Raw genomic sequence first — 224,886 nt, forward strand, 5'->3', positions numbered from 1 at the left:
TCACGGCACGCACCGCACGCCAGGCGAACGCGAGGTCGGCGAGCGTGGCCTCGTCAGCCGGCGCGCCGGCCGCGAGGGTCCAGGCCGCCGGGTCGTCCCCGGGGGCGTCCACGCGGTCGAGCTCCTGGACGAGCAGCCCTCCGCTGACCGCGCGGCGCTCGGTCAGGGCGGCGTCCACGGGCGTGACCTGCAGCAGCCGGATGTTCTTCTTGCGGGCCAGGATCTCGAGCGCCTCGGGCTCGAACGCCGCAGCGACGACGACCTCGGTGAACACGGGGGCGATCTGCTCGGCGGCCGCAGCCGTGAGCGTGCCGTTCGTCGCGATGACACCACCGAACGCGGAGACCGGGTCGCACGCGTGCGCCTTGGCGTGCGCGTCGGCCACGTCCGTCCCGACCGCGATGCCGCAGGGGTTGGCGTGCTTGATGATGGCGACGGCGGGAGCGGCGTGGTCGTGCGCGGCCCGCCAGGCGGCGTCGGCGTCCACGTAGTTGTTGTAGCTCATGGCCTTGCCGTGCAGCTGCTGCGCTCCGGCCAGGCCCCGGCCCGCGGCGCCGTCCGGGGTCAGGTACAGCGCCGCCTTCTGGTGCGGGTTCTCGCCGTACCGCAGCACCTCCCCACGCACCCAGGTGGTCCCGGTGAAGGCCGGGAAGCCCGACTCGGCGGCGGCCCCGTCGGGCGCGTACTCGGCGGCGAACCAGCTGGCCACGGCGGCGTCGTACGCGGCGGTGTGCGCGAACGCGTCGGCCGCGAGCAGGCGACGCGCGGCGAGCGTGAAGCCGCCGCTCGCGACCGCGGTCGCCACCTCCTCGTAGCGCGCGGGGTCGACGACGACCGCCACGCTGGGGTGGTTCTTGGCGGCGGCGCGGACCATCGAGGGACCGCCGATGTCGATCTGCTCGACGCACTCGTCGGGGCCGGCGCCCGACGCGACCGTGGCCGTGAACGGGTACAGGTTGACCACGACGAGCTCGAACGGGGCGATGCCCAGGTCCGCCAGCCGCGCGACGTGCTCGGGCAGTCGCGTGTCGGCGAGCACGCCCGCGTGCACCCGGGGGTGCAGCGTCTTGACCCGCCCGTCCAGGCACTCCGGGAAGCCGGTGAGGTCCTCGACCCGCGTCACGGGCACGCCGGTCGCGGCGATCGTGGCGGCCGTCGAGCCGGTGGAGACGATCTCGACACCGGCGGCGTGCAGCGCGGCGGCCAGGCCGGTGAGGCCGGTCTTGTCGTAGACGCTGACCAGGGCGCGGCGGACGGGTCGCTGGTTCTCGGTGGCTGACATGGCGGCTCCCAGGGTGGCAAGGGTCGGCTAGAGCGGACCCATGCACCCAGGCGGGCGGTGCGTGGCGGGGGGCACTGCGGCCGCTCCCCGGTGGTTGCACCCACCTGCGCCAGTCACGACCGCGGCCGAGTCTAGCGGGCGCGTCAGCCGACGAACGCGTGCCGGCCCTCGACGCGCAGGCCCTCGCGCGTGATGCGCCCGACCCACTCGACGAGCAGCACCTGCTCGACGGCCTTGATCCGCTCGTGCAGGGTGGCCTCGTCGTCGTGCGGCTCCACCGGGACCGCGGCCTGCGCCAGGATCGGCCCCGTGTCGACGCCCTCGTCGACCACCATGACGGTGCAGCCGGTGATCTTCACCCCGTACGCGAGCGCGTCGCGCACACCGTGCGCGCCCGGGAAGGACGGCAGCAGCGCCGGGTGCGTGTTGACGATCCGCCCACCGAAACGGCCGAGGAACGTGGCGCCGAAGAGCTTCATGAACCCGGCGAGCACCACCAGGTCCGGGGAGAAGACCGCGACCGTCTCCGTGACGGCGGCGTCCCAGGCGGCACGGTCCTCGAAGTCCTTGACCGAGACGACCGCGGTCGGGATGCCCGCCGCGCGCGCGATCTCCAGCGCCCTGATGCCGCCTCGGTCGGCGACGACGGCGACGACGCGCGCACCGTAGGCGGGGTCCTCGTGGGCCGCGAGCAGTGCCGCCAGGTTGGAGCCCGTCCCCGACACCATGACGACGAGCCGCCCCGACGCACGGGTGGCCGGAGCGGGGCGCGGGGGCATCTCGTGCGTCACGCGCCGACCCTACCCGCGGGCGATGGCGGAGCGGACGCAGGTCCGCCCCGCTCGGTTCGTGGGCGAGAATGCAGGGGTGAGCAACCCGTACGCGCCGCCTGAGAACCGCCCCCGCCCCTCGGACGGCGACCAGACGGACGCTCCTGCGACCGACCGCGTCCCCACGTGGTCGCCGGCGCCGCCGCCGGTCCAGGTCGAGCGCACTCCCCCGGACCCCGAGGGCACCGCCCGCGCCGCGCGCCATACCCGGCTGTTCGGCGTCCTCGTCCTCGGGTCGGTCCTGGTGGCCACCCTCCCCCTGCCGTGGCAGGCCGCCTCGCTCGTGTTCGCGCTGGGCGGCGTCGCGGTCGGCATCCGGGCGCTCGTCGTGGCGGCCCGAGCCCACTCACGCTCGCTGCTGCCGATGCTCTCCGTCGGCGTGGTCATCGCGCTGTCGTGGACCTTCCTGCAGGCGGTGCAGCTCGCGTTCTGGCCGGTGCAGCAGGACCTGCAGGACTGCCTCCGCAGCGCCCTGACCATCGAGGCCAGGACGGCGTGCGAGTCGCAGTACGAGAGGGACCTCGAACAGCTGCAGGACTCCCTCCTGCCCAGCGGCGCCCGCGCCGGCTGAGGTCGGCCCCTCAGATCTGGTCGCGGTGCAGCAGCGTCTGCACCCGGCGGCGGACCTCGGCGCGCAGGAGCCGGTCGCCGGGCAGCGCCACCAGGAGGGCGCCCAGGAGCACCCCGGCACCCGTCCGAAGCCCGACGACCGCGCCGTGCGCACCCACCGTCGCCAGCCGGTCGGGGCCGACCCCGCCGCTGGCCATCGTGACGAGCAGCATCACGACCACCGCCGCGCTGGTCGCCGCCGCCGCGCACGCGGCCAGCGTGTGCCACCAGCGTCGCGTCTCGAGCCGGCGGTGCACGTACCAGCCCACCTGCGCGCCCACGGCCACGAGCACGAGCGGGACGAGGCTGGTGACGGGCCCGGCGATGTCGGGCGCAGGGAGCGCGCCGAGCATCGGGACCGCGGGCAGCGCTCCGCCGATGACCTCGTCCGGCGCGAAAAGCGTTCCCTCCCCGACCGAGAAGCCGGACCCGGTCACCCACGTGAGCGCCCAGACCACCAGGTTGGGCAGGTACGCCAGCTCGGCGACCGCCAGCACGACGCCGCCCACCGCGTCGAGCCCCAGACCGCGCACGACGTCCGAGATGGTCGCCCGCCCGGCCACGACCCACAGCGTGGTCACGAGCGCCGCGACGAGCAGCAGGGTGGCCGAGGCGAGGACGCCCGCGGACGCCCCGGTGCGCAGCGGTGCCGGGCACCGCGACCAGACGGGTCGGGTGAGCGCGCGGGCCGACGGCGCCTCGGGCCGGGCCAGCAGCCCCACGCCGAGGCCGACGGCGGACACGGCCGCGCCGCCGAGCGCCGCGAGCAGCGCACCCGATCCGGCACCGCTGAGCAGGGCCACCAGGACGGCGACCGCGGTGTAGGTACCGACGCCGGCGGCGTAGGACGACCAGGTCGCCAGGCCCGACCGTCGCGCCGAGGCGTAGCAGACGAACAGTGCGAGCGCGGTGACCCCGAGCGGGACCAGCGACACCACGACCGTGCCGACGTGCGCGGGGACCCCGTGACCGAGCAGCCAGAGCGACGACCCCACGCCCACCGAGCGCATCCAGCCGACGCCGCTGTTGGACGGGTCGGCGGACGTGGCGACGTAGGCCGCGACGGCCGGCAGCGCGAGCACCAGGAAGGACAGCAGCGCGGCCTGCAACGCCGACAGGACTCCGGCGATCCACCGCGGGGCGCCGTCGAGCGCGCTCGTGAAGAAGGTGGGTGTCGGGTCGTCGACCAGCGTGCGGCGACGGCGACGGTCGACGACGGGGTTGCTCCCGGTGCGGGGGCCGGTGGCGCTCACCACGTCATGGTCGCCGCCGCGCGGACGCGAGCGCCGAAGGCGGCCCGGCGCGTCGGATGTCGGCATCGACACGTCGACCCCGGCGAGCGAGGCTCACCGGGGTCGACGGGACGGGACGGTCAGCTGAGCAGCTGGCGGGCGAGCTCGGCCGTCTCGGACGGCGTCTTGCCGACCTTGACGCCCGCGGCCTCGAGGGCCTCCTTCTTGGCCTGGGCGGTACCCGACGAGCCGGAGACGATGGCGCCGGCGTGGCCCATGGTCTTGCCCTCGGGTGCCGTGAAGCCGGCCACGTAGCCGACGACGGGCTTGGTGACGTGCTCGGCGATGTAGGCCGCCGCGCGCTCCTCGGCGTCGCCACCGATCTCACCGATCATGACGATGACCTCGGTGTCGGGGTCCGCCTCGAACGCCGCGAGGGCGTCGATGTGCGTGGTGCCGATGATCGGGTCGCCGCCGATGCCGATGGCCGTGGAGAACCCGAAGTCCCGCAGCTCGTACATCATCTGGTAGGTCAGCGTGCCGGACTTCGAGACCAGGCCCACGCGGCCGGGACCGGTGATGTCCGCCGGGATGATGCCGACGTTGGACTTGCCGGGGCTGATCAGGCCCGGGCAGTTGGGGCCGATCAGCCGCACGCCCTTGTCGAGCGCGAGCGCGAAGAACTCGGCGGTGTCGGCCACCGGGACGCCCTCGGTGATGATGACGACGAGCGGGATGCCCGCCTCGATCGCCTCGACGACCGCGCCCTTGGTGTGGGCCGGCGGCACGAAGACGACGGACACGTCCGCGCCCGTCGCGTCCATCGCCTCGGAGACGGAGCCGAACACGGGGACGTCGACGCTGCTGCCGTCGACGTCGAACGCCACGGACGTGCCCGCCTTGCGCGGGTTGACGCCGCCGACGACGGACGTGCCGGACGCGAGCATGCGGGTCGTGTGCTTCTGGCCCTCGGAACCCGTCATGCCCTGGACGATGACCTTGGATGCCTCGGTCAGGAAGATCGCCATGTGGTCTCTGCTTCTCTCTACGTCTGTTGTCGGTCAGCGGTCGTCAGGCGGCGGCGTGGGCGAGCTCGGCTGCCTTGTCGGCGCCGCCGTCCATCGTCTCCGCGATCGTGACCAGCGGGTGACCCGCCTCGGCGAGGATGCGACGGCCCTCGAGCACGTTGTTGCCGTCCAGACGGACGACCAGCGGCTTGGAGGCCTCGTCGCCGAGGATCTCCAGGGCGTGGACGATGCCGTTGGCGACCGCGTCGCACGCGGTGATGCCACCGAAGACGTTGACGAACACGGACTTGACCTGCGGGTCCGTGAGGATGATGTCGAGGCCCGCGGCCATGATCTCGGCGCTCGCGCCGCCACCGATGTCCAGGAAGTTTGCGGGCTTCACGCCGCCGTGCGCCTCACCGGCGTACGCGACGACGTCGAGCGTGCTCATCACGAGCCCCGCGCCGTTGCCGATGATGCCGACCTCGCCGTCGAGCTTGACGTAGTTGAGGTCCTTCTCCTTGGCGCGCGCCTCGAGCGGGTCCGCGGCCTCGGCGTCCTCGAGCTCGGCGTGCTCCGGGTGGCGGAAGCCGGCGTTCTCGTCGAGCGTGACCTTGCCGTCGAGCGCGACGACCTCGCCGTCCTCCGTGAGGACGAGCGGGTTCACCTCGACCAGCGTGGCGTCCTCGCTGCGGTAGACGGTCCAGAGCGTCTGCAGGACGGCCGCAACCTTCGGCGCGACGTCCGGCGCGAACCCGGCGGCGTCGACGATCTCGTCCGCCTTGGCCTGGTCGATGCCGGTGCGCGGGTCGACCGCGACCTTGGCCAGCGCGTCGGGGCGCTCGACCGCGAGCTGCTCGATGTCCATGCCGCCCTCGACCGAGCACATGGCCAGGTAGCGGCGCTCGGCGCGGTCCAGCAGCAGGGAGAAGTAGAACTCCGTCGCGATCTTGGCGCCGGCCGCGATCATCACGCGGTGGACCGTGTGGCCCTTGATGTCCATGCCGAGGATCTCGGAGGCCTTCTCGGCCGCCTCGTCCGCGGACCGGGCCAGCTTGACGCCGCCCGCCTTGCCGCGGCCGCCGACCTTGACCTGCGCCTTGACGACCACCACGCCGCTCTGGCCACCGAGAAGCTGCTCCGCGCCTGCGCGAGCCTCCTCCGGTGTGGTGGCGACGACGCCGCCGAGCACGGGGACGCCGTGCTTCTCGAAGATGTCACGTGCCTGGTACTCGAACAGGTCCACCTGGTCTGGGTCCTCTCATCACCGGCGTTCGACGGCCTCTGTGCGGCCGAAACGCCCCGGTCGATGGTAGCGGCCAGCGGGAGATATCTTCACATCAAGAGATGCGTCGTGCGCAACGGGCACGTCACACGTCGTGCACACCCCCTCCCTCGAATCGTCGCGATCCGCTACGTTTCCCCGCATGCATCCGGTGACCGTGGCGGCTGGGCCGCTCGACATCGCCACCGCCGGTCGCGCCCGGTGAGCGCCCGCTCGGACACCGCCCCCACGGCCTCGGTCGCCCGGCTGGCCGTGCTGCGCGACGTGGCGTCCGGCATCCCCGACCCCCGCACCCTGGGCCGCCCCGTCCTCGTCGCGGTCGACGGGATCGACGGCGCCGGCAAGACCACGTTCGCCGACGAGCTCGCCACGGAGCTGCAGCGCCGCGGACGCAGTGTCGTGCGCGTCGGCGTCGACGGCTTCCACCGTCCACGTGCGGAGCGCTACCGCCGGGGCCGGCACTCCGCCGAGGGGTTCTGGGCCGACTCCTACGACTACGACGCGCTGCGGACCGAGGTGCTCGAGCCGTTCGCGCCCCGGGGCTCGCGGCGTTTCCGCCGTGCCGTGCACGACGTCGCCACCGACGCCCCGCTCCACCTCCCCCGCGAGCACGGCACGGACCGGTGCGTCCTCGTCATCGACGGGATCTTCCTGCACCGCGACGAGCTCGCCGCCTGGTGGGACTTCTCGGTGTACCTCGACGTCGACTTCGCCGAGACGTTCGCGCGGATGGCCGTCCGTGACGGGTGCTCCCCCGACCCCACCCACCCGTCGAACGCCCGCTACGTCGACGGTCAGCGCCGGTACCTGTCCGCCTGCCGCCCCGCGTCGCGTGCCACCGTCGTGATCGACAACCGCGACGTCCACCACCCCCACCTGCTCCCCTGACGCACCTCCCCGCCTGCTCGGAGCGCGGGTGGGGGAACGCAGCGTCCCCGCGCCCTGGTGCGCGGACGTCGTGGACCGGCGCAGCGGGTGCGCCGCGGGCGAGCCCAGTGTGTCAACAAGGGTTGACACTCGGATAGCAGTCAACATAGGTTGACGAGCATGTCCGAACAGCTCATCACCGCAGCCGCCAGCGCCGCCGATCCCGCCGACGGCCTGCGGGCCGTCCGCGCACTGCGGGCGCTGGCCGACCGGCTGGAGGCGCTGCACGTCGAGCGCGCGCGCGGGCTCGGCTGGTCCTGGCAGCAGATCGCCGCGGCGCTGGACGTCTCGCGGCAGGCAGTCCACAAGAAGTACGGGAAGAGGGTCGGCTGATGTTCGAGAAGTTCACCAAGGACGCCCGCGAGTCGGTCGTCGGCGCGCAGGTCGAGGCACGCGCGCTCGGTGCCGACCGCATCGGGACCGAGCACGTTCTGCTCGGCATGCTGCGCGCGCCGGACTCGGTGGCCGCCCGGGCGCTCCAGCGCCTCGGCGTCGCCCATGCGGACGTGCTCGCCACGGTCCGGTCGCTGCCCCCCGGCGCGCTCGACGCGGAGGCCCTCGCCGGCGTGGGGATCGACCTGGATGCCGTGCGCGTCCAGGTCGAGGCGTCGTTCGGTCCGGGCGCGCTGGACACGCCGCCGCGCAGCCGCGCCGGGCACCTGCCGTTCGAGTCGTCGGCCAAGAAGCTGCTGGAGGTCGCCCTGCGGGAGGCCATGCGCTGCAAGCACCGGCGGATCGACACCGGCCACCTGCTGCTCGCGGTCGTCCGGCTGGACGACAGCACCGCCTACCGCGCGCTCGGCGCCCTGCGCGTGGGGCCCACGGAGGCGCGCGACGCCGTCACCGCCGTGTGGGCCGACGTCCCGGTGGGCTGACGATGCCGACCGACTGGGCGGCGGTGATCGCCCGGGGCAGGTTCGCCACGCGCGTTCGTCGCGTCGCCGGACCGGACCGCTACAGCTTGGTGACCGGCGAGAACCGCAGCAGCAGCCGCTTGGTGCCGTCGGTCCCGAAGTCGACCTTGGCCACCGCGTTCGGTCCGGCGCCCTCGAGCGCGACGACGGTGCCCAGCCCGTACGAGTCGTGCGTGACCCGGTCACCGACCGCCAGCTGCGGGATGGCCGAGTCCGGTCGGGGCTTCGCGGAGCCGAAGGTCGCGCCCGTCGACGGCAGCGTGGGCCGCGGGTCGCGCTCCGCGCGGGTCGACGACTGCGCCCGGTAGCCACCGCCGCCGGACGTCCCGTAGCCCGAGCCCCATCCCCCGCGCAGCTGCGAGGTCGAGGACTCACGGCGGCGCCAGTCGATCAGGTCGTCCGGCAGGTCGTCGAGGAAGCGGCTGGGCGGGAACTCGTTCGGCACGCCCCAGGCCGTGCGGACGGCCGCCCGCGAGATGTACAGGCGCTCCCGCGCCCGGGTGAGGCCGACGTAGGCGAGCCGGCGCTCCTCCTCGAGCTGCTGGGAGTCCGACAGCGACCGCGCGTGCGGGAAGGTCCCGTCCTCCATGCCGGTGAGGAAGACCACCGGGAACTCGAGGCCCTTGGCGGTGTGCAGCGTCATCAGCGTCACGACCCCGGGGTCCGGGCGCGCCGGGTCGGCGTCGTCCCCGCCGTCCGCGTCGGGGATCTGGTCGGAGTCGGCCACCAGCGAGACGCGCTCGAGGAAGTCGGCCAGGTCGCCCTCGGGGTCGCTCTGCTCGAACTCGGAGGCCACGGCGTGCAGCTCGGCGAGGTTCTCCACCCGGGAGGCGTCCTGCGGGTCCTCGCTCGCCCGCAGCTCCGCCAGGTAGCCCGACCGGTCCAGCACGGCCCCGAGCACCTCGGCCGGGCCGGCCCCCGAGTCCGCGAGCGCGCGCAGCTCGCTCATCATCGTCGCGAAGGCCCGCAGGCCCGTGATCGCGCGCGTGCCGAGGCCGGGGACCTCGTCCAGCAGCTCGAGGGCCGCGCCGAAGGAGATGCGCTCCCGCTCGGCGAACGACGCGACCATCGCCTCCGACCGGTCCCCCAGCCCGCGCTTGGGCACGTTGAGGATGCGGCGCAGGTTCACGTCGTCGTCCGGGTTCGCGATCGCGCGCAGGTAGGCGACCGCGTCCTTGATCTCCTTGCGCTCGTAGAAGCGCGTGCCGCCGACCACCTTGTACGGCAGCCCGACGCGGATGAGCACCTCTTCGAGCGCCCGGGACTGGGCGTTCGCGCGGTAGAAGACCGCGACGTCACCGGGCCGCACGCCGTCGGAGTCGCCCAGCCGGTCGATCTCCTCCGCGACGAACCGCGCCTCCTCGTGCTCGGTGTCCGCGACGTACGCCACGATCTGCGCGCCGGCGCCGGAGTCCGTCCACAGCCGCTTGTTCTCCCGGCCGGGGTTACGGCTGATCACCGCGTTCGCGGCCGACAGGATGTTCTGCGTGGAGCGGTAGTTCTGCTCCAGCAGGATGGTGCGTGCGTCGGGGTAGTCCACCTCGAACTCGAGGATGTTCCGGATCGACGCCCCACGGAACGCGTAGATCGACTGGTCCGCGTCGCCGACCACGGTGAGCTCGCCGCGCGGCAGCTCCATGTCCGTGGAGTCGTCGACGATCCCGTGCGAGGACCCGACCAGCTCGCGCACCAGCGCGTACTGCGCGTGGTTGGTGTCCTGGTACTCGTCGACCAGCACGTGCCGGAAGCGGCGCCGGTAGTGCTCGGCCACGTCGGGGAACGCCCGCAGGAGGTGGACGGTGGTCATGATCAGGTCGTCGAAGTCCAGCGCGTGCGCCTGCTTCAGCCGGGCCTGGTACCGCGTGTAGACCTGCGCCAGCACGGTGTCGAACTCGTTCGCCGCGCCGCCCCCGGACGTGGCCGCGAACGTCTCGGGGTCCACCAGCTCGTCCTTGAGCGAGGAGATCTTGGAGGCGAGCGCCTTGGCGGGGTACCGCTTGGGGTCGAGGTCCAGCTCCCGTGCGACGAGCGTGAGCAGACGCTGCGAGTCCGCCGAGTCGTAGATGGAGAAGCTGGAGCGCAGACCGAGGGTGGCCGCCTCGCGGCGCAGGATCCGCACGCACGCGGAGTGGAACGTGGACACCCACATGCGGCCGGCCGCCGGTCCGACGAGCCCTTGGACCCGCTCCCGCATCTCGGCCGCGGCCTTGTTGGTGAACGTGATGGCGATGATCTCGCCCGCCCGCGCCCTGCCCGTGGCGAGCAGGTACGCGATGCGGTGGGTCAGCACCCGCGTCTTGCCCGAGCCGGCGCCGGCGACGATGAGCAGCGGGCTGCCGTGGTGCACGACTGCCTCGCGCTGCTGCGGGTTGAGCCCCACGAGCAGCCGGTCGGCCTCGGCCCGGCGACGGACGGCGGCGTCGCCCGAGGGCTCAGCCGGGGCGGGCGCGGGGAGGGAGAGGTTCTCGAAGAGCGACGTCATGGCCTTCCCAGGATAGGCGCCGCCACCGACACTCCCGCGCTCTGGCTGTGGATGCGCGGGGCGCGCAGCTCAGGCCGGTCGGATCAGGTCAGTGCCATCGCCGCGAGCCACGTGCCGGTCGCGATCAGCGCCGCCGCGAGCTCGACCAGGATGGTCAGGCCGGTGGCCTGGAGCGCGGCGACCGTCGCCCGCCAGGCGGGCCGGGGCTCGCGCGAGCGCAGCCACTCGGCGAGGTAGATCCCCAGCACGAAGCCCACGAACAGGCCGACCACGGGGATCACGAAGAAGCCGACGACCCCGGCGATCCCGCCCCACACCAGCGTCGACGACGGCACGCCCGCGCGCTTGAGGTGCCGCCCGGCCAGGAGGTACTTGCCGACGCCGGCCAGGCCGGTGACCACCAGCGCGACCGCGACGACGGTCCAGCCCGCGACACCGCCGGTGACCACGCCCCACACGATGACCGCACCGGCCACGAGGAGACCCCCGGGCAGCACCTGCACGATCACACCGAACAGCCCGACGAGCACGACGAGCCCGACCAGCAGGTCACCCACGGAGTTCACGGGTGGACAGTAGCGGGCGTCAGCGCCAGAGGACGGCCACCGCGATGTTCACGACGGTCAGCCCCGCGATCGCGCCGAGGTACCCGGTGGTCACGCGCGAGGGCTTGCGCACGCCGATGATCACGAGCGCGGCGACGACGACCGCGACGACGAGCTTGACCGCGATCTTGGTGGTGTTCGGCTCGTGGCCGGCCAGCCCCGCGGACGCGATGCCGACGAGCAGGATGCCGGTGACCAGCGCGGTGAGGATGCCGTGCAGCACGCCCGTCGCGATCTTGGGGGCGCGCAGGTTGACCAGCGTCCCGCCGAGCACGATGGCCCAGCCGATCAGGTGGAGGACGACGAGCAGGTTGTAGACGAGATCCATGCCGATGACCCTAACCGGATCTGACGCGGGGTCAGAACGCGGGCACCGCGCGTGCGCTACTCTCGGGCGACATACCGAACAGTCGGTATCGAGAGGACGCCAGATGCGCAGGTTCGAGGGCAGGGTCGCCCTGATCACCGGGGCCAGCCGCGGCATCGGGCTGGCCGTCGCCGAGCGCCTCGTGTCCGAGGGAGCCACGGTCGTGATCACCGGCCGTAAGCCCGAGTCGCTCACCGACGCGGTCGCCCGTCTCGACACCGTCGCCCCGGGGCAGGCGCTCGCCGTCGCGGGGCGCGCCGACGACGCGGACCACCGCGCGGAGGTGTTCGCCCTGGTCACCGAGCGGTTCGGGGCGCTGGACCACCTGGTCAACAACGCGGGGATCAACCCCGCCTTCGGGCCCGCCCTCGAGATCGAGAGCTCGGTCGTCCGCAAGATCCTCGACGTCAACGTGGTCGCCGCCCTCGACTGGACCCGCTCGGCCGTGGCCGCCGGCCTGCGCCGCTCGATCGTGAACACCGCGTCGGTGGCCGGACTGGCGTCGAGCCCCGGCCTGGCCTTCTACGGCGTCTCCAAGGCGGCCCTGCTCAACCTGACCCAGCAGCTCGCGGTCGAGCTCGCGCCGGCCCTGCGCGTCAACGCGGTGGCCCCGGCCGTGGTCCGCACCCGGCTCGCGCAGGCGCTCTACGCGGGCGACCGCGAGGCGGCGCTCGCCGCGGCGTACCCCCTGGGCCGCATCGGCGAGCCCGAGGACGTCGCCGGCGCCGTCGCGTTCCTGCTCTCCGACGACGCCGCCTGGGTCACCGGTCATACGCTCACCATCGACGGCGGCGCGAGTGCCGTCGCGGTCGGCTAGAAGGAACGAGAGGCACACATGGCAACGTCCAGCGTCGTCGACGACATCACCCGGGCCGCGGTCCACCTGTTCTCCACCCAGGGGTACGCCAACACCTCGGTGCAGCAGATCGTCGAGGCGGCCGGTGTGACCAAGGGCGCGATGTACCACTACTTCGAGTCGAAGGACGACCTGCTGTTCTCCGTCTACGAGCGGATGCTGTCGCTGCAGACCGAGCACCTCGAGGAGATCGTCGGACGCGGCGCCCCCGTCGCGCAGACCCTGCACGACGTGTGCGTCGACGTCGTCGAGACGTCCATCGACTTCCTTCCCGAGGGCACCGTGTTCTTCCGCAGCGTCCACATGCTCTCCGAGCCGCGCCAGAAGGAGGTCACCCGCCGCCGGCGGCAGTACCACGACGTGTTCGCGGGTCTCATCGAGCAGGGTCAGGCCGAGGGGATCTACCGGACGGACATCCCGCGGGCGGTGCTCGTCGCCCACTTCTTCGCGGACGTGCACTACCTGTCGCACTGGTACTCCCCCGACGGCGCCGAGGACAAGGCGGTCCTCGCGGGCCAGCTGACGGACCTCTTCCTCGTCGCGATCGCGGCCTGAGCCGATGCGCGCCTGGCAGGTGGTCCGCCACGGTGAGCCCGCCGAGGTCCTCGAGCTCGTCGACGTGGCCGACCCGTCGCCCGGTCCCGGACAGGTGCTCGTCCGGGTCCGGGCCGTCGCGGTGAACTTCCCCGACGCCCTCCTGGCGCGCGGCGAGTACCAGGTGCGTCCGGCGCTGCCGTTCTCCCCGGGCATCGAGCTGTGCGGCGAGGTGGTCGGGGTCGGTGACGGTGTCGCGCGCGCGGCCGTCGGCGACCGTGTGGTCGGGTCGCGGATCGGGGTGCTGTCGGAGCTCGCGGTGCTCGACGAGCGCGAGGTCTTCCCGGCGCCGGCCGGGCTGGACGACGCGGAGGCCGCCGCGCTGACCATCGGCTACCAGACCGCGTGGTTCGGGCTGCACCGGCGGGCCGCGCTGCAGCCGGGCGAGACGCTGCTCGTGCACGCGGCCGCCGGCGGCGTCGGCACCGCGGCCGTCCAGCTGGGCGCGGCCGCCGGGGCGCGGGTGATCGGGGTCGTCGGCAGCGCCGCCAAGGCGGAGGTCGCCCGGGCGGCCGGGGCCGACGTCGTCGTGGACCGCTCGGTGCAGGACCTGGTCGAGGTCGTGAAGGCAGAGACCGCGGGCGCGGGGGCCGACGTGGTCTTCGACCCGGTGGGCGGTGACGCCTTCGAGAGGTCCACCCGCTGCATCGCGTTCGAGGGCCGGATCGTCGTCGTCGGCTTCGCCGGTGGCGTGATCCAGGACGTGCGTGCGGGGCACGCGCTGGTGAAGAACTACGGCGTGCTCGGCCTGCACTGGGCGCTGTACGCGCAGCGCCGGCCCGACCTGGTGGACGCCGCGCACGCCGAGCTGACCCGCCTCATCGAGGCGGGCACCATCCGGCCGGTCGTCGCGGACGTGGTCGCGTTCGAGGACGCCCCGGCCGCCGTGCAGCGGCTGGCCGACGGCGCCACCACCGGCCGCCTCGTCGTGCGGGTCGGGTGAGGGCGATGGGCACCGGGCTCGAGGGACGGGTCGCCGTCGTCAGCGGCGCCGCGGGCGGGCTCGGGTCCGCCTTCTCGCGCGCGCTGCACGCCGCGGGCGCGAGCGTGGTGGTCGCGGACCTGGTCGACGACGCCGCGCAGGCGCTCGCCGCCGAGCTGGGCGACCGCGCGCTCGCGACGCACCTCGACGTGACGTCCGAGGAGAGCTGGGCGTCGACGGTGGACGCCGCGCTCGACGCCTTCGGTGCGGTCGACGTGCTGGTCAACAACGCGGGCATCGCCAACGCCGGGCCGATCGACCACTACCCCCGCGCCAAGTGGGACGCCGTCATCGCGGTGAACCTCACGGGCGTGTTCCTGGGCGCGCAGGCGGTCGTGCCCGCCATGAAGGCGGCCGGACGCGGGTCGATCATCAACATCTCCTCGGTCGAGGGCATGCGCGGCGGCGACCACCTGCACGGGTACGTCGCCTCGAAGTTCGGCGTGCGCGGGCTGACGAAGTCGCTCGCGGTCGAGCTGGGCCGCGACGGCATCCGGGTCAACTCCGTGCACCCCGGCTTCGTGCTCACGCCGATGACCGCGCGCCTGGACCCCACGGCGACGGCGATCCCGCTCGGGCGGCCGGCGACGCCCGAGGACGTCGCGGGCACCGTCGTGTTCCTCGCCGGCGACGGGTCGGCGTACACGACGGGCACCGAGCTGGTGGTCGACGGCGGCATGATCGCGGGCATCCCGCACACCTGAGCAGCGCCGTCCGGAGCGTGACCGAACCGTGTCACGATCTCCATACCGTCCGGTCGGTTTCTGTTGTACGTTCGTCCTCACCGACACGAAGAGGTGCCGATGTCTGCACACATGACGTCCGTCCGCGCGGATGAGCTGCCAGGTCAGCACAGCCTCGCCGTCCGCGGCCTGAGCGTGCGCTTCGGGGGCCTCGCCGCGCTCGACGGCGTCACGCTGCACGTGGACGAGGGCGAGGTGGTCGGGCTGATCGGCCCGAACGGCGCCGGCAAGACGACGCTGTTCAACGCGGTCTGCGGGCTGGTCCGCCCGAGCGGCGGGACGATCGCCGTGCACGGCGTCCCGCTGGTCCCGGACCCGGCACGGCTGGCCGGGCAGGGGGTGGCCCGCACACTGCAGGGCCTCGGCCTGTTCCGCGGCCTGAGCGTGCGGGAGAACGTCCTGGCGGGCAACCTCGGAGCCGACGACCCCGGCGCCGCCGCCCAGCGCCAGCTCGTCGCCCTGGACCTGGCGGGGCACGCCGACCGCCCCGTCGGCGACCTGCCGTACCCCGAGCAGAAGAAGGTCGCGCTGGCCCGCGCGATGGTCGCCGAGCCCCGGCTGCTGCTGCTCGACGAGCCCGCGGGCGGCCTCGGGTCCGACGACATCGCCGCCCTCGCGGACCTGGTGCGCCACACCGCGGCCACCGGCTGCGCCGTCCTGCTCGTGGAGCACCACGTGGACTTCGTGATGGGCGTGTGCGACCGCGTCGTCGTCCTCGACTTCGGCCGGGTGATCGCCGCGGGCACGCCGGACGAGGTCGCGGGCGACCCCGCCGTCGACGAGGCGTACCTGGGCATCGAGGTGCCGGCGTGAGCGCGCTCCTGGAGGTCCGGGGGCTCACGGTCGGCTACGGCGGCGCGCCCGTGCTGCGCGACGTCGACCTCGACGTGCCCGCCGGCAGCATCGTGGCCCTCGTCGGGGCCAACGGTGCGGGCAAGACCACGCTGCTGCGCACCCTGTCGGCGCTGGTCCCCCTCACCCGAGGCAGCGTCCGCCTCGGCGGGCACGACCTGGCCGCGGTCGGCGTCGAGGACCGCGTCCGGCGCGGGCTGGCCCACGTGCCCGAGGGGCGCGGGGTGGTCGCCGAGCTCACCGTCGACGAGAACCTGCGCCTCGGCGGCCTGTGGCGGGGACCGGACCGGCGCTCGGCGATCGGCGAGGTCTACGAGCTGTTCGAGCCCTTGGCGCGACGCAGGAACCACGCCGGGCACCAGCTCTCCGGTGGCGAGCGGCAGATGCTCGCCCTCGGCCGTGCGCTGGTCGCCCGGCCCACCGTCCTGCTGCTCGACGAGCCCTCGCTCGGGCTCGCGCCCCGGGTGGTCGCCCAGATCATGGCCGTCCTGCGCGGCCTGGCGGACCGCACCGGCCTGACGGTCCTGCTCGCCGAGCAGAACGTCGTCGGCGCCCTGTCCGTGGCCGACCACGGCGTCGTCCTCGGCCTCGGTGAGGTCGTCGCGTCCCGCCCGGCGCACGAGCTCGCCGCCGACGAGACCCTCCGCCACGCCTACCTGGGGTTCTGATGGACCGACTCGTCTTCCTGCTCGGCAGCGGCCTGGCGCGCGGCGCCGTCCTCGCGCTCTTCGCGCTCGCCCTGGTCCTCATCTGGCGCGGCGCGCGCGTGGTCAACTTCGCGCAGGGCGCCATGGCGGTGGCCAGCACCTACGTCGCCTTCGAGGTGACCTCGGCGACGGGCAGCTACTGGCTCGGCCTGGTGGCCGCGCTGCTGGCCGGCGGGCTGCTCGGGTTCGCCGTCGAGCGTGGGGTCATGCGGTTCGCGTCGCCGCAGTCACCGCTGTCCGGCGTGATCATGGCGATCGGGCTGGTGATGGTGCTCCAGTCGGGGCTCGGCATCGCCTTCGGCGCGGACTACCGGCCGATGCGCGTGCCGTTCGACGACAGCGCGATCGTCGTCGGCGGGGTGCCGCTGCTGTCGCCGTACGACCTGTTCGTGCTCGTCGTGGCGGTGCTCGTGATGGTGGTCCTGGCGATCGGCTTCCGGTGGACGTCGGCCGGGCTGCAGATGCGCGCGGCGGCCTTCGCACCCGAGGTGTCCCGGCTGCTCGGCATCCGGGTGTCCCGGACCGTGACCGCCGGCTGGGCCCTGTCCAGCGTGGTGGGCTCGCTCGCGGCGCTGCTGCTGGTGCCGACGAGCCTCGGCCTCAACCCGCACGCCACCGACTCGCTGTTCGTGCTGGGCTTCACGGTGGCGGTGGTCGGCGGTCTCGACTCACCGGTCGGCGCCCTGGTGGGCGGCATCACGGTCGGCGTCGCGATGAGCCTGGTGACCGGGTACCTCGGCGCCGGGCTGGTGCCGATCGCGGTGCTCGTGCTGCTCGTGCTGGTGCTGCTGCTGCGACCCGCCGGACTGTTCGCGGCGGCGGAGGCGAGGCGCGCATGAGCGGGCGGCAGCGGCTGCCGGGCCAGCGACCCCTGGCCCGCACCCTCGTCCTCGCAGCCGGGTGGACCGTCGTGGCCCTGGCCGGGACGTTCGCGCTCGACCCGTTCCGGAACTACCAGCTCGCGCTGGTGGCGGCCTACCTGTGCGCGACGGCCGGTCTGACCGTCCTCGTCGGCGCCACCGGGCAGCTGTCCCTGGGGCACGCCGCGCTCATGGCGGTCGGCGGCTACGGGTACGCGCTGACCAGCAACGCGCTGCCGTTCGGGGGCATGCTCGCCTTCGTGGTCGCCCTGCTCGCCGGCGCCGTGGCGAGCGCGGTCGTCGGCCTGCTCCTCGGGCTCGCCGCCGCACGCCTGTCCGGCCCGTACCTGGCCGGCCTCACGCTCGCGGTCGTCGTCGCGCTGCCCGCCGTCTCCTCGACCTGGTCGACCGTGCTGCACGGTGACCAGGGCGTGCAGATCGCGTTCGAGGGGGTCCCGGACGTCCTGCGCCGGGTGGTGGCCCTGGAGCAGTGGCAGGCGATGGTGGCCGTCGTCGTGACCGCCGCGGTCGTGACCGCCCTGACCGTGCTGCGGTCCGGGCGCTTCGGGCTGCGGATGCAGGCCGTCCGTGACGACGAGGTGGCCGCGCGGCTCAGCGGCATCCCGGCCGGCCGCGTCAAGGTGCTCGCGTTCACCGCGAGCTCGGTCGCCGCCGGTGTCGGCGGCGCCGTCCTGTGCTTCGTGGCCCAGGCGGTGAGCCCGGGCGCGTACACCGTCGGGTTCTCGCTGCTGCTGGTGGTCGCCGTGGTGATCGGCGGCCTCGGCAGCATCCTCGGCGCGGCGCTCGGGTCCGTCGTCATCGTCCTGCTGCCCTGGCTCATCGGCCGGCTCACCGCCGACCTGCCCGCCGACGCGGCGCAGCGCCTCGACGGCAACCTCGCGGTGCTGGTCTTCGGGCTCCTGCTCATCACCGTCATGGCGCTCGCGCCGCGAGGCCTGCACGGTGCCCTCGTCCGCCGTCGTCGCACGCCCCCCAGCGCCCACCCGATCGAAGAAGCCGTTCCGCGCAAGGTCCTCGTCCCCACGGAAGAACAGAGGTGACACCGATGTCACAGCGCTCCCGGTCCGTCCCCGCGGTGCTCACCACGGCGGCCCTCGTCGTCGCCGCACTCGCTGCCTGCAGCACCCCCGAGGCCTCCCCCGGCGTCACGGACGACACCGTGACCGTCGGGACGCACACCCCGCTGACCGGCCCGGCCGCCGCGGGGTACTCGACCATCTCCGCGGCGACGACGGCGTACTTCGAGTACGTCAACGACAACGGCGGGATCAACGGCCGCAGCATCGAGTACCTGGTCAAGGACGACGGCTACAACCCCGCGACGACGTCGACCGTGGTGCGCGAGCTGGTGCAGGAGGACGAGGTCTTCGCCATCATCAACGGCCTGGGGACGCCCACGCACTCGGCGGTGGTCGACTACCTCAACGAGAACGAGGTGCCCGACCTGTTCGTCGCGTCCGGCAGCCCCCAGTGGGACCAGCCCGACACGTTCCCCTGGACGTTCGGGTACAACGCCGACTACGTCGTCGAGGCCAAGGCGCTGGCCACCTACGCCAAGAAGACGTGGCCGGACAAGACGTTCTGCGTCCTTGGGCAGGACGACGACTTCGGGACGGACTTCACCGCGGGGCTGCTCACGGTGCTCGGCGACGACGGGCTGGCCTCGACGCAGACGTACTCGGTGTCCGTGCAGGACGTGGTGGCGCAGGTCGGTGCCATGCAGGCGGCCGGCTGCGAGGTCAACTTCCTCGCCACGGTCAACGGGTTCACGGCCCTCGCGCTGGGCACCGCCGCCAAGATGAAGTACCCGGCCCAGTGGGTCTCGTCGTCGTCGGGCGGCGACTACCCGACGCTGGTCGGCTACCTCGGTGAGGACGTCGCGCCGCTGCTGCTGCAGGGCTTCGTCAGCTCCAACTACCTGCCGTTCAGCCCTGACGACGAGTGGGTCGCGCTGTTCCAGGAGATCAACGACGAGTACAACGACGGCGCCCCGTTCAGCGGGAACACCGTGTTCGGGATGTCGGTGGGCTACCTGTTCGCGGAGGCGCTGGCCGCCGCCGGCGACGAGCCGACCCGCCAGGGCGTGCTGGAGGCCCTCGAGAAGGGCAGCCTCACGGGCAACGGCATCGTGCCGCTGAGCTTCTCGCAGGAGACGCACTCCGCGTTCGACGGCGTCGGCATCACGGTGGTCGACAAGGGCGTCCAGGACTACGTCGCCGACGAGATCTACACGACGGACGACGGCGACGGCGAGGTCGTCCCGTACACGGGCGAGGCGGTCGTGCTCGAGGGTGACGGCATCCCGACCGCCTGAGCCCGGCACGCCGCAGGCCCGGTCCCCCGCGGGGGACCGGGCCTGCGGTGCGTCAGGCGTCGACCGGGGACGTCGAGAACTGCGCGACGAGCTCGCGCTTGAGCACCTTGCCGCTGCCCCCCAGGGGCAGCGTCTCGACCAGGTGCACCACGCGGGGGAACTTGTACGCGGCGATCCGCTCCTGCACGAACGCGACCAGCTCCTGCGGGGTCGCCTCGTGCCCGTCGAGCAGCACCACCGCGGCGTGCACCTCCTGGCCGCGGGCCTCGTCGGCCAGCCCGAACACGGCGGCGAACGCGACGGCGGGGTGTCGCATCATCACGTCCTCGACCTCGCTGGGGTACACGTTGTAGCCGTTGCGGACGATCATGTCCTTCTTGCGGTCGACGATCGTGACGATGTCGTCGGCGTCCTTGGTGCCCAGGTCGCCGGTGCGGAACCAGCCGTCGACCACCGCGGCCGCCGACGCCTCCGGGTCGCCCAGGTAGCCCTTGAACAGGGCGTGGCCGCGCACCACGATCTCGCCCAGCTCGCCGGGGGCCAGCAGCACGATGCTGTCGTCCACGTGGGGGTCCGCGACCTCGATGTCCACGCCCCACAGCGGCCGGCCCACCGTGCCGGGCCGGATGGGCTCGCCCACGTGGTTGAACGCCACCGCGGGCGACGTCTCGGTCAGCCCGTACCCCTCGTGCACCTCGGCGCCGAAGTCCCGCGCGAACGCCTCCAGCACCGCGACCGGCAGGGCGGCGCCCCCGGAGACGGCGTACCGCAGGGGCGGCCGCGCGGTGCTGCGGGCGGCGGCCTGGATGAGCCCGATGTACATCGTCGGCACCGCGGTGAACACCGTCGCGCCGTGCTGCACCATCTGGGCGAGCGCCTGGTCGGGGTCGAACTTGGGCAGCAGGATCACGGCGGCGCCGCGCCGGAACGAGATGTTCATGACGGACGTCTGGCCGAACGTGTGGAACAGGGGCAGCCCGCCGAAGACGACGTCGTCCCGGCGCATGTCGAACAGGTCGATGAGGGCCACGTTGACCTGCTCGAGGATGCCCAGGTGCGAGCCCACCGCGCCCTTGGGCCGGCCCGTGGTTCCGCTCGTGTAGAGGATCGTCGCCGCGCTGGTCGGGTGGGTGGACTCGTACGTGGCGATCGCCTCGGCGCCCGCCGCCTCGTCCTCCAGGCGCGGGAACGGCACCGCCATCCCGTCCGGGACCAGGACCGTCAGCAGCGGGATGCCCACCCGCGCGGCGGCCGGGGCGGCCTCGGCGAGCATCGGCGCGGCGGCGACCAGCAGCGTGGCGCCGGAGTCGCGCAGCACGAACTCGATCTCCTCGGCCTTGAACAGCAGGTGCACCGGCACGACGACCGCGCCGAGGGCGAGCACGCCGTAGTAGACGCGGGCGAAGTCGGGCACGTTGGGCACGATCATGGCGACGCGGTCGCCCCGGCCGATCCCCCGGGCACGCAGGGCGCCGGCGTAGGCGCGGGTCTGGTCCCAGAGGTCGCCGTAGCGGACGGCGTGGTCGCCGATGAAGAACGCCGTGCGCTCGGGGCTGCGGTGGGCGGTCTCGGCGAGGATCGCCGCGACCGACATGCTCCCGAAGCCCGCACCGTCGAGGGCCTGGTCAAAGGGCATTGCGGTCATCGTCCCTTCCTCTCTCATCATGAAGCTGGGCTCGCCCCAGAGAGGCGAGGTGGACCTCGTCCGGACCGTCCGCCAGGCGCAGGGCCCGGGCGGCGGCGAACATCTCGGCCAGCGGCTGGTCGCCGGACAGGCCGGCCGCACCGAAGAGCTGGATCGCTCGGTCGAGGATCTGCTGCACCGCCCGGGGGACGGCGATCTTGATGGCCTGGATCTCGGTCATCGCGGCGCGGTTGCCGACCGTGTCCATGAGCCAGGCGGTCTTGAGCACCAGCAGTCGCAGCGCCTCGATCTGCAGGCGGGACTCGGCCACCCACTCGCGCACGACGCCCTGGTCGGCGAGCGGCCTGCCGAACGCGACGCGGGACGTGGCCCGCTCGACCACCAGGTCCATCGCCCGCTCGGCCATGCCCAGCGCGCGCATGCAGTGGTGGATCCGGCCGGGGCCCAGCCGCGCCTGGGCGATCGCGAAGCCCTCCCCCTCGCCGGCGAGGAGGTTGGCCACCGGGACGCGGACGTCGTCGAACACGATCTCCGCGTGCCCGCCGTGGTCGCGGTCGTCGTACCCGAAGACCGTCAGCGGCCGCACGATCCGCACGCCGGGCGCGCTCCTCGGTACCAGCACCATGCTCTGCCGGCGGTGCCGGGCCGCGGTCGGGTCGGTGGCGCCCATGACGACCAGCAGCGCGCAGTCGGGGCTCATCGCGCCGGTCGACCACCACTTGCGGCCGGTGACCACGTACTCGTCGCCGTCGCGCACGATCCGGGTGGCGATCTGGGAGGCGTCCGAGGAGGCGACGTCGGGCTCGGTCATGCAGAACGCCGACCGGATCTCGGCGTCGAGCAACGGCTCGAGCCACTCGTCCTTCTGCTCCTGCGTCCCGAACTCGTGCAGCAGCTCCATGTTGCCGGTGTCGGGCGCCGCGCAGTTCATCGCGACCGGCGCCAGGCGCGGGCTGCGACCGGTCAGCTCGGCGACCGGGGCGTACTGCAGCGTGGTCAGCACGCCCGGCAGGAACAGGTTCCACAGGCCGCGCTCGCTCGCGGCCGCCTGCAGCTCGCGGACGACCGGACGGGCCCCCCACTCGTGCGGCGTCGCCGCCAGCTGCTCCTCCAGCACCGCCTCGGCCGGGTACACGAGCTCGTCGAGGAACCGCTGGGCGCGGCCGGTGTACTCGACGGTGACGGCGTCCGGGGCGAAGTCCATCAGCGCACCCCCGCCAGCTGCGCCAGGCCCTCGTCGGCGAGCGGCTCGACCAGCCCCCCGATCCGGTCGAACCCCTCGCCGACGGTGTCCCCGCCCAGGAACCGGAAGTGGATCCCCTCGAGGATGACCGCGAGCTTGTACGCGGCGAACGCGCGGTACCAACCCAGCTCCGGCACTCCGGTGCCCAGCCGGGCGCAGTAGACGTCGACCAGCTCGTCGAACTCCGGGTACCCCGCGGCGGGGTCGACGGCGCTGGGCGCGACGCCCTGCGCCCCGGCGACGTCGCGGATGTGCCAGTACAGGCCGAGCATGCCGAGGTCGACGGCGCAGTCGCCGATCGTCGCCATCTCCCAGTCGAGGATCGCGGTGATCCGCGGTCCCGCGCCGACCAGGACGTTGTCCAGGCGGTAGTCGCCGTGCACGATGCTGCTCCGCCGGGTGGTCGGCACGCGTTCCCCCAGCCGCTCCTGCAGGTCGTCGAGGCGCGGCACCGGCCGCGAGCGCGACCCCTCCAGCTGCGTCCGCCAGCGGCGCAGCTGCCGGTCGAGGTAGCCGTCGGCCCGGCCGAGGTCCGCGAGGCCGACGTCGGCGGGGTCGATCGCGTGCAGCTCCGCGAGGAGCGCGGCCAGCTCGAGGCTCACGGCGCGCAGGTCCCCGGGCGACCACACCGCGTTCTGCGCCGGATGGGCCAGCACGGTCCCCTCGACCAGGTCCATGACGTAGAACACCGTCCCGGTGCCGGCCGACGGGTCGTCCACCAGCGCCACGGTCGGCGGCACGGGCACGCGCGTGCCGGCCAGCGCGGAGATGACGCGGTGCTCGCGGGCCATGTCGTGCGCGGTCGTCTGCACGTGACCCAACGGCGGGCGCCGGACCACGAGCGGCCGCACCGCGCCGTCGACCCGGTAGGTGAGGTTGCTGCGCCCACCCGCGATCACCTGAGCGGTCAGCGGGCCGTCGCCCAGCACCGACGGGTGCTCGCGGCGCAGGTACTGCTCGAGCCGCGCCAGGTCCAGCCCCGGCGGGTCCGGCAACCGTGGGGTCATCGTCGACCACCTCTCCGGGTGGCACGTCGTCATACCGCCCGGTCGGTATGCTATCCGATCAGACGGCCAGATCGCGCTCGATGGCCGTACGGATCCGGTCGGGAACCGGGACGGGGCGCCGCGTGGCGTCGTCGACGAAGACGTGCACGAAGCGGCCCTCCGCGACGAGCTCCCCCGCGCGCAGGATGCCGAGCTCCCACGTCACGCTGGTGGTGCCCAGCCGGCCCACCCGCAGCCCGACCTCGAGCGGCTCCGGAAAGGCGGCGGAGGCGCGGAACTCGCACGACGACGAGACGCAGACGCCGATCGGCTCGCCGCTGCCCGGGTCGAGGCCCGCCGACTCGATGAGCCAGACGTTGATCGTGGTGTCCATCGCCTCGTAGTAGACGGTGTTGTTCAGGTGCCCGTAGACGTCGTTGTCGTTCCACCGCGTCGCAAAGGGCGCCCGGTGCCGGTACCCGCTCACGGCCGCAGCACCAGCTCGAAGGCCGCGCGCGCCCGCTCCGCGCTGGGGCGGTCGCCGCTGATGAGGTCGGCGTACGTGAACGACTCGGAGATCCGGACCAGCAGGTAGGCCAGGTCGTGCGCGTTCACCGGGTGACCGAACGGCTGCTCGCCCAGCTCCTGGCGCACCAGCGCCTCCACGACCGCCACGTACCGGCGCTGGATCTCGCTCTCCTTGGTGGTCAGCAGGCGCAGCGCCCGGGCCGGCTCCCGCTGCAGGAAGCCCCGGAAGTAGTCGGCGGTGATCAGGTCGCGGGCGAAGTGGGTGAGCACCGCGGACACCCGCGCGGCGCCGTGCGCGTCGCGGGTCGCGGCCTCGGCCTGCTCGAGCGTCGGCACGGCCAGCGACCACAGGACCTCGGACAGCAGGGCGTCCCGGTTGCCGACCCAGCGGAACAGGGACGTGCGGTCCACCCCGAGCCGCGCAGCGAGGCGCCCCATGTCGATCCGCGCCCCCTCGATGAAGGTCTCGCGGGCGGCGACGAACGCACGCACGGCCTCGGCGTGCTCGCCGTCCTCGAGCCGCTGCGACAGCCACGACGGCGCTGCGCGCGTCCCCGTGCGGGCGAGCCCTTCCCCGATCACGCCAAGGTTCGACATGGCGGCAACCTACTCCCCCGTCGTGGGGGCTATGCAACATCTGGGAAAATGATGCAGACTCGAGCGGGAGATCAGTGCCGATCCATGAGCGGAGCCATGACGTGACCCAGACGCCCCTGTCCCACGCGCTGCTGACCAGCGACTTCTACTCCTTCCAGGACCTCCTGACGCCCGCGGAGAACGAGCGCGTCATGGAGATCCGGGAGTTCCTGGAGCGCGACCTGCGGCCCATCGCTGACGACTACTGGGACCGCGCCGAGTTCCCCGTGCACCTCATCCCCGAGGTCGGCCGGCTCGGCCTGCTCGGGCCGGTGTGGCCGGAGACCAAGCGGTTCGAGAACAGCGCGCTGTACCGCGGCTGGGTGGCGCTCGAGCTGGCCCGGGTCGACCCCGGTTTCGCGACCTTCGTCGGCGTGCAGAACGGCCTGACGATGGGCGCGATCGGCGTCGGCGGCTCCCCGGAGCAGCGCGCGCACTGGTTGCCGCCGATGGCGACCGGCGAGGTGATCGGCGGGTTCGGCCTCACCGAGCCGCTCTCCGGCTCCGACACCGCGCGGGGCCTGCGCACGACGGCGCACCGCACCGGCGACACGTGGGTGATCAACGGCGCCAAACGCTGGATCGGGAACGCGACGTTCGCCGACGTCGTCGTCATCTGGGCCCGCGACACCGCCGACGACCAGGTCAAGGGCTTCCTGGTGCGCGGCGGCACCCCCGGGTTCACCGCGACCAAGATCGAGCGCAAGCAGGCCCTGCGCTCCGTGCAGAACGCCGACATCCTGCTCGACGGCGTCGAGGTCTCGGAGGCGGACCGCCTGCCGAACATCCGCTCCTTCAAGGACGTCGCGATCGTGCTCCGGCTGACCCGGGCGGAGGTCGCGTGGCAGGCGGTCGGCCTCGCCGTCGGCGCCTATGAGGCCACCGTGAGGTACGCGCTCGCGCGTGAGCAGTTCGGCAAGCCGATCGCGTCCTTCCAGCTGGTGCAGGACCGGCTCGCCCGGTGCCTGGGCAACATCACCGCGGGCATCGCGATGTGCGTGCGGGTGTCGCAGCTGCTCGACGAGGACCGCCAGGGCGACGAGCACTCCGCGCTGGCCAAGGCGTTCACCACCCGGACGATGCGCGAGACGGTGGCGCTGTGCCGGGAGACCCTCGGCGGCAACGGGATCCAGCTGGACCACGGCGTCGCGCGCTACATGGCCGACGCCGAGGCGGTGTTCTCGTTCGAGGGCACCTACGACATGAACAACCTCATCGTGGGGCGTGCCGTCACCGGCATCGCGGCGTTCGTCTGATGGCCGAGGCGTACATCGTCGCGACCGCCCGCTCCCCCATCGGCCGCGCCTTCAAGGGCTCACTGAAGGACCTGCGACCCGACGACCTCGCGGCGTCGATGGTGCGGGCGGCGCTGGGGCAGGTGCCCGAGCTCGACCCCGGCCGCGTGGAGGACCTGCTGCTCGGCTGCGGCATGCCGGGCGGCGAGCAGGGCATGAACATGGCCCGCATCGTCGCGGTGCTCCTGGGGCTCGACGGCGTGCCCGGCACCACCGTCAACCGCTACTGCTCGTCGTCGCTGCAGACCACCCGGATGGCGTTCCACGCGATCAAGGCCGGCGAGGGCGACGTGTTCGTCTCCGCCGGCGTCGAGTGCGTCAGCCGGTCAGCGATCGGCAACAGCGACTTCATCCCGGGCGCCTCCCTGGAGAACCCGCGGTTCGCGGATGCGACGGCCCGGACCGCGGCCCGGGCGGCGTCCGGGGACGCCTGGGTGGACCCGCGCGAGAGCGGGCTGCTCCCCGACGCGTACATCGCGATGGGGCAGACGGCGGAGAACGTCGCGGCGCTCACGGGCACCACGCGGCGCGATCAGGACGAGTTCGCGGCGCTCTCGCAGAACCGTGCCGAGAAGGCGCTGGCCGACGGGTTCTGGGCCGACGAGATCACCCCGGTGACCCTGCCCGACGGCACGGTCGTGTCCGCCGACGACGGCCCCCGCGCGGGCGTCACGGTCGAGTCCCTGGCGGGACTGAACCCGGTGTTCCGGCCCGACGGCACGGTCACGGCGGGCAACTGCTGCCCGCTCAACGACGGTGCGGCGGCCCTCGTGGTGGTCAGCGACCGGATCGTCGACGAGCTCGGGCTCACCCCGCTCGCGCGCATCGTGTCCACCGGCGTCAGCGGTCTGTCGCCGGAGATCATGGGCCTGGGACCGGTCGACGCCTCGCGGATGGCGCTGGCCCGCGCCGGGCTGAGCATCGGCGACATCGACCTGGTCGAGCTCAACGAGGCGTTCGCCGCACAGGTGCTCCCGTCGGCCCGCGCGCTGGGCATCGACCCCGAGCGGCTCAACGTGCACGGCGGCGCCATCGCGGTCGGCCATCCGTTCGGCAGCACCGGAGCGCGGCTGACCACCACCCTGCTGCACGGCCTCGCGGTCCAGGACGGCACGTTCGGGCTGGAGACCATGTGCGTCGGCGGCGGCCAGGGCATGGCCATGGTGGTCGAGCGCGTCAGCTAGTGCTCAACCAATCGCAACGTCCGAGCAGATGTGGGTCAGGGCCTACACCTGCTCGGACGTTGCGGTGTCAGGCGGTGAAGTACAGGACGACCGTCTCTGCGATCAGGGCCGGCTTGGTCTCGCCCTCGATCTCGACCGTGATCGTGAAGCCCGCCCGGACACCCTGCGGGGTCGGCTCGGCGGTGCGGACCGTGGTGGTCGCCCTGATCCGCGAGCCCGCGGTCACCGGCTGCAGGAAGCGCACCCGGTCGAGCCCGTAGTTGACCACCAGGCCCGTCCCGCCCACCTCCACGAGCCCGTCGGTCAGGGCGGGGATCAGCGAGAGCGTGAGGTACCCGTGCGCGACCGTCGCGCCGAACGGGCCGGCCGCCGCGCGCACCGGGTCGACGTGGATCCACTGGTGGTCGTCGGTGGTGTCCGCGAACGCGTCGATCCGGGCCTGGTCGACGTCGAACCAGTGCTCGGACGTCACGGACCGGCCGAGCACGTCCACGAGGGCGCCGGGGGTCGGCACCGCGATCACGACTTCGGCCCGCCCGCCACGTAGAGCACCTGGCCGTTGACGAAGCCCGCGGCCGGCGAGCAGAAGAACGACACGGCGTTCGCGATGTCGTCCGGGTGACCGATGCGGCCGACGGGGATCTCCTTGGCCGCGGCCTCGACGAACTGCTCGTACGTGAGGTGCATCCGCTCGGCCGTCTGCCGGATCATGTCGGTGCCGATGAAGCCCGGGGCCACCGCGTTGGTGGTGATCCCGTACCGGCCCAGCTCCAGGGCGAGCGTCTTGGTGAACCCCTGGATCCCGGCCTTGGCCGTCGCGTAGTTGGCCTGCCCGCGGTTGCCCAGCGCCGAGGTGCTCGACAGGTTGACGATCCGGCCCCAGCCGGCCTCCACCTGGTGCTTCTGCACCTGGCGGGTCATGAGGAACGCCCCGCGCAGGTGGACCGACATGACGGAGTCCCAGTCGTCCTCGGTCATCTTGAACAGCAGGTTGTCGCGCAGGATCCCGGCGTTGTTGACCAGGATCGTGGGCGCGCCGAGCTCGTCGACCACGCGCGCGACCGCGGCGGCGGCGGCATCGGCGTCACCGACGTCGGCACCGAGCCCGATCGCCGAACCCCCGTCGGCTCGGATGGCCTCGACGGTCTCCGCGCAGTCCTGCTCGCGCAGGTCGAGCACGGCGACCTGGTAGCCGTCGGCGGCCAGTCGCTGGGCGGTCGCGGCGCCGATGCCGCGGGCGGCGCCGGTCACCAGGGCGGTGCGGGTGTCTGTCACGGAGCGTTCCCTTCGTCGAGGACGATCAGCTGGCGGAGCTCGCCACCGGCCGCGAGGCGGTCCATGGCGACGTTCAGGTCGTGCAGCGTGATGCGCGAGGAGACGAGCCGCTCGAGCGGCAGCCGCCCGGCGCGCCACAGGTCGACGTAGCGCGGGATGTCGCGGGCGGGCACGGCGGAGCCGAGGTAGCTGCCGACGACCGTGCGCGCCTCGGCGGTCAGGGTCAGCGGGCTCACAGCGGCCCGCGCATCGGGTGCCGGCAGGCCGACCGTCACGGTCGTGCCACCCGGCGCGGTCGCCGCGAACGCGGCCTCGAACGCGCGCGCGTTGCCTGCGGCTTCGATCACGACGGGCGCCCGCACGCCTGCGTCGAGCAGCGCGGGCGGCGCGTAGGTGGCCACGGCACCGTTGGCGCGGGCGGCATCGAGCTTGTCCGCGCGCGCGTCGACACCGATCACGTCGAACCCGAGGGCGACGGCGACCAGCAGCGCGGCCATCCCCACGCCCCCGAGCCCGACGACCAGCACGGTGTCACCCTCCCGCGGACGCCCGGCGTTGACCACGGCCCCGCCCCCGGTCAGCACCGCGCACCCGAGCAGCGCGGCCACCTGCGGCGGCACGTCCGCGTCCACGCGGACGACCGACGTGCGGCTGACCACCGCGTGGCTGGCGAACGCCGAGACGCCGAGGTGGTGATGGACGGGCTCGCCCTCCCGGGACAGCCGACGGACGTCGCCGACGAGCGTGCCGTGGCCGTTCGCGGCACTGCCCACCCGGCACGGCAGCCGCCCGTCGGTCGCGCACTCGGGGCACCGGCCGCAGCGTGGCAGGAACGTCATGACCACGCGGTCGCCGAGGGCAAGGTCGTCGACACCGTCGCCGAGGGCGTCGACGATCCCCGCCGCCTCGTGCCCGAGGAGCATCGGCGTGGGCCGGACGCGGTTGCCGTCGACCACCGACAGGTCGGAGTGACAGACCCCGGCCGCCTCGACGCGGACCAGCACCTCGCCGGGTCCGGGGCCGTCGAGGTCCAGCGTGCCGACGGTCAGCGGCCGGGACACCGCGAACGGCGCCGGCGCACCGGAGCGTTCGAGCACCGCGCCCACGATCTGCACGTGCACCTCCGGGGTTCGACGCCGTCGTCTCCATACCGACCACGCGGTATGTTGCGCCACAGTACACACCATCGCCGACGGCGGGGAGGCCTCGAGCGAGGGTCGGACCGGCCCGGCGCCCGACGACCTCGGTCTACAGCAGCCGCCGCGCTGCCGCCCAGCGCGTGAGCTCGTGCCGGCTGGACAGCTGCAGCTTGCGCAGCACCGCCGACACGTGGGTCTCGACCGTCTTGATCGAGATGAACAGCTCGGAGGCCACCTCGCGGTAGGAGTACCCGCGGGCGATCAGCCGCATGACCTCGCGCTCCCGGGCGGACAGGCGGTCCAGCTCGTCGTCGCCGATCGCCACGTCGCCCGCGGCCGCGCCGAACGCATCGAGCACGAAGCCCGCCAACCGCGGCGAGAACACGGCGTCCCCGCCGGCCACGCGGCGCACCGCGTCGGACAGGTCGGTGCCGTCGATCGCCTTGGTGACGTACCCCCGGGCGCCGGCGCGGATGACCGCGACGACGTCCTCGGACGCGTCCGAGACCGACAGCGCCAGGAACCGGGTGCCACCCAGCAGGTCCGTGCAGGCCTTGATCACCTCGGCGCCGCCGCCGCCGTCCCCGCCGGGCAGGTGCACGTCGAGCAGCACCACCGGCGGGGTGAGCTCGCGGACCAGCCGGATCGCCTCGTCGACGGAGTCCGCCTCCCCGATCACGCGCACGCCGGCGTCCAAGGAGGCCTTCACCCCGGTGCGGAACATGTGGTGGTCGTCGACCAGCACCACGTCGACCGGCTGGCCTGCTGACTCGCTCATCGTTGTCCCTCGTCGTCCCTGCTGATGGGCACCACCAGGTGCACCTCGGTCCCGCGCTCGGGGCTGCTGGTCACGGTCGCCGTGCCACCGCGTCGGCGCACCCGCCCGATGATCGACTCGCGCACCCCGAACCGGTCGGTGCCCACCTCGTCGAGGTCGAAACCGTCACCATGGTCGCGCACGAACACCTCGACCTCGCCGGTGCCCACCTCGAGGTAGAGCGAGACCGGCGGACGCCCGTGCACCACCGCGTTGACCAGCGCCTCGCGGGTGGCCTGCAGCAGCGCCTCGGTGTCGGCGTCGGGGACGCGGTCCCCGACCACGACGGACTCGATGGCCACCGGGACCCCCGTGGGCCCGGACCGCGAGTCCTCGACCTCCGCGACGATCCCGCGCAGCGCCGCGGCGACCGAGGTGCCCGGCGCCGGGCGGTCGTCGTAGAGCCACTCCCGCAGCTCCCGCTCCTGCGCGCGCGCCATCCGTGCGACCTCGGCGGAGTCGTCGGACCGCGACCGGATCAGCGCGAGCGTCTGCAGCACCGAGTCGTGCAGGTGCGCGGCGATGTCCGCCCGTTCCGACTCGCGCGCCCGTGCGGCGCGCTCGTCGCCGAGCTCGCGCACCAGCCGCAGCCACCACGGGGTGAGCACCAGCGCGACGCCGCCGAGCATGACGAGCGCGGCGACGATCGACTGCACGAGCGTGCTGACCTCGACGCCCTGGCCCGACACCATCCCGACGAACAGCAGCACCCCGACGCCCGCGAGCAGGATGCCGCCGGCCACGCGCAGCACGCTGACCGGCGTCCTTCCGCCTGCCCGGTCCCGCAGGCGACCGCGCTGCACCGCGTCCAGCTGGCTCCAGGCCAGCCACAGGCCGGAGAGCACGATGATCGTCGGCAGGATCCAGTCCGCCTGGACGTCCGCACCCGAGCGGACCGCGATCAGCAGCGCCGCCGCGATCACGAGGACCGCACCGATCGCGATGTCGGTGATCGGGACGCGCCGACCCGGCTCGATGATCGCCTGGCGGCGGGCCAGGCGCGTCAGCGCGCTCGGCCGCACCAGCTGGGCCGCATCGGCCGGGTCCCCCTGCGGGACCGCGAGCCACCAGAACACGTAGAGCAGGGGCCCGATCGCCGCGACGGGCGTGAGCACGATGAAGGCGGCCCGCACCAGACCGACCGGCACGTCGAGGTGCGCGGCCAACCCCAGCGCGACACCACCGAACCACCGTGCGCGCGGCGGGCGGCGCAACGGCAGCCGGCGGCGCGCGGCGGGTGGGGCCTCGGTCGGGTGCACGGACCGATCGTCACATGCCCGCACGCGTTCCGGGGTCGCGTCCGGGGTTCGTTCAGGGGTGTCGTCCCCGAGGTTCAGGGTGAGGTCAGGGGGCCACCCGATGCCGCGCGCCCGCCCGGGCGAGCAGGATCGAGGCATGGACACGAGCACCCCTTCCGGCCCGGAGCCGGCCCCCGGCCCCGCGGCGGCCGACCCCGCCGCCGCACACCCGACGAACAGCTTCTTCGCCGGTGTACGGCGGCTGGGCATCACCCGGTCCGACGACCGCTGGATCGGCGGCGTCAGCGGGGGCATCGGCGACCGCTTCGGCATCGACCCGCTCCTCGTCCGCGGCATCTTCTTCGCGACGCTCCTGCTCGGCGGGCTCGGGCTGGTGGCATACGGCGTCGCCTGGGCGCTGCTGCCCGAGCGCCGCGACGGTCGCATCCACCTGGAGGAGATGATCCTCGGGCGCTTCGACATCGCGCTGCTCGGCGCCCTGGCCTTCGTGGTCGTCGGGTTCGGGCGCGGCGACAGCTGGTTCTTCTTCTGGGGTCCGCCCGAATGGGTCCAGGGCCTGCTGTGGCTCACCCTCGTCGGCGGCATCGTGATGGTGATCGCGATCGTCTCCAACCAGCAGTCGCCGCGGCCCCGACCGAGCAGCACGGACGCCCGGTTCGCACCGCCCCTCTCCGGGACGGGCTACGCGGCCGGTCCCGCCGCGAGCTACCCCGCCCCCGGACCCGCCGCCACCTACCCGGCGCCTCCCGCCGGGTCCCCGACCTACGGCGCTCCGCCGGCGGCGGCACCCGCGCCGGCGTGGACCGCACCGACCGTGCAGCCTCGCCCCCCGCGGCCGGCGACCCCCCCGAAGCCGCGGACCCCGGGGGCCGGGCCCGGCACCGTCGGCGTCGTCGTCGCCCTCAGCCTGCTGAGCCTCGCGCTCCTGCTCGTCGCTCAGCGGCAGGGCGACTTCACCGGACCCGTCGCGCTCACCGCACTCAGCATCTTCATCGTCCTTGCCGGTCTCGGCATGATCGTCTCGGGTCTGCGCGGCCGGTCGAGCGGCTCCCTGGCGGGCCTCGCGATCACGGCCGTCCTGGTGGCCGTTCCCGTCGGCGTGGCGCAGACCACCGACTGGACGTGGTCGTCGTCGACCGACCGCACCTTCTCCGCCGACGGCGTGGTCCTCGTGAGCGATCGCGACGTGGCCGCGGACGGCTTCTCGATGGGGTTCGGCGACGTGACGATCGACCTCACCGACGTGCCGATGACCTCCGAGACGCTCGAGGTGCTCGTCGAGCTCGCGGCCGGCGACCTCACCGTCCTCGTTCCCGGCGGCGACACCACCGTCACCGCCGACATCGAGGCGGGCGCCGGCACCGTCAGCTGGGACATCGACGGACAGCTGTCGAGCGTCGCCGGCGTCGGGCTGAGCCCCCGCACCATCACGGCCGGCGACGTCGGCGCCGACGGCCCCCAGCTCGCGCTGCAGGTACGCCTCGGCGCCGGCGACGTCTCGATCCTCGAGGAGAACTGATGCCCACCGACAAGACCCCCCAGGACGGCGACGAGACGCTCGCCCTGCCGGTGAGCGAGCGCGAGCCCACCGGCGACGAGACGCTCGCCCTGCCGACGACCGAGGAGCTGCCGCCGGGCGACACGGACGACCACGCGCCGCTCCACGGGACCGAGCCCGACGCCGCTGCGTCCACCTCCCCGATCGGCGTGTTCACCAGCCCGCCCGACCGCACGGACCGCCCGGTCGACGACCCCGTCGGCCCCTGCGCCGTGGACGAGCCCGTCCGCCGCCGGCTGCGCGTGGGCACGGTCGTGTGGGGCCTGGTCATCGCCGCCATCGGCGTGGGCATGCTGGCCTGGGCCGGTGGGTTCACGATCGACGTCCAGCTCGCGATGATCGTGCTGCTCGCCGCCGCCGGAACGGCCCTGCTGCTCGGCTCGCTCCTCAGCGGCGCCCGCCAGGCCCGTCGCTGAACCCACGACGGGTCCGGGCGGGTGCGTCTCGACGTACCTGCCCGGACCCGTCGTGCAGTCGTGCGGGACGCTAGACGGCGGGGTCGGCGCTCAGGGTGCGCGCGCTGCCCACCTGGTCGAGGTTCGCGGCAGCCTTGCGCAGCGCGACGCCGATCAGGACGAACACGACGCCGATCCCGACCACCAGGAGCGCGACGCCGAAGGCCACGACGGAGGTGAAGAGGGAGGCCCGCAGGAACGACGCGGTCATCACCGTGTTGCGCCGCTCGTCGCCCTGCTCCAGCTGCGCGTAGGTCTGGCCGTCGGTGCTCTCGAGCGCGTGGGTGTTGATGATGTCGGCCTGGAACCAGGCCTCCCACGGGGTGTCGACCAGCTCGCCCCCGAACGCCTGGGCGTCGTCGGAGACCGTGATCTCCTCAGCCGCGAGGTTGCTCGACACCGCTCCCCAGGTGACGCCGCCCGCGATGATGAAGATGATCCCGAAGATGATCGTCAGCAGGCCGATCACGCGGACCGACTTGGAACTTCCTGTTGTCGTCGCCATGTCTCCCTCTCTGGAACACGCGGACGGGCGGGGGCAGCTCCGAACGGGTCCCCCCACAGCACCGTCCAGTCACCTCGACTGTAGTGAGGTCCACCGGCTTCGGCAGGTGATAGCGCGCCGTCAGACGCGGCTGAGCACCCGGGCCCGGGCGTACTCGGCGTCCGCCGCGACCAGCACGTCGTCCCACCCGAACCGGGGCCGCACGGTGCGGTTGTGCGTCAGCATCCCGTCGAGCAGGCGACCGTCGCGGGCGAGGTGGACGACCGCCTCGGCCATCTCGGCGTCGTCCGACACGAGCAGCCCGTCGATCCCGTCCTCGACGAACTCCTCGATCCCGGTGCCCCGGCGGGCGACGACGGCCAGGCCGGCCGTGCGGGCCTCCAGGGCAGCGATGCCGAACGCCTCGAGCTCGGCCGGTGCGAGGAACACGTCCGCGTCCGCGTAGGCCGCCCGCACCTGGGCACGCGTCAGCCGGCCGCGCAGCTCCACGACGTGCTGCAGACCCTGTCCGGCGACGGCGGACGCGACCCTGCCCTGTGCGGGACCGGAGCCGATGACCGACAGCCGGAGCCGGTCGGGCGGCAGACGCCGCGCGGCGTCGCCGACCAGCTCGACCAGCGGGACGGCCCGCTTGCGCGGCGCCAGTCGCATGGTCGACACCAGGCGCAACGGGCCGCGCTCACCGGGGCGGCCGGGGCCCTCGGACGGGCTCCGGGGCGCCCAGAGGTCGAGGTCGATGCCGTTGGGCAGGACGCGGACCTCGGTGTCGAACACCTGCCGCACGCGGCCCGCCGCGGCGTGGCTGACCGCGCTGAGGGCAGCGGGTGTCCGCTGCCAGCTGCTGCGGCTCACCACGCTGCGCAGGGCGGCCACGGCGCCGTCGAGCATGCAGTGCCACGTGATCGCGGTGGGCAGGCCCGCGGCGAGTGCCGTCCGCGCGCCGTCGTACGCGAACGGGGACAGCACGCCGGCGTGCACATGCACGACGTCGGGTCGCAGGTCCGCGAACGCGGCGCGCATGAGGCGGGGCCCGGCCGGGTTGACCGGCAGGTCGAACGGGATCCGGGCGCCGAGCCGGTGCACGTGCACGCCGTCCTGCACGTCCACCACCCCGCCGCGCTCCCCCGCGTCACCCAGGGTCGCCGTCAGCACGTGCACGTCGTGCTCGGCGGCGGCCTGCCGCGCGGCCAGGTCCCCCACCTGCGACTCGATCCCGCCGGTCCGTGGGGCGTAGCAGTCGGAGACGTGGACGATCAGCACGCGCCCACCGTAGTCGCGGGGACCTGACGGCTCCTCATCCGGGGCACGTCAGCCGCGGGCTGCCCGGGCGGCCGCGATCCGCGCGGTGGCCTGGGCGTGCACCTTGCGCTCCAGGATGAACGACATGACCGGCACGACACCGGCCGCCGCCATCGTGACCAGCCGGCCGAGCCGCCAGCGCATCTTCGACCACAGGTCGAACACGGTGACCAGGTAGACGACGTAGACCCAGCCGTGCACCATCGCGATGATGCGGGCGGCCTCGGACCGCGGGTCGCCGTCGACGTTGAACCCCGGCACCTGCAGGACGTACTTGAGGATCATCTCGGCGCACAGGAGCAGCAGCATCGCGCCCGTCACCCACGCCGCCACGCGGTAGCGGGCCGTCGCCCCCTCGGCCTTGCGGACCCAGGGGTCCACACCGGTCACCGTCTCGCTCACGCCTGCAGCTCCTTGTCCCGACACCCCGGTCACTCCCACTCGATCGTGCCCGGCGGCTTGCTCGTCACGTCCAGCACGACGCGGTTGACCTCGGGCACCTCGTTGGTGATCCGGGTCGAGATGATCGACAGCACGTCGTACGGCAGGCGGGTCCAGTCGGCGGTCATCGCGTCCTCCGACGACACGGGGCGCAGCACCACGGGGTGCCCATAGGTGCGCCCGTCGCCCTGCACGCCGACCGACCGCACATCGGCCAGCAGCACCACCGGGCACTGCCAGATGTCGCGGTCCAGGCCTGCGCGGGTGAGCTCCTCGCGAGCGATGGCGTCGGCCGCGCGCAGGATGTCGAGCCGCTCGGCGGTCACCTCACCGATGATCCGGATGCCCAGCCCCGGGCCGGGGAACGGCTGGCGCCAGACGATGCCCTCGGGCACGCCGAGCTCCAGGCCGACCGCACGGACCTCGTCCTTGAACAGCGTCCGAAGCGGCTCGACCAGCTCGAACTGCAGGTCGTCGGGCAGCCCACCCACGTTGTGGTGCGACTTGATGTTGGCCGCACCTTCGCCGCCGCCGGACTCCACGACGTCCGGGTACAGCGTGCCCTGCACGAGGAAGCGGACCTCGTCGTCGCTGTGCTCCACGATGTCGCGCGCGGCGTCCTCGAACACGCGGATGAACTCGCGGCCGATGATCTTGCGCTTGGTCTCCGGGTCGGTGTGCCCGGCGAGCGCCGCGAGGAACCGCGCGCGGGCGTCGACGACCTTCAGCTGCACGCCGGTGGCGGCCACGAAGTCCTTCTCGACCTGCTCCGCCTCGCCCGAGCGCAGCAGGCCGTGGTCGACGAAGACGCACGTGAGCTGGCTGCCGACGGCCTTCTGCACCAGTGCGGCCGCGACGGACGAGTCCACCCCTCCGGAGAGGCCGCAGATCACCCGGGCGGAGCCGACCTGCGCTCGGATCTTGGCCACCTGCTCTGCGACGACGTTGCCGGGGTTCCAGTCGGGGACGAGCCCGGCCCCCTCGTAGAGGAAGTTCTCCAGGGCCTTCTGGCCGAGTGGCGAGTGCTTGACCTCCGGGTGCCACTGCACGCCGTAGAGGTGGCGCTCGCGGTCCTCGAACGCGGCGACCGGGCTGCCCGACGACGTCGCCAGCACCTCGAAGCCCTCGGGGGCGGCGTGCACCGCGTCACCGTGGCTCATCCAGACGGTCTGCGACTGCGGGCTGCCGGACAGCACGGTCCCCGTGGAGGTCACCTCCACGGCCGTGCCGCCGTACTCGCGCTGGCCCGTCTGCGCGACGGTGCCCCCGAGCGCGGCCGCCATCGCCTGGAACCCGTAGCAGATGCCGAGCACCGGGACCCCGGCCTCGAACAGCTCCGGGTCGACGAACGGGGCACCGGTCGCGTACACCGAGGACGGCCCGCCGGACAGGATGATCGCGGCCGGGTCCTTGGCCAGCAGGTCGGCGACGGAGGCCGTGTGCGGCACGATCTCGGAGTACACGTTGGCCTCGCGGACGCGCCGGGCGATCAGCTGCGCGTACTGCGCGCCGAAGTCCACGACGAGCACGGGGCGGTGGGTGGTGGTCGCGGCCGGGTCCGGGGTCTGCGTCACGTGTCCAGGATAATCGGCGGCCGGTGGTCGATGTGCCGGAAGGCCGGGGCGCAGGTGTGGCCTCGTCACCGCGCCGGCCTGCGACGTGCAGGAGGACCTGCGAGCGTCACGACTGCCCGGTCAGGGCTGCGTAGAGGATCACAGGGGTCATGGCGACCATGGCGAGCGGCGCGTACACCGCGAGCGCCGAGCGCTCCAGGTCCGGCCGGTCCAGGAAGAGCCTGTCCGGATGGCCGCTGCGCTGCACCACCGGCACGATCTGCCCGACGCGGTACTGGCCCACCGGCAGCAGCTGGTCGACCGTCACCCCGCGGGGACGCGCCTGCGTCGCCACCGTCACCCGGTCCTTGGGGCTCGCGACGACGGACCGGCGCTGGAACAGCGAGGCCGGCTGGACCGCCACGACCACGGCGGTACCGCGCACGCCCCGGGTGAAGACGCGACGCCGGCTGTACATGTACGCGAACGCGCCGACGAACGCCGCGACGGCGACGGTCGTGCCCGCGACGATCGCGAGGGTCTCGAACCAGCCGGGCACCATCGAGCCGTCGAGCACCTCGGCGGCGCGGCCGCCGGTCGGTCGTCGGTGCCTCATGGCGGTCGACCTCCGTGTCCCTGCCCGATCCGGGCGACCAGGATGGTAGCGGGACACCCGTCCCGACCGGTGCCGCCCGCCGGGTGATGTCGCTGGTCGGGAGGGCGCCGCGGAGCGAAAACGGTTCGAGGTTGTCGGTACCGCCACGTAACGTTGACGCCCGTGCGTTCACTCCCCCTCGACGATCCCGGTACCCCGCCTCTGAGCGGGCCTGTCGCGCTGCTGTGGTGGCTCGCGCGGCGCCAGTGGGGCATCCTGCTCACCGCGGTCGGGCTGGGCATCGTGCAGTTCGCGAGCCAGGCGTTCACCCCGTACGTCGTGGGCCGCGCGATCGACGACGGGCTCACCGAGGGGTTCGGGCCGGACCTCTGGGCCGCGTGCGCCACGCTGCTGGGCCTCGGCTCGGTGATCATCGTGGCGTCGGTCCTCGGGCACCGCTACGACATCGCCAACTGGCTGCGCGCCGCCTTCACCTCCTCGCAGCTCGTCGGCCGGACCGTCGCCAGGTCCGGGCACACGATCACCAAGGAGCTGCCGACGGGCGAGGTCGTCTCCGCGGTCGCCAACGACGCCCTGCGCATCGGTGAGGTCTTCGCGCTCGCGGCCCACTTCCTCGGCAGCCTGGCCGCGTACGGCATCGTCGCGGTCCTCATGCTCCGCGTGTCGGTGCCCCTCGGTCTCGTGGTGCTGCTCGGCCTGCCGGCCGTCGCCGCGATCCTCGGGCTCCTGGTCCGGCCGCTGTCGCGGCGGCAGTCCGCGCAGCGCGAGGCGTCGGGCCGACTGACCACCCTCGGCGCCGACACGGTCTCCGGCTTGCGGATCCTGCGGGGCATCGGCGGCGAGAGCGTCTTCACCGGCCGGTACCGCGCGCAGTCGCAGGAGACCCGGCACCGCGGGGTCGAGGTGGCCCGCACCCAGTCCGTGCTCGACGCGCTGCAGGTGCTGCTCCCGGGCGCCTTCGTCGTCACGCTCCTGTGGCTCGGCGCGCACATGGCGCTCGCGGGCACGATCACGCCCGGCCAGCTCGCGTCCACGTACGGGTTCGCCGCCTTCCTGGCGTGGCCGGTGCAGAACGCGACGCAGATGCTGCAGGCGGCCACCCGCGCGCACATCGGCGCGTCCAAGGTGATCAAGGTGCTGCGGGTCGTCCCCGCCACGGGAGCGACGCAGGGGACCACCCCGGCACCCGAGCCGCACGTGCCCCTGGTCGACGAGGTCAGCGGTCTGCGGCTCGAGCCGGGCCGTGTCGTCGCGCTGGTCAGCGCGGACCCCGACGAGTCCGCGCGGATCGCCACCCGGCTCGGGCGGTTCGACGACGACGCCGAGCGGGCCACGCCGGTCCGCCTGGGCGGCGTGCTGCTGGCCGACCTCGACAAGGACGTGGTGCGGGAGCGCATCGTCGTCGCCGAGGCGACCCCCCAGCTGTTCTCGGGCCCGCTGGTGCGCGAGCTGGACGTGCGCGGCGGCGCGAGCCGGGACGACCTGCTGCGCGTGATCGCGACCGCCGACGCGCAGGACGTGCTCGACTCGGTGCCCGACGGCCTGGACGGCGAGCTGCCCGAGAAGGGCCGGTCGCTGTCGGGCGGTCAGCGCCAGCGTGTCGCGCTCGCGCGCGCCCTGCTCGTCGATCCGGAGATCCTGGTGCTGGTGGAGCCGACGAGCGCGGTCGACGCCCACACCGAGGCCCGGATCGCGGCCCGGCTGGCGGACGCGCGCCGGGGCCGCGCGACCCTGATCGTCACGGCCAGCCCGCTGGTGCTCGACCACGTCGACGAGGTCGCGTTCGTCCAGGACGGCGTGGTGCGCGCCCGCGGGACGCACGACGCGCTGCTCACGGACGGGTCCGGTGACCTCGAGGTGGCCCGCGCCTACCGCGCGGTGGTCGGCCGGCAGATGGACGAGGAGCCGGTCGAGGACCGCGACGCCGACGACCGCGACGCCGGGGCGACGGTCGACGACGAGCAGCTGTACAAGGAACTGATGGTCGAGCAGCAGGGTGGACAGTCATGAAGCTCCCGATCGCCGACTCGGCGACGGTCCGGGCCTACACCGGGACCCTCCTGCGCAAGCACCGTCGCCCGCTGACCGTCATCGCCGTGCTGCACACGCTCGCGGCGGGCGCCGGCCTGGCCGGTCCGTGGCTGCTCGGCATGCTCATCGACGCGGTCACCGGCGGCACGACCGCCGGGTACATCAACACGCTCATCGCCGTCGGCGCGGTCGCGGTGCTGGCGCAGACGGTCCTCATCCGCTTCGCGCAGCGCTCGTCGATGGTGTTCGGCGAGGAGGTCTTCGCCGAGCTGCGCGAGGAGTTCATCGAGAAGGTCACGGCCCTGCCGCTGTCCGTCGTGGAGCGGGCCGGCACGGGCGACCTGGTCGCGCGCACGACCAACGACGTGAACAAACTGCAGCACGCCGTCCGGTTCGGCGTGCCCCGGGTGATCGTCGCGGTCGTCAGCATCCTGCTCACGGTCGTCGCGTGCGTCGTGCTGTCGCCGCTGGTCTCGCTCGCCATGTTCATCGGCGTCCCCACCCTGATCCTGGTCGTGCGGTGGTACCTCAAGCGCGCGACGCCGGCGTACCAGCGGGAGTCGGCCGCCTACGCGGTGCTCAACGGGTCCATCACGGAGTCCGTCGAGGGCGCCCGCACCGTCGACGCGCTCCGGCTCGGCCCGCGCCGCCAGGATCGCGTGGACGACGACCTGCGCGAGGCGTTCGCGGCCGAGAAGGCCACGCTGCGCCTGCGCTCGATCCTGTTCCCGGGGATCGACGCCACGTTCGTCCTGGCCCCTGCCGCCGTCCTCCTGTGGGGCGGCTACCTGGCCTCGCAGGGCCAGGTCACCGTCGGCGCCGTGGCCACGATCGTCATGTTCACCTACCAGATCACCGGCCCGGTCTGGGACCTCATCTTCTGGATCGACGAGATCCAGGTGGCCGCCACGTCGCTCGCCCGCATCGTCGGCGTGCAGCTGGTGGAGCCCGACCGTGAGGCGCGCGAGGGCACACCGGTCGACGAGGACATCGCCGCCCGGGACCTCACCTACGCGTACCGCGAGGGTCACAACGTGCTGCACGGGATCGACCTCGATCTCGCCGCCGGCGAGCGGCTGGCGGTGGTCGGTCCGTCGGGCGCGGGCAAGTCGACCCTCGGCCGGATGCTCGCGGGGATCCACCCGCCCACCGCCGGGACGGTCGCGGTCGGCGGCGTGCCGCTGGTCGACCTGCCGCTGGAGGAGCTGCGCCGGCACGTCGCCCTGGTCACCCAGGAGCACCACGTGTTCGTGGGCTCGCTCGCCGACAACCTGCGGCTGGCCCAGGTGGACGCCGACGCGGCCGCGCTCGAGCGCGCGTTGCGGGCCGTCGACGCGTGGGAGTGGGTGCAGGCGCTGCCCCAGGGCATGGAGACCGAGGTCGGGTCGGGCGGTGCCGAGCTCACCCCGGCGCAGGCGCAGCAGATCGCGCTCGCCCGGCTCGTCCTGCTCGACCCGCACACGCTCGTGCTCGACGAGGCCACGTCCTTGCTCGACCCGCGGGCGGCCCGGCACCTGGAGCGGTCGCTGTCCGCCGTCCTGGCGGGCCGGACGGTCGTCGCCATCGCCCACCGCCTGCACACCGCGCACGACGCGGACCGGGTGGCCGTGGTGGACGCCGGCCGGATCACGGAGATCGGCCCGCACGACGAGCTGGTGGCAGCCGGTGGCGACTACGCCGCGCTGTGGCACTCCTGGCAGCACGAGTGACATGACCGACGCCCTGGTGCTGCGCGGAGGTGTCGTCGTCCCCGACGACGCCCTCGCGTGGCGCTTCTCCCGGTCCGGCGGCCCCGGCGGCCAGTCCGTGAACACCACCGACTCCAAGGTGGAGCTCTCGGTGGACCTGAGCCGGGTGACCTGGACCAGCGACACCCAGCAGGACCGGGTGCTGTCCCGGCTCGCAGGCCGGCTGCGCGGCGGGGTGCTGACCGTGAGCGCGTCGGAGTACCGCTCGCAGCTGCGCAACCGCGAGGCCGCGCTCACGCGCGTCCGCGCGCTGCTCGACGACGCCCTCGCTCCCCCGGGTCCGGTCCGCCGCGCCACGCGACCGAGCCGGGGCTCGCAGGTGCGCCGAGTGCAGGGCGAGCAGAAGCGCCGCGCGGTCAAGCAGCTGCGCCGCCGCCCACCGCCGGCCTGACCGCGGACGTGGTCGCGCCCGCCGCCTGCTCAGGCTGCCGCCTGCTCAGGCCGCCGGCTGCTCCTCCGCGGCGACCTCCGGCTCGGGTCCCGCGCCGCGCGCCTCGTCGCGGACCATCCGCAGCCACAGCAGCACCGCGAATCCGCCGAAGATCCACCACTGCGCGGCGTAGGCGAGGTTCTGGATGTTCAGCCCCGTCCCGGGCTTGGTCGGCGGGTCGAGCAGCGCCGGCCCTCCCGGCGCCGGCTCCGGTGTCGAGAGCACCAGGTAGCCCGTGTAGATGGGGCCGCCCCAGGAGTTGAGCAGCTCGGCGGAGCTGATGGCGTCGGTCTGCCCGTCCCGCACACCCGCACCCGCCTGCTCGGACGCCTGCAGGTACCCGGTGACGTCGACCGACCCGGCCGGCGGCGCGTCCGCGTCGGCCGGTGTGGCCACCCAGCCCCGCACGACCGGGAGCACCGCCCCGTCAGGGGTCCGCAGCGGCGTGAGCACGAGCAGGCCGGTCGTGCCGTCGTGCGCGCGACCGGTCACCAGCAGCTGCCCGGTGGCGTCGTAGCTGCCCGAGACCGCGACCTTGCGGCCGACGAGGTCGCCGACGAAGGTCGTCTGCGGTTCCAGCACGTCGTCGATCGGCACGGCGGGCGCGGCGGCGAGCTCCGCGGCGTGGCGCTCCGCGGTCGCGGCACCGTGCACCTGCGCACGGTCCAGCTGCCACGCTCCGAGACGCGCGCACAGGGCCGCTGCGGTCAGCAGGACGACGAGCAGGAGCAGCATGCGCGGCCGGACGGCCGCCCGCAGGAGCGTGGTGGGCGGCCTGCGCTCGGCCTGCTCCCACACGGGAGGCGGGGCGTCGTCGGCCGTCCCGGAGCCCGCGGCGCGCTCGTGCGCGACGGCGGCGGGGCTCTGCTCGGTCACGCTTCACGGTACCTCGAAGGACCGGTGGAACCGGCACCGCCGACACCGGTACGGAGGCCGGTGCGCGGGCCGGCACACGCCTCTGACCTGCGCACCGACCCGACGTCCGCGCCACCGGCCGTTTGCCGTGCGTTGGGCCACACCTCCTGCGCGCGCGCACGGAGTGCGGTTGTATGGCATCAGGCCCGCGCAGTGGCAGAGGACCAAGGTCCCCCGCCTGCGGTGGCGCCCGGCGCCAGGCTGACACCCGGCCGGCGCCTTCGCTGGAACGACGACTGGGGAGCGCGGGATGAGCACCACGACGCCGGCACGCAGCACGTGGCAGACCGGGAGCGGGGTCACGATCGACGACGCGACCCTGGCGCGTCTCGACCAGTGGTGGCGGGCCGCGAACTACCTGTCGGTCGGGCAGATCTACCTGCTGGCCAACCCGCTGCTGCGCGAACCCCTCACGCGCGACGACGTCAAGCCGCGGCTGCTCGGGCACTGGGGCACCACCCCGGGCCTCAACTTCCTGTACGCCCACTTGAACCGCGCGATCGCGGAGCGCCAGCAGTCGACGATCTACATCACCGGACCCGGGCACGGCGGCCCCGGCCTCGTCGCCAGCGCGTACCTGGACGGGACGTACTCGGAGTACTACTCGGACATCACCGAGGACACCGAGGGCATCCGGCGCCTGTTCCGGCAGTTCTCGTTCCCCGGTGGCATCCCCAGCCACGTGGCCCCCGAGACCCCGGGGTCCATCCACGAGGGCGGCGAGCTCGGCTACGCGCTGAGCCACGCCTACGGCGCCGCGTTCGACAACCCGGACCTGCTGGTGGCGGCCGTCATCGGCGACGGCGAGGCCGAGACGGGCCCGCTGGCCACGAGCTGGCACTCGAACAAGTTCGTGAACGTGGAGAACGACGGGGTGGTGCTGCCGATCCTGCACCTCAACGGGTACAAGATCGCGAACCCGACCGTGCTCGCGCGGATCCCCGACGAGGAGCTCGAGTCCCTCATGGTCGGGTACGGCCACAAGCCGCACATGTTCGTGGCCGGGTTCGACGACGAGTCGCACGTGGACATCCACCGCCGGTTCGCGATCCTGCTGGACGAGGTGCTCGACGAGATCGCGGAGATCAAGCGCAGCGCCCACGCCGGCAACGAGCAGCGCCCGCAGTGGCCGATGATCGTGTTCCGGACGCCGAAGGGCTGGACCGGGCCCGACTACATCGACGGCAAGAAGACCACGGGGTCGTGGCGTGCGCACCAGGTGCCGCTGGCCAACGCGCGGGACACCCCGGAGCACCTCGACGTCCTGCGGCAGTGGCTCGAGTCGTACCGTGTGAACGAGCTGTTCGACGAGACGGGCCGGCTGCACGACGACATCCGGTCGCTCGCGCCGAAGGGCGCGCTGCGGATGAGCGACAACCCGCACGCCAACGGCGGCCTCCTGCTGCGGGACCTGCGCCTGCCGGACTTCCGGGAGTACGCGGTCGACGTGCCGGTGCCCGGCGGCTCGATCAGCGAGGCGCCCCGCGTGCTGGGCGACTGGCTGACGGACGTCATCCGGCTGAACCCCGACAACTTCCGCATCTTCGGACCGGACGAGACGGCGTCGAACCGCCTGCAGTCGGTGTTCCAGGCCACCGACAAGCAGTGGAACGCCGAGTTCTTCGGCGACGACGTGGACGACCACCTGGCTCGTGCGGGACGCGTGCTGGAGATGCTCAGCGAGCACCAGTGCCAGGGCTGGCTCGAGGGCTACCTGCTGACCGGCCGGCACGGGATGTTCAACTGCTACGAGGCGTTCATCCACATCATCGACTCGATGTTCAACCAGCACGCCAAGTGGTTGAAGGTCACCGACGACATCCCGTGGCGCCGCCCGATCGCGAGCCTGAACTACCTGCTGTCCAGCCACGTGTGGCGCCAGGACCACAACGGCTTCAGCCACCAGGACCCCGGGTTCATCGACCACGTGGTGAACAAGAAGGCTTCCGTCGTGCGGGTCTACCTGCCGCCGGACGCCAACACGCTGCTCTCGACCTACGACCACTGCCTGCGCAGCCGTCAGTACGTCAACGTCGTGGTCGCGGGCAAGCAGCCGGCACCGAACTTCCTGACGATGGACCAGGCGGTCGCGCACTGCACGCGCGGCCTGGGCATCTGGGACTGGGCGGGCTCGGAGGTGCCCGGCGAGAAGCCGGACGTGGTCCTCGGCGCGGCCGGTGACGTGCCGACGCTCGAGGTGCTCGCCGCGGCGGACATCCTGCGCCGGGAGCTGCCGGACCTGAAGGTCCGCGTCATCAACGTCGTCGACCTCATGCGCCTGCAGGACTCGCGCGAGCACCCGCACGGTCTGTCCGACGCCCAGTTCGACGGGCTCTTCACGTCGGACCGGCCGGTGATCTTCGCGTACCACGGGTACCCGTGGCTCATCCACCGGCTCACCTACCGCCGGAACGGCCACAGCAACATCCACGTGCGCGGGTACAAGGAGGAGGGCACCACCACCACACCGTTCGACATGGTCATGCTCAACGACCTGGACCGGTTCCACCTGGTGATCGACGTCATCGACAACGTGCCGTCGCTCGGGAGCACGCAGGCCGGCCTGCGCCAGAAGATGGTCGACGAGCGCCTGCGCGCCCGCGAGTACACCCGGGCGTTCGGCGACGACCTGCCCGAGGTCCGAGACTGGGTGTGGCCCGACGCCGCGGATGCCGCGGACGAGAGCCAGGTGGCCGCCACCCTGTCGACCGGCGGCGACAACGAGTAGCACCCCGTCCCCCGTGGGGCTGACACCGACGTCGGCCCCGCGGTTCCGTACCACCGTTCAGGAGACGCCCACAGTGGCCCGCAGCATCTATGTCACCTCCCCCGAGGGAGATTCCGGTAAGTCCATGGTCGCGTTGGGGCTGGTGGACCTGCTGGCCCGCACCGTCCAGCGCGTGGGGGTGTTCCGTCCGGTCGCGCGGTCCACGGAGGTGCGCGACTACGTCCTCGAGCTGCTGCTCGGCCACGACGGCGTCGACCTGACGTACGAGGAGTGCGTGGGGGTCACCTACCAGCAGGTGCTCGACGACCCGGAGGCCGCTCTCTCCCAGATCGTGACCCGCTACCACGACGTCGAGCGGCGCTGCGACGCCGTCGTGGTCGTCGGCACCGACTACACCGACGTCGCAGGACCCACCGAGCTGGCGTACAACGCGCGGATCGCGGCGAACCTCGGGGCCCCGGTCGTGCTCGTCATCAACGGCGGCCAGCGCAAGCCGGGCGTCGTCGCCCAGGTGGCCGACGTCGTGGTCACCGAGATGCACGCCAACCACGCCCAGGTGGTGTCGATCGTCGCCAACCGCTGCGCACCGGGCACGGTGAGCAGCGTCCGCGACGCCCTGCGCTCCAGCACCGGCCTGCCGTCGTGGGCCGTGCCGGAGAACCCGCTGCTCACGGCCCCGACGGTCCGCCAGCTCTCGGAGGCGGTGCGCGGCACGCTGCTGTCCGGCGACGAGAGCCTGCTGGCGCGCGAGGTGCTCGACGTGATCGTGGGCGCGATGTCCGTGGAGCACCTGCTGGGCAAGCTGACCGACGGTGCGGTGGTGATCACGCCGGGCGACCGGTCCGACGTGCTGCTCGGCCTGCTCATGGCCCACCAGGCGGAGGGCTTCCCCTCGCTCGCGGGCATCATCCTCAACGGCGGGTTCCGCCCGGCGCCGTTGATCGCCAGGCTGGTCAACGGGCTGGGGAGCAGGCTGCCCATCCTGACGACCGAGCTGGGCACGTTCCGCTCGGCGAGCGCCGTCGCGGACACGCACGGCCACCTGAACGCGGACTCGCAGCGCAAGGTGGACACCGCGCTGTCGCTGTTCGAGCAGCACGTCGACGGGGCCGCGCTGCTGGCCGCCCTGGACGTCGAGCGGCCCGAGGTCATCACGCCGCTGATGTTCGAGTTCACCCTGCTGGACCGGGCCCGCGCGGACCGCAAGCACGTCGTGCTGCCCGAGGGCAGCGACGACCGGATCCTGCGGGCCGCGTCCACGCTCCTGCAGCGCGGGGTCGCCGACATCACGATCCTCGGCGAGGAGCCTGCCATCCGCGCCCGCGCGACCGAGCTCGGCCTCGACCTCGACGCGGCGGCCATCATCGACCCCCACGACCCCGAGATGCTCGAGCGGTTCGCCGTCGAGTACACCGAGATGCGCAAGCACAAGGGCATGACGGTCGAGCGCGCGCGCGAGATCGTCTCGTCGGTCTCCTACTTCGGCACGATGATGGTCCAGCTGGGCCTTGCCGACGGCATGGTCTCCGGCGCGGCGCACACCACCGCGCACACCATCAAGCCGTCGTTCGAGATCATCAAGACCACGCCCGGGGTCTCCAGCGTGTCGAGCGCGTTCCTCATGTGCCTGGAGGACCGGGTGCTGGTCTACGCCGACTGCGCGGTCATCCCCGACCCGACGGCCGAGCAGCTGGCCGACATCGCGATCTCGTCGGCCGGCACCGCGGCGCAGTTCGGCATCGAGCCCCGCATCGCGATGCTCTCCTACTCGACCGGCGCCTCCGGCACGGGTGCGGACGTGGAGAAGGTCCGTGCCGCGACCGCCCTGGTCCGCGAGCGCCGGCCCGACCTGTCCGTGGAGGGCCCCATCCAGTACGACGCGGCCGTGGACGCCTCGGTCGCCCAGACCAAGATGCCCGACTCGGCGGTCGCCGGCCGCGCGACGGTGTTCGTCTTCCCGGACCTGAACACCGGCAACAACACCTACAAGGCGGTCCAGCGCTCCGCCGGCGCCGTCGCCATCGGCCCCGTCCTGCAGGGTCTGCGCAAGCCGGTCAACGACCTGTCGCGCGGCGCCTCGGTGCAGGACATCGTCAACACCGTCGCGATCACCGCGATCCAGGCCCAGACAGAGGACCCCGCATGACCCCGCTCAGCCAGCCCAGTCCCAGCTCCGCGTTCGGAGCGCACGGCAGCGTGCTCGTCGTGAACTCGGGCTCGTCGTCCATCAAGTACCAGCTGGTCAACCCCGTGGGGGGCGAGGCGATCGCGTCCGGCATCGTCGAGCGGATCGGCGAGGAGCAGGGTTCCCTGCGGCACACGTTCGGCGGCCTGACCACGCGTCGCACCAACCCGATCGCCGACCACTCCGAGGGGCTGCGGGCGGTGCTCGCGATGTTCGAGGAGATCGGCCCGGACCTCGCGCAGGCGCACGTCGTCGCGGTCGGCCACCGCGTGGTGCACGGGGGGGCCGTGTTCGGCTCCCCCGTGATCGTCGACGACGAGGTCATCAAGCAGATCGACCAGATCTCGCCCCTCGCGCCGCTGCACAACCCACCCAACCTCGTCGGCATCCAGGTCGCGCGCGAGCTGCTGCCGGACGTGCCGCACGTCGTCGTGTTCGACACGGCGTTCTTCCGCACCCTGCCCGAGGCCGCCGCCACGTACGCGATCGACCGCGAGGTCGCCGCGGAGCACGGCGTGCGGCGGTACGGGTTCCACGGGACGTCGCACCACTACGTGTCCGGCAAGGTGGCGCGCGTGCTGGGCCGGCGCGTCGAGGAGCTCAACCAGATCGTGCTGCACCTGGGCAACGGCGCGTCGGCGTCGGCGGTCCGCGGCGGGGTCGCCGTGGAGACGTCGATGGGCATGACGCCGCTGGAAGGGCTCGTCATGGGCACCCGGTCGGGTGACATCGACCCGGCCGTGCTCATCCACCTGCAGCGCAACGCCGGCCTGTCGGTCGACGAGGTCGACGACCTGCTGAACCGCCGCTCGGGGCTCAAAGGGCTGTCCGGCGAGAACGACTTCCGCGAGCTGCACGAGCTGGTCGCGGCGGGCGACGAGGACGCGACCCTCGCGCTCGACGTCTACCTGCACCGGCTGCGCAAGTACATCGGCGCGTACCACGCGGTGCTCGGGCGGGTCGACGTGATCACGTTCACGGCGGGCGTCGGCGAGAACGACGACATCGTCCGCGCCCGCGCGCTCGAAGGGCTGGAGTCCCTCGGCATCGCGGTGGACCCCGCGCGCAACGAGGGCCGCAAGAAGGAGCCGACGATCATCTCGCCTGACTGGTGCAGCACGCTGGTCATGGTGGTGCCGACGAACGAGGAGCTCGCCATCGCGCGGCAGGCGGTCGCCACGATCGAGGCCGCCGGCTTCGAGGGCAGCAGCGACGAGTCCGACCCGGCACCGGCCGCCGCGGGCCACGCCTGAGCCCTGCGCTGGGTCCGATGAGCCGGCCCCGAGGGTGCTCCCTCGCGGCCGGCTCGCGGCGTCCTACGGCAGCCGAAGGGTCTTCATGGCACGCAGCACCTCGGTGTAGACGCGCGGCCACGTCTCGGTGCCCAGGTCGAACAGGCGGTGCAGGCCGACGCCCGGGCCGCCGAGCACCCCGTGCGCGCCACGCTGCACCGCGACCGTCTGCGTGCGGGTGGTGGCCCACAGACCCTCGCGGCCGTGCCGGTGGCCGATCCCGGACGCACCGATGCCTCCCTGCGGTGCGGCGACCGAGCCCCAGGTGGCCACGTACCCCTCGTTGACGTTGACGGTGCCGGCGCGGACGCGTTGTGCCAGGGCCGCGCCGCGTCGTGTGTCGGCGGTCCAGATGCTCGCGTTGAGCCCGCGGTCGCTGTCGTTCATGGCTGCGACGGCCTCGTCGTCGGACGCCACCCGGTAGACCGCGACGACCGGGCCGAACGTCTCCTCGCGGGCCAGCCGCGCCTCGTTCGGCACGTCGGCCAGGATCGTCGGCTCGTAGAACCACGGTCCGAGGTCCGAGCGGTGCTCCCCGCCCGCCAGCACCGTCGCCCCGTGCCCGACGGCATCCTCGACGTGCTCCACGACGGTGGCCAGCTGCGCCGCCGACGTCAGCGACCCGATGTCCGAGCGGTAGTCCAGGCCCGAGCCCAGCCGCAGCGCGCGGGTGCGGCGGACGAACGCGGCGGTGAACGCGTCGGCCACGTCCTCGTGCACGTAGATCCGCTCGATGCTCACGCAGACCTGCCCGGCGCCGACGAAGCAGGCCCGCACGGCGCCCTCGGCCGCGACCTCGACGTCCACGTCCTCGGCCACGTACATCGGGTTCTTGCCGCCGAGCTCGAGGGTCGCCGGCACCAGCCGCTCCCCCGCCCGGGCGGCGACGACACGGCCGGTCTGCGTGGACCCGGTGAAGCTGACGTGGTCGACGTGCTCGACGACCGCGGCCCCGACCGTCGACCCGTCCCCCACCACCACCTGCAGGAGCCCGGCCGGCAGACCCGCCTCCTCGAGCAGCTCAGCGGCCCACAGCGACGTCAGGGACGTCTGCAGGTCCGGACGCAGCACGACGGCGTTCCCGGCGACCAGGGCGGGCAGCACGTCCCCCAGCGTGAGCGTCAGCGGGAAGTTCCAGGGGGCGATGACGCCGACCACGCCGACGGGGTGCCGGAGCACCCGCGTCGAGGTCAGGACCGGGAGGAGACCGGGCACGCGGCGCGGCGCCAGGTAGCGGCCGGCGCGGGCGGCGTAGTGCCGGGCGACCAGCGCGATGTCGCACACCTCCTCGAACGCCGAGACCCGGGCCTTGCCGGACTCCAGCTGGATGAGGTCGAGCACCTCGGTCTGCCGCTCGAGCACCAGGTCGTGCACGCGGGAGAGCACCGCGGTCCGGTCCCGCATCGGGCGCGCGGCCCACAGCCGGTGCGCCGCCCGTGCGTCCTTCGCCGCGCGCGCCACGTCGTCCGGTGTGGACAGCGGGATCGCGGCGATCGGGCTCCCGGTGAACGGCGCGTGCGAGGTGAAGGTCCCGGCGCCGGGGGACGTGACCACACGCCGCAGGAGCGGGCGTAGGTCGTCCGGCTCGAGCACGTACGTGGCGAGCGGATCGGTCTCGGGGTCGTGGAGCTCGATGTGTCCGGGGTCGTGCGCCATACGGCGACCCTACGCGCGGGCGCGGTCGAATCGCCCACACGCACGTCGCCGTGGTGGGGCGCGTGTCGCACGCGGGACGACAGCCGCCCGGCACTCCCTGGGGAGCGTCCGGGCGGCTGGGTCGCGCTGCTACGTCGGGCGGCCGGCTGGGTCAGTGCGGCTGGTACGGGCTGACGACGACCTCGACGCGCTGGAACTCCTTGAGGTCGGAGTAGCCCGTGGTGGCCATCGCGCGGCGCAGCGCCCCGACGAGGTTGAGCGTGCCGTCGGCGGTGTGGCCCGGGCCGAACAGGATCTGCTCGAGCGAACCGGCGGTACCGACCTCCACGCGCTCACCGCGCGGCAGCTCCGGGTGGTGCGCCTCGGGCCCCCAGTGCCACCCGCGGCCCGGCGCCTCGGTCGCCCGGGCCAGGGCGGCGCCGAGCATGACGGCATCCGCGCCGCACGCGACGGCCTTGACCAGGTCGCCGGAGCGACCCACCCCGCCGTCGGCGATCACGTGCACGTACCGGCCGCCGGACTCGTCGAGGTAGTCCCGTCGCGCGGCGGCGACGTCGGCGACCGCCGATGCCATCGGCGCGTGGATGCCCAGGGACACCCGGGTGGTGTGGGCGGCGCCGCCGCCGAAGCCGACGAGCACCCCCGCCGCGCCGGTGCGCATCAGGTGCAGCGCGGCCGTGTAGGTCGACGCGCCGCCGACGATGACGGGCACGTCCAGCTCGTAGATGAACCGCTTGAGGTTCAGCGGCTCGGCGCGACCGGAGACGTGCTCGGCCGACACGGTGGTGCCGCGGATGACGAAGAGGTCGACACCCGCGTCCACCACGGTCCGCCAGAACTCGTTGGTGCGCTGCGGCGACAGGGCGCCGGCCACGGTGACCCCCGCCGCACGGATCTCCTTGAGGCGGGCGGTGATGAGCTCGGGCTGGATCGGCGCGGCGTAGATCTCCTGCATGCGTGCCGTGGCGCGCGCGCTGTCGAACGTGGCGACCTCGTCGAGCAGCGGTGCCGGGTCCTCGTAGCGCGTCCACAGCCCTTCGAGGTCGAGGACACCCAGGCCGCCTGCCCGCCCCAGGGCGACCGCCGTGTCCGGGCTCATCACCGAGTCCATGGGCGCCGCGATGATCGGCAGGTCGAAGTGGTAGGCGTCGATCTGCCATCCGACCGAGACCTCCTTGGGATCCCGCGTCCGCCGCGACGGGACGACGGCGATGTCGTCGAAGGAATATGCCCGGCGTCCGCGCTTGCCACGGCCGATCTCGATCTCGTTGCTCACCCCGCAAGGCTACCGGGGGTGGGGGCCGGACCGGATACGGCGGCACGCTGGCCGTCCTCCCCGTTCGTGTCGGTGGCCGGTGCGATCCTGGCGACGAACGGAACCATGCAGGACGAGAGCGGGACACGATGAGCTGGACGGACGGGCCACTGCTCGGCTTCGACACCGAGACCACGGGTGTGGACGTGGCCAACGACCGCATCGTCACCGCCGCGCTGGTGCGTCGCGACGCCTCCGGAACGCACGTGCGCAGCTGGCTCATCAACTCGGGCATCGAGATCCCGCAGGCCGCCGCCGCGATCCACGGTGTCAGCACGGAGCACGCCCGCGACCACGGTCGCCCGCCGCGCGAGGCGCTCGAGGAGATCGCATCCGACCTGGCGGAGGCCTTCCGCGGGGGCGTCCCGGTCGTGGCGTACAACGCCGCCTTCGACCTGTGCCTGCTCGATGCAGAGCTGCGGCGGCACGGCCTCAAGACCCTGCCGGACCGGCTCTGCGGCGACGCCCGACCGGTCATCGACCCGCTCGTGCTGGACCGCGCCGAGGACCGGCTCCGGCACGGGAAGCGCAAGCTCGTCGACCTGTGCGGCTACTACGAGGTGGTGGAGTCGGGCGCGCTGCACACCGCCGACGTCGACGTGGTCGCCACGCTCGACGTGCTGGAGCGCATCGTCGGACGCTTCCCCCACCTGGCCACGCTCGACCTCGACACGCTGCACGAGTACCAGTCCACCGCCCACCAGGCATGGGCGGAGGGCTTCAACGCGTGGCGCGCCGAGCAGGGTTTCGACGGGCCCGGCGCCTCCGATGTCTGGCCCGCGCCGGAGCCGGTGGGCACCCTCTGGTGAGATGCTCGTCATATCGCGGCTGAGTTCGCGCACCCGTGCCGAGCCGACTCTGACGCCGATCTGACCGATTCGATTCCAACAAGACCCCTGGCGTTATCTCATATATGAGATACCGTCATCGGCATGACCACGACGATTCCCCTGGTTCCGACCTCCACCGGAGCCGTGCCGACCATCGCGGACCCGCTCGCGCACGTCGGCTCACTCGTCCGTTCCGCACGGCAGCACCGCGGAATGACCCAGGCGCAGCTCGCAGAGCGCCTCGCCACCAGCCAGTCGGCGATCCACCGCATCGAGCAGGGCGCCCAGAACGTCAGCCTGGAGATGCTCACCCGCATCGGCGCCGCCCTCGACTCCCCCATCGTCACGCTCGGCGGTCCGCAGCGCACCCACCTCCGGGTGCAGGGCGGTCAGACCCTGAGCGGACGCATCGACGTCAACACCAGCAAGAACGGCGCCGTCGCACTCCTGTGCGCGTCGCTGCTCAACCGGGGCACCACCCGGCTGCGCAACGTCGCCCGCATCGTCGAGGTGGACCGGATCGTCGAGGTGCTGCGCTCCGTCGGGGTGCGCGCCACCTGGTCGACGGACGGCCGTGACGTCGAGATCGTCGTCCCCGAGCACCTCGAGCTGGACGCCATCGACGTCGACGCCGCACGCCGCACGCGGTCGATCATCATGTTCCTGGGTCCTCTCCTGGGGCTCGAGGACGAGTTCCGGCTGCCCTACGCCGGCGGCTGCGACCTCGGCACGCGCACGGTCGAGCCCCACCTCATCGGCCTGCGCCCCTTCGGCCTGGACGTGACGGCGACGGCCGGCGACTACCACGGTCTCGTGACCCGCGGCGGTGCGGAGAACCTGACGATCGTCCTGACCGAGCGCGGCGACACCGTGACCGAGAACGTCATCATGGCCGCGGCTCGCCGCGACGGCGTGACCACCATCCGCAACGCGAGCCCGAACTACATGGTCCAGGACCTGTGCTTCTACCTCGAGCTGCTGGGCGTGCGCATCGACGGCATCGGCACCACGACCCTGCGCGTGCACGGCCTCGCGGAGATCGACGCCGACGTGGAGTACGCGGTCTCGGAGGACCCGGTGGAGGCGATGAGCCTGCTCACCGCCGGCATCGTCACCGGCTCGCAGATCACGGTCGGCCGCGTGCCGATCGAGTTCATGGAGATCGAGCTGGCGACCCTGGCCGAGATGGGGCTGCGTTACACGCTCTCCGAGGAGTACGCCGCCGCCAACGGCCGCAGCCGGCTCGTGGACGTCACCGTCCACCCCAGCGAGCTGCGCGCGCCGATCGACAAGATCCACCCGATGCCGTTCCCCGGGCTGAACATCGACAACCTGCCGTTCTTCGTCGCGATCGCCGCGTGCGCCGAGGGTTCGACGCTGGTGCACGACTGGGTCTACGAGGGCCGCGCGATCCACCTGACCGACCTCACGCGGCTCGGTGCCGACGTCCGGCTCCTCGACGCGCACCGGTTGCAGGTCAGCGGCCCGACGCGCTGGTCCGGTGCCGAGGTGTCGTGCCCTCCGGCGCTGCGCCCCGCCGTCGTCATCCTGCTCGGGATGCTCGCCGCCAAGGGCACCTCGGTGCTGCGCGACGTCGACATCATCGCGCGCGGGTACGAGCAGCTGCAGGAGCGGCTGGTCGAGCTGGGCGCTCGCATCGAGACCTTCCGCGACTGACCGCTCCTTCGATCAGCAACCCGGAATCCCCCTGACCCTCGGTCAGGGGGATTCCGGGTTGCTGGGCGCTGCGCCGTCGCGGGCCAGGTGGGCGCCGAGCTCTGCCATGGTCCGGTCGAAAGCCGCCTCCAGGTCGACGCCGTAGGTGTCGGCCAGCGACATCACCGACCAGAGGCAATCGGCCAGCTCGTGCGCGAGAGCCTGATCGAGGTCCTCGCGTGGTCGCACGCCCGCCTTCCCCTGCACGAGCTTCGCCAGGTCCCCGACGTCGCCGAGGAAGCCGAGCATGAGCTCCTCGTCGTTCCAGCGGCGCCCGTACCGCGCGGTCTCCCGCGCCGCGTAGGCGCCTCGGACCGCACGCGCCTTCTCCTGCATCTCCCGGAACTCCACGCGCCCAGTATCGAGGTGCCGATGCGTCGAAGGGCGCGAAAGCGCGAGTCCCGGCAGCGCGTGCACGCACCATCCGCCCGCACGGGCAGCACCGCCCACGCCTCACCGGAGCCATCGTCCGCCGGGCTTCGCGACGCGGGTTGACCGGCCTGGTCCGCCGACCGGCCGCCCAGCGCGTGCAACGCCGCGGCCAGGGCGTGCCCGTGCTCGCTGGTCAAGAACCCAGCCAGGTGACACCCCTCGGTGCTCTGGGACAGCGTGAGGAACTCCCGCTCGCTCGCCTCGCAGCGGCCCAGCTCCGCGACCAGGCTGGTCTGGTCGCCCGGTGCGCCCGCTCAGCGGCCGGTGTAGTTGGGCGCCTCGACGGTCATCTGGATGTCGTGCGGGTGCGACTCCTTGAGCCCCGCCGGGGTGATCCGGATGAACTTCCCGCGCTCCTGCAGCTGCGGGATGGTGTGCGCACCGACGTAGAACATCGACTGGTGCAGGCCACCGATCAGCTGGTGCGCCACGGCCGACAACGGACCGCGGTACGGCACCTGACCCTCGATGCCCTCCGGGACGATCTTCTCGTCCGAGGACACGTCGGCCTGGAAGTACCGGTCCTTGGAGTAGGAGATCCGCCCGCGCGACGCCATCGCCCCGAGGGACCCCATCCCGCGGTAGTGCTTGAACTGCTTGCCGTTGACGAACACGAGCTCGCCCGGCGACTCGTCGCACCCGGCGAGCAGCGAGCCGAGCATCACGGTGTCGGCACCCGCCACGAGCGCCTTGGCGATGTCGCCGGAGTACTGCAGGCCACCGTCGCCGATGACCGGCACCCCGGCGGGCTTGCAGGCACGCGCGGCGTCGTAGATCGCCGTCACCTGCGGGACACCGACTCCGGCGACGACGCGCGTGGTGCAGATGGACCCCGGCCCGACGCCGACCTTGACCGCGTCGACGCCCGCATCGACCAGCGCCTGCGCGCCCTGCGTCGTCGCGACGTTGCCGCCGATGACCTGGACGTGGCGGGTGGCCGGGTCCGACTTGAGCTTGCGCACCATGTCGAGCATCAGCCGAGCGTGACCGTTGGCGGTGTCGACGACGAGCACGTCGACCGCGGCCTCGACGAGCGCGTACGCCCGCTCCCACGCGTCGCCGAAGAAGCCGATCGCGGCGCCGATGATCAGCCGGCCCTCGCCGTCCTTCGTCGCGTCGGGATACTGCTCGGTCTTCACGAAGTCCTTGACCGTGATGAGGCCGCGCAGGATCCCGGCCTCGTCCACGAGGGGCAGCTTCTCGATCTTGTGCTTGGCCAGCAGTGCCGCCGCGTCGTCACGCGCGATGCCGACCGGTGCCGTGATCAGCGGCATGGGGGTCATGACCTCACGGACCCGGCGCGACTCGAAGTCCCCGGGAGGCACGAAGCGCAGGTCGCGGTTGGTGATGATGCCGAGCAGCCGACCGACGTCGTCGATCACGGGCAGGCCCGACACCCGGTAGATGCCGCAGAGGTGGTCCAGCTCCGCGAGGGTCGCGTCCGGGGACACGGTGACGGGGTCGGTGATCATGCCCGACTCCGAGCGCTTCACCAGGTCGACCTGGTGGGCCTGGTCCTCGATCGACAGGTTGCGGTGCAGGATGCCGATGCCGCCCTGGCGCGCCATGGCGATGGCCATGCGCGACTCGGTGACGGTGTCCATCGCGGCGGACAGCAGCGGGACGCGCACGGAGATCTCACGCGTCAGGCGGGAGGTGGTGTCCACCTCGCTCGGGATGACGTCCGTCTCCCCCGGCAGGAGGAGCACGTCGTCGTAGGTGAGCCCGATGCGGGCGAACGGGTCGGCAGGGGAATGCTCCGTCATCCGACAAGGATACGCGGCTGCTCGGCCGGGCGGTCCCTACTGGATGAGTCCGCGCCGAAGGCCGATGGCCACCGCCTGGGCGCGGTCGCTGGCGCCGAGCTTGCGGAACAGCCGGCGCGCGTGGGTCTTGACGGTGTCCTCGGACAGGTACAGCTCGGCACCGATCTGGGCGTTCGACCGCCCGTGGCTCATGCCGGTCAGCACCTCGATCTCGCGCTTGGTCAGCGGCACGCCGGGGATCGCCCCCGAGGTCGGCACACCGACGGGAGCACCGTTGGCGTCCGGGGCGCCGACAGGCACGCCCGCGGCAGGGGTCCGGAGGTCACCGGCGCGGAAGCTGCCCTGGCTGGGCACGTCGACGGGCTGCGTCCGCGACGCGGTCTGGGCCGGGAGAACCGGGCTGGCCAGCACGTGCGCGGCCACCGCCGACAGCTCGGCGCGGCCGACGTCGGGCGCGAGGAAGCCGCGCGCCCCGAGCGCGAGCGCCCGGTCGAGCGCCACGGTGTCGTCGGGGAGGGCGAGCAGGACGATGGCGGCACCGGGCGCGACGGCGCGCAGCCGACGGATCGCCTCGATGGCGCCGGGTGCGGCCAGGTGCGCGTCGAGCAGGACCACCGTCGGCGGCATGCGCCGGGCCAGGCTCAACAGCTCGTCCACCGACGAGGCTGCGCGGACCGGACCGAGCGCGGGCACTCCGATGGAGGTCACGACCAGCCGTTCGCGAACGACCGCCGAGCCGTGACAGATCACGACTCCCGCCATGTTGCTTCCCCTCTCGGCCCCGTGCGGGGCACCGTGAGTCCTATCGGCCTGCGACCTGCCAGAAGTTAGTCCCGACGAGGAACCCGACGCGGTGCGGCCGGGACTTCGTCCACCTGTGGGCACCGTGCGCGGAAATGTCTCCCCCGCTGCGGGGCCGGTCTCACACTTCTTCACCCGCCGACGCGACCGAGAGCACCTCGTGCAGGAGCCCGGTGAACGTCCGGGCCCGGTGCACCGACCGGCCGAGCGGGACGGCCCCCGCGGCGGCGTCCGGCACCATCACGAACTGAGGCAGGTCGGGCTGGTCGCGCGCGAGCCTCTCCACCAGCTCGAGCTCCGGGTCGACCCGCTCGCCCAGCGTGATCACCGCGCGCGGGCGGGTCATGGCAACGAGCTCGGCCGCGTGGTGCACGCTCATGGGCCCGCCGACGATGCGGGCATCCACCCCCTGCGCCGCGAGCGCGCCGGCGATGGCGTGCGCCACCAGGGGGCGGGCCTCCTGCGGGGCGACGAGCACGAGCACGACGGGGCGACGCGCCCCGGCGAGCGGGAAGGTCCGGGCGCGCAGCGCGGCGAGCACGCCCGCGTGCACGGCCGCGACCGCGTCCACACCGGGCGGGTCCACGACCGTGCGCCGAGCCAGCGCGGCCAGCACGGGCTCCACCAGCCCGGTCCACCACAGCGCGACGTCCGGCTGGCCCTCGAACCCCAGCAACCGGGCGCACCTCGCGAGGTCCCCCGCGAGCGCCGCGTCCACCACGGCGCTCGGCGTCGAAGGTGCGACCGGGTGGGCGTCCGCTCGGGGGCCACCCGCGGCGTCGGTCGCGAGTGCGATCCGCGCGGACTCCGCGGGCGCCACGCCGTCGAGGGTGAGACGCCGCATGACCAGCAGCCGGTCGACGTCGGTGGCCGAGTACCGCCGGTGCGCGCCGGCTGAGTGCTCGGACGGGCCCAGACCGTACCGACGGTCCCAGGTACGCAGCGTCGCCGGGGCCACGCCGAGCCGGCGGGCGACCGCGGCGACAGTGAGGGCGGGCGCCTGCGACAACGCCGCTTCATCGTCCTCACTCGTCACCATGGCGCGATTCTGCCAGGCCGGAGCGCTTCGGCTCGCGATGGTCGCCCGCGAGCCACCGCGTCTACCTGCGATGACGTGCTCAACCGCGCCACCAAGAAAATGTGTGACACGGTCTTGAACAACTTGTGGCGCGGTTGTAACGTCCTCTCCAACGCGTCATCACCGGTGGACATCGCCGGGGTTCCGTGTTCACGACTTCCCGTCGCATCCGCCACCGCGGTCCTGCGCCGGATCGACTGAGGAGGAATTGATGGCCGAGATCTCGCGCCTTCCCGGACCGGTGATGGATCTGTGGGAGTGGCAGTACGAGGGGGCCTGCCGCGACGCGGACCAGGATCTGTTCTTCCACCCCGAGGGTGAGCGCGGGAGCGCACGGCGACGCCGCGCGGAGGCCGCCAAGGCCATCTGCGCCACCTGCCCGGTGCTCAAGGAGTGCCGCGAGCAGTCGCTCACCGTGCGCGAGCCGTACGGCGTGTGGGGCGGCCTGTCCGAGGACGAGCGGGCCGCGATCCTCACGCAGCGGACGCGCACCAGCAACGTCGGCTGACGATCGCACCACCAGAGCCCCCCGCCGGCGACGACACCGTCACGGCGGGGGGCTCTCGTGTGTGCGCGCCCGGTCGGCCGGGCCGGACGACGGGAAGGCCCCCGCGGCAGCTGCCGTGGGGGCCTTCCCGAGCGATCGGGGCGCGTGGCGCCCCTCAGATCACTTGACGACGATCGCGAGGATGTCGCGGGCGGAGAGGATGAGGTACTCCTCGCCGTCGTACTTCACCTCGGTGCCGCCGTACTTGGAGTAGATGACCTTGTCGCCGACGGCGACGTCGAGCGGGATCCGGTTGCCGTTGTCGTCGACACGGCCGGGTCCGACGGCCTGGACCTCGCCCTCCTGGGGCTTCTCCTTGGCACTGTCCGGGATGACGAGACCGAAAGAGGTCGTCGCCTCTGCCTCGAGCGTCTTGACGACGATCCGGTCCTCGAGGGGCTTGATGGAGACCGACACAGCGGACCTCCCCTTCGCATGTGAGTAGTTCTCTGAGGTTCTTGCGTGCTGTCGACCACGTCGTCGCGGGTGCCGTGGCCTGGAGCGCAGCTGGCACACTCACCGGGAGAGTGCCAGCCACTCACTCTAGGAAGCGGTTAGCACTCGGTCAAGGCGAGTGCCAACGGGCGGTCGCTTCCCTCACCTGCGTGCGAGGATCGCCGGATGGATAGTGACGGCATCGCGCAGCTGCTCAGCCCCGCCGGCTGGGCCCTGCTCTCGGCGCTGCCCCCGTACGACGAGACCCGCACCCTGGCCCTGTCCGAGCGGATGCGCGACGAGGGCATCGACCCCGCACTCATCGCGGCCGCCCTCACGCAGTCGCGCCTGCGGGCGAAGGCGGTCGGCAAGTTCGGCACGTTCGCCAACGGCATGCTGTTCACGGCGGCCGGGCTCGAGCAGGCCACCCGACTGACGGTCGCGGCGCACCACGCGCGCAGGTACCGCGACGCCGGCAGCACCCGGGTCGCGGACCTCACCTGCGGGATCGGAGCGGACGCCATGGCCTTCGCCGGCATCGGCCTGCACGTCCTGGCGACCGACGTCGACGAGGCCACGGCGGCGATCGCGACCGTGAACCTGCGGCACTTCCCCGACGCGCAGGTGCGTCACGGCGACGGGCTCGCGCTGGACCTCGAGGCGGAGGGGATCGATGGCGTGTACGCCGACCCCGCCCGTCGCACCTCGTCGGGTAGCCGCGTGTTCGACCCGGCCGCCTACGAGCCGTCGCTCGACGCGGTGCTCGCCGTGCGCGACCGGGTGCCGGCCCTCGGGCTCAAGCTCGGCCCCGGCATCCCGCACTCGGCCCTGCCCGCCGACGCGCTGGCCCAGTGGGTCTCGGTGGACGGCGACGTCGTCGAGGTGGGCCTGTGGTTCGGTCCGCTGGCTCCCGAGGGCCCCGGCCGGTCGGCGCTCGTGCTGCGGGACGGCGAGGCGCACGTGGTGCAGCAGACCTCCGAGGAGCGCCCCCCGACCGGGCCCATCGGTGGCTACCTGTACGAGCCCGACGGCGCGGTGATCCGCGCGGGGCTGGTGGGCGAGACGGCGGCGCAGGTGCGCGGGCGGCTGCTGGACTCCACGATCGCGTACGTGACGTCGGACGTGTTGACCCCCGTGCCCACCGCGACCTCCTACCGGGTGCTCGACACCATGCCGTTCGGACTCAAGCGGCTCCGCACCTACCTGCGAGGACGTGACGTGGGGAAGCTGACCATCAAGAAGCGCGGCACGGCGGTCGTGCCGGAGCAGCTGCGCCGACAGCTCGACCTGCGGGGCAGCGCCACGGCGACGATCATCCTGACGCGCGTGGCGGGCAGCCAGCAGATCCTCGTGGTGGAGCCGGTCTGATGGCATCGCCCGTGACCCTCCCGTTCGGGCAGTCCGAGCGGTCGACCGTCGGCATCGAGTGGGAGATCGCCCTGGTGGACGCCGACTCCGGCGACCTGCGACAGGCCGCCGAGGCGATCCTTGCCGCCGTCCGGCCGGCCGACGGCGGCGAGCACCCGCTGATCACCCAGGAGCTGCTGCTCAACACCGTGGAGATCCGCTCGGGCAAGTGCCGCACCATCGCGCAGGCGACGGCCGACCTCCAGCGTGCGCTGGACGAGGTGCGGGCGGTCGCGGCCCCGCTGCGGATCGACCTGATGGGCGGCGCCACCCACCCCTTCGCCCACTGGGCCAGGCAGAAGGTCACCGACAAGCAGCGGTACGCCACGCTGATCGACCGCACCCAGTGGTGGGGCCGCCAGATGCTCATCTACGGCGTGCACGTGCACGTCGGCATCGAGGACCGGGACAAGGTCCTCCCGCTCTCGCGCGCGATGCTCACCGTCTTCGGCCACATACAGTCGCTGTCGGCGTCCTCCCCGTTCTGGGCGGGCAAGGACACCGGGTACGCGTCCAACCGTGCGCTGCTCTTCCAGCAGCTGCCGACGGCCGGGCTCCCGTTCGCGTTCGAGGAGTGGTCGCAGCTCGAGCAGTACGTGGGCGACATGCTGCACACCGGGGTCATCGACCAGTTCGACGAGGTGCGCTGGGACATCCGCCCGTCCCCCCGGTTCGGCACGCTGGAGATGCGGATCGCGGACGGTGCGTCCAACCTGCTCGAGGTCGCGGCCATCTCCGCCCTGACGCACTGCTTCGTCGAGCACTTCTCGACGATGCTGGACCGGGGCGAGACGCTGCCGACCCTGCCGCCGTGGTTCGCGCAGGAGAACAAGTGGCGCTCCGCGCGGTACGGCATGGACGCGATCATCATCACGAACGCGGCGGGCGACGAGGAGCTGGTGACGGACGCCATCGGTCGGTGGCTCGTCGAGCTCGCACCCGTCGCCGAGCGCCTGGGTTGCGCGGCCGAGCTGGACCAGGTGCGCCAGATCCTTCGCCGGGGTGCCTCGTACCAGCGCCAGCACGCCGTCGCGCGACGCCATGCGGGCGACCTGGACGCCGTGGTCCGCTCGCTCGTCGCCGAGCTGTCGGCGGGCCGACCTCTCTAGCGGTACTTGTCTATACCCACTACCTGGCATAGCCTCAGGCCGTGCCCGAGTCCCGCGACCCCCAGCTCCTCAAGGGCGTGCTGCCGATGCTGGTGCTCGCCCTGCTGACCGAACGCGAGTCCTACGGCTACGAGCTGGTCACGCGCCTGCACGACAGCGGGCTCGACGACCTCGGCGCCGGGACCCTGTACCCGGTCCTCAACCGCCTCGAGCGCGACGGGCAGATCTCGTCGCGTCTCGTCGCCTCCACCGCGGGGCCGGCCCGCAAGTACTACGTCCCGACGGCGGCCGGCGCCCACCAGCTCGATCGCACCGTCCGCGCCTGGCGGCACCTGGCCGTGACGGTCGACCGCGTGCTCGACCGCATCACCCCGAAGGAGTCCTGATGAGCACCTCGTTGCGCGACACCCTGGTCCGCGAGCGCTACCTCCTGCGGTTCAGCTGGGCGCTGCAGGACTTCCCCGGGTACCGGACCGTCGTGCGCGACCTGCGCACGGAGCTGACGGCGACCGCGGCCGAGACCGGCATGCGGCGAGCGGTCGCCGACCTCGGCCACCCGCGCGTCCTCGCCGACGGCTACCTGGCCGAGCTCGACCGGCCCGTGCCGCGCTGGACCACCGGGGCGGTCTGGGGCGCCCTGGCGCTCGGCGCCCTGCTCTACCTCGCGATGGCGTACGGCTTCGGCACCCTCGACACGCTCGAGGAGCTCGGCGGCGGCACCGTCCAGCGTGCGTTCCTCGGCGTGACGACGACGTTCACGAACGACGGCAGCTCGATCTCGATGGGGTCCACGGTGACGTGGCAGGCCCTCGCGGTCTACGCCGCCGTGTTCGCGGTGCCGTTCCTGCTGGGCGCCCGCGTCTGGCGCGCCTGGCGGACGACGCCGGCCACCCGCGCCTGAGCCGTCAGACCAGCACCTGCGTGAGCGGCATCGACGAGTCCACGGGCAGGTCGAGCGAGGACGGCGGAAGCCCTCGACGGACGACCGCCGAGCCGAGCGCCGCGATCATCGCCCCGTTGTCCGTGCAGTAGCGGATGGGCGGGATGCGCAGCGTGATGCCCGCCTCCGCGCACCGCTTCGCCGCCATGTCCCGCAGCTGGGAGTTGGCGGAGAAGCCGCCACCGACCACGAGCGTGTCGACGCCGTGCGCGCGGCACGCGGCGATCGTCTTGGCCGTGAGGACGTCGGCCACGGCCTCCGCGAACGACGCGGCGACGTCCGGCAGCGGGACCTCGAGACCGGCGTCCTGCCGCGCCTCGACCCAGCGCGCCACGGCCGTCTTCAAGCCCGAGAACGAGAAGTCGGCGGCGTGTGCCGCCTGGTCCTTGGCGGCCGTGAGGCCCCGGGGGAATCGGATCGCGGTCGGGTCGCCCTCGCGGGCCAGCCGGTCGATGTGCGGGCCGCCCGGGTAGGGCAGGCCGAGCAGACGACCGACCTTGTCGAACGCCTCCCCCGCCGCATCGTCCAGCGTGGAGCCCAGCTCGGTGACCCGCACCGTGTCGTCGAGGAGCAGCAGCGACGAGTGCCCACCGGAGACCACGAGCGCCATCACGCGCTCGGGGAACGCGCCGTCGACGAGCTCGTCGACCACGGCGTGCCCGATCACGTGGTTCACGCCGTACAGCGGCTTGTCCAGGGCCAGCGCCAGCGCCTTGGCGGCCGACGCGCCCACGGTCAGCGGTCCGACGAGCCCGGGACCGGCCGTGACGGCGATCGCGTCGACGGCGCCGAGGGACACGTCGGCCGTGGCCAGCGCCCGTTCGATCGTCGGCACCATGGCCTCGAGGTGGGCGCGCGACGCGATCTCGGGGATGATCCCGCCGAACCGCGCGTGCTCGTCGACCGAGCTGGCGACGGCGTCGACGAGCAGGTCGTAGCCACGCACCAGCGCGACGCCGGTCTCGTCGCACGAGGTCTCGATCCCGAGGACGAGGGGGGCTGCCATGGGCACCAGGATAGGCGGCCGGCCACCTGTGACGAGCGCCACCTCGTTGCTCGGAACAACTATGGTTAGTTGATCGTTCAATCAGCCATGACGACTGACACGCCCGTCCGCGACGGCCTCGACTTCCCCCTCCCCGGTCTGGCCATCGGAGACGACGTCGCCGACCTGCTGTTCCGGGAGGCGCGCTCCGCCGCCGCCTTCACGTCCGCCGACGTGAGCGACGAGCAGCTCGCAGCCGTCTACGACCTCGTCAAGTGGGGCCCCACGGCCCTGAACACCGTCCCGCTGCGCCTGCTCGTGGTGCGGACGCCCGAGGCCCGTCAGCGCCTCGCGGCGCACATGTCCGACGGCAACCGCGACCGCGTCCTGGCCGCCCCGGTGACGCTCGTCGTGGCCGCCGACACCGGCTTCCACCGGCACCTCCCGACGCTGGCACCGCACATGACCGCGTTCGCCGACGTGCTCGAGGGTCAGCCCGAGCAGCGCGACTCGATGGCGCGGACCAACGCGCTCATCCAGGTGGGCTACCTGGTCATCGGCCTGCGCGCGGCCGGGCTGGCCGCCGGTCCGATGGGCGGCATGGAGGCCCAGGCGATCGACGACGAGTTCTTCGCCGAGAACGGCTGGAAGTCGCTCATGGTCATCAACGTCGGGCACGTCGAGGGCGAGGGCACGCACCGTCCCCGCGGCGAGCGGCTCAGCTACGCCCAGGCGTCCCTGACCGTCTGACGCGCCACCCCGAGGCCGCGGTCCCCTACCCGGGGGTCGCGGCCCGCGTCGTCCCGGTCGCCACCGGGCGCTCGGGGTCGTTCGACCACTGGGACCACGATCCCGGGTACAGCGCCGCCTCGACGCCGATCGAGGCCAGCGCGGCGATCTCGTGCGCCGCCGTCACGCCGGACCCGCAGTACACGGCCACCGGACCGGCCACGTCGAACCGCGCGCGCAGCGCCTCGTCCGTGAGGAAGCGACCGTCCGCGGTCAGGTTCCCCGCGGTGGGCACCGACAGCGCCCCGGGGATGTGCCCGGCACGCGGGTCGATCGGCTCGACCTCCCCCGCGTACCGCTCGGCCGCCCGGGCGTCGAGCAGCGCACCGCGCCACGCCGCCGCCTCGTCCGCGTCGATCGTCGGCAGGTGTCCCGCCACCAGGACGACGTCGCCGCCCTCCGCGGTCACGCCGCCCGCCTCGACCGGCAGGCCCGCGGCGGTCCAGGCGGCGATCCCGCCGTCGAGCAGCCGCACGTCCCGCACCCCCGCCCAGCGCAGCAGCCACCACGCCCGGGCGGCCGACATGCCCCCGACGGCGTCGTAGGCCACGACGGGGCGGTCGTCCCGCACGCCCCACCGGCGGGCCGACGCCTCGAGCGCGGCGAGGTCCGGGAGCGGGTGCCGCCCGTCCTGAGGCGTCGGGGGCGCCGCGAGCTCCGTCTCGAGGTCCACGTAGACCGCACCGGGCAGATGGGCCGCGAGGTAGTCGTCGTGGCCGTCGCTCCGGCCGAGCGCCCAGCGCACGTCGAGGAGCACCGGCCGCTCGTCGCCCGCGAGGGCGGCGGCGAGCTCGTCGACGGTCACGAGCACCTGCGTCCGCGTCATGCCGCTCCGTCCCCTCGCAGGTCCAGCCGCATCGTCCACGCGTCGATGTTGCCGGGCTGGTAGTACGCCCGGCGCTTGCCGAGCCGCTCGAAGCCCAGGCTCTCGTACAGGTGGATCGCGGCATCGTTGTCCACCCTGACCTCGAGCAGCACCACGGCCGCCCCGACGGACCTGGCGTGCGCCAGCAGGTTCTCCAGCATCCGCCGGCCGAGCCCGCGGCCCTGGAACCGCTCGTCGGTCCCGACGGTCATCACCTGGGCGTCGTACCCGTCGAACCACAGCCCCGCGTAGCCGACGAGCTCGCCCTGCACGGTCGCACCGACGTACCAGCGCCCGGGGCCGACGATCTCGGCGGCGAGCGACTCCGGCGACCAGGCGGCAGCACCGAAGAGCGCGACCTCCATGCGCTCGAGGTCGGGCAGGTCGTCGGCCGTGAGGGCACGGACGACGACGTCGTCGACCGCCGCGCTCATCCGAGCACGCGCTTGCGGGCGGGCTGCGGCACGGCGTCGGGACGGCGCAGGTAGAGCGGCTCGGTGCCGAGCGCCTGACCGGCCGCCCGCCGCGTCAGGGCAAGGCGGGCGAGCTCGGCCGGGTCGGGGTCGAGGAGGCCGAGCGCCTCCAGGTCCACGTCGGCCGAGCCGGTGCCTCCCCGCAGCACGTCGGCGTACAGGAGCGCCCCGCGCCCGGTGGCGACGGCCCCCGCCGCGCGCGGGTCGGCGGCGACCTCGGCCGCGGCGGCGACCTCGGGGCCCGCAAGCACCTCGATCCCGTGCTCGGAGGTCCGGTACAGCGACCAGTAGACCTCTCGCCGCCGGGCGTCGGTGGCGACCAGCACGTCGGTGCCCGTCTGCAGCACGCGTCCGGCCCGGGCGGCGACGGCGTCCAGGCTCGGGACGCCGAGGACGGGGACGGCGAGCGCCAGCGCGAGCGTGCGCGCGGTGACGAGCCCGACGCGCAGCCCGGTGAACGGCGCGGGCCCGGTGCCGACGACGACCGACGTGAGCTCGCGGCGGTCCACCCCCGCCTCGGCGAGGACGGCGGCGACCATCGGCGTCAGGAGCTCGGCGTGCCGGCGCTGCTGCGCGTCCGACCGCTCGGCGAGCAGCGCCCCGGTGTCGTCGGTGAGCGCCACGGCGACGGCGGCGGAGGTGTCGAGAGCGAGAACGGGCACGGGGGTCAGCCTGCCACCGGGTCGGCGTCGGGCAGGTCGACGTCCGCCCAGCGTGCGCCGACGGCCCGCACGGTGACCACCCGCTCGCCCGTCGCGGCGTCCTCCAGGGAGTCCTCGGACACCGCCCCGCGCGGGCGCTCCAGGGTGATCTCGAGACGGTCCTGCGCGAGCCCTTCGACCCACCCCTCGCCCCATTCGACGACGGTGACGGCCTCGTCCAGGCTCGCGTCGAGGTCGAGGGCGTCCACCTCCTCGAGGGAGCCGAGCCGGTAGGCGTCCACGTGCACCAGCGTCGGCCCGCGCGACCCGTCCGGTCGCGCGACCGGCGGGTGCTCCCGCGCGATGATGAACGTCGGCGAGGCCACCTGGCCGCGCACGTGCAGGCCCGCGCCGATGCCCTGCGTGAGCGTCGTCTTGCCCGCGCCCAGGTCCCCGGTGAGCACCACGAGGTCGCCCGCGCGCAGGACCCGGGCGAGCACGCGGCCGTAGGCCCGGGTGGCGTCGGCATCCGGGAGCCGGACGGTGACGGTCACGGGGCGACCACCTCGCTGTCGACGTGCACCCGGGGCACCCGTGCACCGATCCGCGTGACGATCTCGTAGGAGATGGTGCCTGCGGACTCCGCCCAGTCCTGGGCGGTCGGTCCCCCGTCACGCCCGGTCCCGAACAGCTCGACCCGGTCACCCTCGCGCTCCGTGGCGCCCGGGCCCAGGTCCAGCACCACCTGGTCCATGCAGACCCGCCCCGCCACGCCGACCGTCCGGTCGCCCACCCGCACCGGCCCACCCGGCCGCTCGACGGTGCCGGACGCGTGCCGCGGGATGCCGTCCGCGTACCCGAGCGGTACGAGCCCGAGCACGGTGTCCCGCGACGTGACGTACTGGTGGGCGTAGGACACACCCGAGCCGCCCGGGACGGCCTTGACGTTGGCCAGCTCGGCCTCGAGCGTCATCGCGGGCACCAGCCCGAAGTCCTCGCTGGCGCCCAGCTGGGGCACCGGCGACAGCCCGTAGACCGCCACCCCCGGGCGCACCAGGTCGTAGTGCGCCGACGGGGTGGTCAGCGTGGCCGCGGAGTTGGCCAGGTGCCGGACCTCGAGGACGACGCCGGCGCCCTCCACCGTGCGCAGCGCCTCGGCGAACACCTCGCCCTGGCGGACGACCGTCGGGTGCTCGGGCTCGTCGGCGAAGGCGAAGTGGCTCCACAGCCCGACGACCTCCACCGCGCCCTCCGCGCGCAGGCGCAGGACCTCCGGCAGGATCGCCGCCAGGTCCGCCGGGGTCAGTCCGTTGCGGCTCAGGCCCGTGTCGACCTTCAGGTGGGCGCGGGCCGGACGGCCCGCCGCACGGGCGGCCGCGGCGAGCTCGTCGAGCGCCCACCGGGCGGACACGGAGACGTCCACGTCCGCCTCGACGGCGTCGCGCAGCGGCGCGCCCGGGGCGTACAGCCACGTGAGGACCCGGGGCCCGACGACGCCGCCGCGGCGCAGCGCGAGGGCCTCCTCGACCTGTGCGGCGCCCAGCCAAGTGGCGCCCCCGGCGACCGCGGCGGCGGCCGTCGGCAGCAGGCCGTGGCCGTAGCCGTCCGCCTTGACGACCGCCATCACCTGCGCGGTCGGTGCGTGGGCGGCCAGTGACCGGACGTTGGCGCGGATGGCCGCGAGGTCCACGACGGCGCGTGCGGGGAACGAGCTCACGGCGACCATTCTCCCACCGCGGGTCATCCGATCGGCACGACGACGTCCGCACGCCCGGCGGTCGCCGCGACCAGCCGGGCGTTGGCCTCGTCGGGACCGTAGGACCAGGCGCGCGCCGCGTCAGGCGTCTTGCCGAACGCCTCGTGCCGGGCCACCAGCCGGGCCAGCCGCACGTCGTCGTCGGGCGCCAGGAACCACGACTCGTCCAGCAGCCCCGCCACCGGGCCGAACCCGTGGTCGTCGAGCAGCAGGTAGTTCCCCTCGACGACCACCAGCCGGACGTCCGGTCCCACCGCGATGGCCCCGGCCACGGCGTTCCGCAGGTCGCGGCGGTACTCGGGTGCGTAGACGGTCCGTACCGGGCTGCGCAGCCGGGTCAGGAGCGCGACGAAGCCGTCGGCGTCGAACGTGTCCGGCGCCCCCTTGCGACCGGCCCGCCCGAGGCGTTCGAGCTGCGACTGCGCCAGGTGGAAGCCGTCCATCGGGACGACGACCGCTCCGGGCCCCACGGCGCCCACCACCCGCTCGGCCAGGGTCGACTTGCCGGCTCCCGGCGCACCGGTGATCCCGAGGATCCGCCGCGGTCCGCACGCCAGGGCCTGCACGCGAGCGGCGAGGTCAGGGGTCAGCGTCATGCGCCCAGCAGCTCGGCGATCGTGCCCGGCAGCGCGTCCGCGACCGCTTGCGCCGCGACGGGACCGCCGGGGTTGGCCCGGTGCGCCGCGCGTCCGTGCACGAGCGCGGCGGCCGCCGCGAGCGCCGCGGCGAGCGACGGGTCCTCCTGCACCGCCTGGGCACGGCCGGCCAGGAGAGCCCCGAGCAGCCCGGCGAGGACGTCCCCGGCGCCCGCGGTCGCCAGCCACGGGGGCGCATCGGCCTGGGCGTACACCGCTCCCCGGGCACCGACGACGACCGTCACGGACCCCTTGAGCAGCACCGTCGCTCCCGTGAGCTCGTGGGCCCGGCGCGCCCAGCGCAGCGGTTCGGCCTCGACGTCGGCCCGGTCCACCGCCTCGCCCCGCTGGCCGAGCAAGCGCGCCAGCTCACCCGCGTGCGGCGTGATCACCGCGTGCGGACCGACGTGCGGGGGGAGCAGGTCGAGCGCGCCGGCATCGACCACCGCCGGCTCGCCACGCTCCCGGACGTGCTGGACGGCGTACTCGATGCGGCGCCGTTGCCCCGCGTCGTCCGGTGACACCCCGGGACCGAAGACCCAGGCCTGCACGCGTCCGTGGCCCACGACGACCTCGGGGTGCGCGGCGACGACCAGGTCCGCGACGTCACCCAGGTAGCGGACCATCCCGACGCCCGCCCGGACCGCACCGCTCGTCGTGAGCACGGCCGCACCGGCGTACGCCCGCGAACCGGCCACCACCCCCACCACGCCGCGCGTGTACTTGTGCGCGTCGGGCGCGGGCACGGGCCACAGGTCCGCGACGTCGGCCGCCTCGAGCCGCACCACGGCCGGCGCGCCGGCAGGCTCCAGTCCGAGGTCCACGTGCTCGACACGCCCGGCCGCGCGCGCGCCGGGCGGGAGCACGAGGCCTGGCTTGAGCGTGCCGAAGGACACGGTGAGGTCCGCGTCGAGCACCACGCCCTCGCGGCGCCCGTCGTCCACCCCCAGGCCGGACGGCACGTCGACGGCCACGACGTAGGGTCGCCCGCGCTGCACGATGGCCTCGACCAGGGCGCCCGCCGCCCCCCGCAGCCCGGACCCGTCGGACCCGATGCCGAGCACGCCGTCCAGCACCAGGTCGGCGCCGACCGCGAGCGCGGCGGCGTCCTCGAGGCGCTCCAGGCGCAGCACCCGCCCGCCGGCCGCCCGCAACGCCGTCAGGCCGCCCTGGTGCACGCGGTCCGCGGTCAGCACGGCGTGCACCTCGACGCCCCTCCTGGCCAGCAGGGCGCCCGCGTGCAGCGCGTCGCCACCGTTGTTGCCGGGCCCCACGAGCACGACGACCCGCGCACCGGTCAGCGTGCCGCGCCGGTCGCGCAGGGCGTCGGCCACCCAGACGTGCAGGGCGAACGCGGCGCGTCCCATCAGCGGGACGCCGGCCGCGAGGAGCGGCTCCTCGGCGGCTCGCACCTGCGCGGAGGTCCAGGTCTGCAGCACGTTCCTCATCCTTGCCGGTGGACCGCCTTCGCGCCCGGGTTCGCCGTGCGCCCGGACGGTTGTATCGATTCGACCGCTGCGGCGGCGATCACACCCGGGCGCAGGTAGCGTGCCCTCATGCGCTTCGGACTCTTCATCCCCCAGGGCTGGCGGCAGGATCTCACCGGCATCGCCCCCCGCGACCACTGGCAGACCATGAGCGGCCTTGCCACCCACGCCGACCAGGGCGACTCGTTCGAGTCGATCTGGGTCTACGACCACTTCCACGCGGTGCCTGAGCCCAACGGCGAGGCGACCCACGAGGCGTGGAGCCTCATCAACGCGTTCGCCGCGACGACCAGCCGCGTCCGGCTGGGGCAGATGTGCACCTGCATGGCGTACCGCAACCCGGCCTACCTGGCCAAGGTCGCCACGACGGCCGACATCATCTCGGGCGGCCGTGTCGAGATGGGCATCGGCGCCGGCTGGTACGAGCACGAGTGGCGGGCGTACGGCTACGGGTTCCCGTCCGCCGGCCAGCGGATCGCCATGCTCGACGAGGGCGTGCAGATCTTCAAGCAGATGTGGACCAACGGCACCGCGACCCTGGACGGCGCGCACTACCAGGTCGACGGCGCCCAGCTGTCCCCGCTGCCGCTGCAGGTCGACGGGCCGCCGCTGTGGATCGCGGGCGGCGGTGAGAAGAAGACGCTGCGCATCGCCGCCGAGCACGCGGCGTACACCAACTTCGACGGCTCGCCGGAGGGCTTCGCCCACAAGTCGCAGGTCCTGCGCGGGCACTGCGAGGCCATCGGACGACCGTTCGAGGAGATCACCCGGTCTGCCAACTACAACGTGGTCATCGGCGCCACCGAGGCCGAGGTCGACGACCGCATCGCCTGGGTCGAGGAGCACCTGAGCAACACGGTCCCCGAGAAGGCGGCCGAGGTGGCCGAGGACTTCCGCAACGGGCCGCTGGTCGGCACGCCCGAGCAGATCGTGGACAAGCTCCGCGAGCTCGAGAAGCTGGGCATGACGTACGCCATCACGTACTTCGCCGAGGCCGCCTACGACCGCTCGGGCATCGAGCTGTTCGAGAACGAGGTCGTCCCCGCGCTGCGCTGAGGCTCAGTCGCGCTCGGCGACCACCATGGCGGACGCGATTCCGGCGTCGTGGGAGATGGACAGGTGGAACCGGTCCACGCCGAGCGCGGCCGCCGCGGCGGCGACCGTGCCGACGACCTCGACCACCGGCTGCGCGCCCGCCACGCGGCGCACGGTCGCGTCCTGCCAGCTCATGCCCGCCGGCGCGCCCAGCGCCTTGGCGATCGCCTCCTTGGCCGCGAACCGCGCGGCGAGCGACGTCTCGGGCATCTCCCGCTCCTCGGGCGTGAAGAGCCGAGCACGCAGCGCGGGTACCCGGTGCAGCGTGTCGACGAACCGGGCGACGTCGACGACGTCGATCCCGACGCCGACGATCACGCTGCGCTCATCCGGCGCTCACCCGGCGCTCGGGCGGGTAGCCGTCACTCGACGGTGACGGACTTGGCGAGGTTGCGCGGCTGGTCCACGTCGAGCCCCTTGGCCGTGGCCAGCTCGCATGCGAAGACCTGCAGCGGCACCACGGTGAGCAGCGGGGCCAGCAGCGTCGGAGCGCGCGGCACGAAGAAGACCTCGTCGGCGTAGGCCAGCACCTCCGTGTCGCCGTCCTCCGCGATCACCAGGGTGCGGGCACCGCGGGCGCGGATCTCCTGGATGTTGGAGACGACCTTCGAGTGCAGCGAGTCGCGCCCCTGCGGGGACGGCACGACGACGAAGACCGCCTGCCCCTCCTCGATGAGCGCGATCGGCCCGTGCTTGAGCTCACCGGCGGCGAAGCCCTCGGCGTGGATGTACGCGAGCTCCTTGAGCTTGAGCGCGCCCTCCATCGCGACCGGGTAGCCGACGTGCCGACCGAGGAAGAGGACCGACTGCGTGTCCACCATCGACCGGGCGGTCGCGCGCACCCGGTCGGCGCGGTCGAGCACCTGCTGGATCTTGTCCGGCATGTCGCGCAGCTCGGACAGGATCGTGCCGACCTCGTCCGCGAACTTGTTGCCCCGCAGCTGCGCCAGGTACAGGCCGAGCAGGTAGGCGGCGGTGATCTGCGCGAGGAACGCCTTGGTGGACGCCACCGCGATCTCCGGCCCGGCGTGCGTGTACAGGACGGCGTCGGACTCGCGCGGGATCGTCGACCCGTGCGCGTTGACCAGCGCCAGCACCTTGGAACCCTGCTCGCGCGCGTGCCGGGCGGCCATGAGCGTGTCCATCGTCTCGCCCGACTGCGAGATCGCGACCACGAGCGTGCGCTCGTTGACCACCGGGTCGCGGTACCGGAACTCGTGGGACAGCTCGACCTCCACCGGGATGCGGCACCAGTGCTCGATCGCGTACTTCGCCACGTGGCCGGCGTAGGCGGACGTGCCGCAGGCGATGACGACGATCTTGTCCACCGACCGCAGCACGGACTCGTCGATCCGGATCTCGTCCAGCACCAGCCGACCGCGCGCGTCGGTGCGCCCGAGCAGCGTGTCCGCGACGGCCTGCGGCTGGTCGTGGATCTCCTTGTCCATGAAGGACGCGAAGCCACCCTTCTCGGCGGCGGCGGCGTCCCAGTCGACGGTGTACCGGCGCGGCTCGGCCGGGCGGCCGTCGAAGTCGGTGACCGACACCGAGTCCGGCGTGATGGTCACCACCTGGTCCTGCCCCAGCTCGAGCGCGTCGCGTGTGTGGGAGATGAACGCCGCGACGTCGGAGCCGAGGAAGTTCTCCCCCTCGCCGAGCCCGACCACCAGCGGCGAGTCGTGCCGGGCACCCACGACGACGTCCGGGGCGTCCTGGTGCACCGCGAGCAGCGTGAACGTGCCCTGCAGCGTCCGCGCGACCGCGGTCATCGCGGCCGTGAGGTCCCCCGTGCTCTCGTAGGCCCGCGCGATGAGCTGCGCGGCGACCTCGGTATCGGTCTCGGAGGTGAACCGGACCCCGTCGGCCTCGAGGTCGGCCTTCAGCCCGGCGAAGTTCTCGACGATCCCGTTGTGGATCACGGCGAGCTTGCCGGCCACGTGCGGGTGCGCGTTGACGTCGGTCGGACCGCCGTGGGTTGCCCAGCGCGTGTGCCCGATCGCCGCGGTCGACGGCGGCAACGGGTGCAGGTCCAGCTCCTCGACGAGGTTGGCCAGCTTCCCGGCCTTCTTCGCGACGGCCAGGGGGCCCTGCGGACCGACGAGCGCGACGCCTGCGGAGTCGTACCCCCGGTACTCCAGCCGGCGCAGACCTTCGAGCACCACGTCCAGGGGGCGGTCACTGGCCGACTGGCTACCCACGTATCCGACGATTCCACACATGGTCGCGAGTCTACCGGGGCATCCGGCAGGCCCCGATGGGCGGTCCGGGCCCTCCCTCGTGCACAATCGACCCCGTGCCAACGTCGCTCACCCCGGCCACGCCCTACGTCGACCTGGACCGCGACGCCTGGACCCGCCTGTCCGCCTCCACCCCCCTGCCGCTGACCGACGCCGACGTCGAGCGGCTGGCGGGCCTCGGCGACCCCATCGACCTCGCCGAGGTCGACGCCATCTACCGCCCGATCTCGCGGCTGCTCGACCTCCACATCGAGGCCACCCGGACCCTGCACGCGGCGTCCAGCACGTTCCTGCGCGAGGACGTCGGCGGCACGCCCTTCGTCATCGGCGTCGCGGGGTCGGTCGCCGTCGGCAAGTCCACGACCGCCCGCCTGCTGCGCGAGCTCCTGGCGCGCTGGCCTGCGACGCCGCGCGTCCAGCTGGTGACCACCGACGGCTTCCTCTACCCGAACGCCGAGCTCGAGCGCCGCGGCCTGATGGACCGCAAGGGCTTCCCCGAGTCCTACGACCGTCGTGCGCTGCTGCGCTTCGTGTCCAAGGTCAAGGCAGGCCGACCCGAGGTCCGCGCCCCGGTCTACGACCACCTCACCTACGACATCCTGCCGGGCCGGGAGATCGTGGTGAACCGCCCCGACGTGCTCATCGTCGAGGGCCTCAACGTGCTCCAGCCCGCCCGGCCGACCGCCGAGGGGACGTCGAACCTGGCGGTGAGCGACTTCTTCGACTTCTCCATCTACGTCGATGCCCGGACCGCCGACGTCCGCCGGTGGTACGTCGACCGGTTCCTGGCCCTGCGCAAGACGGCGTTCGCCCGGCCCGAGTCGTACTTCCACCGGTACGCGGCGCTCACCGACGACGAGGCCGTCGAGCTCGCGGAGCAGATCTGGGACTCGATCAACGAGCCCAACCTGGTGCAGAACATCCTGCCCACCCGCAGCCGGGCGACCCTCGTGCTGACCAAGGGCAGCGACCACGCCGTCGAGCGGGTGCGTCTCCGCAAGCTGTAGGAGCCCTGCTCAGCCGGCCGGGGTCGCGGCCGTGGGCACCACCAGCCGCACCGGGTACTGCTCCCGGCCGGTCTCCTCGAGCGCGTCGAGCGCCCGGGTGACCGCCGGGTCCGGGGTCCCGCAGCTGTCCGTCGGCCACGCCGGCCGGATCGCCCGGCCGAGCGCGTCGACGAGCCACAACGACGGTGCGGTCACCGCCGCGCTGCTGCACGTCCCACCCCGGGGCGCGGACGGCCGACGCAGCGCCGCGACGAGCGGGTCCAGGTCGCCCTCGAGCCGGCTCGCGGTCAACGCGACCCAGGTCCCGGACGAGTCGTGCAGCGTGCCCCCCGGCGCACACACGACGACGCTGACCGGCAGGAAGTCGTCGGGGACGCGCCCGGTCTCGGGGGCGTCGGGGTGGGGCGTGCCCGTGCCGGGGGTGGCGCCGTCCGCGACGAGCCCGAGGTCCGCGAGCACCTGCGCCGACATGCAGTCCGCGGACCCCACCACCACGGCCGCCGGCGCGTCCGCCGCGGGCTCGCCGGTCGTGCACCCTGCGAGCCCGAGAAGGACGGCGGCGGGCAGCACGAGACGAACGGTCCACGGCGCACGCACGCCCATCTCGCCCCCCTGTCGCACTACCCGTCGCTGCGCGCACCACGGGGGTGTCGGCAGAGCACGGGAGCGACGACCGCGACGTCGACGCAGTCAGAGCGTAGGCACAGTCACGGGCCCGATGACCGGGTGATACCGGATCGTTAGCCGACGGGGTCGGATCGTGAGCGTCCTGTGACCGGCTCGCCCGGGAGCGGGGTCGCGGCCGGCGTGTCGGCGACCTCCGGAGCCGCGGCGGCCTCCACCCGCCCGTGCCCGGTGAGCTTGCGCAGGGCCCAGTCGACGATCACACCGATCGCCAGCCCGCCGATCACGCCGACGGCCACCGCGATGAGGGTGTGGTCGTGCAGCCAGGCGCCGGCGCCGATCCCGATCAGCGACGAGTACGCACCCCAGGTGATCGCTGCGATGCCGGTGAGCCCCATGAACCGGCGACGGCTGTAGTGCACCGCACCGGCGGTCATGTTCACGGCCACCCGCCCGATCGGGATGTAGCGGGCAGCGATGATGAAGGCAGCGCCACGATGGCTCAGGGCGTTCTCCGCCCAGTCGACCGCGGCCTGCCCCCGCGGCGAGCGCAGCAGGCGCAGCTCGCGCACCTTGACCTTGGTGCCGATCTGGTAGGCGATCTGGTCGCCGCTCCACGCACCGGCTGCCGCCACGAGCACGAGGATTGCCAGGTTGGGGCTGCCCTCGGCCATGGACACGGCGGCCAGCGCGATGACGATGGACTCGCTGGGGACGGGAGGGAAGAACCCGTCGATCGTCGCGAACAGGTAGAGCACGACGAAGATCCACGGGGACCCTACGAGGGCGAGCGCCCACGCCTCCAGCACGATCATCAGCTCCTGTGATGTGGGTCCGGCGGCGATCCGCCCGGTGTCGTGTTCCACGGTAAGTCGCGCCGGGACCCGGACGACATAGGGGTGACCCCCGGTTCATCCCTGGAACAGGCCCACGTCATCCCAGGGTCGGACCCGGGATCCGCCCGGGGGTCCTTGCTCAGTCGAGCGGGAAGCCGAGCGCCGTGGCCGCGGACGTGGGCCTCGGCTCCGTCGCCCAGCGTGCACCGAACTCGTCCGTCACCGCGAGGGAGCGCAGCTCGGCGCGGTCCAGGTACAGCGTCCCGTTCAGGTGGTCCGTCTCGTGCTGGACGATGCGTGCCGACCAGCCGCTCACGACCTCGTCGACCGGCGTCCCGTGCTCGTCCGACCCGGTCAGCCGCACACGACGCGCGCGGGCGACCACGGCCTGGTACCCGACGACACTCAAACAGCCCTCGTAGAACCCGACACGCTCGTCGCCGACGGGCGTGTAACGCGGGTTGACCAGGACCCGGTACGGCAAGCGCTCCCGCTCGCGGACCTCCGCGTGCTCCGGCGAGACCGAGCCCGGGTCCTCCAGCACCGCGAGGGCCACGGGCAGACCGAGCTGCGGAGCCGCGAGCCCGACGCCGGGGGCGGCCCGCATCGTCCGGTGCATCACGTCCAGCAGCGCCGTCAGCTCGCTCGCCGACAGCTGCCCGTCGTACGGCGTGGCCACCGCACGCAACGCCGGGTGCCCAGCCTGGACGATGGGCGCGACGCCGTCGTCGGACCGCGCGCCGGCCTCGATGATCCAGAGCGCCACGTCGCGCAGCGCCTGGTCCCACTGGGCCCCGGACGGCACTACAGCGCCAGCCTCGTCAGGACGACGTCCGCGAGCTCGTGCGCGACGCGATCGGCCTCGGCCTGGCTGCCCGCCTCGACCATCACCCGGACGAGGTCCTCGGTGCCCGACGAGCGCAGCAGCACCCGGCCGGTGTCTCCCAGCCCGGCCTCCGCGGACCGCACGGCGTCGAGCAGCGGCCCGTCGGTGTCGGCCCGTCGCTTGTCGACACCCGGCACGTTGACCAGGGTCTGCGGCAGCCGGCGCACGACGCCGGCGAGGTCGGCGAGGGTCGAGCCCGTCGCGGCCACACGCGCGGCCAGCTGGAGGGCGGTCAGGACGCCGTCGCCGGTGGTCGCGTGCGCGGCCATGATGATGTGCCCGGACTGCTCGCCGCCGAGCGAGAAGCCGCCGGCGCGCATCGCCTCCAGCACGTACCGGTCTCCGACCGCGGTGTCGACCGTCGCGATGCCGGCCTCGCTCATCGCGATCTTCAGCCCGAGGTTGCTCATCACCGTGGTGACCAGGGTGTCGTCCACGAGCTCGCCGCGGTCCCGCATCGCGATCGCCAGGATCCCCATGATCTGGTCCCCGTCGACCAGGTTGCCCTGCGCGTCGACCGCGAGGCACCGGTCGGCGTCCCCGTCGAACGCGACGCCGAGGTCCGCCCCGGACGCGACGACCGCGGCCTGGAGCTGCTCGGGGTGCGTCGAGCCGCACTTCTCGTTGATGTTCCGGCCGTCCGGCGAGGCGTTGATGACCACGACGTCGGCGCCCGCCGCACGCAGCGTCGCGGGGCCCACCTCGCTCGCGGCGCCGTTCGCGCAGTCCACCGCGATCCGCAGCCCGGTCAGCGGCACGTCGATGGTGCTGACCAGGTGCTCGGTGTACTGCTCGCCCGCCCGCCCGGTGTCCACGCGGATCCGGCCGACGGCCCCGCCGAGGGGGCGCTCCCAGTGCTCGCCCATGCGCGCCTCGATGGCGGCCTCGAGCTCGTCGTCGAGCTTGTGCCCGCCGCGCGCCAGGAACTTGATGCCGTTGTCGGGCATCGGGTTGTGCGACGCGGAGAGCACCACCCCGATGTCCATGCCGAGCTCGGCGGTCAGGTAGGCGACCGCCGGCGTGGGGAGCACGCCGACGTTGTTCACGTCGACGCCGGCCGAGGCCAGCCCGGCGGCCACGGCGGCGGCGAGGAACTCCCCCGACGCCCGCGAGTCACGCCCGACGATCGCGCGCGGGCGGTGTCCCTCGAACTGGCCCAGCGAGCCCAGCACGTGGGCGGCCGCGACGGACAGGTCGAGCGCGAGCTCGGCCGTCACGTCCCGGTTGGCGAGCCCACGCACGCCGTCGGTGCCGAACAGTCGGCCCATGGTCAGACTCCTTCGTCGTGGGGCACGGTCGGTGACCCCTGGCGCACGTTGCCGCCGATGGTTGCAGACATGCCGATGGCCCCGCCGGTCGTGAGACCGGCAGGGCCATCGGGCCGTGAAGCGACGATCAGCGCTTCGAGTACTGCGGAGCCTTGCGGGCCTTCTTGAGGCCGGCCTTCTTGCGCTCCACGACGCGGGCGTCGCGGGTCAGGAAGCCGGCCTTCTTCAGCGCCGGTCGGTTGTTCTCCTCGTCGATGCTGTTCAGCGCACGGGCGATGCCCAGGCGCAGCGCGCCGGCCTGGCCGCTCACGCCACCGCCGGTGATGCGGGCGACGACGTCGAAGCGGTCCTCGACGTCGACCAGCTTGAACGGGGAGTTCACGAGCTGCTGGTGCACCTTGTTGGGGAAGTAGTCCTCGAGCGTGCGCCCGTTGATCTTCCACTGGCCGGTGCCGGGGACGATGCGCACGCGTGCGATCGCCTCCTTGCGACGACCCAGCGCGTTGGCCGGTGCCGTGATGCTCTGACCGCGACCCGTGGGTGCGGCCGTCTCGGAGGTGTAGCTGGTGGGGGTGTCATCGCCCTCGAGGTCGATGTCGACCGTGGTCTCTGCCACTGGTGTCCTCGCGTCCTTGTTCTCTGCGCTCAGCCGGCTCACGCCTGCTGAGAGACCTGGGTGATCTCGAAGGGCTTCGGCTGCTGCGCCGCGTGCGGGTGCTCTGCACCGGCGTAGACCTTGAGTTTGGTGAGCTGCTGGCGCGCGAGCGAGCTCTTGGGGAGCATGCCGCGGACAGCCTTCTCGATCGCGCGCTCGGGGTGCTTCTCCAGAAGGTCGGAGTAGGCCACGGCCCGCAGACCACCCGGGTATCCGGAGTGGCGGTACGCGAGCTTGTTCTCGCGCTTGTTGCCGGTCAGTGCCACCTTGGCCGCGTTGATGACGATGACGAAGTCACCGCCGTCGACGTGAGGGGCAAAGGTTGCCTTGTGCTTGCCGCGCAGCAACGTGGCCACATGTGTGGCCAGGCGGCCCAGGACGACATCGTTCGCGTCGATGATGTGCCAGGTCCGCTCGACGTCGCCGGGCTTCGGGGTGTACGTGCGCACGGTCGTCAGCCTTCGTTTCGTTGCGAATCTTGTCGCGGCGGGACTCCGCAGGGTGCGGGTCCGCCGATGAATGCTCTCGTCGGCATCCAGGCGGCGAGCGGGAACGCACCGGCCCTGCCGTTCTGGCTCGATGCTGAGTGCTGAGAGTGCACTAGCAACCGCTCGAACGGGGACGCACAACGAATCGTAAGAATACCCGCCGCTGCGCCGGAGGGTCAAAACGCGGCGGCCCCGGCACCGCCGGGTCACCCCGAACCGGGCGGTCCGTGCCTGCGGACCGGACGCAGAGCCGCCGTCGCAGCACGCACCACCCGCTCGGTGAGGTCGTCCAGCGTGGGTGTGCGCAGTGCCCAGTGCTGCCAGTACAACGGTACGTCGAGGTGTCGACCGGCCCGGACCTCGACCAGCGCGCCCGCCGCGATCCGCTCCGTGGCCACCGCCTCCGGCACCATCCCCCAGCCGAGGCCCGCCTCGACGAGCCCCACGAACGCGGACTGGGACGGCACGTAGTGCACCAGCGGCGTGACCGTGCGCCGCCCCACCACGGCCGCCACGAAGCGCTCCTGCAGGCCGTCCTCGCGGTTGAACGCCAGCAGGGGGGCGCCCGCGAACGCCTCCGCGCCCAGCCCGTCGCCGAACCAGCGGTCGCGCCGGTCCGGCGCGGCGACGGCCAGGTACCGCATGGCACCGAGCCGTCGGACGCGGCAACCCTGCACCGCGCGCGGGTCGGCCGTCACCGCGGCCATCACGGTGCCGTCCCGCAGCAGGTCGGCCGACAGCTCCTGGTCCTCGCGCCGCAGGTCGAGCAGGACGTCCGCCGGCAGGTCGGCGACCGCGGCCGGGAACCAGGTGGACATCGAGTCGTCGTTCACGGCGACGGGCAGGCGGCGGGTGGAGGGGTTCGCGCGCGTCCCGCCGGGCGCGGGCACTAGCTGGGCCATGGCGTCGCGACCGAGCAGCTCCACCTGACCGGCCAGCCGGACCAGCACCTCGCCGTCCTCGGTGGGCCTGCAGGGGCGCGTGCGCAGCACCAGGACGCGGCCGACCTGCTGCTCGAGGGCCTTGATCCGCTGGCTGACAGCGGAGGGCGTGACGTGCAGCCGCTGCGCCGCGGCGTCGAAGCTGCCCTCGTGCACCACGGCCGCGAGCGCGCTGAGCTGGTCGGCGTCGAAGGACATATGAATGATCCTAATGGATCAAAAGGAACCTGAACTGGTCTTCATCGGTGGTGCCGTCCTACGGTCAAGGGGTGCCCACCATCGCCCTGTCCGGCTTCCTGACGAGTCTCGCCCTGATCGTCGCCATCGGTGCCCAGAACGCCTTCGTGCTGCGCCAGGGGATCCGCGGCGAGCACGTGCTGCCGGTCGTCGCCGTGTGCGCCGCCGCCGACGCCCTCCTGATCGGCGCGGGCATCGCCGGCCTCGGGGCACTCGTCACCGACCACCCCACCGTGCTCACCGTGACGCGCTACGCGGGCGCTGCCTTCCTGCTCGTGCTGGCCGTCGGTGCGGCCGCGCGGGCCCGGCGCCCGGACCGGCTCGATCCGGCGGCCGACGGCCCCGCCGCCCTCGGCGCGGTGCTCACCACCTGCCTCGCGCTGACGTTCCTCAACCCGCACGTCTACCTGGACACCGTCGTCCTGCTCGGGTCGCTCGCGCACCAGCACGGCGCCGGGGCCTGGGTCTTCGGCGCGGGTGCGGCCGCCGCGAGCATCGCCTGGTTCACCGCGCTGGGATTCGGTGCCGCCTACCTGCGGCCGGTGTTCGCCCGCCCGCGCGCCTGGCAGGTGCTCGACCTCGTGATCGCCGGGGTGATGGCCACCCTCGCCGTCACGCTCGTGGTCTGAGGTCAGCGCACGCGGTCCACGCGTCCGGCGTCCCACACGGGCTCGGGCGTCTCGATGACCTCGCCGTCGGCGCCGAACACGAGGAACCGGTCGAAGGTCCGGGTGAACCACCGGTCGTGCGTGACCGCCAGGACGGTGCCCTCGAACGCGGCCAGCCCGGTCTCGAGCGCCTCCGCCGAGTGCAGGTCCAGGTTGTCGGTCGGCTCGTCGAGCAGCAGGAGGGTCGCCCCACCGAGCTCCAGCAGCAGGATCTGCAGGCGCGCCTGCTGACCGCCGGAGAGCGTCTCGTAGCGCTGCTCCGCCGCGGACACGAGCTCGTACCGGTCGAGCGCCTTGCTGGCCTGCTCTCGGCCGAGACCTGCGCGGTGTCCCTCACCGCGGTGCAGGATCTCGAGCAGCGTGCGTCCGACGAGCTCGGGGTGCCCGTGGTTCTGCGCGAACCACCCCGGCCGCACGCGCGGGCCCAGGACGACCGTGCCGGTGTGCGCCACGGGGACGACCGGGATGTCGTCGGCGGGCGCGTGCTCGGGGTTCGGGTCACTGCCGCCGGCCGCGAGCAGCCGCAGGAAGTGCGACTTGCCCGACCCGTTGGACCCGAGCACGGCCACGCGCTCGCCGAACCAGACCTCGAGGTCGAACGGCTTCATCAGCCCGGTGAGCTCCAGGTCGGTGGCCACGACGGCGCGCTTGGCGGTCCGCCCGCCGCGCAACCGGACGCGGACGTTCTGCTCGCGTGCCAGCAGGGTGGGCGGCCCGCCCTCCTCGAACTTGCGCAGCCGTGTCTGGGCGGCGGAGTACCGGGACGCGAGCCCGTCGTTGAACGCGGCCTTGGTCTTGAGGGTCAGCACGAGCTCCTTGAGCTTCACGTGCTCCTCCTCCCAGCGGCGCAGGAGCTCCTCCAGCCGCGAGCGCCGGTCCTCGCGCGCCTCGTGGTAGGACGCGAAGCCGCCACCGTGCACCCAGACGGCCGCACCGTTCACGCCCGGCTCGAGGGTGGCCACCTGGGTGGCCACGCGGGCGAGCATCTCCCGGTCGTGGCTGACGAACAGCACGGTCTTGCTCGACGCCCGCAGCCTGTCCTCGAGCCAGCGCTTGGTCGGCACGTCGAGGGCGTTGTCGGGCTCGTCGAGCAGGAGGACCTCGTCGGGACCGCGCAGCAGCGCCTCCAGGACGAGTCGCTTCTGCTCACCGCCGGACAGCGTGCGCACCTCGCGGTGCTGCGCCGCGTCGAACGGGATGGACAGCACGGCGTCGGTGACGCGGTCCCAGCCCGCCTCCGCCTCGTAACCGCCCACGTCGGCCCAGTCCACGAGGGCCTGGGCGTACCGCATCTGGGCGGGCTCGTCGTCGACCTCCATGATCGCCAGCTCCGCGGCCGCGAGCTCGACGGCCGCGTCCCGGACGGCCGGCGACGCGAGCGACGCCAGCAGGTCGCGGATCGACCGGTCGTCGTGGATGCGGCCGATGTCCTGCCGCATGACCCCCAGACCGCCGCTGCGCCCGATGGTCCCGGCATGCGGCGCCTCGTCCCCGGCGACGATCCTCAGCAGCGTCGTCTTGCCCGCGCCGTTGGGCCCGACGAGCGCGACGCGCGCACCGTCACCGACGCGGAACGAGATGTCGTCGAGCAGAGGGCGCCCGTCGGGCAGGAAGTAGCCGATGCCGCTGATGTCGAGGTGGCCCATGCGCCCAGTGTCCCCGGCGGTCGGCGGTCGGGGACACCGGATTGACCGTGGCGTCACCCACTTCCCCTGGCGCGGCGGCGCGCACGGTGTCAGGGTCGTAGACATGAGTGACACACCCGCGACCAGCACCGACCCCGAGCTCGGCAGCGAGGGCGACACCGACCAGCTCACGAGCGACGACACCCTGCTCGACCGTGGTCTGGACGACGCGCTCGACGAGGGCTACACCGTGCCCGAGCGGCCCCGCCCCACCCACTACGGCGAGACGCCGTGGGAGGAGGCGCACCGGGAGACGATCGACCAGCGGATCGTCCAGGAGGAGCCCGAGGTCTGGGAGGCCACGCCCCGCCCGGAGCGCGACGAGTCCCGCGCCGGGCGCCTGGTCGAGGACGACGCCGCCGTCGAGGCCGGTGGCACCGACGAGTTCGCGATCGACGCGGGCATCTCCGGAGGTGCGGCGAGCGCTGAGGAGGCCGCCGTGCACCTCATCGAGGAGGAGTACGTCGACGACCGGCGGTACCGGGACGACGAGGTCTGAGCACTCAGCCGCAGCAGCCGGCGGCCTCCTGCAGGTCCTCGGCTGCGCGGCGCGCCCGCGTCAGCACGGCCCGGGCGGCGAGGTCCGCGTCCGCGGGATAGCCGACCTCCTCGAGCGTGAGGCCGTGCGCGGCCACCACGTGCACTCCGTCGCCGCGGCGACGCGCGGCCAGGAGCTCGGCCGGCCAGCCGGCCCCCCGGCGCCCCTCCCCCACGGCCAGGCTCGCGCCGACCAGCGACCGGACCATCGAGTGGCAGAACGCGTCGGCCTGCACCGTGGCGACGACCAGCCCCGCGTCCGGCCCGTCGACCGGGCGCGACCACCCGAAGGCCTCGAGCGTGCGGATGGTCGTCGCCCCCGGGCGCGGCTTGCAGTACGAGGCGAAGTCGTGGCGGCCGACGAGCGGTCGCGCCGCCGACGCCATGGCCTCGACGTCCAGCGCCCGGCGGTGCCAGACGACGTGCGTGCGCGACAGCGGGTCCCGCCGGGCGGCGTCGTCGCAGATCCGGTACGTGTAGCGACGACGCAGCGCGGAGAACCGGGCGTCGAAGCCCTCGGGCGCCCGCGCGACGGCGCGCACGACCAGGTCCGCCGGCAGGATGCCCCCGAGCCGGGTGAGCAGCACCTCGTCCACCGGCCGCGACGAGCGGCCGCGGGACGCCTCGAGGAAGCCGGCCGGGATGTCGACGTGCGCCACCTGCCCGCGTGCGTGCACCCCCGAGTCGGTGCGCCCGGCCACCGTCACCCGCGGGGGGCCGTCCGTGCGCAGCACCGTCCCGAGCGCGGCCTCCAGGATCCCCTGGACGGTACGCAGGCCCGGCTGGACCGCCCAGCCGGCGAACCGGGTGCCGTCGTAGGCCAGGTCCAGGCGCAGCCGCACGGCGGGTTCCGGGGCGTCGACAGTCTCGCTCACGGGTCCACACGGTAGTCGGCCCACGCCCGTCGCCTGCACCCGCACGCCGGGTCGCCTAGCGTGGCCCCGTGCCCGCTGCCGGCCCCGATCCGTTCACGCTCGCCGTCGACTGCGGCGGCGGGGGCATCAAGGCGTCCGTGCTGGACGCCGCCGGCACCCTGCACGCCCCGGCGGTGCGGGTGCCGACCCCGTACCCCCTGCCCCCGGAGCGCCTCGTCGAAACCATCGCGACGATCGCCGCCGGGTTGCCGCAGGCCGACCGGGTCACGGTCGGGATGCCCGGCATGATCCGGCACGGGGTCGTCGTCGCGACTCCGCACTACGTCACGCGCGCCGGCCCCCGCACGACGATCGATCCCGACCTCGTGGCCGCCTGGGCCGGCCACGACATGCAGGTTGCCGTCGCGGACCGCCTGGGGCTGCCGACCCTCGTGCTCAACGACGCCGAGGTGCACGGTGCCGGCGTCATCTCCGGAACGGGCATCGAGCTCGTCCTGACGCTCGGCACCGGGCTCGGCACGGCCCTGTTCGACGGTGGCGTGCTCGCGCCCCACCTGGAGCTGTCCCACGCGCCCGTGCGCTGGGGCACCACCTACGACGCCTACGTCGGCGAGGTCGAGCGCGCGAGGCTCGGCGCCGGGCTCTGGTCGCGGCGCGTCCGACGGGTCGTCGAGGGGTTCCGGCCGGTGTTCGTCTGGGACCGGCTCTACCTCGGCGGTGGGAATGCCCGCCAGGTGACGGCCACCACGCTTTCGCGGCTCGGCGACGACGTCGTCGTGGTGCCCAACCAGGCCGGGATCGTGGGCGGCGTCCGGGCCTGGTCGTTGGCCGTTCGCGGCTCAGCTCCTCGATCCGCCGGCTGAGCCCGCCACCCGTGCGCGTTCCCGCTGCTCGACCTCGTCGAGCGCCTCGAGCATCACCCGGCCGAACCGCGCCGGCTGCACCAGGCTGACCAGGTGCGTGGCGCGGGGCACGACGACGAGCCGCCCGTCGCGGCAGGCGGCGAGGAAACGTCGCTCCTCCCCGCGGAAGTGGTCGAACGCTCCGTTGACGAGCCAGACCGGCGCCTCGACGCGTGCGAGGTCGGCCACCGGTGTCGCCACCGTCATCTCCCGCAGGACCTGGCTCGTGGCGTCGAGCGCGAACCCACCCGCACCGACGTCCGCGGCCCCCTCCGCCGGCAGCACCCGGTCGACCAGGAACTGGTTCAGGCCCGCGCCCCGGTCCGGCAGGCGCGCGATGCCGTGGGCGCCGACCGACCACCCCGACAGGAGCAGCCGATGCGGCCGCGTGGAGCAGGAGGCCGCGAGCAGCCCGGCCACCTGGTCCGGGTGCCGCGCCGCGTGGCGGATCGCCACGTAACCGCCCAGGGACAGGCCGACCACGAAGGCACGCCCGCCGACCTCGTCGATCGCCGCGGTGATCGTGTCCACGGCCGCGTCCAGCGTGAACGGCTCGTCGATCCGGCTGCCGTGGCCCGGCAGGTCCACCGCGACGGCGCGACGACCCACGCGCTCGAGCGTCTCCACCTGCGCGCGCCACATGGTCCGCGACGTCCGCAGGCCGTGCACCAGGACGACCGGCAGGCTCATGTCCCCGACTCTAGGCGTGCCTCGGGCGCTCGCGCCGGACGCGACAGAGCCCGGGACCACGAGGTCCCGGGCTCTGTCGCTACTGCGGGTCAGGTCACGCCTTGTCGGCGTCGTCCTTGGTCTTGACCGCGTCCTCGACGGGCGCGTCCTCGACGACCTCGTCCTGGACCGGGGCGTCCTCGACGACCTTGTCCTCGACGGGGGCGTCCTCGACGGGAGCGTCCTCGACGGGCTTGTCCTCGACCGTGTCGGCCGGCTTCGCCTTCGGCGCGGACTTCGCGGTGGCCTTGGTGGCCTCCTTGACGACCGACTGCTTCGGCGAGAGCGGCTCGAGCACGAGCTCGATGACGGCCATGGGGGCGTTGTCGCCCTTGCGGGGGCCGATCTTGGTGATGCGCGTGTAGCCACCCTGACGCTCGGCGACGGCCGGGGCGATCTCCGTGAACAGGGTGTGGACGACGGACTTGTCCCGGACGACGGTCATCACGCGACGGCGGGCGTGCAGGTCACCGCGCTTGGCGAACGTGATGAGGCGCTCGGCGAGCGGACGCAGGCGCTTGGCCTTCGTCTCGGTCGTCGTGATCCGCTTGTGCTCGAACAGCGACGTCGCGAGGTTCGCGAGGATCAGCCGCTCGTGCGCCGGTCCGCCACCGAGCCGGGGACCCTTGGTGGGCGTAGGCATGGTTTTTGCTCCTTGAGTTCCAGTGATGGGCTACCGACGGACCAGCCGGGGCGGGTCCGTCGGTGTCCCCGGCGTCAGTACTGCTCGTCCTCGACGAAGTCGCCCTCGTCGTCGCCGTAGTAGGCGGTGGCGGACGGGTCGAAGTCGAGCGGGCTGTCCTTGAGCGTCAGACCGAGCTCGGCCAGCTTCTCCTTGACCTCCGTGATGGACTTCGCACCGAAGTTGCGGATGTCCAGGAGGTCCGCCTCGGACCGGGCGACGAGCTCACCCACGGAGTGGATGCCCTCGCGCTTGAGGCAGTTGTAGGAGCGGATCGTGAGCTGCAGGTCCTCGATCGGCAGAGCGAGGTCCGCGGCGAGCGCGGCGTCGGTCGGCGACGGGCCGATCTCGATGCCCTCGGCCTCGACGTTCAGCTCACGGGCCAGGCCGAACAGCTCGACCAGCGTCTTGCCGGCGGAGGCCAGCGCGTCGCGGGGCGTGATCGCCGACTTGGTCTCGACGTCGACGACGAGCTTGTCGAAGTCGGTGCGCTGCTCGACACGCGTGGCCTCGACCTTGTAGGTCACCTTGAGGACCGGCGAGTAGATCGAGTCGACCGGGATGCGGCCGATCTCGGTGTCGAACGACTTGTTCTGGTTCGCCGACACGTAGCCGCGCCCGCGCTCGACGGTGAGCTCGATCTCGAGCTTGCCCTTGTCGTTGAGCGTGGCCAGGTGCAGACCGGGGTTGTGCACCTCGACACCGGCCGGGGGCACGATGTCGGCGGCGCTGACCTCACCGGCGCCCTGCTTGCGCAGGTACATCACGACGGGCTCGTCGTTCTCCGAGGAGACGACCAGCTGCTTGATGTTCAGGATGATCTCGGTGACGTCTTCCTTCACGCCCGGCACGGTGGAGAACTCGTGCAGCACGCCGTCGATCCGGATGGACGTGACAGCGGCACCGGGGATGGAGGACAGCAGCGTCCGGCGGAGCGAGTTGCCGAGCGTGTAGCCGAAACCCGGCTCCAGCGGCTCGATGGAGAACCGCGAACGGTTCTCCGAGATGACCTCTTCGGTCAGGGTGGGGCGCTGTGCAATCAGCACGGTGTGTTTTCCTCTCAGCGGGCGTCCGCCATATGACGCTGCGCAGTACTACGGGCCGGCCTGGTCTCGGTCCACCTGGTCGGCGTAAGGATGTCCAGGTCGGTGCGCCGCCTCTCAGCAGCGCACCGACCTGAGCGAGCCGACGGTCAGACCCGGCGGCGCTTCGGCGGACGGCAGCCGTTGTGCGCCTGGGGGGTCACGTCCTGGATCGAGCCGACCTCGAGGCCGGTCGCCTGGAGCGAGCGGATCGCGGTCTCACGGCCAGAGCCGGGGCCCTTGACGAAGACGTCGACCTTCTTCATGCCGTGCTCCTGGGCGCGACGAGCGGCCGCCTCTGCGGCGAGCTGCGCCGCGAAGGGGGTCGACTTGCGCGAGCCCTTGAAGCCCACCTGGCCGGACGAGGCGGACGCGATGACGGCGCCCGTCGGGTCGGTGATGGAGATGATCGTGTTGTTGAACGTGCTCTTGATGTGCGCCTGGCCGTGGGAGACGTTCTTCTTCTCCTTGCGGCGCGGCTTGCGCACGGCGGAACGGGTCTTGGGAGGCATGCTCTTCTTCTCTCGAGATCAGCTGTGGATGACCGGGCGGCGCACCGGGGTGCAGCCAGCCGGGAGGGCTACTTGCGCCCGGCCTTCTTCTTGCCGGCGACGGTGCGCTTCGGGCCCTTGCGGGTACGCGCGTTGGTCTTGGTGCGCTGGCCGCGGACGGGAAGACCACGGCGGTGACGCAGGCCCTCGTAGCAGCCGATCTCGACCTTGCGGCGGATGTCCGCAGCGACCTCGCGGCGAAGGTCACCCTCGAGCTTGTAGTTGCCCTCGAGGTAGTCGCGCAGCGCGACGAGCTCGGCGTCGCCGAGATCCTTCACGCGCAGGTCCGGGCTGATGCCGGTCGCGGCCAGAGTTGCCTGGGCGCGGGTACGGCCGACCCCGTAGATGTAGGTGAGCGCGATCTCGAGCCGCTTCTCGCGGGGGAGGTCGACTCCAACAAGACGTGCCATGTGCCTGGTGGCTCCTGAACTGCAACGGAGGTCTGCCGCACTGCCCTCCCGCGTGCTGCGGGCCCCGGCCTCCGACCGAGGGTGCACCGGTGCGGTCCGGGCCTGAGCCCGGCACCCCACCGGAGTGGCTGTGCGCTTGCTGGTCCTCCGGGGAGGACCGTGGTGCTGTCGAGCTGCTGGTCCGACGGACCGGCGTCAGGGCATCAGCCCTGGCGCTGCTTGTGGCGCAGGTTCTCGCAGATCACCTGGACGCGACCGTGCCGGCGGATCACCTTGCACTTGTCGCAGATCTTCTTGACGCTGGGCTTGACCTTCATCGCGTGTTCCTCCGCCGCCGCTCGTGCTCGGGTGCCCCCGAGGATGACGGCGTGTTCGAGTGGCTGTTACTTGTAGCGGTAGACGATCCGGCCACGGGACAGGTCGTACGGGCTCAGCTCCACCACGACGCGGTCCTCGGGAAGGATCCGGATGTAGTGCTGACGCATCTTGCCCGAGATGTGGGCGAGCACCTTGTGGCCGTTGGTGAGCTCCACGCGGAACATCGCGTTCGGCAGAGCCTCCACGACGCTGCCCTCGATCTCGATGACACCGTCCTTCTTCGCCATATCCTCCGCTAACTGTCGGTTCTGATAGATCAGCCCACGTCGGCCGATCCCGCCCGGGACGGGTGGGTCAGCCTGGTGGGATCGTGCAGGGAACAATCGTGCTGGAACAACCGTGGGAACAGCGCGCCACGAGAACCGGGCGCACACCCAACGGACAATCTTACGGCATCAGGCCCGGTGGGCGAAACCGTGCACGGCTCAGCCTACGTGCGCTCCACCACACGCCCTGTGCGACGAGACGCGGAAGGGCCGCCGTCGCGTGCGACGGCGGCCCTTCCGGTCGTTCAGCTCGCCTCGATCAGCTCGTGGTCGACGAGCCCGTACGGCGTCGCCGCACCAGCAGCAGGGCCGCACCCGACAGCATCAGGATCGCGGCGGCGAGCACGCCCGGCGTCGCCGACGACCCGGTGGCCGCGAGCACCGCACCGTCACCGTCGTCGGCCAGGACCTCGGAGTAGAACGTCGCCGTGGGGGTCGGGCCGGCGGCCAGGACCTCCTCGGTCGGCGCGGGAGTCGTCGGCGTCACGTCGTCCACCTCGCCCGCCGGCGGCGCCGTGGGCGCCGGCGTCGCCGTGGGCGGCTGGCTCGGCGCCGGAAGGACCACGGGCACGGACTGGGTCGGGGTCGGCGTCGGCGTCACGCTCGGCGCCGGAGGCAGGCTCGGAGAGGGCGTCGTGGTCGGCGTGGGGGTCGTCGCGGGGGGCGGTGTCGCCGACGGCGTCGCGGTCGGGGTGGCCGTCGGTGTCGGCTCGCACGCGGGCACGGTCACCATGTCGGAGAGCTCGAAGTGCTGCGCGTGGTGGATCGGCGGCCAGCCGATGTAGGACTTCGGGTAGGACGGCGCCGGGCTGTCCGTGAAGAGGCTGGCATCGCCGTAGGCCTGGTCCTCCTGGACGGCCCAGCCCGGCCCGCAGAGCACCACACCGGCGGGGAGCGCCTTCGTGATCTCGGCGAGCGTGAGCTTCCGGTAGGACGCACCGGGCCAGGTGGCCACCAGGTACTGCTGGGTCGAGTTCTCCCACGAGACGGGCGCGGCCACGTCCCGCTTCAGGTAGACGTACGCGGCGGTCGTCGACGGCCGCTCGGCGGTCTGGGCAGCCGGCGCCGGCTGCGCGACCTGCTTGGGGTCGGTGCGCTTCTGTTCGTTGCGCTTCTGCTCCTTGTGCTGCCCCTGGCCGTCGGACCGGCCGCGGTCGTGCGCCTGCACGCCGCCGGCACCGAGCGTGAGCATGAGGGCCGAGACGATCAGGACCGCGCCGGCACGGCGGGTCCGGGAAGTGGGCGGGGAGGGAAAGATGCTGCGCTGCATGAGTCACCCATCACGTCGGTCGCAGGCGCGCGCTGACCACGTGCCTGCATGGCTCGGGCGCCCTCCCCCTCACCGCGCGAGATGCGCGGGCCCCAGGTCGACCCGTGGCGATTCGTTCACCGCCGGCAGGACCGTATCCGACAAACCGGGCAACGCGCGCGTTTTTCGCCCGATCCGGGGCGATTTGTGGACGATAGCGACAAGTTCACCTGGTCGGCCTACCGGGACACGGGCCGATTGCTCGGCCGAGCGGTGCGATGGCTCAGCCGAGCGGCGCGATGGTCACGCCGCGCGAGCCCAGCTCGAGCGCGCCGCCGTCCACCGCCGTCAGCACCCAGATACCGTCCTCCAGCACCGCGACGGAGTGCTCCCAGTGCGACGCGCGCGAGCCGTCCGACGTGACGACGGTCCAGTCGTCGTCGAGCGTGCGGCTGAACCGCTGACCGCGCACGAGCATGGGCTCGACCGCCACGCAGAGGCCCGGGCGGACCCGCGGACCGCGGTCGCGCGTGCGGAAGTTCGGCACGTCGGGCGGCTGGTGCATCGCGGTCCCGATCCCGTGGCCGACGTACTCCTCGACGATCCCGTACCGCTGTCCCCCGTTGCGCCCGGCGGCCTGCGCAGCGTCGACCACGTCCTCGACCGCCTCCCCCACCGCCCCGAGCCGCTCGGCGCCGCTGAGCGCCGCGATCCCCGCCCACATGGCCTGCTCCGTGGTGGCCGCGAGGTCGATGTCTGCGGGGTCGGCTCCGTCGAGCACGACGGTGATGGCGGAGTCGCCGTGCCAGCCCTCGACGACCGCGCCGCAGTCGATCGAGACCACGTCACCGGCCTCGAGGACGCGGTCGCCCGGGATCCCGTGGACGACCTCGTCGTTCACGGAGACGCACAGCGTCGCCGGGTACCCGTGGTAGCCGAGGAACGAGGGCGTCGCGTGGTGGTCGGCGATGACCTCGGCGGCGACGGCGTCGAGCTGTGCCGTTGTCGCGCCGGCGACGGCTCGCTCACGCACGGCCGCCAGCGCCTCGGCGACCACCAGTCCCGCACGCCGCATGAGCAGCACCTGCTCGGGACTCTTGTACTCGATCCGCTCGCGACCGAACACGCTCAGCCCTCGCCCGGGGCGCCGATCGCCGCGACCAGCCGCTCGGTGACCGCGTCGACCTCGCCGATGCCGTCCACCTGGACGAGCAGGCCGCGCTCGGCGTACACGCGGGCGATCGGGGCGGTCTCCTGCGCGTACACGTCGAGGCGGTGGCGCACCACGTCCTCCGTGTCGTCCTCGCGTCCCTCGATCTCGGCGCGCTTGAGCAGTCGCTCGACCACGACGTCCGCGTCCGCGGTGATCTCGACGGCACGGTCGAGGGCCAGGCCCGCGTCGGCGAGGATCGCGTCGAGCTCGGCGACCTGCGCCACGTTGCGGGGGTACCCGTCGAGCAGGAAGCCGTCGGCGACGTCGTCCTGCCCCAGCCGGTCCCGCACCATCTCGTTGGTGACCGAGTCCGGCACGAGCGCCCCGCGCGAGGTGTACTCCTGCACCGTGCGACCGAGCGGTGTCCCGCCCTTGATGTTGGCGCGGAAGATGTCACCGGTGGAGATGGCGGGAACCCCGAGCCGCTCGGCGAGCCGTGCGGCCTGGGTCCCCTTGCCCGCTCCCGGAGGACCGAGCAGGACGAGGCGGGAGGTCAACGCAAGAACCCTTCGTAGTGCCGCTGCTGGAGCTGGGACTCGATCTGCTTCACCGTCTCCAGGCCGACGCCGACGACGATGAGGATCGACGCCCCGCCGAACGGGATGTTGGCACCGACGCCCAGCACGATGAACGCGATGGTCGGGATGAGCGCCACGATGGCCAGGTACACCGAGCCCGGTGCGGTGATGCGCGAGATGACGTAGTCGAGGTACTCGGCGGTGGGCCGCCCGGCACGGATGCCGGGGATGAAGCCGCCGTACTTCTTCATGTTGTCGGCGACCTCGTCCGGGTTGAACGTGATCGCGGTGTAGAAGTAGCAGAAGAAGATGATCAGCACGACGTAGATCGCCAGGTGCAGCGGCGCGCTCGGCGACGCCAGGTAGCGGGTGATCCACTGGACCCAGCCCGCCGCCGGGTCGCCGAACTGCGCGAGCAGCCCGGGCACCGCCAGCAGGGACGACGCGAAGATCACGGGGATCACGCCGGCCATGTTGATCTTGATCGGGATGTAGGTGCTCGAGCCGCCGTACATGCGCCGGCCGACCATCCGCTTGGCGTACTGCACGGGGATCCGTCGCTGGGACTGCTCGACGAACACCACGAGCGCGATGACCAGGACCACGATCGCCATGACGACGATGAACTTCGAGATGCCGTTGTCGCCACCGGCGATCGACCACATGGCGCCCGGGAAGCTGGCGGCGATCGACGTGAAGATGAGCAGCGACATGCCGTTGCCGACGCCGCGCTCCGTGATCAGCTCACCGAGCCACATGATCAGGCCGGTACCGGCGGTCATGGTGATGACCATGAGCAGCAGCGTCTGCCACGACGGGTCCGGGATGACGTCGACCGTGCAGCCGGCGAACAGCTGACCGCTGCGCGCGACCGTGATGATCGTCGTCGACTGGAGGATCGCGAGCCCGATCGTCAGGTACCGCGTGTACTGCGTGAGCTTCGCGGTGCCGGACTGGCCCTCCTTGTGGAGCTCCTCGAAGCGAGGGATGACCACCCGGAGCAGCTGCACGATGATGCTCGCCGTGATGTACGGCATGATCCCGAGCGCGAACACCGAGAGCTGGAGCAGGGCTCCGCCGCTGAACAGGTTCACCAGGCCGAGCAGGTCATTGCCCTGCGACTGCTCGATACACGTCTGCACGTTCGGGTAGGAGACCCCCGGGGTCGGCAGGAACGAACCCACCCGGAAGAGCACCATGATCCCGATGGTGAAGAGCAGCTTGCGCCGCAGGTCGGGCGTTCGGAACGCCCGCACGAATGCGCTGAGCACCTGTCCTCCTGGGCCGCCGAAGCGGCATCGCGTACGACCGGTCCGTCCCGGTCGTGCAGCCCACGACGAGTCGCGAGCACCGGGGCACCCTAACTGATGCCCGCCGACATACGGAACGGGACCGGTGGGTAACTACGTCCCCACCGGTCCCGTCCTTCGATCAGTCCTGCGCGACGCTTCCGCCGGCAGCCACGATCGCGTCCTTCGCGGACGCCGAGTAGGCGTCGACCGCGACGGAGACCTTGACCGTGAGCTCGCCGGTGCCGAGCACCTTGACGGGCTTGCCCTTGCGGACAGCGCCCTTCGCCACGAGGTCGGCGACCGTCACGTCGCCACCGTCCGGGTACAGCGCGGAGAGCTTGTCCAGGTTGACCACCTGGTACTCCACGCGGAACGGGTTCTTGAAGCCACGCAGCTTCGGGAGGCGCATGTGCAGAGGCATCTGCCCACCCTCGAAGCGCACGGGCACCTGGTAGCGGGCCTTGGTGCCCTTGGTGCCACGCCCGGCCGTCTTGCCCTTGGACGCCTCGCCACGACCCACGCGGGTCTTGGCGGTCTTGGCGCCGGGGGCCGGACGGAGGTGGTGCACCTTGAGCGTGCCGCCGTTGCCGGGCTGAGCAGCCGCCTCGGCCGCCTTCGCCGCAGCAGCGGAGACCGACTTCTTCGGCGCCTTGGGCTCGGCCTTGGCGGCCTTCGCCTTCGGTGCAGCCTCGGTCGTCGACTCGGCCTTGTCGGCCTTGTCCGCCTTCGCGGCTGCCTTCGGCTTGTCCGCAGCAGCGGCCTTCGCCTTGGTCGCCTTCGGAGCGGACTCCGTGTCGGCGGCCTTCTCTGCAGCCTTCTTGGGAGCTGCCTTGGCTGTGGCCTTCTTGGGGGCCGTCACCTCGGCCTCCGCCTTGTCGTTCTTCTCGTCAGCCATGGTCACTCCACCTCTTCGACCGCGACAAGGTGCGTCACCGTCTTGACCATGCCGCGGATCTCAGGGCGGTCCTCCTTGACGACGACGTCGCCGATCCGCTTGAGGCCGAGGGTGCGCAGGGTGTCGCGCTGGTTCTGCTTACCGCCGATGCCAGAACGCGTCTGGGTCACCTTGAGTCGAGCCATCAGGCACCTGCCTTCGAGCCGGCCGCTGCGGCCAGGCCTGCGGCCTGGGCGCGCAGGAGCCATGCCGGAACGACGTGCTCCACCGGGAGCCCGCGGCGGGCGGCCACGGCCTCGGGACGCTCGAGGCCCTGGAGGGCCGCGACCGTGGCGTGCACGATGTTGATCGCGTTGGACGAGCCGAGCGACTTGCTCAGGACGTCGTGGATACCGGCGCACTCGAGAACGGCGCGCACCGGACCGCCGGCGATCACACCGGTACCCGGCGAGGCCGGACGCAGGAAGACGACGCCGGCAGCGGCCTCACCCTGGATGGGGTGCGGGATGGTGCCCTGGATGCGAGGAACCTTGAAGAAGTTCTTCTTGGCCTCCTCGACGCCCTTGGCGATCGCCGCGGGCACCTCCTTGGCCTTCCCGTAGCCGACGCCCACGGTGCCGTCGCCGTCGCCGACCACGACCAGCGCGGTGAAGCTGAAGCGGCGGCCGCCCTTGACGACCTTGGCCACGCGGTTGATCGACACGACGCGCTCGAGGAACGCGCTCTTCTCTGCGGTGTCGCGGCCGCGGCCGCCACCGTCCCGGCCACGACCGCCGTCACGACGGTCGCCGCCCCCGGTGCCGCCCGCAGGCGCCCCGGTGTTGCTGCGCTGAGGAGCAGCCATCAGTGAGTCCTCTTCTTTCGGAAGGTCGTCGTGGTCACAGCTTCAGCCCACCCTCACGGGCGCCGTCAGCCACCGCGGCGACACGGCCGTGGTACTTGTTGCCGCCGCGGTCGAAGACCACAGCGTCGAGGCCGGCAGCCTTCGCACGCTCGGCGATCAGCTCGCCGACCTTGCGGGCCTTGGCGGTCTTGTCGTCGTTCGAGCCACGCAGGTCGGCCTCGAGGGTCGACGCGGACACGATGGTGCGGCCGATGCCGTCGTCCACGACCTGCGCCGAGATGTGCCGGGCGGACCGGGTCACGACGAGACGGGGACGTGCGGCGGAGCCGGAGACCTTCTTGCGAAGGCGCACGTGACGACGCTGGCGGGCAATGCGCTTGCCCTTGCCGATGATCTTGAGAGCCATGGCTACTTACCAGCCTTTCCGACCTTGCGGCGCACGTTCTCGCCCGCATACCGGACGCCCTTGCCCTTGTACGGCTCGGGCTTACGGATCTTGCGGATGTTCGCGGCGACCTCGCCCACCTGCTGCTTGTCGATGCCCTGCACCGAGAAGCGCGTCGGGGCCTCGACGACGAAGGTGATGCCCTCCGGCGGGTTGACCGTGACGGGGTGGCTGAAACCGAGTGCGAACTCGAGGTCAGAACCCTTGGCCGTCACGCGGTACCCGGTACCGACGATCTCGAGCTTCTTGACGTATCCCTCGGTCACGCCGATGACGAGGTTCGCCAGCAGCGTGCGGGTCAGTCCGTGCAGCGAACGCGAGGCGCGCTCGTCGTCGGGGCGGGTGACCACGAGGGCACCTGCCTCGTCGCGCGCAACCTCGATGGGGGCGGCGACCGTGTGCGTCAGGGTGCCCTTGGGGCCCTTGACCGTCACGACGGCACCGTTGATGTCGACATCCACGCCGGTGGGGACCGGGACGGGGACTCTGCCGATTCGGGACATGGCTAGCTCCTTTCCGTCTCGGACTTACCAGACGTAGGCGAGGACTTCCCCACCCACGCCCTTCTTGGCGGCCTGCTTGTCGGTGAGGAGACCGGAGGACGTGGACAGGATCGCCACGCCCAGGCCGCCGAGCACCTTGGGCAGGTTGGTCGACTTGGCGTACACGCGCAGGCCCGGCTTGGACACGCGCTTCACACCGGCGAGCGCACGCTCGCGGTTGGGGCCGTACTTGAGCTCGATGATGAGGTTCTTGCCGACGACGGCGTCCTCAACCTTCCAGCCCGCGATGTAGCCCTCCGCCTGGAGGATCTCCGCGATGTGCGACTTCAGCTTGGAGAACGGGATCAGCACGGTGTCGTGATGAGCCGAGTTCGCGTTACGCAGCCGCGTGAGCAGATCTGCGATGGGGTCGGTCATGGTCATGGGGCTTGTGCCCTTCCTCGCCGGGGTATCCCGCCCCCGTGGGGGCTGGACCTACCGACGTTCGTGTTGCTCGGGTTCTACCAGCTGCTCTTGGTCACGCCGGGAAGCTCGCCGCGGTGGGCCATCTCGCGCACGCAGATCCGGCACAGGCCGAACTTGCGGTACACCGAGTGGGGCCGGCCGCAACGCTGGCAGCGCGTGTAGCCACGCACCGCGAACTTCGGCTTGGCAGCAGCCTTGTTCTTGAGGGCAGTCTTCGCCATGGTCAGATCTCCTTGAACGGGAAGCCGAGGAGCTTGAGGAAAGCGCGACCCTCGTCGTCTGTGTCGGCCGTCGTGACGACCGTGATGTCCATCCCGCGGACCCGATCGATCTTGTCCTGGTCGATCTCGTGGAACACGGACTGCTCCACGAGGCCGAAGGTGTAGTTGCCGTGCCCGTCGAACTGCTGCGGCGAGAGGCCACGGAAGTCACGGATGCGCGGCAGCGCGGTGGAGAGCAGGCGGTCCAGGAACTCCCAGGCACGGTCGCCACGCAGGGTGACGTGGGCGCCGATGGGCATTCCCTCACGCAGCTTGAACTGCGCGATCGACTTGCGAGCCTTGGTGACCTGCGGCTTCTGACCCGTGATCTGGGTCAGGTCGCGGATCGCGCCCTCGATAAGCTTGGAGTCCTTCGCGGCCTCGCCGACGCCCATGTTCACGACGACCTTCACCAGGCGCGCGACCTGGTTGATGTTCTCGTGACCGAACTGCTCGAAGAGCGCGTTCTTGATCTCGTCGTTGTACTTGGACTTCAGACGCGGCAGCGCCGGAGCCGAAAGTGTCGTCTCGGTCATCAGATGTCCTTACCGGAGCGCTTGGCGACGCGGACCCGAACGTTGCGGGTACGGCCGTCGCGCTCGACCTGCTCGGTGCGGTAGCCGACCCGGGTGCCCTTCTTGGTCTCCGGGTCCACGAGCATCACGTTGCTGATGTGGATGGGCGCCTCGACGGTCTCGATGCCGCCGGTGCGCGTGCCGCGCTGCGTCTGGCCGGCCTTGACGTGCTTCTGCACGCGCTGGACGCCCTCGACGACGAGCCGCTGCGACTCGACCAGGACCTCGAGCACGCGGCCCTGACGGCCCTTGTCGCGCCCGGAGATGACGACGACCAGGTCGCCCTTCTTGATCTTCGCCATGGTCAGAGCACCTCCGGAGCCAGCGAGATGATCTTCATGAACTTCTTGTCGCGCAGCTCGCGGCCCACCGGGCCGAAGATGCGCGTGCCACGGGGCTCCCCGTCGCTCTTGAGGATCACGGCGGCGTTCTCGTCGAACTTGATGTAGGAACCGTCCGGACGGCGGCGCTCCTTGCGGGTGCGCACGATGACAGCCTTGACGACGTCGCCCTTCTTGACGTTGCCGCCGGGGATGGCGTCCTTGACGGTGGCGACGATGACGTCGCCGATGCCTGCGTAGCGGCGGCCGGAGCCGCCGAGCACGCGGATGCAGAGGATTTCCTTCGCACCCGTGTTGTCGGCGACACGAAGTCGCGACTCCTGCTGGATCATTTATTGCTCCTGATGTCTGGCGGGTTCTCGTGCTGCTGCCGTGGCATGCGTTCCGAGCCTGGCCGAACGGATAGTTGCCGTGATGCACACGTCGCGCCGGGTGTCCTACGTCGAGCGACACCCGGCGCCCGTGGGCAACTGGGGATCGTGCTGGGTCGTGCTGTGCTGAAGGCCTACTTGGCCTTCTCGAGGACCTCGACCAGGCGCCACCGCTTAGTGGCGCTCAGTGGCCGGGTCTCCATGATGAGCACGAGGTCGCCCACGCCCGCCGAGCTCTGCTCGTCGTGCGCCTTGACCTTGCTCGTGCGGCGGATGACCTTGCCGTAGAGCGGGTGCTTGACCCGGTCCTCGACCTCGACCACGACCGTCTTCTGCATCTTGTCGCTGACCACGTAGCCGCGCCGCGTCTTGCGGTCGCCACGGTCCTGCGTCACCGCAGTGGTGCTCTCGTTCTTCTCGTCGCTCATGGTCGACCTCACTCGCTCGCGCTCGGGGCGGTACGGATGCCGAGCTCGCGCTCACGCAGGATCGTGTAGATCCGCGCGATGTCGCGACGAACGGCCTTCAGACGCCCGTGGCTCTCGAGCTGGCCCGTCGCGGACTGGAAGCGGAGGTTGAACAGCTCCTCCTTGGACTTCTTCAGCTCGGCGACCAGCTTCTCGTCGTCGAAGGTGTCCAGCTCGCTGGGAGCCAGTTCCTTGGTGCCGATAGTCATCAGTTACCACCCTCGCGAACCACAAAGCGTGTCTTCATCGGGAGCTTGTGCTGCGCGCGGCGCATGGCCTCGCGAGCCAGGGGCTCCGGGACCCCGGCGAGCTCGAAGAGAACCCGGCCGGGCTTGACGTTGGCGATCCACCACTCGGGCGAACCCTTACCGGAACCCATGCGGGTCTCGGCAGGCTTCTTGGTGAGGGGGCGGTCCGGGTAGATGTTGATCCAGACCTTCCCTCCACGCTTGATGTGGCGGGTCATGGCGATACGAGCAGCCTCGATCTGCCGGTTGGTGACGTAGGCCGGCTCGAGAGCCTGGATGCCGTACTCACCGAAGGAGATCGCCGTACCACCGGTCGCGGCGCCGGAGCGCCCCGGGTGGTGCTGCTTGCGGTGCTTCAGCCTGCGCGGGATCAGCATGGCTCAGGCCCCCGTTCCGCTGTCAGTGGCCGGAGTCTCCGCGGGAGCGGAGGCGGCCTCGGTCGTCTCAGGAGCGTCGTTGCGCTCGCGACGAGGAGCGCCGGCCCGGGGGCCACGGTCGCTGCGCTCGCCACGGTCCGTCCGCGGGCCACGAGCCGGGCGAGGTGCCTGGGTCGCCTGCTCGCGAGCAAACTCCTTCTCGGTCATGTCGCCCTTGTAGACCCACACCTTGACGCCGATGCGCCCGAAGGTGGTGCGAGCCTCGAAGAAGCCGTAGTCGATGTTCGCGCGCAGGGTGTGCAGGGGCACACGACCCTCACGGTAGAACTCCGTGCGGCTCATCTCCGCGCCGCCGAGGCGGCCGGAGACCTGCACGCGGATGCCCTTGGCACCGGCGCGCTGGGCCGACTGGATGCCCTTGCGCATGGCGCGGCGGAACGAGACGCGGCTCGCCAGCTGCTCGGCGATGCCCTGGGCGACGAGCTGAGCCTCGATCTCGGCGTTCTTGACCTCGAGGATGTTCAGCTGCACCTGCTTGCCCGTGAGCTTCTCGAGCTCGCCACGGATGCGGTCGGCCTCCGCGCCACGACGCCCGATGACGATGCCCGGGCGGGCGGTGTGGATGTCGACGCGGACGCGGTCGCGCGTGCGCTCGATCTCGACCTTCGCGATGCCGGCACGCTCGAGGCCCGTGGCCATGAGCTTGCGGATCTTGACGTCCTCGCCCACGTAGTCGCGGTAGCGCTGACCCGGCTTCGTCGAGTCGGCGAACCAACGCGAGCGGTGATCGGTGGTGATGCCCAGGCGGTACCCGAGCGGGTTGACTTTCTGTCCCACTATCGGGCCCGTCCCTTCGTCGTCTCGCGCTCAGCGACGACCACGGTGATGTGGCTCGTCCGCTTGAGGATCTGGCTCGCCCGACCCTGCGCCCGCGGACGGAACCGCTTGAGCGTCGGACCCTCGTCGACGAATACCTCGGAGATGTAGAGGTCCGCCTCGTCCAACCGCTCGTTGGACCGCTTGGCGGCCTCACGAGCGTTGGCGATCGCGCTCTCCACAACCTTGAGTACCGTCTCCCCCGCGGCCTGCGGTGCGAACTTCAGCACCGCCACAGCCTCGCCGGCCTGCTTGCCACGGATGAGGTCCACGACGCGCCGGGCCTTCTGGGGCGTGACGCGGACGAACCGCGCCTTCGCCTTGGCTTCCATTGCTGTCCTGCCTTCTTGTCTCTGCCGGTGAGGGCGTCGCCTGGCTGACCCGGGGGTCAGCGGCGACGACCCTTCCGGTCGTCCTTCTCGTGGCCGCGGAACGTCCGCGTCGGGGCGAACTCGCCGAGCTTGTGCCCGACCATCGACTCCGTCACGAACACCGGGGTGTGCTTGCGTCCGTCGTGCACCGCGAACGTGTGGCCGAGGAAGTCCGGCGTGATGACCGAACGGCGCGACCACGTCTTGATGACGTTCTTCGTGCCGGCGGTGTTCTGGACGTCGACCTTCTTCTGCAGGTGACCGTCGACGAACGGGCCCTTCTTCAGGCTACGTGGCATCTCAGGCTCCTATCAGCGCTTGTTCTTGCCGGTGCGCCGACGGCGCACGATGAGCTTGTCGCTCGGCTTGTTCGGACGGCGGGTACGGCCCTCGGCCTGGCCCCACGGGCTGACGGGGTGACGTCCACCGGACGTCTTGCCCTCGCCACCACCGTGCGGGTGGTCGATCGGGTTCATGGCGACACCACGGACGGTCGGGCGCTTGCCCTTCCAGCGCATGCGGCCGGCCTTGCCCCAGTTGATGTTCGACTGCTCGGCGTTGCCCACCTCGCCGACCGTGGCGCGGCAGCGCAGGTCGACGTTGCGGATCTCACCGGACGGCATACGCAGCTGGGCGTAGGGGCCGTCCTTGGCGACGAGCTGCACGGACGCACCAGCCGAGCGGGCGATCTTCGCACCGCCACCGGGCCGAAGCTCGATGGCGTGGATGACCGTACCGGTCGGGATGTTGCGCAGCGGCAGGTTGTTGCCGGGCTTGATGTCGGCGCCGGGGCCGTTCTCGATGCGGTCACCCTGCGACAGCTTGTTCGGCGCGATGATGTAGCGCTTCTCGCCGTCCGCGTAGTGCAGGAGCGCGATGCGGGCGGTGCGGTTGGGGTCGTACTCGATGTGAGCGACCTTGGCCGGCACGCCGTCCTTGTCATGGCGACGGAAGTCGATGACGCGGTACGCACGCTTGTGACCGCCACCCTGGTGGCGCGTGGTGATGCGACCCGTGGAGTTACGGCCGCCCGTCTTGTGGAGGGGACGGACGAGCGACTTCTCCGGAGTGGAGCGCGTGATCTCGACGAAGTCGGCGACGCTGGAGCCGCGTCGGCCCGGCGTGGTCGGCTTGTACTTACGGATTCCCATGAGTTCTCAGTCCTTCGCTCAGCCGACCGGACCGCCGAAGATGTCGATCGTTCCCTCGCGGAGGGTGACGATCGCACGCTTCGTGTCCTTGCGGCGGCCGATGCCGAAACGGGTCCGACGGGCCTTGCCCTGACGGTTCGCTGTGTTGACCGAGTCGACCTTGACGCCGAAGACCTGCTCGACGGCAATCTTGATCTCGGTCTTGTTGGCCCGCGGGTCGACGAGGAAGGTGTACTTCCCCTCGTCCAGCAGGCCGTAGCTCTTCTCGGAGACGACCGGCGCGAGCAAGATGTCGCGCGGGTTCTTGCCGATGTCGGTCACTTGGTCTCCTCCTCAGCCTCGGAGGACGCAGCCACGGCGGAACCCTTGACGGGACCGGCCAGGAACGCGTCGAGCGCGCCCTGCGTGAACACGACATCGTCCGAGATCAGGACGTCGTAGGTGTTGAGCTGGTCAGCGACCAGCAGGTGCACCCGCTCGACGTTCCGCAGCGACTTCCACGTGATCTCGTCCTGACGCTCGACGACCACGAGGACGTTCTTGCGCCCCGAGAGGTTGTCCAGCACGGCGAGCGCGGACCGGGTCGACGGCGCCGTGCCCGGGGCGAAGCCCGAGACGACGTGGACGCGACCCGCACGAGCGCGGTCCGAGAGAGCACCGCGGAGCGCCGCGGCCTTCATCTTCTTGGGGGTGCGCTGCGAGTAGTCACGCGGGGTGGGGCCGTGGACGACGCCACCACCGGCGAACTGCGGAGCACGCGTCGAACCCTGACGGGCGCGGCCGGTGCCCTTCTGCTTGTACGGCTTGCGCCCACCACCACGGACCTCGCCACGGCTCTTCGTGTCGTGGGTGCCCTGGCGAGCCGCCGCGAGCTGCGCGACGACGACCTGGTGGATCAGCGGGATGTTGGTCTGCACATCGAAGACCTCCGCGGGCAGGTCGGCCGAGCCGGCCTTCTTGCCCTGGGAGTCGACGACGTCGACAGTCAGCGTGTCACTCATGGTCACGCCCCCTTCACAGCGGAACGCACGACCACGACGCCACCCTTGGGGCCGGGAACGGCACCCTTGACGAGGAGCAGGCCCCTCTCGACGTCGACCGCGTGCACGGTCAGGTTCTGGGTGGTCTGGCGGTCCACGCCCATGCGACCGGCCATCTTGATGCCCTTGAACACGCGCGACGGCGTCGAGGCGCCACCGATCGAGCCGGGCTTGCGGTGGTTGCGGTGCGCACCGTGCGAGGCGCCGACGCCGTGGAAGCCGTGACGCTTCATGACACCGGCGGTGCCCTTGCCCTTGGTGGTGCCGATGACGTCGACGCGCGCGCCGGCCTCGAACAGAGCTGCGGTGAGCTCCTGGCCGAGCGTGAACTCGCCGGCGTTCGGCGTACGGATCTCGGCCACGTGCCGGCGGGGGGTGACCCCAGCCTTCTCGAAGTGGCCCTTCAGCGGCTTGGTGACCTTGCGCGGGTCGATCTGGCCGTGGGCCAGCTGGACCGCGGCGTAGCCGTCAGCGTCAGCGGAGCGCACCTGGGTCACGACGTTCGTGCCGACGGCGACGACGGTGACCGGGACGAGACGACCGTTGTCGTCCCACACCTGGGTCATACCGAGCTTCGTGCCGAGCAGAGCCGTGACTGCGCGCTCGTTCTGCTGGGTAACCATAGAAATCAGTCCCTTCCCAGCGTCAGAGCTTGATCTCGATGTTCACGTCCGCAGGCAGGTCGAGACGCATGAGCGAGTCGACGGCCTTCGGCGTGGGATCGATGATGTCGATGAGCCGCTTGTGAGTACGCATCTCGAAGTGCTCGCGGCTGTCCTTGTACTTGTGGGGCGACCGGATGACGCAGAACACGTTCTTCTCCGTCGGCAGCGGCACCGGACCCACGACCGACGCACCAGCGCGAGTCACCGTGTCGACGATCTTGCGCGCCGAGCTGTCGATGACTTCGTGGTCGTAGGACTTGAGCCTGATGCGGATCTTCTGTCCCGCCATGGCGCTTCTACTTCCCTCTGTTGGAACCGGCCCGTCCGACCCCCGCACTCGGGCGTGTCGCTTGGCGCGACACACCGTTGCGCTGCGTACCGTTTCCGGTACGGGATCGGTGGTTGTTGTCGGGCGCCAACCGCCGGGTACTCCCGGGGTCCAGACGCCGTCCACGTGTGTGAGCCCCGTCGTGTGCTGCGCGCGCTAACGCGCCGCCCTCGACTAGGCAACCTGAACAGTGTGCCAGACGGCGGCCGGGAACTCCAATCGCGTCCGTCACACCCCGGGGGTGCGGGCCGTGTGATGTCGCCCACGACCACCCCCTCCAGTACCGTCCGGCCATGAGCAACCGGACGGCGCAGCTCCTGGTCCCCCTCGCCACCGCAGCCGTCCTCGCGGGCTGCACGCCAGGCGGCGGGACCCCTCCGTCGCCGACGACGACGTCCCCGACCGCGGCGACCTCCACCCCGTCCGCCGGCTCGTCGACCGCGCCGGCGCCCTCCCCCACGTCCGACCCGACCACGGACCCGGCGGCGTCACCGTCCGCGACCACGCTGCCCACGCCCGGTGAGCCGTGCGACCCGGCCGCCGGCTCCCCCGACTGCACCGACGCCACGGTGGACGAGCAGTTCCGCCACATCGAGGGCTACGCGGAGTGCGTGGAGGCTCTGCCCGGCCACGAGTACGGGCTCTGCACGGATCTCGACGGCGACGGCCGGGCGGGGTACCCCGAGTCCCGCTGAGCGGGCACAGCACGCACGAGAAGGGCCCGGGAGCCGAAGCTCCCGGGCCCTTCTGCGGATCAGCTGCCCCGAGGGGCGAGCATCACTTGATGATCTTGATGACCTTGCCCGAGCCGACGGTGCGGCCACCCTCACGGATGGCGAAGCCGAGGCCCTCCTCCATCGCGATGGGCTGGATGAGGTTCACGTGGATCTCGGTGTTGTCACCGGGCATGACCATCTCGGTGCCCTCGGGCAGCGTGATGACGCCGGTGACGTCGGTGGTGCGGAAGTAGAACTGCGGGCGGTAGTTCCCGTAGAACGGGTTGTGACGGCCGCCCTCGTCCTTGGCCAGGATGTAGACCTGACCCTCGAACTCGGTGTGCGGCGTGATCGAGCCGGGCTTGACGACGACCTGGCCGCGCTCGACCTCCTCGCGCTTGGTGCCACGCAGGAGCAGACCGACGTTCTCGCCGGCCTCGGCGTAGTCGAGCAGCTTGCGGAACATCTCGACGCCGGTGACCGTGGTCTTGATCGCCTTCTCCTTGATGCCGACGATCTCCACCTCCTCGTTCACCTTGAGCTTGCCGCGCTCCACGCGACCGGTGACGACGGTGCCACGACCGGTGATCGTGAAGACGTCCTCGATCGGCATGAGGAAGGGCTTGTCGATGTCGCGCACCGGGTCCGGGACGGACTCGTCGACGGCCTCGAGCAGGTCCTCGACGGACTTGACCCAGACCGGGTCGCCCTCGAGCGCCTTCAGGCCGGAGACGCGCACGACGGGGACGTCGTCGCCGTCGAAGCCCTGGGCCGAGAGGAGCTCGCGCACCTCGACCTCGACGAGCTCCAGGATCTCCTCGTCGTCGACCATGTCGGTCTTGTTGAGCGCGACGAGCAGGTACGGCACGCCGACCTGACGGGCGAGCAGGACGTGCTCACGCGTCTGGGCCATGGGGCCGTCGGTCGCCGCGACCACGAGGATGGCGCCGTCCATCTGCGCCGCACCCGTGATCATGTTCTTGATGTAGTCAGCGTGACCGGGAGCGTCGACGTGAGCGTAGTGACGCTTCTCCGTCTGGTACTCCACGTGCGCGATGTTGATGGTGATTCCGCGCTGCTTCTCCTCGGGCGCCTTGTCGATCTCGTCGAAAGGCGTGAAGGGGTTCAGGTCGGGGTACTTGTCGTGCAGCACCTTCGAGATGGCAGCGGTCAGCGTCGTCTTACCGTGGTCGACGTGGCCGATCGTGCCGATGTTGACGTGCGGCTTCGTCCGCTCGAACTTCGCCTTGCCCACTAGGTGTCCTCCTCAGGACTTGGTAGAGATTGGCCGACGGTGCAGCTACCGGACGGTAGCTGCGTGGCGCGGCGTCCTACGGGTCGGTTTGTGTGATGGAACTACAGGTTTCGACCTGTGGGACTTACTCGCCCCGGGTCTTCTTGATGATCTCGTCGGCAACGTTCCGAGGAACCTCGGCGTAGCTGTCGAACTGCATCGAGTACACCGCGCGACCCTGGGTCTTCGACCGCAGGTCACCGACGTACCCGAACATCTCGGAGAGGGGCACCGTGGCGCGGATGACCTTCACGCCCGTTGCGTCCTCCATGGCAAGGATCATGCCGCGACGCGAGTTGATGTCGCCGATGACCTCACCCATGTACTCCTCAGGAGTACGGACCTCGACGGCCATGACCGGCTCGAGGAGAACCGGGTCCGCCTTGCGGACGGCTTCCTTGAGGATCATCGAGCCCGCGATCTTGAACGCCATCTCCGAGGAGTCGACGTCGTGCGCGGCACCGTCGAGCAGGATCGCCTTGACGCCCACGAGCGGGAAGCCCGCGAGGACGCCGAGCTGCATCGCGCTCTGGATGCCGGCGTCGACCGACGGGATGTACTCGCGCGGGATGCGGCCACCGGAGACCTTGTTCGAGAACTCGTACAGCTCGCCCTCGGCGGGGTCCAGCGGCTCGAAGGTCATCTGGACCTTCGCGTACTGGCCCGAGCCACCGGTCTGCTTCTTGTGCACGTAGTCGATCTTCTCGACCGTGCGACGGATCGTCTCGCGGTACGCGACCTGCGGCTTGCCGACGTTGGCCTCGACCTTGAACTCGCGACGCATGCGGTCCACGAGGATGTCGAGGTGGAGCTCGCCCATGCCGCCGATGACGGTCTGGCCGGTCTCCTCGTCGTGCTTGACGCGGAAGGTCGGGTCCTCCTCGGCCAGCTTCTGGATGGCCACGGAGAGCTTCTCCTGGTCACCCTTCGTCTTCGGCTCGATGGCGACGTCGATCACCGGCTCCGGGAACGTCATCGACTCGAGCACGACGGGGTGCGCCGGGTCGCTCAGGGTGTCACCGGTGGTGACGTCCTTGAGACCGATGAACGCGTAGATGTGACCCGCCGTGGCGTCGTCGACCGGGTTCTCCTTGTTGGAGTGCATCTGGAAGAGCTTCCCGATGCGCTCCTTCTTGTTCTTGGTCGAGTTGAGCACCTGGGCGCCCTGCGCCACCTTGCCCGAGTACACCCGGACGTAGGTGAGCTTGCCGAAGAACGGGTGCGAGGCGACCTTGAACGCGAGGGCCGAGAACGGCTCCGTCGCGTCGGGGTGACGCTCGACGACGAGCTCGGGGTCCTTCATGTCGTGGCCCTCGACTGCCGGGACGTCCAGAGGCGTCGGCAGGTAGTCGATGACGGCGTCGAGCATGGGCTGCACGCCCTTGTTCTTGAACGCCGAGCCGCACAGGACCGGGTACGCCGCGCTGGTGATGGTGAGCTTGCGGATGCCGCGCTTGATCTCGGCCTCCGTCAGCTCCTCGCCACCGAGGAACTTCTCGAGCAGCTCGTCGTCCGTCTCGGCGACGGCCTCGAGCAGCGCCGCGCGGTACTGGTCAGCCTTCTCGACCAGGTCCGCGGGGATGTCCTCGACCTCGTACTTCTCGCCCAGGGCGGTCTCGCCGCGCCAGACGAGGGCACGCATGGTGACCAGGTCGACGACGCCGATGAAGTCGTTCTCGGCGCCGATCGGCAGCTGGATGACCAGCGGCTTGGCCTTGAGACGGTTCACGATGGTGTCGACCGTGAAGTAGAAGTCGGCACCCAGCTTGTCCATCTTGTTGACGAAGCAGATGCGCGGGACGTCGTACTTGTCGGCCTGACGCCACACGGTCTCCGACTGCGGCTCCACGCCCTCCTTGCCGTCGAAGACGGCAACGGCACCGTCGAGGACGCGCAGCGAGCGCTCGACCTCGACCGTGAAGTCGACGTGGCCCGGGGTGTCGATGATGTTGATCTGGTTGTCGTGCCAGTAGCAGGTCGTCGCGGCGGACGTGATCGTGATGCCGCGCTCCTGCTCCTGCTCCATCCAGTCCATCGTCGACGCACCGTCGTGGGTCTCACCGATCTTGTAGTTGACCCCGGTGTAGAACAGGATCCGCTCGGTGGTCGTCGTCTTGCCGGCATCGATATGCGCCATGATGCCGATGTTGCGGACCTTCGTGAGGTCCGTCAGCACATCCAGTGCCACGTGAGTTGCCCCTTGTCGGTTGGCTTGGGTGGCGCCACCGGTCCGGCCCGAGGATCGGACCGGCGGCGCAGCGCCCGTGAGTGCCGGGATTACCAGCGGTAGTGCGCGAAGGCCTTGTTGGACTCGGCCATCTTGTGCATGTCCTCACGACGCTTCACCGCGGCACCGAGGCCGTTGGACGCGTCGAGGATCTCGTTCATGAGGCGCTCGGTCATCGTCTTCTCGCGGCGAGCGCGGGAGTAGTCGGTGAGCCAGCGCAGCGCGAGGGTGGTCTGGCGGACCGGACGCACCTCCACGGGCACCTGGTAGGTCGCACCACCGACGCGGCGCGAACGCACCTCGAGCGACGGGCGGACGTTGTCCAGCGCACGCTTGAGCACGACGACCGGGTCGCCCTGCGTCTTCTCACGGACACCCTCGAGGGCGCCGTAGACGATGTGCTCCGCGACGGACTTCTTGCCGTCGAGCAGGACCTTGTTGATCAGCTGCGTGACGACCGGGGACCCGTAGACGGGGTCGACGACGAGCGGCCGCTTCGGGGCCGGACCCTTGCGAGGCATCAGCCCACCTTCTTCGCGCCGTAGCGGCTGCGCGCCTGCTTACGGTTCTTGACGCCCTGCGTGTCGAGGGCGCCTCGGACGATCTTGTAGCGGACACCCGGGAGGTCCTTCACGCGGCCACCGCGCACGAGCACGATCGAGTGCTCCTGCAGGTTGTGACCGACACCGGGGATGTACGCGGTGACCTCGACCTGGCTCGAGAGACGGACGCGCGCGACCTTGCGGAGCGCGGAGTTCGGCTTCTTCGGGGTCGTGGTGTAGACGCGGGTGCACACACCGCGTCGCTGGGGGGAGCCCTTCAGGGCAGGCGTCTTCGACTTGTTCGTCTTCGCCTGCCGGCCCTTGCGGACCAGCTGCTGGATCGTAGGCACTACGTCTCCGTCTGTTGGATGAATCTCTGGTCGACCGGCACCCGTCGCCCTGGACGGCCGGCATGGTCGAGGATCGTCGCCCGTCGTGCGACTACCTCGGAGGTCGTACGTCCCGAACCGACCCCCGCGCCCGGGCGTGTCGCCCCGTACCTCCGCACCGCAGTCCGCAAGGTTGCCTTGGCGGAGAGACGGCGTGGTGGGGGGAACCACCCGATGCCCCGGCTGGACCATCCCCGCAAGGGGCGTCCACCGGATGCATGCGCGAGAGCCCGACGGCGCGGGCACGGTGTCCAACGTTACCCGGCACCTGCGGGGGCGTCAAAGCGATGTTGCGCACACCCCGCCGGCGGCCAGCGGATTCGTCGCCGCGGGCACTCCCCCGGACGGGCCGAAGGGCCCACCGGCGAACCGGTGGGCCCTTCGGCGTGGGTCGACTAGCGGTAGTCGCCGAAGTCGATGTCCTCGAGCGGGATCGCCTCGCCGGAGCCGAGGCCCAGGGCGGGGAAGTCGATCTCGTCGTAGCCGAAGGTCGGGTACAGCTCGGCCTTGGCCTCCTCGGTGGGCTCGACCGCGATGTTGCCGTAGCGGGGCAGACCCGTTCCGGCCGGGATGAGCTTTCCGAGGATGACGTTCTCCTTGAGGCCGAGCAGCGGGTCGGACCGACCCGACATCGCGGCCTCGGTGAGCACCCGGGTGGTCTCCTGGAAGGAGGCCGCCGACAGCCACGAGTCCGTCGCGAGCGACGCCTTCGTGATGCCCATGAGCTCCGGGCGACCCGACGCCGGCTGACCGCCCTCGGACACCGCAGCGCGGTTCGCGTCCTCGAAGCGCCCGCGCTCGGCGAGCTCGCCGGGCAGCAGGTCGGTCGTGCCGGAGTCGAGGACCGTCACGCGCCGCAGCATCTGCCGCACGATGACCTCGATGTGCTTGTCGTGGATGTCCACACCCTGGGAGGAGTAGACGACCTGCACCTCGTCGACCAGGTGCTTCTGCGTGGCACGCGGGCCGAGGATGCGCAGGACCTTCTTGGGGTCGACCGCACCCACGACGAGCTGCGTACCCACGGAGACGTGGTCGCCGTCCGAGACCAGCAGGCGCGAACGCTTGGTGATCGGGTAGGCGATCTCCTCCGAGCCGTCGTCGGGCGTCAGGACGAGACGACGCGAACGGTCGCCCTCCTCCACCGCGATGCGACCGGAGAACTCCGCGATGGGCGCCTCACCCTTGGGGGTGCGGGCCTCGAAGAGCTCCTGGACACGGGGCAGACCCTGCGTGATGTCGTCGGCCGACGCCACACCACCGGTGTGGAAGGTACGCATCGTGAGCTGCGTGCCGGGCTCACCGATCGACTGGGCCGCGATGATGCCGACGGCCTCGCCGATGTCGACGAGCTTGCCGGTGGCCAGCGAACGGCCGTAGCAGCGCGCGCACGTGCCGACGCGGGACTCGCAGGTGAGGACCGAGCGGATCTTCATCTCGGTCACGCCCGCCTCGAGGAGGCGGTCCAGCAGCACGTCGCCGACGTCGTCACCGGCGTGGCCGATGACCTCGCCGTCGATCTCGACGTCCGTCGCCAGCGTGCGCGAGTAGACGCTCGTCTCGACCTTGTCGTGACGACGCAGCGTGCCGTCCGTCCCGGGGACCCCGATCGGCATGGTCAGACCACGCTCGGTGCCGCAGTCGTCCTCGCGGACGATGACGTCCTGCGAGACGTCCACCAGACGACGGGTCAGGTAGCCCGAGTCGGCGGTCCGCAGAGCGGTGTCCGCCAGACCCTTGCGGGCACCGTGCGTCGCGATGAAGTACTCGAGGACCGACAGCCCCTCGCGGTAGTTCGACTTGATCGGGCGAGGGATGATCTCGCCCTTCGGGTTGGCGACGAGGCCACGCATACCGGCGATCTGGCGCACCTGCATCCAGTTACCGCGCGCACCCGAGCCGACCATCTTGTAGACGGTGTTCTGGCGCGGGAAGTTCTCCTGCATCGCCTTGGCGACCTTGTCGGTGGCCTGCGTCCAGATCTCGATGAGCTCCTGACGGCGCTCGTCGTCGGTGATCAGGCCCTTCTCGTACTGGCCCTGCACCTTCGCCGCGCGGCCCTCGTGCTCCTCGAGGATGGCCGCCTTGGCCGACGGAGTCGCGACGTCCGAGATGGAGATCGTGACGCCCGAACGGGTGGCCCAGCGGAAGCCGGCCTCCTTGAGCGCGTCCAGCGAGGCAGCGACCTCGACCTTGGGGTACCGCTCGGCCAGGTCGTTGACGATGACCGAGAGGCGCTTCTTGTCGACGACGCCGTTCTCGTACGGGTAGTCCACCGGGAGCAGCTCGTTGAACAGCGCGCGGCCCAGGGTGGTCTCGAACACGATGGGCTCACCCTCGGTCCAGCCCTCGGGTGCGTCCTCCTCGGTCAGGACCAGGTCGTCGAAGCGGATCTTGACGACGGCGTTCAGGTCCAGGGAACCCTGGTCGAACGCCATGATCGCCTCGGAGACCGTGCTGAACGAACGGCCGGCCCCGAGCGCCTCGTCCTTGTCGTTCGTCAGGTGGTACAGACCGATGATCATGTCCTGCGAGGGCATGGTCACCGGACGACCGTCCGACGGCTTGAGGATGTTGTTGCTCGAGAGCATGAGGATGCGGGCCTCGGCCTGCGCCTCGGCGCTCAGGGGCAGGTGGACGGCCATCTGGTCACCGTCGAAGTCCGCGTTGAACGCGGCGCAGACGAGCGGGTGCAGGTGGATCGCCTTGCCCTCGACCAGCTGGGGCTCGAACGCCTGGATACCCAGACGGTGCAGCGTGGGCGCACGGTTGAGCAGCACGGGGTGCTCGGTGATGACCTCTTCGAGGACGTCCCACACGACCGGACGGGCACGCTCGACCATGCGCTTGGCCGACTTGATGTTCTGCGCGTGGTTGAGGTCCACGAGACGCTTCATCACGAACGGCTTGAACAGCTCGAGCGCCATCTGCTTCGGCAGGCCGCACTGGTGCAGCTTGAGCTGCGGGCCGACGACGATGACCGAACGGCCCGAGTAGTCGACGCGCTTGCCGAGCAGGTTCTGACGGAACCGACCCTGCTTGCCCTTGAGCATGTCCGAGATGGACTTGAGCGGGCGGTTGCCCGGACCGGTCACCGGACGGCCACGGCGGCCGTTGTCGAACAGCGAGTCGACGGCCTCCTGCAGCATCCGCTTCTCGTTGTTGACGATGATCTCCGGCGCGCCCAGGTCGAGCAGCCGCTTGAGGCGGTTGTTCCGGTTGATCACGCGGCGGTACAGGTCGTTCAGGTCCGAGGTGGCGAACCGGCCACCGTCGAGCTGGACCATCGGACGCAGGTCCGGCGGGATGACCGGGACGGCGTCGAGCACCATGCCGGTGGGCGAGTTGGTCGTCGTGAGGAACGCGTTGACGACCTTGAGCCGCTTCAGGGCACGCGTCTTGCGCTGGCCCTTGCCGGTCTTGATGATCTCGCGCAGCGCGTCGGACTCGGCCTCGAGGTCGAACGCCTCGAGACGCTTCTGGATCGCCGCGGCGCCCATCGAGCCCTCGAAGTAGTTGCCGTACCGGTCCTGGAGCTGGCGGTAGAGCATCTCGTCGCCCTCGAGGTCTGCGACCTTGAGGTTCTTGAACCGGTCCCAGACCTGGTCCAGGCGGTCGAGCTCGGCGTCGGCGCGCTTGCGGATCTGCGCCATCTCGCGCTCGGCCGAGTCGCGCACCTTGCGGCGGGCGTCGGCCTTGGCACCCTCGGCCTCGAGCTCGGCCAGGTCGGCCTCGAGCTTGGACGCGCGGGTGTTGATGTCGTTGTCGCGGCGGTCCGAGATCTCCTTCTTCTCCAGGTCGATCCCGTTCTGGAGGTTGGGGAGGTCCTCGTGCCGGCCGTCGACGTCGACCCAGGTGATCATGTACGCCGCGAAGTAGATGACCTTCTCGAGGTCCTTCGGGGCGAGGTCGAGCAGGTAGCCGAGACGCGAGGGCACACCCTTGAAGAACCAGATGTGCGTCACGGGCGCGGCGAGCTCGATGTGGCCCATGCGCTCACGACGGACCTTCGAGCGGGTCACCTCGACGCCGCAGCGCTCGCAGATGATGCCCTTGAAGCGCACGCGCTTGTACTTGCCGCAGTAGCACTCCCAGTCCCGGGTGGGACCGAAGATCTTCTCGCAGAACAGGCCATCCTTCTCCGGCTTCAGGGTCCGGTAGTTGATGGTCTCGGGCTTCTTCACCTCGCCGTGCGACCAGGTACGGATGTCGTCGGCCGAGGCAAGGCCGATACGCAGCTCGTCGAAGACGTTGACGTCGAGCAAGGGGGGTCCTACTTCCTTCGCTTGCTGGTGTTGCACACCAGCGGAACGGAAATGTTGCTAAGGGGTGCGGGCACCCGGTCCGGCATCACGAATGTGCAGCCGGACCGGGGCTCGACGTCAGATCTCTTCGACGCTGCTGGCGTTCGGGCGCCGGGACAGGTCGATGCCGAGCTCTTCCGCGGCGCGGTAGACCTCGTCGTCGTTCTCCTTCATGTCGATGGAGACGCCGTCCGAGGAGAGCACCTCCACGTTCAGGCAGAGCGACTGCATCTCCTTGAGGAGGACCTTGAAGGACTCCGGGATGCCCGAGTCGGGGATGTTCTCCCCCTTGACGATCGCCTCGTACACCTTGACGCGGCCGGGGACGTCGTCCGACTTGATGGTGAGGAGCTCCTGCAGCGTGTAGGCGGCGCCGTACGCCTCCAGGGCCCAGACCTCCATCTCGCCGAACCGCTGGCCACCGAACTGCGCCTTACCACCCAGCGGCTGCTGCGTGATCATCGAGTACGGACCCGTGGAGCGTGCGTGGATCTTGTCGTCGACGAGGTGGTGCAGCTTCAGGATGTACATGTAGCCGACCGCGACCGGCTCGGGGAACGGCTCACCGGAGCGCCCGTCGAACAGGAACGCCTTGCCGTCGCCACCCACGGTGCGCACGCCGTCACGGTTCGGCAGCGTGGCCGAGAGCAGACCGGTGAGGGTCGTCTCCGGCACACCGTCGAACACGGGCGTCGCGACCGGGTTGCCGGCCGGCGACGACGCCGCGATGGCCGGGACGTCGTCGCGCCACGACACGTCACCCTCGGCGAGCTGGATGTCCCAGCCCTGCTTGGCCACCCAGCCGAGGTGCGTCTCGAGGACCTGGCCGACGTTCATGCGGCCGGGGACACCGAGCGGGTTGAGGACGACGTCGACCGCGGTCCCGTCGGCGAGGAACGGCATGTCCTCGACCGGCAGGATCTTGGAGATGACGCCCTTGTTGCCGTGACGACCGGCGAGCTTGTCGCCGTCCGTGATCTTGCGGCGCTGCGCGATGTAGACCCGGACCAGCTCGTTGACACCGGCCGGCAGCTCGTCGCCGTCGTCGCGGTTGAACGTGCGGACCTCGATCACCGTGCCGGACTCGCCGTGCGGGACCTTGAGCGACGTGTCGCGGACCTCGCGCGCCTTCTCACCGAAGATCGCGCGGAGCAGGCGCTCCTCCGGGGTCAGCTCGGTCTCGCCCTTGGGCGTGACCTTGCCGACCAGGATGTCGCCGGCGCCGACCTCGGCGCCGATGCGGATGATCCCGCGCTCGTCCAGGTCCGCGAGGACCTCCTCGGAGACGTTCGGGATGTCCCGCGTGATCTCCTCCGGGCCGAGCTTGGTGTCGCGCGCGTCGACCTCGTGCTCCTCGATGTGGATCGAGGAGAGCACGTCGTCCTGCACGAGGCGCTGCGACAGGATGATCGCGTCCTCGTAGTTGTGGCCCTCCCAGGACATGAACGCGACCAGGAGGTTGCGGCCGAGCGCGAGCTCGCCCTCGTCCGTGGCCGGCCCGTCGGCGAGCACCGAGTTGACCTCGACGCGGGCGCCGGTGTCGACCAGCACGCGCTGGTTGTAGGAGGTGCCCTGGTTGGAGCGACGGAACTTGGCGACGCGGTAGGTCGACGTGGTGGCGTCGTCGTTGGCGACGACGATCATGTCGGCCGACACCTCGGTGACGACACCCGGCTTCGTCGCGACGATGACGTCGCCCGCGTCGATGGCCGCACGACGCTCCATGCCGGTACCCACGAGCGGGGCCTCGGAACGGACCAGCGGGACGGCCTGGCGCTGCATGTTGGCACCCATGAGGGCGCGGTTGGCGTCGTCGTGCTCGAGGAACGGGATCAGGGCCGTGGCCACCGACACCATCTGGCGCGGGGAGACGTCCATGTAGTCGACGGCCTCGCCGGCGACGTACTCGATCTCACCACCCTTGACGCGGACCAGGACGCGGTCCTCCTCGAAGGCACCGTTCGCCTTGAGCGGGGCGTTCGCCTGCGCGATGACGTGGCGGTCCTCGTCGTCGGCGGTCAGGTAGTGGACCTCGTCCGAGACCTTGCCCTTGATGACCTTGCGGTACGGCGTCTCGACGAAGCCGAACGGGTTGATCCGCCCGTACGTGGCGAGCGAGCCGATGAGGCCGATGTTCGGGCCCTCAGGGGTCTCGATCGGGCACATGCGGCCGTAGTGCGACGGGTGGACGTCACGGACCTCCATGCCGGCGCGGTCGCGGGACAGACCACCCGGGCCCAGCGCGGACAGGCGACGCTTGTGCGTCAGGCCCGCGAGGGGGTTGTTCTGGTCCATGAACTGCGACAGCTGCGACGTGCCGAAGAACTCCTTGATCGACGCCACCACGGGGCGGATGTTGATCAGGGTCTGCGGCGTGATCGCCTCGACGTCCTGCGTCGTCATGCGCTCGCGCACGACGCGCTCCATCCGCGACAGGCCCGTGCGGACCTGGTTCTGGATGAGCTCGCCGACCGCGCGGATGCGACGGTTGCCGAAGTGGTCGATGTCGTCGGGCTCGACGCGGATCTCGACGGCCTCACCGGCACGCGTGCCCGGCAGGGTCGGGAGGTCGATGTGCAGCGACGCGAGGTACTTGATGGTGGCGACGACGTCGTCACGCGAGAGCACCGAGTCGGCCAGCGGGACGTCGAGACCGAGCTTCTTGTTCAGCTTGTAGCGGCCGACCTTCGCGAGGTCGTAGCGCTTCGGGTTGAAGTAGAAGTTCTCGATCAGCGCGCGACCGGCCTCCACCGTGGGCGGCTCGCCCGGGCGGATCTTGCGGTAGAGGTCGAGCAGCGCCTCGTCCTGGGTCTGGACGTGGTCCTTGTCCAGGGTGTCGATGACGGCCGGGTAGTTGGCGAACTCCTCGCGGATCTCGGCGTCGGTCATGCCGAGCGCCTTGAGCAGCACGGTGGCGTTCTGCTTGCGCTTGCGGTCGACGCGCACGCCGACGTTGTCGCGCTTGTCGATCTCGAACTCGAGCCACGCGCCGCGGCTCGGGATGACCTTGGCGGTCAGCACGTCCTTGTCGGACGTCTTGTCGGCCGTGCGCTCGAAGTAGACCCCGGGGGAACGGACGAGCTGCGAGACGACGACGCGCTCGGTGCCGTTGATGATGAACGTGCCGCGCTCGGTCATGAGCGGGAAGTCGCCCATGAACACCGTCTGGCTCTTGATCTCACCGGTGGTGTAGTTGACGAACTCCGCCGTGACGAACAGCGGGGCGGCGAAGGTGAAGTCCTTCTCCTTGCACTCCTCGGCCGTGTACTTCGGCGGCTCGAAGCGGTGCTCGCGGAACGACAGCGACATGGATCCGCCGAAGTCCTCGATGGGCGAGATCTCCTCGAAGATCTCCTCGAGACCAGCGGTCTCGGGTACGTCCTGCCGACCGGACTCGAGGGCCTTGGCCACCCGGGCCTGCCACTTCTCGTTGCCGAGCAGCCAGTCGAAGCTCTCCGTCTGCAGACCGAGCAGGTCCGGGACCTCGAGCGGCTCGTGGATCTTGGCGAAGGAGATGCGGCGAGAGGCGGTGCGGTTCGCGATGGCGTCGGCGGTCGGAGCAGAAGGGGTGCGCGAGGCAGCCAAAAGAGGGGTCCTTCCCAGCGGATCGAGTGCACGCTGCACAGGTCCTGGCTAAGCGCGATCCCCCGGCCGGCGAGCCCCACGACGTCGTGCATTGACGACGAAGGCGGGCTCGGGTTATACGGGATCGCGGGCACAGGCCAGCGCAAAGCGATAGCATACTCGGCCGCGGCGGCAAAGTCCACCCGCCATCGACACCCCCTGGCGCCACCCCGACGTGCAGGTGACGGACCCTGAAGGCGTCCGGTACGAGCGGGCGGCTCCGCCCGCACGGCGACGACGTTGTCGCCGCGCACATGGTGGCACACGTGGCGGACGCGCGAAAGCCCGCGGCCGTCCGGACCCCCGTCCGGCCCTACGCGCGGCAGGGCACGGCGGATACAGCCGGGCGCCTGCTCGGACGCCGGGACGCGACGGAGCCCGCGTCCCTCAGCGGGACGCGGGCTCCGTCGAATCGTGCAGCTACCTCCGTGCGGTCGGCGGACCGGCCGGCACGGAGGCCGCGATCACTTGAGGGTGACCGTGGCGCCGGCGGCCTCGAGGGTCGCCTTGGCCTTCTCGGCGGCCTCCTTGGTGACACCCTCCAGGACAGCCTTGGGGGCGGCGTCGACGACGTCCTTGGCCTCCTTCAGGCCGAGGGACGTCAGGACGCGCACCTCCTTGATGACCTGGATCTTCTTCTCGCCGGCGGCCTCGAGAACGACGTCGAACGAGTCCTTCTCCTCCTCGACCTCGGCCTCGGCAGCGCCACCGGCGCCGGCGGGGGCCGCAACGGCGACGGGAGCGGCAGCGGTGACCTCGAAGGTCTCCTCGAACGCCTTCACGAACTCGGAGAGCTCGATGAGGGAGAGCTCCTTGAACGCGTCGATGAGCTCGGTGGTGGTGAGCTTCGCCATGGTGGCGGTTCCTTCCGTTCGATGCCCGCGGGGCCGGTTCGGCCCGTGCGGACGGGGGCTTGTGAGCGCCTGTGCCGGATGGCTCAGGCAGCGACCTCGGCCGACTCCTCGTGCTTGAGGCGCAGAGCGTCGATGGTGCGAACGGCCTGTGCGGCAGGCGCCGTGAACAGGTACGCCGCCTGGTACAGCGACGCCTTGAACACGCCGGCAGCCTTGGCCAGCAGCACCTCGCGGGACTCGAGGTCCGCGAGCTTGGTGACGTCCGCAGCGGTCAGGGCGCGTCCGTCGAGGACACCGCCCTTGATGACCAGTGCGGGGTTCGCCTTGGCGAAGTCACGCAGTCCCTTGGCGGCCTCGACCGGGTCACCGGAGACGAAGGCGATCGCCGACGGGCCCGTGAGCGCGTCGTCGAGGCCTTCGAGGCCGGCATCCTTGGCCGCGATCGCGGTCAGCGTGTTCTTCACCACGGCATAGGTTGCGTTGCCGCTGAGCGCCTTGCGCAGCTTCTTGAGCTGAGCAACGGTGAGCCCGCGGTACTCGGTCAGCACGGCTGCGTTCGAGTCACGGAACAGGTCCGTGAGCTCTGCGACAGCGGCTGCCTTGTCCGGCCTCGCCATGGCAATCCTTCCGATGGTGGTGCCACCGGTCGTCACGCCCCACAAACGAAAGAGCCCCGCGCAGGCGCGGGGCTCGTCAGGCGGATCGGCACAGGCCGAACCATCCGGGAACTCTCACCTGCGCTGGCCTCCGCTGCTGCGGGACTTCGGGCGATCGGGCGTGAGCACTGCGTGCGCACGACACGGTCGACGACCGGCGGTCTTTGGGTCCTCCCAAGGTACGGCACCGGGCGGCGCCGACCAAATCGGCTCCTCAGGCCGCCCCGTGGGCGCTGAACGTGCACCAGTTGACGAAGCCCTCGGGGCTGTCGCGGTCGATCCGGCCGCGGGCCTCGTGCAGCGCCCGCGCGAGGGTCAGGCCGCGCCGGACCCCTCGGTGCAGCTCGAGCATGAGGTCGACCGCCGCGACGTCGGGCACGGCCGCGATGCTGGCGACGGCGCCCGCGGTCCCCTGGGCCAGCATGGCGCTCACGAAACCGAGCACCTCGTCCCCCGCGTACGCCACGTCGGCCCCCGCGTGGCACGACGCGAGCACCAGCCGGTGGGGCGCGACGCCCGCGCCGTGCAGCTCCTGGACGGTCACCGGCCCGTCCGCCAGGCGGAGCGAGGAGAACATCGGGTTGTCCGCACGGGGTGAGCCGTGGCAGGCGAGGTGGGCGAGGTCCGCGTCCGCCAGGGCGGTGAGCACGTCCTGCGCGCGCGCGTGCTCGCCGGACAGGACCCGGGCACCGGCGTGGACCGCGCGGAGCGCCTCGACCTCCTCGCGCGCCCCGGCGAGGTCCGGCCCGGCGACCAGGACGGTGCCGCCCTCACCCGCCCGCGCCTGAGCCGACCTGCGCGTGCGGACCCAGAACGTGGCGGACGGCGCCTGCGCGAGCGGGCCGTCGTGCAGGCACGACCACGGCACCCCGTGCAGGAGGCCGACGGGGACGACGACCAGCTCGTCCCGGGGGTCGACCCCGAGCGGCGCGACCAGCAGGGCGCGCAGCCGGGCGATGCGCAGGTCGGCGCTGATCCGGGCGGCCTCGGCGGCGGTGCTGCCGCGGGGGTTGGCCAGCCGGCGCAGCGCGAACAGCAGCGGGCGCAGCTCGGCGGCGATGTCCTCCACCGGGCCGAGCTCGACGATCCTCGCCCGGCGCGGCTCGACGACGACCGCGACCAGCCGACCAGCGAACCGCCCGAACTCCACGAGCGTCCGCCCGTCCAGCGCAGCCCGGGTGGCGGCGATGCCCGGCACCTGGGGCAGCGCCACCATCGCCGGAACGCCGTCGTGCCCGAGCGACCAGTCGACCACCGGCACGCGCACGTCGGCGCCCCGCGGTGAGGCCGCAGCGGCGCGCACGGCCTCGGGCGGTCCCGACGTCGCCGCAGGGAGCCGGTCGGCGAGCGGGACGTCCGAGAAGGGCAGCCGAGTGCTCAGCGCCGCCGCGCGGGTGCGCTCCATCCAGGCGAGCGTCCGCGCGGGCGACGCCTCGGCCAGCACCACACCCAGCCCGATCTCCCCGAGCTCGGCTCCGTGCCCCGACGCGAGCGCCCGCAGCTCGATGGTCGGCAGGGCCGACCGGTGCACGGCCAGGTCCCGCAGGCCGGCCCTGCACTCGGCGAGCACGGCGGCCGGGCGGCCCGCGGCCCGCTCGGCCAGGGCCCCCGCGAGCCGGCCGCGCAGCCGCACGAGCACCTGCCCGCGCCCGGCGAGCGCCCGCGCGCGGGTCAGCGCGGGCATCGCGGACCGCGGGCGGGACAGGTCCAGAGCCACCCGTCCCGCCACGAGGTACGCCTCCACGGCACTGTGCAGGTCGCCGGAGCCCTCCAGCCGAGCGGCGGCGCGCCGCGCGACGGCGAGCTGCTCGAGCCCGGCCGTCCCCGCCTGCAGCCGCGCCTCGACGCCGATCAGCTGCGCCCTGGCCGCCCACGTGGCCCGGTGCTGCTGCCGGGCGGCACGAGCGGCCTCGTCCGCGAGCTCCCCGGCCTCCTCGTGGCGCTCGGTCAGCAGCCGGATCCGGGCGAGCCGCAGCTGCGCCTCCGTGAGCATCAGGCCCAGGCCCGCCGCCGCCAGCTCGTCGACCGCCCGCGCGGCCGCGGCGGCCGCCTCGGGCAGCAGCCGCAGGTCGGTCATCGCGTCGGCGTACTCGGTGTAGTACTCCCCCAGCGGGATGCCGGCGTCGAGGTAGGCGCGGGCGGACCGCTCGAAGTCGGCCATGCCCTCCTGCAGGCGCCCCGCGCGGACCGCGATCCAGGCGCGGGTCTGCACCAGCGGAGCCTCGAGCGTGGGTACCTGGGAGGTCGCGAGCGCGACCGCGGCCTCGGCCGTCCTGATCGCCTCCTCGTACTCGCCCCGCTCGGCCAGCACGAGCGCCAGGTTGTTGGTCGCGATCGCCGCCGACCGCGGCTCCAGCCCTCCCGCCGCGAGCAGCGACCGGTAGCGCTGCTCCGACTCCTCGAGCCGCCCGGCATGCTGCTCCACGATCGCGAGCGAGAGCCCGACGCGTCCGAGGAACCGGGCCCGCTCCGCCGGCTGGACCTCCGGCGCCCGGCTCATCGCGACGATCGCGGCGTCCAGGTCCCGGGCCGCGGCGCGGGCGTCACCGAGGTCGTGCAGGACCGAGGCGCGGCTGGCGAGCACCCGCGCGGCGACGTCCCACACGCTGTGCCGGCGGGTGATCCGGACGGCCTCGTCGAGGAGGGGACGCGCGGACGAATCGTCCCACCGCGCCCGAAATGTCGCAGCCAGCAGCCGTAGGCTCAGACCGAGCAGCTCGGGGTCCTTGCGGGTGCGCGCCACCGTCACGACGGCCTGCGCCTGGGGCTCCACGGACCGCGGGTCGACGTCGACCGCGTCCATCAACGAGCTCACATGTATCAGGAGGTCGGCTCGGGCCTCTGGTAAGGCGTAGGGCTCGTCGTTCGGCGCTGATGGCTCGACGCCGGGGCCGGACGGGCACATCTTTCGGAGTCTAGGCCGACCAAGGAGCGCATGTGAGTACGTCATCCGAGGAACCGCGTACGCCCGGACGACCGTTCGGACGCGACTACCGGTCAGGAGCCGCGGTCGAGCCCGTCCCCGCGCGCGTGCGGCAGCGCGTGCAGCGCCAGGTCGACGAGCTGGCGCAGCGTCGCACCGACGCCGGCCTGCGCCGCCGCCTGAACACGGCCGTCCAGGAGCGGTGGAGCCTGCGGCACGCCAGCCGGCTGGACGTCGTCGTCAAGGACAACGGGCTCGAGACGATGGTGGTGACCGGCGAGATCCTGGTGACCGAGTCGTCCTGGCAGGACCGCGGTGTGCGGACGTACGTGCAGCGCCGGGGCCTGGCCGAGGCCGAGCTCGGCTGCGTCGACCTGGAGAGCCGCCTGGTCCGCCTGGTGAGCACCGTGCCGACCACGACCGAGCACCTCGAGGACACGGTCGGTGAGCTGCGCGCGCGAGGCTTCGCCGCCTCGCTCACGCACGTCGCCCCGCTGGGCCCCATCGTCAAACCGTTCAGCGGGGTCGCCGTCCCGACGATCGGCGACTTCGGCTCGTACGGCCCCTACGCGACGGGCGACGGGGACGGCGCCCGGGTGGCCGTCATCGACACGGGCATCGACCCCACGCCGCGCGGCGACGGCTGGCTGACGGGCATCCCGCGGATCGCCCAGGACGATCCCGCGACGCACGCGGTCGACATCAACGTCGACCCGCTCGACGCCGATCCCCTGGACGGGTTCCTCGACTTCTCCGCCGGGCACGGCACGTTCGTCAGCGGCGTCATCGCCCAGGTGGCGCCCACGGCCGACATCTCCATGTACCGGGCGCTGGGGACGGGCGGGACCGGCAGCGAGATCGACGTCGCGTGCGCGCTCGTCCGGGCGGTGCGCGACGGCGCCCAGGTGGTCAACCTGTCGCTCGGCACGCAGACGCAGTTCGACCAGCCGTCCCTCGCCATGGCGGCGGCGCTCGACGTCGTCGGTGAGATCGAGCGGGAGCGCGGCGAGCACGCCCTGATCGTGGCGGCCGCCGGCAACTTCGGTGACACGACGCCGACCTGGCCCGCCGCGTTCCGGCGCGTGGTCTCGGTGGGGGCCCTGACCGCTGACCTGCGCCCGAGCGCGTTCTCGAGTCACGGCTGGTGGGTGGACTGCTCGGCGGTCGGGGAGGGTGTGCTGTCCACGTACGTGGAGGGCGAGCAGTCCCCCGACTTCACCGAGGACCCCGAGACGTTCCCCGCGGACTCGTTCTCGCGCTGGAGCGGGACGTCGTTCGCGGCACCGCAGGTGGCGGGCGCCGTGGCACGCCTCATGCAGGACCGGGGACTGTCGGCACGCCAGGCCTATGTCGAGCTCCTGGCGACCGGCCGCCCCATGCCGGACTTCGGCCAGACGTTCGAGATCCTGCCGGGGGTCTGACGTGCTGGGCACAGTCGCCGCCGCGCGACATGATGGCATCCGAGTCGCAGGTCGAAGGGATGCGGACATGGACGACGAGGATCCGTACCGCCGGTGGGACGCCCCCGCCCTCGTGCAGGGCGCCCTGGACGGTGACTCGAGGTCGTGGGGGGAGATCGTCCGTCGGCACACCCCCGCCGTCGTGGCGCGGGTGCGCCAGTTCCGCCTCACGCCCGACCAGGCCGAGGACGTCGCACAGACCGTGTGGCTCAACCTGCTGGAGAACCTCGACAAGCTCCGCGACCCGCACGCGCTGCCCGGGTGGATCGCCACCACCGCACGCCACGAGTGCATCCGGGTCACCAACCTGAACCGGCGGACCGTGCCCGTCGACCCGCAGGGCGGGCGGCTGGACGGTGTGTCCGACTCGGACCTGGACGCGCGGATGCTCGCGGTCGAGCGCGAGCAGGCGCTGCGTGAGGGGCTGGCCGAGCTGCCGGCCCACCAGCGCGAGATCCTGCTCCTGCTCGCCGTCGACCCTCCCCTCAGCTACGCGGAGATCGCCGAGCGGCTCGGGGTACCCGTCGGCTCGATCGGCCCCACCCGGGGTCGTGGACTAGCGCGCCTGCGTCAGACGGCCGCGATCAAGAAGTACGTGCGGGCCTGGTCGGCCGCCACGGCAGACGAAGGAGGACGCGATGTCCTGGCACTCGGATGACCGCGCCCACACCCCCGGACCGCGCGGCGACTCACCCTGGCCCGACGACGAGGCGCTCGGCGCCGAGCTGGTCGCGGCCCTCGCCGAGGCGGAGACCTACGACCGGGTCGTCGCCAGCGCCGAGACGGCGTTCCACGCACACCGCGGCATGATCGAGGCGCGTTCCGGCCTCGAGCTGGACCTGCTCCTGCTCGAGCTCGTCTACGACTCGCAGGCGCTCGATGCGCCCGTCGGCGTCCGCGACCGGTCGGGCGGGTCGTCGCGGACCCTCGTCTTCGAGGGGCGCGACCTCGGCGTCGAGGTGGAGGTGGAGCCGACGTCGATCGAGGGCCAGCTGCTGCCCGCGACGCGGGGGCGCGTCACGTTGCGCACCCCGGAGCGGAACGTCGCCACGATCGACACGGACGACGTCGGGTACTTCCGTTTCGACGTCCGCCCGGACGGGCCGCTGCAGCTCGAGTGCGTGAGCGCCGGCGGCACGTGCGTCACCCAGTGGCTGCCGTTCTAGCCACCCCGCACGTAGGACGACGAAGGCCCGGTCCGCAGGGGGGACCGGGCCTTCGTCGTGCGGACGCTACCGTCAGGCGGCGTCGTCCTCGAGCAGGTTCCTCGTCTTGTTCTGGTCGACGAGGATGCCGGGGCCGTTCGTCGTCGAGACGGTCGCCTTCGCGATGTAGCGGCCCTTCGACGCGGACGGCTTCAGACGCAGGATCTCGTCCAGCGCGGCGGCGTAGTTCTCCACGAGCGCGGTGTCGCTGAACGACGTCTTGCCGATGATGAAGTGCAGGTTCGCGTGACGGTCCACGCGGAACTCGATCTTGCCGCCCTTGATGTCGGACACGGCCTTGGCCACGTCCATCGTCACGGTGCCGGTCTTCGGGTTCGGCATGAGACCACGCGGGCCCAGGACCTTGCCCAGTCGACCGACCTTGCCCATGAGGTCCGGCGTCGCGACGGCGGAGTCGAAGTCGGTGTAACCGGCCGCGACCTTCTCGATGAGCTCGTCGCCACCGACCTCGTCGGCGCCGGCCGCGCGGGCCTGCTCGGCACGCTCGCCCGTCGCGAAGACGATGACGCGAGCCGTCTTGCCGGTGCCGTGCGGCAGGTTGACCGTGCCACGGACCATCTGGTCCGCCTTGCGCGGGTCGACACCGAGGCGGAAGGCGACCTCGACGGTCGCGTCGTACTTGGTGGTCGACGTCGCCTGCGCGAGCCGGACGGCCTCGAGGGGCGTGTAGAGGTGCCCCTCCTCGATCTTCTCGACCGCGGCGCGGTACGCCTTGCTGTGCTTAGCCATCTGCTTGTTCTCCTTCAGCAGTCGTGGTCCATCGGGCCGCACCGGCCCTGCCACACATTCGTCAGCCGGCTGAGGTCAGCCGCCTGTTCGTGCTGTTCGAGCCGAGCTGCGCTCAGCCCTCGACCTTGATGCCCATCGAGCGGGCCGTGCCCGCGATGATCTTCTCCGCCGCCGCGAGGTCGTTCGCGTTGAGATCCTCGAGCTTGGTGCTCGCGATCTCGCTGATCTGCGCGTTGGTCAGCGTGGCGACCTTGACGGTGTGCGGGGTCGGGGAACCCTTGGCCACACCGGCGGCCTTCTTGATCAGCTCGGCGGCCGGCGGCGTCTTGGTGATGAAGGTGAACGAGCGGTCCTCGTAGACCGTGATCTCCACGGGGATGACGTTGCCGCGCTGCGCCTCGGTGGCCGCGTTGTACGCCTTGCAGAACTCCATGATGTTGACGCCGTGCTGACCCAGCGCCGGACCGATCGGCGGCGCGGGGGTGGCGGCGCCGGCCTTGATCTGGAGCTTGATCAGGCCGGTGACCTTCTTCTTCGGGGGCATAGCAGCTTCCGTTCGTGTCGTGGGCCGACGCCGTGGGCGATGACCCGGTTGCAGGACCCCGGAGTCCCGGGGCGTCCAGTCAGATCTTGGCGACCTGGCTGAAGGACAGCTCGACCGGGGTCTCCCGGCCGAAGATGGAGACGAGGACCTTGAGCTTCTGGTTCTCGGCGTTGATCTCGGAGATCGTCGCGGGCAGCGTGTCGAACGGGCCGTCGGTGACGGTGACCGACTCGCCGATCGTGAAGTCGACCTTGATCTGCGACGCGGCCTTGGCGGCGCCGGCGGCCGTGGTCGGCTGCTTCGGCTCCAGCGACGGCGCCAGCATCGAGAAGACCTCGTCGAGCGTGAGCGGGACGGGCTGGTGCGTGTGGCCGACGAAGCCGGTGACACCCGGCGTGTGCCGGACGGCGCCCCAGGACTCGTCGGTCAGGTCCATGCGGACGAGGACGTAGCCGGGGATCCGCACGCGCTTGACGACCTTGCGCTGCGCGTTCTTGATCTCCACGACCTCCTCCATGGGGACCTCCACCTGGTAGATGAAGTCCTCCATGTTGAGGCTCTGGCGACGGTTCTCGAGGTTCGCCTTCACACGGTTCTCGTACCCGGCGTAGGAGTGGATGACGTACCAGTCACCGAGCTGGCTGCGCAGCTGCGCACGGAACGCGGCGATCGGGTCGTCGTCGACGTCCGGCTCGGCGTCCTCGACGTCCGGCTCGGCGTCGTCGGTCTCGTCAGCGGCCGGCTCGGCACCCGCGTCTGCCGGCTCGTCGCTCTCGGTGGCTGCGGCGTCGTCGGACGTGACGTCGTCGACGTCATCGACGGGCGACGTCTCGACGGCCTCGACCGACGCGATGGCGTCCTCGAGCTCCGCCTCGGCGGCCGTCGTGGGCTCCTGCGACTCCTGCGACACGTGCGAACCTGCTTTCTCCTGCGTGTGCGCCCCGGCGGACCGGCGCGGTGGGTGCTCGACCCGGGTGGGGCGACTACCTGGCTGTCGGGGAGTCCCCGAGCGGCTGTCAGCCCCCGAAGACCCAGAACGTGAGCTTGCCGATGCCCAGGTCGACCACGGTGACGAAGGCCATGACCACGGCGACGAACACCAGGACGACGCTCGTGTAGGTGATCAGCTCCGACCGCGTCGGCCGGACGACCTTCTTGAGCTCCGCGACGACCTGGCGGACGAAGAGCGCGATGCGTGCGAACAGGCCACCGCGCGACTCACCCTTGCGGGTGTCCTTGGATCCCGACGGACGCGCCGCCGAACCCCCGGCGTCGGACGCCGCAGCCGGTGCTGTTTCGCTCACGTCTGGCCCCTACGTCTCGAGATGGTCGGGCTCCGTGCGGAACCTGACGGACGGACGAGCCGACGCGTCGCGCCGGACCGACCGGCGGTCCTGCTCGCCTCCCGCCGTCGGAGGACCCGACGGACGGACGCGTGCGCAGGGCAGACAGGACTCGAACCTGCAACCTGCGGTTTTGGAGACCGCTGCGCTACCAATTGCGCCACTGCCCTACGACGGCCTGGGCCTCCACGACGAGCCGTCCGCGCACAGCGCGCCGACGGACACCACCCGCAGGGGGTCCGCGCAGCATCCCGGAGAACTCCGGGGCACGGCTCATCATGGCGGACGTCAACCGCCGGGGGTCCACTGTACGCGACGAGCGCCCGTGGGTCGAACGGCACCGCCTTGTCGCCCACCGATCACCCACCGATCACCCACTGACCCGTCCACGTCGGTCCCGGTGACCTCTGCCACTATGAACCTGTGAGCGAGCAGACCTCCCCCCGTCCCCGCGTGTCCGCCAAGCTGGCCGCGATCGCCGAGTCCGCGACGCTGGCCGTCGACGCCAAGGCCAAGGCCCTCAAGGCGGCCGGCCGGCCCGTCATCGGCTTCGGCGCCGGCGAACCGGACTTCCCGACCCCCGCCTACATCGTCGAGGCGGCTGTCGCCGCGGCGCAGGACCCGGCCAACCACCGCTACACGCCCGCCGCAGGCCTGCCTGCGCTGCGCGAGGCCATCGCGGCCAAGACGCTGCGCGACTCCGGCTACGAGGTGAAGCCGTCGAGCGTGCTGGTCACCAACGGGGGCAAGCAGGCGGTCTACCAGGCGTTCGCGGCGATCGTGGACCCGGGCGACGAGGTGCTCCTGCCGGCGCCGTACTGGACCACCTACCCGGAGGCGATCCGCCTCGCGGGCGGTGTCCCGGTCGAGGTGTTCGCCGGCGTCGAGCAGGGCTACCTCGTGTCGGTGGAGCAGCTCGAGGCTGCCCGCACCCCCAAGACCAAGGTGCTGCTGTTCAACTCGCCGTCCAACCCGACGGGTGCGGTGTACTCCCCGGAGCAGACCGAGGCGATCGGGCGGTGGGCCCTCGAGCACGGGATCTGGGTCGTCACCGACGAGATCTACGAGCACCTGACCTACGACGACGCGGTGTTCACGCCCATCGTGCGCGTGGTGCCGGAGCTCGCGGACACGACGATCGTGCTCAACGGCGTGGCCAAGACCTACGCCATGACGGGCTGGCGGGTGGGCTGGATGATCGGGCCCGCCGACGTCATCACCGCCGCGACCAACCTGCAGTCGCACCTCACGTCGAACGTCGCCAACGTCTCCCAGCGCGCCGCCATCGCGGCGCTGCAGGGCGACCTGTCGGCCGTCGAGGAGATGCGCACCGCGTTCGACCGGCGGCGCCGCACGATCGTCGAGATGCTCGGGCAGATCGACGGCGTGCAGGTGCCGACCCCCGAGGGCGCGTTCTACGTCTACCCGTCCGTCGAGGGGCTGCTGGGCCGCACGATCCGGGGGGTCACGCCGCGCACGTCCGCCGAGCTGGCGACCCTCATCCTGGAGCAGGCCGAGGTCGCCGTGGTCCCCGGCGAGGCGTTCGGACCCAGCGGCTACCTGCGGTTCTCGTACGCCCTCGGCGACGCCGACCTGGTGGAGGGCATCAGCCGGGTCCAGGCGCTGCTGGCCGAGGCGGAGTAGGTGCCGCATGCCGTCGAGGTCGTCGGGCTGAGCAAGCTCTACGGTGCGAAGCGCGCGGTGGACGGGCTCGACCTGCACGTCGCGCGCGGTGAGGTCGTCGCGCTGCTCGGGCCCAACGGCGCCGGCAAGACGACGACGGTCGAGATCCTCGAGGGCTACCGCGTGCGCGACGGCGGCGACGTGCGCGTGCTCGGGCAGGACCCGCAGTCCGGCGGCCGCGCCTGGCGCTCGCGCCTGGGCATCGTGCTGCAGACCAACAACGACCTCGCCGAGGCGACGGTCGCCGAGCTGGTCCGGCACTTCGCGACGTTCTTCCCCCGTCCCCGGGACCCGGAGGAGGTCATCGCCTCCGTCGGCCTGCAGGACAAGGCCGGCACGCGGGCACGGCAGCTGTCCGGCGGGCAGCGGCGCCGGCTCGACGTGGCGCTCGGCATCGTCGGCCGGCCCGAGCTGCTCTTCCTCGACGAGCCGACCACCGGTTTCGACCCGCAGGCGCGCCGCTCGTTCTGGGACCTGATCGAGGCCCTGGCCGCCGACGGCACGACGATCCTCCTGACCACGCACTACCTGGAGGAGGCCGAGCGCCTGGCCGACCGCGTGATCGTGGTGCGTGACGGCCGCGTGGTGGCCGAGGGGCCGCCCGCGGACCTGGGCGGCCGCACGGCTCGTCGGGCGGTCGTGCGCTGGTCGCAGGACGGGCAGACGCGCGAGGTCCGCACCGACACGCCGACGCGGACCGTGGTCGAGCTGACCGCCGAGCTCGGCGAGGAGATCCCCGGCCTGCAGGTGCTGCGCCCCACGCTCGAGGACGTCTACCTCAGCCTGATCGACGGGAGCCCCTCATGAGCGTCGTCGACACCGAGGTGCGCCTGCCGGGTGCGCTGCGCCTGGGGCTGGGGCGCACGGTCTACGAGGTGCGCACGTTCTTCCGCGAGCGCGACGCGGTCGTCTTCATCTTCGCGTACCCGGTGATCATGCTGGCGATCTTCGCGACGGTGTTCGGGCAGGACGGGGCGACGGTGGGACCACCGCCCGGGATCCCCTTCGCGCAGTACTTCCTGCCGGGCATGCTGGCGACCGGCATCATGCTGTCCAGCTTCCAGAACCTGGCGATCTCGATCGCGGTCGAGCGGGACGACGGCGGTCTCAAGCGGCTCCACGGGACACCCCTGCCGCCCGCGGCCTACTTCCTGGGCAAGCTCGGCGGGGTCCTCGTGACCTCGATCGTGCAGACGGCGCTGCTCCTCGCGGCGGCCGCGCTCGTCTTCGGCGTCGACCTGCCGACCACCGCGACGGCCTGGGCCACGTTCGCCTGGGTGTTCCTGCTCGGGACCGCGGCCGGGACCCTGTGCGGCGTCGCCTTCTCGTCGGTCCCGCGCACGGGCAGGTCCGCGACCGCGGTCGTGACGCCCGTCGTCCTCGTCCTGCAGTTCATCTCCGGCGTGTTCTTCGTGTTCAACGACCTGCCCTCCTGGATGCAGCAGGTCGCGTCGGTGTTCCCGCTGAAGTGGATGGCGCAGGGCATGCGGTCCGTGTTCCTGCCGGCGGACGCGCAGTCCTGGGAGGTCAGCGGCTCGTGGCAGCACGGTGCGACGGCCGCGATCCTGCTCGCCTGGGCGGTCGCCGCCCTGCTCGTCGGGGTCCGCACCTTCCGCTGGCAGCGTCGCGACGACGGCTGAGCGGATCGCCGCTCCCCCAGCACTGCCCACCGGTCGGGCCGGCCGACATACTGGCCTGCATGCCACGCAGCCCCCGGACCGGCGCCCGCGCCGACCTCGCCGGGGCGACGACCGGCTCGATCCCCGCGTACCAGCGCACGCTCGCGCACCTGACCGTGCGCGCCCGGCTGCTCACCGCGGTCGTGGTGCTGTCCGCCCTCACCGTTCTCGGCGCCGGCGGCACCGCCTTCGCGCTGCAGTCCGGCCAGACCGACGAGCGCATCGACAACTCGCTGTCCCGGGCGGTCGCGGCGCTGCGCACGGTGCAGGCCGGCAAGGACCCGGCCACCGACCGCCCGTTCGAGGACGTCAACAGTGTCCTGTTCCAGGGTGTGCGCAACCGGGTCCCGGGCGAGAACGAGGGCGTCGTGGCCCTGCTCGACGGGCGCGCCACCTGGTCCCCCGCGGTGGAGACGCGTGCCGTCCGCCTGGAGGACGATCCCGAGCTGATCGCCCTGCTGGCCGAGGTCCCGGCCGATGCGCCGGCGGTCGCGCGGACCGTCACCACGTCGACGACGCAGTACCGGCTGATCGCGGTCCCGGTCCAGGTCAGCGGCGACCTGAGGACCGGCATGTTCGTGGTGGCGTTCGACCGCGCGGCGGAGATGTCCAGCCTGCGCAGCACGTACTACACCTACTCCGCGGTCGGGCTCGGCGCGCTGGCCGGGATCGCGATCGTCGCCTGGTTCGTGGTCGGACGGCTGCTGCGCCCGGTCCGGCTGCTGCGCGACACGACGCGGCGCATCACCGAGTCGGACCTCTCGGAGCGGATCACGGTGACCGGCAAGGACGACCTGTCGAACCTGGCCCGCACGGTCAACGCCATGCTCGACCGGCTGGAGCGCGCGTTCGGGTCGCAGCGCGAGCTCCTCGACGACGTGGGCCACGAGCTGCGGACGCCCCTGACGATCGTGCGCGGCCACCTGGAGCTGGTGGACGCGGACGACCCCGACGACGTGCGGGCGACGCAGGCGCTCGCCCTCGACGAGCTGGACCGGATGCAGCGGCTCGTCGACGACCTGATGACCCTCGCCACCGCCGAGCGGCCCGACTTCGTCCGGAGCGCGCCGACCGACGTCGGCCGGCTCACCGACGACGTGCACGAGAAGGCGCGCGGGCTCGGCGACCGGCACTGGGTGGTCGCCGCGCGCGCCGACGTGACCGTGCAGCTCGACGCGCAGCGGATCACCCAGGCGTGGCTCCAGCTGCTGGCCAACGCCTGCCGGTACTCCGCGCCGCGGTCCACGGTGCGCCTCGGCAGCGAGGTGTCGGGTGACCGGCTGCTGCTGTGGGTGCGCGACGAGGGACCCGGCGTGCCGGCCGAGGAGGCCGAGCGCATCTTCGAGCGGTTCCACCGAGGGCGGGCCGACCGGGTGCCGCACGGGGCGGGCCTGGGCCTGCCGATCGTCGCGGCGATCGCACACGCCCACCGCGGACGCGTGTTCGTGGAGCATCCACCGGCTAACGTCGGGCCCGGCGTGGTCTTCGTGCTGGACCTGCCGGCCGTCGACCTCATGGACGGCGAACCCCGACCTGTCACGGAGCTGGTGGAGTACCTATGACGCGCATTCTCATCGCGGAGGACGAGGAACGCATCGCCGCGTTCGTCGCCAAGGGCCTGCGCGCCTCGGGCTTCGAGACGAGCGCGGTGACGTCCGGCGAGGAGGCCCTGTCCGCGGTGCAGGCCGGCGGCGTCGACCTGCTCATCCTCGACCTGGGGCTCGTGGACATCGACGGGTTCGAGGTCCTGCGCCGCCTGCGCGCGGCGGGACACACCGTTCCGGTCATCGTGCTGACCGCGCGCTCGTCGGTCACCGACACCGTCACGGGCCTGGAGTCCGGGGCCGACGACTACATGGCCAAGCCCTTCCGCTTCGAGGAGCTGCTCGCCCGGGTCCGGCTGCGCCTGCGCGCGCACGGGACCTCCGGCGAGGCCTCCGTGCTCACGCACGGCGCGCTCCAGCTGGACCTGCGCACGCGGCGGATGAAGGTCGGCAACCAGGAGGTCGACCTGTCCGCCCGGGAGTTCGCCCTGGCGGAGACGTTCCTGCGGCACCCGGGCGATGTCCTCACCCGGGAGCGACTGCTCTCGGAGGTGTGGGGCTTCGACTTCGACCCCGGCTCCAACGTGGTCGACGTGTACGTGCGCTACCTGCGGCGCAAGGTGGGCGCGGAGCACTTCGACACCGTCCGCGGCGTGGGGTACCGGCTCATCGACGCGACGACGACGGCGGGCGTGTGACGCGCGATCTGGCCCTCTTGCCCAAGGCCCACCTGCACCTGCACTTCACCGGCTCGATGCGGATCTCGACGCTGGCGGACCTGGCGACGACCTACGGCGTCCGTCTGCCGGCCGCGCTGCTCGACGCCGACCCGCTGCACGTGCCGGCCGACGAGCGCGGCTGGTTCCGGTTCCAGCGGCTCTACGACGCCGCGCGGGCGTGCGTACGGGGCGAGGCCGACATGCGCCGGATCGTGGCGGAGGCCGCGCAGGACGACGCCCGGGAGGGGTCCGGTCGGCTCGAGATCCAGGTGGACCCGACGTCGTACGCGCCCTTCGTCGGCGGTCTGACGCCGGCGCTGGAGATCGTGCTGGACGCCGCCCGGCAGGCCTCGGCGGACACCGGCGTGGACGTCGGCGTCATCGTCGCCGCATCCCGGATGCGGCACCCGCTCGAGGCGCGCACGCTCGCCCGCCTCGCGGCGCACCACGCCGGCGACGGTCCCGGCCAGGTGGTCGGGTTCGGGCTCTCCAACGACGAGCGTCGCGGCGAGACGTCGGAGTTCGCACCCGCGTTCGCGATCGCCCGGCGGGCCGGCCTGGCCTCGGTGCCGCACGGGGGCGAGCTGCTCGGGCCGGCGCACGTCGAGGACGTGGTCAGCCACCTGCACCCCGACCGGCTCGGGCACGGCGTGCGGTCCGCCGAGGACCCGCGGGTGCTGGAGCGCGTGGTCGAGGAGGGCGTCGCGCTGGAGGTCTGTCCCGCGTCCAACGTGTCGCTCGGCGTGTACGGGACCGCGGCGGACGTCCCGCTGCGCGCGCTCGTCGACGCGGGTGCCACGGTCGCCCTCGGCGCCGACGACCCGCTGCTGTTCCTGTCCCGGCTGGTGGACCAGTACGCGATCGCGCGCGACGTGCACGGGTTCTCCGACGAGGAGCTCGCCGAGCTGGCGCGGGGCTCGATCCGCGCCAGCCGCGCGTCCGACGACGTCCGGGCGCGGCTGCTCGCCGGCGTGGACGACTGGTTGGCCGGTTGACACCGCCCCTCGGGAGCGCTTGTATCAATCTACTAGTTCATTGATACAGGAGTCCTGATGTCCAACCTGCTGTGGTTCGTGCTCCTCGCGCTCCTCGTCGCCGGTCTCGGCTGGTCGCTGCGGCCGGTGCGCACGGCCGGACCCACGACGCCGTCGCAGGCGTGGCTCGCCGCCGAGGCCCATGCCCGCCGCATCACCGCGGCGGCGTGGACGGCGCTGGTCCCCCTGCCGATGCTCCTCGCGGCCGCCATGAGCGGCCCCGTCCTCAGCGGTCCGTCCCGCGGTGCGTTCGTCGCGGCCCTCCCCGCCATCGCAGGCACCGCCTACCTCACCGTGCACGCGGGCGGCGAGCTGACCTGGCCGCGACCCGCAGGTGCGGTCCGACGGGCGGCCCTGGCCCGCCGGCGCATCCGTGACGTGGCACCGCGGGCACTGACCTGGGTGAGCGTGTCGTGGTTCGCCGCGCTCGCCCTGCTCCTGGCGGTGTGCGGCCTGGCTGCGGGCACGGGCGGCCGGAGCCTGACGTACGCGCACGCCGACCTGGTCTCGACGGCCAGCCCGTTTCCCGGCTTGTACTACGGCCGCACGATCGCCCCCGCGATCGCGGTGCTCGCCCTCGGGTGCGTCGGGACCCTTCTGCTCGTCGCCCGCCGTCCGGCGGTGTCCGACACCTCCCCCGCCGACGACGTGGCGCTGCGCAGGACCTCCGCGAGCCGGATCCTGGCCGGCGTCCAGCTGGTCACCGCGTGGACCCTCGCCGGGTGCCTGTTCTTCGCGGCGAATGCCGTCGCGACCGTGCAGCCCGCCTGGGCGGACGTCGTCGTGCCCGGGAGCTCGCAGGCGGTCGGCACCGTCGCCCGGTTCGTCTCCCTGGCGGTAGTGATCGCCTCCGTCGTGATCGCCGTACGCGCCACCCGTGCGGCGAGCGCGCCGGTGCCCGCCGGTGCGGTGGAGCCTGCGGGGCCCGCGGAGAAGGCGCAGGTCTCCGCATGACCGCGCAGCTCGAGGTCGACCTCACGTCCGGCGTCCCCGCGTTCGAGCAGATCCGCGCGCAGGTGGTCGCGCACGTCGCGGCGGGCCGGTTGGTGGCGGGCGACCGGCTACCCACGATCCGTGCGCTCGCCACCGACCTCGGCCTGGCCGCCGGCACGGTGGCGCGGGCGTTCCGTGAGCTCGAGGCGGAGGGCGTCGTGGAGACCCGCCGCCGGGCCGGGACGGTCATCGCCGAGGGCGCCTCGGTGCCGACCGACATCGCGCGGCGGGCGGCCGAGACGTACGTGGCCGCCGTCCGGGCGGCCGGCCTGACCGACGACGAGGCCCTCGTGCTGGTGCACGGCGCCCTGCTGGGGCGTGAGAGCGGGCGTCAGAGCGTGACGCCCACCAGCACCGGCTCGGGCTCCAGCTCGACGCCGAACGTCGACCGGACGCCGTCGCGCACCTGACGGGCCAGGGCCAGCAGGTCCTCGGCCTTCGCTCCGCCGCGGTTGGTCAGGGCGAGCGCGTGCTTGGTCGAGAGCGTGGCCGGCCCGGGTGCGCCGAAGCCCCGCGAGAACCCCGCGTGCTCGATGAGCCAGGCGGCGCTCGTCTTGGTGCGGCCGTCGTCGGTAGGGAACCGGGGCGCGTCGTCCGGCAGATCCGCCGCGGCGTCCGGCGCCAGGATCGGGTTGGTGAAGAACGAGCCCGCGCTCCACGTGTCGTGGTCCGCGGGGTCCAGCACCATCCCCTTGCGTCCCCGCAGGGCGAGCACGGCGTCGCGCACGTCCGCGAGCGGGGCGCGGCCCCCGACGTCCACGCCGAGCGTGCGGGCCAGCTCGGCATAGGCGATCGGCCGGGACAGGGTGGCCGGACGCAGCTGGAACGTCACGTCGAGCACGACGTAGCGGGGGGTGGGCGACCAGGGCGCGCGGGGGTCGGTGGGGTCGGCGTCCCGCATCGACCGCTTGAGCAGCGACGTGCGGTACCCGAACGCGAGCGTCACCAGCGGGAGCGTGCGGACCTTGGCCCGGCCGCGGTCCCAGACCCGGACGGTGGCGATGCTCTGCGAGACCTCCTGCCCGTACGCGCCGACGTTCTGCACGGGGGTCGCACCGGTCGATCCCGGGATGCCGGACAGCGCCTCGATCCCCGTGAGCTCCTGCTCGACCGCGTACCGCACCACGTCGTCCCACGGCGTGCCGGCGGGCACCGTGAGCGTCGCGCCGGCGCAGGCGGAGGCGTCGGGCACCTCGATGGCGCTGCGCACGTCCCGCACGACGACCCCGTCGAACCCGGCGTCGGACACCAGGAGGTTCGACCCGCCCCCGACGACCAGCAGCGGTTCCCCGTCGGTGTCCGCGGCGCGGACCGCGTCGATCAGCTCCGCCTCGGTCGCCGTCTCCACGTAGCGGCGCGGCGCACCGCCGACGCGCAGCGTCGTGAGGTCCGCAAGGGTGGACGGGGAGGCGGTCCGGGCCGGCCAGGTGAGGGCCGGGGGGACCGTCGCCGGCGAGCAGTCGGCCGCGCTCAGCTCAGTCTGCACCGCTTCAGGTTACGCGGTCCTCGCGCAGCGGGGCCGCGGCGTTGATCACCAGCAGTCCCAGCACGATCGGGACGATGATCACCAGCAGCGCGTGCCGGTAGCCGACGTGCTGCGCGAGCAGCCCGAGCAGCGGCGGGCCGGCGAGGAACGCGCTGTAGCCGATGGTCGAGACCACGCTGACGCGCGCGGCCGCCCGCACCGGGTCGTCGGCGGCGGCGCTCATGCCCACCGGGAAGCCCAGGGCGGCGCCCGCGCCCCACGCGACGATGCCGACGACCGCGAGCCACAGCGGCCCCGCCAGGCCGAACACCAGCAGCCCGACCAGCGACAGCGCGGCGGACAGCCGCAGGACCGTGACGCGGCCGTGCCGGTCGAGCATCGTGGTGCCGAACCAGCGCATCGCGGTCATCGCCGTCACGAACACCGCGAACGCGACCGCGCCGACGGCGTCCGGCACGTCGAAGCCGTCGACGACCGCGAGGCTGACCCAGTCGTTCGCCGAGCCCTCGGTGAGCGCGGCGGCGAGGACGACCAGGCCGATGAGCAGCGTGCGCGGCTCGAGCCAGGCGGCGAACGCCCCCCGGGCACCCGCACCGCCACGCTCGGAGGCGTGCGCCGCCTCGGGCTTGTGAGGAATCGGGAGGAACGCCCGCACGGCGAGTGCGACGCCGATGGTCGACAGCACCACGATGATCGAGATGTGCACGACGACCGGCACGTGGAACCCCGCCGCGACGGCGGCGATGCCCGCGGCGGCGACGGTGCCGAACGAGAACCCCGCGTGGTACCGCGGCATCACGGTACGGCCGACGTGCTGCTCGACCACGGCGCCCTCGACGTTCATGGACGCGTCCCAGACGCCGGTCCCGACGCCGAACAGGACGAGGCCCAGCCCGACGACCACCACCTCGCCGACGGCCACGCCGGACGCGGCCACCACCAGGCCCCCCGCGTTGAGGCACGCGAACGCGAGCACGGTGCGGCGGGCGCCGAGCCGCTCCACGACCATCCCGGACAGCGGCAGGGCGACGAGCGAGCCGACGGAGCCGACCAGGAGCAGCAGCCCCATCTGCGCGGGCGAGAAGTCGAGCCCGTCACGGATGGCCGGCAGGCGCGCGGCCCAGCTGGCGAAGTTGAAGCCGTTGAGGAAGAAGACGGCGAACACCGCGACCGATGCGCGCTCGACCGATCGCGCGGCGCGGCCGGGACCGCTCGGGGCGGTCAGGCCCTCCTCGTGTCCAGCTGGCGTCGTCATCGGCCCTCCGGTGCTCATGTTCTCGCCCGTCCTGTCGTGGTGGCACGCGCGCAGAGTCGCCGTGCTGGGTGGTGCCCGTCTCGAATCGATTCGAGGGCCGGCCCAAGCCTGCGGGTACGCTGTCCGCTGCGTCAACTCGCACCCGTCTCGCGCGCGTCGCGCGCCCGGTCCCGCGACGCCGACCCGGAGGTCCGACCCTGTCTGCGCACCGCCCCACCCTGGCCGACGTCGCCGCCGCCGCTCACGTCTCGGTCTCGACGGCCTCTCTCGCCTTCTCCGGTGCCGGACCGATCGCCGCGGCCACCCGCCAGCGCGTCCTCGACGCCGCCGCGGCCCTCGAGTACTCCGGGCCGAACCCCCTGGGCCGCCAGCTGCGCCGGGGCCGGTCCGGGATCGTGGGCGTCGTCGTGGGCGACTCGCTGCGCCGGGCGTTCCGCGACCCGGTCTCGGTCCAGACCCTCGACGGCCTGGTCAGCACGCTCGGACCGCTCGAGCTCGGCGTCCTGCTCATCCCCGGGTCCAGCGACCCCAGCGGACCCGCCGTCGACCCCTTGCTGGAGACCGCCGCGATGGACGTCGCGGTCATCATGTGGGGCGGCACCACCGACGACCCCGTGCTCGCAGCACTGCGCCGGCGCGGGACGCCGACGGTCCTCGTCGAGGGGCAGCACGCCCCCGACGTGGCCTCCGTCGGCATCGACGACCGCGGCGGCATGCGTCAGGCGACCGAGCACCTGCTCGCGCTCGGGCACACCCGGATCGCGTCGGTCACCCTCCCGTTCGACCCCTCGCGCGGCGAAGGGCTGGTCCGGCCCGACCAGATGGGCCACCTGGACTGGGAGATCACCCGCAGACGGCTGGCCGGCGTGACCGACGCGGGCGTGACCCCGGTCGCGATCTGGGAGACCCCGGCATCGCTCGTGGAGCACGGCCGCACCGCGGGAACGGCGCTGCTCTCGGTCCCCGACCGGCCCACGGCCATCGCGTGCCAGTCCGACCTGCTCGCGTCCGGCGTGGTGCTCGCGGCGCGCGAGCTCGGGCTGCGCGTGCCGCAGGACGTGTCCGTCAGCGGGTTCGACGGCCTCGACCTGCCCTGGCTGGCCCCCGACGTGCTGACGACCGTCGTGCAGCCGCTCGCGGAGAAGGGCGCGGCGGTCGGCCACGCGGTGGAGGACTTCCTGGCCGGCGACGGACCGTCGCGGCGGGAGCTGCCCGTGAGCCTGCGGATCGGGACCACGACGGGCCCCGCGCCGGCACTGGTCAGCTGAGGCGGACCAGCGCCTGCGCCTTGCCCAGCACCCGGACGCCGTCGACGGCGACGGTGAGGTCGATGCGGACGGTCCCTGCCTCGGTGTCGAGCGCGCCGACCACCGCCGTCACCTCGATCGTGGCTGCGCCGGGGTCCGCCACCGGCACCGGCCGGCTGAAGCGCACCTGGTAGTCGATGATCGCGCCGGGGTCGCCGATCCAGTCGGCGACGACGCTCGAGGCCGCGCCCATGGTCCACATGCCGTGCGCGATGACGTCCGGCAGCCCCACCGAGGTTGCGACGCGCTCGTTCCAGTGGATCGGGTTGAAGTCGCCGCTCGCACCGGCGTACCGGATCAGGCGCGCGCGGTCGACGGTGATCTCGCGGCGGGCGACCTGGTCGCCGACGGCCAGGGTCATGACTCCTCCGGACGGACGGCGAGGGTGCAGATCACGGTGCTGACCGGGTCGCCGTCCTCGGACGCGATCTCGGAGCGCGTGGTGATCATGGCCAGGCCGGCCCGCACGGTGATCGAGTCGACGTGGAGAACCGTGACGAGGCGGTCCCCCGCGTGGATGGGACGGTGGTGGATGAACCGCTCGTCCGCGTGGACCACCCGGCTGAAGTCGATGCCGGCTGCGGGGTCCTCGAACAGCTGGGCCTCGGCACGCTGGGCCACCACGACGGCAAACGTCGGTGGCGCGATCACGTCGGGATACCCGAGCTCGCGCGCCACCGACGGATCCGTGTGGGCTTGGTGGGAGGCGCCGACGGCGTCGGCGAACTCCTGCAGCTTCTGGCGGCCTACCTCGTAGGCAGCGGTCGGCGGGTACTGACGACCCGCGTACCCGACGTCGACCGGCATCGGGACGAGATCAGCGAGTCTCGCGGTGCAGGGTGTGACGGTTGTCGCGGGGGCAGAACTTCTTCATCTCGAGACGGTCGGGGTCGTTCCGACGGTTCTTCTTCGTGATGTAGTTCCGCTCCTTGCACTCGGTGCACGCGAGCGTGATCTTCGGACGGACGTCCGAGCTCTTGCTGGCCATGGTCTTGCCACCTCTCGCACCCGGTACGGATGCATGCGATCTCGTCATTGCGCGCCGGCCGACGCGCAGGTGTGTCACTGGCGGTAGCGGGAGCGGGACTCGAACCCGCGACACCACGATTATGAGCCGTGTGCTCTAACCACCTGAGCTACCCCGCCATGTCGATGCGTCCTCGGCAGTGCCGCGCAATCACGGCACCATCTTCGAACACACCACAGAGCCCCGAAAGGGAATCGAACCCTTGACCTTCTCCTTACCATGGAGACGCTCTGCCGACTGAGCTATCGGGGCAGCGCGAGCAAGGTTACACGGGCTGTGGGGTGCTCGTGAAATCGGACCCGTCGAGGGCCGCCGCGGGTGCTCCCTAAACGCTTCATCTCATGGTCCGCGCCGTCCCTGCCGTGCCACGATCCCCGCCATGCGCCAGCCCCGACGCGGCCTCGTTGCTGCCCTCACGCTCTGTGCCGCCCTGCTCGCCAGCACCGCCTGCACCGGCGGCGACGGCGACAGCCCCGACCCCGCGACGACCGTGACCACCCCGGCCTGGCCGACCGCCATCGACCCCGCCACCTCGGCGGAGCCGTTCTTCGTCGTCTGGACCGACGTGGTGGAGACCGGCGAGGGCGACACGGCCACCCTCCAGCCCTCGATCGACTCGCTGTCCGCACTGGGCTACCCGACCCTGCCGTGGGACCCGGCCTGCCAGAGCGGCGCCGAGGAGCTCCTGTCGGGCCTCACGGGCTTCACCGACCCCCTCGGGGTCGGGGTGGCCTTCGAGTCGGCGCAGGACGCAGGGACGTTCGACACCCTGTACGACGGCGCGACGGTGTCTCTCACGGAGGGCACCTACACCTGCGGGACCGCCTGACCTGCCGGCCCACGGCGGCATGATGGTCCGATGAGGAACCGGGCCCTGCTGGTCGTCGACATCCAGAACGACTTCTGCGAGGGCGGTGCCCTCGCGGTCAGCGGCGGGAGCGACGTCGCCCGGGACGTCTCGGCGTACCTGCGCGACCACGCCCACCGGTACGTCGCGGTGGTGGCGACCCGCGACTGGCACGCGCCCCTGCCGGACACCAACGACGGTCACTTCGCGACGGGTGCCGATCCCGACTACGTGACCACGTGGCCGGTGCACTGCGTGGCCGGCACCCCGGGCGCCGAGTACCACCCGGCACTGCAGCTGCCCGCGGGGACCCTGCACGTGCGCAAGGGGCAGGGCCGGCAGGACTACTCGGGGTTCGAGGGCGAGGTCGTCGGCGCGCCCGGGGAGACCCTCGCCGCCGTCCTGGCCGCCGCCGGCGTCACCGAGGTCGACGTCGTGGGGCTGGCCACGGACCACTGCGTCGCCGCGACCGCGACGGATGCCCGCGCCGCGGGGCTCGCCGCCACCGTGCTGCTGGACCTGACCGCCGCCGTGGCGTCCCCGACGACCCTGCGCGCCGTCGCCCGGCTCGCGCAGCAGGGCGTCGGCCTCACGACGAGCACGGCCTGACGACGAGCGCGGCCGGATGACGAGCGCGGCCGGACGACGAGCAGGGCGGCCGAGCCGTCAGCCGCGCAGCGCCAGAGCGAACGGCAGCACCCCGGACGCGCCCGCCAGCCGCACCTCGCGCGCGGCGACGGTCATGGTCCAGCGGCTGTCCACGAGGTCGTCGACGAGCAGCACCGGGCCCGGCGGCAGGTCCAGCGCCGACGCGTCGAACCGGCCCCACACGCCGGCCAGGCGGAAGGCACTGTTGCCGCCCGGCTCGCCGCTCGGCCCGCCGTCCCGGAGCGCAAGGGCCCCCGCGTAGGGCAGCCGGCCGATCTCGGCCAGACCGCGCGCGAGGGAGTCGACGAGCAGCGGTCGGCGCCGCGACGGCAGGGCGACCACCGCGGTCGGACGCTCGTCCCAGCCCCACTGCGCGAGCACGCGCACGCAGCCGGCCAGCATGGCCGGGGTGACGGGGGCATCGGTGGCGCCCGCCGCGAACACCTCGCGCAGGGCCGTCCCCCAGCCCAGGTCGGTCAGCCGCGCGAGCGCCCGGCCCTCGCCTGCCCGCTCCGACTCGGCGATCTTGCCGCGCACGGGCAGGCCCAGGCGGTCCGCGCCCACGGGCCACTGCGCGCGCGGCTCGATCGGCACCCCGACGCGGTCCAGCGAGCGCTCGGCCGACGCCGCCGCGTCCTCCACGACGTCGGTCGGGTACCAGACGCCCGCGCACGAGTCGCAGCGACCGCACGGCGTGGCCGTCTCGTCGTCCAGGCTGCGCTGCAGGAACTCCATCCGGCAGCCGGTGGTGCGCTCGTACTCGAGCATGTGCTCCTGCTCGGCCTGGCGGGCCGCGGCGATGCGGGCGTACCGCTCGGCGTCGTAGGTCCACGGCTGCCCGGTGGCCACCCAGCCGCCCTGCACCCTGCGCACGGCCCCGTCCACGTCGAGGACCTTGAGCAGCAGCTCCAGCGGCGTGCGGCGGAGGTCGACCCGCGCCTCGAGCGCGGGCGTCGACAGGGGCCGGTCGTTCAGCTCCGCGATCACGCGCTGCGCCCGGTCCTCGTCGGGCATGGACGCGGTCGCGAAATACTGCCAGATGTCGCGGTCCTCGGGCCCGGGCAGGAGCAGGACGTCAGCGCTCTCCGTCGCGCGACCGGCGCGGCCGACCTGCTGGTAGTACGACACCGGCGACGAGGGCGCCCCCAGGTGCAGCACGAACCCGAGATCGGGCTTGTCGAAGCCCATGCCGAGCGCGCTCGTCGCGACCAGCGCCTTCACCCTGTTCGCCTTGAGCGCCGCCTCGGCGTCCTCACGCTCGGCCGGGTCCGTCTGGCCGGTGTACGCACGCACGTCGTGGCCGGCCTCGCGCAGGAGCCTGGCGGTGTCCTGGGCGGCCGCGACCGTGAGCGTGTAGATGATGCCGGAGCCGGGCAGGTCCGCCAGGTGGCTGAGCAGCCAGCCCAGGCGCGCCTTCGCGGTCGGGAGCCGCAGCACCCCCAGACGCAGCGACGCCCGAGCGAGCGGGCCGCGGATGGTCAGCACGTCCTGCGCGTCACCGCTGCCGAGCTGCTCGGCCACGTCGGCCACCACCCGGCTGTTGGCGGTCGCCGTGGTCGCCAGCACGGGCACGCCGTCCGGCATGGTGGCGATGAGGTCGCGCAGGCGCCGGTAGTCGGGCCGGAAGTCGTGGCCCCAGTCGCTGATGCAGTGCGCCTCGTCGACCACCAGCAGGCCGAGACGCCGCACCAGGGCGGGCAGCTGGTTCTCCCGGAAGGCGGGGTTGTTCAGCCGCTCGGGCGAGACGAGCAGCACGTCCACCTCGTCGGCGGCCAGACGCGCCAGCAGGTCGTCCCACTCGTGGGCGTTGGTCGAGTTGATGGCCACGGCGCGGACCCCGGCACGCTCGGCGGCGGCGACCTGGTCGCGCATCAGCGCCAGCAGCGGCGAGACGAGCACCGTCGGCCCGGCACCGCGCTCACGCAGCAGCATGGTGGCGACGAAGTACACCGCCGACTTGCCCCACCCGGTGCGCTGCACGACGAGCGCGCGGCGACGGTCGTCCACGAGCGTCTCGATGGCCTCGAACTGGCCCTCGTGGAAGTCGGCGGCGGGGTTGCCCACCAGCCGGCGCAGGACGGCGAGTGCTGACTCGTGGGTGGTGTCGCGGGTGGTATCTGGCACGCGCCCACCCTGCCAGGCCTCGCCGACACCGAACGACACGACCCCGGGCCGCAGGCGGTCCGGGGTCGTGTCGTGATGTGGCGGGTGAGGGATTCGAACCCCCGTAGGCGTTGCCAGCTGATTTACAGTCAGCCCCCTTTGGCCACTCGGGTAACCCGCCGGGGATGCCCACCGTACGGGAACGCCGAAGGGGCGAACGCGCGTGCAGCGTGCGGGTGGAAGGATAGCAACACCCGGGCGGTGCTAGCGAAACAGGGCACCGGCCGTCCCGAGCAACCAGCCCGCGTCGCCGCGGGCAGCAGGAGGAGAACCATGGCGAGCGAAGCCTCGTTCGACGTCGTCAGCAAGGTCGACCGCCAGGAGGTGGACAACGCCCTGAACCAGGCCGCGAAGGAGATCGCGCAGCGGTACGACTTCAAGGGCGTGGGGGCCTCGATCGCCTGGAGCGGCGAGAAGATCGTGATGATCGCCAACTCGTCCGAGCGGGTGCTCGCGGTGCTGGACGTCTTCCAGTCCAAGCTCATCCGGCGCGGCATCTCGCTGAAGTCGCTGGACACCGGCGGCGACGACGGCCCCGAGCCCAAGCCGTCCGGCAAGGAGTACCGGCTGGAGGCCCTGATCAAGGAGGGCCTGAGCAGCGAGACCGCCAAGAAGGTGGCGAAGATCATCCGCGACGAGGGGCCCAAGGGCATCAAGACGCAGATCCAGGGCGACGAGCTGCGGGTCACCGGCAAGAGCCGCGACGACCTGCAGGCCGTCATCGCACTGCTCAAGGGCGCCGACGTCGACGCCGACCTGCAGTTCACCAACTACCGCTGAGCGACCCGGGCGTCGCCCGGCACGCGCCCGGCACGCGCCGATACCGACACCGGGCTCGGCGCGGGCCGGGCGGCCCGCGGGCTCGCGTCGAGCCCGCGGTGCTCAGTACCGGGTGACGCCGTCGCGCGGGCCCGCCAGCGCCTCCAGGCGGGCGATCCGGTCCGCCATCGGCGGGTGCGTCGAGAAGAGCCTGGCCATCCCCGCGCCGCGGAACGGGTTCGCGATCATCAGGTGGGAGACGTCCACCAGCTGGCGGTCCTGCGGGAGCGGCCGCGCCTTGGTGCCCAGCTCGAGCTTGCGCAGCGCGGACGCGAGGGCCAGCGGGTCGCCGGTGAGCCGGGCGCCGTCCTCGTCGGCGTCGTACTCGCGGGTCCGGGTGATGGCGAGCTGGACGATGGTCGCGGCCAGCGGTGCGAGGAACGCCAGCAGCAGGCCGGCGATCGGGTTGCCTCCCCGGTCCCGGTCGCTGCCGCCGCCGAAGTACAGGGCGAACTGCGCCAGCGACGTGATCATGCCGGCGACCGCGGCGGCCACCGAGGACGTGAGGATGTCGCGGTTGTAGACGTGCATCAGCTCGTGGCCGAGGACGCCCCGCAGCTCACGCTCGTCGAGCAGGGCGAGGATGCCGTCGGTGCAGCACACGGCGGCGTTCTTCGGGTTGCGGCCCGTGGCGAACGCGTTCGGGGCGGCGGTCGGCGAGACGTACAGGCGCGGCATGGGCTGGCGGGCGGCGGTGGAGAGCTCGCGCACGATCCGGTACATCGCCGGCTGCTCGATCTCGCTGACCGGCCGGGCCCGCATGGCGCGGATCGCGATCTTGTCCGAGTTCCAGTAGCTGTACGCGGTCATCACCAGACCGAGCGCCGTGAACAGCAGCAGGAACTTGGGCGTCCCCTGGCCCAGGACCCAGCCGATGCCGAGCAGCACGGCCCACAACGCACCGAACAGTGCCGCCGTCTTGAGACCGTTGTGGTGCCGGTGACCCATTGCCACCCTCCTTCCTGACACGAGTTGCACTGGTTGGAACGCTCTCCGCCGCGTCGGCGTTCCCTCGTATCCTGGACGCCTGCAACCCCGCCGACCCCCGGAGCTCCCCGTGCGCACTGCCCGCTGGACCGCACTCGCCGCCGTCGCCGCGCTGGCGCTCGTCGCGTGCGCGCCGACCGACGACGCGGCGGGCTCGTCGCCGACCGCCACCGACGGCGCGCTCGAGACCGTCACCGACGGCGTCCTGACGATCGCCACGTCCGACCCCGCGTACGAGCCCTGGGTCGTCGACAACGACCCGTCCAGCGGCAAGGGCTTCGAGGCCGCGGTCGCGTACGTGGTGGCCGAGGAGCTCGGGTTCGACGAGGACCACGTCGAGTGGACCGTGGCCAGCTTCGACCAGATCATCGCGCCGGGCGCCAAGAACTTCGACATCGCGGTCAACCAGGTGTCGATCAGCGACGAGCGCAAGGCCAACCTCGACCTCTCCTCCCCGTACTACACGACCACGCAGGCGGTCGTGACCCTCGAGGGCTCGCCCGCCGCCGCCGTGACCTCCCTCGCGGAGCTCAAGGACCTGCGGATCGGCGCCATGGTGGGCACGACGAGCCTCACCGCAGCGCAGGAGACCATCGACCCGACGACCCCGGTGTCGCCGTTCAACGACAACGACCAGGTCAAGCAGGCGCTCACGGCGGGCCTCGTGGACGCGATCGTCGTCGACCTGCCCACCGCGCTCTACATCACCGGGGCCGAGCTCGAGGGCTCCGTCCTGCTGGGGCAGCTGCCGGACAGCACCGGCGGCGACCAGTTCGGGTTCGTGCTGGACAAGGGCAGCCCGTTGACCGCGCCGGTCTCGGAGGCGGTCGACACCCTGCGGGAGAACGGCACGCTGGCCGACCTCGAAGCCACGTGGCTCACCGACGCCGCAGGCGCGCCGGTCCTCAGGTGAGCTGGGCTCCCTCCGAGCGCCAGCAGGAGCGGGACGCCTACCGGCTCAGCCGGGCCAGACGGTCGACGGCGGTGGCCGTCGCATCGACCGTCGCGGTGGTCGCGGTGGCCGTCCTGGCGCTCGTGTCCTCCCCCGGCTGGCCCCGCGTCAAGGCGTCGTTCTTCGACTGGGACGTCGCCGTGGCGTCGCTCCCCACGATCCTCGAGGGCCTCTGGCTCAACATCCGGGTGATGGCCGTCAGCGCGGTGCTGATCGTCGTCGTCGCCCTGGCGCTCGCGCTGGCCCGGACCCTGCGCGGGCCCGTCTTCTTCCCGGTGCGGGCGCTGGCGACGGCGTACGTCGACGTCTTCCGTGGCCTGCCACTCATCCTGGTGCTGCTGCTCGTCGGCTTCGGGCTGCCGGGGCTGCGTCTGCAGGGGATCCCGACGTCCGCGGTCGCGCTCGGCACGCTCGCGCTGGTGCTCACCTACTCGGCGTACGTGGCCGAGGTGTTCCGCGCGGGCATCGAGTCGGTCCACCCGTCGCAGGTCGCCGCCGCCCGCTCGCTGGGGTTGAACCGGGCGCAGGCGATGCGGCACGTCGTGCTGCCCCAGGCGGTCCGGCGCGTCATCCCGCCGCTGCTCAACGACCTCGTCGCCCTGTCCAAGGACTCCGGGCTGATCTCGATCCTCGGTGCCATCGACGCCGTCCGCGCCGCGCAGATCGAGACGGCCCGCTACGCCAACTTCACGCCCTACGTGGTGGCGGGGATCCTCTTCGTGGCGCTGACCATCCCGCTCACCCGGCTCACCGACGTCATGGCGCGGCGCTCCGGGTGGGTCGGTGCGCAGAGCGCGCTGGCCGGCGGCGGGGCGCTGCGATGAGCCCCGGGCGACTGCGTGACCCGAGCCTGCCCCTGCCGGCCCGCCCGGCGCCGCTGCTGTCCGTGCGCGGCGTGCGCAAGGCGTTCGGGGACCACGTGGTGCTCGACGACCTGTCGCTGGACGTGCACGCGCACCAGGTCGTCGTCCTCATCGGCGCCTCCGGCTCCGGCAAGTCCACCCTCCTGCGGTGCATCGACCTGCTCGAGGACGTCGACGACGGCGTGATCGAGCTCGAGGGCCAGGACATCACCGACCCGCGGCTGGACGCCAACGCGATCCGGTCCCGCATCGGCATGGTGTTCCAGGCCTACAACCTGTTCCCGCACCTGCGCGTGATCGACAACGTGACGCTCGCGCCGCGCCTGGTGCACCGGACCGGGCGCGAGCAGGCGCAGGCGGAGGCGCTCGCCGTGCTCGAGCGCGTCGGGCTGGCCGCCAAGGCCCAGGCCTTCCCCGACGAGCTGTCGGGAGGTCAGCAGCAGCGCGTCGCGATCGCCCGCGCGCTCGTCGGCAAGCCCGCCATCATGCTGCTCGACGAGGTGACCAGCGCCCTCGACCCCGAGCTCGTCGGCGAGGTGCTCACGCTGCTGGCGGAGCTCAAGCAGACCGGCCTGACCATGGTCGTGGCGACGCACGAGATGGGTTTCGCGCGGGAGGTCGCCGACGAGGTGTGCTTCCTGCACGAGGGCCGCGTGCACGAGCGCGGCACGCCCGAGCAGGTGCTCGGCAACCCCCGCGAGGAGCGCACGCGCGAGTTCCTGCGCCGCATCACCGGCCCGTAACGACAACGTCCGAGCAGATGTAGGCCCTGACCTACAGCTGCTCGGACGTTGCGGGGTGGTGGGTCAGCTGCGACCCAGGGAGATCTTGACCATCTCGTCGCGCGGGACGAGCTTCACGCGCTCGCGGCCGTGCGGCTCGCCCTGGCTGCGCTCGTAGGCGTCCAGGAGCTCCCAGCCCTGCCACGTGATGACGTCGACCCCGCGGCCGCGCAGGAACTCGGTGACCGCCTCGGGGTCGCGGTCGGTGGCCGTGTAGAAGGCCTCGCCCCCCTCGGCGACGTCCTCGCCGAGATGCCGGATCGTCTCCGACGCGTCCGACTTGGTGTGGCCGATGAGGCCCACCGGTCCGCGCTTGATCCAGCCCGTCGCGTACACCCCCGGCAGCTGCTCGCCGTCGACGTCGACCACGCGGCCCTCGCGGTTCGGGATCACGCCCGCCACGTCGTCGAACGGGATGTCCACCAGGGGCGACCCGAAGTACCCGACCGCGCGGTAGACGGCCTGCACCGGCCAGTCGTGCAGCTGACCCGTGCCGGTGACGTTCCCGTCTCCGTTGAGCGCCGTGCGCTCCGTGCGCAGGCCGACGACGTGACCGTCCTCGCCGAGGATCTCGACCGGCTTGTGCAGGAAGTGCAGGTGGATGCGCCGGCTCGCGGTGTTCTCCTCCGGCTCCTTCAGGGTCCAGTCGGTCAACGTCTTGACGACCTGCTTGGTCTGGTTCGAGGAGTGGATCGCGGCCATCGAGCCCTCGTCGAAGTCGAAGTCCTCGGGGTAGACGATGACGTCGACGTCCGGGACGTGCCCGAGCTCGCGCAGCTCGAGCGGCGAGAACTTCACCTGCGCCGGGCCGCGACGCGCGAACACGTGCACGTCCGTGACCGGCGAGGCCTTGAGGATGTCGTAGACATTGGCGGGCACCTCGGTGGGCAGCAGGTCGTCGGCGTGCTTGGCCAGGATGCGCGCGACGTCGAGCGCGACGTTGCCCGCGCCGAGCACGGCCACCTGCCGGGCCTCCAGCGGCCACGTGCGCGGCACGTCCGGGTGCCCGTCGTACCAGGACACGAAGTCCGCCGCGCCGAACGAGCCCTCGAGGTCGATGCCCGGGATCGGTAGCGCCGCGTCCCGGATGGAGCCCGTGGAGAAGATGACCGCGTCGTAGAACTGGCGCAGGTCGTCCAGCTTGAGGTCGGTGCCGTAGTCGACGTTGGCGAGCAGGCGGATGTCACCGCGCTCGAGCACCTTGTGCAGGGCGACGATGATCTGCTTGATGCGCGGGTGGTCCGGCGCGACGCCGTAGCGCACCAGCCCGAACGGCGCGGGCAGGCGCTCGAAGAGGTCGATGCTGACGTCGAGGTCGGTCTTCGACAGGATGTCGGCGGCGTAGATGCCGGCCGGGCCGGCGCCGACGACAGCCACTCGCAGAGTCGGGGTGCTCACGGGACGCGGGTGCCTTCCGATCAGGGGAGCCCTGCGTAAGGTGCGGCACGCCGGATCCCGGCAGAGCCAGGCACGACCGGCGGCACCGTGCAGGACTGTGCTCATCGCCAGTGTAGGACCGGCGGTGAGGCTTGCCTTCCCCGCGCGCCACCATCTGGACAGCGCTGGGACGCCACCTAGGCTCATCGGGTGCCCGACTCCCCCACCGCCGCGCGCCCCGTCGTCGCACCCCTCGACGGTCCGGGGCTGGCCGCCGGCGTCGGCGCCTACGTGCTCTGGGGGGTCCTGCCGCTGTACTTCCCCCTGCTGCAGCCGGCCGGTGCGGTCGAGATCATCGCGCACCGCGTCGTCTGGTCGCTGCTGTTCTGCGTCGTCCTGCTCCTCGCGACGCGCACGTGGGACGCGTTCGTCGGTGCCCTGCGCTCGCGGCGCACGCTCGGGCTGCTGTCGGTCGCGGCCGTGCTGCTCGCGGTGAACTGGCTCGTCTTCGTGTTCGGCATCCTCACCGACCGCGTCGTCGACGCGGCGCTCGGCTACTACATCAACCCGCTCGTCACCGTCACGCTCGCGGTCGTCGTCCTGCGCGAGAGGCTGCGGCCCGTCCAGTGGGTGGCGCTGGGGTGCGGGGCGGCCGCCGTGGTGGTCATCACCGCGGGCTACGGTCGGCTGCCCTGGATCGCGCTGGTGCTCGCGCTGAGCTTCGGGTTCTACGGGTTGATCAAGAACCGGGTGGGGCGCAACCTCGGCGCCGTGCCCGGCCTGACGGTCGAGACGCTCGTCCTGGCCCCGCTGGCCCTCGGCTACCTGCTGTGGATGGGTGCCGTCGGCCAGGGGGCGTTCGGTGCGCACGGCACGGCGCACGCGCTGGTGCTCGCGTCCTCGGGCGTCGTCACGGCCATCCCGCTGCTGCTGTTCAACTCCGCCGCGCGGCGCCTTCCCCTGTCGATGCTCGGGCTGCTGCAGTACATCGCACCCACCCTGCAACTGCTCATCGGCGTGCTGGTGCTGCACGAGCAGATGCCCGCGGCCCGGTGGTGGGGCTTCGCGCTGGTGTGGACGGCGCTGGCGATCCTCACGGTCGACGGCGTGCGCACCAGCCGCGCGCAACGGCTCGACCGGCGCGCGGCCAGCCTCAACGCGGGCTGAGCGTCGCGTCGAGCACGATCACGGTGACGTTGTCCCGGCCTCCCGCGGCGAGCGCCGCCGCGACGAGACGGTCCGCAGCGGCCTGGGCGTCGTCCTCGGCGCGCAGCTCCGCCTGGACGCGGGCGTCCGACAGCACGTCCGTCAGCCCGTCGGAGCACACGAGCATCCGGTCGCCCGGGCTCACCGGCAGCAGCCACACGTCGGGCTCGACGTCGCTGGCGCCACCCCCCAGCACCCGCGTGACCACGTTCCTGCGCGGGTGGTGCGCCACGTCCGTGGGTGCGACCAGGCCGCGCTCGACGAGCTCCGCCACCTCCGAGTGGTCCCGGCTCACCTGCTCCAGGACGCCCCCGGCCATCCGGTAGGTCCGCGAGTCCCCCACGTTGAGCACGAGCCAGCAGGGCGTCCCGGCGTGGGTCGTCACGACGACGCCGGTCACGGTCGTGCCCGGCCTGCGGCCCGTCTCCGCCGGCAGGTTCCTGACCGCGACGTGCGCCGCGCGCACGGCCGACCGCACGTCCGCCGGGGTCGGCGTCCCGGCCCCGAGCCCCTGCAGCGCCTCGACGGCCGTCCTGCTCGCCACCTCGCCGGCCTCGTGGCCGCCCATGCCGTCGGCGACGACGTAGAGACCGTCCGCGGCCGACACGCTGTCCTCGTTGCGCGCGCGCCCCGCCTGGTGGCTGGCGACACCGACGCGGAGGCGCACGCGAGGATCGGTCATCGCGCGGAAGTCCGGAGGGTCATCGACGTCCTTCTGTCCGTGAGTCGACGTCAGCATAGTCAGTCGAACCGGACGTACCGCACCGGCGGCCCGGGGGTCAGTGCGCTGTGACCTGCAAGGATCGTCCACCGAACCGGACGGACGCGCCCGGAGCGACGTCGACCCGGGACCCCGGCCGAAGGACGACCGTGCGCCCGTCGGGCGTCGCGACGACCGTCCCGTTGGTCGAGCCGCGGTCCATCACCCAGAGGCGGCCGTCGGCGTGGAGCCCGAACGCCAGGTGCACCTTGGAGATCGACCGTTCGGGGTCGTCGATCGCGACCACGTGCTCGGTGCCCGTCTCCGCGACCGGGTGCCGGCCGACGAGCCCGTCACCTCTGACGTCCACCACCTCACCGGTGTCGAAGCGCAGCCGCAGCCGCGTCCCGGACGCACGCGCCCGCCCGGCCCGCGAGGTGTCGCGCAGCCGGGTGCGCTCGAGCTCGCGCAGGTCCTCGCCGGCCGGCCGCACCAGCGGGGAACCCGCCAGGTCGGGCCGGGGGCCGGCCAGCAGGGCCGGCGGCGGCACGGCCCGCGTGCTCGGCGCCGGCGCGGGTGCGTCGATGAGCGGGCCGGCCGGCGGTGGGTCGGCCGGACGTGCTCCGGGGTCGACGGTGATCACGGCGGGATGGGTCGGGGCCGCCGGCTCACCGGACGACGCGCCCGGGACGGCGCGGATCATCGCGGTCGGCGCCGAGGACGTGCCGGGTTCGATGGCGCGGGCGACCGCCAGGTTCAGTGCACGGGCACTGTCGCGTCCCACGACGGCCGAGCGACCGAACGGGGCGAGGAGCACCAGCGTGCCGGCGGCCTTGTCGTGCCACCCGCGCTGGGCCGCACCGCGGTCCCAGGCCCCCGAGGCCACGACGACCCACTGGCCGACGCCGAACGCGAGCGTCCCGGCGGCGACCACGAGCTGGCGCACCAGGACGCGCAGGAGCCCCGCCGGCCGGCCGGTCTCCGGCGACAGCGTCCGGATGCCGGTGAGGACGCTCCCGACGGTCGCCCCCGTACGCGCCTCGGCGATCCACTGCCCCGCGCCCACGACGAGCACGAGCGCGAGCGGCAGCAGCGCCGGCGCGCCGGACGGCCCGAGCGCGGCGGCCACCGCGTAGCCGAGGCCCGCGGCGCCCAGGGCGACGAGGGTGTCGAGAGCGAAGGCGCCGACGCGTCGACCCACGGGCGCGACCGCCCACGGTGCGACGGCGAACGCGGGGGGTTCCGTGCGGGCGCGCCGGGCCGTCGGGCCGGGCAGTGACTCGTGCTCTGCAGTGCCCACAGGTTCCTCCGCGTGCCGCCGGCGTGCCGCGCGTCATGCTGCCAGACGCGGCAGCGGACCCGCGCCTGCGTTCACCCGACCGAGGGTCAGGCCGCGCGGTCCACGAGCACGTCGGCGAACGACACGAGCGCGTCCTTGACCGGCCCTGCGGGCAGCGGGTCGAGCTCGCGCACGGCGGCCTGCGCCAGCGCGACCGCGCGGGCGCGGGTGTCGTCGACCACGGGGTGCACGCGCAGCGCGGCGACCGCGGTCGCCAGGTCGGCGTCGGCGGACAGGTCACCGTCGAGCAGGGCGACCAGCGCGAGGTCCTCGGGCGACGCACCGTCGCGCGCGGCGCGCGCGCGCAGCAGGAGGGCCGGCATCGTCGGCACCCGCTCGCGCAGGTCGGTACCCGGGGTCTTGCCCGTCAGGTCGCCGTCGGAGGTCAGGTCCAGGACGTCGTCGGCCAGCTGGAACGCGACGCCGATCTTCTCCCCGAAAGCCGTCACGATGTCGACGACGGCCGGCCGACAGCCCGCGAACATCGCGCCGAACCGGGCGGACGTCGCGATCAAGGAGGCGGTCTTGTCCGCGAGGACCTGGAGGTAGTGCTCGACGCGGTCGTCCTCGGGACGCGGACCCACGGTCTCGTGCAGCTGACCGAGGCACAGGCGCTCGAACGTCGTCGCCTGGATCCGGACGGCGTCCGGGCCGAGCCCGGCGACCGTGGCGGACGCCCGGGCGAACAGCAGGTCGCCGGTGAGGATCGCCACGGAGTTGCCCCAGACCTCGTGGGCGGCGGGCGCACCGCGGCGCAGCGGCGCCGAGTCCATGACGTCGTCGTGGTACAGCGTGGCCAGGTGCGTCAGCTCGACGACGACCGCCGCGTCCACGACCTCGCGCCGCGACCCGTCGCCGAGCTCCGCGGCGAGCAGGGTCAGCAGCGGCCGCAGCCGCTTGCCGCCGGCGTTGACCAGGTGCCGCGACGCGTCGTCGGCCAGCGGGTCCACGTTGGTCACGGCGTCGCGCAGCCGCTCCTCGACCAGGGCGAGCCGCTCCGTCAGGCGGTCGGCCAGGTCGGGATCAACCAGCGGGAAGGCCGTCATCGAAGTCACGGCTAGAACCTATCCCGGCGCGGCGACCCCACCCGACACGAGTGCGTCACGGCAGGAACGCCGCCACGTCCGCGATGAGCTCGAGCACGGGCGACGGGAAGACGCCCAGGGCGACCGTCAGGACCGCGCAGACCGCGATCGCGACGGTCGCGAACCCCTCGGTACCGACGACCGTGGTGGTCACCCTCGAGCGCGCCGCGACCGCCGTCTCCGTCTCGACGGCGACCGACGTGCCCCCGAGCGCCGGCTGGCCGGCCACGGTCGGGGCCGCGACGGCGGGCACCGCCTCGTCGGGCACGGCCGGCTCCGTGAAGAACATCAGCACGATGATCCGCACGTAGAAGAAGACCGCGGCCGCCGAGACGATCACGCCGATCAACGCCAGCGGCCAGGCGTCGCCCTCGACCGCCGCGGAGAACACGGCGAACTTGCCGGAGAAGCCGGCGGTCAGCGGGATCCCGGCGAACGAGAGCAGGAACAGCGCGAACGTGACCGCGAGGACCGGGTGGGTGCGGCCGAGGCCGGCCCACTGCGACACGTGCGTGGCCTCGCCCAGGATCGGGCTGGGCCCGTCGGTGCCGTCGGCGTGACCGGCGCGCTCGCGCACCAGCCAGACGATGCCGAACGCGCCGACGCTCGCCGCGCCGTAGGCCAGGAGGTAGAAGAGCACCGCGACGATCCCGGCCTCGTTGAGGGCGATGATGCCCGTGAGGACGAACCCGGCGTGCGCGATCGAGGAGTACGCCAGGACGCGCTTCATGTCCGTCTGCACCAGTGCGGCGGCCGTGCCGACGACCATCGTGAGGATCGCGACGGTCCACAGGACGACGTCCAGGTCCCACTCCAGGCCGGGCAGCATCGTGTAGACGACCCGCAGGAGCGCGCCGAACGCGGCGATCTTGGTGCCCGCCGCCATGAAGCCGGTGATCGGCGTCGGGGCACCCTGGTAGACGTCGGGCGTCCACGTGTGGAACGGCACCGCACCGACCTTGAACAGCAGGCCGGACAGGACCAGCACGGCACCGACCAGCAGCAGGCCGTCGAGGCCGCCGGGTACCTGGGTGGCCTCGGCGATCTCGGAGTACCGCAGCGAGCCGGAGTAGCCGTAGAGCAGCGCGATGCCGAACAGCAGGAGCGCGGAGGAGAACGCACCCAGCAGGAAGTACTTCATGGACGCCTCCTGCGACAGCAGGCGGCGGCGACGGGCCATCCCCGTGAGCAGGTACAGCGGGAGCGAGAGGACCTCGAGCGCCACGAACAGCGTCAGCAGGTCACCGGTCGCCGGGAAGATCAGCATGCCGCCGGTGGCGAACAGCACCAGCGGGTAGATCTCGGTCTGGTGCACACCCTTGCGGCGGGCCAGCTCCTCGTACTCCGACCCCGGCACGGCGGCGGCGTTCGGAGCGAACGCGTCCTCGCCCGTCTCCGTGCGGTCCGCGATGACGAGCAGCCCGAGCAGGGCCATCAGCGCGATGGTGCCCTGCAGGACCAGGGTCGGCCCGTCGACCAGGAGGGAGCCGCCGAGCACGGTGGTGCCGCCGGTCTCCGCGACCCCGCCCCACAGCGCCGCGACCGCGATGATGGCGCCGAACAGCGCGGCGAGGGACAGCGTGAGCTGCACCGTGCGCCGGAACCGCGCGGGCACGAAGGCCTCGACGAGCACGCCGAGCACGGCGGCGAGCAGCACGATGACGACGGGGCTCAGCGCGGCCCAGTCGACGTCCGGTGCGACGAAGTCGTTCACTTGTCGCTCCCTTCGTTGGTTGCGGCACCGGCGGGCACGTCCTGCACGCCGACCTGCTCGAGCGTCACGCTCGCGGGCGGACGCACCAGGTCGAGCGCGGGCCCGGGTACGAAGCCGAGGACGAGCATGAGCGCGAGCAGCGGGGCGATGACCCACCGCTCACGGCCGTCCGCGTCGGGCATCCCGGCGAGCTCCGGGTGCGACGGGCCGGTGAACATGCGCTGGTAGGTCCAGAGCACGTAGATCGCGGCCAGCACGACCCCGAGGCTGGCGACGACCGCCGCCGCGGGGTGACGCGCGAACGTGCCGACGAGCACGAGGAACTCACTGACGAAGGTCGACAGACCGGGCAGCGACAGCGCCGACAGGCCGGCGACCAGGAAGGTCCCCGCGAGCACGGGCACGATGCGCTGCAGCCCGCCGAAGTCGGCGATCTGCTGCGACCCGCGGCGGGCCACCAGGAATCCGGCGATGAGGAACAGCGCGGCCGTGGAGAGGCCGTGGTTGACCATGTAGAACGAGGAGCCGGCCACCGACGTCGACGTGAAGGCGAAGATGCCCAGCACGATGAAGCCGAAGTGCGACACCGAGGTGTACGCGATGAGCCGCATGATGTCCTTCTGCCCGATCGCGAGCAGCGCCCCGTAGAGGATCGACACCACGGCCAGCACGATGACCACCGGCGCCGCCCAGCGCGAGGCGTTGGGGAACAGCGGCAGGCACAGCGTGAGCATCCCGAACGTGCCGACCTTGTCCAGCACGCCGACCAGGAGCGTCGAGGTACCGGCGGGAGACTGCTGCACGGCGTCGGGCAACCACGTGTGCACCGGGAACATCGGCGCCTTGATGGCGAACGCCAGGAAGAACGCGCAGAACATGAGCTTCTCGGCGGTCGGGTCGAGCGCGATGCCCGTGAGGTTGTCCGTCAGGAAGCCCTGCGGGCCACCGGGCCCCTGCAGGTAGAGCGCGATGACGCCCACCAGCATCACCAGCCCACCGGCCAGCGAGTAGAGCAGGAACTTCACGGCCGCGTACCGGCGCTGGGCGCCGCCGAACATCCCGATCATGAAGTAGACCGGGATGAGCATGGCCTCGAACAGCACGTAGAAGAGGAACAGGTCGCGCGCGGCGAACACGGCGACGATGAACGCCTCGAGCAGCAGCACGAGCGCGAGGTACCGGCGCAGCTTGTCCGTCGCAGCCGTGAGGCTGCCCTGCTCACGCCAGGAGGCGAGCACGACCAGCGGCACCAGCAGCACGGACATCAGGATCAGGGCGAGCCCGACCCCGTCGACGCCGACCGCGTAGGACACCCCGAAGGCGGGGATCCAGCCGTGGATCTCGGAGAGCTGGACGGCGCCGGCGTCGGACACGTCGAACGCGGTCAGGGCCGCGACGCCGAGCAGGAGCTCGAGGACCGTGACGCCGAGCGCGACGGCCCGAGCACGGCTGGCAGGCAGGACCCACAGCGCCACCGCGCCCAGCACGGGCACGACGATGAGGGCGGTCAGCCAGGGGAAGGAGGACGACATCACTCAGTGCTCCTTCAGCTCTGGACGAGCAGGACGACGACGATGAGAACCACGAGCCCGAGCAGCATCGAGGCGGCGTACGACCGGACGTACCCGGTCTGCAGGCGCCGCACCCAGCCGCCGAGCGCGACGGTGGACAAGCCGACACCGGTGACGGTGCCGTCGATCACGGTCCGGTCGGCGTACACGAGCGAGCGCGTGAGCGCCTGCCCGGGCTCGACCAGAGCGATGTCGTTGACGGAGTCCTGGTACAGGTCGACCCGGGCCGCGCGGGTGAGCGCGGTGCCCACCGGCGGGATGATCGGGACCTGCGAGACCGCGTACCGGCGCCACGCGATGACGACGCCGACGAGCACGAGGCCGAGCGTCAGGACGGTGATCACCCAGATGGGCAGCACCGGCTCCTCGTGCTCCGCGTGCCCGAGCACCGGCTCGAGCCAGTCGACGAACCGGCCGCCCAGGTTCAGGAAGAACCCGAGACCGATGGAACCGATGGCGAGCACGATCATCGGCCACGTCATGAGCCTCGGGGACTCGTGCGGGTGCTGCGCCGAGCCGTCGCGCTTGGTGGACCACCGGCGCTCGCCCTCGAACGTCATGAAGAACAGCCGCGACATGTAGAACGCCGTGAGCCCGGCGCCGAGCAGCGCCACGCCGCCGAACACCCAGGCCCGCCACGGGGCCCCGTCGACGGGGATGAACGCCGCCTCGATGATCTTGTCCTTGCTGAAGAAGCCGGAGAACGGCGGGATGCCGATGATCGCCAGCCACCCGGCCATGAACGTCAGCCACGTGATCTTCATGTAGCGGGCGAGGCCGCCGAACCGGCGCATGTTCACCTGGTCGTCCATGCCGTGCATGACCGACCCGGCGCCGAGGAACATGCCGGCCTTGAAGAAGCCGTGCGTGATCAGGTGGAAGATCGCGAACGCGTACCCCACCGGACCCAGGCCGGCCGCGAGGACCATGTACCCGATCTGCGACATCGTCGACGCGGCGAGCGCCTTCTTGATGTCGTCCTTGGCGCAGCCGACGATCGCCCCGAACAGGAGCGTGATCGCTCCGACGATGACCACGACGAGCTGCGCCGTGGGCGCGGCGTCGAACACCGGCGCCGACCGGACGATGAGGTAGACGCCCGCGGTGACCATGGTCGCGGCGTGGATGAGCGCGGAGACGGGTGTTGGGCCCGCCATCGCGTCACCGAGCCAGGACTGCAGCGGGAACTGCGCCGACTTGCCGCACGCGGCCAGCAGGAGCATGAGCCCGATCGCGGTGAGCGTGCCCTGGCTGACGCTCTCGTCCACGCCGCCCAGCACGGTCCCGAAGTCCACGGCGCCGAACGTCGCGAACATGAGGCCGAGCGCGATCAGCAGACCGAGGTCACCGATGCGGTTGGCGACGAACGCCTTCTTCGCGGCGACCGCGTAGTCGGTGTTGTAGTTCCAGAACCCGATGAGCAGGTACGACGCCAGGCCGACGCCCTCCCAGCCGACGAACAGCAGGAGGTAGCTGTCGGCGAGCACGAGGACGAGCATCGCGGCGACGAACAGGTTGAGGTACGCGAAGAACCGGCGGCGGTCCACGTCGTGCTCCATGTACGCCACGGCGTAGACGTGGATCAGCGTGCCGACGAACGTCACCAGCAGGACGAACGTCAACGACAGCGGGTCGAGCCGCATGCCCGCGTCGAGGTGGAACGCCCCGGCGTCGATCCACGTGCCGAGGTGCACGTCGAGCACGCGGGAGTCCGCGGGCCGCTGCAACATGGTCACGAACACGACGGCGGCGACCACGAACGAGGCCGCCGACGCCAGAACTCCGAGCCAGTGGCCCCATCTGTCGGTGCGTCTGCCCAGCAGCAGCAGCACGGCGGCGCTGAGCAGAGGGAGGCCGACGAGCAGCGGCGCGACCAGCAGGACGCCGTCGTTGACCACCTCGCTCGCGGGCGTGATCGTCTCTGCGTACATGCCCGCGGGCAGGCCTGCAGACACGAGAGTTGTCAGGGTGTGCACGTCGCGCCCTTCAGCTCTTCAACAGGTTGATGTCGTCGACCGAGGCCGAACGGCGGGTGCGGAAGATCGCCACGATGATCGCGAGCCCGACGACGACCTCGGCGGCGGCGACGACCATCACGAAGAAGGCGAGCACCTGCCCCGTCAGGTCGCCGTGGATCCGCGCGAACGTGACGAGCAGCAGGTTCGAGGCGTTGAGCATGAGCTCGACGCCCATGAACACGATGATCGCGTTGCGTCGCAGCAGGACCGTGGCGGCACCGATCGAGAAGAGGATCGCCGACAGGACCAGGTAGTGGGTCAGGCTCACTTGCCGTCCTCCTGTCCGATGACGCCGGCCGGGCCGGTCGACGGGCCGTTCTGCCCGCTGTCGCTCACAGCGGCACCCAGGTCGGGTGCGTTGACGGGTGCACCCTCGGGCACGGCCTGCGGCGGCGGTGTCCCTCGTCCGCCGCGCACCTGCGAGGCGCCCTCGAGCACCCGCGCGGTCCGGGCGGCGAACTCCGCCGCGTCGGCCTCCTGGCCGCGGATGCGCAGCACCCGGGGCACGGAGATGTCCAGCGGCTGACCGTCCGGGCCCAGCGCGGGCACGTCCATCGCGTTGTGCCGCGCGTACACGCCGGGCGCAGGCAGCGGGGTGAGGGTCGCACCGGCGGCCACGCGGGCGTCGGCACGCTCCCGCTGGCCCACGCGCGGGGTGAGCCGCTGGCGGTGCGTCAGCACGAGCGCGCCCAGCGCAGCGGTCACCAGCAGCGCGCCGACGACCTCGAACGCGAACACGTACTGGCCGAAGATGATCCGCGCGACGCCGGCCGGGTTGTCCTGCGTCACGGCGGGGGTGAACCCGAACGGCCTCCCGTACGTGGCGGTGCCGACCACGCCGACCAGCACCGCGGCGAGGCCGACGCCGGCGAGCAGCCCGATCCAGCGCTGCCCGCGGATGGTCTCCACGAGCGAGTCGGACGAGTCGACCCCGACGAGCATCAGCACGAACAGGAAGAGCATCATCACGGCGCCGGTGTAGACGACGACCTGCACGACCCCGAGGAAGACGGCGTCCTGCGCGACGTAGAGGAACGCCAGCGAGATCATCACGACGACCACGGCGAGCGCCGCGTGCACCGCCTTCTTGGCGAACAGGAGGCCGAGCGCGGAGAGCACCATGATCGGGCCGAGGGTCCAGAACAGGACCGCTTCGGCCGTGGTGGTCTGTCCCGAGTCCAGCAGGGACGTGGCCAGGCCGCTCATCGGGTCCCCTGCTTGGTCGCCGCGGCCACGGTCGCCGCCATCACGGCGGCCGTCGGACCCGGCTTGTTCGCCGCGTCCAGTCCGGCGCCGCCGGGCAGCGTCGGGTCGTCGGGCCGGTGCTCGGCGACCCACGCGACCTGGGCCGGCGTCGCGCCGGTGACCTCGCCGCGGTAGTAGTCGGTGTCGGTGGTGCCCTCGACCATCGGGTGCGGAGCCTGCAGCATGCCGGTGCGCAGCGGCGCCAGGAGGTCGTCCTTCTCCCAGATCATGCCCGCGCGGGTGGGACCGGCCAGCTCGTACTCGTTGGTCATCGTCAGGGCGCGCGTCGGGCAGGCCTCGATGCACAGCCCGCAGAAGATGCACCGCAGGTAGTTGATCTGGTAGACGCTGCCGTACCGCTCCCCCGGCGAGCGCTGGTTGTCGGGCGTGTTGTCCGCACCCTCGACGTAGATCGCGTCCGCGGGGCAGGCCCAGGCGCACAGCTCGCACCCGATGCACTTCTCCAGGCCGTCCGCGTAGCGGTTGAGCTGGTGGCGCCCGTGGTACCGAGGCTTCGGCGGCACCTTCTCCGACGGGTACTGCTCGGTGACCGTCGGCCGGAACATGTTGGCCAGGGTCACGCCGAACCCGCCCACGGGGGCGAGGAGCTCGGAGACGGGTCCGCGGGGCTCGATGAGCGAGGTGTAGCCCTCGGGCTCGGCCGCGGCGACCTCGCCGCCACGCGGACGAGGCGCGGCGGCCTTGCCCGGCTCGGGCTGTGCGGACCGGCCTGTGGGCCTCACCGGCTTGCGGGCTGGCTTGCGCTGGTCAGCCACCGTGCACCTCCTGGGCGACCTGGGGGGTCGTCGTCGCGTCGTCGTCGGTTGCGCTCGCGGCCAGCCGCTGCTTGCGCGGCGACGGCGGCAGGACCTGGCCGGGCAGCGGCGGCACCGGATAGCCACCGGCGTAGGGGTCGAACACCTGCGGTCCGGGCGGTCGGGGCGGGCCGGCCGGCGTCTTCTTCTCGGGGACCAGGAAGGAGATCACCAGCCCGACGAGCACGATGCCGCCGAGCACGAAGAGCACGGAGCGCAGGTCCAGGCCGGAGAACTGCCGCACGCCCTGCACCACGCCGACGGCGAACACCCACGCCAGCGCGGCCGGGATGAGCACCTTCCAGCCGATCTTCATGAACTGGTCGTACCGGAAGCGCAGGGCGGAGCCGCGGATCCACACGAACACGAACATGACCAGCCAGAGCTTGGCCAGGAACCACAGGACCGGCCACCAGCCCTCGTTGAACATGCCGTCGTTGATCGCGGAGATCGGCCACGGAGCGCGCCAGCCACCGAGGAACAGGGTGGTGGCGACGGCCGAGACGTTGAGCATGTTGATGTACTCCGCGAGGAAGAACCACGCGAACTTCATCGACGAGTACTCGGTCATGAAGCCGGAGACCAGCTCGCCCTCGGCCTCGGGGAGGTCGAACGGCAGGCGGTTGACCTCACCGACCATCGAGATGACGTAGATGATGAAGGCCGGCAGCAGCGGCAGGAACCACCACACGGCGGTCTGCGAGGTCACGATCTCCGAGGTCGACATCGACCCGGCCATGATGAACACGCTGACGAGCGAGAGGCCCATCGCGAGCTCGTAGGAGATGACCTGCGCCGTGGAGCGCACCGCACCGAGCAGCGGGTAGGTCGAGCCGGAGGCCCAGCCGCCGAGCACGATGCCGTACACGCCGACGGAGGCGCACGCGAGGATGTAGAGCACGGCCACGGGGAAGTCCGTGAGCTGGATCGGGGTGTCGACCCCGAACATGCTCACGTTCGGGCCGAACGGGATGACCGCGAACGTCAGCAGCGAGCAGAACACCGCGATCATCGGCGCCACGATGTAGACCAGCTTGTCCGCGGCCTTGACCGTCAGGTCCTCCTTGAACAGGAGCTTCATGGCGTCGGCGAGCGACTGCAGGAGGCCGAACGGTCCGTGCACGTTGGGGCCGGGCCGCACCTGCATGCGGGCGACGACCTTGCGCTCGAACCAGATGGCGATGAGCACGCTGGTCAGCAGGAACACCACGATGGCGACGGCCTTGATCAGCCAGATCCACCAGGTGTCGTTGCTGAAGTCGGCGGTCGTGGACGCCGCGGCGGCGACGGACAGGCTGCTCATGCGCTGACCTCCTGGGTGCGCGGACCGGCGAGGCGCACGAGGTCGCCCGCGTCGGCGTGCAGGGCGTCGCGCACACCGGCGCCCGCCGCGTTCGTCGGGAGCCACACCACGTGGTCCGGCATGTCGGTGAGCACGACGGGCAGCGTGAGCGTGCCCGCGTCGGTGGACACGCTCAGGCTGTCGCCGTCGCGCACCCCGATCGCCGCGGCCGTGCCGGCGGAGATCCGGGCGAGGGGGCGCTTGGCGGTGCCGGCGAGGAACGGCTCACCCGACTGCAGGCGGCCGGCGTCGAGCAGCTGGTGCCACGTCGCGAGGACGGCGACCCCCGGCTCGACCGCCGGCGGCTCGGCGGCCGGCACGTCGGGCGCGCCGACGCGTGCGCCGTCCCACCCGCCCAGCTGGTCGAGCTCGGCGTGCACCGCGGTCACCGTCTGCAGGCCCAGCTCGACGCCCAGGGCGTCGGCGAGCCGGTCCAGCACGCGGTGGTCGGCCATGGTGTGCGAGGTGAGCGCCTGCGGGAACGGGCGCGGACGCCCTTCCCACGTGACGAACGTTCCGGGCTTCTCCGTCGGGGGCGCGACCGGCAGGACGACGTCCGCGCGCTCGGTCACCTCGGAGTGCCGGACCTCGAGCGAGACCAGGAACGTGACGCGGTCCAGCGCCTCGCGGGCGGCGGCCGGGTCGGGCAGGTCGGCAGGCTCGAGCCCACCGACGACGAGGCCGCCGAGCAGCCCGGCGCGGGCGGCGGCGAGGATCTCGGAGGTGGAGCGACCGGGCTGTGCCGGCAGGTGCTCCACGCCCCAGGCGGCGGCGAGGTCGACGCGCGCCGCGGAGTCCGCGACGGGCCGACCGCCCGGCAGCAGCGACGGCAGCAGGCCCGCCTCGACCGCGGAGCGCTCGCCCACGCGGCGGGGCACCCAGGCCAGGCGTGCGCCGGTGCGGTTCGCCAGCCGGACCGCGGCGGAGAAGCCTCCGGGCACCCCCGCCAGGCGCTCGCCCACGAGGATGAGCGCACCGGCGGACCCGAGCAGCTCGGCGGCCTCGGCCAGCGCGGAGTCGGTGCCGATGCCGTCGAGCACCTCGGCCTCCGTGCCGGGTGCGGCAGCGAGCAGCGTGCCGGACAGCCGCTGCAGACCGCGGCTCTCCAGGGCGGCGACCGACAGCACGCGCAGGCCGCGGGAGACCACGGCGTCGCGCAGCCGCAGGAAGGCGATGCCCGCCTCCTCCTCGGCCTCGAGGCCGACGAGCAGCACGGCGGGCGCGCGGTCGAAGTCGGCGAACGTCACGTCGAGGGTGCGACCGGCGACGTGGTGGCCGAGGAAGACCTCCTCCTCCGCCGAGTGCGGGCGGGCGCGGCCGTCCACGTCGTTGGTGCCGAGTGCGACCCGCGCGAACTTGCCGTACGCGTAGGCGTCCTCGAGCGTGAGGCGACCACCGGGCAGCACGGCGACGCCGACCGCGGTGTCGCGGGGGTCGTCGGGCTGCTGGGCGGCCCGCAGGCCGGCGGCGGCGACGTCGAGCGCCTCGACCCAGCTGGCGGGCTCGAGCTCGCCGTCGGCGTTGCGCACCAGCGGAGTCGTGATGCGGTCCGGCGCGGACTGCCAGGTGAACGCGAAGCGGTCCTTGTCGGTGATCCACTCCTGGTTCACCGTGGGGTCCTCGCCCGCGAGCCGGCGCAGCACGACGCCACGGCGGTGGTCGACGCGGATGGCCGACCCCTGCGAGTCGTGCTCGGCGATGCCGGGGGTGGACACCAGGTCGAACGGACGCGACCGGAACCGGTACGCCGCGCTGGTCAGCGCGCCGACGGGGCAGATCTGCACCGTGTTGCCCGAGAAGTACGAGGCGAACGGCCGACCCGAGGTGTCCTGCGCGGAGGCGCCGACCGGGGCGTCACCGTCGAAGCCCAGGACCGCCGTGTCGAACCGGCCGATCTGCTGGTTGGCGCCGCGCTTCTGCAGGTCGATGAAGACGTCGCCGGCGATCTCCTCGGAGAACCGGGTGCACCGCTGGCACAGCACGCAGCGCTCTCGGTCGAGCAGGATCTGCGTCGAGATCGCGATCGGCTTGGGGAACGTGCGCTTGACGTCGACGAACCGGGTGCTGGCGCGCCCGTTGCTCATGGCCTGGTTCTGCAGGGGGCACTCGCCGCCCTTGTCGCACACCGGGCAGTCGAGCGGGTGGTTGATGAGCAGCAGCTCCATCACGCCGTGCTGGGCCTTGTCGGCCTCGGGCGACGTGTGCTGCGTCTTGACCTGCATGCCCGGCGTGGCCTCGAGCGTGCAGCTGGCCTGCGGCTTCGGCATCTTGGCCAGCTTGCCGTCGCGACCCGGTGCCCAGACCTCGACCAGGCACTGACGGCAGGCGCCGGCCGGGGCGAGCAGGGGGTGGTCGCAGAACCGCGGGATCTGGATGCCCAGCTCCTCGGCGGCGCGGATGACGAGCGTGCCCTTGGGCACCGCCGTCTCGATGCCGTCGACGGTGAACGTGACGAGCTCACCCGCAGGCTCGGGCGCCGGGGCCGGGGCCGCGGGGACGAGCGACGTGGTCGGTCCGGAGGACAGGATCGTCATGCGTGCACCCCTGCGAGAACTGGGTTGGCGGCCTTGGGCCGGTAGGAGAACAGCGAGCTGCGCTCCGGCGGGAACAGCACGTCCGCCGGCGTGTGCGTGCCGGCGACGAACTCCTCGCGGAAGTACTGCACGGCCGACGTGATCGGGCTGGTCGCCCCGTCGCCCAGGGCGCAGAACGCCTTGCCGAGGATGTTGTCGCACAGGTCGAGCAGCAGGTCGATGTCGGCGAGCGTGCCCCGCCCGGCCTCGATCCGCTGGAGGACCTGCACGAGCCAGTACGTGCCCTCACGGCACGGGGTGCACTTGCCGCAGGACTCGTGCTTGTAGAACTCGGTCCACCGCGTCACCGCGCGCACCACCGAGGTGGTCTCGTCGAAGATCTGCAGCGCGCGCGTGCCCAGCATGGAGCCCGCGGCACCGACGGACTCGTAGTCCAGCGGCACGTCGAGGTGCTCGGCCGTGAAGATCGGGGTCGAGGACCCGCCGGGCGTCCAGAACTTGAGCTCGTGACCCTCGCGGATGCCGCCGGCCATCTCGAGCAGCTCGCGCAGGGTGATGCCCAGGGGCGCCTCGTACTGGCCCGGCCGCGTGACGTGCCCGGACAGCGAGAACAGCCCGTGGCCGGAGGAGCGCTCCGTGCCCATGGCCTTGAACCAGTCCGCGCCGCCGAGCACGATGCCGGGCACCGACGCGATCGACTCGACGTTGTTGACGACCGTCGGCCGGGCGTACAGGCCCGCGACCGCGGGGAACGGGGGCTTCAGGCGCGGCTGCCCGCGCAGGCCCTCGAGCGAGTCGAGCAGGGCCGTCTCCTCGCCGCAGATGTAGGCGCCGGCGCCCGAGTGCAGCGTGATCTCCAGGTCGAACCCGGACCCGAGGATGTTCGTGCCGAGGAAGCCCGCGGCCCGTGCCTCCTCGATCGCGTTCAGCAGGCGGCGGTAGACGTGCACGACCTCGCCGCGGACGTAGAGGAACGCGTGGTGGCAGCCGATCGCGTAGCTGGTGATGATCATGCCCTCGATCAGGTGCTGCGGGCTGGCCATCATCAGCGGGATGTCCTTGCAGGTCCCCGGCTCGGACTCGTCGGCGTTGACCACCAGGTAGCGCGGTCCGCCGTCGGGCGCGGGCAGGAAGCCCCACTTCATGCCCGTCGGGAACCCGGCTCCCCCGCGTCCGCGCAGGCCGGAGTCCTTGACCATGGTGACGACGTCGGCGGCGGGCATGCCGAGCGCACGGCGCAGGCCGCGGTAGCCGCCCGCGTCCTGGTACGACGCGAGCGACCAGGAGCGGTCGGCGTCCCAGGTGTCCGTCAGGACCGGGGTGAGGGTCGTCGCCATCACGACTCCTTCGCGTCGTCGGTGGACTGCTTGAGCTCTTCGGCAGCCGGCGAGACGTCGGCCGGGGTCGTGGCCGGACGCTGGGCGCTCGACTGCTCACCGCCCACCTTCGGCTCGCTGGAGCCCGCCGGGGCGCCGGTGGAGGCGTCCGAGTACTCGGGTGCGGTCCAGCCCTCGGCACGGGCGAGCTGGAGGCCGCGCAGCGTGGGTACGCCGGCCCCGACGCCCTCGTCGGCGCGACCGTCGTCGAAGCCGGCGAGCACGCGGGACATCTCCTTGAAGGAGCAGACGGAGGCCGCGCCGCGCGTCGGGACGACGGGCTTGCCGGCGGTCAGGTCGTCGGCGATCTGCCGCGCGCTGTCGGGCGTCTGGTTGTCGAAGAACTCCCAGTTCACCATCACGACCGGCGCGTAGTCGCAGGCCGCGTTGCACTCGATGCGCTCGAGCGTGATCGCGCCGTCGTCCGTCGTCTCGTCGTGACCCACACCGAGGTGGTCGGACAGGTCCTCCCAGATGGCGTCGCCGCCCATGATCGCGCACAGCGTGTTGGTGCAGACGCCGACCGTGTACGTGCCGTTGGGGTGGCGCTTGTACTGCGTGTAGAACGTCGCGACCGCGGACACCTCCGCGGTCGTCAGGCCCAGGTGCGCGGCGCAGAACGCGATGCCGCGAGGGCTGACGTACCCGTCCTCGGACTGCACCAGGTGCAGCATCGGCAGCAGCGCGGAGCGCGCCTGCGGGTAGCGGGCGACGATGGCGTCCGAGTCCGCGGTGAGGCGGGCGTGCGTCTCGGGGTCGTAGGACGTCTTGTGGGTCCGGCTCTGCGCGGACTGTTCGACGGACATCAGCGGTCCACCCCTCCCAGCACGGGGTCGAGGGACGCGACGGCGACGACGACGTCGGCCACCTGTCCGCCCTCGCACATGATCGACGTGGCCTGCAGGTTGTTGAAGGACGGGTCGCGGAAGTGCGCACGGTACGGCCGCGTCCCCCCGTCGGACACCAGGTGCACGCCCAGCTCGCCGCGCGGGTGCTCGACGGACTGGAACACCTGGCCGGCCGGGACCCGGAAGCCCTCGGTGACCAGCTTGAAGTGGTGGATCAGGGCCTCCATCGAGGTCCCCATGATCTCCCGGATGTGGTCCAGCGAGTTGCCCATGCCGTCCGACCCGATGGCCAGCTGCGCCGGCCACGCGATCTTCCGGTCCTCGACCATGACCGGTCCGGGGCCCATCTTCTGCAGGCGGTCCAGGGTCTGCTCGACGATCTTCATGGACTGGTAGCACTCCTCCATGCGCAGCACGAGGCGGCTCCACGAGTCCGAGTCCTGGGAGACCGGGACGTCGAAGTCGTACGTCTCGTACCCGCAGTAGGGGGCGTCCTTGCGCACGTCGTACGGCAGGCCCGCCGAGCGCAGCACGGGTCCCGTGACCCCGAGCGCCATGGCGCCCGACAGGTTGAGGTACCCGACGCCCTTGAGGCGCAGGTGCAGGATCGGGTTGGCCATCATGAGGTCTTCGAGCTGCTTGAAGTAGCCGCGGACGACCACCAGCGCCTCACGGATCGTGTCGATCGCGCCGGGCGGGATGTCCTGCGCGACGCCGCCGGGGCGGACGTACGCGTGGTTCATGCGCAGGCCGGTGATCAGCTCGAAGACCTTGAGGATCTCCTCGCGGGCCGTGAAGCCGATGATCATGATGGTGGTGGCGCCGAGCTCGTTGCCGCCGGTCGCGAGGCACACCAGGTGCGAGGCGATGCGGTTGAGCTCCATCATCAGCACCCGGATGACCGACGCCCGCTCCGGGACGTCGTCCGTGATGCCGAGCAGCTTCTCGACCGCGAGGCAGTAGGCGGTCTCCTGGAAGAGGGGCGCCAGGTAGTCCATCCGGGTGCAGAACGTGACGCCCTGCACCCAGGTGCGGTACTCCATGTTCTTCTCGATGCCGGTGTGCAGGTAGCCGATGCCCGCACGGGCCTCGGTCACCGTCTCGCCGTCGATCTCGAGCATGAGGCGGAGCACGCCGTGGGTCGACGGGTGCTGCGGACCCATGTTGACGACGATCCGCTCCTCACCGAGGCGTGCGGCCTCCTCGGCGATGTCGGACCAGTCGCCGCCGGACGCCTCGAACGACCGGACGCCCTCGGTGTCGCCGTCGACGACGCGGGGCGTGGCCCGCGGCGCGCCGCTCGGGCCGGTGCCGGGCGCGGTGCGGGGTGTCTGGGTGCTCACTTGTACGACCTCCGCTGGTCCGGGGGCGGCACGGTGGCGCCCTTGTACTCGACCGGGATCCCGCCGAGGGGGTAGTCCTTGCGTTGCGGGTGGCCCGGCCAGTCGTCGGGCATCTCGATGCGGGCCAGGGCGGGGTGGCCGTCGAAGATGATCCCGAAGAAGTCGAACGTCTCGCGCTCGTGCCAGTCGTTGGTCGGGTAGACCGAGACCGTCGACGGCAGGTGGGGGTCGGCGTCGGGGACCGCGACCTCGAGCCGCAGCCGGTGCGAGTGGGTCACCGAGACCAGGTGGTAGACGGCGTGCAGCTCGCGGCCGGCGTCGTGCGGGTAGTGCACGCCGGACACGCCGAGGCTGAGCTCGAACCGCAGGTCCTGGTCGTCCCGGAGCACCTGCGCGACCTCGACGAGGTGCTCGCGCCGGACGTGCAGCGTGAGCTCCTCGCGGTCCACCACGACCGACTCGATCGCGGCGGCGTACGTGGTGCCGGACTCGTCGAGCACCTCCGTGAGGATGTCGACGGCCTCGTCGAACCAGCCGCCGTACGGCCGCTCGCTCGGACCGGGCAGGGCGATCGCGCTGACCAGCCCGCCGTAGCCGGAGGTGTCCCCCGTGCCGGCGGCGCCGAACATGCCCTTGCGGACGTCGACGACCTCGATCTGCGTGCGCCCGTCGGCGGGGATGTTCTGCGCGCCCGACTCGAGCGCGGCGTGGCTGGTGGGCTGCGCGCCGGTCGTCGAGTCGCCCGGCTTCACCGCGGCGGCGGCGTCCTGCTTCTCGTCGCTCACTTGAGGAGGCCCGTCATGTGCGACGTCGGCGTCGCAGCCATCGCGGCGGCCTCGGCGGCGGCAGCGGCGGCCTTGCGGTTCACACCGAGGGGCTCGTTCTGGATCTGGTCGTGCAGCGCGAGGATCGCGTTGATCAGCATCTCGGGGCGGGGCGGGCACCCGGGCAGGTAGATGTCGACCGGGACGATGTGGTCCACGCCCTGCACGATGGCGTAGTTGTTGAACATGCCGCCGGAGCTGGCGCAGACGCCCATGGACAGGACCCACTTGGGCTCGGACATCTGGTCGTAGACCTGCCGCACCACGGGGGCCATCTTCTGGCTCACCCGGCCGGCGACGATCATCAGGTCCGCCTGGCGCGGGGAGGCCCGGAAGACCTCCATGCCGAAGCGCGAGATGTCGAACCGGCTGGTGCCCGCGGCCATCATCTCGATGGCGCAGCAGGCCAGGCCGAACGTGACGGGCCAGAGCGACCCCTTGCGGAAGTAGCCGACCAGGTCCTCGACCGTCGTCAGCAGGAACCCTGACGGTGCCTCTTCGATGCCCATCTCAGCTCTCCAGCCCTACGTAGTCGTTCAGTCCCACTCGAACCCGCCGCGCTTCCACTCGTAGACGAACGGCACCGTGATGACCACCAGGAACGCCATCATCGCGGCGAGGCCGAAGAAGGCGAGCTCCGCGAAGCTGACCGCCCACGGGTAGAGGAACACCACCTCGATGTCGAAGATGATGAAGGTCATCGCGACCAGGTAGTACTTGATCGGGAACCGGCCGCCGCCGATCGCGTGCGGCGTGGGCTCGATGCCGCACTCGTACGCCTCGAGCTTGGCGCGGTTGTACCGCTGGGGGCCAAGGATCCGGCTCGCCCCGACGCCACCGAGGGCGAGGACGGCGCCGATGCCCATGAGGAAGAGCAGCGGGACATAAGGGTTGTCCATCGCGCGTCACTCCACTTCGGTCGGGTCGGGGGTCATGCTGCGGGGTTCATGCTGCGGGGGCGATGCGAGCCAGGCCGGCGATGACCCGGTCCACCAGGTCACCACCCTTCGGCTCGTAGCAGTCGGACAGGAGCTTGAGCACGAACCTCATGACGAGAGGTCGGGGCAGCCCGTAGCGGGTGCAGACCCGCATGACCTCCGGGTGCTCGATCAGCCGGACGAACACCCGGCCGAGCGTGTAGTAGCCACCGAGGTCATCCTTCATCCTGCGCTCGTACGTCGCGAACGCACGTTCCCGGCCCGCGGCGGTGCCGCGTGCCAGGCCCTGGGCGATGGCGTCCGCGGCGACGCGGCCCGCCTGCAGCCCGTACGCGATGCCCTCGCCGTTGAACGGGCTGATCATCCCGGCGGAGTCGCCCGCGAGCATCAGGCCGTTGCCGTACAGCGGGCCGCGGTTGAAGCCCATCGGCAGCGCGGCACCCTTGACGGGGCCCACCTGGTTGTCGGGCGTGAACTCCCACTCGGCGGGTGCGTTGGCCATCCAGGTGGCGAAGAGCTTCTTGTAGTCGACCTTCGTCGCGGCGGCGGTCGAGGAGACCGACCCGAGCCCGACGTTCGCCGTGCCGTCCCCGAGCGAGAAGATCCACCCGTAGCCGGGCATCAGCTTGTCGCCGTCCCAGAGCTCGAGGTGGCTCTCCATCCACGGGTCGTCGTGCCGAGGGGTGCGGAAGTAGGTCCGGACCGCGACGCCCATGGGGCGGTTCATCTTCTTCTCGAGGCCCATCCCGGTGGCGAGCCGCGCGGAGACCCCGTCGGCGGCGATGACCACCGGCGCGCGGTACTCGACGGTCTCCCCGTCGACCTTGGCCTGCACGCCGATGACCCGCCCGGAGCGCTCGTCGCGCACCGGCCCCGTGACCGTGGTGCGCTCCTGCAGCTTGGCGCCCGCGGTCCGCGCGTGCTCGGCCAGCGTGTGGTCGAGCGACATCCGCGACCGGGCCAGACCGAAGGAGGGGTAGCTGGACAGCTCCGGCCAGGGGAGCTCGAGACGGTGCCCCCCGCCGAGCACGCGCAGCCCGACGTTGCGGATCCAGCCGTCCTGCTCACGCAGCGGCAGGCCCATGCGGACGAGCTCGGCGACCGCGCGAGGCGTCAGGCCGTCGCCGCAGACCTTGTCGCGGGGGAACTCGGACTTCTCGAGCAGGAGGACGTCCAGGCCGGCGGAGGCGCAGTGGAAGGCGGCTGCGGACCCTGCTGGGCCTGCGCCGACGACGATGACGTCCACGTCATCGTGCACTGCATTCACCGGGACTCCATTTGTGACGTCGTTCACGCACTGCTCTGGGCGAGTGTAACCAGCCCCCCAGGGGCTGTCTGCGAAGGCTTTCCTAACCTCGGGCCACCCCCGGGCAGCACGGTGTGACCTGCGGACTCGGCTGCCCGACGAATACCCGCAGCAACCCGCGCACGGCCGTGCTCGAGTCCCCGCCAGAAGCGGTGCGACGAGAGCCGGCAGCCCGGCTCCCGCCGGCCCGGCGGCCGTCCGCGCTATGCCGGACGAGTTCCCCGGTGCAGGGCCACGATGCCGCCCGTCAGGTTCCGGAACGCCACCTGCTGCCACCCGGCACGCTTGATCAGCATGCCGAGCCCGTGCTGGTCCGGCCACTCGCGGATCGACTCGGCGAGGTAGACGTAGGCCTCCGGCTCCTTGGAGACGGCGCGCGCGACGGGCGGCAGCGCCCGCATGAGGTAGTTCTGGTAGACCGCGCGGAACGGCGCGAACGTGGGTCGGGAGAACTCGCACACGACGAGCCGGCCGCCCGGCCTGGTCACCCGCAGCAGCTCCTCGAGCGCCGCGCCCACGTCCTTGACGTTGCGCAGCCCGAACGACATCGTGACCGCGTCGAACGACTCGTCCGCGAACGGTAGGTGCAGCGCGTCACCGGCGACGAACGCGAGGTCGGGGCGGCGACGCTTGCCCACCTCGAGCATCCCCACGGACAGGTCGCACGCGATCACCCGGACGCCCGCGTCGGCCATGGGCTCGGACGACGTCCCCGTCCCGGCGGCCAGGTCGAGCACGGTCTCGCCGGGCTGGGCGCCGACGGCCTTGAGGGTCGCCTTGCGCCACGAGCGGTCCTGCCCGAGCGAGATGACGTCGTTGGTGCGGTCGTAGCGATGGGCCACCGCATCGAACATCGCGGCGACGTCCTGGGGGTCCTTGTCGAGGGAGGCGCGGGACATGTGTCCATCGTCGCAGGTCCGCGACGGGTCCACGACAGGGCACCCAGGTGCCGGAGGCATACGCTTGGACCGATGAGTACGCAGACATCGGCCCCGGCGGACGCCGTCCCGCAGCCGCTCGTCGTCAGGACGGTCCCGCTGGACGACCTCGGCGACACGGCAACGCCGGACCCGCACGACCTGCTCGACCTGCTGCCCACCGAACGCCCCCTCGCGTGGGTGCGGCGCGGCGACGGGCTCGTCGCCTGGGGCGAGACGATGCGGGTGACCGTGACGGGCGCCGGCCGGTTCGCGGACGCCGAGCGCGTCTGGCACGAGGTCCTCGCGCACGCGATCGTGCGCGACGAGGTCCAGCTCCCCGGCACGGGCCCCGTCGCGTTCGGCTCGTTCGCGTTCGACGACGAGTCCCCCGCCGGCGGCGTCATCGTGGTGCCCCGGGTGGTCGTCGGTCGGCGAGGCGGACGCACCTGGCTCACCACCATCACCAGCGGCCCCCGGCTCAGCCCGGCCCCCAGGCTGGCGGACGTCGTCGGGCCGCGCGTGCCGCCCCTCGACCCCGGCGGGGTCGTCTACACCGACGGTGCCGTCAGCGCGGACCGCTGGCGCGAGGTGGTCGCCCGCGGGATCGACGCGATCAGGGCCGGCGAGGTGGACAAGGTCGTCCTCGCCCGCGACGTGCAGGCCCGTGCCGAGCACCCGGTCGACGCTCGGTGGGCGCTGGAGCGGCTGGCGGTGCAGTACCCGTCGTGCTGGACGTTCAGCGTGGACGGCATGGTGGGCGCGACCCCCGAGCTGCTGGTGCGCTCCGAGAAGGGGCTGGTCACGTCGCGCGTGCTGGCCGGGACCATCCGGCGCACCGGCGACGACGACGCCGACGTGGCCCGGGCCGCGATCCTCGCGCACTCGTCGAAGGACCTGGAGGAGCACGAGTACGCGGTGAGCTCCGTGGCGCAGGCGCTCGAGCCGTTCTGCTCGTCGACCAACGTGCCCGACGTGCCGTTCGTGCTGCACCTGCCGAACGTCCTGCACCTCGCGTCGGACGTCACCGGCGTGCTCACCGCGCCCACCGGCGCTGCGGCGCACCCGTCGTCGCTGTCGCTCGCTGCGGCCCTGCACCCCACGGCCGCCGTCTGCGGGACGCCCACCACGGCGGCCCGCGAGCTCATCCGCGCCATCGAGGGCATGGACCGGGCCCGGTACGCCGGACCGGTCGGCTGGTTCGGCGCCGACGGCGACGGCGAGTGGGGCATCGCCCTGCGCTCGGCGGCGATCGACCCCGACGACCCGCGCAAGGTCCGGCTGTTCGCCGGCTGCGGCGTCGTCGCCGCGTCCGACCCGCCCGCGGAGCTGGCCGAGTCCGAGGCCAAGCTGGTCCCCATGCGGTACGCACTCGGCCGGGACGCCAGCGACAGCTGACGTCCCGGCCGAGTGACCGGGTCCCGGTCCGAAGGGGACGCGGACCGGGACGGGCTGCGCGGTTCGCGGAACCGCGCCTGCGAGCCGGCGACCGGGGTCCGTCGGGGGGAACGACCCGGCGGTCGCCGGCGGTCCGTGGGTGACGGCCCGAGCTCAGCCCTGGCCGCCTCCCTGCTGCTGGAACCACTCCCACATCTCCTCGGGGCTGAGCCCCTCGGGGACGCCGCCGCGCTGGTCCTGGGAGTTGCCCTGACCCTCCTGCGGCTGCTGCGTCGTGGTCTCGGGACGGACGGCGAGCGTCACGTCGACCTCCGTCGTGCGCCCGTCGCGCACCACGGTGAGGGTGCTCTTCGCGCCGGACACCAGCTCGCGGACGTACGCCGTCAGGGACTCGGCGCCGCCGACGGCCTGGTCGTCGATCGCCACGATGGTGTCCCCGACCTGCAGGCCGGCGTCGGCGGCGGGCGAGCCGTCGCTGACGGACTCCACGACCGCACCGTGCCGGGTGACACCGTCCGCGGTCGCGGTGCCGTCGGACAGGCCCACCCCGAGGAACGCGTGCTCCGCGGTGCCGTCCTCGATGAGCTGCGTCGCGATGTTCTTCACCAGGTCGACCGGGATGGCGAAGCCGAGCCCGATCGAGCCGGACTGGCTCGACAGCGTCGCGATCGAGGAGTTGATGCCGATCACGAGGCCCTCCGCGTCGAACAGCGGGCCACCCGAGTTGCCGGGGTTGACGGCCGCGTCGATCTGGATCGCGTTGGTGACGATCGCCTCGTCGGCGCTGTCGCCCGACGTGGACACGGGCCGGTCGACCGCCGAGACGATGCCGGTGGTGACCGTGTTGGCCAGCCCGAGCGGGTTGCCGACCGCCATCACGGGCTGGCCGACGGCGACCCCGGAGGAGTCGCCGAGCTCTGCCGGCGTCAGGTCGTCGGGGGCGTCCGTGAGCTTGATGACCGCGAGGTCGGTGGTGGGGTCGGTGCCGATGACGTCCGCCTGGAACAGGCGACCGTCCGTCAGCGTGACCTGCACCTGTCCGTCCGCGCCGGCCACGACGTGGTTGTTCGTGACGATGTGGCCGTCCTCGTCCACGATCACGCCGGAGCCCTGCGAGCCGCTGCCGTTGCCGTCGCTGACCTGGATCGCGACGACCGACTCCTGGACGGCGTCGGCGACGGCCTCCCAGTTCGGGTTCTCGGCCGTCGAGCCCGCCACCGGGACGCTGTCGTTGTCCTCCCGACCGATGGTGGCCAGCGAGGCCGGTCGGTCGTTCGACGCGTCACCGTCGGAGAGCGTGTGCGTGATGCCCGCGGTGGCGATGGCGGCGAGGATCGCGGCGGCCGCCGCGGCGCCCGTGACCGGGAGCCAGATGCTGCGCTCGCGCCGCGCGGGGACCTCGCCGGGCGGGGTCGTGCCGGGACCGTGCGGCGTCGCCGGGTCCTGGCCGGCCCGCTGGGCGGCCTCGTACGCGGCCCGCTGGTCCGCCGGAGCGGCGGGGTGCGGGGGCGTGAACGGGTTGGTCGGGTGCGGGCGCGTGGCGCCCACGGGGGGTAGCGGCTGGGTGGCCTGGTTCTGGGGGTGCTGACCGGCAGCGAGCGGCTGGGTCGCGCCGTTGTCAGGGGTCGTGGTCATGGGGTGGCTCCTCTCGTCGATGACCATCACACCCGAGCGCGCTGAAGGCACCCTTCGCGCTGCCTGGGAGTTTCCTGCGAGTTTCTCGTGGGAGCTCAGCGGGCCACGGCCGCGTCGACCGCCCGCGCGGCCTCGGCCACGAGCCGTTCGCCCAGCGCGCGCCGTCCGAGACGGTCGACCCGGACCTCGACCACGCTCAGGCCTGGTCCGGGCGCGGCGAGCGCGGGCAGCAGGCCGTCCACGTCGCTGACCCGCGTGTGCCGGACCCCGTACCCCGCGCACAGGGCGGCGAGGTCGGCGCCGTGGGGCGTGCCGAACACCCGCTCGAACACGTCGGCCCGGTCCGGCTCCCCCGGCTCCAGCGTCGCGAAGATCGAGCCGCCGTCGTCGTTGGCGACGACGAGCTGCAGGTGCGCGGCGGGCTCGAGCGGTCCGCGCAGCAGGCCCCCGACGTCGTGCAGGAACGTCAGGTCCCCCAGCAGCGCCCGCACCCGTCGGTCCGGCAGCGCGAGCGCCGCCCCGACCGCGGTGGACACCGTGCCGTCGATGCCCGCGAGGCCGCGGTTGGCCAGCACCACCGGAGGCGTGTCCCAGCGCGCCACCAGGTCGAGGTCCCGGACCGGGTTCGACGAGCCGATCACGAGGGCGTCGCCCGCCCCGCTGACCTGCGCCACGACGCGCGCGAGCGCCGGCCCGGTGACCCGGGTGCCGCTGCGCGAGCGCCGGCCGACGTCGAGCCCGTCGAGCACGCCGTCGATCGCCGCGCCCGCGGCCGCGTCGGCCGTCCGCCACGCGTCCAGCCACCCCGCCGGAGCGGGCATCCGGCCCTGCCGCATGCGCGCGGGGACGTCGACCAGGACGTCGGTGGCGTTGCGGGCCGCATCCGGCCAGTCGCGTCCGCGCGGGGCGATCACGACGACCTCGACGTCGGGGCGGCCCAGCAGGCGCTGCACGGGCCGGGACAGTGTCGGCCGCCCCAGGACGACCACCCGGCGGACCGCGCCACCGAGGACGGGGTGCTCGAGCAGGAGCCGGTAGGCGGCGATCGCGTGGCTGCCGCCGCGAGCGCCGGAGGAGGGTTCGGCCAGCAGCGGCCACCCGTTGACCTCGGCCAGGCGGCGTGCGGCCGGTCCGGCGCCGTCCCCGGCGACGAGCACGGTCGGCACGCCGCGGCGGGCCGGCGTGGCGGGGTCGCCCACGGCGGGCACGGACCCCGTGACGGCAGCCGAGACGGTGCGCGCCTGGACCTGCGTGAGACCCGCCGTCGACGGCTCCGGCCACGGTGCGTCCCCGGGGACGAGCGGCTCGCGGAACGCGAGGTCGAGGTGCACGGGACCAGGGTCGCCCGTGCGGGCGCCGGTCGCGGTCGCCACGGCGCGCGACACCGTCCGGCGCAGGCCGCGCGCCTCGTCCGGCAGGCCGACCGGGGCGGGCACGTCGACCGAGAGCCGGACGGCGCCGCCGAAGATGCCGACCTGGTCGGTGGTCTGGTTGGCGCCGGTGCCGCGCAGCTCGTGCGGGCGGTCGGCGGTGAGCAGGATCAGCGGCAGGCCGCTGTGGTGCGCCTCGAGCACCGCGGGGTGCAGGTTGGCGACGGCGGTGCCGGAGGTGGTGACCACGGCGACGGGCCGGGGCGGTTGCACCTGGTCGCCGGCGCCGTGGGCAGACGCGCGCGAGAGGCCGACGGCGAGGAACGCGGCTGCCCGCTCGTCCACGCGAACGTGCAGCCGCAGGCCCGGTGCGTGAGCGGGGCGGTCGGCGTCGTCGCGGGCCGCGTCGGCGAGTGCGTAGGCCAGCGGGGCGCTGCGCGAGCCGGGTGCGAGCACCACGTCCTGCACGCCGAGGGCGGCGAGCGCCTGCACGAGCACCCGGGCCGCCGTGGTCGCGGGATCGGGGTCGGGACGCGTCACGCCCGCCATCATGCCCGAGCCTCGACGGCCGCGACGCGGTCGACCCACCTCGCGGTCAGGTCGTCGTCCGCAGCCGCGGCGGCGAGCAGGGCGGGGTCGGGCTCCGGCCGACGGACGTCGAGCGCCCCGTCGACGGGCAGGAACGGGTCCGTCACGACGTCCGCCGACAGCAGCTGCGCGGTCGCCAGCCCGCACGCGTAGGGCAGCTCCGGCAGCGCGGCCGCGAGGGCGACGCCGGCCGCGAGCCCCACCGAGGACTCCAGCGCGGACGAGACGACGACCGGCAGGCCGATCCGCTCGGCCAGGTCCAGGCACGCGCGGACCCCGCCGAGGGGCTGCACCTTGAGCACGACGACGTCGGCCGCGTGCGCCCGGGCGACCGCGAGCGGGTCGTCGGCCCGGCGGATCGACTCGTCGGCTGCGATCGGCACGTGCGTCCGCCGGCGCAGTGCTGCCAGCCCGTCCACGCCGGGGACCGGCTGCTCCGCGTACTCCAGGCCACCGGCCGCGCGGTCCAGCGCCACCAGCCGGGCGACGGCCGTGTCCACGTCCCAGGCCGCGTTCGCGTCGATCCGGATGGCTCCACCGGGGCCGAGCGCGTCGCGGACCGCCTCCAGGCGGGCGATCTCGTCGGCCACCGACTGCCCGGGCTCGGCGACCTTCACCTTCGCGGTCCGGCAGCCGCCGGACGCCAGCACGATCCGGTGAGCCGTCTCGGGGTCGACCGCGGGCACGGTGACGTTGACGGGGATCCGCGAGCGCAGCGGCGCCGGCCAGCGAACGTCCGCCGCCTCGCGGGCCGCACGCCACCAGGCGGCCGACTCCGTCGCGTCGTAGTCCCAGAACGGGCTGAACTCGGCCCAGCCCGCCGGACCGCGCAGCAGGACGCCGTCGCGGACGGTGAGCCCGCGGAACCGGGTCCGCAGCGGGACGGACCAGACATGCAGGTCAGCGGGGTGGCGGGGCACGCCGTCAGCGTACGGCCGACTCACGCGCCCCACGCCTCGACCAGGAGGGTGCGCGCGGTCACCCGCACCGGACGCTGCTCCGTCAGGGCCGTGACGACCGCACCGTCGACCAGCGCGATGGTCACGGCCGCCGAGGTCGGGGCCCCCACGCGCGCGACGAGCCCGCCCACGACCTCGTCGACCACCGAGCGCCCGCCGGCGAACGCCGTGGCCAGGGCCGGGTGGCGTCCGGCGCCCAGCAGGTGCTCGTAGTAGCTGCGCACCCGCGCGTCGTCGCCGTCGGGCAGCACCGCGTCCGCCACCACGCCCGCGGCCCGGCCGGCGTCCTGGCGCACGGTCACCGCGGGCGCGTCGGCGGCCACCGCCCGCGCGTGCTCGGCCCACGCAGCCGCGAGTGCGCCGCCGGCGGCCGCCGCGAGGTCGTCGAGGGAGCCGAAGTAGTAGGTGGTCGCCGACACGGACGCCCCCGCCTCGGCCGCGACCCTGCGGTGCGTCAGCGCCCCGGGCCCCTCCCGCAGCATGAGCGCGGCGGCGGCCCGGGCCAGGTCGTCGCGCCGGCGCGCCCCCTTGGCGCTGACCGTCCGCTCGCTCACTCGTGCGCACCCCCGGAGGAGAGGTTGAGGCCCACGACACCGGCGACGATGAGCACGAGCGAGACGACCTTCAGCACCGAGACGGGCTCGTCGAAGACGACGATGGCGACCACCGCGGTCAGGGCCGCGCCGATGCCGACCCAGACGCCGTACGCGACCCCCACGGGCAGCGACTTCAGCGCCCAGCTCAGACCGCCCATGGACCCGACGAGCAGGACCACGAACGCCACGCTCGGCCAGAGCCGGGTGAAGCCGTCGGACGCCTTGAGGCTGAGCGCCCAGCCCGCCTCGAGCATGCCGGACAGGATGAGGACGATCCACGCCATGGTGATGACTCCTTGCCGACGCCCTCGGGCGCCCCGTGCGCGCCGGGTGGCAGTCCCCGCCGTCCCGCGCACGATTCTGGTACGAATGTACCAGACTGCGTCGGCGCGGTTAGGCTGCCGCCGTGACCCTGCCTCCACTGCCGGCCCCCGTCTCCGACACCTTCGACCCGACGCGGTGGCGCACGGTCGACGGGTTCGAGGACCTCACCGACCTGACCTACCACCGCGGTCACGCCCGGCCGACACCGGACCAGGCGTCCGCCGGAGCCGTCGCGCGCGACCTTCCGGTCGTGCGCGTCGCGTTCCACCGGCCCGAGGTCCGCAACGCGTTCCGGCCCCACACCGTCGACGAGCTGTACCGGGTGCTCGACCACGCACGCACCACCTCCGACGTCGGCACCGTGCTGCTCACCGGCAACGGCCCCAGCCCCAAGGACGGCGTCTGGGCGTTCTGCTCGGGCGGCGACCAGCGCATCCGCGGCCGCTCGGGATACCAGTACGCCTCGGGCGACTCCGCGGAGGATGTCGACCCCGCGCGCGCGGGACGGCTGCACATCCTCGAGGTGCAGCGGCTCATCCGGACCATGCCGAAGGTCGTCGTCGCGCTGGTCAACGGCTGGGCGGCAGGCGGCGGGCACTCGCTGCACGTCGTGGCGGACCTCAGCATCGCGAGCCGCGAGCACGCCCGCTTCATGCAGACGGACGCGAACGTCGGCTCGTTCGACGGTGGCTACGGGTCCGCGCTGCTCGCGCGGCAGGTGGGGCAGAAGCGCGCCCGCGAGATCTTCTTCCTGGCCCGCGAGTACTCGGCCGATCAGGCGCTCGCGTGGGGCGCGGTCAACGACGTCGTCGAGCACGCGCTGCTCGAGGAGGCCGGGCTGGAGTACGCGCGGATCATCGCGACCAAGTCGCCGCAGGCGGTCCGCATGCTCAAGTTCGCGTTCAACCTCGCGGACGACGGCCTCGCCGGCCAGCAGGTGTTCGCCGGCGAGGCGACCAGGCTGGCGTACATGACCGACGAGGCGGTCGAGGGCCGCGACGCCTTCCTGCAGCACCGCGACCCCGACTGGTCCGGCTTCCCGTACGCGTACTAGCGGCCGGACATCGCCCAGCCGGCGAGGTCCACGATCGAGCCGACGACGCCCGCGGCGCCGACGAGCAGGGCGACGAGCACGACGGCGGAGACGATGACGGCGCCCACCGAGCGGACGTCGTGCTCGGCGGACCCGGGCTGGTGGTGCGTGAGAGTGGCCATGCGTCCAGCCTGGCCGGGGCACCCCCGCGCGGGCATCGGCCCCGAGGACCCTCTCGGTCCACACCACGGGTGGCCCGTGCACGGGCGCGTGTCATCCCGTGGTCGGACACCGCGGACGTCAGCTGACGGTGAGCGAACCCGTCCCCGCGGGCACCAGCTCGACCCACGTGTTCCCCGGCGCCAGGTCCGCGGGTGCGCCGGTGGCGGTGAACAGCCGCATCGGGGCGTCCTGCGAGTCCTTCTGCCACCGCACGGGGATCGTCTTGCCGCCCGAGGCGACGACGCCGTCGCCCGACCCGACCAGCGAGTACGTCGGCACCGCGGCGCCGCCCTGCGCGCCGAAGCCCGTGGCGGGGTGGTCGGCCGTGATGGAGACGACGTTGACCGCGGACAGCCGCGCGCCGCTGCGGGCGGTCGCGGGGGTGCTCCCCTCCGACCGCAGCCACGTGCCCGTGCCGGCGTCCCACGACCACGTGGGGCTGGAGGCCGGTGACAGCCGGAAGGCGAGCGTCCCCGCGGGGGTGCCACCCACCACGGCCGCCGCGCGGTCGGCGCTGCGCGCGAAGGTGAACTGCTCGCCGGGCGGGGCCTGGTGGGCGGCGTCGGCGACGCCCCAGAACGTGGTCGGCGTGCCGTAGACGTTGTGCGGAGCGGCGCGGTCCCGGGCCCGGTACATACCGGGCGCGCCCGCGTCGTGGCTGATCATCTGGACACCGCTGGCCGCGACCAGGTCGAGGATGCCCGGCTGCCCCCCGGAGAACGCGAGCAGCCCGTGCAGGGGCGCGAGGATCACGGGGTCCATCGGCCGGACCGAGCGAATGGGACCGACCTCACCGGGGACCTGGGAGTGGTACACCGCGATGAGCCGCGAGACGTCGAACTCGACGATCGTCTCCCAGACGACGTCCGCCTGCTCGAGCCCGGTCTGCGGACGCGCAACGGCCGTGTTCTCGATCTTCACGGCGAGCGACGGCCGGGCCGCGGGCTCGCCCGCCACGCCCGTGAGGGGCCAGACCGGCGGGACCACGGGCACGGGGGCGGCCGCCTTGTCGGGCGCGATCGTCGGGCCGACCGTGACGGGGTCCGGCGTCTGCGGTGCGTCCTGCGGCGAGCTGCAGCCCACCAGCGCCAGCGCCATCGTCGCGACCAGCGCCGCAACCGCGCGCCCGTGGCGTCGTGTCGTCGTCATTGCCGTTCCCCTGTCCTGTGCGTGCTGCGTGCTCCGTGCTGGGTGCTTCTGTGCTGGGTGCTTCTGTGCTGCGTGCTGCGTCCTCGCAGCCGACCTGGCCGGCTCAGCTGATGGTGACCGCGCCCGAGTCCCTGGGCACCAGCTCCACCCAGGTGATGCCCGGCGCGAGGCTGAGCACCGCACCGTCCGCGGTCGTCAGGGCGAGGACCGCGTCCGTTCCCGTCTTGGTCCACGTCCCGGTCACGGTGTGCCCGCCGCTGGAGACGGTGGCCTCGCCCGTGCCCTCGAGCACGGTCTCGGGGACCGGGTTGCCCGCGGGGTCCCGCGTCCCGGAGTCCACCAGCCGCACGGACAGCGTCACCACGTTCGCCGCCGCGATCCGGGCGCCCGAGCGGAGCGTCGCGGGCGCGGTGCCCTCGGCGCGCAGCCACGTCCCCGTGCCGGCGTCCCAGGTCCACGTCGGGAGGGCGGAGCCCGACAGGCGCACGGCGACCGTCGAGGACACGCCGCCGGCGACGACCGCGGTGGCCTTCTCGGCCGTCCTGGCGATCACGAACTGGGTGGCCGGCGCGGCGCTGTGGCCATCGTCGGCCTGGTCCCAGAAGACCTGCGGGGTGCCGTAGACGTTGTGCGGTGCCGGGGCGACCCCCTTCTTGCGGTAGAAGCCGCCCGCGCCGGCGTCCATGCTGATGGTCTGCAGGCCGGCGTTCTTCAGGTCCTGGACGAACTGCTGCTGCCCGCCCGAGAAGGCGATCAGGCCGTGGGTCGGCGCGGCGATCGCGGGGTCCATGGGGCGCACCGACCGGATCGGGCCGACCTCGGCGGGCACCTGGGACTGGTAGATCGCGACGAAGCGGCTGATGCCGCCCTCGACCACCTGCTCCCACACGACGTCGGCCTGGTCCAGCCCGGTCTGCGGACGCGACTCCCCCGAGTTCTCGATCTTGATGGCCAGCGCGGGCCGGGCCGAGACCTCGGCGGCGGCGACGCCGGTGAGGGGCCACCGGGGCGGCACGACGGGCGCCGGGGGCGCGACCTTCGCGGCGTCGATGACCGGTCGCTGCGTGCTGGCGGGGCCGGGGGACGCATCGGTCGGCGACCCGCTGCACGCACCGAGGACGAGGGCCGCGCCGGTGACGAGCGCGGCGACCGCGGTCGTCCGCCGACGAGCGGGCGGGACGGTGAGGACAGGCGACACGATGCTCCTAGGGGTGTGAACCGCGCGACACTCTACGGCGTGCCGGTCCCCGGCCCCGGCGGGCACGCGGGGTCGCCGGACCTACGCTGGTCGGATGAGCCGGCCGTTGCGTGACCTCCCCGCGCGGCCGGACCTCCTCCTCGCGGCGCTGTCTGCGGCGCTGTCGGGCCGGGGACCCGCCGTCGCGCCCGGCGCGCACGGGCCCGTGAGTGCGCAGGTCGGGGACGACGTCGCGGTCGCCGTGCGGACGTCCGGCTCCACAGGCGAACCGCGCACGGTGCTGCTGTCCGCCTCCGCCCTGGTGGCCTCCGGCCGCGCCACGCACGCACGGCTCGCCGGACCCGGGCGGTGGTTGCTCGCACTGCCCACCGAGCACGTCGCGGGCCTCCAGGTGCTCGTCCGCTCCGTGCTGGCGGGGACCAGCCCGGTGACGCTCCCGACGGGCCCGTTCCGCGCCGCGGGGTTCGTGGCGGCCAGCGCGTCCCTGCCTGCCGACGGGCCGCGCTACACCTCGCTCGTGCCCACCCAGCTGGTCCGGCTGCTGGCCGACGAGGCCGCCACCGCGGCGCTCGGCGGGTTCGACGCCGTCCTGCTCGGGGGCGCCGCCGCGCCGCCGGACCTGCTCGCCCGGGCGCACTCCGCCGGGGTGGCGGTGGTCACCACGTACGGCATGTCGGAGACCTGCGGCGGGTGCGTCTACGACGGGACGCCGCTCGACGGCGTCACCGTCCGCATCGACGACGACGGCCGCATCCTGCTGGCCGGGCCGGTGCTCGCCGACGGGTACCTGGACCGCCCCGACCTCGACTCCCAGGCGTTCGTCCAGGTGGACGGCGTCCGGCACCTGCGCACGACGGACCTCGGCGCGTGGTCCGCCGGCACGCTGACGGTGCTCGGCCGCGCCGACGACGTGGTCGTCACCGGCGGCGCCAAGGTCCCGCCCGGGCCGGTCGAGGCCGTGCTGGCGGGGCTGCCGGGCATCGACGAGGTCTGCGTCGTGGGCGTGCCGGACCCGGAGTGGGGCCAGGCCGTGGTCGCGGTCGTCGTGCCGGCCGCCGGCGTCCGCCCGCCGTCGCTGGGCGAGGTCCGCGCGGCCGTCACCGACCGGATCGGCCCCATGCACGCCCCGCGCCACCTCGTGGTCGCGGACTCGCTCCCGGTCCGCGGCCCGGGCAAGATCGACCGTCGGGCTGCAGCGCAGCTCGCCGTCCACCAGCTCGAGAGGAACCTGACGTGACGACTGCCAGCGACTGGGTGCAGGGTGCACGGCCGCGGACGCTCCCTGCCGCGGCCGCCCCGGTGCTCGTCGGCACCGGCGCAGCCGCGCACCTGGGCGAGGCCCACCTGGGACGCGCGGCGCTCGCGCTCGGCGTCGCGCTCGCGCTGCAGGTGGGCGTCAACTACGCCAACGACTACTCCGACGGGATCCGCGGCACCGACGTGGACCGGGTGGGCCCCCTGCGGCTGACCGCGTCGGGCACCGCGAGCCCGGGCACCGTCAAGGCCGCCGCGTTCGCCGCGTTCGGCGTCGCAGCGCTCCTCGGTCTGGTACTCGTCGCCCTGACCGGGCACTGGTGGCTGCTCGCCGTCGGGGTCGTCGCGATCCTGGCGGCCTGGGGCTACACGGGCGGGAAGTCGCCCTACGGCTACCGCGGGCTCGGCGAGGTCGGCGTCTTCCTCTTCTTCGGCCTCGTGGCGGTGCTCGGCACCACGTACACACAGGCGGACGAGCTCTCGTGGCCCGCCTGGGTGGGTGCCGTGTCGATCGGCATGCTCGCGTGCGCGCTGCTCATGGCGAACAACCTGCGCGACGTGCCCACCGACGTCCTCGTCGGCAAGCGCACCCTCGCGGTGAGGCTGGGCGAGCGCCGCTCCCGCCAGGTGTACGCGGTGCTCGTGGTGGTGCCGGTGCTGCTGGGCGGGATCGTGTGCGCGTTCGCGTCACCGTGGACGCTGGTCGTGCTGGGGCTCCTGGCGCCCGCCGTCATCCTGGCCGTCACCGTGCTGGTCGGTGCGCGAGGTCGTGCGCTGGTCCCGGTCCTCGCGGGCACGGGCCTGCTCGAGCTCGCCTTCGGGGTGGCGCTGGGCCTCGGTCTGGCGCTGTAGCGGCCGACCTGCGCCCGTCGCCGCGTGCCAGCTGCTCAGCGGCGCGTCACTGGCCCTCGCGGGAGGCCTCGTCGGCCGCGTCCTCCACGTCCGCGTCCTGCTGCGCGCCCTTGCCGAGCACCGGCCGGTCCCCCGCCGCGCGCCGACGCTCCGCCCGCTCCGCGAGCTGGCGGGCGGCCGCGTCGCGCGGGCCGCTCAGCAGCACGTACGACAGGGCCCAGGCCAGGAAGGCGGCGACCACGACCACCAGCCAGGACCGCAGGCCTGCCCACCAGAGCAGGCCGGCGCACGCGCCGAGGAGCGCGAGGCGCAGGACCGAGTAGACGACGAAAGGCACGACCCCAGGGTAGGCCGCGGGCGCGTGTGGGTGACGACAGGCGTCTAGTCTGACTGGGTGAGGAACCTCGCTGTCCTGCTGATCATCGGCGTCACCATCTACTGCGTGATCGACGTGCTGCGCAGCAGCGCCGCCGAGCGGCTCGGCGTGCACAAGGGGCTGTGGGTCCTGCTGGTCCTCGTCGTCCCGGTGCTCGGGCCGCTCGCCTGGCTCGGCGTGCGCTGGTCGCGGCGCTCCTCCGGTGGGCCCACGCAGGCGCCGAACCGTGGCCGGACCACCGGTCCGGACGACGACCCCGACTTCCTGTCGCGGCTCGACGAGGAGCACCGGCGCACGGACCCCGGCACGTCCGACGGCCCGCCGGCGGCGTGACCTGAGCGGGCGCGCCCGAGCCGCCGGACGGTGGCGTCAGACGCCCGAGTAGGAGTGCTTCCCCGTGACGACCAGGTTCACGACGGTGAAGTTGGCGATCACGACCGCGTAGCCGACGAACACGAAGTACGCCGCCCGCCGCCCGCTCCAGCCGCGGGTGGTGCGCGCGTGCAGGTAGGCCGCGTAGACCACCCAGGCCACGAACGTGCCGACCTCCTTGGGGTCCCAGCCCCAGTACCGGCCCCACGCGTGCTCTGCCCAGATGGCGCCGCCGATGAGGGTGAAGGTCCACAGGACGAACGCGATCGCGTTGAGCCGGAAGGACAGCGCCTCGAGCTCCCGCGAGCCGGGCACCTGCTCGAGCCAGCCGAACCTCGGCCCGCTGACCAGCGTGCGGAACCGGTCGGAGCTCGACCGGCCGGCGGTCCCGACGCCCACCGCAGGTGCGTCCTGGGCCAGGCCCTCCTCGCGGTAGCTGCGCAGGACCTGCAGCGCGGAGGACGCGAACGCGACCGTGAAGATGCCGGTCGCGATGATCGCGACGCCGACGTGCAGGATCAGCCAGTAGCTCTGCAGGGCCGGCTGCACCGCGTCGGCCTGGATGTAGAAGGCGTTGAGCGCGAGGACGAGGGCCAGCACCGAGATGCCCATGACGAGCACGCCCACGAAGGCGATGACCCGGCGGTGCTGCACGACCGTCAGCACCAGCACGGCGACGAACACACCGACGATCGTGAACTCGTACATGTTGGCGGTCGGCCACCGGCCGGCGGCGATCCCGCGCAGCACGATGCCGGCGAAGAGCAGGACCAGCCCCAGCACCGTGGTCGAACGGGCGATGCCCTCGGCGCGGATCGAGCGGCCGGGCGCGCGCTGGGCCTCGGACCCTGCGACGGCGGTCGCGGGACGCCCGGATGCACCGGCCATCGCGGCCTCGGGCACGCGCTTCTGCGAACGCTCGGCGATGCGTGCCAGGTCGATGCTGAACGCGACCAGGGCGACGGTGAACGCGGTCGCGGCCCCCCAGACGAGCAAGGTGCTCAGGTCACCGGTGGTCATGGTGTGCCCTCTCCTGAGGTCGGGCCGCGGGGAGCGACCGGGGGTCTGTCATCGGTGCGGGTCGCCAGCTGCGCGAGCACCCGGTCGAGCTCGGGCTGGAGGCCGACGTCGTCGCCGCGGGCCAGGCCGGCCGCGGTGACCACTGTACGGGGGTCCTGCCCGCCGGTACCGGGCGCGAAGCGGAGCCAGAGGCGTCGGCGGGGCGCGAAGAGCGAGGTGGCCAGACCGGCGAACGCGAGCAGCGCGAACACCAGCACGAACGGCAGCGCCGGGTCGTGGCGCAGGTCGAGCGCCACGTACCGGGGCAGGCCGTCGAAGGTCAGGGTGCCCATGCCGTCCGGGAGGTCGACCGTCTCGCCGGGGCGCACGACGAGCGTCACGGGGCTGTCGTCGGCGTCCATGAGCTGCGTCATCCGGGACTCGTCGAGCTCGTACACGTTCTGCGGCACCCCGGTGTCCAGGCCCAGGTTGCCCCGCCACACCGCGAGCACCAGCGCGGGGTCGTCGGGCTGGGGGTGGACGGACGCGTAGGCGGGGCCGAAGGCCGTCTCGCGCACGTCGACCGTCGGCAGCAGGTAGCCGACGAGGCCGATCTGCTCCTGGTCGCCGGACACGTCAGGCACCTTGACCACGCCGCGCGAGGTGTACACCTCGTCCTGCGGCAGGAACGGCGTGGGGCCGGAGAACGCGACCTGGCCCGAGGCGTCGCGCACGGTGAGCTCGGGGGCGTACCCGTTGCCCTGCAGGTAGACCTTGGCGCCACCGGCCGTGAGGGGGTGGTTGACCTTGATGGTCTCCGCCACCGGGTCCTCGCCGGGGTTGGTCAGCGTGACGTGCGCGGTGAAGTCGCGCGACTGCAGCGTGACCGGGTCGAACCGGGACTCGAACTCGTCGAGCCGCAGCGTGAACGGGACCAGGCTCTCGGGCGAGAACGCGGTGCCCTGCTCGAACGTGTCGTAGTCCACCTGGGCGTTGGCGAAGCCGCGGCCCTGGACCACGATCGCCTGCCCGCGGTAGTGCAGCATCTGGCCGGTGGCCACGGAGATGAGCAGGCCGACGAGCGCAAGGTGGAACAGCAGGTTGCCGGTCTCGCGCAGGTAGCCGCGCTCCGCGGAGACCGACCACGTGCCGCCGCCCTCGTCGCGCGCGTCCACCCGGTAGGTCGGGACGAACGGCAGCCAGCGCCACCCGGCGCGCAGGACGCCCACCGCGTCCTGCGCGGCCCGCTCGGGCGACGCCTCGACCGAGCCGGAACCCTGCGCCGGGAACCGGGCGAACCGGCGGGGCGCGCGCGGCGGCCGGCCGCGCACGCCGGCGAGGTGCACCTTGGTGCGCGGCAGGATGCAGCCGACCAGCGAGACGAACAGCAGGATGTAGATCGCCGAGAACCAGACCGACGAGTACACGTCGAAGAACCCGAGCCGGTCCAGCCAGGGGCCCGCCGTGGGGTGCTCGGCGATGTAGGTCGCCACCCGGGCGGCGTCCTGCGCGCGCTGCGGCCAGACGGTCCCGGGCACCGCGGCCACGGCCAGCAGCATGAGCAGGAGCAGCGCGACCCGCATGCTGGTGAGCTGGCGCCAGGCCCAGCGCAGCCAGCCGACGAACCCCAGCGCGGGCAGGGACGCGGGCACGGTCGACGTCGGGGCCGGGGCCTCCGTCGGCTCGGCGAAGACGTCGGAGAGGCCCTCGGGGCGGTGGGTCGTCACGTCACACCACCGGCACGAACGGGCCGCCACCGACGAGGACGCCCTGCAGCCAGGAGGACCACGTGCCCCAGACGCCGGTCACGAGGGCGAGGCCGAGGATCACGAGCATCCCGCCGCCGATGCGCATGATCGCGAGCCGGTGCCGGCGCAGGAAGCCGAGCATGCGCGCGCTGCGGTCGATGCCGAGCGCGACCAGCAGGAACGGCAGCCCGAGGCCGAGGCAGAACACCGCGGCGAGCAGCGCCCCGCGACCCGCCGACCCCTCGTCGAGGGAGAGCGTCAGGATGGCGGCGAGCGTCGGTCCGATGCACGGCACCCAGCCGAGCCCGAACGTCACGCCGAGCAGGGGTGCGCCCCACAGGCCCGCGCGGGGCGCGAGGTGCAGGCGCCGCTCGTTCTGCAGGAACGGGATCAGTCCCAGGAACCCGAGGCCCAGCACGATGACGACGACGCCCAGCACGCGCGTGATGGGGTCCTGGTACTCGACCAGCAGGCCGCCCAGGGAGCCCGCGAGGACCGCGAGCGCGACGAACACGGCGGTGAACCCGGCGACGAACAGCGCGACGCCGAGCAGCACGCGGCTGCGGGCGGGGGCCGTGCGCACGAGCGTCGTCCCGGTCGGGACCGCGACGCGCTCGGCGGCGCCGGTCATGCCGCCCAGGTAGCCGACGTACGCCGGGACGAGGGGCAGCACGCACGGCGACGCGAACGAGACGAGCCCGGCCAGCAGCGCCACGGGGATCGCCAGCAGCAGCGAGCCGGAGACCACCGTCTGGCCGAAGGCGTCACCCGCGTCGAGCAGCATCATGACGCGGGCTGCGGGGCGGGCTGCTCCGCGAGGAGCTCGTCGACCATCGAGCGCAGGGTCGTCGGGTCGGCGAGGCCGAGGATGCGTCCGGCGACGTGGCCCTCGCGGTCCAGCAGGATCGTCGTCGGCACCGCGTTCACCGGCACCGTCCCCTGCAGCGCCGCGATCGCCGTCCCGTCCGTGTCCGCCAGGCTCGGGTACGGGACCGCGAACTGCCGCTCGAACGCCTGCGCGGTGCCGGCGTCGTCCGTGCGGTTGATGCCGAGCAGGCGCACGCCGTCGTCGGCGTAGTCGGTGGACAGCGCCGCGAGGTCGGGCGCCTCGGCGCGGCACGGCGGGCAGTTGGCATACCAGGTGTTCAGGACGACGACGTCGCCGCGCCAGTCGGCCACGTCCTGCACGGTGCCCGCGAAGTCCGTGCCGGCGAGATCGAGCGGACCCGACCTCTCGCCCACGGGCCACGTGGTGGTGCTGCCGTCACCGGACTGGTAGCCCTGGTCGACGACGTCGTCCGGGGTGGTGGAGGCCTCGGGCGCGCACCCCGCGAGGAGCAGCACCGCGAGGGCGCTCACGACGAGCGTGCGCCCCCGCACGTCAGGCCCCCGCGACCGTGGACGCGCCGGGCAGCAGCACCGCGGCGGGCTCGCTGTAGCCGATCCCGACCAGCGTGTCGTCCTCGAAGCGCAGGCTGGTCAGGGACGCGACCGAGCACTGCCGCTTGCGCGGGTCGTGCCACAGGTGCCGGTTCTCGAGCGCGAGCCGCGTGACCCAGACCGGCAGCTGGTGGCTGACCAGCACGGCCTCGTGGCCGCGGGCCAGGGTGCGCGCCTTCTCGACGGCGGCCAGCATGCGGTCCACCTGCTCCTGGTACGGCTCGCCCCAGGACGGCCGGAACGGGTTGCGCAGGAAGGGCCAGTGCTCGGGGTGGCGCAGCGAGCCGTCGCCGACGCCGAACGTCTTGCCCTCGAAGTGGTTGCCCGCCTCGATGATCCGCTCGTCGGTGCCGACGTCGAGTCCGAACGCCTCGGCGATGGGGCGGGCCGTCTCCTGCGCGCGCTGCAGCGGCGAGGCGACGACCGCGACGACGTCCCGGCGGGGACCGCCGGACTCCCCCGCGAGGTGGTCGGCGACCATGTGGGCCATCGCCACACCGCGCTCGGACAGCCGGAAGCCGGGCAGCCGCCCGTAGAGCACGCCGCCGGGGTTGTGCACCTCGCCGTGCCGCATCAGGTGGATCGTGGTCGCAACCATGGGTCCAGTCTCGCAAACACTCCTGTGTTCCCCGGACACCGGGCCCGTCACTCTGCGTGACACGCGCCACCCGTGAGGTGCAGGCGGACGGTCTCCATCGCGTCGCCCAGTGCGGCGAACTGCTCGGGGCTGAGCACGTCGACCAGGTGGTTGCGCACGGACTGCACGTGGCTCGGCGCCGCGGCGACCAGGGTCTGCCAGCCCTTCTCGGTCAGCGTGCAGTTGACGCCGCGCGCGTCCTCGACGCACGGCAGCCGCACCACGAGGCCCTGCTCCTCCATGCGCCGGATGGTGTGCGTGAGCCGGCTGCGGGAGTGCGCGAGGTTGTCGGCCAGCTGCGCCATCCGCAGGGTCCGCTCGGGCGCCTCGGAGAGCCGCACCAGGACCTCGTACTCGTGCCTGGACAGCCCCGTCTCCTGCTCGAGCTCGTGGTCGAGCGCGGCGTACAGGCGGTCGACGCCGCCGCGGAAGGAGCGCCAGTGGGCCTGCTGCTCCGCGTCGAGCCACTTCACGGTGGTCGGGGTGTCGGTCGTCATGCCAGTACTCCTTGCGTGGACTGCGGTTGCGCGCGCGCTGCAACTGTAGTACAACTTTGAACTAACAGTTTGGTTGACGATTCAACAACCAGGAGGACATCTCGTGAGCACCGCCACCACCGCAGTCCCGACCGGCCTGACCGCAGGCACCTGGGCGATCGACGCGTCCCACACCGAGGCCGCGTTCACCGTCCGGCACGCCGGCATCTCGAAGGTTCGCGGCACGATCGCCGTCACCGGGGGCACCGTCGTCGTCGGCGAGGACCTGACGGCGACGTCGGTCTCCGTCACGCTCGACCCCTCGACCGTCACGACGGGGGACGCCACCCGCGACGGCCACCTGAAGTCGGGCGACTTCTTCGACGTGGAGAAGTTCGGCCAGTGGACGTTCGTCTCCACGCAGATCCGCGAGGCGGGCGGGCACCACGTGATCGCCGGTGACCTCACCATCCACGGCGTCACGCGCCCCGTCGAGCTCGAGACCGAGTTCAACGGCACCGCGGTCGACCCGTTCGGCAACACCCGTGCCGGCTTCGAGGCCACCGTGACGATCTCCCGCAAGGACTTCGACCTCACCTGGAACGCGGCCCTCGAGGCCGGCGGCGTCCTGATCTCCGACAAGGTCGTCATCACGCTCGACGTCTCCATCATCAAGGGCTGACGCAGCAGCACGTCCGCCGGCGGCCGGGTCCCCCGTGGACCCGGCCGTTCGCGCGTTCACGCGCCCGTGCCGGTGCGCCGGTGGTCGTGGAACGCGAGGATCTGCAGCTCGGAGGCCACGTCCACGGCCCGCAGGTCCACGTGCGGCGGCACCCGCAGCGCACGCGGCGCGAACGTGAGGATGCCGACCACCCCCGCGGCGACCAGGGCGGTGCACACGTCCTGCGCCACGGCCGCCGGGGTCGCGATGATGCCGATGGTGGCGTCCGCCGCGCTCACCACGTCGGACAGCGCCGACGACGGCTGCACCACCAGCCCGGCCACCGTGGTGCCGACCACGGCCGGGTCCGCGTCGATCAGGCCGACGACCGCGAAGCCACGCTCGGCGAACACCGAGTAGCTGGCAAGCGCGTGGCCGAGGTTGCCGATGCCCACGATGACGACCCGGCGCTGGGTGGTCAGCCCCAGGGCCACCGAGATCTGCTCCGAGAGGTGCACGACGTCGTACCCGACGCCCCGCCGGCCGTAGGAGCCCAGGAACGACAGGTCCTTGCGCAGCTGCGCCGGGGTCACCCCGGCGCCGGCGGCCAGCTCCTCCGACGACGTCGTGACCACGCCGTCCTGCGACAGGGACCGCAGCACGCGCACGTAGCCCGGGAGCCGGGCGACCGTGGCGGGCGGTACGTCGCGCCCGCGCGAGCGGCCCGCCCCCGGCTCCACCGCACCGGTGCGCGCCCGGGGGCCTGTCCGTTGTGTGTCCACCTACGACCCCCGTGCCGCCCGTCGGACCCGGTCACCCGGGCCCCGCTGGTCAGGCTAGGGGTCGGGGACCGGCCGCCGTAAGGGTTCGGCGCAGACGCGCCGCGTCGATCCGCCAGTAGCCCTGCTGCACCCCGTCGACCTCGACCACCGGCACCAGCTCGCCGAGCTCGGCGACCAGGTCCCGGCCGGGCACCTGGTCCGAGTCGATGTCGACCTCCGACCACGGCACGCCCGTCTCGTCGCACACGGCGCGCACCACCTCACGCGCCTCGTCGCACAGGTGGCAGCCGTCCCTGCCGAAGAGCACCACTCGAGTCATGGCGACAGAGTCTCACCGATCGGGGTGGTCGTCCGCCGCGCCGGACCCCCGCCGTCGTTACAGTGACCGGGTGCGTCAGGCGTCCGGGAACTCCAGCGCCCCCTCTCCCGTCCTGCGGGACCCGGGGTCCGGTCCGGGCGGTCCCGGCACGGGCGCGTTCTTCGACGTCGACAACACGATCATCCGCGGGGCCAGCGCGTTCCACCTGGCGGTCGGCCTGTACCGCCGCGGGTTCTTCCGCAAGCTCGAGCTCGTGGAGTTCGCCATCCACCAGCTGCGCTACCGGATGTTCGGGGAGAACACGGACCAGATCGACGAGCTCCGCAGCCGCGCCCTGTCGATCATGAAGGGCCACTCGGTCGCGGAGGTGACCGCGATCGCCGAGGACGTCTACGACGAGGTGCTGTCCCTGCGCATCTACCCCGGGACGCAGCGCCTGATCGACCAGCACATCGCCGCCGGGCACTCGGTCTGGCTGGTCACCGCGACGCCCGTCGAGATCGGTTCGCTGATCGCCCGCCGGCTCGGCGTGACCGGCTCGCTGGGCACGATCGCCGAGCACGAGGACGGCTTCTACACCGGCCGACTGGTGGGCGACATGCTGCACGGCCGGGCGAAGGCCGACGCCGTCCGCGCCCTGGCCGAGCAGGAGGGCATCGACCTGTCGATCTCGTACGCGTACGGGGACTCGACGAACGACGTCGCGATCCTGTCCGAGGTGGGCGTCCCGTGCGCTATCAACCCGGACCGTCGCCTGCGCCGCTACGCCGCCGAGGTCGGCTGGCCCGTGCGCGAGTTCCGCAACCGCCGGCGCAACGCGCGCCGCGGCACGACCGTGGCCAGCCTGGCCGGGCTGGCCTGGGCGGGCGGGCTCGTGACGCGGACCCTGCTGCGGTCGTGGCGCGGCCCGGGCGGCGAGGACGTCCTGTGACGGCCGTGCGCGCAGCCGAGCACAGCGACCTCGACGCCCTCGCCCGGCTCGCCGCGCTCACGTTCCCCCTGGCCTGCCCGCCCGGGTCGACGCCGGCGGACCAGCAGGAGTTCATCGACACCGTGCTCTCGGTCGACCGGTTCGCCGAGTATCTCGCCGACCCGCTGCGCGACGTGCTCGTCGCCGGTGACGGCGAGCCGGTCGGGTACACGATGCTCGTCGCCGGGGAGCCCGCGGACGAGGACGTGCGGGCCGCCCTGCGCCTGCGCCCGACGATCGAGCTGTCCAAGTGCTACGTGCACCCGGCCCACCACGGGGCGGGCGTCGCGCACGCGCTGATGGACGCCTCGCTCGACGTCGCGCGGGCGCGCGGCGCCCGCGGGATGTGGCTCGGCGTCAACCAGCAGAACACGCGCGCGCAGGCGTTCTACCTGCGGTCCGGTTTCGCCGTCGTCGGGACCAAGCACTTCACCGTCGGCACCCGCGTCGAGGACGACTACGTGCTGGAGCGGCCGCTCTAGTCGTCCTGCTCCTCGCGCGCCGTCGCGACGGGCCAGCCCTCGTCGTCCCAGGCGAGCTCGCGGAGCTCGAGCCGGAAGTCGCCGCCCGCCGCCGCGTCGTAGTAGTGGAACGCGAGGTGCCCGCGCGAGACGGACTGCCCGCCGGGACCGACCATGTCGCCGACCGTGCCCAGCAGCGGCTCGCCGCCGTCGAGCGTCATGTCCGTGCCCGACCGGTCCACGTACGGCCCCGTCACCTCACGCGAGCGCCCCACGGCCATGTTGTACGTGGAGTCGCTGCCGCGGCAGCACGTGTCCCGCGAGACGAACAGGTAGTACCAGCCGTCGCGGAGCACCAGGTAGGGCGCCTCGATCGCGTTGGGCGGGGCCGTGCGGCTGGCGATCGTCACCGGGGTCGCCCCGTCGACCGGCATGCCCGAGGGCCACGTCAGCTCGACCAGCTGGATGCCGCCCCAGAACGAGCCGAACGCCATCCACGGCGTGCCGTCCGCGTCCTCGACCACGCCGGGGTCGATCGCGTTGTAGTCGGTCTCCCCCGGTACGGACGCGATGACCTGGCCCTGGTCCACCCAGGCGTAGTCCGGGTCGTCCGGGTCGAGCGTCGTGTTCGTCGTCAGGCCGATGGCCGAGCCGTTGGTGCCGAACGTCGAGACCGAGTAGTAGAGGTAGAACGTTCCGTCGTTCTCGATCACCTCGGGGGCCCAGAAGTTGGACACCCCCGACACGGCCTCGTACGCCCACTGCGGCCGGGTCGCGGCGTCCCAGACGGTGCCGACCAGCTCCCACGTGAGCCCCTCGTCGGTCGACCGCCGGATCTGGGGTGCGCCGAGGCCCTCGCGGACGTCGCCCGTGGAGAACACGTACCAGGGCTCCCCCTCGTCACCGACCACCAGGGCCGGGTCGTGCGTGCGGATGTCCCCGGTCAGGGACAGAGCCGTCGCGGCGGGCTCGGGCTTCGGCCACAGCAGGACCGCCGCCCCGGCCCCCAGGACGACCACGGCCACGGCACCCGCCACGACGGCGCGGCGCACGGCGGTCAGACCCCCAGCCGAACGACGTTCCAGGACACCGGCGGCACCTCGACGGTCAACCGTCCGTCCCGCACGGCCGCGGTGGCGTTGCGGCGCGGCGCCACGGAGGTGTCGTCGTCGGCGGTCGCCGACCACGTGTGGTCGGGGTTCGACAGCGTCGTCGCCTCCACGACGCGCAGGCCGGGAAGCGCACGGGCGTCCACCTCCAGCGTGACCGTCTCCGTCAGCGACCGGTTCACCGCGAACAGCGCGACGGCGCCGGTCTCGGGGTCCCGCGTGGCGACCGCGTCGACGAGCGCGGCGTCGCCGTACCTGGCCGTCTCGTAGGTCGGCGCCTCGACGGCGACCTGGAGCACGTCACCGCGGGCGTACCGCGACGCCTGGGCGAAGGGATGGAAGATCGTCTGCTTCCAGGACCGGCCGCCGGGCTCGGTCATGATCGGCGCGATCACGTTGACCAGCTGGGCCAGCGAGGCCGCGTGCACGCGGTCGGTGTGCCGCAGCAGAGAGATCAGCAGGTTGCCGACCACCACCGCGTCGGCCACGTTGTACCTGTCCTCGAGCAGCACGGGCGCGACCGGCCAGTCGTGCCCGGTCGGCGGCCTGGACTCCGCGCGGTGCTGGTACCAGACGTTCCACTCGTCGAACGAGATGTGGATGCGCTTGTCCACCTTCTTGTGCGCCCGGACGGCGTCGGCGGTCGCGCTCACGGAGTCGACGAAGTGGTCCATGTCCACGGCGGAGGCCAGGAACGAGCCGAGGTCGCCATCCTCCTCCCAGTAGTACGCGTGCGCGGAGATCAGGTCCACCTGCTCGTACGCCTCGGCCAGCACGATCCGCTCCCACTCCCCGAACGTCGGGATGGCGACGCCGGACGAGCCGCAGGCCACGAGCTCCAGGTCCGGGTCGACCATGCGCATCGCGCGGCCGGTCTCGGCGGCGAGGCGGCCGTACTCGTGGGCGGTCTTGTGCCCGATCTGCCACGGGCCGTCCATCTCGTTGCCCAGGCACCACATGCGCACGTCGTGCGGCTCGGCCGCGCCGTTGGCGCGGCGCTGGTCGGACAGCCGGGTCCCCCCACGGACGTTGCAGTACTCGAGCAGGTCCAGCGCCTCCTGCACGCCGCGCGTGCCCAGGTTGACGGCCATCATCGGCTCGACCTCGGCCAGCGCGGCCCAGCGCATGAACTCGTCGACACCGACGGTGTTCGGCTCGGTGGAGTGCCACGCGAGGTCCAGCCGGGCCGGGCGCTGGTCACGCGGCCCGACGCCGTCCTCCCAGCGGTAGCCCGAGACGAAGTTGCCGCCGGGGTACCGGACCGTGCTGACTCCCAGCTCCCGGGTGAGGTCGATGACGTCCTTGCGGAACCCGTCGGCGTCCGCCGTCGGGTGCGCAGGGTCGTGGATGCCGGTGTAGACGCAGCGTCCGAGGTGCTCGACGAACGAGCCGAACGTGCGCCGGCGGACCGGACCGACCCGGAACGCCGGGTCGAGGGTGAGTCGGACGGGGATCATGAGGTCTCCTGGTTCGGTCGGTCGTGCCGAGCGCGACGGTCTGCGGCGCCATCATCGACTCGCCCTTTACATCGTTGTAGAGGCATACTGCACGGCGCTCCCGATCGCGTCAACCAACCGTTACCAGGTTGTGGCTTGACCTCGGACGGGAACTCGTGCGATGTTCTACATCGTTGTAGATCAACGTTGTAGATGCAACGCTGACCAGGCGAATGAGGTCAACGACGACCCCGACGGACCGTCCCCCGGTCCCGACGACCGTGACCTCGCAGATCCTCGGGATATGGGAGGCAGGACGATGAAGAGGAACAGGCTCATCGCAGGCGCCGTGTGCGCAGCGGTCGCCGGCGCGCTCACGCTCACGGCGTGCAGCGACGACGGCGCAGGCGGCGACGACGGCGCCAAGGAGATCACGTTCATGTTCCGGGGCGGCCCGGACGAGAAGGCCGCCTACGAGGCGGCCATCAAGAAGTACACGGCCGACACGGGCGTCAAGGTCAAGATGATCGTGACCGACGCCGACCAGTACGCCACCAAGCTGCAGGCGGCCGTGGCCGGCAACAACGTTCCCGACGTCTTCTACATCGAGCAGGCCACGCTGCAGTCCTACGTGAGCTCGGGCGTGCTGATGGACATCACCGAGCAGGTGGACGCCAGCGGCGTGGACCTGGACAACATCTGGCCGTACGGCGTCGACTCCTACCGGTTCGACGGCACGCTGCAGGGCACGCCCGGCGGCAAGCTCTACGGCCTGCCCAAGGACGTCGGGCCGTTCTCGTTCGGCTACAACAAGACGATGCTCGAGGCCGCCGGGATCCCGCTGCCGGACAAGGACGTGCCGCTCACCTGGGACGACTTCGTCGCGATCAGCAAGCAGCTCACGGTCGACACCGACGGCGACGGCGCCGTCGACCAGTGGGGCACCGGGCTCAACGTCCAGTGGAACCTGCAGTCGATGGTGTGGAGCAACGACGGCGACTGGACCAACGCCGACCGCACGGAGGTCACGGTGGACAGCCCCGAGTTCGCCGAGGCGCTGCAGAAGTTCGCGGACCTGACGAACGTCGACAAGGTGACCCCGTCGGCCTCCGACGCCGCCACGCTGGACACCTACCAGCGCTGGATGGCCGGCGAGATCGGCTTCTTCCCGGTCGGCCCGTGGGACGTGTCCGTCTACAACGACCTCGAGTTCGACTACGACCTGATCCCGTGGCCGTCGCTCGGTGGCGGCGAGTCGGCCACCTGGATCGGCTCTCTCGGCATCGGCGTCTCCGCGACCACGAAGCACCCCGAGGACGCGGTCAAGCTCGTCACGTACCTGAGCACCGACGCCGACGCGCAGCAGACGCTCGTCGACGCCAACATCCAGATCCCGAACCTCATCGACATGGCGGAGACCTGGGCGGCCGAGGAGGGCGCCGAGCCCGCCAACCGGCAGGAGTTCCTGGACATCGTCCAGGACTACGGACGGGCGATGCCGGCCGCGTTCACCTACGGGGCCGAGTGGTACGACGAGCTGTGGACCAACATCCAGCCCGTGCTCGACGGCAAGCAGACCGCCGCTGAGTACCTGGCGGAGGAGCAGCCGAAGATGCAGACGCTCCTCGACGAGTCGAACGCCACGGCCGAGCAGGCCGCGGCCGGCAGCTAGCACCACCTCCTCCCCGTCCCCGCCGCCCGGGCACGCCCCCGGGCGGCGGGGACCCCTGGAAAGGTCCGAAGATGACTGCGACCGTCGAGTCGACCCGCGCCGACCTCACGTCCGAGCAGCGGGCCAAGCAGGCCAACCGCCGCCTGCACCGCACCGAGCACCGCTGGGCCCTCGCGTTCGTCGCGGCCCCGGTCATCGGGTTCCTGCTGTTCACGCTGTACCCGATCGGCTTCGCCGTCTACGCGTCGCTGACCAGCTGGAACGGCCTCGGCCCGATGACGTTCGTCGGGCTCGACAACTACGTGACCCTGTTCGGCGACGAGTACTTCCGCATCTCGCTGTACAACACGTTCTTCTACATGATCGGCATCCCGATCGGCCTGGCGCTCTCGCTGCTGCTCGCGCTGGCGCTCAACCGCAAGATCCCCGGCCGCACGGCGTTCCGCGCGATCTACTACGTCCCCGTCATCTCGTCGCTCGCCGCCATCGCGATCGTCTGGCAGTTCGCCTACAACGGCGACTTCGGCCTCATCAACCAGGTGCTCGCCTGGTTCGGCATCGAGGGCCCCGACTGGCTGCAGAACACCGCGACCGTCAAGCCCGCGATCATCCTCATGGCCATCTGGAAGGGCCTCGGGTACTCGATGCTGCTGTACCTGGCCGCTATCCAGGGGGTCCCGCCGTCGCTGCACGAGGCCGCGGCACTGGACGGCGCCAACGCGTTCCAGCGGCTGCGGTCGATCACCCTGCCGATGCTGCGTCCCGTGACGTTCTTCCTCGTGGTCACCAACATCATCGCGGGGTCGCAGATCTTCACGGAGATCAACATCATGACACCGGCGGGCGGACCGGAGTTCAGCTCCGCCTCGATCGTCTGGTACATCGTGCGCAAGGCGTTCAAGTACCAGCAGATGGGCTACGCGACGGCGATGTCGATCGTCCTCGGCCTGATCGTCTTCGTCATCACCCTCATCCAGTTCCGCCTCAACCGGCGCAACAGCTTCAGCATCGACTGAGCGAGGACACCACCATGGCTACGACCCTGATGAAGCCCTCGACGCCCGCGGTGGCGCCGGCCGAGAAGGCGCGGCGCAGCGCGAGCTCCCAGAACCGCCTCGGCAACATCGCCGTGTTCGTCCTGCTGGCGGCGGGCTCGCTCGTGATGCTCGCACCGCTGCTGTGGATGTTCACCACCGCACTCAAGACGAAGGTCCAGGTCTTCGCGCTGCCGCCGGTGTGGATCCCGGACGCGCCGCAGTGGGACACGTTCGTGCGCATGTGGAGCGAGGCGCCGGTGCTCTCCGGCTTCAAGAACAGCCTGATCGTCGCGCTCAGCGTCACCGTGGTCGGGTCGATCACGTCCGCGCTCGCCGCGTTCGCGCTGGCCAAGCTGCGGCTGCCCTACAAGAACGCGATCTTCCTCGTGCTGCTCTCGGGCCTGATGGTGCCGTACCCGACGATCATGATCCCGCAGTTCGTCATGTTCTCCCGGCTGCACTGGGTGGACACCCTGCTGCCGCTGATCGTGCCCCTGCTGTTCGGGAACATCATCATGATCTTCTTCCTGCGGCAGTACCTGTCGAGCGTGCCCGACTCGATGATCGAGGCGGCCAAGATCGACGGTGCGTCCTACCTGCAGATCTTCCGCGTGATGATCATGCCGATGATCCGCCCCGCGATCGCCGCCCAGTTCATCCTCTGGTTCATGGCGATCTGGAACGACTACCTGGCGCCGATCCTCTACCTGAACACGGCGGAGAAGCAGACCCTCCAGGTGGTCATCGCCAACCTCAACGTGGAGTTCGCGACGCAGCGGGACTACCCGCTGATCATGGCCGCGTCCTTCGTGGCCCTGCTGCCGATCCTCGTCGTGTTCCTGATCTTCCAGCGGCAGATCATCGAGTCCGTCGCGCTCACCGGCTCGAAGGGCTGACCGTGCTCCCGACGACCCCCGACACCGCCCTCTGGGGCGGCCGGCACGCGCACGACCCGACCGCGGTCCGCGACGACGACGGCACGTACTGGCTGTTCTCCACCGACGCGTGGGCCGACGGACCGGTGCGCGCAGGCGTGCAGGTCCGCCGCTCCAAGGACCTGGTCACCTGGGACTTCCACGGCTGGGCGCTCGACGGCGTGCCCGCCGACGGGGCCACCTGGTCCGGCGCGGCGGGCCTGTGGGCTCCCGACGTGGTGCGGGTGGGCGACGAGTGGCGCATGTACTGGTCGGCGTCGACCTTCGGCTCGCGCACGTCGGCCATCGGCCTGGCGGTCGCCCCGCACCCGACCGGCCCCTGGGCGGACCGCGGGCTCGTGGTGACCAGCCTGCACGACGTGGACGGACCGAACGCGATCGACGCGAACGCGGTGGTGGACACCGACGGACGGCACTGGATGGTCTACGGCTCGTTCTTCCGCGGTATCTACGCGCTCGAGCTCGACCCGGCCACGGGTCTCGCCCGGGGTGAGGCCCCCGGGATCCTGCTCGCACGCCGGCCGCACAGCGTGGAGGGCGCGATCGAGGGCGCGTTCGTGGTGCCGCGCCCCGGTGGCGGCTACGCGCTCGTGGTCTCCTACGACTCCCTCTTCTCCACCTACCACGTCCGCGTGGGGGTGTCGGAGGCGCTCACGGGCCCGTACGTGGACCGCGCGGGTCGCGCGCTGACCGACCTGGACGGCGACCCCGCACTCGTCGGCACCCTCATGCTGGCCGGCCACGCCCTGGACGGCGGACGGCGCTGGCTGGCGCCCGGCCACGCGTCGGTGCTCACGGACGGAGACCGGCAGCTGCTGGTGCACCACGTCCGCGACGCCGGCGACCCCACCCGGCACGAGGTGCAGGTGCGCCGGCTCCTGTGGACGGCCGACGGCTGGCCCGTGGTGTCCCCGCAGCCCTGGGCCGGGGACGCGGAGCCCGACGACGGCCCGCCCACGGACCCGGCTGCGCTGGCCGGGACGTGGGAGGTCGTCACGTTCGACCACGCCACGGCCGGTGGTGTCGCGCAGTCGCGCACCGTGCGGGTCGACGACGACCTGCTGGCCGCCACCCGGTCGCACGGCGCCGGACGGTTCTCGTGGCCGGGCCTGGAGCTCGTCGTGTTCGGGTCGGTCGACGCGGTGCGCGGCGTCCGGACGCTGTCGTTCGCCGGCCTGGACGAGGACGGGAACGCCACCCTGGGCACCCGGGTGGTCCAGCCGTGAGCGCCGCCACCCACGACGACCTCGCCGTCGGCGGCTGGGCGGGGCGCGTCATGGTCTTCCTGCGCGTGGGCACCCAGCTCGTCGCGGTGAACGTGCTCGTGGCGCTCGGCACGCTCGCGGGCGCCGTCGTGCTGGGCGCCTGGCCCGCGCTCGCGGCCGGGAGCGGCCTGCTGGCGCGGCTCACCACCGGCACGCCCTCGGAGCACCTGTGGCGCGAGTTCTGGGCCGCCTACCGGACCGGCTTTCACCGGCTGAACCTGCTCGGGGCACCGCTCACGGTCTGCTTCGTGCTGCTGGCGCTCGACGCCTCGGTGCTCGCGGCGGCGTCCGCGGGCCCCACCACGGCGGCCCTGACGGTGGGCGTGCTGGTGCTGACCGCCTATCTCGTGGTCGCGCTCGCCACGCTCCTGCCGGTCGCGCGGCGGTACGACGACGTCCCGGTGGCCCGCACGTGGCGCTTCGTCGCCGTCGCCCCGCTCCTGTCGCCGCTGACCAGCCTGGCCGTGCTCGTCGTGCTGACGGTCCTGGTGGTCACGTTCGGCTACGTGACCGTGCTGGTCCCGCTGGTCGGGGTGAGCCTGCCGCTGCTGGCCAGCGGCTGGCTCGTCGAGCAGCGGCTGACCGCGCTCGACGCCCGCGCGGCCTGACGCTCAGGGAGGCCTGACGCTCAGGACGGCGCCGCGACAGCCTGCTCCCCCAGCGTCGACTCCCGCACGACGATCTCGAAGTCGGTGACCACCTGCACGAAGGGTGCGTCGGGCTCGACCTCCTCGATGCGCGCGAGCAGCAGGTCGACGGCGGTCGTGGCGATCTGCTCGCGGCCGGGCGCCACCGTGGTCAGCGTCGGGGACGAGTACGCGGTCTCCTCGATGTCGTCGAAGCCGATCACCGCGATCTGCCCCGGGACGTCGATCCGCCGGGCGTGCAGGACGTGCAGGGCACCGAGGGCGAGCGCGTCGTTCAGGCCGAACACCGCGTCGATCTCGACGCCCGAGTCCAGCAGCCGCTCCATCGTCTCGGCGCCGGTCGCCCGGTGCCACAACCCCGCCTCACCGACGAGCGCCGGGTCCACGGCCAGCCCGGCCTCCTCGAGCGCCTGCCGGTAGCCCTGCACGCGCAGCGCGGCGGACCCCATCGTCTCGCCCTCGTGCGCCCCGACCACGGCGATGCGGCGGCGGCCGAGGTCGAGCAGGTGCTGCGTCGCGGCACGCGCCGCCTCGACGTTGTTCATGGTCACGTGGTCGGCGGGGCCGCCGAAGATCCGCTCGCCCAGCAGCACCATCGGGAAGTCGACGTGCAGCGCCGCCGCGTCCTGCGGGCCGAGCGCCAGGGGCGAGAAGATCAGCCCGTCGGTGAGGTGCCGGCGCTGGCCCGAGAGCACCTCGAGCTCACGCTCCCGCACCGCGCCGGTCTGCTCGATGAGCACGGTGAGCCCGCGGGCCTCCGCCGCGCGGATGAGGGAGTCGGCCAGCTCCGCGAAGTAGGGCAGGGACAGCTCCGGCACGGCCAGCCCGATGATGCCCGTGCGGCCGCGGCGCAGGTTCCGCGCCGAGATGTTCACCTGGTAGCCGAGGTCCGCGATGGCGGCCTCCACCCGCTCCTTGGTGGCCGGCCGGATGTACTGGTAGCCGTTGACCACGTTGGAGACGGTCTTGATCGAGACCCCCGCTCGCGCGGCGACCTCGTGCATCGTCACCGCCGCGCCCCGCCTGGACGTGCTCATCGCCATCTCCCGTGTGCGCATCCACCGCCGAGGGACAGCGTCCCAGACGAGTGAAACTCTACATCGTTGTAGAAGGAATGTGCCGGAAAACACGACAGGCCCGGCGGATGCCGGGCCTGTCGTTGTCAGCGGGCGACCTCGCGGCCGCCGTGCCTCACTTCTTGTTGCGACGCTGGTGACGCGTCTTGCGCAGGAGCTTGCGGTGCTTCTTCTTGGCCATCCGCTTGCGGCGCTTCTTGATGACGGAGCCCATGGGTCCTCACTCGCTTTCGGTGGAAGCCCGGCGACGGGCCGTTCTGGTGGTCGATCGACGCGTAGAAGATCGAGTCACATCGAGTCGCCCACGCACGAACAAAGTCCGAGACCCCACCTTACGCGATCTTCGATGCGCTCGGCGACGCGGCGCCTCAGGACGTCCGGCGGTCCTGCTCGCGCGGCTCCACGGCGGGCGACGACGCCAGGTAGTGGTCGAGCGCATCCTGCGGGACCCGGAACGAGCGACCGACGCGGACACCGGGCAGCTCGCCGGAGTGCAGCAGGCGGTAGACGGTCATCTTGGAGACCCGCATGACGTCGGCGACCTCGAGGACTGTCAGGTATCGCGTGCGGCCGGGCTGGTCGCGCTGGTCGCTCATGTCCTCTTCCGTCTCCGCCCGTCGCGCGGCGGGCCCGCGCACCCACCTGGCGGGTGCGTGATCAGCGTAGTGGCGCGTGGGACGGGTGGGATAGTGGGGACTCGTGGGACGTCGCCCGTGCGGCGCAACGGGTGGCCGCACGCGTCAGTCGTAGTCCGGGTCCAGCCCCAGGGTCGGGAACACGGCCGCGCGGGTGGCGCGGATGCTGCGGTCCACGTCGTCGCCGGGGTCGTAGCCGGCCGACCACGGACTGAACCGTGCGTCGCGGCCGTCGGTCATCTGGTCGGGACCGAGCCGGCCGTAGCGCTCACGCACCAGCGCGCGCCACTCCTCCGGGAGCTTGCTCTCGGGGTCGACCGGATGATGGGTCGCGATCCCGATCAGGTGCGTCCACGCCCGCGGCACGACGTCGACCACCGCGTACCCGCCGCCGCCGAGCGCTACCCACCGGCCGTCGGCCACCTCGTGCGCGAGGTCGTGCAGCAGCTCCGCCGCTCGGCGCTGACCGTCGATGGTGACCCGCAGGTGCGTGAGGGGGTCCAGGCCGTGCGTGTCGCACCCGTGCTGCGTGACCAGGACGTCCGGCGCGAACGCGCGGACCACGGCGGGCACCACGGCGTCCAGGGCGCGCAACCACCCGGCGTCGCCGGTGCCCGAGGGCAGCGCGACGTTGACCGCCGTGCCGGGCGCCTCCGGCCCCCCGGTCTCGCCCGCGTGCCCGGTGCCCGGGAACAGCCCCCGCCCGGTCTCGTGCAGGGAGACCGTGAGCACCCGCGGGTCGTCCCAGAACACCGCCTGGACGCCGTCGCCGTGGTGGGCGTCGATGTCGACGTACGCGACGCGCTGCGCCCCCGCGGCCAGCAGCGCGCGGATGGCGACGGCCGCGTCGTTGTACACGCAGAACCCGGACGCCGCGGCGGGCATCGCGTGGTGCAGGCCGCCCGTGACGTTCACCGCATGCATCGCCCGGCGCTCCCAGACCGCGAGCGCCGAGTCGACCGAGCCCTGCACCACCCGGGCGGAGGCCTCGTGCATGTCCGGGAACACCGGGTCGTCGGTGGTGCCGAGCCCGAACGCCAGGTCCGGTGTGCCGTCGACCGACGCCCGGTGCACCGCGGCGACGTACGCCGGGTCGTGCACCGTCTGCAGGAGGTCGTCCGACGCGATCTGCGCACCGACCAGGTCCACGCCCGGCGCCGCCAGCAGGCCCAGCGAGTCGGCGAGCCGGATCGTCAGGTCCAGGCGCTCGGACGTCATGGGGTGCCCGTGGCCGAAGTCGTACGCGAGCATCTCGCGCGACCAGACCACGCGCACGGGTGCGGGCGACGTCATGCGCTCACCGTCGCACCCGCCGCCGCCCGTGTCGACCGAGTACGACCGCGCCCGCGCCCGCACCCGCCTGTCGAGTCGAGCCGTACCCTGCTCCGTGCCAGAGTTGGCCCGACCGGCAGGCGCCGGCCGGTTGAGGGAGGTGTGATGGCGCGCGGTGGCCCCGGCGTGGCCTGGCGGGCGCGTGAGATCGTCGACCGCTCGGCGCGGCAGTCCCCTGCCCGGCTGGCCCTCGGCGTGTTCGCCCTCGTCATCGCGATCGTCACGGTGGCGCTGTCGGCACCGTGGGCCACGGCCAGCGGCGAGCGGGCGCCCTTCGTCGACGCGCTCTTCACCGCCGCCTCCGCGAGCACGGTGACCGGGCTGGTCGTCGTGCCCACCGGTGAGTACTGGTCGATGTGGGGCCTGATCGTCATCCTCGTCGCCATCCAGATCGGCGGACTGGGCGTGATGACGCTCGCGTCGCTGCTGGGCATGGCCGTGTCCCGGCGGATCGGGCTGACGCAGCGCCTGCTCGTCTCCTCGGAGACCAAGGAGACGCGGCTCGGTGAGGTGGGCTCGCTGATCCGGACCGTCATCATCACGTCCGTCGTGCTGGAGCTGGTCATCGCGATCGTGCTCTTCCCGCGGTTCCTCATGTTCGACGAGAACCTGGGCGACGCGGCGTGGCACTCGATCTTCTACGCGATCTCGGCGTTCAACAGCGCCGGCTTCGTGCCCACCCCGTACGGCCTGGAGCCTTTCGTGTCCGACTGGTGGGTGCTGATGCCGATCATCGTCGGCGTCTTCATCGGCTCGCTCGGCTTCCCCGTCATCCTCAACGTCGCCCGGCACCTGCGCGAGCCGCGCCGGTGGAGCCTGCACTCCAAGCTCACGGTGACCACGAGCGTCGCCCTGGTCGTCGCGGGATCGATCCTCGTCGCCGCCTTCGAGTGGACCAACCCCGGGACCTTCAAGCCCCTCGGACCGAGCGCCACCGCGCTCGCGTCGCTGTTCGCGGGGGTCATGCCGCGCTCGGGCGGCTTCTCGACGGTGGACGTCGGGGAGATGCACGAGGGCACCTGGCTGCTCATGGACGCGCTCATGTTCGTCGGCGGCGGCTCGGCGTCGACCGCGGGCGGCATCAAGGTGACCACGCTCGCCGTCATGCTGCTCGCGATCATCGCGGAGGGCCGCGGCGACAAGGACGTCGAGGCCTTCGGGCGACGCATCCCACGCGAGGCGCTGCAGGTGGCGATCGCCGTCTCGCTCGTCTCCGCGACCCTCGTGCTCGTCTCGTCGCTGCTCCTGCTCGCCATGACCGGCCTCACCCTGGACAAGGTGCTCTTCGAGGTCATCTCCGCGTTCGCCACCTGCGGGCTGTCCACCGGCATCACCGCCGACCTGCCCGACGGTGCCAAGTACGTGCTCACCGTGCTCATGTTCATCGGCCGGACCGGCACGATGACGCTTGCGGCCGCGCTCGCGCTGCGCAACCGTCGTCGGGTGATCCGGCTACCAGAAGAGAGGCCGATCATTGGCTGACAGATTCGGCGACTCCATGAAGGCGTCGCAGAACGCACCGCGCACACCCAAGAAGGACTCGGGCGTGCTCGTCATCGGGCTCGGCCGGTTCGGGTCCGCCATCGCGGCGACCCTGGACCGCCTCGGTCAGGACGTGCTGGCCGTCGAGCGCAACCCCGAGCTCGTCGCCCAGTGGGCCGGGCGGGTCGCGCTGGTCGAGGCGGACGCCGCCAACCCCGAGGCGCTCGAGCAGCTCGGGGCGCGCGAGTTCCCGGTGGCCGTCGTGGGCGTCGGGTCCTACCTCGAGGCCTCGGTCCTGATCACCGGGAACCTCGTGGACATCGGCGTCCCGCAGATCTGGGCCAAGGCCGTGAGCAACGAGCACGCGCGCATCCTGCAGCGCATCGGCGCGCACCACGTGGTGCTCCCCGAGGCCGACGCCGGCGCGCGCGTGGCCCACCTGGTGTCCGGCAAGCTCCTCGACTACATCGAGGTCGAGGACGGGTTCACCATCGTCAAGATGCGCCCGCCCAAGGAGACCCAGGGGTTCACCCTGGCGCAGTCGAAGATCCGCGAGCGGTACGGCGTCACGGTCATCGGCGTGAAGAGCCCCGGCATCGACTTCGTCTACGCCAACCCGGAGACGCGGCTGTCGCAGAACGACCTGATCATCGTCTCGGGCCACGCCGACCTGCTGGAGCGCTTCGCGGCGCGACCGTAGCGGCTCGTCCCCGTCGCTCGAGCCCGTCAGCTGCGGCCGAGCTCGTCAGTCCTACCTGACGAGCCCGGCCCGGACTGACGAGCTCGGCGGCCGCTCAGCGCCGACGGATCACCAGCAGGCGCTGCAGGACCACGAAGACCAGCAGCAGCACGCCGATGAAGATCCGGGTCCACCACGAGCTCAGGGTGCCCTGGAACGTGATGATCGTCTGGATCAGGCCGAGCACCAGCACGCCGAGCACCGACCCGAGCACGAAGCCGCTGCCGCCCGTCAGCAGGGTGCCGCCGATGACGACCGCCGCGATCGCGTCCAGCTCCATGCCGACGCCGGTGAGCGCGTAGCCGGAGCGCGAGAAGATCGCGAACAGCAGGCCGCCCAGCCCGGCGCAGGTGCCGCTGATGACGTAGACCAGCACCTTCGTGCGCGCCACGGGCAGGCCCATCAGCTTGGCGGACTGCTCGCCACCGCCGATCGCGTAGACGGTCCGGCCGAACCGTGTGTAGTGCAGCGTCACGAACGCGATGGCCACCACCGCCAGCGCGATGACGCCGCTCGGCGTGATCACCAGGCCGTCGTCGGTGCCCCAGCGGGTGCGCGCGAGCGCGACGATCGTCGGGTCCGTGATCGGGATGGACTCGGGCGCCACGATGTAGCACAGGCCGCGCGCCAGGAACATCGCGGCCAGGGTCGCGATGAAGGGTTGTATCTCGAACACGTGCACCATCACCCCGACCACGAGGCCGATGACGGTGCCGACGAGGATGACCAGCGGGATCGCGACCGCCGCCCCGTAGCCGTGCGAGAACATCCACGCGGCGACGCAGCCGGACAGCGCGACGACGGCACCCACGGACAGGTCGATGCCCCCGGTGAGGATCACGAACGTCATGCCGACGGCGATCACCACGAGGAACGAGTTGTTGATGAGCACGTTGGCCATCACGCGGCCGGTGAGGAAGTTCTCGTACCGGGAGCCGCCGATGGCGAGCATCGCGACCAGGACGAGCACCGTGCCGAGGACGGGCAGGTAGCGCTCGTCGATGCGGAGCCTGCGGACGCGTGAGCCGAGCGACGGCGGGGCGTCGGCGGGCCGGGTGAGCTGGTCGGTCGCCATCAGGCCGGCACCTCCACGGGAGCGGGGGCGGTCTGTCGTCGGCGCGCGCGCAGCTTGTGCCGGACCACGGGCGACTGCAGGAGGCAGACCAGGATGACGACGAGCGCCTTGAACAGGGACACCGCGTTGGCCGGGATGCCCAGGATCGTGACGGAGAACGTCAGCGTCGTGATGACGAGCACGCCGACGAGGGTGCCGACCAGCGAGAACTTGCCGCCGGCCAGCGAGGTGCCGCCGATGACCACCGCGAGGATGGCGTCGAGCTCGATGAACAGGCCGGCGTTGTTGGCGTCGGCCGCCATGATGTCCGAGGTGCGGATGAGCCCGGCGACGCACGCGAAGAACGCGCACAGGACGTAGACCGTCCAGACGATCGTCCGGGCCCGCACGCCGGCCAGCCGCGAGGCCACCGGGTTGATGCCGACGGACTCGATCAGCACGCCGAGCGCCGTACGCCGCGTGATCAGTGCCATCGCGAGGAAGAAGAACCCGGCGATCAGTGCGGCGACGGGCAGCCCCAGCCAGTACCCGGTGGCGATCGTCTTGAACGGCGCACTCGTGACGGTCGTGATCTGCCCGCCCGTGATCAGCATCGCGATGCCTCGGCCAGCGGTCATCAGAACGAGCGTCGCGATGATCGGCTGGATGCCGACCACCGAGACCAGGAACCCGTTGAACACCCCGATCAGCAGGCAGACCAGCACCGCGCTGCCGACCGCGGACCCCACGACCGCGAGCGAGCCCGGGTTGTCGGAGGCCGCGATCTGGGACAGCGCGACCGCGCCCGCGATCGCCATGACGGCACCGACGGACAGGTCGATGCCGCGGGTCGCGATGACGAGCGTCATGCCCAGCGCCACCAGCAGCAGGACGCTGGAGCGGCGCAGGATGTCGATGGGCCCGCCGTACAGGTGGCCGTCGCGGACCGCGATGTCGAGGAACGTGTGCGACTTGAGCACGCACGCCAGCAGGAGCACGCCGAGCGCGACCACCGGCCAGAACAACCGGTGCCGGGTGAGGCTTCCGACGGCGCTCATGACTGTCCCCCGCTCGCGATGAGGTGGACGACGTCGTCGGTGGTGACGTCGTCGGAGTTGACGATCTCGGCGACCTTGCGGCGGTCGCGCAGCACCGCGATGCGGTGGGAGAGGCGCAGGACCTCCTCGAGCTCGGCCGAGATGAACACGACCGCCATGCCCTGGGCCGCGAGGTCGGCGACGAGCTTCTGGATCTCCGCCTTGGCGCCGACGTCGATGCCGCGGGTGGGCTCGTCGAGCAGCAGGAGCTTCGGGGCCGTGGCCAGCCAGCGGGCCAGCAGCACCTTCTGCTGGTTGCCGCCGGACAGGTTCCCGGCGATCGCGTCCGGGTTGGCCGGCCGGATGCCGAGGGCCTCGATGTACCGGTCGACCACCTCGTCGGACCTGCGCCGCGAGATCCGCCGCAGCCAGCCCCGGTCCGCCTGCAGGCCGAGCACGATGTTCTCGCGCACGGTCAGGTCGCCGACGATGCCCTCGGTCTTGCGGCTCTCCGAGGAGTAGACGATGCCGCGCGACAGGGCGCTGCGCGGCGTACGCATCCTCGTCGGCGTCCCCTCGACCCTGATCTCCCCCGCGTCCGCGTGGTCGGCGCCGTACAGCAGGCGCGCGAGCTCCGTGCGGCCGGAGCCGAGCAGTCCGGCGAGCCCGACGACCTCCCCGGCGTAGACGTCGAGGTCGAACGGCTCGATGGAGCCCTTGCGGCCCAGGCCGATCGCCTGCAGGTACGGCGCGGTGTCGGCACGCTCGGCGACGGACCGCTTGGGAGCCTCCTCGAGCTGCTCGAGGACCTCGAGGGCCCGGCCGATCATCTTCTGCACCAGGTCCACGCGGGACAGCTCCGCGGTCCGGTACTCGCCCACCAGGGTGCCGTTGCGCAGGACCGTCATCCGGTCGCTGATCGCATACACCTGGTCGAGGAAGTGCGACACGAACAGGATCGCGACGCCGCGGTCGCGCAGGGACCGCACGACGTCGAACAGGCGGGCGACCTCGTCGGCGTCGAGGCTGCTCGTCGGCTCGTCGAGGATGAGCACCCGGGCGTCGACGACCATCGCGCGCGAGATCGCGACCAGCTGCTGCACCGCGAGCGAGTGCGACGACAGCGACGACTTCGGGTCGATGTCGAGGTTCATGGTCCGCAGGTGGTCGCGGGCGGCGGCACGCGTCCGGCGCCAGTCGACGATCCCGGCGCGGCGGACCTCGTGGCCGAGCATGATGTTCTCCGCGACCGAGAGGTTGTCGCAGAGGTTGACCTCTTGGTACACGGTGCTGATCCCGGCGCCCTGCGCCTGTGCGGGACCGGCGAACGTGCGCTCCTGGCCGTCGACCACGATCGACCCGGAGTCGACCGAGTACACCCCGGTGAGGGCCTTGATCAGGGTCGACTTCCCGGCGCCGTTCTCGCCCATCAGGGCGTGCACCTCGCCGGGGAACAGCCGGAAGTCGACGCCGTCCAGCGCCTTGACCCCGGGGAAGGTGATGGAGATCCCCGACATGGTGACGATCGGGGCGGGGGTAGCTGTGTCGGTCATCGTCGACCTTTCGTCCGAGCCGGTCCCACGGTACCGGCAGGGCGGTGCTGCCCGGGGGGACGTCGAGGTCCCCCCGGGCAGCCCTGGCGGGCGAGGTCAGTACTGGCGGTCGGCCAGCACCGCCTTGGCACCTTCCTGGTCGAACGCCTCGTCCTTGGTGACGATGCGCGGCTCGACGGTGCCGCCCTCCTCGAGGGTCTGGATGATCTCCGCGAGGTCCGGCCCGAGCAGCGGGTTGCACTCGACGATGTAGCTGATCTTGCCCTCGGACAGCGCGGTCATGCCGTCCTTCACGCCGTCGATCGTGACGATCTTGATGTCCTGACCGGGCACCTTGCCGGCCGCCTCGATGGCCTCGATGGCGCCCAGGCCCATGTCGTCGTTGTGCGCGTACACCACGTCGATGTCCGGGTAGGCCTGCAGGAAGCCCTCCATGACCGTCTTGCCCTCGGCGCGCGTGAAGTTGCCGGTCTCCGAGGCGATCACCGAGACGTTGCTGTTTCCGGAGATGGCGTCCTCGAACCCGGTCTTGCGGTCGATCGCGGGGGCCGAGCCGGTGGTGCCCTGCAGCTCGACGACGTTGATCTGCTCGGTGCCGAGGTTCTCGGACACCCAGTCCCCGACGCGCTTGCCCTCCTCGACGAAGTCCGACCCGATGAACGTCACGTACAGCGACGTGTCCTCGCTGTCGACCGCGCGGTCGGTGAGGATGACGGGGATGCCGGCGTCCTTGGCCTCCTCGAGCACGCTGTCCCAGCCGGACTCGACGACGGGCGAGAACGCGATGTAGTCGACACCCTGGGCGATGTAGGAACGGATCGCCTGGATCTGGTTCTCCTGCTTCTGCTGGGCGTCGGAGAAGCTGAGGTCGAACCCGGCATCCTCCGTCAGGGCGTCCTGGATGGACTTGGTGTTGGCGGCACGCCAGCCGCTCTCGGCACCGACCTGGCTGAACCCGACGGAGATGAGCTCGCCGCCGCCGCCGCCGCCGTCGGCCGTGCCCTCGTCGCCCGCGTCGCCGCTGCTGCTGCAGGCGGCCAGTCCGAGGGCGAGCGCCGCGATGCCCGCGGCGATGGACCGGGTCCTGAACATCTTGCTGACCATCTGCTTCTCCTCCTTGAGACGCACCTGCTCGCGGACCGCCCCACGCCGGTCGGTCCGCGTCGTGCACCCGGGGGCCGGGGCACAGGCCCAACTGGACCACGTCCGGTGGGCGATTCGCCTGATGTTAACGCTCACATTCCACGCTGTGGCGGGCTTTCGAGGTTGCATTCCGGTCACGCTTCGCGGCACACGATGCCCGACCGGTCCTCGTGTGACGGGTGGGACGGAAGTGACCGGCGTGGGTCGGCTACTGCGTCGGCTACTGCGTCGGTTACTGCGTCGGTTACTGCGTCGGTTACTGCGTCGAGTCCACGATGACCGAGCGCAACCGGTCGACCGCGGCGGCGTCACCCTCCAGCGCGAGGGCGTCCCGGGTTGCGCGACCCCACAGCCACCGCCCGAGGTCCCAGGCGGCGCCCGACACCGTCGCCGCGACGTCGTCGTCCTCGCCCTCCCACGGCGCTCCGCCCACGAGCTCGGCGCACTCGTCGTCGTACTGCGTGCCGGTGGTCGGGGACGTGCCCCGGAACCGGCCGAACGCCATGACCCACTCCCGGCCCGCGTCCGTCGCGTGCAGCCGCACCCGCTGGCCGTCGGGGTCGAAGGTCGCCCAGGGCGGCAGCCCGCTGACCATGACGGTGAGCATCTCGTCCACGCCGTCGGCCGCCAGCGCGGTCCCGGGGTCACCCACCGGCAGGCCCGCGGCCTGCTCGGCGTCGACCCGGTGCACGAGCGCCTCGTGCGCCTGGCGACGCAGCACCCAGGAGACCGTGCCCCCGGTCGGCGACCACGACCAGCAGGCGTCCTGCGGGTCGTGCGCGGCGAGCGCGGCGAGCAGCGCCCGGGTGCGCGCGCGCAGGAACGCGACGACCTCGCCGTCGGGCGGGCGCTCGGCATCCTGCACACCGTCGGGCCCCACCGGGGCGTTCCCGACCACCTGGGACCAGAAGTCCTGCACCTCGCCGAGGTGGAAGGCCAGGTCGGCGGCGCTCCAGTCCCCGCACGACGGGACCGGCGCGGTCGGCGCCGCAGCGTCGAGCGCGTCCGCTGCACGCGCGGACTCCTGCGCGATGACCTGGGCGTAAGACGCCGGCGAGGGGCGGTACGTGGTGTCCTGAGTCATGCGCCGGACACTACCGACGGGCACCGACACGGCGGCTGCCCGGCGCCGGTCGGGGCTCCGCGGGCCGACATGGCACAGGCGCCCTGCGTGGGAGCTCCCTCAGGTGCCCGGCGGTGCGCTGCGCTGCGTCGGGACCATCATCAGGGTGGGACTGCGGGTGGCGACCGCGGGCCGGTGCGCCGTGCGCGCGGTGCTGACCGGCGAGGACGCGACGCTGACGACGACCAGGGCGACCGCTGCGGCGGCCCCGGCGAGCTCGAGCGCGAGCGTGGCCAGACCACCGGTGACGCGCATGGTGCGGACGGATCGACGGATGAAGGTGTTCACGACGGACTTCCTGACGCTGGAGAGATGTCCCTGCGGACGCACGACGGGTCGCGCGGACGGCGCGGACGGCGCCGACGAGCGCGGAGCGCCCGGGTGCACGCAGGAGAGTCGGACGGGTGCCTCCGCGGTGGGAGGCGCGGGGTCTAGGGGCCCGCTCGCGCGCTGAGCACCCGCAGCTGCGGGGGCGCGAGGCAGGACGCCGACTCCCCGTCCCCGTCGGCGCGGCCGGCTGACGCCGCCGCGTCGAGGACGTCGAGGACGACGCCGTCGGTCGGCGGTCGCTCCGGGGTGTCCTGCGTGACCGCGCCCTGCTCGGGCCGCGGACGGACCACCGAGAGCGCCGCGCCGGCGGTGGCCCCGTCGCCGCTCCCCAGCCGGGGCAGCGGCCAGGACCGGGTGGTCTCGCCGTCTCGCGACGCCGCCGCGGAACAGCTCCCGGCCGCCGGGCCGGTGCCCGACGGGGTGTCCTCGCTCTCTGCCGCGTGCGCCGACGACACGGACAACGCCATGACCAGCACGAGCACGCAGGCGCCGATCGCGAGCAGGGCGCGGGCCGGCCACATCGTCCCGCCACCCCGCTGCACTGTCATCGGTGCTCCCTCGTCCACGTCCCCGTGTCACGACGGTAAGCACACAAGTTGGAGGAGGCAATCACTGTGGCCGTGGTCACCCGAACGGACGTACCGCCCGGACCCCCTGCTAGAAGCCCTGCGCGAGCCGGAAGTAGACCTGGTTCCAGCGCACCTGGTCCTTGAAACCGCGGCGCGTGGTGGCCTCGTCGATCACCAGCAACTCCGTGCGGGCGATCTCGGCGAAGTCCTCGAACGCCTCGACGCCCACGGCCGTCGACAGCACGGTGTGGTGCGCTCCCCCGGCCGTCAGCCAGGCCTCCGCGGACGTGCGGAAGTCGGGTCGCGGCTCCCACACCGCGCGCGCCACGGGCAGGTGCGGCAGGTCGGCCGTCGGCGGGACGACGTCGACCACGTTGGCGGTCAGGCGGAAGCGGTCGCGCATGTCCGCCAGCGAGACGACCACGCCCACCCCCGGGTCGGCGCTGAACACGAGGCGGACCGGGTCCTCCTTGCCGCCGATGCCGAGCGGGTGGATCTCCAGGGTCGGCTTCGTCGTGGTCAGCGACGGGCAGATCTCGAGCATGTGGGCGCCGAGGATCCGCTCCGAGCCGGGCGTCAGGTCGTAGGTGTAGTCCTCCATGAGCGAGGCACCACCGGGCAGCCCGGCACCCATCACCTTGGCGGCGCGGACCAGGATCGCGGTCTTCCAGTCGCCCTCGGCACCGAAGCCGTAGCCGTCGGCCATGAGCCGCTGCACGGCGAGCCCGGGCAGCTGGCGCAGGTCACCGAGGTCCTCGAAGTTGGTGGTGAACGCCTTGGCGCCCAGCGACTCGAGGAGCGTGCGCAGCGCGATCTCCTGCCGCGCGCCGTAGCGCAGGGAGTCGTGCCGGTCGCCGTCGCGGCGCAGCTCGGGCACCACGTCGTACAGCTCCTCGTACTCGGCGACGAGCGCGTCGACGGCGCTGTCGTCGACGGCGTCCACCGCGGCGACCAGGTCGTTCACACCCCACGTGTTCACCGAGACACCGAACCGCAGCTCGGCCTCGGTCTTGTCGCCCTCGGTCACCGCGACGTTGCGCATGTTGTCGCCGAACCGGGCCAGCTTCAACTCGTTCGTCGCGGCCCAGCCGGCGCACGCGCGCACCCAGGTGTCGACGGACGCGACGACCGCCGGGTTGGACACGTGCCCGGCCACCGTCTTGCGCGCGGCGCCGAGGCGCGTGGCGATGTACCCGAACTCCCGGTCGCCGTGCGCGGCCTGGTTGAGGTTCATGAAGTCGAAGTCGATGGTGTCCCACGGCAGCTCGACGTTGGCCTGGGTGTGCAGGTGCAGCAGCGGGGTGCGCAGCGCGTCGAGGCCGGCGATCCACATCTTGGCCGGGGAGAACGTGTGCATCCAGGCGATCACGCCGATCACGGAGTCGTCGGCGTTGGCCTCCAGGGCCGCGCGGCGGATCGCGTCGGAGTCGGTCAGCACCGGCTTCCAGACGAGCGTGGCGGGCAGCGCGTCGCCGAGGACCTGGGCGATCTCCTGCGACTGGGCGGCGACCTGGCGCAGGGTCTCCTCGCCGTACAGGCCCTGGCTCCCGGTGAGGAACCAGATCTCGCGGTCGGCGTACGGCTTCATCGTTCGGTGTCCTGTCCGTAGACGTTCTGGTAGCGGGCGTAGAGGGAGTCGATGTCGGACTGGGCGATCGGCACGGTGTCACCCAGCTGCCGGGCGATGTGCACCGTGCGGGCCACCTCCTCGACCATCACCGCGGCCTTGACCGCCGCCTGGGCGTCCTTGCCGATGGTGAACGGGCCGTGGTTGCGCATGAGGACGGCGGGGCTGCGGGAGCCCTGGAGCGTCTCGACGATGCCGCGCCCGATCGAGTCGTCGCCGATCAGGGCGAACGGGCCGATCGGCACGTCACCGCCGAACTCGTCGGCCATCATCGTCAGCACGCACGGCACCGGCTCGCCGCGCGCCGCCCAGGCGGTCGCGTACGTCGAGTGGGTGTGCACGACACCGCCGATGTGGGGCATGTGCCGGTACACGTAGGCGTGCGCGGCCGTGTCGCTGGAGGGCGAGCGGGTGCCGTCGACGAGCGTCCCGTCGAGGTCGCACACGACCATCGACTCCGGCGTGAGCTCGTCGTAGGTGACGCCCGAGGGCTTGATCACGAGCAGGTCATCGGCGCTCGGGGCCGCGCCGACCACGACCCGCTGCGACACGTTGCCCGCCGTCCACACGACCAGGTCCCAGCGCGGGAGCTCGGCGTGCAGCGTCACCAGGACGGCGCGGGTGCGCGCGATCTCGTCGAGCACCGACTGCGGGTAGTCCCTCACAGCGCCACCACCGCGGCCCGCTCGATCGCCAGGCCGGCGACGTAGCGGACCAGGTAGGCGTCGTACCCGCGGACGTCCTCGGGGTCGGGGGCCACGGTCACCGTCTCGGCCGAGCCGAACACGCGCTCCGCCAGGTAGGTGCTCAGGTCCTGCTCGGGGGCCGCGGCGAGGTAGGCGGCGAGCACCGCGATGCCCCAGGCGCCACCCTCACCGGCGGTGCTGCCGACGGTCACCGGAGCGGCGACCGCCGCGGCGAGCAGCCGCTGCGCGACACCTTCCGTCCGGAACAGCCCCCCGTGCGCGTACATGGCGTCGAGCTCGACGCCCTCGTCGCGCAGCACGCGCATCCCGAGGCTCAGGGTGCCGAACGCGCTGTACACCTGCGTGCGCATGAAGTTGGCCAGCGTGAGCCTGCTGTCCGGCGTCCGCGCGAACAGCGGCCGCCCCTCCGGCATGCTCGTGATCGGCTCACCGGACAGGTAGTTGTAGGCGAGGAGGCCGCCGCCGTCCGCGTCACCTCGCAGCGCCTCGCGCAGCAGCGCCCCGAAGACCTCGTCGGGCTCCGCCGGACGCCCCAGCGCCGCGGCGAACTGGCCGAACAGCTCGGCCCACGCCCCGAGCTCGCTGGCCCCGTTGTTGCAGTGCACCATCGCGACGAGGTCCCCGGACGGGGTGGTCACGAGGTCGAGCTCGTGATGCACGGACGTCAGCGGCTTCTCGAGGACCACCATCGCGAAGATGCTGGTGCCGACGCTCACGTTGCCCGTGCGCGGCGCCACGGCGTTGGTGGCGACCATCCCCGTGCCGGCGTCGCCCTCCGGCGGGCACAGCGGGATGCCGGCCTGCAGGGTCCCGGTCGGGTCCAGCAGCGCAGCGCCGGCCTCGGTGAGGTGCCCCGCGTCCTGCCCGGCCACGAGCACCTCGGGCAGGAACGAGGCGAGCGCCGCCCCGGGGTACTCCGCGAGCATCCGGGCGTCGTAGGTGCGGGTCAGCGGGTCGATCGGGAACAGGCCCGAGGCGTCGCCGATGCCGAGGACCTTGCGCCCGGTCAGCTTCCAGTGCACGTACCCGGCCAGCGTGGTGACGAAGGTGATGTCCGGCACGTGCGGCTCCGCGTCGAGCTCCGCCTGCCGCAGGTGGGCGATGGACCAGCGCAGCGGGATGTTCTGGCCGAACAGCTCGGTCAGCTCCTCGGCGGCGTGCCCGGTGCTCGTGTTGCGCCACGTCCGGAACGGGACGAGCAGCTCGCCGGCCTCGTCGAACGCGAGATAGCCGTGCATCATCGCGGAGACCCCCATCGCCGCGACCGTGGTCGGGCGCACGCCGTGCCGCTGCTCGACGTCGGCGAGCAGGGCGGCGACGGACTCCTGGATCCCGGCCCAGACCGCGTCCAGCGAGTACGTCCAGACGCGGTCCACGAGCTGGTTCTCCCAGTCGTGGCTGCCGCTGCCCAGCGTCGCGTGGTCCGGCCCGATCAGGACGGCCTTGATGCGCGTCGAGCCCAGCTCGATGCCGAGCGTGGTCCGACCAGCGGTGATCGCCCGGGCGTCCTCACCGTGGGGTTCGACCGTCATTGCGCGGGCTCCGTCTCGTCACATCGCAGACCGCGGCGGACGCCGGCGGCCCTGTCACATGTTAGCGCTAACATCCAGCCTTCTGACCATCTCGGGACGCCGACGGCTCCGCGGTCGCCCACGAGAGGCACGACCGCGTGCGCTCAGCCGTGCGACTCCCGCCCGACCCCCGTGACCGTGGTCAGCAGGAAGGTCGAGTCCTCGACCGCGTGCACCGAGTGCCGCTCGTGCGTGAGCACCCACAGCTGGCCCGTCGTCGCCTCGATGTCCCCGTCGGCGGACGCCACGCGCACCCGTCCGCCGATCACCTGGAGGGTCGCGGCGTTCGGGGAGTTGTGCTCGCCGAGGCTCGAACCGGCGGTCAGTGCGATCACCGTCTGACGCAGCTCGCCGTCGTGGGCCACGATGCCCGCGGAGCGTCCGTACTGGTCGGCGCGCGCGGCGTCCAGGTGCTGCGCAGCGAGCTCGGGGATGTCGATCATCGGTCCTCCAGGTGGGTCGGCCGTGCTCCGAGGGTACGGCCCGGCACCGAGCTCGCACGGATCACCAGCTCGGCCGGCAGCTGCTGGCGCGCGACGTCCTCACCAGCGAAGGCGGCCTGCAGCGAACCGACGGCCAGGCGCCCGAGCGCCCCGAAGTCCTGCCGGACGGTGGTCAGCGGCGGCGTGTAGTGCGCGGCACCGGCCTCGTCGTCGAAGCCGACCACAGCCACGTCGTCGGGCACGCGGACGCCGGACTCCCAGAACGCGTGCAGGAGCCCGAGCGCGAGCTGGTCGTTGGCCGCGAAGATCGCCGACGGCACACCCTCGCGGACCATGCGCAGGCCGAGCTCGTAGCCGTCGGCGGCGTCCCAGCCGACCTCGATGTGCTCCGGCGCGGCCGGGCCGCTGACCTCACGCCACCCGGCGAGCCGGTCCTGGGCGTCGAACCAGTCCTGCGGGCCCGCGACGTGGACCACGTCGGCGAACCCCTGGTCCAGCAGGTGCTGGGTGGCCAGCCGGGCCCCGTGCCGCTGGTCGACGCCGACGGCGTGCAGGTGTGCCACCGGCGGCACGTCGGACGCCGAGGAGATCAGTACGACGGGGACCGGCGAGGCGATCGCCGCGATCGCCTGGGCGACCTCCGTGGTCGGCGCGATGATCGCGACGCCGTCGACGCCCTGGTCGAGGAAGTGCTCCACGGCGGTGTGCATGCTGTCGGCGTCGACCTGCCGGATGGTCGCCACCGAGACGTACCAGCCGACCACGCGCGCGGCCTCCTCGAGCCCGACGAGCGTGCTCGTCGGCCCGTACAGCGCGGTCGCCGGCGTGACGACGCCGAGCGTGCCGGACCGCCGGGTGACCAGCGCGCGGGCAGCGCTGTTCCGGCGGTAGCCGAGCCGGAGGATGGCCTGCGTGACGCGGTCCCGGGTCTCGGGCCGGACGCTCGGGTGGTCGTTGAGCACCCGGGACACGGTCTGGTGGGAGACGCCGGCGAGCGCGGCGACGTCGCTCATGGCCGGCGGGCGCGCGGCGCTGTTCATCAGTGCTGCCGGCCGAGCTCGCGCGAGCGGTCCCGGGCGGCCAGTGCCGCGGCGACGATGCCGGCCCGGACCCCGTGCGCGTCGAGCACCTGGACCGCGGCGACGGTGGTCCCCCCCGGCGACGACACCCGCTCGCGCAGCACCGCCGGATGGTCGCCGGACTGCGCCGCGAGCGCCGCGGAGCCCTCGACGGTGGCCACCGCGAGCCTCGTCGCGAGGTCCCGGGGGAGGCCGAGCAGGACGCCCGCCTCCGCCATCGCGTCGATCAGGTAGAACGCGTAGGCCGGCCCGGAGCCCGAGATGGCGGTCACCGCGTCGAGGTCCTTCTCCTCGACGCGGACCACGAGGCCGGTGGCGGCGAGCATCTGCTCCACCAGGACCAGGTGCCCCTCGGTGGCGTGCGTGCCGGGCGCGATCGCGCTGGCGCCCTTGCCGACGACGGCGGGCGTGTTCGGCATGACCCGGACCACGGGCTGAGCGGGCTCGAGGTGCTGCTCGTAGACGGCGAGGGGCAGCCCGGCTGCCACGCTGACCACCAGGGCGCCCCCGCGCAACGCGTCCTTGACCTCGGCCAGCACCGCGGCCACGACGTTCGGCTTGACCGCCAGCAGCACCACGTCCGCACGGGCCGCCGCCTCGGCGTTCGACGCCCCGGTGCGCACGCCGTAGCGACCGGCGAGCTCGTCGGCCCGCTGGACCACGCGCTCGGTGACCTCGACCTGCTCCGGCACCCATCCCGCGGTCAGCAGCGCGCTGAGCAGGGTCTCCCCCATGACACCGCCGCCCAGCACGGCGACCTGCGGCCTGTCGCCGGTGGCCTCGTCGGTCATCGTCGTCCCTCCGTCCGTGCCGCCGGTGGGCGACGCCGCGAGCCTACCGACGCCGGGCACGCCCAGGCCCACCCCGACCACGGGCGAGAACACCGTGGGTCGCGTTCCGCAGACCCAGGACACGACCCAGGTTGTTCTCGCCGCGTCGACCTCCGCAACGGACCTGTCCGGTTCACCCTTTGTTTGGTAACTTGAATAACTCTGTCACCGCTCGCCCGCGGATGCCGGCTCCGGGGGCGGGACCACCCAGGAGGTTCGATGAAGAACCGCTATGTCACGCGCGCCCTCACCGCCGGCATCACCGCCCTCGCACTCAGCGGGATCGTGGCCCTGCCCGGGCGCGCGGCCGAGACCGTCACGATCGTCGACCCCGATGCCAGCCCGCTGACCCGCTCCCTGTTCTCCTACCTCGACGACGTGCGCGGCGACGGCATCCTGTTCGGCCACCAGCACACGACGTCGTACGGGCTCACGTTCACCGGCGCGGACGGCGTCCAGTCGGACGTGAAGAACATGACCGGCGACCACCCCGCTGTCTTCGGCTGGGACACGCTGATCCTGCAGGGCGACGAGGCCCCCGGGTCGGCGGGCAACACCACCGACCAGAACATCGCGGCGCTCGACGACTACATCACCCAGGCGCACGAGCTCGGCGGGATCAACACGCTCTCGGCGCACATCGAGAACTTCGTGACCGGCGGCAGCTTCTACGACACCACGGGTGACACCCTGCGGGCCGTGCTCCCGGGCGGAGCCAAGAACGCCGAGCTCAACGCGTACCTCGACGACATCGCCGCGGCCGCCGACGGAGCGCGCGACGCCGACGGCAACCTCATCCCGATCATCTTCCGGCCGTGGCACGAGAACGCCGGCTCGTGGTTCTGGTGGGGCGCCGCGTTCGGCTCACCGGGCGAGTACAAGGAGCTCTACCGGTACACGGTGGAGTACCTGCGCGACCTCAAGGGCGTCTCCAACTTCCTGTACGCCTTCGGCCCGGGCAGCGGCTTCGGCGGGAACGCCGAGCAGTACCTGCGCACCTACCCGGGCGACGCGTTCGTCGACGTCTTCGGCCTCGACGCGTACGACAACACCGGCTCCGAGGCGTTCCTGGACGGGCTGGTGGCGGACCTCGGCATGATCGCCGACCTCGCGGACGCCAAGGGGAAGGTCTCCGCCTTCACCGAGTTCGGCGTGACCAACGGCGTCGGGACAGGCGGCTCCAGCCCCGAGCAGTCGTTCACCAAGGTGCTGGACGCGATCAAGGCGGACCCTCGGGCCAGCCGGTCCGCGTACATGCAGACCTGGGCCAACTTCGACGCGGGCCAGCACTACGTGCCCGTGACCGGCGACGCCCTCCTGCCGGACTTCCAGGCGTACGCGGCCGACCCGTTCACCCTGTTCGCCGGGGAGGTCACGGGCGCGTTCGACCGGGCCGTGGACACGACGCCGGCGGGCCCGATCCTGCACATCGCGTCCCCGGCCGACGGCGCCCGCGTCGCCACCTCGCCGACGACCATCCGCGCCACGGTCCAGAACGTCGACGCCGACCGCGTCTACGCCACGGTCGGCGACACCGAGATCGACCTCTCCCCCGGCGACGGCCTCTGGTGGTCCGCACCGTGGGACATCCCCGCGGAGCAGCTGGACAACAGCACGCAGACGCTCGAGGTCCACGTGGTCGTCGACGGCGTCGAGGTGCTCACCGAGAGCTCGTCGGTGGTCCTCGGGCCCCGACCGACGTTCGGTCCCGGCGTCGTCGACGACTTCGAGGGGTACGGCGACGACACCGCGCTGCGCGCCGAGCTCGTCTCCTACGGCGCCAACACGTTGTCGCTGGACACGAGCGGGCCGTCGCAGGCGCTGCGGATGGACTACGACTTCGCCACGCAGACCTACACCGGGTTCGGCAAGCAGGTCAGCGGCGACTGGTCGTCCTTCAACGAGCTGGCCCTGTGGGTCGACCCGGACGGCTCCGGCAACACGATGGTCCTGCAGCTCGTCGCCGGTGGCGTCTCCTACGAGGCATACCCGTCGCTGGAGGGCACCGAGCCCGGCGTCGTGACGTTCCCGTTCGTCGACTGGCGACCGGCCCCGTGGGACACCGCCAACGCCGACCGCCGGATCACCGACGCAGACCTGCGGGCCGTCTCGCAGCTCAACATCTACGTCAACGCGGCCGAGGACGGCACGGCGGCCTCGTCGGGCAGCATCGTGGTCGACGACATCGCCGCCCTGCCGGGGGTCGAACCTCCGCCGGTGTTCTCCGACGTGCTGCCGGGGTCGCCGAACGTCGACAGCATCATCTGGCTGCACGAGCAGGGGCTCGTCGACGCCTACGCGGACGGCACGTTCCGGCCGAGCAGGCCGCAGACGCGCCAGGACGCGGCGACGCTGCTCTACCGGTACACGGACTCGACGTTCGTCCCGGCGGTGCGGAAGCCGACGTTCCGCGACGTGCCCAAGAAGCACGCCGCGTACACGGCGGTCGAGTGGCTGGCGCACGAGGGGCTCGTCGACACCGGGATCCCGCTGTTCCTGCCGAGGGCGCCGCTGGACCGCTCGTCCGCGGCGGAGCTGCTCTGGCGCCTGGCGGGTTCGCCGGAGCCCGCGGCACCCGAGGCGTTCACCGACGTCCCGTCGTGGCACCCGTACGGCACGGCCATCGCCTGGGCCACCGAGACCGGCATCATCGTGCCGACGTCGGCCACGAGGTACGGCGTGCTCACGGTGGTCACCCGCGGTGACTTCGCCGGGTACCTCGACCGGTACGACCACCGGCCGTCCCCGCTGGAGCCCGTCGTGCTGTCCGACTTCACGGACGGCGCGCAGGGCTGGGGGCCGGTGGGCGAGGGCACGGCCACCGGTTCCGACGGAGCGCTGACCATCGCGGCCGCGTCTCCCGACGGCGGCTGGTTCGGGGTCGCCCCGGCGGTGGCTGACTGGACCGGGCGCACCGAGCTCCGGTTCGACGTGGTGTCCACCACCGGGTTCGACACCAAGGCGGCCCTGCAGGTGGGCTCGTCGTGGACCTGGTGCGAGACGGCGCAGGTGGGCTGGATCGCCGGCCCGACCGCCGACGTCGTCGTCGACCTGGCCACCCTGAGCGCCGAGTGCGGCGCCCAGCTGTCGGACGTGAAGAAGGTCAACCTCTACCTCAACGCCGGCACCCACGTCCTGGACGACGTCGAGCTCCACTAGACCGCGACGTCCGAGCAGATGTGGGTCCTGACCTGCATCTGCTCGGACGTTGGGGGATCCGCCGTGCCACGATGGGGCGTGCGCGATCCGATGATGGCGATGCTGCTCGAGCGGCTGCACAGCGCGGGGATGACGGATGTCGTCGAGGTGGAACCGGCACCCGGTGGCCTCGCCGCGACCGCGGGACTCGCGCGCCGCGGCGACGGCTCGTCGGTGTTCGTCAAGGCGTTCGCCGAGTCACCGTCGGACGACGCCTTCGCCGCCGAGGCCGAGGGGCTGACCTGCCTGCGGACGGCGGGCGGCATCACGACTCCCACGGTCGTCCTCGCCACCCCGGACGTGCTCGTCCTGGACGTGCTGCACCCGCGGCCGCGCGACGAGGCGTTCTGGGAGCAGCTGGCGCACGCGCTCGCGCGCCTGCACACCTCGACGACGCACCCCCGGTTCGGGTGGCACCGCGACAACTGGCTCGGCCGCCGTCGCCAGGTCAACACGTGGGAGGACGACGGCTTCACCTTCTTCGCCCGGCACCGGTTGTTGCGCTGGCTGGACGAGCCACGGGTCCGCGAGGCGCTCGACGCCGCGGACCGGGCGGCCCTGGAACGACTCTGCGCGCGGCTGCCGGAGCTCCTGCCGGACCGGCCCGCGTGCCTCGCGCACGGCGACCTCTGGGCGCAGAACGTGCTGGCCACCGCCGACGGGACCCCGGCGCTGATCGACCCGGCGGTGTCCTACACGTGGGCCGAGGTCGACCTGGCCCACCTGTGGACCACGGCGCCGCCGCCCGAGGCGCACGGGTTCTTCGACCTGTACGCCGAGCTCACCGGGAGTGACGCCGGCTGGCGCGACCGCATGCCGATCCTGCAGCTGCGCCAGCACCTGGCCGTGATCGCGCAGTTCGACGACGACTGGGGCGCCGCCGACCAGGCCCG

General features: G+C 72.3%; 231 protein-coding genes, 4 tRNA genes and 1 riboswitch (2 of these 236 only partly in view). Of the genes, 73 read left to right on the forward strand and 162 right to left on the reverse strand.

What is annotated here, in order from left to right; genetic code table 11:
- On the reverse strand, positions 1-1,282 hold the 5' portion of the coding sequence (gene purH / locus KG102_RS12865) for a bifunctional phosphoribosylaminoimidazolecarboxamide formyltransferase/IMP cyclohydrolase (protein ID WP_208288485.1). 311 nt of this gene lie to the left of the window's left edge; the window shows 1,282 of its 1,593 coding nt (coding positions 1-1,282); the start codon lies at positions 1,280-1,282; the stop codon falls past the left edge of the window.
- Between the two features lie 37 nt (positions 1,283-1,319).
- Positions 1,320-1,409: riboswitch (ZMP/ZTP riboswitch) on the reverse strand.
- A 16-nt stretch (positions 1,410-1,425) separates the two neighbouring features.
- Positions 1,426-2,061, reverse strand: a complete 636-nt coding sequence (purN, locus tag KG102_RS12870; RefSeq protein ID WP_208212670.1) for a phosphoribosylglycinamide formyltransferase — start codon at positions 2,059-2,061, stop codon at positions 1,426-1,428.
- 88 nt (positions 2,062-2,149) lie between these two features.
- On the opposite strand from purN, the gene KG102_RS12875 reads away from it, so the two are divergent.
- On the forward strand, positions 2,150-2,683 hold the full coding sequence (locus KG102_RS12875) for a hypothetical protein (protein WP_208212016.1): 534 nt from the start codon (positions 2,150-2,152) through the stop codon (positions 2,681-2,683).
- A gap of 10 nt (positions 2,684-2,693) precedes the next feature.
- On the opposite strand, the gene KG102_RS12880 is transcribed toward KG102_RS12875, so the two are convergent.
- The 3 genes from KG102_RS12880 to sucC form a co-directional block, all read right to left on the reverse strand.
- Positions 2,694-3,974, reverse strand: a complete 1,281-nt coding sequence (locus tag KG102_RS12880) for a cell division protein PerM (RefSeq protein ID WP_208212018.1) — start codon at positions 3,972-3,974, stop codon at positions 2,694-2,696.
- Between the two features lie 119 nt (positions 3,975-4,093).
- On the reverse strand, positions 4,094-4,981 hold the full coding sequence (gene sucD, locus KG102_RS12885; RefSeq protein ID WP_208212021.1) for a succinate--CoA ligase subunit alpha: 888 nt from the start codon (positions 4,979-4,981) through the stop codon (positions 4,094-4,096).
- Positions 4,982-5,024: 43 nt separating this feature from the next.
- The gene (sucC, locus tag KG102_RS12890) at positions 5,025-6,206 is read right to left on the reverse strand and encodes an ADP-forming succinate--CoA ligase subunit beta (RefSeq protein WP_208288483.1); all 1,182 of its coding nucleotides are present in this window, start codon (positions 6,204-6,206) and stop codon (positions 5,025-5,027) included.
- 240 nt (positions 6,207-6,446) lie between these two features.
- Between sucC and KG102_RS12895 the strand changes: the two genes are divergently transcribed.
- The 3 genes from KG102_RS12895 (at position 6,447) to KG102_RS12905 (ending at position 8,047) form a co-directional block, all read left to right on the forward strand.
- Positions 6,447-7,133 (forward strand): zeta toxin family protein, encoded by a 687-nt coding sequence (locus KG102_RS12895; RefSeq protein WP_249667317.1) that lies wholly within the window; start codon positions 6,447-6,449, stop codon positions 7,131-7,133.
- Positions 7,134-7,292: 159 nt separating this feature from the next.
- Positions 7,293-7,505, forward strand: coding sequence for an RNA polymerase subunit sigma-70 (locus KG102_RS12900; RefSeq protein ID WP_208212027.1), 213 nt, complete (start codon positions 7,293-7,295; stop codon positions 7,503-7,505).
- The gene (locus tag KG102_RS12905; RefSeq protein WP_208288481.1) at positions 7,505-8,047 is read left to right on the forward strand and encodes a Clp protease N-terminal domain-containing protein; all 543 of its coding nucleotides are present in this window, start codon (positions 7,505-7,507) and stop codon (positions 8,045-8,047) included. The genes KG102_RS12900 and KG102_RS12905 overlap by 1 nt, the downstream gene beginning before the upstream one ends.
- Before the next feature lie 79 nt (positions 8,048-8,126).
- Here the strand turns inward: KG102_RS12905 and pcrA are convergent, their stop codons facing one another.
- The 3 genes from pcrA to KG102_RS12920 all read right to left on the reverse strand — a co-directional run bounded on the left by pcrA (position 8,127) and on the right by KG102_RS12920 (position 11,501).
- The gene (gene pcrA, locus KG102_RS12910) at positions 8,127-10,568 is read right to left on the reverse strand and encodes a DNA helicase PcrA (protein WP_208288478.1); all 2,442 of its coding nucleotides are present in this window, start codon (positions 10,566-10,568) and stop codon (positions 8,127-8,129) included.
- 83 nt (positions 10,569-10,651) lie between these two features.
- Positions 10,652-11,134, reverse strand: coding sequence for a DUF456 domain-containing protein (locus tag KG102_RS12915; RefSeq protein ID WP_208212033.1), 483 nt, complete (start codon positions 11,132-11,134; stop codon positions 10,652-10,654).
- 19 nt (positions 11,135-11,153) lie between these two features.
- A complete protein-coding gene (locus tag KG102_RS12920; RefSeq protein WP_208212035.1) occupies positions 11,154-11,501 on the reverse strand; it encodes a hypothetical protein in 348 nt (115 codons plus the stop codon).
- Between the two features lie 103 nt (positions 11,502-11,604).
- Between KG102_RS12920 and KG102_RS12925 the strand changes: the two genes are divergently transcribed.
- The 9 genes from KG102_RS12925 (at position 11,605) to KG102_RS12965 (ending at position 19,469) form a co-directional block, all read left to right on the forward strand.
- Positions 11,605-12,357: an SDR family oxidoreductase gene (locus tag KG102_RS12925; RefSeq protein ID WP_208288476.1), complete on the forward strand. Its 753-nt coding sequence runs from the start codon at positions 11,605-11,607 to the stop codon at positions 12,355-12,357.
- 18 nt (positions 12,358-12,375) lie between these two features.
- The gene (locus KG102_RS12930; RefSeq protein WP_208212039.1) at positions 12,376-12,951 is read left to right on the forward strand and encodes a TetR/AcrR family transcriptional regulator; all 576 of its coding nucleotides are present in this window, start codon (positions 12,376-12,378) and stop codon (positions 12,949-12,951) included.
- Positions 12,952-12,955: 4 nt separating this feature from the next.
- Positions 12,956-13,933 carry an NADPH:quinone oxidoreductase family protein gene (locus tag KG102_RS12935; protein ID WP_208288474.1) on the forward strand — a complete coding sequence of 326 codons (978 nt, stop codon included), beginning with the start codon at positions 12,956-12,958 and terminating at the stop codon, positions 13,931-13,933.
- A 5-nt stretch (positions 13,934-13,938) separates the two neighbouring features.
- The gene (locus tag KG102_RS12940) at positions 13,939-14,676 is read left to right on the forward strand and encodes an SDR family NAD(P)-dependent oxidoreductase (protein WP_208288471.1); all 738 of its coding nucleotides are present in this window, start codon (positions 13,939-13,941) and stop codon (positions 14,674-14,676) included.
- Between the two features lie 99 nt (positions 14,677-14,775).
- On the forward strand, positions 14,776-15,528 hold the full coding sequence (locus KG102_RS12945; RefSeq protein ID WP_243883899.1) for an ABC transporter ATP-binding protein: 753 nt from the start codon (positions 14,776-14,778) through the stop codon (positions 15,526-15,528).
- Positions 15,525-16,235 (forward strand): ABC transporter ATP-binding protein, encoded by a 711-nt coding sequence (locus KG102_RS12950; RefSeq protein ID WP_208212065.1) that lies wholly within the window; start codon positions 15,525-15,527, stop codon positions 16,233-16,235. The genes KG102_RS12945 and KG102_RS12950 overlap by 4 nt, the downstream gene beginning before the upstream one ends.
- Positions 16,235-17,113 carry a branched-chain amino acid ABC transporter permease gene (locus KG102_RS12955; protein WP_208288469.1) on the forward strand — a complete coding sequence of 293 codons (879 nt, stop codon included), beginning with the start codon at positions 16,235-16,237 and terminating at the stop codon, positions 17,111-17,113. The genes KG102_RS12950 and KG102_RS12955 overlap by 1 nt, the downstream gene beginning before the upstream one ends.
- Positions 17,110-18,195, forward strand: coding sequence for a branched-chain amino acid ABC transporter permease (locus KG102_RS12960; protein WP_208212069.1), 1,086 nt, complete (start codon positions 17,110-17,112; stop codon positions 18,193-18,195). Before KG102_RS12955 ends, KG102_RS12960 begins: the two co-directional genes overlap by 4 nt.
- Before the next feature lie 5 nt (positions 18,196-18,200).
- Entirely contained in the window at positions 18,201-19,469 is a 1,269-nt protein-coding gene (locus KG102_RS12965; RefSeq protein ID WP_208288466.1) for an ABC transporter substrate-binding protein, read from the forward strand.
- Positions 19,470-19,521: 52 nt separating this feature from the next.
- Here KG102_RS12965 and KG102_RS12970 read toward each other — a convergent pair whose 3' ends face one another.
- From KG102_RS12970 to KG102_RS18830, 5 genes are read right to left on the reverse strand one after another with little or no spacing between them, the layout of a single operon-like run.
- The gene (locus tag KG102_RS12970) at positions 19,522-21,114 is read right to left on the reverse strand and encodes an AMP-binding protein (RefSeq protein WP_208288464.1); all 1,593 of its coding nucleotides are present in this window, start codon (positions 21,112-21,114) and stop codon (positions 19,522-19,524) included.
- On the reverse strand, positions 21,095-22,318 hold the full coding sequence (locus KG102_RS12975) for an acyl-CoA dehydrogenase family protein (protein WP_208288462.1): 1,224 nt from the start codon (positions 22,316-22,318) through the stop codon (positions 21,095-21,097). The genes KG102_RS12970 and KG102_RS12975 overlap by 20 nt, the downstream gene beginning before the upstream one ends.
- Positions 22,318-23,364: a phosphotransferase family protein gene (locus tag KG102_RS12980; RefSeq protein WP_208212077.1), complete on the reverse strand. Its 1,047-nt coding sequence runs from the start codon at positions 23,362-23,364 to the stop codon at positions 22,318-22,320. The genes KG102_RS12975 and KG102_RS12980 overlap by 1 nt, the downstream gene beginning before the upstream one ends.
- Before the next feature lie 58 nt (positions 23,365-23,422).
- Positions 23,423-23,830: an acyl-CoA thioesterase gene (locus tag KG102_RS18825; protein ID WP_249667318.1), complete on the reverse strand. Its 408-nt coding sequence runs from the start codon at positions 23,828-23,830 to the stop codon at positions 23,423-23,425.
- Entirely contained in the window at positions 23,827-24,468 is a 642-nt protein-coding gene (locus KG102_RS18830) for a QsdR family transcriptional regulator (RefSeq protein ID WP_208212081.1), read from the reverse strand. Before KG102_RS18830 ends, KG102_RS18825 begins: the two co-directional genes overlap by 4 nt.
- A gap of 116 nt (positions 24,469-24,584) precedes the next feature.
- On the opposite strand from KG102_RS18830, the gene KG102_RS12990 reads away from it, so the two are divergent.
- Positions 24,585-25,763, forward strand: coding sequence for an acyl-CoA dehydrogenase family protein (locus KG102_RS12990; protein WP_243884073.1), 1,179 nt, complete (start codon positions 24,585-24,587; stop codon positions 25,761-25,763).
- A complete protein-coding gene (locus KG102_RS12995; protein WP_208288459.1) occupies positions 25,763-26,986 on the forward strand; it encodes an acetyl-CoA C-acetyltransferase in 1,224 nt (407 codons plus the stop codon). Before KG102_RS12990 ends, KG102_RS12995 begins: the two co-directional genes overlap by 1 nt.
- A 67-nt stretch (positions 26,987-27,053) precedes the next feature.
- On the opposite strand, the gene KG102_RS13000 is transcribed toward KG102_RS12995, so the two are convergent.
- From KG102_RS13000 to KG102_RS13020, 5 genes are all read right to left on the reverse strand, one after another.
- Positions 27,054-27,500 carry a MaoC family dehydratase gene (locus KG102_RS13000; RefSeq protein WP_249667320.1) on the reverse strand — a complete coding sequence of 149 codons (447 nt, stop codon included), beginning with the start codon at positions 27,498-27,500 and terminating at the stop codon, positions 27,054-27,056.
- A gap of 5 nt (positions 27,501-27,505) precedes the next feature.
- Positions 27,506-28,261, reverse strand: a complete 756-nt coding sequence (fabG, locus tag KG102_RS13005) for a 3-oxoacyl-ACP reductase FabG (RefSeq protein ID WP_208212087.1) — start codon at positions 28,259-28,261, stop codon at positions 27,506-27,508.
- Positions 28,258-29,376, reverse strand: a complete 1,119-nt coding sequence (locus KG102_RS13010; RefSeq protein WP_208288455.1) for an alcohol dehydrogenase catalytic domain-containing protein — start codon at positions 29,374-29,376, stop codon at positions 28,258-28,260. Before KG102_RS13010 ends, fabG begins: the two co-directional genes overlap by 4 nt.
- 133 nt (positions 29,377-29,509) lie before the next feature.
- The gene (locus KG102_RS13015) at positions 29,510-30,178 is read right to left on the reverse strand and encodes a LuxR C-terminal-related transcriptional regulator (RefSeq protein WP_208212091.1); all 669 of its coding nucleotides are present in this window, start codon (positions 30,176-30,178) and stop codon (positions 29,510-29,512) included.
- Positions 30,175-31,476 (reverse strand): ATP-binding protein, encoded by a 1,302-nt coding sequence (locus tag KG102_RS13020; protein ID WP_249667321.1) that lies wholly within the window; start codon positions 31,474-31,476, stop codon positions 30,175-30,177. Before KG102_RS13020 ends, KG102_RS13015 begins: the two co-directional genes overlap by 4 nt.
- A gap of 136 nt (positions 31,477-31,612) precedes the next feature.
- Here KG102_RS13020 and KG102_RS13025 point away from each other — a divergent pair, with 136 nt between their 5' ends.
- A complete protein-coding gene (locus KG102_RS13025) occupies positions 31,613-32,995 on the forward strand; it encodes a PspC domain-containing protein (RefSeq protein ID WP_208288453.1) in 1,383 nt (460 codons plus the stop codon).
- A complete protein-coding gene (locus KG102_RS13030; protein WP_208212095.1) occupies positions 32,995-33,450 on the forward strand; it encodes a hypothetical protein in 456 nt (151 codons plus the stop codon). Before KG102_RS13025 ends, KG102_RS13030 begins: the two co-directional genes overlap by 1 nt.
- 70 nt (positions 33,451-33,520) lie before the next feature.
- On the opposite strand, the gene KG102_RS13035 is transcribed toward KG102_RS13030, so the two are convergent.
- The 5 genes from KG102_RS13035 to KG102_RS13055 form a co-directional block, all read right to left on the reverse strand.
- Positions 33,521-33,994: an aromatic ring-opening dioxygenase LigA gene (locus KG102_RS13035; RefSeq protein ID WP_208212097.1), complete on the reverse strand. Its 474-nt coding sequence runs from the start codon at positions 33,992-33,994 to the stop codon at positions 33,521-33,523.
- 120 nt (positions 33,995-34,114) lie between these two features.
- Positions 34,115-35,254, reverse strand: a complete 1,140-nt coding sequence (locus KG102_RS13040; RefSeq protein WP_208288450.1) for a glycosyltransferase family 4 protein — start codon at positions 35,252-35,254, stop codon at positions 34,115-34,117.
- A gap of 48 nt (positions 35,255-35,302) precedes the next feature.
- A complete protein-coding gene (locus tag KG102_RS13045) occupies positions 35,303-35,695 on the reverse strand; it encodes a DUF3817 domain-containing protein (protein ID WP_208288448.1) in 393 nt (130 codons plus the stop codon).
- A 29-nt stretch (positions 35,696-35,724) separates the two neighbouring features.
- On the reverse strand, positions 35,725-37,308 hold the full coding sequence (gene guaA / locus KG102_RS13050; RefSeq protein ID WP_208212103.1) for a glutamine-hydrolyzing GMP synthase: 1,584 nt from the start codon (positions 37,306-37,308) through the stop codon (positions 35,725-35,727).
- A 106-nt stretch (positions 37,309-37,414) separates the two neighbouring features.
- A complete protein-coding gene (locus tag KG102_RS13055) occupies positions 37,415-37,903 on the reverse strand; it encodes a hypothetical protein (protein WP_208288445.1) in 489 nt (162 codons plus the stop codon).
- 162 nt (positions 37,904-38,065) lie between these two features.
- On the opposite strand from KG102_RS13055, the gene KG102_RS13060 reads away from it, so the two are divergent.
- The 3 genes from KG102_RS13060 to arfB are packed head-to-tail and all read left to right on the forward strand — an operon-like array spanning position 38,066 to position 42,073.
- Positions 38,066-39,913, forward strand: coding sequence for an ABC transporter ATP-binding protein (locus KG102_RS13060; protein WP_208288444.1), 1,848 nt, complete (start codon positions 38,066-38,068; stop codon positions 39,911-39,913).
- Entirely contained in the window at positions 39,910-41,643 is a 1,734-nt protein-coding gene (locus KG102_RS13065; RefSeq protein WP_208212109.1) for an ABC transporter ATP-binding protein, read from the forward strand. Before KG102_RS13060 ends, KG102_RS13065 begins: the two co-directional genes overlap by 4 nt.
- A gap of 1 nt (position 41,644) precedes the next feature.
- Positions 41,645-42,073, forward strand: coding sequence for an alternative ribosome rescue aminoacyl-tRNA hydrolase ArfB (gene arfB / locus KG102_RS13070; protein WP_208212111.1), 429 nt, complete (start codon positions 41,645-41,647; stop codon positions 42,071-42,073).
- Between the two features lie 45 nt (positions 42,074-42,118).
- Here the strand turns inward: arfB and KG102_RS13075 are convergent, their stop codons facing one another.
- The gene (locus tag KG102_RS13075) at positions 42,119-42,988 is read right to left on the reverse strand and encodes an SURF1 family protein (RefSeq protein WP_249667322.1); all 870 of its coding nucleotides are present in this window, start codon (positions 42,986-42,988) and stop codon (positions 42,119-42,121) included.
- 289 nt (positions 42,989-43,277) lie between these two features.
- Between KG102_RS13075 and KG102_RS13080 the strand changes: the two genes are divergently transcribed.
- The 3 genes from KG102_RS13080 to KG102_RS13090 all read left to right on the forward strand — a co-directional run bounded on the left by KG102_RS13080 (position 43,278) and on the right by KG102_RS13090 (position 49,193).
- The gene (locus KG102_RS13080) at positions 43,278-45,755 is read left to right on the forward strand and encodes a phosphoketolase family protein (RefSeq protein ID WP_208212112.1); all 2,478 of its coding nucleotides are present in this window, start codon (positions 43,278-43,280) and stop codon (positions 45,753-45,755) included.
- A 73-nt stretch (positions 45,756-45,828) separates the two neighbouring features.
- Entirely contained in the window at positions 45,829-47,901 is a 2,073-nt protein-coding gene (gene pta / locus KG102_RS13085) for a phosphate acetyltransferase (RefSeq protein WP_208212114.1), read from the forward strand.
- The gene (locus tag KG102_RS13090) at positions 47,898-49,193 is read left to right on the forward strand and encodes an acetate/propionate family kinase (protein WP_208288442.1); all 1,296 of its coding nucleotides are present in this window, start codon (positions 47,898-47,900) and stop codon (positions 49,191-49,193) included. Before pta ends, KG102_RS13090 begins: the two co-directional genes overlap by 4 nt.
- Positions 49,194-49,256: 63 nt before the next feature.
- On the opposite strand, the gene KG102_RS13095 is transcribed toward KG102_RS13090, so the two are convergent.
- Entirely contained in the window at positions 49,257-50,888 is a 1,632-nt protein-coding gene (locus KG102_RS13095) for a succinic semialdehyde dehydrogenase (protein ID WP_208288440.1), read from the reverse strand.
- Positions 50,889-51,039: 151 nt separating this feature from the next.
- Complete coding sequence (locus tag KG102_RS13100) at positions 51,040-52,164, reverse strand: GuaB3 family IMP dehydrogenase-related protein (RefSeq protein WP_208212120.1); 1,125 nt, start codon at positions 52,162-52,164, stop codon at positions 51,040-51,042.
- Between the two features lie 128 nt (positions 52,165-52,292).
- On the opposite strand from KG102_RS13100, the gene KG102_RS13105 reads away from it, so the two are divergent.
- Complete coding sequence (locus KG102_RS13105) at positions 52,293-53,012, forward strand: exonuclease domain-containing protein (protein WP_208288438.1); 720 nt, start codon at positions 52,293-52,295, stop codon at positions 53,010-53,012.
- Positions 53,013-53,135: 123 nt separating this feature from the next.
- Positions 53,136-54,710, forward strand: a complete 1,575-nt coding sequence (locus KG102_RS13110) for a helix-turn-helix domain-containing protein (protein WP_208212124.1) — start codon at positions 53,136-53,138, stop codon at positions 54,708-54,710.
- Between the two features lie 42 nt (positions 54,711-54,752).
- Here the strand turns inward: KG102_RS13110 and KG102_RS13115 are convergent, their stop codons facing one another.
- The 4 genes from KG102_RS13115 to KG102_RS13130 form a co-directional block, all read right to left on the reverse strand.
- Complete coding sequence (locus KG102_RS13115) at positions 54,753-55,100, reverse strand: MazG nucleotide pyrophosphohydrolase domain-containing protein (protein ID WP_249667323.1); 348 nt, start codon at positions 55,098-55,100, stop codon at positions 54,753-54,755.
- 335 nt (positions 55,101-55,435) lie between these two features.
- The gene (guaB, locus tag KG102_RS13120) at positions 55,436-56,947 is read right to left on the reverse strand and encodes an IMP dehydrogenase (protein ID WP_208288435.1); all 1,512 of its coding nucleotides are present in this window, start codon (positions 56,945-56,947) and stop codon (positions 55,436-55,438) included.
- A gap of 36 nt (positions 56,948-56,983) precedes the next feature.
- Positions 56,984-57,655: a response regulator transcription factor gene (locus KG102_RS13125; RefSeq protein ID WP_443623125.1), complete on the reverse strand. Its 672-nt coding sequence runs from the start codon at positions 57,653-57,655 to the stop codon at positions 56,984-56,986.
- 214 nt (positions 57,656-57,869) lie between these two features.
- Positions 57,870-58,787: a MerR family transcriptional regulator gene (locus tag KG102_RS13130; protein WP_208212129.1), complete on the reverse strand. Its 918-nt coding sequence runs from the start codon at positions 58,785-58,787 to the stop codon at positions 57,870-57,872.
- Between the two features lie 250 nt (positions 58,788-59,037).
- Between KG102_RS13130 and KG102_RS13135 the strand changes: the two genes are divergently transcribed.
- Entirely contained in the window at positions 59,038-59,334 is a 297-nt protein-coding gene (locus KG102_RS13135) for a WhiB family transcriptional regulator (RefSeq protein ID WP_208212131.1), read from the forward strand.
- A 159-nt stretch (positions 59,335-59,493) separates the two neighbouring features.
- Here the strand turns inward: KG102_RS13135 and groES are convergent, their stop codons facing one another.
- A complete protein-coding gene (groES, locus tag KG102_RS13140; RefSeq protein ID WP_056089045.1) occupies positions 59,494-59,790 on the reverse strand; it encodes a co-chaperone GroES in 297 nt (98 codons plus the stop codon).
- A gap of 204 nt (positions 59,791-59,994) precedes the next feature.
- On the opposite strand from groES, the gene KG102_RS13145 reads away from it, so the two are divergent.
- From KG102_RS13145 to KG102_RS13160, 4 genes are read left to right on the forward strand one after another with little or no spacing between them, the layout of a single operon-like run.
- Complete coding sequence (locus KG102_RS13145; RefSeq protein ID WP_208212133.1) at positions 59,995-61,176, forward strand: class I SAM-dependent methyltransferase; 1,182 nt, start codon at positions 59,995-59,997, stop codon at positions 61,174-61,176.
- Positions 61,176-62,324 (forward strand): glutamate--cysteine ligase, encoded by a 1,149-nt coding sequence (locus KG102_RS13150; RefSeq protein ID WP_208212135.1) that lies wholly within the window; start codon positions 61,176-61,178, stop codon positions 62,322-62,324. The genes KG102_RS13145 and KG102_RS13150 overlap by 1 nt, the downstream gene beginning before the upstream one ends.
- A gap of 41 nt (positions 62,325-62,365) precedes the next feature.
- Positions 62,366-62,710: a PadR family transcriptional regulator gene (locus KG102_RS13155; protein ID WP_208288433.1), complete on the forward strand. Its 345-nt coding sequence runs from the start codon at positions 62,366-62,368 to the stop codon at positions 62,708-62,710.
- Positions 62,710-63,225 carry a hypothetical protein gene (locus KG102_RS13160; RefSeq protein WP_208288430.1) on the forward strand — a complete coding sequence of 172 codons (516 nt, stop codon included), beginning with the start codon at positions 62,710-62,712 and terminating at the stop codon, positions 63,223-63,225. The genes KG102_RS13155 and KG102_RS13160 overlap by 1 nt, the downstream gene beginning before the upstream one ends.
- Positions 63,226-63,229: 4 nt before the next feature.
- Here the strand turns inward: KG102_RS13160 and tsaD are convergent, their stop codons facing one another.
- Positions 63,230-64,270 (reverse strand): tRNA (adenosine(37)-N6)-threonylcarbamoyltransferase complex transferase subunit TsaD, encoded by a 1,041-nt coding sequence (gene tsaD / locus KG102_RS13165; protein WP_208212141.1) that lies wholly within the window; start codon positions 64,268-64,270, stop codon positions 63,230-63,232.
- 87 nt (positions 64,271-64,357) lie between these two features.
- On the opposite strand from tsaD, the gene KG102_RS13170 reads away from it, so the two are divergent.
- Positions 64,358-64,999, forward strand: a complete 642-nt coding sequence (locus KG102_RS13170; protein ID WP_208288428.1) for a malonic semialdehyde reductase — start codon at positions 64,358-64,360, stop codon at positions 64,997-64,999.
- 25 nt (positions 65,000-65,024) lie between these two features.
- On the opposite strand, the gene KG102_RS13175 is transcribed toward KG102_RS13170, so the two are convergent.
- Genes KG102_RS13175 through KG102_RS13205 form a run of 7 tightly spaced genes read right to left on the reverse strand, consistent with a single transcriptional unit; the run spans position 65,025 to position 70,856 of the window.
- On the reverse strand, positions 65,025-65,864 hold the full coding sequence (locus KG102_RS13175) for a sulfurtransferase (RefSeq protein ID WP_208288425.1): 840 nt from the start codon (positions 65,862-65,864) through the stop codon (positions 65,025-65,027).
- Positions 65,861-66,337 (reverse strand): ribosomal protein S18-alanine N-acetyltransferase, encoded by a 477-nt coding sequence (rimI, locus tag KG102_RS13180; RefSeq protein WP_208288423.1) that lies wholly within the window; start codon positions 66,335-66,337, stop codon positions 65,861-65,863. The genes KG102_RS13175 and rimI overlap by 4 nt, the downstream gene beginning before the upstream one ends.
- A complete protein-coding gene (tsaB, locus tag KG102_RS13185) occupies positions 66,334-67,038 on the reverse strand; it encodes a tRNA (adenosine(37)-N6)-threonylcarbamoyltransferase complex dimerization subunit type 1 TsaB (RefSeq protein WP_208288421.1) in 705 nt (234 codons plus the stop codon). The genes rimI and tsaB overlap by 4 nt, the downstream gene beginning before the upstream one ends.
- A gap of 5 nt (positions 67,039-67,043) precedes the next feature.
- Positions 67,044-67,571 carry a tRNA (adenosine(37)-N6)-threonylcarbamoyltransferase complex ATPase subunit type 1 TsaE gene (gene tsaE, locus KG102_RS13190; protein WP_208288418.1) on the reverse strand — a complete coding sequence of 176 codons (528 nt, stop codon included), beginning with the start codon at positions 67,569-67,571 and terminating at the stop codon, positions 67,044-67,046.
- Positions 67,568-68,743, reverse strand: a complete 1,176-nt coding sequence (gene alr, locus KG102_RS13195) for an alanine racemase (RefSeq protein ID WP_208288408.1) — start codon at positions 68,741-68,743, stop codon at positions 67,568-67,570. The genes tsaE and alr overlap by 4 nt, the downstream gene beginning before the upstream one ends.
- Before the next feature lie 14 nt (positions 68,744-68,757).
- Complete coding sequence (locus KG102_RS13200) at positions 68,758-69,369, reverse strand: nucleoside/nucleotide kinase family protein (protein WP_208288406.1); 612 nt, start codon at positions 69,367-69,369, stop codon at positions 68,758-68,760.
- Positions 69,366-70,856, reverse strand: coding sequence for a bifunctional ADP-dependent NAD(P)H-hydrate dehydratase/NAD(P)H-hydrate epimerase (locus tag KG102_RS13205; RefSeq protein ID WP_208288404.1), 1,491 nt, complete (start codon positions 70,854-70,856; stop codon positions 69,366-69,368). Before KG102_RS13205 ends, KG102_RS13200 begins: the two co-directional genes overlap by 4 nt.
- A 108-nt stretch (positions 70,857-70,964) precedes the next feature.
- On the opposite strand from KG102_RS13205, the gene KG102_RS13210 reads away from it, so the two are divergent.
- Positions 70,965-71,951, forward strand: a complete 987-nt coding sequence (locus KG102_RS13210) for an LLM class F420-dependent oxidoreductase (RefSeq protein WP_208212168.1) — start codon at positions 70,965-70,967, stop codon at positions 71,949-71,951.
- A 3-nt stretch (positions 71,952-71,954) separates the two neighbouring features.
- Here the strand turns inward: KG102_RS13210 and KG102_RS13215 are convergent, their stop codons facing one another.
- Positions 71,955-72,308: a holo-ACP synthase gene (locus tag KG102_RS13215; protein WP_208212169.1), complete on the reverse strand. Its 354-nt coding sequence runs from the start codon at positions 72,306-72,308 to the stop codon at positions 71,955-71,957.
- A gap of 44 nt (positions 72,309-72,352) precedes the next feature.
- The gene (glmS, locus tag KG102_RS13220) at positions 72,353-74,209 is read right to left on the reverse strand and encodes a glutamine--fructose-6-phosphate transaminase (isomerizing) (protein ID WP_208212171.1); all 1,857 of its coding nucleotides are present in this window, start codon (positions 74,207-74,209) and stop codon (positions 72,353-72,355) included.
- A 35-nt stretch (positions 74,210-74,244) separates the two neighbouring features.
- Between glmS and coaA the strand changes: the two genes are divergently transcribed.
- Entirely contained in the window at positions 74,245-75,234 is a 990-nt protein-coding gene (gene coaA / locus KG102_RS13225; RefSeq protein ID WP_208212173.1) for a type I pantothenate kinase, read from the forward strand.
- Positions 75,235-75,243: 9 nt separating this feature from the next.
- Here coaA and KG102_RS13230 read toward each other — a convergent pair whose 3' ends face one another.
- From KG102_RS13230 to KG102_RS13260, 7 genes are all read right to left on the reverse strand, one after another.
- Entirely contained in the window at positions 75,244-75,804 is a 561-nt protein-coding gene (locus tag KG102_RS13230; RefSeq protein WP_208288402.1) for a hypothetical protein, read from the reverse strand.
- Positions 75,805-75,974: 170 nt separating this feature from the next.
- Complete coding sequence (locus KG102_RS13235) at positions 75,975-76,724, reverse strand: DedA family protein (protein WP_249667325.1); 750 nt, start codon at positions 76,722-76,724, stop codon at positions 75,975-75,977.
- A 109-nt stretch (positions 76,725-76,833) separates the two neighbouring features.
- Positions 76,834-77,469 (reverse strand): peptide deformylase, encoded by a 636-nt coding sequence (locus tag KG102_RS13240; RefSeq protein WP_243884063.1) that lies wholly within the window; start codon positions 77,467-77,469, stop codon positions 76,834-76,836.
- Positions 77,470-77,498: 29 nt separating this feature from the next.
- Positions 77,499-78,848, reverse strand: coding sequence for a phosphoglucosamine mutase (gene glmM / locus KG102_RS13245; protein WP_208288398.1), 1,350 nt, complete (start codon positions 78,846-78,848; stop codon positions 77,499-77,501).
- Positions 78,849-78,975: 127 nt separating this feature from the next.
- A complete protein-coding gene (rpsI, locus tag KG102_RS13250; protein WP_208212181.1) occupies positions 78,976-79,464 on the reverse strand; it encodes a 30S ribosomal protein S9 in 489 nt (162 codons plus the stop codon).
- 38 nt (positions 79,465-79,502) lie between these two features.
- The gene (gene rplM, locus KG102_RS13255) at positions 79,503-79,952 is read right to left on the reverse strand and encodes a 50S ribosomal protein L13 (RefSeq protein ID WP_175348026.1); all 450 of its coding nucleotides are present in this window, start codon (positions 79,950-79,952) and stop codon (positions 79,503-79,505) included.
- A gap of 245 nt (positions 79,953-80,197) precedes the next feature.
- Positions 80,198-81,130, reverse strand: coding sequence for a LysR family transcriptional regulator ArgP (locus KG102_RS13260; protein ID WP_208212184.1), 933 nt, complete (start codon positions 81,128-81,130; stop codon positions 80,198-80,200).
- A gap of 71 nt (positions 81,131-81,201) precedes the next feature.
- Here KG102_RS13260 and KG102_RS13265 point away from each other — a divergent pair, with 71 nt between their 5' ends.
- The gene (locus tag KG102_RS13265; protein ID WP_208212186.1) at positions 81,202-81,798 is read left to right on the forward strand and encodes a LysE/ArgO family amino acid transporter; all 597 of its coding nucleotides are present in this window, start codon (positions 81,202-81,204) and stop codon (positions 81,796-81,798) included.
- A 2-nt stretch (positions 81,799-81,800) separates the two neighbouring features.
- Here the strand turns inward: KG102_RS13265 and KG102_RS13270 are convergent, their stop codons facing one another.
- Entirely contained in the window at positions 81,801-83,483 is a 1,683-nt protein-coding gene (locus tag KG102_RS13270; protein WP_208288396.1) for an ABC-F family ATP-binding cassette domain-containing protein, read from the reverse strand.
- A 103-nt stretch (positions 83,484-83,586) separates the two neighbouring features.
- Between KG102_RS13270 and KG102_RS13275 the strand changes: the two genes are divergently transcribed.
- A complete protein-coding gene (locus KG102_RS13275; RefSeq protein WP_208212191.1) occupies positions 83,587-84,021 on the forward strand; it encodes a DUF5709 domain-containing protein in 435 nt (144 codons plus the stop codon).
- 4 nt (positions 84,022-84,025) lie between these two features.
- Here KG102_RS13275 and truA read toward each other — a convergent pair whose 3' ends face one another.
- A complete protein-coding gene (truA, locus tag KG102_RS13280) occupies positions 84,026-84,934 on the reverse strand; it encodes a tRNA pseudouridine(38-40) synthase TruA (RefSeq protein ID WP_208288394.1) in 909 nt (302 codons plus the stop codon).
- 68 nt (positions 84,935-85,002) lie between these two features.
- Between truA and KG102_RS13285 the strand changes: the two genes are divergently transcribed.
- Positions 85,003-85,797 (forward strand): ROK family protein, encoded by a 795-nt coding sequence (locus tag KG102_RS13285; protein WP_208288392.1) that lies wholly within the window; start codon positions 85,003-85,005, stop codon positions 85,795-85,797.
- Here KG102_RS13285 and KG102_RS13290 read toward each other — a convergent pair.
- The 32 genes from KG102_RS13290 to rpsJ all read right to left on the reverse strand — a co-directional run bounded on the left by KG102_RS13290 (position 85,774) and on the right by rpsJ (position 104,389).
- Complete coding sequence (locus KG102_RS13290) at positions 85,774-86,526, reverse strand: alpha/beta fold hydrolase (RefSeq protein ID WP_208288390.1); 753 nt, start codon at positions 86,524-86,526, stop codon at positions 85,774-85,776. The two genes, KG102_RS13285 and KG102_RS13290, sit on opposite strands and share 24 nt — an antisense overlap.
- Before the next feature lie 94 nt (positions 86,527-86,620).
- Complete coding sequence (gene rplQ / locus KG102_RS13295; protein ID WP_208288388.1) at positions 86,621-87,208, reverse strand: 50S ribosomal protein L17; 588 nt, start codon at positions 87,206-87,208, stop codon at positions 86,621-86,623.
- A 74-nt stretch (positions 87,209-87,282) separates the two neighbouring features.
- Positions 87,283-88,293: a DNA-directed RNA polymerase subunit alpha gene (locus KG102_RS13300; protein ID WP_208212200.1), complete on the reverse strand. Its 1,011-nt coding sequence runs from the start codon at positions 88,291-88,293 to the stop codon at positions 87,283-87,285.
- A 146-nt stretch (positions 88,294-88,439) separates the two neighbouring features.
- Positions 88,440-88,841, reverse strand: coding sequence for a 30S ribosomal protein S11 (gene rpsK, locus KG102_RS13305; RefSeq protein ID WP_055912186.1), 402 nt, complete (start codon positions 88,839-88,841; stop codon positions 88,440-88,442).
- A 68-nt stretch (positions 88,842-88,909) separates the two neighbouring features.
- A complete protein-coding gene (gene rpsM, locus KG102_RS13310) occupies positions 88,910-89,290 on the reverse strand; it encodes a 30S ribosomal protein S13 (protein ID WP_208212202.1) in 381 nt (126 codons plus the stop codon).
- A 203-nt stretch (positions 89,291-89,493) separates the two neighbouring features.
- Positions 89,494-89,607 (reverse strand): 50S ribosomal protein L36, encoded by a 114-nt coding sequence (gene rpmJ, locus KG102_RS13315; RefSeq protein ID WP_013117849.1) that lies wholly within the window; start codon positions 89,605-89,607, stop codon positions 89,494-89,496.
- Positions 89,608-89,673: 66 nt separating this feature from the next.
- Positions 89,674-89,895, reverse strand: coding sequence for a translation initiation factor IF-1 (gene infA, locus KG102_RS13320; protein ID WP_013770189.1), 222 nt, complete (start codon positions 89,893-89,895; stop codon positions 89,674-89,676).
- 298 nt (positions 89,896-90,193) lie between these two features.
- On the reverse strand, positions 90,194-91,204 hold the full coding sequence (locus tag KG102_RS13325; protein WP_208288387.1) for an LPXTG cell wall anchor domain-containing protein: 1,011 nt from the start codon (positions 91,202-91,204) through the stop codon (positions 90,194-90,196).
- A gap of 262 nt (positions 91,205-91,466) precedes the next feature.
- A complete protein-coding gene (map, locus tag KG102_RS13330) occupies positions 91,467-92,309 on the reverse strand; it encodes a type I methionyl aminopeptidase (RefSeq protein ID WP_208212205.1) in 843 nt (280 codons plus the stop codon).
- Positions 92,310-92,311: 2 nt separating this feature from the next.
- Entirely contained in the window at positions 92,312-92,893 is a 582-nt protein-coding gene (locus KG102_RS13335; RefSeq protein ID WP_208212207.1) for an adenylate kinase, read from the reverse strand.
- Positions 92,890-94,185 carry a preprotein translocase subunit SecY gene (secY, locus tag KG102_RS13340; RefSeq protein ID WP_208212209.1) on the reverse strand — a complete coding sequence of 432 codons (1,296 nt, stop codon included), beginning with the start codon at positions 94,183-94,185 and terminating at the stop codon, positions 92,890-92,892. Before secY ends, KG102_RS13335 begins: the two co-directional genes overlap by 4 nt.
- Before the next feature lie 160 nt (positions 94,186-94,345).
- On the reverse strand, positions 94,346-95,101 hold the full coding sequence (gene rplO / locus KG102_RS13345; protein ID WP_208212211.1) for a 50S ribosomal protein L15: 756 nt from the start codon (positions 95,099-95,101) through the stop codon (positions 94,346-94,348).
- Positions 95,102-95,103: 2 nt separating this feature from the next.
- Positions 95,104-95,286 (reverse strand): 50S ribosomal protein L30, encoded by a 183-nt coding sequence (gene rpmD / locus KG102_RS13350; protein ID WP_028045050.1) that lies wholly within the window; start codon positions 95,284-95,286, stop codon positions 95,104-95,106.
- Positions 95,286-95,945, reverse strand: coding sequence for a 30S ribosomal protein S5 (gene rpsE / locus KG102_RS13355; RefSeq protein ID WP_208212213.1), 660 nt, complete (start codon positions 95,943-95,945; stop codon positions 95,286-95,288). The genes rpmD and rpsE overlap by 1 nt, the downstream gene beginning before the upstream one ends.
- 34 nt (positions 95,946-95,979) lie before the next feature.
- The gene (gene rplR / locus KG102_RS13360; protein ID WP_208212215.1) at positions 95,980-96,351 is read right to left on the reverse strand and encodes a 50S ribosomal protein L18; all 372 of its coding nucleotides are present in this window, start codon (positions 96,349-96,351) and stop codon (positions 95,980-95,982) included.
- 2 nt (positions 96,352-96,353) lie between these two features.
- On the reverse strand, positions 96,354-96,893 hold the full coding sequence (gene rplF / locus KG102_RS13365) for a 50S ribosomal protein L6 (RefSeq protein ID WP_208212217.1): 540 nt from the start codon (positions 96,891-96,893) through the stop codon (positions 96,354-96,356).
- A 24-nt stretch (positions 96,894-96,917) separates the two neighbouring features.
- Positions 96,918-97,316 (reverse strand): 30S ribosomal protein S8, encoded by a 399-nt coding sequence (rpsH, locus tag KG102_RS13370; protein ID WP_208212220.1) that lies wholly within the window; start codon positions 97,314-97,316, stop codon positions 96,918-96,920.
- 77 nt (positions 97,317-97,393) lie between these two features.
- A complete protein-coding gene (locus KG102_RS13375) occupies positions 97,394-97,579 on the reverse strand; it encodes a type Z 30S ribosomal protein S14 (RefSeq protein WP_028045055.1) in 186 nt (61 codons plus the stop codon).
- Between the two features lie 2 nt (positions 97,580-97,581).
- A complete protein-coding gene (rplE, locus tag KG102_RS13380) occupies positions 97,582-98,154 on the reverse strand; it encodes a 50S ribosomal protein L5 (protein WP_208212222.1) in 573 nt (190 codons plus the stop codon).
- On the reverse strand, positions 98,154-98,495 hold the full coding sequence (gene rplX / locus KG102_RS13385; protein WP_208212224.1) for a 50S ribosomal protein L24: 342 nt from the start codon (positions 98,493-98,495) through the stop codon (positions 98,154-98,156). The genes rplE and rplX overlap by 1 nt, the downstream gene beginning before the upstream one ends.
- 2 nt (positions 98,496-98,497) lie before the next feature.
- A complete protein-coding gene (rplN, locus tag KG102_RS13390) occupies positions 98,498-98,866 on the reverse strand; it encodes a 50S ribosomal protein L14 (protein WP_208212225.1) in 369 nt (122 codons plus the stop codon).
- A 173-nt stretch (positions 98,867-99,039) separates the two neighbouring features.
- On the reverse strand, positions 99,040-99,333 hold the full coding sequence (rpsQ, locus tag KG102_RS13395) for a 30S ribosomal protein S17 (protein ID WP_208212227.1): 294 nt from the start codon (positions 99,331-99,333) through the stop codon (positions 99,040-99,042).
- Positions 99,334-99,341: 8 nt separating this feature from the next.
- Entirely contained in the window at positions 99,342-99,581 is a 240-nt protein-coding gene (rpmC, locus tag KG102_RS13400; protein ID WP_055912162.1) for a 50S ribosomal protein L29, read from the reverse strand.
- Entirely contained in the window at positions 99,581-99,997 is a 417-nt protein-coding gene (rplP, locus tag KG102_RS13405; RefSeq protein WP_055912160.1) for a 50S ribosomal protein L16, read from the reverse strand. The genes rpmC and rplP overlap by 1 nt, the downstream gene beginning before the upstream one ends.
- 3 nt (positions 99,998-100,000) lie before the next feature.
- Complete coding sequence (gene rpsC / locus KG102_RS13410) at positions 100,001-100,834, reverse strand: 30S ribosomal protein S3 (protein ID WP_208212229.1); 834 nt, start codon at positions 100,832-100,834, stop codon at positions 100,001-100,003.
- On the reverse strand, positions 100,834-101,205 hold the full coding sequence (gene rplV / locus KG102_RS13415) for a 50S ribosomal protein L22 (RefSeq protein WP_208212232.1): 372 nt from the start codon (positions 101,203-101,205) through the stop codon (positions 100,834-100,836). Before rplV ends, rpsC begins: the two co-directional genes overlap by 1 nt.
- A gap of 56 nt (positions 101,206-101,261) precedes the next feature.
- Positions 101,262-101,543 carry a 30S ribosomal protein S19 gene (gene rpsS / locus KG102_RS13420; protein WP_028045064.1) on the reverse strand — a complete coding sequence of 94 codons (282 nt, stop codon included), beginning with the start codon at positions 101,541-101,543 and terminating at the stop codon, positions 101,262-101,264.
- Positions 101,544-101,555: 12 nt separating this feature from the next.
- Positions 101,556-102,395 carry a 50S ribosomal protein L2 gene (rplB, locus tag KG102_RS13425; protein ID WP_055912153.1) on the reverse strand — a complete coding sequence of 280 codons (840 nt, stop codon included), beginning with the start codon at positions 102,393-102,395 and terminating at the stop codon, positions 101,556-101,558.
- An 18-nt stretch (positions 102,396-102,413) separates the two neighbouring features.
- Positions 102,414-102,716 (reverse strand): 50S ribosomal protein L23, encoded by a 303-nt coding sequence (gene rplW, locus KG102_RS13430; RefSeq protein ID WP_055912151.1) that lies wholly within the window; start codon positions 102,714-102,716, stop codon positions 102,414-102,416.
- Entirely contained in the window at positions 102,713-103,396 is a 684-nt protein-coding gene (gene rplD / locus KG102_RS13435; RefSeq protein WP_208212234.1) for a 50S ribosomal protein L4, read from the reverse strand. The genes rplW and rplD overlap by 4 nt, the downstream gene beginning before the upstream one ends.
- Positions 103,397-103,398: 2 nt before the next feature.
- Entirely contained in the window at positions 103,399-104,058 is a 660-nt protein-coding gene (gene rplC, locus KG102_RS13440; RefSeq protein ID WP_208212236.1) for a 50S ribosomal protein L3, read from the reverse strand.
- Between the two features lie 22 nt (positions 104,059-104,080).
- The gene (gene rpsJ / locus KG102_RS13445) at positions 104,081-104,389 is read right to left on the reverse strand and encodes a 30S ribosomal protein S10 (RefSeq protein ID WP_013117879.1); all 309 of its coding nucleotides are present in this window, start codon (positions 104,387-104,389) and stop codon (positions 104,081-104,083) included.
- Positions 104,390-104,721: 332 nt separating this feature from the next.
- On the opposite strand from rpsJ, the gene KG102_RS13450 reads away from it, so the two are divergent.
- Positions 104,722-105,123 (forward strand): hypothetical protein, encoded by a 402-nt coding sequence (locus KG102_RS13450; RefSeq protein ID WP_208288386.1) that lies wholly within the window; start codon positions 104,722-104,724, stop codon positions 105,121-105,123.
- Positions 105,124-105,205: 82 nt separating this feature from the next.
- Here KG102_RS13450 and tuf read toward each other — a convergent pair whose 3' ends face one another.
- The 9 genes from tuf to KG102_RS13495 form a co-directional block, all read right to left on the reverse strand.
- On the reverse strand, positions 105,206-106,399 hold the full coding sequence (gene tuf / locus KG102_RS13455) for an elongation factor Tu (RefSeq protein ID WP_056585863.1): 1,194 nt from the start codon (positions 106,397-106,399) through the stop codon (positions 105,206-105,208).
- A 124-nt stretch (positions 106,400-106,523) separates the two neighbouring features.
- Entirely contained in the window at positions 106,524-108,626 is a 2,103-nt protein-coding gene (gene fusA, locus KG102_RS13460) for an elongation factor G (protein WP_208212240.1), read from the reverse strand.
- A gap of 89 nt (positions 108,627-108,715) precedes the next feature.
- Positions 108,716-109,186, reverse strand: a complete 471-nt coding sequence (gene rpsG, locus KG102_RS13465) for a 30S ribosomal protein S7 (RefSeq protein ID WP_208212242.1) — start codon at positions 109,184-109,186, stop codon at positions 108,716-108,718.
- On the reverse strand, positions 109,186-109,557 hold the full coding sequence (gene rpsL, locus KG102_RS13470) for a 30S ribosomal protein S12 (RefSeq protein ID WP_013770160.1): 372 nt from the start codon (positions 109,555-109,557) through the stop codon (positions 109,186-109,188). The genes rpsG and rpsL overlap by 1 nt, the downstream gene beginning before the upstream one ends.
- A gap of 434 nt (positions 109,558-109,991) precedes the next feature.
- The gene (locus KG102_RS13475; RefSeq protein WP_208288385.1) at positions 109,992-113,861 is read right to left on the reverse strand and encodes a DNA-directed RNA polymerase subunit beta'; all 3,870 of its coding nucleotides are present in this window, start codon (positions 113,859-113,861) and stop codon (positions 109,992-109,994) included.
- A gap of 117 nt (positions 113,862-113,978) precedes the next feature.
- Entirely contained in the window at positions 113,979-117,485 is a 3,507-nt protein-coding gene (rpoB, locus tag KG102_RS13480) for a DNA-directed RNA polymerase subunit beta (protein WP_208212245.1), read from the reverse strand.
- A gap of 503 nt (positions 117,486-117,988) precedes the next feature.
- Complete coding sequence (gene rplL / locus KG102_RS13485; protein WP_208212248.1) at positions 117,989-118,378, reverse strand: 50S ribosomal protein L7/L12; 390 nt, start codon at positions 118,376-118,378, stop codon at positions 117,989-117,991.
- A gap of 83 nt (positions 118,379-118,461) precedes the next feature.
- A complete protein-coding gene (rplJ, locus tag KG102_RS13490; protein ID WP_208212250.1) occupies positions 118,462-118,995 on the reverse strand; it encodes a 50S ribosomal protein L10 in 534 nt (177 codons plus the stop codon).
- A gap of 253 nt (positions 118,996-119,248) precedes the next feature.
- A complete protein-coding gene (locus KG102_RS13495; protein ID WP_208288384.1) occupies positions 119,249-121,849 on the reverse strand; it encodes a CHAT domain-containing protein in 2,601 nt (866 codons plus the stop codon).
- 122 nt (positions 121,850-121,971) lie between these two features.
- On the opposite strand from KG102_RS13495, the gene KG102_RS13500 reads away from it, so the two are divergent.
- The 3 genes from KG102_RS13500 (at position 121,972) to KG102_RS13510 (ending at position 124,583) form a co-directional block, all read left to right on the forward strand.
- A complete protein-coding gene (locus KG102_RS13500; RefSeq protein WP_208212254.1) occupies positions 121,972-123,378 on the forward strand; it encodes a S8 family peptidase in 1,407 nt (468 codons plus the stop codon).
- Positions 123,379-123,445: 67 nt separating this feature from the next.
- Positions 123,446-124,075 carry an RNA polymerase sigma factor gene (locus KG102_RS13505; protein ID WP_208288383.1) on the forward strand — a complete coding sequence of 210 codons (630 nt, stop codon included), beginning with the start codon at positions 123,446-123,448 and terminating at the stop codon, positions 124,073-124,075.
- A complete protein-coding gene (locus KG102_RS13510) occupies positions 124,056-124,583 on the forward strand; it encodes a hypothetical protein (protein ID WP_208212258.1) in 528 nt (175 codons plus the stop codon). The genes KG102_RS13505 and KG102_RS13510 overlap by 20 nt, the downstream gene beginning before the upstream one ends.
- A gap of 72 nt (positions 124,584-124,655) precedes the next feature.
- Here the strand turns inward: KG102_RS13510 and rplA are convergent, their stop codons facing one another.
- The 5 genes from rplA to KG102_RS13535 form a co-directional block, all read right to left on the reverse strand.
- Positions 124,656-125,372: a 50S ribosomal protein L1 gene (gene rplA, locus KG102_RS13515; RefSeq protein ID WP_208212260.1), complete on the reverse strand. Its 717-nt coding sequence runs from the start codon at positions 125,370-125,372 to the stop codon at positions 124,656-124,658.
- 112 nt (positions 125,373-125,484) lie between these two features.
- Positions 125,485-125,916, reverse strand: a complete 432-nt coding sequence (gene rplK, locus KG102_RS13520; RefSeq protein ID WP_208212263.1) for a 50S ribosomal protein L11 — start codon at positions 125,914-125,916, stop codon at positions 125,485-125,487.
- Between the two features lie 79 nt (positions 125,917-125,995).
- Positions 125,996-126,826, reverse strand: a complete 831-nt coding sequence (gene nusG / locus KG102_RS13525; protein WP_208288381.1) for a transcription termination/antitermination protein NusG — start codon at positions 126,824-126,826, stop codon at positions 125,996-125,998.
- 106 nt (positions 126,827-126,932) lie between these two features.
- On the reverse strand, positions 126,933-127,220 hold the full coding sequence (gene secE, locus KG102_RS13530; RefSeq protein WP_208212267.1) for a preprotein translocase subunit SecE: 288 nt from the start codon (positions 127,218-127,220) through the stop codon (positions 126,933-126,935).
- A gap of 136 nt (positions 127,221-127,356) precedes the next feature.
- Positions 127,357-127,429: transfer RNA gene (locus KG102_RS13535), tRNA-Trp, on the reverse strand.
- A 253-nt stretch (positions 127,430-127,682) separates the two neighbouring features.
- Between KG102_RS13535 and KG102_RS13540 the strand changes: the two genes are divergently transcribed.
- From KG102_RS13540 to KG102_RS13575, 8 genes are read left to right on the forward strand one after another with little or no spacing between them, the layout of a single operon-like run.
- Positions 127,683-128,903 carry a pyridoxal phosphate-dependent aminotransferase gene (locus KG102_RS13540; protein ID WP_208288379.1) on the forward strand — a complete coding sequence of 407 codons (1,221 nt, stop codon included), beginning with the start codon at positions 127,683-127,685 and terminating at the stop codon, positions 128,901-128,903.
- Positions 128,904-129,749 carry an ABC transporter ATP-binding protein gene (locus KG102_RS13545; protein WP_208288378.1) on the forward strand — a complete coding sequence of 282 codons (846 nt, stop codon included), beginning with the start codon at positions 128,904-128,906 and terminating at the stop codon, positions 129,747-129,749.
- Positions 129,746-130,582, forward strand: a complete 837-nt coding sequence (locus tag KG102_RS13550) for an ABC transporter permease (RefSeq protein WP_208212272.1) — start codon at positions 129,746-129,748, stop codon at positions 130,580-130,582. The genes KG102_RS13545 and KG102_RS13550 overlap by 4 nt, the downstream gene beginning before the upstream one ends.
- A 59-nt stretch (positions 130,583-130,641) precedes the next feature.
- The gene (locus tag KG102_RS13555; protein WP_208212273.1) at positions 130,642-132,183 is read left to right on the forward strand and encodes a sensor histidine kinase; all 1,542 of its coding nucleotides are present in this window, start codon (positions 130,642-130,644) and stop codon (positions 132,181-132,183) included.
- Positions 132,180-132,863, forward strand: a complete 684-nt coding sequence (locus KG102_RS13560; RefSeq protein ID WP_208212275.1) for a response regulator transcription factor — start codon at positions 132,180-132,182, stop codon at positions 132,861-132,863. The genes KG102_RS13555 and KG102_RS13560 overlap by 4 nt, the downstream gene beginning before the upstream one ends.
- Positions 132,860-133,879: an adenosine deaminase gene (locus KG102_RS13565; protein ID WP_208288377.1), complete on the forward strand. Its 1,020-nt coding sequence runs from the start codon at positions 132,860-132,862 to the stop codon at positions 133,877-133,879. The genes KG102_RS13560 and KG102_RS13565 overlap by 4 nt, the downstream gene beginning before the upstream one ends.
- A 57-nt stretch (positions 133,880-133,936) precedes the next feature.
- The gene (locus KG102_RS13570; RefSeq protein ID WP_208288376.1) at positions 133,937-134,872 is read left to right on the forward strand and encodes a hypothetical protein; all 936 of its coding nucleotides are present in this window, start codon (positions 133,937-133,939) and stop codon (positions 134,870-134,872) included.
- Positions 134,869-135,321: a GntR family transcriptional regulator gene (locus KG102_RS13575; protein ID WP_208212280.1), complete on the forward strand. Its 453-nt coding sequence runs from the start codon at positions 134,869-134,871 to the stop codon at positions 135,319-135,321. Before KG102_RS13570 ends, KG102_RS13575 begins: the two co-directional genes overlap by 4 nt.
- On the opposite strand, the gene KG102_RS13580 is transcribed toward KG102_RS13575, so the two are convergent.
- Together KG102_RS13580 and KG102_RS13585 are read right to left on the reverse strand one after the other, a co-directional pair.
- Complete coding sequence (locus KG102_RS13580; RefSeq protein WP_243884046.1) at positions 135,243-136,289, reverse strand: UDP-N-acetylmuramate dehydrogenase; 1,047 nt, start codon at positions 136,287-136,289, stop codon at positions 135,243-135,245. The two genes, KG102_RS13575 and KG102_RS13580, sit on opposite strands and share 79 nt — an antisense overlap.
- Before the next feature lie 112 nt (positions 136,290-136,401).
- Positions 136,402-137,652, reverse strand: a complete 1,251-nt coding sequence (locus KG102_RS13585) for an MFS transporter (protein WP_208212282.1) — start codon at positions 137,650-137,652, stop codon at positions 136,402-136,404.
- A 197-nt stretch (positions 137,653-137,849) separates the two neighbouring features.
- On the opposite strand from KG102_RS13585, the gene KG102_RS13590 reads away from it, so the two are divergent.
- On the forward strand, positions 137,850-138,920 hold the full coding sequence (locus KG102_RS13590; protein WP_243884045.1) for a LacI family DNA-binding transcriptional regulator: 1,071 nt from the start codon (positions 137,850-137,852) through the stop codon (positions 138,918-138,920).
- On the opposite strand, the gene KG102_RS13595 is transcribed toward KG102_RS13590, so the two are convergent.
- The 5 genes from KG102_RS13595 to KG102_RS13615 all read right to left on the reverse strand — a co-directional run bounded on the left by KG102_RS13595 (position 138,913) and on the right by KG102_RS13615 (position 140,238).
- The gene (locus tag KG102_RS13595) at positions 138,913-139,320 is read right to left on the reverse strand and encodes a MaoC family dehydratase (RefSeq protein ID WP_208212286.1); all 408 of its coding nucleotides are present in this window, start codon (positions 139,318-139,320) and stop codon (positions 138,913-138,915) included. The genes KG102_RS13590 and KG102_RS13595 overlap by 8 nt on opposite strands.
- Entirely contained in the window at positions 139,317-139,766 is a 450-nt protein-coding gene (locus KG102_RS13600) for an FAS1-like dehydratase domain-containing protein (protein ID WP_208288374.1), read from the reverse strand. The genes KG102_RS13595 and KG102_RS13600 overlap by 4 nt, the downstream gene beginning before the upstream one ends.
- A gap of 10 nt (positions 139,767-139,776) precedes the next feature.
- Positions 139,777-139,947, reverse strand: a complete 171-nt coding sequence (gene rpmG, locus KG102_RS13605) for a 50S ribosomal protein L33 (RefSeq protein ID WP_029290226.1) — start codon at positions 139,945-139,947, stop codon at positions 139,777-139,779.
- An 84-nt stretch (positions 139,948-140,031) separates the two neighbouring features.
- Positions 140,032-140,105: transfer RNA gene (locus tag KG102_RS13610), tRNA-Met, on the reverse strand.
- Positions 140,106-140,165: 60 nt separating this feature from the next.
- Positions 140,166-140,238: transfer RNA gene (locus KG102_RS13615), tRNA-Thr, on the reverse strand.
- 127 nt (positions 140,239-140,365) lie between these two features.
- Here KG102_RS13615 and KG102_RS13620 point away from each other — a divergent pair.
- Positions 140,366-140,815, forward strand: coding sequence for a hypothetical protein (locus KG102_RS13620; RefSeq protein WP_208288373.1), 450 nt, complete (start codon positions 140,366-140,368; stop codon positions 140,813-140,815).
- A 30-nt stretch (positions 140,816-140,845) separates the two neighbouring features.
- Entirely contained in the window at positions 140,846-141,442 is a 597-nt protein-coding gene (locus tag KG102_RS13625) for an isochorismatase family protein (RefSeq protein WP_208288372.1), read from the forward strand.
- Positions 141,443-141,499: 57 nt separating this feature from the next.
- On the opposite strand, the gene KG102_RS13630 is transcribed toward KG102_RS13625, so the two are convergent.
- Together KG102_RS13630 and KG102_RS13635 are read right to left on the reverse strand one after the other, a co-directional pair.
- Positions 141,500-143,605: a RecQ family ATP-dependent DNA helicase gene (locus tag KG102_RS13630; protein ID WP_208288371.1), complete on the reverse strand. Its 2,106-nt coding sequence runs from the start codon at positions 143,603-143,605 to the stop codon at positions 141,500-141,502.
- 78 nt (positions 143,606-143,683) lie between these two features.
- A tRNA-Tyr gene (locus tag KG102_RS13635) sits at positions 143,684-143,765 on the reverse strand.
- A gap of 152 nt (positions 143,766-143,917) precedes the next feature.
- On the opposite strand from KG102_RS13635, the gene KG102_RS13640 reads away from it, so the two are divergent.
- Positions 143,918-144,424 carry a YajQ family cyclic di-GMP-binding protein gene (locus tag KG102_RS13640; RefSeq protein WP_208212297.1) on the forward strand — a complete coding sequence of 169 codons (507 nt, stop codon included), beginning with the start codon at positions 143,918-143,920 and terminating at the stop codon, positions 144,422-144,424.
- A 102-nt stretch (positions 144,425-144,526) separates the two neighbouring features.
- Here KG102_RS13640 and htpX read toward each other — a convergent pair whose 3' ends face one another.
- A complete protein-coding gene (htpX, locus tag KG102_RS13645) occupies positions 144,527-145,411 on the reverse strand; it encodes a zinc metalloprotease HtpX (RefSeq protein WP_208212299.1) in 885 nt (294 codons plus the stop codon).
- 109 nt (positions 145,412-145,520) lie between these two features.
- On the opposite strand from htpX, the gene KG102_RS13650 reads away from it, so the two are divergent.
- From KG102_RS13650 to KG102_RS13660, 3 genes are read left to right on the forward strand one after another with little or no spacing between them, the layout of a single operon-like run.
- A complete protein-coding gene (locus tag KG102_RS13650; protein WP_208288370.1) occupies positions 145,521-146,363 on the forward strand; it encodes an ABC transporter substrate-binding protein in 843 nt (280 codons plus the stop codon).
- The gene (locus KG102_RS13655; protein WP_249667326.1) at positions 146,360-147,226 is read left to right on the forward strand and encodes an amino acid ABC transporter permease; all 867 of its coding nucleotides are present in this window, start codon (positions 146,360-146,362) and stop codon (positions 147,224-147,226) included. The genes KG102_RS13650 and KG102_RS13655 overlap by 4 nt, the downstream gene beginning before the upstream one ends.
- Positions 147,223-148,008 carry an amino acid ABC transporter ATP-binding protein gene (locus tag KG102_RS13660; RefSeq protein WP_243883896.1) on the forward strand — a complete coding sequence of 262 codons (786 nt, stop codon included), beginning with the start codon at positions 147,223-147,225 and terminating at the stop codon, positions 148,006-148,008. The genes KG102_RS13655 and KG102_RS13660 overlap by 4 nt, the downstream gene beginning before the upstream one ends.
- 63 nt (positions 148,009-148,071) lie before the next feature.
- Here the strand turns inward: KG102_RS13660 and KG102_RS13665 are convergent, their stop codons facing one another.
- Entirely contained in the window at positions 148,072-149,445 is a 1,374-nt protein-coding gene (locus KG102_RS13665) for an FAD-dependent oxidoreductase (protein WP_208212305.1), read from the reverse strand.
- 189 nt (positions 149,446-149,634) lie between these two features.
- Between KG102_RS13665 and rarD the strand changes: the two genes are divergently transcribed.
- On the forward strand, positions 149,635-150,591 hold the full coding sequence (gene rarD, locus KG102_RS13670; protein ID WP_208288368.1) for an EamA family transporter RarD: 957 nt from the start codon (positions 149,635-149,637) through the stop codon (positions 150,589-150,591).
- Here rarD and KG102_RS13675 read toward each other — a convergent pair.
- The 19 genes from KG102_RS13675 to KG102_RS13765 all read right to left on the reverse strand — a co-directional run bounded on the left by KG102_RS13675 (position 150,578) and on the right by KG102_RS13765 (position 172,527).
- Positions 150,578-151,297, reverse strand: a complete 720-nt coding sequence (locus KG102_RS13675) for a PP2C family protein-serine/threonine phosphatase (protein ID WP_249667327.1) — start codon at positions 151,295-151,297, stop codon at positions 150,578-150,580. The two genes, rarD and KG102_RS13675, sit on opposite strands and share 14 nt — an antisense overlap.
- A 112-nt stretch (positions 151,298-151,409) precedes the next feature.
- Positions 151,410-152,630 carry an RDD family protein gene (locus KG102_RS13680; protein ID WP_208288366.1) on the reverse strand — a complete coding sequence of 407 codons (1,221 nt, stop codon included), beginning with the start codon at positions 152,628-152,630 and terminating at the stop codon, positions 151,410-151,412.
- An 86-nt stretch (positions 152,631-152,716) separates the two neighbouring features.
- Positions 152,717-153,715, reverse strand: coding sequence for a polyprenyl synthetase family protein (locus KG102_RS13685; RefSeq protein ID WP_208212678.1), 999 nt, complete (start codon positions 153,713-153,715; stop codon positions 152,717-152,719).
- 55 nt (positions 153,716-153,770) lie between these two features.
- Complete coding sequence (nuoN, locus tag KG102_RS13690) at positions 153,771-155,468, reverse strand: NADH-quinone oxidoreductase subunit NuoN (RefSeq protein ID WP_208288365.1); 1,698 nt, start codon at positions 155,466-155,468, stop codon at positions 153,771-153,773.
- Positions 155,465-157,000 carry an NADH-quinone oxidoreductase subunit M gene (locus KG102_RS13695; protein ID WP_208289009.1) on the reverse strand — a complete coding sequence of 512 codons (1,536 nt, stop codon included), beginning with the start codon at positions 156,998-157,000 and terminating at the stop codon, positions 155,465-155,467. Before KG102_RS13695 ends, nuoN begins: the two co-directional genes overlap by 4 nt.
- Positions 157,001-157,014: 14 nt before the next feature.
- Positions 157,015-158,970: an NADH-quinone oxidoreductase subunit L gene (gene nuoL, locus KG102_RS13700; protein ID WP_208289008.1), complete on the reverse strand. Its 1,956-nt coding sequence runs from the start codon at positions 158,968-158,970 to the stop codon at positions 157,015-157,017.
- A 55-nt stretch (positions 158,971-159,025) separates the two neighbouring features.
- The gene (nuoK, locus tag KG102_RS13705) at positions 159,026-159,325 is read right to left on the reverse strand and encodes an NADH-quinone oxidoreductase subunit NuoK (RefSeq protein ID WP_208212314.1); all 300 of its coding nucleotides are present in this window, start codon (positions 159,323-159,325) and stop codon (positions 159,026-159,028) included.
- Entirely contained in the window at positions 159,322-160,263 is a 942-nt protein-coding gene (locus KG102_RS13710) for an NADH-quinone oxidoreductase subunit J (RefSeq protein WP_208288364.1), read from the reverse strand. Before KG102_RS13710 ends, nuoK begins: the two co-directional genes overlap by 4 nt.
- Positions 160,260-161,078, reverse strand: a complete 819-nt coding sequence (gene nuoI / locus KG102_RS13715; protein ID WP_443623129.1) for an NADH-quinone oxidoreductase subunit NuoI — start codon at positions 161,076-161,078, stop codon at positions 160,260-160,262. The genes KG102_RS13710 and nuoI overlap by 4 nt, the downstream gene beginning before the upstream one ends.
- Positions 161,071-162,420 carry an NADH-quinone oxidoreductase subunit NuoH gene (gene nuoH, locus KG102_RS13720; RefSeq protein ID WP_208288363.1) on the reverse strand — a complete coding sequence of 450 codons (1,350 nt, stop codon included), beginning with the start codon at positions 162,418-162,420 and terminating at the stop codon, positions 161,071-161,073. Before nuoH ends, nuoI begins: the two co-directional genes overlap by 8 nt.
- Positions 162,417-164,993: an NADH-quinone oxidoreductase subunit G gene (locus KG102_RS13725; RefSeq protein ID WP_208212321.1), complete on the reverse strand. Its 2,577-nt coding sequence runs from the start codon at positions 164,991-164,993 to the stop codon at positions 162,417-162,419. Before KG102_RS13725 ends, nuoH begins: the two co-directional genes overlap by 4 nt.
- Entirely contained in the window at positions 164,990-166,330 is a 1,341-nt protein-coding gene (nuoF, locus tag KG102_RS13730; protein ID WP_208212325.1) for an NADH-quinone oxidoreductase subunit NuoF, read from the reverse strand. Before nuoF ends, KG102_RS13725 begins: the two co-directional genes overlap by 4 nt.
- A complete protein-coding gene (gene nuoE / locus KG102_RS13735) occupies positions 166,330-167,175 on the reverse strand; it encodes an NADH-quinone oxidoreductase subunit NuoE (RefSeq protein ID WP_208212327.1) in 846 nt (281 codons plus the stop codon). The genes nuoF and nuoE overlap by 1 nt, the downstream gene beginning before the upstream one ends.
- Positions 167,175-168,560, reverse strand: coding sequence for an NADH-quinone oxidoreductase subunit D (locus tag KG102_RS13740; RefSeq protein ID WP_208288362.1), 1,386 nt, complete (start codon positions 168,558-168,560; stop codon positions 167,175-167,177). Before KG102_RS13740 ends, nuoE begins: the two co-directional genes overlap by 1 nt.
- A complete protein-coding gene (locus tag KG102_RS13745) occupies positions 168,557-169,345 on the reverse strand; it encodes an NADH-quinone oxidoreductase subunit C (RefSeq protein ID WP_208212331.1) in 789 nt (262 codons plus the stop codon). The genes KG102_RS13740 and KG102_RS13745 overlap by 4 nt, the downstream gene beginning before the upstream one ends.
- Positions 169,342-169,893, reverse strand: a complete 552-nt coding sequence (locus tag KG102_RS13750) for a NuoB/complex I 20 kDa subunit family protein (RefSeq protein ID WP_208212333.1) — start codon at positions 169,891-169,893, stop codon at positions 169,342-169,344. The genes KG102_RS13745 and KG102_RS13750 overlap by 4 nt, the downstream gene beginning before the upstream one ends.
- Before the next feature lie 27 nt (positions 169,894-169,920).
- A complete protein-coding gene (locus tag KG102_RS13755) occupies positions 169,921-170,283 on the reverse strand; it encodes an NADH-quinone oxidoreductase subunit A (RefSeq protein WP_208212335.1) in 363 nt (120 codons plus the stop codon).
- Positions 170,284-170,329: 46 nt separating this feature from the next.
- Complete coding sequence (locus KG102_RS13760) at positions 170,330-171,589, reverse strand: geranylgeranyl reductase family protein (RefSeq protein WP_208288361.1); 1,260 nt, start codon at positions 171,587-171,589, stop codon at positions 170,330-170,332.
- Positions 171,590-171,831: 242 nt separating this feature from the next.
- Positions 171,832-172,527, reverse strand: coding sequence for a demethylmenaquinone methyltransferase (locus tag KG102_RS13765; RefSeq protein WP_208212339.1), 696 nt, complete (start codon positions 172,525-172,527; stop codon positions 171,832-171,834).
- A gap of 72 nt (positions 172,528-172,599) precedes the next feature.
- Here KG102_RS13765 and KG102_RS13770 point away from each other — a divergent pair, with 72 nt between their 5' ends.
- Positions 172,600-173,943 (forward strand): isochorismate synthase, encoded by a 1,344-nt coding sequence (locus tag KG102_RS13770; RefSeq protein WP_208288360.1) that lies wholly within the window; start codon positions 172,600-172,602, stop codon positions 173,941-173,943.
- 153 nt (positions 173,944-174,096) lie between these two features.
- On the opposite strand, the gene KG102_RS13775 is transcribed toward KG102_RS13770, so the two are convergent.
- The 5 genes from KG102_RS13775 to KG102_RS13795 form a co-directional block, all read right to left on the reverse strand.
- Positions 174,097-175,578: a S1C family serine protease gene (locus KG102_RS13775; protein ID WP_243883895.1), complete on the reverse strand. Its 1,482-nt coding sequence runs from the start codon at positions 175,576-175,578 to the stop codon at positions 174,097-174,099.
- Between the two features lie 95 nt (positions 175,579-175,673).
- On the reverse strand, positions 175,674-177,500 hold the full coding sequence (gene menD / locus KG102_RS13780) for a 2-succinyl-5-enolpyruvyl-6-hydroxy-3-cyclohexene-1-carboxylic-acid synthase (RefSeq protein ID WP_208288359.1): 1,827 nt from the start codon (positions 177,498-177,500) through the stop codon (positions 175,674-175,676).
- Positions 177,497-178,456 (reverse strand): o-succinylbenzoate synthase, encoded by a 960-nt coding sequence (locus tag KG102_RS13785; RefSeq protein WP_208288358.1) that lies wholly within the window; start codon positions 178,454-178,456, stop codon positions 177,497-177,499. The genes menD and KG102_RS13785 overlap by 4 nt, the downstream gene beginning before the upstream one ends.
- 20 nt (positions 178,457-178,476) lie before the next feature.
- Positions 178,477-179,049, reverse strand: a complete 573-nt coding sequence (locus KG102_RS13790) for a TetR/AcrR family transcriptional regulator (RefSeq protein WP_208212347.1) — start codon at positions 179,047-179,049, stop codon at positions 178,477-178,479.
- Entirely contained in the window at positions 179,046-179,375 is a 330-nt protein-coding gene (locus KG102_RS13795) for a DMT family transporter (protein WP_208212349.1), read from the reverse strand. Before KG102_RS13795 ends, KG102_RS13790 begins: the two co-directional genes overlap by 4 nt.
- Before the next feature lie 128 nt (positions 179,376-179,503).
- Here KG102_RS13795 and KG102_RS13800 point away from each other — a divergent pair, with 128 nt between their 5' ends.
- Complete coding sequence (locus tag KG102_RS13800; protein ID WP_208212683.1) at positions 179,504-180,469, forward strand: 1,4-dihydroxy-2-naphthoyl-CoA synthase; 966 nt, start codon at positions 179,504-179,506, stop codon at positions 180,467-180,469.
- Here KG102_RS13800 and KG102_RS13805 read toward each other — a convergent pair.
- The 3 genes from KG102_RS13805 to KG102_RS13815 form a co-directional block, all read right to left on the reverse strand.
- Positions 180,466-180,630, reverse strand: a complete 165-nt coding sequence (locus KG102_RS13805) for a hypothetical protein (RefSeq protein WP_208212351.1) — start codon at positions 180,628-180,630, stop codon at positions 180,466-180,468. The genes KG102_RS13800 and KG102_RS13805 overlap by 4 nt on opposite strands.
- 118 nt (positions 180,631-180,748) lie before the next feature.
- A complete protein-coding gene (locus KG102_RS13810; protein WP_208288357.1) occupies positions 180,749-181,819 on the reverse strand; it encodes a DUF3048 domain-containing protein in 1,071 nt (356 codons plus the stop codon).
- Between the two features lie 103 nt (positions 181,820-181,922).
- Positions 181,923-183,017 (reverse strand): DUF3048 domain-containing protein, encoded by a 1,095-nt coding sequence (locus KG102_RS13815; RefSeq protein ID WP_208288356.1) that lies wholly within the window; start codon positions 183,015-183,017, stop codon positions 181,923-181,925.
- Positions 183,018-183,111: 94 nt separating this feature from the next.
- On the opposite strand from KG102_RS13815, the gene menE reads away from it, so the two are divergent.
- On the forward strand, positions 183,112-184,254 hold the full coding sequence (gene menE / locus KG102_RS13820; protein ID WP_208288355.1) for an o-succinylbenzoate--CoA ligase: 1,143 nt from the start codon (positions 183,112-183,114) through the stop codon (positions 184,252-184,254).
- Positions 184,251-185,123 carry a 1,4-dihydroxy-2-naphthoate polyprenyltransferase gene (locus tag KG102_RS13825; protein WP_208212359.1) on the forward strand — a complete coding sequence of 291 codons (873 nt, stop codon included), beginning with the start codon at positions 184,251-184,253 and terminating at the stop codon, positions 185,121-185,123. Before menE ends, KG102_RS13825 begins: the two co-directional genes overlap by 4 nt.
- Positions 185,124-185,169: 46 nt before the next feature.
- Here KG102_RS13825 and KG102_RS13830 read toward each other — a convergent pair whose 3' ends face one another.
- The gene (locus KG102_RS13830) at positions 185,170-185,460 is read right to left on the reverse strand and encodes a DUF4229 domain-containing protein (protein ID WP_208288354.1); all 291 of its coding nucleotides are present in this window, start codon (positions 185,458-185,460) and stop codon (positions 185,170-185,172) included.
- Positions 185,461-185,517: 57 nt separating this feature from the next.
- On the opposite strand from KG102_RS13830, the gene KG102_RS13835 reads away from it, so the two are divergent.
- Positions 185,518-185,832 (forward strand): PLDc N-terminal domain-containing protein, encoded by a 315-nt coding sequence (locus tag KG102_RS13835; protein ID WP_208212362.1) that lies wholly within the window; start codon positions 185,518-185,520, stop codon positions 185,830-185,832.
- A gap of 36 nt (positions 185,833-185,868) precedes the next feature.
- On the opposite strand, the gene ccsB is transcribed toward KG102_RS13835, so the two are convergent.
- Genes ccsB through KG102_RS13865 form a run of 6 tightly spaced genes read right to left on the reverse strand, consistent with a single transcriptional unit; the run spans position 185,869 to position 191,192 of the window.
- Entirely contained in the window at positions 185,869-186,891 is a 1,023-nt protein-coding gene (gene ccsB, locus KG102_RS13840) for a c-type cytochrome biogenesis protein CcsB (protein WP_208212364.1), read from the reverse strand.
- On the reverse strand, positions 186,888-188,597 hold the full coding sequence (resB, locus tag KG102_RS13845; protein ID WP_208288353.1) for a cytochrome c biogenesis protein ResB: 1,710 nt from the start codon (positions 188,595-188,597) through the stop codon (positions 186,888-186,890). Before resB ends, ccsB begins: the two co-directional genes overlap by 4 nt.
- 1 nt (position 188,598) lies before the next feature.
- Complete coding sequence (locus KG102_RS13850) at positions 188,599-189,405, reverse strand: cytochrome c biogenesis CcdA family protein (protein ID WP_208212368.1); 807 nt, start codon at positions 189,403-189,405, stop codon at positions 188,599-188,601.
- Positions 189,402-189,977: a TlpA family protein disulfide reductase gene (locus KG102_RS13855; RefSeq protein WP_249667328.1), complete on the reverse strand. Its 576-nt coding sequence runs from the start codon at positions 189,975-189,977 to the stop codon at positions 189,402-189,404. The genes KG102_RS13850 and KG102_RS13855 overlap by 4 nt, the downstream gene beginning before the upstream one ends.
- Positions 189,978-189,999: 22 nt before the next feature.
- Positions 190,000-190,656 carry a histidine phosphatase family protein gene (locus tag KG102_RS13860; RefSeq protein ID WP_208288352.1) on the reverse strand — a complete coding sequence of 219 codons (657 nt, stop codon included), beginning with the start codon at positions 190,654-190,656 and terminating at the stop codon, positions 190,000-190,002.
- A 47-nt stretch (positions 190,657-190,703) separates the two neighbouring features.
- Positions 190,704-191,192 carry a MarR family winged helix-turn-helix transcriptional regulator gene (locus KG102_RS13865; RefSeq protein ID WP_208212372.1) on the reverse strand — a complete coding sequence of 163 codons (489 nt, stop codon included), beginning with the start codon at positions 191,190-191,192 and terminating at the stop codon, positions 190,704-190,706.
- A gap of 103 nt (positions 191,193-191,295) precedes the next feature.
- Here KG102_RS13865 and KG102_RS13870 point away from each other — a divergent pair, with 103 nt between their 5' ends.
- Positions 191,296-191,853, forward strand: coding sequence for a YceI family protein (locus tag KG102_RS13870; RefSeq protein WP_208288351.1), 558 nt, complete (start codon positions 191,296-191,298; stop codon positions 191,851-191,853).
- A gap of 56 nt (positions 191,854-191,909) precedes the next feature.
- On the opposite strand, the gene KG102_RS13875 is transcribed toward KG102_RS13870, so the two are convergent.
- A complete protein-coding gene (locus tag KG102_RS13875) occupies positions 191,910-192,614 on the reverse strand; it encodes a redox-sensing transcriptional repressor Rex (protein ID WP_208212376.1) in 705 nt (234 codons plus the stop codon).
- A 49-nt stretch (positions 192,615-192,663) separates the two neighbouring features.
- Positions 192,664-192,933 carry a glutaredoxin family protein gene (locus KG102_RS13880; protein WP_208212378.1) on the reverse strand — a complete coding sequence of 90 codons (270 nt, stop codon included), beginning with the start codon at positions 192,931-192,933 and terminating at the stop codon, positions 192,664-192,666.
- Positions 192,934-193,045: 112 nt separating this feature from the next.
- Here KG102_RS13880 and KG102_RS13885 point away from each other — a divergent pair, with 112 nt between their 5' ends.
- Together KG102_RS13885 and KG102_RS13890 are read left to right on the forward strand one after the other, a co-directional pair.
- On the forward strand, positions 193,046-193,864 hold the full coding sequence (locus KG102_RS13885) for an HAD family hydrolase (protein ID WP_243884029.1): 819 nt from the start codon (positions 193,046-193,048) through the stop codon (positions 193,862-193,864).
- The gene (locus KG102_RS13890; RefSeq protein WP_208212382.1) at positions 193,861-194,385 is read left to right on the forward strand and encodes a GNAT family N-acetyltransferase; all 525 of its coding nucleotides are present in this window, start codon (positions 193,861-193,863) and stop codon (positions 194,383-194,385) included. The genes KG102_RS13885 and KG102_RS13890 overlap by 4 nt, the downstream gene beginning before the upstream one ends.
- Here the strand turns inward: KG102_RS13890 and KG102_RS13895 are convergent.
- Both KG102_RS13895 and arfA read right to left on the reverse strand, forming a co-directional pair.
- The gene (locus tag KG102_RS13895; RefSeq protein WP_208288350.1) at positions 194,382-195,416 is read right to left on the reverse strand and encodes an arabinan endo-1,5-alpha-L-arabinosidase; all 1,035 of its coding nucleotides are present in this window, start codon (positions 195,414-195,416) and stop codon (positions 194,382-194,384) included. The genes KG102_RS13890 and KG102_RS13895 overlap by 4 nt on opposite strands.
- 5 nt (positions 195,417-195,421) lie before the next feature.
- A complete protein-coding gene (arfA, locus tag KG102_RS13900) occupies positions 195,422-196,930 on the reverse strand; it encodes an arabinosylfuranosidase ArfA (protein WP_208288349.1) in 1,509 nt (502 codons plus the stop codon).
- Positions 196,931-197,228: 298 nt separating this feature from the next.
- On the opposite strand from arfA, the gene KG102_RS13905 reads away from it, so the two are divergent.
- The 5 genes from KG102_RS13905 to KG102_RS13925 all read left to right on the forward strand — a co-directional run bounded on the left by KG102_RS13905 (position 197,229) and on the right by KG102_RS13925 (position 202,426).
- Positions 197,229-198,581 carry an ABC transporter substrate-binding protein gene (locus KG102_RS13905; RefSeq protein ID WP_208288348.1) on the forward strand — a complete coding sequence of 451 codons (1,353 nt, stop codon included), beginning with the start codon at positions 197,229-197,231 and terminating at the stop codon, positions 198,579-198,581.
- A 71-nt stretch (positions 198,582-198,652) separates the two neighbouring features.
- On the forward strand, positions 198,653-199,597 hold the full coding sequence (locus KG102_RS13910; RefSeq protein ID WP_208212390.1) for a carbohydrate ABC transporter permease: 945 nt from the start codon (positions 198,653-198,655) through the stop codon (positions 199,595-199,597).
- 14 nt (positions 199,598-199,611) lie between these two features.
- Positions 199,612-200,514: a carbohydrate ABC transporter permease gene (locus KG102_RS13915; RefSeq protein WP_208288347.1), complete on the forward strand. Its 903-nt coding sequence runs from the start codon at positions 199,612-199,614 to the stop codon at positions 200,512-200,514.
- A gap of 2 nt (positions 200,515-200,516) precedes the next feature.
- Positions 200,517-201,779 (forward strand): arabinan endo-1,5-alpha-L-arabinosidase, encoded by a 1,263-nt coding sequence (locus KG102_RS13920; protein WP_249667329.1) that lies wholly within the window; start codon positions 200,517-200,519, stop codon positions 201,777-201,779.
- Entirely contained in the window at positions 201,776-202,426 is a 651-nt protein-coding gene (locus KG102_RS13925; RefSeq protein ID WP_208212393.1) for a YesL family protein, read from the forward strand. Before KG102_RS13920 ends, KG102_RS13925 begins: the two co-directional genes overlap by 4 nt.
- A 20-nt stretch (positions 202,427-202,446) precedes the next feature.
- On the opposite strand, the gene KG102_RS13930 is transcribed toward KG102_RS13925, so the two are convergent.
- The 4 genes from KG102_RS13930 to KG102_RS13945 form a co-directional block, all read right to left on the reverse strand.
- Positions 202,447-203,502, reverse strand: a complete 1,056-nt coding sequence (locus KG102_RS13930) for a LacI family DNA-binding transcriptional regulator (protein WP_243883894.1) — start codon at positions 203,500-203,502, stop codon at positions 202,447-202,449.
- Positions 203,503-203,656: 154 nt separating this feature from the next.
- Positions 203,657-203,755 carry a 30S ribosomal protein bS22 gene (locus tag KG102_RS13935; RefSeq protein WP_003792170.1) on the reverse strand — a complete coding sequence of 33 codons (99 nt, stop codon included), beginning with the start codon at positions 203,753-203,755 and terminating at the stop codon, positions 203,657-203,659.
- A gap of 154 nt (positions 203,756-203,909) precedes the next feature.
- Positions 203,910-204,137 carry a helix-turn-helix domain-containing protein gene (locus tag KG102_RS13940; RefSeq protein ID WP_208212395.1) on the reverse strand — a complete coding sequence of 76 codons (228 nt, stop codon included), beginning with the start codon at positions 204,135-204,137 and terminating at the stop codon, positions 203,910-203,912.
- Positions 204,138-204,281: 144 nt separating this feature from the next.
- Positions 204,282-205,469 (reverse strand): acetoin utilization protein AcuC, encoded by a 1,188-nt coding sequence (locus KG102_RS13945; RefSeq protein WP_208288346.1) that lies wholly within the window; start codon positions 205,467-205,469, stop codon positions 204,282-204,284.
- A gap of 144 nt (positions 205,470-205,613) precedes the next feature.
- Between KG102_RS13945 and KG102_RS13950 the strand changes: the two genes are divergently transcribed.
- Both KG102_RS13950 and KG102_RS13955 read left to right on the forward strand, forming a co-directional pair.
- Entirely contained in the window at positions 205,614-206,990 is a 1,377-nt protein-coding gene (locus tag KG102_RS13950) for a TrkH family potassium uptake protein (protein ID WP_208288345.1), read from the forward strand.
- 16 nt (positions 206,991-207,006) lie between these two features.
- Positions 207,007-207,690, forward strand: coding sequence for a potassium channel family protein (locus tag KG102_RS13955; protein ID WP_208212687.1), 684 nt, complete (start codon positions 207,007-207,009; stop codon positions 207,688-207,690).
- A gap of 94 nt (positions 207,691-207,784) precedes the next feature.
- On the opposite strand, the gene yjfF is transcribed toward KG102_RS13955, so the two are convergent.
- The 13 genes from yjfF to proC all read right to left on the reverse strand — a co-directional run bounded on the left by yjfF (position 207,785) and on the right by proC (position 220,756).
- Positions 207,785-208,804, reverse strand: coding sequence for a galactofuranose ABC transporter, permease protein YjfF (yjfF, locus tag KG102_RS13960; RefSeq protein WP_208212400.1), 1,020 nt, complete (start codon positions 208,802-208,804; stop codon positions 207,785-207,787).
- Positions 208,804-209,841, reverse strand: a complete 1,038-nt coding sequence (locus KG102_RS13965; RefSeq protein ID WP_208212402.1) for an ABC transporter permease — start codon at positions 209,839-209,841, stop codon at positions 208,804-208,806. The genes yjfF and KG102_RS13965 overlap by 1 nt, the downstream gene beginning before the upstream one ends.
- Complete coding sequence (locus KG102_RS13970; RefSeq protein ID WP_208288344.1) at positions 209,838-211,373, reverse strand: sugar ABC transporter ATP-binding protein; 1,536 nt, start codon at positions 211,371-211,373, stop codon at positions 209,838-209,840. The genes KG102_RS13965 and KG102_RS13970 overlap by 4 nt, the downstream gene beginning before the upstream one ends.
- A gap of 96 nt (positions 211,374-211,469) precedes the next feature.
- Positions 211,470-212,477, reverse strand: coding sequence for an ABC transporter substrate-binding protein (locus KG102_RS13975; RefSeq protein ID WP_208288343.1), 1,008 nt, complete (start codon positions 212,475-212,477; stop codon positions 211,470-211,472).
- A 295-nt stretch (positions 212,478-212,772) separates the two neighbouring features.
- A complete protein-coding gene (locus KG102_RS13980) occupies positions 212,773-213,600 on the reverse strand; it encodes a maleylpyruvate isomerase N-terminal domain-containing protein (RefSeq protein WP_208288342.1) in 828 nt (275 codons plus the stop codon).
- A 99-nt stretch (positions 213,601-213,699) separates the two neighbouring features.
- Positions 213,700-213,927 (reverse strand): hypothetical protein, encoded by a 228-nt coding sequence (locus KG102_RS13985; protein WP_208212410.1) that lies wholly within the window; start codon positions 213,925-213,927, stop codon positions 213,700-213,702.
- A 143-nt stretch (positions 213,928-214,070) separates the two neighbouring features.
- Positions 214,071-214,517, reverse strand: coding sequence for a hypothetical protein (locus KG102_RS13990; RefSeq protein WP_208288341.1), 447 nt, complete (start codon positions 214,515-214,517; stop codon positions 214,071-214,073).
- A 109-nt stretch (positions 214,518-214,626) separates the two neighbouring features.
- Positions 214,627-216,126: an L-arabinose isomerase gene (gene araA, locus KG102_RS13995; RefSeq protein WP_208212414.1), complete on the reverse strand. Its 1,500-nt coding sequence runs from the start codon at positions 216,124-216,126 to the stop codon at positions 214,627-214,629.
- Complete coding sequence (locus KG102_RS14000) at positions 216,123-216,830, reverse strand: L-ribulose-5-phosphate 4-epimerase (RefSeq protein WP_208288340.1); 708 nt, start codon at positions 216,828-216,830, stop codon at positions 216,123-216,125. The genes araA and KG102_RS14000 overlap by 4 nt, the downstream gene beginning before the upstream one ends.
- On the reverse strand, positions 216,827-218,404 hold the full coding sequence (locus KG102_RS14005) for a xylulokinase (protein WP_208288339.1): 1,578 nt from the start codon (positions 218,402-218,404) through the stop codon (positions 216,827-216,829). Before KG102_RS14005 ends, KG102_RS14000 begins: the two co-directional genes overlap by 4 nt.
- 143 nt (positions 218,405-218,547) lie before the next feature.
- Positions 218,548-218,886, reverse strand: coding sequence for a cupin domain-containing protein (locus KG102_RS14010; RefSeq protein ID WP_208288338.1), 339 nt, complete (start codon positions 218,884-218,886; stop codon positions 218,548-218,550).
- Complete coding sequence (locus tag KG102_RS14015) at positions 218,883-219,926, reverse strand: LacI family DNA-binding transcriptional regulator (protein ID WP_243883893.1); 1,044 nt, start codon at positions 219,924-219,926, stop codon at positions 218,883-218,885. The genes KG102_RS14010 and KG102_RS14015 overlap by 4 nt, the downstream gene beginning before the upstream one ends.
- Entirely contained in the window at positions 219,926-220,756 is an 831-nt protein-coding gene (proC, locus tag KG102_RS14020) for a pyrroline-5-carboxylate reductase (protein WP_208212422.1), read from the reverse strand. The genes KG102_RS14015 and proC overlap by 1 nt, the downstream gene beginning before the upstream one ends.
- Positions 220,757-221,014: 258 nt before the next feature.
- Between proC and KG102_RS14025 the strand changes: the two genes are divergently transcribed.
- Both KG102_RS14025 and KG102_RS14030 read left to right on the forward strand, forming a co-directional pair.
- Positions 221,015-223,954: a glycosyl hydrolase gene (locus KG102_RS14025; protein ID WP_208288337.1), complete on the forward strand. Its 2,940-nt coding sequence runs from the start codon at positions 221,015-221,017 to the stop codon at positions 223,952-223,954.
- A 78-nt stretch (positions 223,955-224,032) separates the two neighbouring features.
- On the forward strand, positions 224,033-224,886 hold the 5' portion of the coding sequence (locus KG102_RS14030; RefSeq protein ID WP_249667330.1) for a fructosamine kinase family protein. Its footprint extends 70 nt past the window's final position; the window shows 854 of its 924 coding nt (coding positions 1-854); it begins with the start codon at positions 224,033-224,035; the stop codon falls past the right edge of the window.

The organism is Cellulomonas fengjieae, from assembly GCF_018388465.1.
Classification (GTDB): domain Bacteria; phylum Actinomycetota; class Actinomycetes; order Actinomycetales; family Cellulomonadaceae; genus Cellulomonas; species Cellulomonas fengjieae.

Coding starts and splice junctions, on each gene's coding strand:
- rimI (WP_208288423.1), bottom strand. CDS start 66,337: ATGAGCGCGGCGGTCGACGACGTCGTCGTCCGTGCCCTCACGGCCGAC.
- pcrA (WP_208288478.1), bottom strand. CDS start 10,568: ATGACGTCGCTCTTCGAGAACCTCTCCCTCCCCGCGCCCGCCCCGGCT.
- KG102_RS13725 (WP_208212321.1), bottom strand. CDS start 164,993: ATGACGATCCTGTCCTCCGGACCGACCACGTCGCTCGTCCCCGCGGCC.
- proC (WP_208212422.1), bottom strand. CDS start 220,756: ATGACCGACGAGGCCACCGGCGACAGGCCGCAGGTCGCCGTGCTGGGC.
- rplE (WP_208212222.1), bottom strand. CDS start 98,154: ATGACCGAGACGACACTTTCGGCTCCGGCGCTGCCGCGTCTGAAGTCC.
- rplA (WP_208212260.1), bottom strand. CDS start 125,372: ATGGCTAAGCACAGCAAGGCGTACCGCGCCGCGGTCGAGAAGATCGAG.
- KG102_RS13510 (WP_208212258.1), top strand. CDS start 124,056: ATGTCCTGGCACTCGGATGACCGCGCCCACACCCCCGGACCGCGCGGC.
- nuoF (WP_208212325.1), bottom strand. CDS start 166,330: ATGGCGACGACCCTCACCCCGGTCCTGACGGACACCTGGGACGCCGAC.
- KG102_RS13150 (WP_208212135.1), top strand. CDS start 61,176: ATGGCATCGCCCGTGACCCTCCCGTTCGGGCAGTCCGAGCGGTCGACC.
- KG102_RS12975 (WP_208288462.1), bottom strand. CDS start 22,318: ATGGACTTCGCCCCGGACGCCGTCACCGTCGAGTACACCGGCCGCGCC.
- nuoH (WP_208288363.1), bottom strand. CDS start 162,420: ATGAGCAGCCTGTCCGTCGCCGCCGCGGCGTCCACGACCGCCGACTTC.
- KG102_RS13810 (WP_208288357.1), bottom strand. CDS start 181,819: ATGACGACGACACGACGCCACGGGCGCGCGGTTGCGGCGCTGGTCGCG.
- KG102_RS12905 (WP_208288481.1), top strand. CDS start 7,505: ATGTTCGAGAAGTTCACCAAGGACGCCCGCGAGTCGGTCGTCGGCGCG.
- KG102_RS13955 (WP_208212687.1), top strand. CDS start 207,007: ATGAAGGCGTCGCAGAACGCACCGCGCACACCCAAGAAGGACTCGGGC.
- KG102_RS13570 (WP_208288376.1), top strand. CDS start 133,937: ATGTCCAACCTGCTGTGGTTCGTGCTCCTCGCGCTCCTCGTCGCCGGT.
- KG102_RS13275 (WP_208212191.1), top strand. CDS start 83,587: ATGAGTGACACACCCGCGACCAGCACCGACCCCGAGCTCGGCAGCGAG.
- rplR (WP_208212215.1), bottom strand. CDS start 96,351: ATGGCTCTCAAGATCATCGGCAAGGGCAAGCGCATTGCCCGCCAGCGT.
- KG102_RS13175 (WP_208288425.1), bottom strand. CDS start 65,864: ATGACGCGGACGCAGGTGCTCGTGACCGTCGACGAGCTCGCCGCCGCC.
- KG102_RS13035 (WP_208212097.1), bottom strand. CDS start 33,994: ATGGCGACGACAACAGGAAGTTCCAAGTCGGTCCGCGTGATCGGCCTG.
- KG102_RS13135 (WP_208212131.1), top strand. CDS start 59,038: ATGGCCGAGATCTCGCGCCTTCCCGGACCGGTGATGGATCTGTGGGAG.
- menD (WP_208288359.1), bottom strand. CDS start 177,500: ATGATGGCGGGCGTGACGCGTCCCGACCCCGATCCCGCGACCACGGCG.
- KG102_RS14015 (WP_243883893.1), bottom strand. CDS start 219,926: ATGAACAGCGCCGCGCGCCCGCCGGCCATGAGCGACGTCGCCGCGCTC.
- KG102_RS12965 (WP_208288466.1), top strand. CDS start 18,201: ATGTCACAGCGCTCCCGGTCCGTCCCCGCGGTGCTCACCACGGCGGCC.
- sucD (WP_208212021.1), bottom strand. CDS start 4,981: ATGGCGATCTTCCTGACCGAGGCATCCAAGGTCATCGTCCAGGGCATG.
- rplV (WP_208212232.1), bottom strand. CDS start 101,205: ATGGAAGCCAAGGCGAAGGCGCGGTTCGTCCGCGTCACGCCCCAGAAG.
- KG102_RS12940 (WP_208288471.1), top strand. CDS start 13,939: ATGGGCACCGGGCTCGAGGGACGGGTCGCCGTCGTCAGCGGCGCCGCG.
- KG102_RS13770 (WP_208288360.1), top strand. CDS start 172,600: ATGAGTACGCAGACATCGGCCCCGGCGGACGCCGTCCCGCAGCCGCTC.
- rpmJ (WP_013117849.1), bottom strand. CDS start 89,607: ATGAAGGTCAAGCCCAGCGTCAAGAAGATCTGCGACAAGTGCAAGGTG.
- KG102_RS12925 (WP_208288476.1), top strand. CDS start 11,605: ATGCGCAGGTTCGAGGGCAGGGTCGCCCTGATCACCGGGGCCAGCCGC.
- htpX (WP_208212299.1), bottom strand. CDS start 145,411: ATGGGTCACCGGCACCACAACGGTCTCAAGACGGCGGCACTGTTCGGT.
- araA (WP_208212414.1), bottom strand. CDS start 216,126: ATGAAGCCGTACGCCGACCGCGAGATCTGGTTCCTCACCGGGAGCCAG.
- KG102_RS13560 (WP_208212275.1), top strand. CDS start 132,180: ATGACGCGCATTCTCATCGCGGAGGACGAGGAACGCATCGCCGCGTTC.
- rplD (WP_208212234.1), bottom strand. CDS start 103,396: ATGAGTGACACGCTGACTGTCGACGTCGTCGACTCCCAGGGCAAGAAG.
- KG102_RS13685 (WP_208212678.1), bottom strand. CDS start 153,715: ATGACGGCCTTCCCGCTGGTTGATCCCGACCTGGCCGACCGCCTGACG.
- KG102_RS12955 (WP_208288469.1), top strand. CDS start 16,235: ATGGACCGACTCGTCTTCCTGCTCGGCAGCGGCCTGGCGCGCGGCGCC.
- rpmD (WP_028045050.1), bottom strand. CDS start 95,286: ATGGCTCGACTCAAGGTGACCCAGACGCGTTCTGGCATCGGCGGTAAG.
- KG102_RS13965 (WP_208212402.1), bottom strand. CDS start 209,841: ATGAGCGCCGTCGGAAGCCTCACCCGGCACCGGTTGTTCTGGCCGGTG.
- glmS (WP_208212171.1), bottom strand. CDS start 74,209: ATGTGTGGAATCGTCGGATACGTGGGTAGCCAGTCGGCCAGTGACCGC.
- rpsQ (WP_208212227.1), bottom strand. CDS start 99,333: ATGAGCGACGAGAAGAACGAGAGCACCACTGCGGTGACGCAGGACCGT.
- KG102_RS12945 (WP_243883899.1), top strand. CDS start 14,776: ATGTCTGCACACATGACGTCCGTCCGCGCGGATGAGCTGCCAGGTCAG.
- rpsG (WP_208212242.1), bottom strand. CDS start 109,186: ATGCCTCGCAAGGGTCCGGCCCCGAAGCGGCCGCTCGTCGTCGACCCC.
- KG102_RS13765 (WP_208212339.1), bottom strand. CDS start 172,527: ATGTCCCGCGCCTCCCTCGACAAGGACCCCCAGGACGTCGCCGCGATG.
- KG102_RS13620 (WP_208288373.1), top strand. CDS start 140,366: ATGCGCCAGCCCCGACGCGGCCTCGTTGCTGCCCTCACGCTCTGTGCC.
- glmM (WP_208288398.1), bottom strand. CDS start 78,848: ATGGGCCGACTGTTCGGCACCGACGGCGTGCGTGGGCTCGCCAACCGG.
- KG102_RS13660 (WP_243883896.1), top strand. CDS start 147,223: ATGAGCCCCGGGCGACTGCGTGACCCGAGCCTGCCCCTGCCGGCCCGC.
- KG102_RS13880 (WP_208212378.1), bottom strand. CDS start 192,933: ATGACTCGAGTGGTGCTCTTCGGCAGGGACGGCTGCCACCTGTGCGAC.
- KG102_RS13270 (WP_208288396.1), bottom strand. CDS start 83,483: ATGGGCCACCTCGACATCAGCGGCATCGGCTACTTCCTGCCCGACGGG.
- KG102_RS13950 (WP_208288345.1), top strand. CDS start 205,614: ATGGCGCGCGGTGGCCCCGGCGTGGCCTGGCGGGCGCGTGAGATCGTC.
- KG102_RS13575 (WP_208212280.1), top strand. CDS start 134,869: ATGACCGCGCAGCTCGAGGTCGACCTCACGTCCGGCGTCCCCGCGTTC.
- KG102_RS13775 (WP_243883895.1), bottom strand. CDS start 175,578: ATGACCACGACCCCTGACAACGGCGCGACCCAGCCGCTCGCTGCCGGT.
- rplK (WP_208212263.1), bottom strand. CDS start 125,916: ATGCCCCCGAAGAAGAAGGTCACCGGCCTGATCAAGCTCCAGATCAAG.
- KG102_RS14025 (WP_208288337.1), top strand. CDS start 221,015: ATGAAGAACCGCTATGTCACGCGCGCCCTCACCGCCGGCATCACCGCC.
- KG102_RS13290 (WP_208288390.1), bottom strand. CDS start 86,526: ATGAGCCTGCCGGTCGTCCTGGTGCACGGCCTGCGGACGTCGCGGACC.
- purN (WP_208212670.1), bottom strand. CDS start 2,061: ATGCCCCCGCGCCCCGCTCCGGCCACCCGTGCGTCGGGGCGGCTCGTC.
- KG102_RS13945 (WP_208288346.1), bottom strand. CDS start 205,469: ATGACGTCGCCCGCACCCGTGCGCGTGGTCTGGTCGCGCGAGATGCTC.
- rplF (WP_208212217.1), bottom strand. CDS start 96,893: ATGTCCCGAATCGGCAGAGTCCCCGTCCCGGTCCCCACCGGCGTGGAT.
- KG102_RS13555 (WP_208212273.1), top strand. CDS start 130,642: ATGCCACGCAGCCCCCGGACCGGCGCCCGCGCCGACCTCGCCGGGGCG.
- KG102_RS13710 (WP_208288364.1), bottom strand. CDS start 160,263: ATGAGCGGCCTGGCCACGTCCCTGCTGGACTCGGGACAGACCACCACG.
- KG102_RS12980 (WP_208212077.1), bottom strand. CDS start 23,364: ATGACCCCACGGTTGCCGGACCCGCCGGGGCTGGACCTGGCGCGGCTC.
- KG102_RS13750 (WP_208212333.1), bottom strand. CDS start 169,893: ATGGGCATCGAAGAGGCACCGTCAGGGTTCCTGCTGACGACGGTCGAG.
- KG102_RS13205 (WP_208288404.1), bottom strand. CDS start 70,856: ATGAGGAACGTGCTGCAGACCTGGACCTCCGCGCAGGTGCGAGCCGCC.
- rplN (WP_208212225.1), bottom strand. CDS start 98,866: ATGATCCAGCAGGAGTCGCGACTTCGTGTCGCCGACAACACGGGTGCG.
- KG102_RS13260 (WP_208212184.1), bottom strand. CDS start 81,130: ATGTCCTTCGACGCCGACCAGCTCAGCGCGCTCGCGGCCGTGGTGCAC.
- KG102_RS13695 (WP_208289009.1), bottom strand. CDS start 157,000: ATGTCGTCCTCCTTCCCCTGGCTGACCGCCCTCATCGTCGTGCCCGTG.
- KG102_RS13970 (WP_208288344.1), bottom strand. CDS start 211,373: ATGACCGACACAGCTACCCCCGCCCCGATCGTCACCATGTCGGGGATC.
- KG102_RS12995 (WP_208288459.1), top strand. CDS start 25,763: ATGGCCGAGGCGTACATCGTCGCGACCGCCCGCTCCCCCATCGGCCGC.
- KG102_RS13505 (WP_208288383.1), top strand. CDS start 123,446: ATGGACGACGAGGATCCGTACCGCCGGTGGGACGCCCCCGCCCTCGTG.
- KG102_RS12970 (WP_208288464.1), bottom strand. CDS start 21,114: ATGACCGCAATGCCCTTTGACCAGGCCCTCGACGGTGCGGGCTTCGGG.
- KG102_RS13755 (WP_208212335.1), bottom strand. CDS start 170,283: ATGGACAACCCTTATGTCCCGCTGCTCTTCCTCATGGGCATCGGCGCC.
- KG102_RS13210 (WP_208212168.1), top strand. CDS start 70,965: ATGCGCTTCGGACTCTTCATCCCCCAGGGCTGGCGGCAGGATCTCACC.
- KG102_RS13585 (WP_208212282.1), bottom strand. CDS start 137,652: ATGACGACGCCAGCTGGACACGAGGAGGGCCTGACCGCCCCGAGCGGT.
- rpsM (WP_208212202.1), bottom strand. CDS start 89,290: ATGGCACGTCTTGTTGGAGTCGACCTCCCCCGCGAGAAGCGGCTCGAG.
- rpsJ (WP_013117879.1), bottom strand. CDS start 104,389: ATGGCGGGACAGAAGATCCGCATCAGGCTCAAGTCCTACGACCACGAA.
- KG102_RS12960 (WP_208212069.1), top strand. CDS start 17,110: ATGAGCGGGCGGCAGCGGCTGCCGGGCCAGCGACCCCTGGCCCGCACC.
- KG102_RS13160 (WP_208288430.1), top strand. CDS start 62,710: ATGAGCACCTCGTTGCGCGACACCCTGGTCCGCGAGCGCTACCTCCTG.
- coaA (WP_208212173.1), top strand. CDS start 74,245: ATGGGCGGTCCGGGCCCTCCCTCGTGCACAATCGACCCCGTGCCAACG.
- infA (WP_013770189.1), bottom strand. CDS start 89,895: ATGGCGAAGAAGGACGGTGTCATCGAGATCGAGGGCAGCGTCGTGGAG.
- rplB (WP_055912153.1), bottom strand. CDS start 102,395: ATGGGAATCCGTAAGTACAAGCCGACCACGCCGGGCCGACGCGGCTCC.
- rpsH (WP_208212220.1), bottom strand. CDS start 97,316: ATGACCATGACCGACCCCATCGCAGATCTGCTCACGCGGCTGCGTAAC.
- KG102_RS13910 (WP_208212390.1), top strand. CDS start 198,653: ATGACTGCGACCGTCGAGTCGACCCGCGCCGACCTCACGTCCGAGCAG.
- KG102_RS13640 (WP_208212297.1), top strand. CDS start 143,918: ATGGCGAGCGAAGCCTCGTTCGACGTCGTCAGCAAGGTCGACCGCCAG.
- tsaD (WP_208212141.1), bottom strand. CDS start 64,270: ATGGCAGCCCCCCTCGTCCTCGGGATCGAGACCTCGTGCGACGAGACC.
- KG102_RS18830 (WP_208212081.1), bottom strand. CDS start 24,468: ATGTCGAACCTTGGCGTGATCGGGGAAGGGCTCGCCCGCACGGGGACG.
- KG102_RS12935 (WP_208288474.1), top strand. CDS start 12,956: ATGCGCGCCTGGCAGGTGGTCCGCCACGGTGAGCCCGCCGAGGTCCTC.
- KG102_RS13865 (WP_208212372.1), bottom strand. CDS start 191,192: ATGACGACCGACACCCCGACCACCGTGAAGTGGCTCGACGCGGAGCAG.
- KG102_RS13915 (WP_208288347.1), top strand. CDS start 199,612: ATGGCTACGACCCTGATGAAGCCCTCGACGCCCGCGGTGGCGCCGGCC.
- KG102_RS12920 (WP_208212035.1), bottom strand. CDS start 11,501: ATGGATCTCGTCTACAACCTGCTCGTCGTCCTCCACCTGATCGGCTGG.
- KG102_RS13795 (WP_208212349.1), bottom strand. CDS start 179,375: ATGGCGTGGATCGTCCTCATCCTGTCCGGCATGCTCGAGGCGGGCTGG.
- KG102_RS12900 (WP_208212027.1), top strand. CDS start 7,293: ATGTCCGAACAGCTCATCACCGCAGCCGCCAGCGCCGCCGATCCCGCC.
- KG102_RS13065 (WP_208212109.1), top strand. CDS start 39,910: ATGAAGCTCCCGATCGCCGACTCGGCGACGGTCCGGGCCTACACCGGG.
- KG102_RS13325 (WP_208288387.1), bottom strand. CDS start 91,204: ATGCAGCGCAGCATCTTTCCCTCCCCGCCCACTTCCCGGACCCGCCGT.
- yjfF (WP_208212400.1), bottom strand. CDS start 208,804: ATGGCGACCGACCAGCTCACCCGGCCCGCCGACGCCCCGCCGTCGCTC.
- nuoL (WP_208289008.1), bottom strand. CDS start 158,970: ATGTACGCAGAGACGATCACGCCCGCGAGCGAGGTGGTCAACGACGGC.
- nuoE (WP_208212327.1), bottom strand. CDS start 167,175: ATGTCCGTCGAACAGTCCGCGCAGAGCCGGACCCACAAGACGTCCTAC.
- guaB (WP_208288435.1), bottom strand. CDS start 56,947: ATGACGGAGCATTCCCCTGCCGACCCGTTCGCCCGCATCGGGCTCACC.
- KG102_RS13940 (WP_208212395.1), bottom strand. CDS start 204,137: ATGAGCGACCAGCGCGACCAGCCCGGCCGCACGCGATACCTGACAGTC.
- ccsB (WP_208212364.1), bottom strand. CDS start 186,891: ATGACCACCGGTGACCTGAGCACCTTGCTCGTCTGGGGGGCCGCGACC.
- arfB (WP_208212111.1), top strand. CDS start 41,645: ATGACCGACGCCCTGGTGCTGCGCGGAGGTGTCGTCGTCCCCGACGAC.
- KG102_RS13055 (WP_208288445.1), bottom strand. CDS start 37,903: ATGAGGCACCGACGACCGACCGGCGGCCGCGCCGCCGAGGTGCTCGAC.
- rplC (WP_208212236.1), bottom strand. CDS start 104,058: ATGGTTACCCAGCAGAACGAGCGCGCAGTCACGGCTCTGCTCGGCACG.
- rpsK (WP_055912186.1), bottom strand. CDS start 88,841: ATGCCTCCCAAGACCCGTTCCGCCGTGCGCAAGCCGCGCCGCAAGGAG.
- KG102_RS13095 (WP_208288440.1), bottom strand. CDS start 50,888: ATGGCGCACGACCCCGGACACATCGAGCTCCACGACCCCGAGACCGAT.
- KG102_RS12930 (WP_208212039.1), top strand. CDS start 12,376: ATGGCAACGTCCAGCGTCGTCGACGACATCACCCGGGCCGCGGTCCAC.
- KG102_RS13105 (WP_208288438.1), top strand. CDS start 52,293: ATGAGCTGGACGGACGGGCCACTGCTCGGCTTCGACACCGAGACCACG.
- menE (WP_208288355.1), top strand. CDS start 183,112: ATGAGCCGGCCGTTGCGTGACCTCCCCGCGCGGCCGGACCTCCTCCTC.
- KG102_RS13850 (WP_208212368.1), bottom strand. CDS start 189,405: ATGATGCTGCTCGACGCGGGTGACGCCTTCGGCCAGACGGTGGTCTCC.
- rplX (WP_208212224.1), bottom strand. CDS start 98,495: ATGGCGAAGATCAAGAAGGGCGACCTGGTCGTCGTCATCTCCGGGCGC.
- KG102_RS13145 (WP_208212133.1), top strand. CDS start 59,995: ATGGATAGTGACGGCATCGCGCAGCTGCTCAGCCCCGCCGGCTGGGCC.
- KG102_RS13170 (WP_208288428.1), top strand. CDS start 64,358: ATGACGACTGACACGCCCGTCCGCGACGGCCTCGACTTCCCCCTCCCC.
- KG102_RS13080 (WP_208212112.1), top strand. CDS start 43,278: ATGAGCACCACGACGCCGGCACGCAGCACGTGGCAGACCGGGAGCGGG.
- KG102_RS13860 (WP_208288352.1), bottom strand. CDS start 190,656: ATGGTTGCGACCACGATCCACCTGATGCGGCACGGCGAGGTGCACAAC.
- alr (WP_208288408.1), bottom strand. CDS start 68,743: ATGGTCGCCGTGAGCTCGTTCCCCGCACGCGCCGTCGTGGACCTCGCG.
- KG102_RS13625 (WP_208288372.1), top strand. CDS start 140,846: ATGAGGAACCGGGCCCTGCTGGTCGTCGACATCCAGAACGACTTCTGC.
- rplJ (WP_208212250.1), bottom strand. CDS start 118,995: ATGGCGAGGCCGGACAAGGCAGCCGCTGTCGCAGAGCTCACGGACCTG.
- rpmG (WP_029290226.1), bottom strand. CDS start 139,947: ATGGCCAGCAAGAGCTCGGACGTCCGTCCGAAGATCACGCTCGCGTGC.
- KG102_RS13450 (WP_208288386.1), top strand. CDS start 104,722: ATGAGCAACCGGACGGCGCAGCTCCTGGTCCCCCTCGCCACCGCAGCC.
- KG102_RS13130 (WP_208212129.1), bottom strand. CDS start 58,787: ATGGTGACGAGTGAGGACGATGAAGCGGCGTTGTCGCAGGCGCCCGCC.
- rplL (WP_208212248.1), bottom strand. CDS start 118,378: ATGGCGAAGCTCACCACCACCGAGCTCATCGACGCGTTCAAGGAGCTC.
- KG102_RS13025 (WP_208288453.1), top strand. CDS start 31,613: ATGGACACGAGCACCCCTTCCGGCCCGGAGCCGGCCCCCGGCCCCGCG.
- KG102_RS13110 (WP_208212124.1), top strand. CDS start 53,136: ATGACCACGACGATTCCCCTGGTTCCGACCTCCACCGGAGCCGTGCCG.
- rplQ (WP_208288388.1), bottom strand. CDS start 87,208: ATGCCTACGCCCACCAAGGGTCCCCGGCTCGGTGGCGGACCGGCGCAC.
- KG102_RS14005 (WP_208288339.1), bottom strand. CDS start 218,404: ATGACGGTCGAACCCCACGGTGAGGACGCCCGGGCGATCACCGCTGGT.
- KG102_RS13030 (WP_208212095.1), top strand. CDS start 32,995: ATGCCCACCGACAAGACCCCCCAGGACGGCGACGAGACGCTCGCCCTG.
- KG102_RS14010 (WP_208288338.1), bottom strand. CDS start 218,886: ATGATCGACATCCCCGAGCTCGCTGCGCAGCACCTGGACGCCGCGCGC.
- KG102_RS13200 (WP_208288406.1), bottom strand. CDS start 69,369: ATGACGCTGACCCCTGACCTCGCCGCTCGCGTGCAGGCCCTGGCGTGC.
- KG102_RS13375 (WP_028045055.1), bottom strand. CDS start 97,579: ATGGCGAAGACTGCCCTCAAGAACAAGGCTGCTGCCAAGCCGAAGTTC.
- KG102_RS13930 (WP_243883894.1), bottom strand. CDS start 203,502: ATGAGCACGTCCAGGCGGGGCGCGGCGGTGACGATGCACGAGGTCGCC.
- KG102_RS13015 (WP_208212091.1), bottom strand. CDS start 30,178: ATGAGCGAGTCAGCAGGCCAGCCGGTCGACGTGGTGCTGGTCGACGAC.
- KG102_RS13805 (WP_208212351.1), bottom strand. CDS start 180,630: ATGGCCACTCTCACGCACCACCAGCCCGGGTCCGCCGAGCACGACGTC.
- KG102_RS13990 (WP_208288341.1), bottom strand. CDS start 214,517: ATGACAGTGCAGCGGGGTGGCGGGACGATGTGGCCGGCCCGCGCCCTG.
- KG102_RS13935 (WP_003792170.1), bottom strand. CDS start 203,755: ATGGGCTCCGTCATCAAGAAGCGCCGCAAGCGGATGGCCAAGAAGAAG.
- arfA (WP_208288349.1), bottom strand. CDS start 196,930: ATGATCCCCGTCCGACTCACCCTCGACCCGGCGTTCCGGGTCGGTCCG.
- rpmC (WP_055912162.1), bottom strand. CDS start 99,581: ATGACTATCGGCACCAAGGAACTGGCTCCCAGCGAGCTGGACACCTTC.
- KG102_RS13595 (WP_208212286.1), bottom strand. CDS start 139,320: ATGACCCTGGCCGTCGGCGACCAGGTCGCCCGCCGCGAGATCACCGTC.
- KG102_RS13905 (WP_208288348.1), top strand. CDS start 197,229: ATGAAGAGGAACAGGCTCATCGCAGGCGCCGTGTGCGCAGCGGTCGCC.
- KG102_RS13090 (WP_208288442.1), top strand. CDS start 47,898: ATGACCCCGCTCAGCCAGCCCAGTCCCAGCTCCGCGTTCGGAGCGCAC.
- KG102_RS13980 (WP_208288342.1), bottom strand. CDS start 213,600: ATGACTCAGGACACCACGTACCGCCCCTCGCCGGCGTCTTACGCCCAG.
- KG102_RS13550 (WP_208212272.1), top strand. CDS start 129,746: ATGAGCGTCGTCGACACCGAGGTGCGCCTGCCGGGTGCGCTGCGCCTG.
- rplO (WP_208212211.1), bottom strand. CDS start 95,101: ATGGCTGACGAGAAGAACGACAAGGCGGAGGCCGAGGTGACGGCCCCC.
- KG102_RS13600 (WP_208288374.1), bottom strand. CDS start 139,766: ATGCCGGTCGACGTCGGGTACGCGGGTCGTCAGTACCCGCCGACCGCT.
- rpsE (WP_208212213.1), bottom strand. CDS start 95,945: ATGGCTGCTCCTCAGCGCAGCAACACCGGGGCGCCTGCGGGCGGCACC.
- rpsS (WP_028045064.1), bottom strand. CDS start 101,543: ATGCCACGTAGCCTGAAGAAGGGCCCGTTCGTCGACGGTCACCTGCAG.
- KG102_RS13975 (WP_208288343.1), bottom strand. CDS start 212,477: ATGGTCAGCAAGATGTTCAGGACCCGGTCCATCGCCGCGGGCATCGCG.
- rplP (WP_055912160.1), bottom strand. CDS start 99,997: ATGCTGATCCCGCGCAGGCTGAAGCACCGCAAGCAGCACCACCCGGGG.